The sequence below is a fragment of the Macrococcoides goetzii genome, from assembly GCF_002742385.2.
Taxonomy (GTDB): Bacteria; Bacillota; Bacilli; order Staphylococcales; family Staphylococcaceae; genus Macrococcoides; species Macrococcoides goetzii.
Genome location: NZ_MJBI02000002.1, coordinates 230,687 through 459,952 on the forward strand (window position 1 = coordinate 230,687; position 229,266 = coordinate 459,952).

263 protein-coding genes, 2 pseudogenes, 1 riboswitch and 1 other annotated feature (1 of these 267 running past the window's edge) are annotated in these 229,266 nt (G+C 34.6%); of the genes and pseudogenes, 203 read left to right on the forward strand and 62 right to left on the reverse strand.

The features are described from left to right. Positions 1-25: the end of a ThiF family adenylyltransferase gene (locus tag BFS35_RS06600; protein ID WP_099579143.1), read on the forward strand. Its footprint begins 971 nt before the window's first position; 25 of the gene's 996 nt are visible here — the last part of the coding sequence; its start codon lies beyond the left edge, outside the window; it ends in the stop codon at positions 23-25. A gap of 11 nt (positions 26-36) precedes the next feature. Further along, the gene (locus BFS35_RS06605; protein ID WP_099579141.1) at positions 37-543 is read left to right on the forward strand and encodes a MogA/MoaB family molybdenum cofactor biosynthesis protein; all 507 of its coding nucleotides are present in this window, start codon (positions 37-39) and stop codon (positions 541-543) included. On the opposite strand, the gene moaC is transcribed toward BFS35_RS06605, so the two are convergent. Then, positions 544-1,020: a cyclic pyranopterin monophosphate synthase MoaC gene (gene moaC, locus BFS35_RS06610; RefSeq protein WP_099579139.1), complete on the reverse strand. Its 477-nt coding sequence runs from the start codon at positions 1,018-1,020 to the stop codon at positions 544-546. A gap of 65 nt (positions 1,021-1,085) precedes the next feature. Here moaC and BFS35_RS06615 point away from each other — a divergent pair, with 65 nt between their 5' ends. From BFS35_RS06615 to BFS35_RS06645, 7 genes are all read left to right on the forward strand, one after another. Then, positions 1,086-2,333, forward strand: a complete 1,248-nt coding sequence (locus tag BFS35_RS06615; RefSeq protein ID WP_099579137.1) for a molybdopterin molybdotransferase MoeA — start codon at positions 1,086-1,088, stop codon at positions 2,331-2,333. Next, positions 2,327-2,830: a molybdopterin-guanine dinucleotide biosynthesis protein B gene (gene mobB / locus BFS35_RS06620; protein WP_099579136.1), complete on the forward strand. Its 504-nt coding sequence runs from the start codon at positions 2,327-2,329 to the stop codon at positions 2,828-2,830. The genes BFS35_RS06615 and mobB overlap by 7 nt, the downstream gene beginning before the upstream one ends. Further along, positions 2,817-3,257 (forward strand): molybdenum cofactor biosynthesis protein MoaE, encoded by a 441-nt coding sequence (locus tag BFS35_RS06625; protein WP_099579134.1) that lies wholly within the window; start codon positions 2,817-2,819, stop codon positions 3,255-3,257. Before mobB ends, BFS35_RS06625 begins: the two co-directional genes overlap by 14 nt. 5 nt (positions 3,258-3,262) lie before the next feature. After that, complete coding sequence (locus BFS35_RS06630) at positions 3,263-3,496, forward strand: MoaD/ThiS family protein (protein ID WP_099579132.1); 234 nt, start codon at positions 3,263-3,265, stop codon at positions 3,494-3,496. Continuing rightward, the gene (gene mobA, locus BFS35_RS06635; protein WP_099579130.1) at positions 3,497-4,129 is read left to right on the forward strand and encodes a molybdenum cofactor guanylyltransferase; all 633 of its coding nucleotides are present in this window, start codon (positions 3,497-3,499) and stop codon (positions 4,127-4,129) included. Further along, on the forward strand, positions 4,107-5,120 hold the full coding sequence (moaA, locus tag BFS35_RS06640) for a GTP 3',8-cyclase MoaA (protein WP_099579593.1): 1,014 nt from the start codon (positions 4,107-4,109) through the stop codon (positions 5,118-5,120). Before mobA ends, moaA begins: the two co-directional genes overlap by 23 nt. A 225-nt stretch (positions 5,121-5,345) precedes the next feature. After that, the gene (locus BFS35_RS06645) at positions 5,346-6,359 is read left to right on the forward strand and encodes a Delta(5) desaturase DesA (RefSeq protein WP_099579128.1); all 1,014 of its coding nucleotides are present in this window, start codon (positions 5,346-5,348) and stop codon (positions 6,357-6,359) included. Between the two features lie 57 nt (positions 6,360-6,416). Here BFS35_RS06645 and BFS35_RS06650 read toward each other — a convergent pair whose 3' ends face one another. The 3 genes from BFS35_RS06650 to BFS35_RS06660 form a co-directional block, all read right to left on the reverse strand. Continuing rightward, a complete protein-coding gene (locus BFS35_RS06650; RefSeq protein WP_099579126.1) occupies positions 6,417-7,451 on the reverse strand; it encodes an SDR family oxidoreductase in 1,035 nt (344 codons plus the stop codon). A 90-nt stretch (positions 7,452-7,541) separates the two neighbouring features. After that, positions 7,542-8,732, reverse strand: coding sequence for an MFS transporter (locus BFS35_RS06655; RefSeq protein WP_117945975.1), 1,191 nt, complete (start codon positions 8,730-8,732; stop codon positions 7,542-7,544). 117 nt (positions 8,733-8,849) lie between these two features. Further along, a complete protein-coding gene (locus BFS35_RS06660; protein WP_099579124.1) occupies positions 8,850-10,301 on the reverse strand; it encodes an NAD-dependent succinate-semialdehyde dehydrogenase in 1,452 nt (483 codons plus the stop codon). A gap of 120 nt (positions 10,302-10,421) precedes the next feature. Here BFS35_RS06660 and BFS35_RS06665 point away from each other — a divergent pair, with 120 nt between their 5' ends. Then, the gene (locus BFS35_RS06665; protein WP_099579122.1) at positions 10,422-11,618 is read left to right on the forward strand and encodes a multidrug effflux MFS transporter; all 1,197 of its coding nucleotides are present in this window, start codon (positions 10,422-10,424) and stop codon (positions 11,616-11,618) included. Positions 11,619-11,708: 90 nt separating this feature from the next. Beyond that, entirely contained in the window at positions 11,709-12,593 is an 885-nt protein-coding gene (locus BFS35_RS06670; protein ID WP_099579120.1) for a nuclease-related domain-containing protein, read from the forward strand. A gap of 249 nt (positions 12,594-12,842) precedes the next feature. Here BFS35_RS06670 and BFS35_RS06675 read toward each other — a convergent pair whose 3' ends face one another. Further along, entirely contained in the window at positions 12,843-13,547 is a 705-nt protein-coding gene (locus BFS35_RS06675; RefSeq protein WP_158554271.1) for a M50 family metallopeptidase, read from the reverse strand. Positions 13,548-13,614: 67 nt separating this feature from the next. Next, on the reverse strand, positions 13,615-14,892 hold the full coding sequence (locus tag BFS35_RS06680; RefSeq protein WP_099579116.1) for a DUF1958 domain-containing protein: 1,278 nt from the start codon (positions 14,890-14,892) through the stop codon (positions 13,615-13,617). Positions 14,893-15,194: 302 nt separating this feature from the next. Between BFS35_RS06680 and BFS35_RS06685 the strand changes: the two genes are divergently transcribed. Further along, on the forward strand, positions 15,195-16,400 hold the full coding sequence (locus BFS35_RS06685) for a NupC/NupG family nucleoside CNT transporter (RefSeq protein ID WP_099579114.1): 1,206 nt from the start codon (positions 15,195-15,197) through the stop codon (positions 16,398-16,400). Between the two features lie 199 nt (positions 16,401-16,599). Here BFS35_RS06685 and BFS35_RS06690 read toward each other — a convergent pair whose 3' ends face one another. Continuing rightward, complete coding sequence (locus tag BFS35_RS06690; RefSeq protein WP_099579112.1) at positions 16,600-17,136, reverse strand: hypothetical protein; 537 nt, start codon at positions 17,134-17,136, stop codon at positions 16,600-16,602. A 344-nt stretch (positions 17,137-17,480) separates the two neighbouring features. Between BFS35_RS06690 and BFS35_RS06695 the strand changes: the two genes are divergently transcribed. From BFS35_RS06695 to nagB, 4 genes are all read left to right on the forward strand, one after another. Continuing rightward, positions 17,481-19,076: an L-lactate permease gene (locus tag BFS35_RS06695; protein ID WP_099579110.1), complete on the forward strand. Its 1,596-nt coding sequence runs from the start codon at positions 17,481-17,483 to the stop codon at positions 19,074-19,076. Between the two features lie 62 nt (positions 19,077-19,138). Beyond that, positions 19,139-20,077, forward strand: a complete 939-nt coding sequence (locus BFS35_RS06700) for an L-lactate dehydrogenase (RefSeq protein ID WP_099579108.1) — start codon at positions 19,139-19,141, stop codon at positions 20,075-20,077. Between the two features lie 136 nt (positions 20,078-20,213). Further along, entirely contained in the window at positions 20,214-21,065 is an 852-nt protein-coding gene (locus BFS35_RS06705) for a YitT family protein (RefSeq protein WP_099579106.1), read from the forward strand. A 12-nt stretch (positions 21,066-21,077) separates the two neighbouring features. Continuing rightward, complete coding sequence (gene nagB / locus BFS35_RS06710) at positions 21,078-21,815, forward strand: glucosamine-6-phosphate deaminase (RefSeq protein ID WP_099579104.1); 738 nt, start codon at positions 21,078-21,080, stop codon at positions 21,813-21,815. Positions 21,816-21,829: 14 nt separating this feature from the next. On the opposite strand, the gene BFS35_RS06715 is transcribed toward nagB, so the two are convergent. Next, entirely contained in the window at positions 21,830-22,867 is a 1,038-nt protein-coding gene (locus BFS35_RS06715; RefSeq protein WP_099579102.1) for an NAD(P)/FAD-dependent oxidoreductase, read from the reverse strand. A 146-nt stretch (positions 22,868-23,013) separates the two neighbouring features. Here BFS35_RS06715 and BFS35_RS06720 point away from each other — a divergent pair, with 146 nt between their 5' ends. The 10 genes from BFS35_RS06720 to BFS35_RS06765 all read left to right on the forward strand — a co-directional run bounded on the left by BFS35_RS06720 (position 23,014) and on the right by BFS35_RS06765 (position 34,810). Then, on the forward strand, positions 23,014-23,826 hold the full coding sequence (locus BFS35_RS06720; RefSeq protein ID WP_099579100.1) for an ABC transporter ATP-binding protein: 813 nt from the start codon (positions 23,014-23,016) through the stop codon (positions 23,824-23,826). Beyond that, positions 23,819-24,835 (forward strand): FecCD family ABC transporter permease, encoded by a 1,017-nt coding sequence (locus BFS35_RS06725; RefSeq protein ID WP_099579098.1) that lies wholly within the window; start codon positions 23,819-23,821, stop codon positions 24,833-24,835. Before BFS35_RS06720 ends, BFS35_RS06725 begins: the two co-directional genes overlap by 8 nt. Beyond that, the gene (locus tag BFS35_RS06730) at positions 24,835-25,833 is read left to right on the forward strand and encodes a FecCD family ABC transporter permease (protein ID WP_099579096.1); all 999 of its coding nucleotides are present in this window, start codon (positions 24,835-24,837) and stop codon (positions 25,831-25,833) included. Before BFS35_RS06725 ends, BFS35_RS06730 begins: the two co-directional genes overlap by 1 nt. A gap of 101 nt (positions 25,834-25,934) precedes the next feature. Continuing rightward, a complete protein-coding gene (locus BFS35_RS06735; protein WP_099579094.1) occupies positions 25,935-26,999 on the forward strand; it encodes a GTPase domain-containing protein in 1,065 nt (354 codons plus the stop codon). Between the two features lie 15 nt (positions 27,000-27,014). Continuing rightward, positions 27,015-28,679 (forward strand): glycoside hydrolase family 13 protein, encoded by a 1,665-nt coding sequence (locus BFS35_RS06740; protein ID WP_099579591.1) that lies wholly within the window; start codon positions 27,015-27,017, stop codon positions 28,677-28,679. Positions 28,680-28,815: 136 nt separating this feature from the next. Then, complete coding sequence (locus BFS35_RS06745) at positions 28,816-31,002, forward strand: thermonuclease family protein (protein WP_099579092.1); 2,187 nt, start codon at positions 28,816-28,818, stop codon at positions 31,000-31,002. Positions 31,003-31,110: 108 nt separating this feature from the next. Next, positions 31,111-31,812 (forward strand): FadR/GntR family transcriptional regulator, encoded by a 702-nt coding sequence (locus BFS35_RS06750; protein WP_099579090.1) that lies wholly within the window; start codon positions 31,111-31,113, stop codon positions 31,810-31,812. Positions 31,813-31,950: 138 nt separating this feature from the next. Continuing rightward, a complete protein-coding gene (locus BFS35_RS06755; RefSeq protein ID WP_099579088.1) occupies positions 31,951-32,685 on the forward strand; it encodes a (Fe-S)-binding protein in 735 nt (244 codons plus the stop codon). Next, positions 32,685-34,118, forward strand: a complete 1,434-nt coding sequence (locus BFS35_RS06760) for a LutB/LldF family L-lactate oxidation iron-sulfur protein (RefSeq protein ID WP_099579086.1) — start codon at positions 32,685-32,687, stop codon at positions 34,116-34,118. The genes BFS35_RS06755 and BFS35_RS06760 overlap by 1 nt, the downstream gene beginning before the upstream one ends. After that, on the forward strand, positions 34,118-34,810 hold the full coding sequence (locus tag BFS35_RS06765) for a LutC/YkgG family protein (protein ID WP_099579084.1): 693 nt from the start codon (positions 34,118-34,120) through the stop codon (positions 34,808-34,810). The genes BFS35_RS06760 and BFS35_RS06765 overlap by 1 nt, the downstream gene beginning before the upstream one ends. A gap of 92 nt (positions 34,811-34,902) precedes the next feature. Here BFS35_RS06765 and BFS35_RS06770 read toward each other — a convergent pair whose 3' ends face one another. The 3 genes from BFS35_RS06770 to BFS35_RS06780 form a co-directional block, all read right to left on the reverse strand. Next, entirely contained in the window at positions 34,903-35,508 is a 606-nt protein-coding gene (locus BFS35_RS06770) for a hypothetical protein (RefSeq protein WP_147329910.1), read from the reverse strand. An 80-nt stretch (positions 35,509-35,588) separates the two neighbouring features. Next, positions 35,589-36,812 carry a tyrosine-type recombinase/integrase gene (locus tag BFS35_RS06775; protein WP_099579080.1) on the reverse strand — a complete coding sequence of 408 codons (1,224 nt, stop codon included), beginning with the start codon at positions 36,810-36,812 and terminating at the stop codon, positions 35,589-35,591. Positions 36,813-36,824: 12 nt separating this feature from the next. Beyond that, positions 36,825-37,490, reverse strand: a complete 666-nt coding sequence (locus tag BFS35_RS06780) for a helix-turn-helix domain-containing protein (RefSeq protein WP_099579078.1) — start codon at positions 37,488-37,490, stop codon at positions 36,825-36,827. Positions 37,491-37,684: 194 nt separating this feature from the next. Between BFS35_RS06780 and BFS35_RS06785 the strand changes: the two genes are divergently transcribed. The 19 genes from BFS35_RS06785 to BFS35_RS06875 all read left to right on the forward strand — a co-directional run bounded on the left by BFS35_RS06785 (position 37,685) and on the right by BFS35_RS06875 (position 47,988). Beyond that, a complete protein-coding gene (locus BFS35_RS06785; protein WP_099579076.1) occupies positions 37,685-37,909 on the forward strand; it encodes a helix-turn-helix domain-containing protein in 225 nt (74 codons plus the stop codon). Beyond that, positions 37,910-38,179, forward strand: coding sequence for a hypothetical protein (locus tag BFS35_RS06790; RefSeq protein WP_099579074.1), 270 nt, complete (start codon positions 37,910-37,912; stop codon positions 38,177-38,179). Between the two features lie 19 nt (positions 38,180-38,198). Continuing rightward, a complete protein-coding gene (locus BFS35_RS06795; RefSeq protein ID WP_099579072.1) occupies positions 38,199-38,597 on the forward strand; it encodes a hypothetical protein in 399 nt (132 codons plus the stop codon). Continuing rightward, entirely contained in the window at positions 38,597-38,782 is a 186-nt protein-coding gene (locus BFS35_RS06800) for a hypothetical protein (protein WP_099579070.1), read from the forward strand. The genes BFS35_RS06795 and BFS35_RS06800 overlap by 1 nt, the downstream gene beginning before the upstream one ends. Next, complete coding sequence (locus BFS35_RS06805) at positions 38,779-39,006, forward strand: hypothetical protein (RefSeq protein ID WP_099579068.1); 228 nt, start codon at positions 38,779-38,781, stop codon at positions 39,004-39,006. Before BFS35_RS06800 ends, BFS35_RS06805 begins: the two co-directional genes overlap by 4 nt. A 2-nt stretch (positions 39,007-39,008) precedes the next feature. Continuing rightward, positions 39,009-39,242 carry a hypothetical protein gene (locus BFS35_RS06810; protein WP_099579066.1) on the forward strand — a complete coding sequence of 78 codons (234 nt, stop codon included), beginning with the start codon at positions 39,009-39,011 and terminating at the stop codon, positions 39,240-39,242. A 166-nt stretch (positions 39,243-39,408) separates the two neighbouring features. Next, positions 39,409-40,173: a conserved phage C-terminal domain-containing protein gene (locus BFS35_RS06815; protein ID WP_158554272.1), complete on the forward strand. Its 765-nt coding sequence runs from the start codon at positions 39,409-39,411 to the stop codon at positions 40,171-40,173. Between the two features lie 9 nt (positions 40,174-40,182). Continuing rightward, the gene (locus BFS35_RS06820) at positions 40,183-40,524 is read left to right on the forward strand and encodes a hypothetical protein (RefSeq protein ID WP_099579064.1); all 342 of its coding nucleotides are present in this window, start codon (positions 40,183-40,185) and stop codon (positions 40,522-40,524) included. After that, positions 40,511-41,758 carry a DnaB helicase C-terminal domain-containing protein gene (locus tag BFS35_RS06825; protein WP_099579062.1) on the forward strand — a complete coding sequence of 416 codons (1,248 nt, stop codon included), beginning with the start codon at positions 40,511-40,513 and terminating at the stop codon, positions 41,756-41,758. The genes BFS35_RS06820 and BFS35_RS06825 overlap by 14 nt, the downstream gene beginning before the upstream one ends. Then, positions 41,758-41,949 carry a hypothetical protein gene (locus BFS35_RS06830; protein WP_099579060.1) on the forward strand — a complete coding sequence of 64 codons (192 nt, stop codon included), beginning with the start codon at positions 41,758-41,760 and terminating at the stop codon, positions 41,947-41,949. Before BFS35_RS06825 ends, BFS35_RS06830 begins: the two co-directional genes overlap by 1 nt. A 34-nt stretch (positions 41,950-41,983) precedes the next feature. After that, positions 41,984-42,349, forward strand: a complete 366-nt coding sequence (locus tag BFS35_RS06835; protein ID WP_099579058.1) for a hypothetical protein — start codon at positions 41,984-41,986, stop codon at positions 42,347-42,349. 28 nt (positions 42,350-42,377) lie between these two features. Then, positions 42,378-42,566, forward strand: a complete 189-nt coding sequence (locus BFS35_RS06840; protein WP_099579056.1) for a hypothetical protein — start codon at positions 42,378-42,380, stop codon at positions 42,564-42,566. Positions 42,567-42,568: 2 nt separating this feature from the next. Then, positions 42,569-43,288 (forward strand): hypothetical protein, encoded by a 720-nt coding sequence (locus BFS35_RS06845; RefSeq protein ID WP_099579054.1) that lies wholly within the window; start codon positions 42,569-42,571, stop codon positions 43,286-43,288. A 12-nt stretch (positions 43,289-43,300) separates the two neighbouring features. Further along, positions 43,301-43,603, forward strand: coding sequence for a hypothetical protein (locus BFS35_RS06850; RefSeq protein WP_099579052.1), 303 nt, complete (start codon positions 43,301-43,303; stop codon positions 43,601-43,603). A gap of 61 nt (positions 43,604-43,664) precedes the next feature. Next, positions 43,665-44,084 (forward strand): hypothetical protein, encoded by a 420-nt coding sequence (locus BFS35_RS06855; RefSeq protein ID WP_099579050.1) that lies wholly within the window; start codon positions 43,665-43,667, stop codon positions 44,082-44,084. Positions 44,085-44,092: 8 nt separating this feature from the next. After that, positions 44,093-44,485 (forward strand): sigma factor-like helix-turn-helix DNA-binding protein, encoded by a 393-nt coding sequence (locus tag BFS35_RS06860; RefSeq protein ID WP_099579048.1) that lies wholly within the window; start codon positions 44,093-44,095, stop codon positions 44,483-44,485. A gap of 841 nt (positions 44,486-45,326) precedes the next feature. Next, entirely contained in the window at positions 45,327-46,010 is a 684-nt protein-coding gene (locus BFS35_RS06865; RefSeq protein WP_099579046.1) for a hypothetical protein, read from the forward strand. A gap of 529 nt (positions 46,011-46,539) precedes the next feature. Next, positions 46,540-47,220 (forward strand): class I SAM-dependent methyltransferase, encoded by a 681-nt coding sequence (locus tag BFS35_RS06870; protein WP_099579044.1) that lies wholly within the window; start codon positions 46,540-46,542, stop codon positions 47,218-47,220. A 3-nt stretch (positions 47,221-47,223) separates the two neighbouring features. After that, a complete protein-coding gene (locus BFS35_RS06875; RefSeq protein ID WP_099579041.1) occupies positions 47,224-47,988 on the forward strand; it encodes a VOC family protein in 765 nt (254 codons plus the stop codon). Here BFS35_RS06875 and BFS35_RS06880 read toward each other — a convergent pair. After that, entirely contained in the window at positions 47,981-48,238 is a 258-nt protein-coding gene (locus tag BFS35_RS06880) for a hypothetical protein (protein WP_099579039.1), read from the reverse strand. The genes BFS35_RS06875 and BFS35_RS06880 overlap by 8 nt on opposite strands. A 118-nt stretch (positions 48,239-48,356) precedes the next feature. On the opposite strand from BFS35_RS06880, the gene BFS35_RS06885 reads away from it, so the two are divergent. The 8 genes from BFS35_RS06885 to BFS35_RS06920 all read left to right on the forward strand — a co-directional run bounded on the left by BFS35_RS06885 (position 48,357) and on the right by BFS35_RS06920 (position 59,029). Continuing rightward, positions 48,357-49,607, forward strand: coding sequence for a lipid II:glycine glycyltransferase FemX (locus BFS35_RS06885; protein ID WP_170137304.1), 1,251 nt, complete (start codon positions 48,357-48,359; stop codon positions 49,605-49,607). Between the two features lie 30 nt (positions 49,608-49,637). Beyond that, the gene (gene proC / locus BFS35_RS06890; protein ID WP_099579037.1) at positions 49,638-50,423 is read left to right on the forward strand and encodes a pyrroline-5-carboxylate reductase; all 786 of its coding nucleotides are present in this window, start codon (positions 49,638-49,640) and stop codon (positions 50,421-50,423) included. A gap of 439 nt (positions 50,424-50,862) precedes the next feature. Then, positions 50,863-51,714 (forward strand): NAD(P)-dependent oxidoreductase, encoded by an 852-nt coding sequence (locus tag BFS35_RS06895; RefSeq protein WP_240628405.1) that lies wholly within the window; start codon positions 50,863-50,865, stop codon positions 51,712-51,714. Between the two features lie 124 nt (positions 51,715-51,838). After that, complete coding sequence (locus BFS35_RS06900) at positions 51,839-55,012, forward strand: efflux RND transporter permease subunit (protein ID WP_099579031.1); 3,174 nt, start codon at positions 51,839-51,841, stop codon at positions 55,010-55,012. A 67-nt stretch (positions 55,013-55,079) separates the two neighbouring features. Next, positions 55,080-55,185: riboswitch (SAM riboswitch) on the forward strand. Positions 55,186-55,256: 71 nt separating this feature from the next. Then, complete coding sequence (locus BFS35_RS06905; RefSeq protein WP_240628407.1) at positions 55,257-56,267, forward strand: methionine ABC transporter ATP-binding protein; 1,011 nt, start codon at positions 55,257-55,259, stop codon at positions 56,265-56,267. Then, positions 56,268-56,930, forward strand: coding sequence for a methionine ABC transporter permease (locus BFS35_RS06910; RefSeq protein ID WP_099579029.1), 663 nt, complete (start codon positions 56,268-56,270; stop codon positions 56,928-56,930). Positions 56,931-57,014: 84 nt separating this feature from the next. After that, positions 57,015-57,857 carry a MetQ/NlpA family ABC transporter substrate-binding protein gene (locus BFS35_RS06915; protein ID WP_099579027.1) on the forward strand — a complete coding sequence of 281 codons (843 nt, stop codon included), beginning with the start codon at positions 57,015-57,017 and terminating at the stop codon, positions 57,855-57,857. Between the two features lie 11 nt (positions 57,858-57,868). Beyond that, positions 57,869-59,029 carry an aminotransferase class I/II-fold pyridoxal phosphate-dependent enzyme gene (locus BFS35_RS06920; protein ID WP_099579025.1) on the forward strand — a complete coding sequence of 387 codons (1,161 nt, stop codon included), beginning with the start codon at positions 57,869-57,871 and terminating at the stop codon, positions 59,027-59,029. A gap of 32 nt (positions 59,030-59,061) precedes the next feature. Here the strand turns inward: BFS35_RS06920 and mspA are convergent, their stop codons facing one another. The 4 genes from mspA to BFS35_RS06935 all read right to left on the reverse strand — a co-directional run bounded on the left by mspA (position 59,062) and on the right by BFS35_RS06935 (position 61,253). After that, a complete protein-coding gene (mspA, locus tag BFS35_RS06925) occupies positions 59,062-59,382 on the reverse strand; it encodes a membrane stabilizing protein MspA (protein WP_099579023.1) in 321 nt (106 codons plus the stop codon). Next, entirely contained in the window at positions 59,379-60,524 is a 1,146-nt protein-coding gene (locus tag BFS35_RS06930) for an MFS transporter (RefSeq protein ID WP_099579021.1), read from the reverse strand. The genes mspA and BFS35_RS06930 overlap by 4 nt, the downstream gene beginning before the upstream one ends. 93 nt (positions 60,525-60,617) lie before the next feature. Beyond that, positions 60,618-60,776, reverse strand: a complete 159-nt coding sequence (locus tag BFS35_RS13880) for an SE1832 family protein (RefSeq protein ID WP_099579019.1) — start codon at positions 60,774-60,776, stop codon at positions 60,618-60,620. Between the two features lie 3 nt (positions 60,777-60,779). Continuing rightward, positions 60,780-61,253, reverse strand: coding sequence for a GyrI-like domain-containing protein (locus BFS35_RS06935; RefSeq protein WP_158554273.1), 474 nt, complete (start codon positions 61,251-61,253; stop codon positions 60,780-60,782). Between the two features lie 77 nt (positions 61,254-61,330). Between BFS35_RS06935 and ybaK the strand changes: the two genes are divergently transcribed. The 3 genes from ybaK to BFS35_RS06950 are packed head-to-tail and all read left to right on the forward strand — an operon-like array spanning position 61,331 to position 63,817. After that, positions 61,331-61,813: a Cys-tRNA(Pro) deacylase gene (ybaK, locus tag BFS35_RS06940; protein ID WP_099579015.1), complete on the forward strand. Its 483-nt coding sequence runs from the start codon at positions 61,331-61,333 to the stop codon at positions 61,811-61,813. Then, positions 61,803-62,897 (forward strand): metallophosphoesterase, encoded by a 1,095-nt coding sequence (locus tag BFS35_RS06945; RefSeq protein WP_099579013.1) that lies wholly within the window; start codon positions 61,803-61,805, stop codon positions 62,895-62,897. Before ybaK ends, BFS35_RS06945 begins: the two co-directional genes overlap by 11 nt. A 14-nt stretch (positions 62,898-62,911) precedes the next feature. Continuing rightward, complete coding sequence (locus BFS35_RS06950; RefSeq protein ID WP_099579011.1) at positions 62,912-63,817, forward strand: AEC family transporter; 906 nt, start codon at positions 62,912-62,914, stop codon at positions 63,815-63,817. A gap of 46 nt (positions 63,818-63,863) precedes the next feature. Here the strand turns inward: BFS35_RS06950 and BFS35_RS06955 are convergent, their stop codons facing one another. The 4 genes from BFS35_RS06955 to BFS35_RS06970 all read right to left on the reverse strand — a co-directional run bounded on the left by BFS35_RS06955 (position 63,864) and on the right by BFS35_RS06970 (position 67,468). Next, positions 63,864-64,649: a glucose 1-dehydrogenase gene (locus BFS35_RS06955; RefSeq protein ID WP_099579009.1), complete on the reverse strand. Its 786-nt coding sequence runs from the start codon at positions 64,647-64,649 to the stop codon at positions 63,864-63,866. An 18-nt stretch (positions 64,650-64,667) separates the two neighbouring features. Next, positions 64,668-65,519, reverse strand: coding sequence for a GRP family sugar transporter (locus tag BFS35_RS06960; RefSeq protein ID WP_099579007.1), 852 nt, complete (start codon positions 65,517-65,519; stop codon positions 64,668-64,670). 279 nt (positions 65,520-65,798) lie between these two features. Further along, positions 65,799-66,650 (reverse strand): GNAT family N-acetyltransferase, encoded by an 852-nt coding sequence (locus tag BFS35_RS06965; RefSeq protein WP_099579005.1) that lies wholly within the window; start codon positions 66,648-66,650, stop codon positions 65,799-65,801. Between the two features lie 5 nt (positions 66,651-66,655). Next, complete coding sequence (locus tag BFS35_RS06970) at positions 66,656-67,468, reverse strand: HAD-IIB family hydrolase (protein WP_099579003.1); 813 nt, start codon at positions 67,466-67,468, stop codon at positions 66,656-66,658. Positions 67,469-67,598: 130 nt separating this feature from the next. On the opposite strand from BFS35_RS06970, the gene BFS35_RS06975 reads away from it, so the two are divergent. Then, positions 67,599-69,728, forward strand: a complete 2,130-nt coding sequence (locus tag BFS35_RS06975) for a DNA topoisomerase III (protein WP_099579001.1) — start codon at positions 67,599-67,601, stop codon at positions 69,726-69,728. 77 nt (positions 69,729-69,805) lie between these two features. After that, positions 69,806-71,323 carry an SLC13 family permease gene (locus BFS35_RS06980; RefSeq protein WP_099578999.1) on the forward strand — a complete coding sequence of 506 codons (1,518 nt, stop codon included), beginning with the start codon at positions 69,806-69,808 and terminating at the stop codon, positions 71,321-71,323. A gap of 52 nt (positions 71,324-71,375) precedes the next feature. Here BFS35_RS06980 and BFS35_RS06985 read toward each other — a convergent pair whose 3' ends face one another. Next, positions 71,376-72,092 carry a PepSY domain-containing protein gene (locus BFS35_RS06985; protein ID WP_099578997.1) on the reverse strand — a complete coding sequence of 239 codons (717 nt, stop codon included), beginning with the start codon at positions 72,090-72,092 and terminating at the stop codon, positions 71,376-71,378. A gap of 197 nt (positions 72,093-72,289) precedes the next feature. Here BFS35_RS06985 and BFS35_RS06990 point away from each other — a divergent pair, with 197 nt between their 5' ends. After that, complete coding sequence (locus BFS35_RS06990) at positions 72,290-73,627, forward strand: NCS2 family permease (RefSeq protein ID WP_099578995.1); 1,338 nt, start codon at positions 72,290-72,292, stop codon at positions 73,625-73,627. Between the two features lie 38 nt (positions 73,628-73,665). Here BFS35_RS06990 and BFS35_RS06995 read toward each other — a convergent pair whose 3' ends face one another. After that, positions 73,666-74,064 (reverse strand): hypothetical protein, encoded by a 399-nt coding sequence (locus tag BFS35_RS06995; RefSeq protein ID WP_099578993.1) that lies wholly within the window; start codon positions 74,062-74,064, stop codon positions 73,666-73,668. Positions 74,065-74,479: 415 nt separating this feature from the next. Here BFS35_RS06995 and rpsJ point away from each other — a divergent pair, with 415 nt between their 5' ends. From rpsJ to BFS35_RS07235, 48 genes are all read left to right on the forward strand, one after another. Beyond that, a complete protein-coding gene (rpsJ, locus tag BFS35_RS07000; protein WP_096077503.1) occupies positions 74,480-74,788 on the forward strand; it encodes a 30S ribosomal protein S10 in 309 nt (102 codons plus the stop codon). Between the two features lie 26 nt (positions 74,789-74,814). Next, entirely contained in the window at positions 74,815-75,477 is a 663-nt protein-coding gene (gene rplC, locus BFS35_RS07005; protein WP_099578991.1) for a 50S ribosomal protein L3, read from the forward strand. A gap of 28 nt (positions 75,478-75,505) precedes the next feature. Next, positions 75,506-76,129, forward strand: a complete 624-nt coding sequence (gene rplD, locus BFS35_RS07010; protein WP_099578989.1) for a 50S ribosomal protein L4 — start codon at positions 75,506-75,508, stop codon at positions 76,127-76,129. Then, the gene (gene rplW / locus BFS35_RS07015; RefSeq protein ID WP_096077500.1) at positions 76,129-76,404 is read left to right on the forward strand and encodes a 50S ribosomal protein L23; all 276 of its coding nucleotides are present in this window, start codon (positions 76,129-76,131) and stop codon (positions 76,402-76,404) included. The genes rplD and rplW overlap by 1 nt, the downstream gene beginning before the upstream one ends. Before the next feature lie 47 nt (positions 76,405-76,451). Then, a complete protein-coding gene (gene rplB, locus BFS35_RS07020; RefSeq protein WP_096077499.1) occupies positions 76,452-77,282 on the forward strand; it encodes a 50S ribosomal protein L2 in 831 nt (276 codons plus the stop codon). A gap of 66 nt (positions 77,283-77,348) precedes the next feature. Beyond that, positions 77,349-77,627 (forward strand): 30S ribosomal protein S19, encoded by a 279-nt coding sequence (gene rpsS, locus BFS35_RS07025; RefSeq protein WP_012656110.1) that lies wholly within the window; start codon positions 77,349-77,351, stop codon positions 77,625-77,627. A 22-nt stretch (positions 77,628-77,649) separates the two neighbouring features. Continuing rightward, positions 77,650-78,027, forward strand: coding sequence for a 50S ribosomal protein L22 (gene rplV, locus BFS35_RS07030; protein ID WP_099578987.1), 378 nt, complete (start codon positions 77,650-77,652; stop codon positions 78,025-78,027). 27 nt (positions 78,028-78,054) lie between these two features. Continuing rightward, a complete protein-coding gene (gene rpsC, locus BFS35_RS07035; RefSeq protein ID WP_099578985.1) occupies positions 78,055-78,708 on the forward strand; it encodes a 30S ribosomal protein S3 in 654 nt (217 codons plus the stop codon). Positions 78,709-78,710: 2 nt separating this feature from the next. Continuing rightward, complete coding sequence (gene rplP / locus BFS35_RS07040) at positions 78,711-79,145, forward strand: 50S ribosomal protein L16 (protein WP_086041700.1); 435 nt, start codon at positions 78,711-78,713, stop codon at positions 79,143-79,145. Next, positions 79,135-79,347: a 50S ribosomal protein L29 gene (rpmC, locus tag BFS35_RS07045; protein ID WP_041635771.1), complete on the forward strand. Its 213-nt coding sequence runs from the start codon at positions 79,135-79,137 to the stop codon at positions 79,345-79,347. Before rplP ends, rpmC begins: the two co-directional genes overlap by 11 nt. Before the next feature lie 26 nt (positions 79,348-79,373). After that, on the forward strand, positions 79,374-79,637 hold the full coding sequence (gene rpsQ, locus BFS35_RS07050; protein WP_096077495.1) for a 30S ribosomal protein S17: 264 nt from the start codon (positions 79,374-79,376) through the stop codon (positions 79,635-79,637). A 30-nt stretch (positions 79,638-79,667) separates the two neighbouring features. Next, positions 79,668-80,036: a 50S ribosomal protein L14 gene (rplN, locus tag BFS35_RS07055; protein WP_086041702.1), complete on the forward strand. Its 369-nt coding sequence runs from the start codon at positions 79,668-79,670 to the stop codon at positions 80,034-80,036. Positions 80,037-80,067: 31 nt separating this feature from the next. Continuing rightward, a complete protein-coding gene (gene rplX, locus BFS35_RS07060) occupies positions 80,068-80,376 on the forward strand; it encodes a 50S ribosomal protein L24 (RefSeq protein ID WP_099578983.1) in 309 nt (102 codons plus the stop codon). 23 nt (positions 80,377-80,399) lie between these two features. Continuing rightward, positions 80,400-80,945 carry a 50S ribosomal protein L5 gene (gene rplE / locus BFS35_RS07065; RefSeq protein WP_096077493.1) on the forward strand — a complete coding sequence of 182 codons (546 nt, stop codon included), beginning with the start codon at positions 80,400-80,402 and terminating at the stop codon, positions 80,943-80,945. Positions 80,946-80,973: 28 nt separating this feature from the next. Beyond that, on the forward strand, positions 80,974-81,159 hold the full coding sequence (rpsN, locus tag BFS35_RS07070) for a 30S ribosomal protein S14 (protein WP_036787751.1): 186 nt from the start codon (positions 80,974-80,976) through the stop codon (positions 81,157-81,159). A 29-nt stretch (positions 81,160-81,188) separates the two neighbouring features. Next, entirely contained in the window at positions 81,189-81,587 is a 399-nt protein-coding gene (gene rpsH, locus BFS35_RS07075; protein WP_096077492.1) for a 30S ribosomal protein S8, read from the forward strand. A 28-nt stretch (positions 81,588-81,615) separates the two neighbouring features. Then, complete coding sequence (gene rplF / locus BFS35_RS07080; RefSeq protein WP_099578981.1) at positions 81,616-82,152, forward strand: 50S ribosomal protein L6; 537 nt, start codon at positions 81,616-81,618, stop codon at positions 82,150-82,152. 27 nt (positions 82,153-82,179) lie between these two features. Then, positions 82,180-82,542, forward strand: a complete 363-nt coding sequence (gene rplR, locus BFS35_RS07085; RefSeq protein ID WP_096077490.1) for a 50S ribosomal protein L18 — start codon at positions 82,180-82,182, stop codon at positions 82,540-82,542. A gap of 18 nt (positions 82,543-82,560) precedes the next feature. After that, positions 82,561-83,058: a 30S ribosomal protein S5 gene (gene rpsE / locus BFS35_RS07090; RefSeq protein WP_099578979.1), complete on the forward strand. Its 498-nt coding sequence runs from the start codon at positions 82,561-82,563 to the stop codon at positions 83,056-83,058. A gap of 14 nt (positions 83,059-83,072) precedes the next feature. After that, complete coding sequence (rpmD, locus tag BFS35_RS07095; protein WP_099578977.1) at positions 83,073-83,252, forward strand: 50S ribosomal protein L30; 180 nt, start codon at positions 83,073-83,075, stop codon at positions 83,250-83,252. Positions 83,253-83,279: 27 nt separating this feature from the next. Beyond that, the gene (rplO, locus tag BFS35_RS07100) at positions 83,280-83,720 is read left to right on the forward strand and encodes a 50S ribosomal protein L15 (protein WP_096077488.1); all 441 of its coding nucleotides are present in this window, start codon (positions 83,280-83,282) and stop codon (positions 83,718-83,720) included. After that, complete coding sequence (gene secY, locus BFS35_RS07105; RefSeq protein ID WP_099578975.1) at positions 83,720-85,009, forward strand: preprotein translocase subunit SecY; 1,290 nt, start codon at positions 83,720-83,722, stop codon at positions 85,007-85,009. Before rplO ends, secY begins: the two co-directional genes overlap by 1 nt. 17 nt (positions 85,010-85,026) lie before the next feature. Then, positions 85,027-85,674: an adenylate kinase gene (locus BFS35_RS07110; RefSeq protein ID WP_096077486.1), complete on the forward strand. Its 648-nt coding sequence runs from the start codon at positions 85,027-85,029 to the stop codon at positions 85,672-85,674. Positions 85,675-85,725: 51 nt separating this feature from the next. Next, positions 85,726-86,007 (forward strand): KOW domain-containing RNA-binding protein, encoded by a 282-nt coding sequence (locus BFS35_RS07115; RefSeq protein ID WP_099578973.1) that lies wholly within the window; start codon positions 85,726-85,728, stop codon positions 86,005-86,007. Between the two features lie 20 nt (positions 86,008-86,027). Next, positions 86,028-86,246 carry a translation initiation factor IF-1 gene (gene infA / locus BFS35_RS07120; RefSeq protein ID WP_001118443.1) on the forward strand — a complete coding sequence of 73 codons (219 nt, stop codon included), beginning with the start codon at positions 86,028-86,030 and terminating at the stop codon, positions 86,244-86,246. Between the two features lie 35 nt (positions 86,247-86,281). Next, positions 86,282-86,395 carry a 50S ribosomal protein L36 gene (gene rpmJ / locus BFS35_RS07125; RefSeq protein ID WP_003156543.1) on the forward strand — a complete coding sequence of 38 codons (114 nt, stop codon included), beginning with the start codon at positions 86,282-86,284 and terminating at the stop codon, positions 86,393-86,395. Positions 86,396-86,417: 22 nt separating this feature from the next. Next, a complete protein-coding gene (gene rpsM, locus BFS35_RS07130; protein ID WP_096077484.1) occupies positions 86,418-86,783 on the forward strand; it encodes a 30S ribosomal protein S13 in 366 nt (121 codons plus the stop codon). A gap of 20 nt (positions 86,784-86,803) precedes the next feature. Next, positions 86,804-87,193 carry a 30S ribosomal protein S11 gene (rpsK, locus tag BFS35_RS07135; protein WP_096077483.1) on the forward strand — a complete coding sequence of 130 codons (390 nt, stop codon included), beginning with the start codon at positions 86,804-86,806 and terminating at the stop codon, positions 87,191-87,193. Between the two features lie 83 nt (positions 87,194-87,276). Continuing rightward, positions 87,277-88,221 (forward strand): DNA-directed RNA polymerase subunit alpha, encoded by a 945-nt coding sequence (locus tag BFS35_RS07140; RefSeq protein ID WP_099578971.1) that lies wholly within the window; start codon positions 87,277-87,279, stop codon positions 88,219-88,221. A 19-nt stretch (positions 88,222-88,240) separates the two neighbouring features. Further along, positions 88,241-88,609, forward strand: coding sequence for a 50S ribosomal protein L17 (gene rplQ, locus BFS35_RS07145; RefSeq protein ID WP_096077481.1), 369 nt, complete (start codon positions 88,241-88,243; stop codon positions 88,607-88,609). Positions 88,610-88,957: 348 nt separating this feature from the next. Continuing rightward, positions 88,958-89,758 (forward strand): energy-coupling factor transporter ATPase, encoded by an 801-nt coding sequence (locus BFS35_RS07150; protein WP_099578969.1) that lies wholly within the window; start codon positions 88,958-88,960, stop codon positions 89,756-89,758. Further along, positions 89,755-90,609 carry an energy-coupling factor transporter ATPase gene (locus BFS35_RS07155; protein ID WP_099578967.1) on the forward strand — a complete coding sequence of 285 codons (855 nt, stop codon included), beginning with the start codon at positions 89,755-89,757 and terminating at the stop codon, positions 90,607-90,609. Before BFS35_RS07150 ends, BFS35_RS07155 begins: the two co-directional genes overlap by 4 nt. Continuing rightward, entirely contained in the window at positions 90,602-91,405 is an 804-nt protein-coding gene (locus BFS35_RS07160; RefSeq protein WP_099578965.1) for an energy-coupling factor transporter transmembrane component T family protein, read from the forward strand. Before BFS35_RS07155 ends, BFS35_RS07160 begins: the two co-directional genes overlap by 8 nt. Further along, a complete protein-coding gene (gene truA, locus BFS35_RS07165) occupies positions 91,406-92,224 on the forward strand; it encodes a tRNA pseudouridine(38-40) synthase TruA (RefSeq protein ID WP_099578963.1) in 819 nt (272 codons plus the stop codon). Positions 92,225-92,421: 197 nt separating this feature from the next. Next, positions 92,422-92,859: a 50S ribosomal protein L13 gene (rplM, locus tag BFS35_RS07170; RefSeq protein WP_099578961.1), complete on the forward strand. Its 438-nt coding sequence runs from the start codon at positions 92,422-92,424 to the stop codon at positions 92,857-92,859. A gap of 19 nt (positions 92,860-92,878) precedes the next feature. Then, positions 92,879-93,271 carry a 30S ribosomal protein S9 gene (gene rpsI, locus BFS35_RS07175; protein ID WP_096077475.1) on the forward strand — a complete coding sequence of 131 codons (393 nt, stop codon included), beginning with the start codon at positions 92,879-92,881 and terminating at the stop codon, positions 93,269-93,271. 381 nt (positions 93,272-93,652) lie between these two features. Next, entirely contained in the window at positions 93,653-95,416 is a 1,764-nt protein-coding gene (locus BFS35_RS07180) for an RNA-binding domain-containing protein (protein ID WP_099578959.1), read from the forward strand. Positions 95,417-95,499: 83 nt separating this feature from the next. Next, on the forward strand, positions 95,500-96,531 hold the full coding sequence (locus tag BFS35_RS07185; protein ID WP_099578957.1) for an ATP-binding protein: 1,032 nt from the start codon (positions 95,500-95,502) through the stop codon (positions 96,529-96,531). Between the two features lie 746 nt (positions 96,532-97,277). Beyond that, positions 97,278-97,607, forward strand: coding sequence for a DUF488 domain-containing protein (locus BFS35_RS07190; RefSeq protein ID WP_099578955.1), 330 nt, complete (start codon positions 97,278-97,280; stop codon positions 97,605-97,607). A gap of 40 nt (positions 97,608-97,647) precedes the next feature. Continuing rightward, positions 97,648-98,226 carry an STM3941 family protein gene (locus tag BFS35_RS07195; RefSeq protein WP_099578953.1) on the forward strand — a complete coding sequence of 193 codons (579 nt, stop codon included), beginning with the start codon at positions 97,648-97,650 and terminating at the stop codon, positions 98,224-98,226. A 94-nt stretch (positions 98,227-98,320) separates the two neighbouring features. After that, positions 98,321-98,875, forward strand: a complete 555-nt coding sequence (locus tag BFS35_RS07200; protein WP_099578951.1) for a hypothetical protein — start codon at positions 98,321-98,323, stop codon at positions 98,873-98,875. Positions 98,876-98,883: 8 nt separating this feature from the next. Beyond that, positions 98,884-100,044 carry a TPM domain-containing protein gene (locus BFS35_RS13955; RefSeq protein ID WP_099578949.1) on the forward strand — a complete coding sequence of 387 codons (1,161 nt, stop codon included), beginning with the start codon at positions 98,884-98,886 and terminating at the stop codon, positions 100,042-100,044. Between the two features lie 200 nt (positions 100,045-100,244). Then, positions 100,245-101,420, forward strand: a complete 1,176-nt coding sequence (locus tag BFS35_RS07210; RefSeq protein WP_099578947.1) for a glycerate kinase family protein — start codon at positions 100,245-100,247, stop codon at positions 101,418-101,420. Next, entirely contained in the window at positions 101,410-102,777 is a 1,368-nt protein-coding gene (locus tag BFS35_RS07215; RefSeq protein WP_099578945.1) for an SLC13 family permease, read from the forward strand. Before BFS35_RS07210 ends, BFS35_RS07215 begins: the two co-directional genes overlap by 11 nt. Before the next feature lie 10 nt (positions 102,778-102,787). Next, entirely contained in the window at positions 102,788-103,456 is a 669-nt protein-coding gene (locus BFS35_RS07220; RefSeq protein ID WP_099578943.1) for a response regulator transcription factor, read from the forward strand. 4 nt (positions 103,457-103,460) lie between these two features. After that, positions 103,461-104,831, forward strand: a complete 1,371-nt coding sequence (locus BFS35_RS07225; RefSeq protein ID WP_099578941.1) for a sensor histidine kinase — start codon at positions 103,461-103,463, stop codon at positions 104,829-104,831. Further along, positions 104,815-105,450 carry a hypothetical protein gene (locus BFS35_RS07230; RefSeq protein ID WP_099578939.1) on the forward strand — a complete coding sequence of 212 codons (636 nt, stop codon included), beginning with the start codon at positions 104,815-104,817 and terminating at the stop codon, positions 105,448-105,450. The genes BFS35_RS07225 and BFS35_RS07230 overlap by 17 nt, the downstream gene beginning before the upstream one ends. Positions 105,451-105,537: 87 nt before the next feature. Beyond that, entirely contained in the window at positions 105,538-105,888 is a 351-nt protein-coding gene (locus tag BFS35_RS07235; protein WP_096077452.1) for a DoxX family protein, read from the forward strand. A gap of 104 nt (positions 105,889-105,992) precedes the next feature. On the opposite strand, the gene BFS35_RS07240 is transcribed toward BFS35_RS07235, so the two are convergent. From BFS35_RS07240 to BFS35_RS07250, 3 genes are all read right to left on the reverse strand, one after another. After that, the gene (locus BFS35_RS07240; protein ID WP_099578937.1) at positions 105,993-106,682 is read right to left on the reverse strand and encodes a helical membrane plugin domain-containing protein; all 690 of its coding nucleotides are present in this window, start codon (positions 106,680-106,682) and stop codon (positions 105,993-105,995) included. Continuing rightward, entirely contained in the window at positions 106,682-109,651 is a 2,970-nt protein-coding gene (gene fdhF, locus BFS35_RS07245; RefSeq protein ID WP_099578935.1) for a formate dehydrogenase subunit alpha, read from the reverse strand. The genes BFS35_RS07240 and fdhF overlap by 1 nt, the downstream gene beginning before the upstream one ends. 170 nt (positions 109,652-109,821) lie before the next feature. After that, a complete protein-coding gene (locus tag BFS35_RS07250) occupies positions 109,822-110,361 on the reverse strand; it encodes a hypothetical protein (protein ID WP_099578933.1) in 540 nt (179 codons plus the stop codon). Between the two features lie 160 nt (positions 110,362-110,521). Between BFS35_RS07250 and BFS35_RS07255 the strand changes: the two genes are divergently transcribed. The 9 genes from BFS35_RS07255 to BFS35_RS07290 all read left to right on the forward strand — a co-directional run bounded on the left by BFS35_RS07255 (position 110,522) and on the right by BFS35_RS07290 (position 116,976). Continuing rightward, a complete protein-coding gene (locus tag BFS35_RS07255; RefSeq protein WP_099578931.1) occupies positions 110,522-111,139 on the forward strand; it encodes a CDP-alcohol phosphatidyltransferase family protein in 618 nt (205 codons plus the stop codon). Beyond that, positions 111,126-112,064, forward strand: coding sequence for a phosphatidate cytidylyltransferase (locus BFS35_RS07260; protein ID WP_099578929.1), 939 nt, complete (start codon positions 111,126-111,128; stop codon positions 112,062-112,064). The genes BFS35_RS07255 and BFS35_RS07260 overlap by 14 nt, the downstream gene beginning before the upstream one ends. A gap of 15 nt (positions 112,065-112,079) precedes the next feature. Next, the gene (locus BFS35_RS07265) at positions 112,080-112,706 is read left to right on the forward strand and encodes a lysophospholipid acyltransferase family protein (protein WP_099578927.1); all 627 of its coding nucleotides are present in this window, start codon (positions 112,080-112,082) and stop codon (positions 112,704-112,706) included. A gap of 37 nt (positions 112,707-112,743) precedes the next feature. Continuing rightward, on the forward strand, positions 112,744-113,352 hold the full coding sequence (locus BFS35_RS07270; protein ID WP_099578925.1) for an FMN-binding negative transcriptional regulator: 609 nt from the start codon (positions 112,744-112,746) through the stop codon (positions 113,350-113,352). A gap of 192 nt (positions 113,353-113,544) precedes the next feature. Then, positions 113,545-113,679, forward strand: coding sequence for a hypothetical protein (locus BFS35_RS14120; RefSeq protein WP_267128398.1), 135 nt, complete (start codon positions 113,545-113,547; stop codon positions 113,677-113,679). 15 nt (positions 113,680-113,694) lie between these two features. Next, positions 113,695-114,165 (forward strand): cytochrome c oxidase subunit II, encoded by a 471-nt coding sequence (locus BFS35_RS07275; RefSeq protein ID WP_099578923.1) that lies wholly within the window; start codon positions 113,695-113,697, stop codon positions 114,163-114,165. Positions 114,166-114,169: 4 nt separating this feature from the next. Beyond that, entirely contained in the window at positions 114,170-115,804 is a 1,635-nt protein-coding gene (locus BFS35_RS07280) for a cbb3-type cytochrome c oxidase subunit I (RefSeq protein WP_099578921.1), read from the forward strand. Between the two features lie 13 nt (positions 115,805-115,817). After that, positions 115,818-116,435, forward strand: coding sequence for an SCO family protein (locus tag BFS35_RS07285; protein WP_158554275.1), 618 nt, complete (start codon positions 115,818-115,820; stop codon positions 116,433-116,435). Between the two features lies 1 nt (position 116,436). After that, positions 116,437-116,976: a hypothetical protein gene (locus BFS35_RS07290; protein WP_099578917.1), complete on the forward strand. Its 540-nt coding sequence runs from the start codon at positions 116,437-116,439 to the stop codon at positions 116,974-116,976. A gap of 1 nt (position 116,977) precedes the next feature. Here the strand turns inward: BFS35_RS07290 and BFS35_RS07295 are convergent, their stop codons facing one another. Continuing rightward, positions 116,978-117,652: a Crp/Fnr family transcriptional regulator gene (locus tag BFS35_RS07295; protein WP_099578915.1), complete on the reverse strand. Its 675-nt coding sequence runs from the start codon at positions 117,650-117,652 to the stop codon at positions 116,978-116,980. Positions 117,653-117,840: 188 nt separating this feature from the next. Between BFS35_RS07295 and BFS35_RS07300 the strand changes: the two genes are divergently transcribed. The 5 genes from BFS35_RS07300 to BFS35_RS07320 all read left to right on the forward strand — a co-directional run bounded on the left by BFS35_RS07300 (position 117,841) and on the right by BFS35_RS07320 (position 121,259). Beyond that, entirely contained in the window at positions 117,841-118,281 is a 441-nt protein-coding gene (locus BFS35_RS07300) for an Rrf2 family transcriptional regulator (RefSeq protein WP_099578913.1), read from the forward strand. A 106-nt stretch (positions 118,282-118,387) separates the two neighbouring features. After that, a complete protein-coding gene (locus BFS35_RS07305; protein WP_099578912.1) occupies positions 118,388-119,599 on the forward strand; it encodes an NADH:flavin oxidoreductase/NADH oxidase family protein in 1,212 nt (403 codons plus the stop codon). Positions 119,600-119,717: 118 nt separating this feature from the next. Beyond that, positions 119,718-120,272 (forward strand): DapH/DapD/GlmU-related protein, encoded by a 555-nt coding sequence (locus BFS35_RS07310; protein WP_099578910.1) that lies wholly within the window; start codon positions 119,718-119,720, stop codon positions 120,270-120,272. Then, complete coding sequence (locus BFS35_RS07315) at positions 120,272-120,724, forward strand: hypothetical protein (RefSeq protein WP_099578908.1); 453 nt, start codon at positions 120,272-120,274, stop codon at positions 120,722-120,724. Before BFS35_RS07310 ends, BFS35_RS07315 begins: the two co-directional genes overlap by 1 nt. Before the next feature lie 16 nt (positions 120,725-120,740). Next, positions 120,741-121,259, forward strand: a complete 519-nt coding sequence (locus BFS35_RS07320; RefSeq protein ID WP_099578906.1) for an NAD(P)H-dependent oxidoreductase — start codon at positions 120,741-120,743, stop codon at positions 121,257-121,259. An 81-nt stretch (positions 121,260-121,340) separates the two neighbouring features. Here BFS35_RS07320 and BFS35_RS07325 read toward each other — a convergent pair whose 3' ends face one another. Continuing rightward, positions 121,341-122,681 carry an NtaA/DmoA family FMN-dependent monooxygenase gene (locus BFS35_RS07325; RefSeq protein ID WP_099578905.1) on the reverse strand — a complete coding sequence of 447 codons (1,341 nt, stop codon included), beginning with the start codon at positions 122,679-122,681 and terminating at the stop codon, positions 121,341-121,343. 127 nt (positions 122,682-122,808) lie between these two features. Between BFS35_RS07325 and BFS35_RS07330 the strand changes: the two genes are divergently transcribed. Continuing rightward, positions 122,809-123,177, forward strand: a complete 369-nt coding sequence (locus tag BFS35_RS07330; RefSeq protein WP_099578903.1) for a winged helix-turn-helix transcriptional regulator — start codon at positions 122,809-122,811, stop codon at positions 123,175-123,177. A gap of 47 nt (positions 123,178-123,224) precedes the next feature. Here the strand turns inward: BFS35_RS07330 and BFS35_RS07335 are convergent, their stop codons facing one another. The 3 genes from BFS35_RS07335 to BFS35_RS07345 are packed head-to-tail and all read right to left on the reverse strand — an operon-like array spanning position 123,225 to position 125,281. Then, positions 123,225-123,545: a CHY zinc finger protein gene (locus tag BFS35_RS07335; protein WP_099578901.1), complete on the reverse strand. Its 321-nt coding sequence runs from the start codon at positions 123,543-123,545 to the stop codon at positions 123,225-123,227. 11 nt (positions 123,546-123,556) lie between these two features. Continuing rightward, positions 123,557-124,222, reverse strand: a complete 666-nt coding sequence (locus BFS35_RS07340) for an ABC transporter ATP-binding protein (protein ID WP_099578899.1) — start codon at positions 124,220-124,222, stop codon at positions 123,557-123,559. A 9-nt stretch (positions 124,223-124,231) separates the two neighbouring features. After that, positions 124,232-125,281 (reverse strand): ABC transporter permease, encoded by a 1,050-nt coding sequence (locus tag BFS35_RS07345; RefSeq protein ID WP_099578897.1) that lies wholly within the window; start codon positions 125,279-125,281, stop codon positions 124,232-124,234. Positions 125,282-125,507: 226 nt separating this feature from the next. Here BFS35_RS07345 and BFS35_RS07350 point away from each other — a divergent pair, with 226 nt between their 5' ends. The 13 genes and pseudogenes from BFS35_RS07350 to isaB (BFS35_RS07410) all read left to right on the forward strand — a co-directional run bounded on the left by BFS35_RS07350 (position 125,508) and on the right by isaB (BFS35_RS07410) (position 138,813). After that, a complete protein-coding gene (locus BFS35_RS07350; RefSeq protein WP_099578895.1) occupies positions 125,508-126,689 on the forward strand; it encodes an NAD(P)/FAD-dependent oxidoreductase in 1,182 nt (393 codons plus the stop codon). An 81-nt stretch (positions 126,690-126,770) separates the two neighbouring features. Next, on the forward strand, positions 126,771-127,325 hold the full coding sequence (gene isaB, locus BFS35_RS07355; RefSeq protein ID WP_099578893.1) for an immunodominant staphylococcal antigen IsaB family protein: 555 nt from the start codon (positions 126,771-126,773) through the stop codon (positions 127,323-127,325). Positions 127,326-127,494: 169 nt separating this feature from the next. Then, a complete protein-coding gene (locus BFS35_RS07360) occupies positions 127,495-129,213 on the forward strand; it encodes an ABC transporter ATP-binding protein (protein ID WP_099578891.1) in 1,719 nt (572 codons plus the stop codon). Between the two features lie 111 nt (positions 129,214-129,324). Beyond that, complete coding sequence (locus BFS35_RS07365) at positions 129,325-131,220, forward strand: heavy metal translocating P-type ATPase (RefSeq protein ID WP_099578889.1); 1,896 nt, start codon at positions 129,325-129,327, stop codon at positions 131,218-131,220. 32 nt (positions 131,221-131,252) lie between these two features. Next, positions 131,253-131,477, forward strand: a complete 225-nt coding sequence (locus BFS35_RS07370; RefSeq protein ID WP_099578887.1) for a heavy-metal-associated domain-containing protein — start codon at positions 131,253-131,255, stop codon at positions 131,475-131,477. A 40-nt stretch (positions 131,478-131,517) separates the two neighbouring features. Further along, a complete protein-coding gene (locus BFS35_RS07375) occupies positions 131,518-132,183 on the forward strand; it encodes a Crp/Fnr family transcriptional regulator (RefSeq protein ID WP_099578885.1) in 666 nt (221 codons plus the stop codon). Positions 132,184-132,274: 91 nt separating this feature from the next. Next, positions 132,275-133,408 (forward strand): annotated as a pseudogene (locus tag BFS35_RS07380) (SulP family inorganic anion transporter); the annotation flags it as partial. Between the two features lie 41 nt (positions 133,409-133,449). After that, positions 133,450-133,851, forward strand: coding sequence for a universal stress protein (locus tag BFS35_RS07385; protein ID WP_099578881.1), 402 nt, complete (start codon positions 133,450-133,452; stop codon positions 133,849-133,851). Positions 133,852-133,988: 137 nt separating this feature from the next. Continuing rightward, complete coding sequence (locus tag BFS35_RS07390; RefSeq protein ID WP_099578879.1) at positions 133,989-134,282, forward strand: metal-sensing transcriptional repressor; 294 nt, start codon at positions 133,989-133,991, stop codon at positions 134,280-134,282. A gap of 8 nt (positions 134,283-134,290) precedes the next feature. Continuing rightward, positions 134,291-136,669 carry a heavy metal translocating P-type ATPase gene (locus BFS35_RS07395; protein WP_099578877.1) on the forward strand — a complete coding sequence of 793 codons (2,379 nt, stop codon included), beginning with the start codon at positions 134,291-134,293 and terminating at the stop codon, positions 136,667-136,669. A gap of 35 nt (positions 136,670-136,704) precedes the next feature. After that, positions 136,705-136,908, forward strand: a complete 204-nt coding sequence (gene copZ, locus BFS35_RS07400) for a copper chaperone CopZ (protein ID WP_099578875.1) — start codon at positions 136,705-136,707, stop codon at positions 136,906-136,908. A gap of 144 nt (positions 136,909-137,052) precedes the next feature. Further along, positions 137,053-138,057 (forward strand): ABC transporter ATP-binding protein, encoded by a 1,005-nt coding sequence (locus tag BFS35_RS07405; RefSeq protein ID WP_099578873.1) that lies wholly within the window; start codon positions 137,053-137,055, stop codon positions 138,055-138,057. A 105-nt stretch (positions 138,058-138,162) separates the two neighbouring features. Next, positions 138,163-138,813, forward strand: coding sequence for an immunodominant staphylococcal antigen IsaB family protein (gene isaB / locus BFS35_RS07410; RefSeq protein ID WP_158554276.1), 651 nt, complete (start codon positions 138,163-138,165; stop codon positions 138,811-138,813). Between the two features lie 50 nt (positions 138,814-138,863). On the opposite strand, the gene BFS35_RS07415 is transcribed toward isaB (BFS35_RS07410), so the two are convergent. From BFS35_RS07415 to BFS35_RS07435, 5 genes are all read right to left on the reverse strand, one after another. After that, the gene (locus BFS35_RS07415; protein ID WP_099578869.1) at positions 138,864-139,262 is read right to left on the reverse strand and encodes a DUF3147 family protein; all 399 of its coding nucleotides are present in this window, start codon (positions 139,260-139,262) and stop codon (positions 138,864-138,866) included. A gap of 15 nt (positions 139,263-139,277) precedes the next feature. Beyond that, positions 139,278-139,637, reverse strand: a complete 360-nt coding sequence (locus BFS35_RS07420; RefSeq protein ID WP_099578867.1) for a DUF3147 family protein — start codon at positions 139,635-139,637, stop codon at positions 139,278-139,280. Between the two features lie 159 nt (positions 139,638-139,796). Next, a complete protein-coding gene (locus BFS35_RS07425) occupies positions 139,797-141,416 on the reverse strand; it encodes a MutS-related protein (RefSeq protein WP_099578865.1) in 1,620 nt (539 codons plus the stop codon). A gap of 136 nt (positions 141,417-141,552) precedes the next feature. Beyond that, entirely contained in the window at positions 141,553-141,987 is a 435-nt protein-coding gene (locus BFS35_RS07430; protein ID WP_099578863.1) for a GNAT family N-acetyltransferase, read from the reverse strand. A 115-nt stretch (positions 141,988-142,102) separates the two neighbouring features. Then, positions 142,103-143,497 (reverse strand): L-cystine transporter, encoded by a 1,395-nt coding sequence (locus BFS35_RS07435; protein ID WP_099578861.1) that lies wholly within the window; start codon positions 143,495-143,497, stop codon positions 142,103-142,105. A gap of 131 nt (positions 143,498-143,628) precedes the next feature. Between BFS35_RS07435 and BFS35_RS07440 the strand changes: the two genes are divergently transcribed. From BFS35_RS07440 to BFS35_RS07485, 10 genes are all read left to right on the forward strand, one after another. Next, positions 143,629-144,213, forward strand: a complete 585-nt coding sequence (locus BFS35_RS07440; protein WP_099578859.1) for an HD domain-containing protein — start codon at positions 143,629-143,631, stop codon at positions 144,211-144,213. After that, entirely contained in the window at positions 144,206-144,907 is a 702-nt protein-coding gene (locus tag BFS35_RS07445; RefSeq protein WP_099578857.1) for a class I SAM-dependent methyltransferase, read from the forward strand. Before BFS35_RS07440 ends, BFS35_RS07445 begins: the two co-directional genes overlap by 8 nt. After that, complete coding sequence (locus tag BFS35_RS07450; protein ID WP_099578855.1) at positions 144,904-145,425, forward strand: hypothetical protein; 522 nt, start codon at positions 144,904-144,906, stop codon at positions 145,423-145,425. The genes BFS35_RS07445 and BFS35_RS07450 overlap by 4 nt, the downstream gene beginning before the upstream one ends. Positions 145,426-145,580: 155 nt before the next feature. After that, complete coding sequence (locus BFS35_RS07455) at positions 145,581-146,129, forward strand: GNAT family N-acetyltransferase (protein WP_099578853.1); 549 nt, start codon at positions 145,581-145,583, stop codon at positions 146,127-146,129. A gap of 89 nt (positions 146,130-146,218) precedes the next feature. Then, complete coding sequence (locus BFS35_RS07460; RefSeq protein WP_099578851.1) at positions 146,219-147,397, forward strand: PAS domain-containing protein; 1,179 nt, start codon at positions 146,219-146,221, stop codon at positions 147,395-147,397. A gap of 13 nt (positions 147,398-147,410) precedes the next feature. Further along, a complete protein-coding gene (locus BFS35_RS07465) occupies positions 147,411-148,100 on the forward strand; it encodes an MOSC domain-containing protein (protein WP_158554277.1) in 690 nt (229 codons plus the stop codon). Positions 148,101-148,108: 8 nt separating this feature from the next. Further along, positions 148,109-148,600 (forward strand): kinase, encoded by a 492-nt coding sequence (locus tag BFS35_RS07470; RefSeq protein WP_099578847.1) that lies wholly within the window; start codon positions 148,109-148,111, stop codon positions 148,598-148,600. 219 nt (positions 148,601-148,819) lie between these two features. Beyond that, a complete protein-coding gene (locus BFS35_RS07475) occupies positions 148,820-149,851 on the forward strand; it encodes a threonine aldolase family protein (protein ID WP_099578845.1) in 1,032 nt (343 codons plus the stop codon). A gap of 10 nt (positions 149,852-149,861) precedes the next feature. After that, the gene (locus BFS35_RS07480) at positions 149,862-150,464 is read left to right on the forward strand and encodes a class I SAM-dependent methyltransferase (protein ID WP_099578843.1); all 603 of its coding nucleotides are present in this window, start codon (positions 149,862-149,864) and stop codon (positions 150,462-150,464) included. A gap of 104 nt (positions 150,465-150,568) precedes the next feature. Beyond that, positions 150,569-151,429, forward strand: coding sequence for a prephenate dehydrogenase (locus BFS35_RS07485; protein WP_099578841.1), 861 nt, complete (start codon positions 150,569-150,571; stop codon positions 151,427-151,429). 3 nt (positions 151,430-151,432) lie between these two features. Here BFS35_RS07485 and BFS35_RS07490 read toward each other — a convergent pair whose 3' ends face one another. After that, positions 151,433-151,759: an SdpI family protein gene (locus BFS35_RS07490; protein ID WP_099578839.1), complete on the reverse strand. Its 327-nt coding sequence runs from the start codon at positions 151,757-151,759 to the stop codon at positions 151,433-151,435. A 94-nt stretch (positions 151,760-151,853) separates the two neighbouring features. Further along, positions 151,854-152,071: a binding site (T-box leader), on the forward strand. A 49-nt stretch (positions 152,072-152,120) separates the two neighbouring features. Here BFS35_RS07490 and argS point away from each other — a divergent pair. After that, a complete protein-coding gene (argS, locus tag BFS35_RS07495; RefSeq protein ID WP_099578837.1) occupies positions 152,121-153,794 on the forward strand; it encodes an arginine--tRNA ligase in 1,674 nt (557 codons plus the stop codon). Positions 153,795-153,903: 109 nt separating this feature from the next. Further along, on the forward strand, positions 153,904-154,266 hold the full coding sequence (locus BFS35_RS07500; RefSeq protein ID WP_099578835.1) for a YbaN family protein: 363 nt from the start codon (positions 153,904-153,906) through the stop codon (positions 154,264-154,266). 34 nt (positions 154,267-154,300) lie between these two features. On the opposite strand, the gene BFS35_RS07505 is transcribed toward BFS35_RS07500, so the two are convergent. Continuing rightward, positions 154,301-155,311, reverse strand: a complete 1,011-nt coding sequence (locus BFS35_RS07505) for a LacI family DNA-binding transcriptional regulator (protein ID WP_099578833.1) — start codon at positions 155,309-155,311, stop codon at positions 154,301-154,303. A 195-nt stretch (positions 155,312-155,506) separates the two neighbouring features. Here BFS35_RS07505 and BFS35_RS07510 point away from each other — a divergent pair, with 195 nt between their 5' ends. The 7 genes and pseudogenes from BFS35_RS07510 to BFS35_RS07540 all read left to right on the forward strand — a co-directional run bounded on the left by BFS35_RS07510 (position 155,507) and on the right by BFS35_RS07540 (position 163,538). Next, on the forward strand, positions 155,507-157,678 hold the full coding sequence (locus tag BFS35_RS07510; protein ID WP_099578831.1) for a PTS transporter subunit IIBC: 2,172 nt from the start codon (positions 155,507-155,509) through the stop codon (positions 157,676-157,678). Positions 157,679-157,729: 51 nt separating this feature from the next. Beyond that, a complete protein-coding gene (locus BFS35_RS07515) occupies positions 157,730-158,548 on the forward strand; it encodes an endonuclease/exonuclease/phosphatase family protein (protein ID WP_099578829.1) in 819 nt (272 codons plus the stop codon). 85 nt (positions 158,549-158,633) lie between these two features. Continuing rightward, positions 158,634-158,996, forward strand: coding sequence for a cytochrome b5 domain-containing protein (locus tag BFS35_RS13995; protein WP_240628408.1), 363 nt, complete (start codon positions 158,634-158,636; stop codon positions 158,994-158,996). 155 nt (positions 158,997-159,151) lie between these two features. Next, positions 159,152-159,826: pseudogene (locus BFS35_RS07525) on the forward strand (winged helix-turn-helix domain-containing protein). Continuing rightward, on the forward strand, positions 159,823-160,704 hold the full coding sequence (locus tag BFS35_RS07530; RefSeq protein ID WP_099578827.1) for a sensor histidine kinase: 882 nt from the start codon (positions 159,823-159,825) through the stop codon (positions 160,702-160,704). The pseudogene BFS35_RS07525 and the gene BFS35_RS07530 overlap by 4 nt, the downstream one beginning before the upstream one ends. 112 nt (positions 160,705-160,816) lie before the next feature. Continuing rightward, positions 160,817-161,566, forward strand: coding sequence for an ABC transporter ATP-binding protein (locus BFS35_RS07535; RefSeq protein WP_099578825.1), 750 nt, complete (start codon positions 160,817-160,819; stop codon positions 161,564-161,566). Between the two features lies 1 nt (position 161,567). Next, positions 161,568-163,538, forward strand: a complete 1,971-nt coding sequence (locus BFS35_RS07540; RefSeq protein WP_099578823.1) for an FtsX-like permease family protein — start codon at positions 161,568-161,570, stop codon at positions 163,536-163,538. A gap of 296 nt (positions 163,539-163,834) precedes the next feature. Here BFS35_RS07540 and BFS35_RS07550 read toward each other — a convergent pair whose 3' ends face one another. Beyond that, the gene (locus BFS35_RS07550; protein ID WP_099578821.1) at positions 163,835-164,374 is read right to left on the reverse strand and encodes a hypothetical protein; all 540 of its coding nucleotides are present in this window, start codon (positions 164,372-164,374) and stop codon (positions 163,835-163,837) included. A 279-nt stretch (positions 164,375-164,653) separates the two neighbouring features. Here BFS35_RS07550 and ppdK point away from each other — a divergent pair, with 279 nt between their 5' ends. The 3 genes from ppdK (at position 164,654) to BFS35_RS07565 (ending at position 169,564) form a co-directional block, all read left to right on the forward strand. Further along, the gene (ppdK, locus tag BFS35_RS07555; RefSeq protein WP_099578819.1) at positions 164,654-167,272 is read left to right on the forward strand and encodes a pyruvate, phosphate dikinase; all 2,619 of its coding nucleotides are present in this window, start codon (positions 164,654-164,656) and stop codon (positions 167,270-167,272) included. 13 nt (positions 167,273-167,285) lie between these two features. After that, positions 167,286-168,110, forward strand: coding sequence for a pyruvate, water dikinase regulatory protein (locus BFS35_RS07560; protein ID WP_099578817.1), 825 nt, complete (start codon positions 167,286-167,288; stop codon positions 168,108-168,110). Between the two features lie 137 nt (positions 168,111-168,247). Further along, complete coding sequence (locus BFS35_RS07565; protein WP_099578815.1) at positions 168,248-169,564, forward strand: APC family permease; 1,317 nt, start codon at positions 168,248-168,250, stop codon at positions 169,562-169,564. 36 nt (positions 169,565-169,600) lie between these two features. Here the strand turns inward: BFS35_RS07565 and BFS35_RS07570 are convergent, their stop codons facing one another. Next, positions 169,601-170,671 (reverse strand): NAD(P)H-dependent flavin oxidoreductase, encoded by a 1,071-nt coding sequence (locus BFS35_RS07570; RefSeq protein ID WP_099578813.1) that lies wholly within the window; start codon positions 170,669-170,671, stop codon positions 169,601-169,603. Between the two features lie 128 nt (positions 170,672-170,799). On the opposite strand from BFS35_RS07570, the gene BFS35_RS07575 reads away from it, so the two are divergent. The 4 genes from BFS35_RS07575 (at position 170,800) to BFS35_RS07590 (ending at position 174,423) form a co-directional block, all read left to right on the forward strand. After that, positions 170,800-172,044, forward strand: coding sequence for a YncE family protein (locus tag BFS35_RS07575; RefSeq protein ID WP_099578811.1), 1,245 nt, complete (start codon positions 170,800-170,802; stop codon positions 172,042-172,044). 72 nt (positions 172,045-172,116) lie between these two features. Then, entirely contained in the window at positions 172,117-172,545 is a 429-nt protein-coding gene (locus BFS35_RS07580; RefSeq protein WP_099578808.1) for a VOC family protein, read from the forward strand. 86 nt (positions 172,546-172,631) lie between these two features. Then, positions 172,632-173,585 carry a magnesium/cobalt transporter CorA gene (gene corA / locus BFS35_RS07585; RefSeq protein ID WP_099578806.1) on the forward strand — a complete coding sequence of 318 codons (954 nt, stop codon included), beginning with the start codon at positions 172,632-172,634 and terminating at the stop codon, positions 173,583-173,585. A gap of 1 nt (position 173,586) precedes the next feature. Continuing rightward, positions 173,587-174,423: a hypothetical protein gene (locus tag BFS35_RS07590; protein ID WP_099578804.1), complete on the forward strand. Its 837-nt coding sequence runs from the start codon at positions 173,587-173,589 to the stop codon at positions 174,421-174,423. A gap of 76 nt (positions 174,424-174,499) precedes the next feature. Here BFS35_RS07590 and BFS35_RS07595 read toward each other — a convergent pair whose 3' ends face one another. The 5 genes from BFS35_RS07595 to BFS35_RS07615 form a co-directional block, all read right to left on the reverse strand. Further along, positions 174,500-174,700: a cold-shock protein gene (locus BFS35_RS07595; RefSeq protein ID WP_086041794.1), complete on the reverse strand. Its 201-nt coding sequence runs from the start codon at positions 174,698-174,700 to the stop codon at positions 174,500-174,502. A gap of 351 nt (positions 174,701-175,051) precedes the next feature. Next, positions 175,052-175,252, reverse strand: a complete 201-nt coding sequence (locus BFS35_RS07600) for a cold-shock protein (RefSeq protein ID WP_099578802.1) — start codon at positions 175,250-175,252, stop codon at positions 175,052-175,054. Positions 175,253-175,607: 355 nt separating this feature from the next. Next, positions 175,608-175,808, reverse strand: a complete 201-nt coding sequence (locus BFS35_RS07605; protein WP_096077387.1) for a cold-shock protein — start codon at positions 175,806-175,808, stop codon at positions 175,608-175,610. Positions 175,809-176,079: 271 nt separating this feature from the next. Next, on the reverse strand, positions 176,080-176,481 hold the full coding sequence (locus tag BFS35_RS07610) for a hypothetical protein (protein ID WP_158554278.1): 402 nt from the start codon (positions 176,479-176,481) through the stop codon (positions 176,080-176,082). Between the two features lie 101 nt (positions 176,482-176,582). Next, positions 176,583-177,524 carry a DMT family transporter gene (locus BFS35_RS07615; RefSeq protein WP_099578798.1) on the reverse strand — a complete coding sequence of 314 codons (942 nt, stop codon included), beginning with the start codon at positions 177,522-177,524 and terminating at the stop codon, positions 176,583-176,585. A gap of 104 nt (positions 177,525-177,628) precedes the next feature. Between BFS35_RS07615 and BFS35_RS07620 the strand changes: the two genes are divergently transcribed. The 3 genes from BFS35_RS07620 (at position 177,629) to BFS35_RS07630 (ending at position 179,759) form a co-directional block, all read left to right on the forward strand. Next, positions 177,629-177,808, forward strand: a complete 180-nt coding sequence (locus BFS35_RS07620) for a hypothetical protein (protein ID WP_099578796.1) — start codon at positions 177,629-177,631, stop codon at positions 177,806-177,808. A gap of 86 nt (positions 177,809-177,894) precedes the next feature. After that, the gene (locus tag BFS35_RS07625) at positions 177,895-178,458 is read left to right on the forward strand and encodes a winged helix-turn-helix domain-containing protein (RefSeq protein WP_099578795.1); all 564 of its coding nucleotides are present in this window, start codon (positions 177,895-177,897) and stop codon (positions 178,456-178,458) included. Between the two features lie 116 nt (positions 178,459-178,574). Then, entirely contained in the window at positions 178,575-179,759 is a 1,185-nt protein-coding gene (locus BFS35_RS07630; protein ID WP_099578793.1) for an MFS transporter, read from the forward strand. A gap of 7 nt (positions 179,760-179,766) precedes the next feature. On the opposite strand, the gene BFS35_RS07635 is transcribed toward BFS35_RS07630, so the two are convergent. From BFS35_RS07635 to BFS35_RS07655, 5 genes are all read right to left on the reverse strand, one after another. After that, a complete protein-coding gene (locus tag BFS35_RS07635; RefSeq protein WP_099578791.1) occupies positions 179,767-181,005 on the reverse strand; it encodes an acetylornithine deacetylase in 1,239 nt (412 codons plus the stop codon). Between the two features lie 87 nt (positions 181,006-181,092). Further along, positions 181,093-181,359 (reverse strand): zinc ribbon domain-containing protein, encoded by a 267-nt coding sequence (locus BFS35_RS07640; RefSeq protein WP_099578789.1) that lies wholly within the window; start codon positions 181,357-181,359, stop codon positions 181,093-181,095. 11 nt (positions 181,360-181,370) lie between these two features. Continuing rightward, positions 181,371-181,742 (reverse strand): VOC family protein, encoded by a 372-nt coding sequence (locus tag BFS35_RS07645; RefSeq protein ID WP_099578788.1) that lies wholly within the window; start codon positions 181,740-181,742, stop codon positions 181,371-181,373. Positions 181,743-181,755: 13 nt separating this feature from the next. Continuing rightward, on the reverse strand, positions 181,756-182,136 hold the full coding sequence (locus BFS35_RS07650) for a DUF1761 domain-containing protein (RefSeq protein ID WP_099578786.1): 381 nt from the start codon (positions 182,134-182,136) through the stop codon (positions 181,756-181,758). Further along, positions 182,136-182,594: an SRPBCC family protein gene (locus BFS35_RS07655; protein WP_099578784.1), complete on the reverse strand. Its 459-nt coding sequence runs from the start codon at positions 182,592-182,594 to the stop codon at positions 182,136-182,138. Before BFS35_RS07655 ends, BFS35_RS07650 begins: the two co-directional genes overlap by 1 nt. Positions 182,595-182,751: 157 nt before the next feature. Here BFS35_RS07655 and BFS35_RS07660 point away from each other — a divergent pair, with 157 nt between their 5' ends. The 13 genes from BFS35_RS07660 to BFS35_RS07720 all read left to right on the forward strand — a co-directional run bounded on the left by BFS35_RS07660 (position 182,752) and on the right by BFS35_RS07720 (position 193,507). Then, entirely contained in the window at positions 182,752-183,354 is a 603-nt protein-coding gene (locus BFS35_RS07660; protein ID WP_158554279.1) for a Type 1 glutamine amidotransferase-like domain-containing protein, read from the forward strand. Positions 183,355-183,436: 82 nt separating this feature from the next. Continuing rightward, positions 183,437-183,874, forward strand: coding sequence for a glyoxalase/bleomycin resistance/extradiol dioxygenase family protein (locus BFS35_RS07665; protein ID WP_331466719.1), 438 nt, complete (start codon positions 183,437-183,439; stop codon positions 183,872-183,874). Positions 183,875-184,189: 315 nt separating this feature from the next. Continuing rightward, entirely contained in the window at positions 184,190-185,065 is an 876-nt protein-coding gene (locus BFS35_RS07670; protein WP_158554280.1) for an ABC transporter ATP-binding protein, read from the forward strand. After that, positions 185,052-185,789 carry an ABC transporter permease gene (locus tag BFS35_RS07675; protein ID WP_099578778.1) on the forward strand — a complete coding sequence of 246 codons (738 nt, stop codon included), beginning with the start codon at positions 185,052-185,054 and terminating at the stop codon, positions 185,787-185,789. Before BFS35_RS07670 ends, BFS35_RS07675 begins: the two co-directional genes overlap by 14 nt. Further along, positions 185,790-186,860, forward strand: coding sequence for a sensor histidine kinase (locus BFS35_RS07680; RefSeq protein WP_099578776.1), 1,071 nt, complete (start codon positions 185,790-185,792; stop codon positions 186,858-186,860). After that, positions 186,854-187,453, forward strand: coding sequence for a response regulator transcription factor (locus tag BFS35_RS07685; protein WP_099578775.1), 600 nt, complete (start codon positions 186,854-186,856; stop codon positions 187,451-187,453). The genes BFS35_RS07680 and BFS35_RS07685 overlap by 7 nt, the downstream gene beginning before the upstream one ends. 112 nt (positions 187,454-187,565) lie before the next feature. Beyond that, positions 187,566-187,874 (forward strand): ArsR/SmtB family transcription factor, encoded by a 309-nt coding sequence (locus BFS35_RS07690; protein WP_099578772.1) that lies wholly within the window; start codon positions 187,566-187,568, stop codon positions 187,872-187,874. Between the two features lie 2 nt (positions 187,875-187,876). Continuing rightward, entirely contained in the window at positions 187,877-188,224 is a 348-nt protein-coding gene (gene arsD, locus BFS35_RS07695; protein WP_099578770.1) for an arsenite efflux transporter metallochaperone ArsD, read from the forward strand. Positions 188,225-188,236: 12 nt separating this feature from the next. Beyond that, positions 188,237-189,955, forward strand: coding sequence for an arsenical pump-driving ATPase (arsA, locus tag BFS35_RS07700; protein ID WP_099578768.1), 1,719 nt, complete (start codon positions 188,237-188,239; stop codon positions 189,953-189,955). After that, positions 189,955-191,247 carry an arsenic transporter gene (locus BFS35_RS07705; RefSeq protein ID WP_099579579.1) on the forward strand — a complete coding sequence of 431 codons (1,293 nt, stop codon included), beginning with the start codon at positions 189,955-189,957 and terminating at the stop codon, positions 191,245-191,247. The genes arsA and BFS35_RS07705 overlap by 1 nt, the downstream gene beginning before the upstream one ends. A gap of 31 nt (positions 191,248-191,278) precedes the next feature. Beyond that, positions 191,279-191,680: an arsenate reductase (thioredoxin) gene (arsC, locus tag BFS35_RS07710; protein WP_099578766.1), complete on the forward strand. Its 402-nt coding sequence runs from the start codon at positions 191,279-191,281 to the stop codon at positions 191,678-191,680. A 1-nt stretch (position 191,681) separates the two neighbouring features. Continuing rightward, the gene (locus tag BFS35_RS07715; protein ID WP_099578764.1) at positions 191,682-191,867 is read left to right on the forward strand and encodes a helix-hairpin-helix domain-containing protein; all 186 of its coding nucleotides are present in this window, start codon (positions 191,682-191,684) and stop codon (positions 191,865-191,867) included. 197 nt (positions 191,868-192,064) lie between these two features. Then, positions 192,065-193,507: a sucrose-specific PTS transporter subunit IIBC gene (locus BFS35_RS07720; protein WP_117945990.1), complete on the forward strand. Its 1,443-nt coding sequence runs from the start codon at positions 192,065-192,067 to the stop codon at positions 193,505-193,507. Between the two features lie 78 nt (positions 193,508-193,585). Here the strand turns inward: BFS35_RS07720 and BFS35_RS07725 are convergent, their stop codons facing one another. Continuing rightward, the gene (locus BFS35_RS07725) at positions 193,586-194,110 is read right to left on the reverse strand and encodes a transcription repressor NadR (RefSeq protein ID WP_099578762.1); all 525 of its coding nucleotides are present in this window, start codon (positions 194,108-194,110) and stop codon (positions 193,586-193,588) included. A gap of 12 nt (positions 194,111-194,122) precedes the next feature. After that, positions 194,123-195,205 carry a cysteine desulfurase family protein gene (locus BFS35_RS07730; RefSeq protein ID WP_099578760.1) on the reverse strand — a complete coding sequence of 361 codons (1,083 nt, stop codon included), beginning with the start codon at positions 195,203-195,205 and terminating at the stop codon, positions 194,123-194,125. 81 nt (positions 195,206-195,286) lie between these two features. Between BFS35_RS07730 and BFS35_RS07735 the strand changes: the two genes are divergently transcribed. From BFS35_RS07735 to BFS35_RS07750, 4 genes are all read left to right on the forward strand, one after another. Beyond that, positions 195,287-196,726: an L-aspartate oxidase gene (locus BFS35_RS07735; protein ID WP_099578758.1), complete on the forward strand. Its 1,440-nt coding sequence runs from the start codon at positions 195,287-195,289 to the stop codon at positions 196,724-196,726. Further along, complete coding sequence (gene nadC, locus BFS35_RS07740; protein ID WP_099578756.1) at positions 196,692-197,525, forward strand: carboxylating nicotinate-nucleotide diphosphorylase; 834 nt, start codon at positions 196,692-196,694, stop codon at positions 197,523-197,525. Before BFS35_RS07735 ends, nadC begins: the two co-directional genes overlap by 35 nt. Continuing rightward, on the forward strand, positions 197,518-198,609 hold the full coding sequence (gene nadA / locus BFS35_RS07745) for a quinolinate synthase NadA (protein ID WP_407943224.1): 1,092 nt from the start codon (positions 197,518-197,520) through the stop codon (positions 198,607-198,609). Before nadC ends, nadA begins: the two co-directional genes overlap by 8 nt. Before the next feature lie 66 nt (positions 198,610-198,675). After that, positions 198,676-199,086, forward strand: a complete 411-nt coding sequence (locus tag BFS35_RS07750) for a hypothetical protein (RefSeq protein WP_099578752.1) — start codon at positions 198,676-198,678, stop codon at positions 199,084-199,086. Between the two features lie 32 nt (positions 199,087-199,118). On the opposite strand, the gene BFS35_RS07755 is transcribed toward BFS35_RS07750, so the two are convergent. Then, positions 199,119-199,583 (reverse strand): GNAT family N-acetyltransferase, encoded by a 465-nt coding sequence (locus tag BFS35_RS07755; RefSeq protein WP_099578750.1) that lies wholly within the window; start codon positions 199,581-199,583, stop codon positions 199,119-199,121. 86 nt (positions 199,584-199,669) lie between these two features. On the opposite strand from BFS35_RS07755, the gene BFS35_RS07760 reads away from it, so the two are divergent. Continuing rightward, entirely contained in the window at positions 199,670-200,389 is a 720-nt protein-coding gene (locus tag BFS35_RS07760) for an AAA family ATPase (protein ID WP_099578748.1), read from the forward strand. 14 nt (positions 200,390-200,403) lie between these two features. Here the strand turns inward: BFS35_RS07760 and BFS35_RS07765 are convergent, their stop codons facing one another. After that, a complete protein-coding gene (locus BFS35_RS07765; RefSeq protein WP_240628418.1) occupies positions 200,404-201,213 on the reverse strand; it encodes an N-acyl homoserine lactonase family protein in 810 nt (269 codons plus the stop codon). A gap of 131 nt (positions 201,214-201,344) precedes the next feature. Beyond that, positions 201,345-201,857 carry a DUF402 domain-containing protein gene (locus tag BFS35_RS07770; RefSeq protein WP_158554281.1) on the reverse strand — a complete coding sequence of 171 codons (513 nt, stop codon included), beginning with the start codon at positions 201,855-201,857 and terminating at the stop codon, positions 201,345-201,347. A gap of 218 nt (positions 201,858-202,075) precedes the next feature. Between BFS35_RS07770 and chrA the strand changes: the two genes are divergently transcribed. From chrA to BFS35_RS07785, 3 genes are all read left to right on the forward strand, one after another. Next, positions 202,076-203,230: a chromate efflux transporter gene (gene chrA / locus BFS35_RS07775; protein WP_099578742.1), complete on the forward strand. Its 1,155-nt coding sequence runs from the start codon at positions 202,076-202,078 to the stop codon at positions 203,228-203,230. A gap of 95 nt (positions 203,231-203,325) precedes the next feature. Next, positions 203,326-203,856, forward strand: coding sequence for a DNA-3-methyladenine glycosylase I (locus BFS35_RS07780; protein WP_099578740.1), 531 nt, complete (start codon positions 203,326-203,328; stop codon positions 203,854-203,856). 11 nt (positions 203,857-203,867) lie between these two features. Continuing rightward, on the forward strand, positions 203,868-204,626 hold the full coding sequence (locus BFS35_RS07785) for a class I SAM-dependent methyltransferase (RefSeq protein WP_099578738.1): 759 nt from the start codon (positions 203,868-203,870) through the stop codon (positions 204,624-204,626). A gap of 94 nt (positions 204,627-204,720) precedes the next feature. Here BFS35_RS07785 and BFS35_RS07790 read toward each other — a convergent pair whose 3' ends face one another. Next, positions 204,721-205,854, reverse strand: a complete 1,134-nt coding sequence (locus BFS35_RS07790; RefSeq protein WP_099578736.1) for an MFS transporter — start codon at positions 205,852-205,854, stop codon at positions 204,721-204,723. A gap of 213 nt (positions 205,855-206,067) precedes the next feature. Between BFS35_RS07790 and BFS35_RS07795 the strand changes: the two genes are divergently transcribed. The 3 genes from BFS35_RS07795 to BFS35_RS07805 all read left to right on the forward strand — a co-directional run bounded on the left by BFS35_RS07795 (position 206,068) and on the right by BFS35_RS07805 (position 208,785). Then, on the forward strand, positions 206,068-206,697 hold the full coding sequence (locus BFS35_RS07795) for a tetratricopeptide repeat protein (RefSeq protein WP_099578734.1): 630 nt from the start codon (positions 206,068-206,070) through the stop codon (positions 206,695-206,697). Between the two features lie 80 nt (positions 206,698-206,777). Next, a complete protein-coding gene (locus BFS35_RS07800) occupies positions 206,778-207,278 on the forward strand; it encodes a GNAT family protein (protein WP_099578732.1) in 501 nt (166 codons plus the stop codon). Between the two features lie 160 nt (positions 207,279-207,438). Beyond that, entirely contained in the window at positions 207,439-208,785 is a 1,347-nt protein-coding gene (locus BFS35_RS07805; protein ID WP_099578730.1) for a YjiH family protein, read from the forward strand. Positions 208,786-208,831: 46 nt separating this feature from the next. Here BFS35_RS07805 and BFS35_RS07810 read toward each other — a convergent pair whose 3' ends face one another. The 4 genes from BFS35_RS07810 to BFS35_RS07825 all read right to left on the reverse strand — a co-directional run bounded on the left by BFS35_RS07810 (position 208,832) and on the right by BFS35_RS07825 (position 210,857). Next, entirely contained in the window at positions 208,832-209,131 is a 300-nt protein-coding gene (locus tag BFS35_RS07810) for a hypothetical protein (protein WP_099578728.1), read from the reverse strand. After that, complete coding sequence (locus BFS35_RS07815) at positions 209,128-209,454, reverse strand: heme oxygenase (RefSeq protein ID WP_099578725.1); 327 nt, start codon at positions 209,452-209,454, stop codon at positions 209,128-209,130. Before BFS35_RS07815 ends, BFS35_RS07810 begins: the two co-directional genes overlap by 4 nt. A gap of 12 nt (positions 209,455-209,466) precedes the next feature. Next, on the reverse strand, positions 209,467-210,183 hold the full coding sequence (locus tag BFS35_RS07820) for an SDR family NAD(P)-dependent oxidoreductase (protein ID WP_099578723.1): 717 nt from the start codon (positions 210,181-210,183) through the stop codon (positions 209,467-209,469). Positions 210,184-210,593: 410 nt separating this feature from the next. Next, complete coding sequence (locus BFS35_RS07825; protein WP_096077344.1) at positions 210,594-210,857, reverse strand: SunI/YnzG family protein; 264 nt, start codon at positions 210,855-210,857, stop codon at positions 210,594-210,596. A 160-nt stretch (positions 210,858-211,017) separates the two neighbouring features. Between BFS35_RS07825 and BFS35_RS07830 the strand changes: the two genes are divergently transcribed. Further along, complete coding sequence (locus BFS35_RS07830; RefSeq protein ID WP_240628409.1) at positions 211,018-212,181, forward strand: CynX/NimT family MFS transporter; 1,164 nt, start codon at positions 211,018-211,020, stop codon at positions 212,179-212,181. 18 nt (positions 212,182-212,199) lie between these two features. On the opposite strand, the gene rarD is transcribed toward BFS35_RS07830, so the two are convergent. Further along, complete coding sequence (rarD, locus tag BFS35_RS07835; RefSeq protein WP_099578721.1) at positions 212,200-213,105, reverse strand: EamA family transporter RarD; 906 nt, start codon at positions 213,103-213,105, stop codon at positions 212,200-212,202. A gap of 165 nt (positions 213,106-213,270) precedes the next feature. Between rarD and BFS35_RS07840 the strand changes: the two genes are divergently transcribed. The 8 genes from BFS35_RS07840 (at position 213,271) to BFS35_RS07875 (ending at position 220,740) form a co-directional block, all read left to right on the forward strand. Then, entirely contained in the window at positions 213,271-213,966 is a 696-nt protein-coding gene (locus BFS35_RS07840) for a hypothetical protein (protein ID WP_099578719.1), read from the forward strand. Continuing rightward, on the forward strand, positions 213,950-214,621 hold the full coding sequence (locus BFS35_RS07845; RefSeq protein ID WP_099578717.1) for a DNA alkylation repair protein: 672 nt from the start codon (positions 213,950-213,952) through the stop codon (positions 214,619-214,621). Before BFS35_RS07840 ends, BFS35_RS07845 begins: the two co-directional genes overlap by 17 nt. 209 nt (positions 214,622-214,830) lie before the next feature. Beyond that, positions 214,831-215,334, forward strand: a complete 504-nt coding sequence (locus tag BFS35_RS07850) for a metal-dependent hydrolase (protein ID WP_099578716.1) — start codon at positions 214,831-214,833, stop codon at positions 215,332-215,334. A 71-nt stretch (positions 215,335-215,405) separates the two neighbouring features. Then, on the forward strand, positions 215,406-216,587 hold the full coding sequence (locus BFS35_RS07855; protein ID WP_099578714.1) for a UTP--glucose-1-phosphate uridylyltransferase: 1,182 nt from the start codon (positions 215,406-215,408) through the stop codon (positions 216,585-216,587). Between the two features lie 11 nt (positions 216,588-216,598). After that, positions 216,599-216,847, forward strand: a complete 249-nt coding sequence (locus BFS35_RS07860) for a hypothetical protein (RefSeq protein ID WP_099578712.1) — start codon at positions 216,599-216,601, stop codon at positions 216,845-216,847. A gap of 115 nt (positions 216,848-216,962) precedes the next feature. Next, entirely contained in the window at positions 216,963-218,054 is a 1,092-nt protein-coding gene (locus BFS35_RS07865; RefSeq protein WP_099578710.1) for an HlyD family efflux transporter periplasmic adaptor subunit, read from the forward strand. A 92-nt stretch (positions 218,055-218,146) separates the two neighbouring features. Then, positions 218,147-219,115: a KPN_02809 family neutral zinc metallopeptidase gene (ypfJ, locus tag BFS35_RS07870; protein ID WP_099578708.1), complete on the forward strand. Its 969-nt coding sequence runs from the start codon at positions 218,147-218,149 to the stop codon at positions 219,113-219,115. 59 nt (positions 219,116-219,174) lie between these two features. Then, positions 219,175-220,740: an amidohydrolase gene (locus BFS35_RS07875; RefSeq protein WP_240628410.1), complete on the forward strand. Its 1,566-nt coding sequence runs from the start codon at positions 219,175-219,177 to the stop codon at positions 220,738-220,740. 47 nt (positions 220,741-220,787) lie between these two features. Here BFS35_RS07875 and galE read toward each other — a convergent pair whose 3' ends face one another. Beyond that, entirely contained in the window at positions 220,788-221,762 is a 975-nt protein-coding gene (gene galE / locus BFS35_RS07880; protein ID WP_099578706.1) for a UDP-glucose 4-epimerase GalE, read from the reverse strand. A gap of 206 nt (positions 221,763-221,968) precedes the next feature. Between galE and BFS35_RS07885 the strand changes: the two genes are divergently transcribed. From BFS35_RS07885 to BFS35_RS07895, 3 genes are all read left to right on the forward strand, one after another. Continuing rightward, a complete protein-coding gene (locus BFS35_RS07885; RefSeq protein ID WP_099578704.1) occupies positions 221,969-222,439 on the forward strand; it encodes a SepA family multidrug efflux transporter in 471 nt (156 codons plus the stop codon). A gap of 64 nt (positions 222,440-222,503) precedes the next feature. Next, positions 222,504-222,914, forward strand: a complete 411-nt coding sequence (locus BFS35_RS07890; RefSeq protein ID WP_099578702.1) for a MarR family winged helix-turn-helix transcriptional regulator — start codon at positions 222,504-222,506, stop codon at positions 222,912-222,914. An 81-nt stretch (positions 222,915-222,995) separates the two neighbouring features. Beyond that, positions 222,996-223,970: a VOC family protein gene (locus tag BFS35_RS07895; protein WP_099578700.1), complete on the forward strand. Its 975-nt coding sequence runs from the start codon at positions 222,996-222,998 to the stop codon at positions 223,968-223,970. A 51-nt stretch (positions 223,971-224,021) separates the two neighbouring features. Here the strand turns inward: BFS35_RS07895 and BFS35_RS07900 are convergent, their stop codons facing one another. Beyond that, positions 224,022-225,479 carry an alpha-amylase gene (locus tag BFS35_RS07900; protein WP_099578698.1) on the reverse strand — a complete coding sequence of 486 codons (1,458 nt, stop codon included), beginning with the start codon at positions 225,477-225,479 and terminating at the stop codon, positions 224,022-224,024. 171 nt (positions 225,480-225,650) lie between these two features. On the opposite strand from BFS35_RS07900, the gene BFS35_RS07905 reads away from it, so the two are divergent. The 3 genes from BFS35_RS07905 to BFS35_RS07915 are packed head-to-tail and all read left to right on the forward strand — an operon-like array spanning position 225,651 to position 228,809. Beyond that, positions 225,651-226,709: an Mrp/NBP35 family ATP-binding protein gene (locus tag BFS35_RS07905; RefSeq protein WP_099578696.1), complete on the forward strand. Its 1,059-nt coding sequence runs from the start codon at positions 225,651-225,653 to the stop codon at positions 226,707-226,709. 12 nt (positions 226,710-226,721) lie between these two features. Beyond that, positions 226,722-227,453, forward strand: coding sequence for a KinB-signaling pathway activation protein (locus tag BFS35_RS07910; RefSeq protein ID WP_099578694.1), 732 nt, complete (start codon positions 226,722-226,724; stop codon positions 227,451-227,453). Positions 227,454-227,501: 48 nt separating this feature from the next. After that, positions 227,502-228,809, forward strand: a complete 1,308-nt coding sequence (locus tag BFS35_RS07915; RefSeq protein WP_099578692.1) for an MFS transporter — start codon at positions 227,502-227,504, stop codon at positions 228,807-228,809. The last annotated feature ends 457 nt before the right edge of the window (positions 228,810-229,266 follow it).

Genomic DNA, 229,266 nt, shown 5'->3' on the forward strand with positions numbered 1-229,266 from the left:
AATCTATCATCAGTTATTTGGGTAGGAGGAAATTCAATGCATAACGAACATGATAATACCGAGCGTAAACCATTAAAAGTAGCAGTTATAACAGTAAGTGACACACGTGACTTTGAGACAGATAAAGGTGGCAAAGCGGTGATTCAGCATTTAGCTGATATGAATATTTCGGTCGATGAAGCCTACTATTCAATCGTAAAAGATGATCAGGCGGAAATTCGAAAGGTGATTCAACATCTTTTACACGAGAAAGTAGATGCGATTATTACAACTGGTGGAACGGGAATTGCGAAGCGCGATGTAACGATAGAAGTGGTGAAATCAGTCATCGATAAAGAAATGGAAGGTTTCGGAGAGATTTTCAGATTTTTAAGTTATACAGAAGATGTAGGACCGCGGGCGATTCTATCACGTGCCATTTGTGGTACGAAAGATAACACGGTCATCTTCTCAATTCCTGGTTCGGTCGGTGCTGTAAATTTAGCGATGAAAAAGCTCATAACACAACAGATTCATCATATTGTGCATGAGCTAACAAAATAATTAACGTTTAAAATCGCCATTTTTTCCACCAGATTTTGACGCTAAATATGTCGGTCCGATAATCATACCTTTATCGACTGCTTTAGTCATATCATAGATTGTCAACGCTGTGGCGCTTGCTCCAGTTAATGCTTCCATTTCTACACCAGTCTGACCGGTTGTTTTAACAGTGCAAGTAATCAGTATTTCGTAACCATCTGTTGTATCCCATTCAAATGCAATATCGATACCGCTCAAATTAAGCGGATGACACATAGGGATAATTTGTGCGGTGTTTTTGGCAGCCATAATACCTGCAACTTGTGCAACACCAAGCACATCGCCTTTTTTATTTGTATGGTTGATAATCTGATTGTAAATGATTTCATTTACTTTGATTGAACTTTTAGCGACTGCAGTGCGCGTAGAAATTTGTTTATCCGAAACATCTACCATCTTAGCTCTACCTTGTTCATTAAAGTGAGTCAATTCGCTCATAGAATTACTTCCTTTCCTATATACTTATATTAATCATACTACAATTTTAGAGCGGGAGGATATATATGTTAGAGAAAAGAACACCGATACCTGTTAGTGAAGCGATTGATAAATGTATCAAATATGCTAAACAAAAAGAAATCATAGAAATGAATTATCTTGAAAGTTTAAACTATGTTTTAGCAGAAGATATCATCGCGACTTATGATATACCGATGTTTAATAAGTCTCCATATGATGGCTTTGCAATTCGTAGTGAAGCAAGTGCTGGAGCGAGCGGAGACAATCGCGTCGCTTTTAATGTAGTTGACCATATTGGGGCTGGTAGTGTAAGTGAGAAATCACTCAAAAATAATGAAGCAGTACGCATTATGACAGGTGCTGAAATTCCTGCAGGTGCTGATGCAATTGTAATGCTTGAACAAACTGTAACTACCGATGAAGGATTTACTTTAAGAAAGCCATTTACAAGTGGTGAGAACATTTCATTCCAGGGTGAAGAGTGCAAAAAAGGCGATACTATCCTGAAGCGAGGTACGCTCATTAATGCTGGAGTGATTGCAGTACTTGCAACCTTTTCTTATGCAACAGTGAAAGTATATCAAAAGCCGTCAGTTGCAATCATCGCAACAGGAAGTGAGCTTGTTGACATCGATGAAGAACTATCACCAGGGAAAATAAGAAACTCAAACGGCCCGATGATTATGGGATTATGTAAAGAGATGAATATCGAAGTCCTCAATTATCATGTAAAAGCAGATGATTACGAAACACTTTTTAATGCAGTGCGTAATGTATATCAAAATCATGACATCGTTATAACGACTGGTGGCGTGAGTGTTGGTGACTTTGATTATATGCCGCAAATTTATAAAGATTTAACAGCTGATGTATTGTTTAATAAAATTGCGATGCGACCAGGTAGTGTAACGACAGTAGCAGTAAAAGAAAATAAATTCTTATTCGGGTTATCGGGTAATCCAAGCGCATGCTATACAGGATTTGAATTATATGCTCGTCCAGTGTTACGAACAATGATGGGTGAAAGAGACGTTTATCCAACGTTTGTAAAAGCAATATTATCCGAAGATTTTACGAAAGCTAACCCTTTCACGCGTTTTATACGTGCGGATCTTGACTATAGAACGATGACTGTAAAACCAAGTGGTTTCAATAAAAGTAATGCAGTAATAGCAATTGCTACGAGCAATAGTATGATTATACTGCCGGGTGGTACAAGAGGATTTGTCGCAGGTGATACGGTTGATGTATTAGTGAATAGATTGTCCCCATCAGACGGTGTCCCATGGTAAAAATATTACAAGTAGTAGGATATAAAAAAAGTGGCAAGACAACAACAATGAATACAATTATTCATTTATTAAAGTCTAAAGGATTAACAGTTGCTGTTATTAAACATCACGGAGACAAAAATGGTGACGAAATAGATATACCTAAATCACGTGATCACATTACTTATATGGAAAGTGGTGCTGATGAGAGCATCGTACAAGGTTATCAATATTTACACAAACTGATAAAACAAGAAGATATAGATGTGCTGAATAACTTAGAGTATATTATTCAGCACGAAGTTACTTCTCAACCGGATGTAATCCTTATAGAAGGTTATAAGCAGGCAAACTATGATAAAATAGTATTATTTAAATCGACTGAAGATGAGTTGGATTTAAAAAGATTAAACAATATAAAGTTAATAGTTGATACTTCAAAAGATCAACAGGAATGCACTGCAATGATAAAAACATTTATAAACAAATGGGTGGATGATACACGTGAAACAATTTGAAGTTGTAACGATGCCAATCGATGTTGAGCATTATAGAAAGATGACTGTAACACCGTATCAAGGTGCAGTTTGTGTATTTACAGGCATTGTCCGTGAATGGACGCAAGGTGTTAAAACAGAGTATTTAGAGTATGAAGCATATATTCCAATGGCCGAGAAAAAGCTCGCACAAATCGGTAAAGAAATTAATGAGAAGTGGCCAGGAACAATCGTCAGTATTGCACATCGCATCGGAAATTTGCAAGTGTCAGAAATTGCCGTTGTAATCTGTGTGTCTAGTCCGCATCGTAAAGACAGTTATGCTGCGAATGAATACGCAATCGAACGTATAAAAGAAGTTGTTCCAATCTGGAAAAAAGAAATTTGGGAAGACGGAGAAGAATGGATTGGTGGTCAACGCGGATACCATCCAAATTACAAAGGGTGATATAGATGAAAATATTATATTTTGCACATATTAAAGCTAAAGTAAATCGTTCTCAAGATGAGTTTACATTTACTGAGCCTATTTCAGTAAATGATTTGAAAGCACACTTAGGAAAGACATATCCAAACATTCAAGGTGAAAGCTATCAAATAGCTGTGAATGAAGAATTTGTTAAGGATGACGAATTAATTCATAACCACGATATTGTAGCACTCATCCCGCCGGTAAGTGGTGGTTAGATGATAGGAGTTATTCTTGCGGGTGGTAAATCTTCTCGTTTTGGAAGTCATAAATCGCTCTATCCACTTGATGAGCAACCATTTTATGAACATGTTTATCATGCTATGATTGAAAGTGGTATAGAGCGAATTGTATTGAGTTCAAATAAGATGTTATCGCAATATTTTATAGATGATATAAAGATGCGTCAAATTGATATTGAAGTGATTGTTGATGAAGTATCTTATAAAGAATGTGGACCATTATCAGGCATTTATGCTGTAATGCATGCAATACCAGATGAAGACTATTGTGTAATTTCTGTTGATACACCTTTTGTCACTCCGGTTGCAATTCGGTACTTAATTGAAATGGCGGGTATACACAATAGGTCAAATGCTGTCTTATATCAAGACAATGAGCAAATACACAGAACGATAGCCGTCTATCGTTATGCTTTATTACCAATCGTAAAAGAATCACTTGATGCTGGAAGACTTGCATTAAAAGAATTGACGCAGCAAAGTACAACATTGATTCATATTAATCGCATTAACAGCACGCCGTTTTGGTATGAAAATATCAATACTAAAGAAGATTTAAAACGTGTCCTCAAATTAAGGAGTGGATATTATGGGGCAAATAACAGATAAATTAGGGCGTCCGATCCGCGACCTTAGAATTTCAGTAACGGACCGTTGTAATTTTAGATGCACTTATTGTATGCCGAAAGAAATATTCGGTGATGATTACGTATTCCTGCCAAAAGATGAGTTACTTTCATTTGAAGAACTTGTGAGATTGGCAAAAATTTATGCCAAGTTAGGTGTAAAAAAGATTAGAATCACAGGTGGAGAACCTTTATTACGTCGAGATTTGCCACATCTAATAGAAGCACTTAACAATATTGAAGGCATTGAAGATATTGGACTTACGACAAATGGTCTTTTATTAAAAAAGCATGGACAGGCGTTATATGATGCAGGTTTACGCCGTATCAATGTATCACTTGACGCGTTAGATGAATCATTTGAAGCAATCAATGGACGGGGTATTACAGCGAATCAAATTTTAGAACAAATTGATTATGCAGTATCTATCGGTCTGAAAGTGAAGATGAATATGGTCATTCAGAAAGGTTTAAATGATGATCAGATGATACCGATGGTGCAATATTTTAAAGATAAGAAAATCACGTTACGTTTTATTGAATTCATGGATGTAGGTAATGATAATGGCTGGAATTTTGATAAAGTTATCTCTAAAAAAGAGATGATTGAAGTCATTTCCGAAGCGTTTGACATTCAACCAGAAGCACCAAAATATTTTGGTGAAGTTGCGAAATATTACACACACGACAATGGTGCAAAACTTGGATTTATTACGAGTGTTTCTGAGTCGTTCTGTTCAACTTGTACGCGCGCACGTCTAAGTTCTGACGGTAAGATATTCGGTTGTCTTTTTGCGACAGATGGATATGATATCAAATCGTTCATGAGAAGCGGTGTCAGCGATGAAGCGCTTGAAACGAAACTTACTCAACTGTGGAACAATCGAAGTGATCGTTATTCAGATGAACGTACTGAAGAAACAGTGAAAAATAGAAAAAAGAAAAAAATCAATATGAATTATATCGGTGGATAGTTTTATTTCCTATACTAATATAATTTTTGGAATATATGCAATGTGATTGTATAGTGTTTAACTGCTTATTAATGATAGTAAAATAGCATTTGGTCTATTTTTAAGACTAGGTGCTATTTTTTATGTTTTATTATTTGGATTAAACGTTTATAATAGTTAAGTAAAGACTTTTTGTAACTGATTAGGGAATACTGGCTTCATTATTATTTTATTTAGAGGTGACCTATGGAAAGGGATAAAAAGTTAATGTTAAGAAAAGCAGTAAAGCCGTATGAGAAATCTGAATTTCAATTGAGTATCATACAAATTTTTAATACGCTCGTACCTTATTTACTATGTATCATTTTAGGCATGTTTGCGTATCAGGTTTCACCATTGATTTCAATTGCACTTGGTGTAGTTGGGGCGTTCTTTTTAGTACGTAGTTTCATTATTTTCCATGATTGCTGTCATGGTTCATTTTTTAAGAACAAAAAGTGGAATGATCGTTTAGGCAATTTCACAGGATTTTTAACGTTATTTCCGTATCAACAATGGCGCAGAGAACATAATATTCACCACGCAACAAGCGGCAACCTGGATAAAAAAGGTGTCGGTGATATTTGGATGATGACGATTGAAGAATATGAAGCTGCTGATAAGAAGACACAACTTGCTTACCGTATATATCGTAATCCATTTGTGATGTTTGTTATTGGACCGATTTATCTATTGCTTGTTTCAAATCGATTTAATCGTAAAGATGCAAGACAAAAAGAAAAGATCAACACATGGTTGCATAATATAGCAATTGTTGTAGTATATGGAGCAATTATTTATTTCTTCGGTTTCGGAATGTTTGCTGCAGTATTTATTCCAGTAATGTTTATCGGTGGAATGCTTGGGATTTGGATGTTCTATATTCAGCATACCTTTGAAGAGTCTTACTTTGAAGAAAATTCAGAATGGGATTATGTAAAAGCAGCTGTTGAAGGTAGTTCATATTATAAATTGCCAAAATTATTGCAGTGGTTGACTGGTAATATAGGTTTTCATCATGTTCATCACTTAAGTCCGCGAATTCCAAACTATTACCTGGAAAAAGCACATGAAGAAACACCGCCATTACAGCATGCAACAACAATTACTTTAAAGACAAGCTTAGAATCAATACGATATAAGTTATATGATGAGAAAAAGAAAGTGTTTATTACTTTCAAAGAGTATTATCAAAACTATGCAAATAAAAAAGTAATATAAAGTAACTAACGTGTTACTGAACTAAAAAAGGATTTGGACATATGTCCAAATCCTTTTTTATGATTTAAAAAATACTTCAATGATATGGTCGAGTTGTGCTGTTGTAAGTGTCAGTGTATTTTCCCCTGTTTTATCAAGCATTGATTTTGTATTGGTTTCATCAAAAGTAATTGATTTTTTAAAATAAGGTTCGAATACATCGATATAACCATTTAGGATAGCTTCCTGGTCGTTCATCGTATGTTGATCGCTTGTAGGTGCAACGGTTAGTTGATCGAAGTTTAAATACTTTTTAATAATTTCTAGTACTGCTAAGTTTTCAGGTGGTTCGTTATTTGTAATATGATAAATTTTCTTATCTTCAGCATTTGGTATTGCACGTGTTAATACACGAACGACATAATCAACTGGAACTAAGTTAGAAGTACAGTTATCATCTACAAACAATCGATATGTATGCTTGTCGCTTTCCGGATTACGATCCATCTTGCGTTTGAAAACTTTTAAAGCTTTCATGAATCCATACATCGTAAACTTAGAGTCTGCTTTACCTGTAACTGAATCTCCGATGATAATTGCAGGTCTTAAAATAGATGTTTTCATATTTGAAGCAGCAACTAAGTGCTCGGCTTTTACTTTGCTTTCTTCATAAGGATTATTTGTTTCTGCATCAATGTCGTGTAATATTTCTTTTGCATCTTCATTAATGCCTACAGTATAAGCCGTAGAAACATAAAGGAAATGGTTCGTATTGATTTTTTCGGCAAAAGATAATGTATGTTTAGTACCTTCGTAATTGATCTTAAATAAATCTTCTCTTAAATCTTCGTCAAATTTTACAAGTGCCGCTAGATGATAGAAATAATCCATAGCAGGAAGACGCGAAATCGTATCGTTATCTACGCCAAAATCTTCTACTGTAATATCACCTTTAATAAAATGTAATCTGTCTTTGTTGTCTTCTGTAATAAGTTTATTTTTACGATGTTCATCACGATACAGAACATAAAGATCATAATCTTTATTTTTAAGCAAATTATGAATTAGTTGAGCTCCGACAAATCCTGTTGCGCCCGTTAAAAATATTTTCAAAGTTTTCACATCCATTATTTTTGTTAAGTACTTTCTATTGTGCAATAGATTGTATGGATAAGTAAAGAAAAAACTAAGACAAAGAAAGTCTTAGTTTAATGCATCATAAATATGTGCCTTTCTTCCATGTAAGATGAAATATACAATCATCCCGATGACTACGACGATACCCATATAAAAATACAATCCATGTAATCCGATAATAGGAATGAAGATACCTAATAAATACGGTCCAAAACCTAATGCAAAATCTAAGAAGATAAAGAAAGTAGATGTAGCGAGACCGATTTTTTGAGGTTCAGTTCGTTTTACTGCAGCAGCTTGCGCGATTGATAAAAAGTTGCCATATCCGAAGCCGAGTAACATCGCACTGATAATTAGCATCATAGGAGTGTGTGTTAAGCTAAGTGAGAATAGCCCTGCAATAAATGCGAGCATTGCAGGGACCATAACGACATTTGTACCTCGTGTATCCATTAGTCGACCTGTAAATGGTCTGGATAATAATACGACAATAGCATATGCTAAGAAAAAGAAGCTGCCGGCAGTGACCATATTATTCTCTTTTGCAAAAAATGAAATAAAACTGAGTACACTAGAGTATGCAGTACAACAAATCAACACAACAATTGCAATTGGAATAGCATTCGTATCGATAAAGTTAGAAATGTGTAGACCTTTAGGTGCCTGTGATTTTAAACCTTCTAAATCTTCGTTGACTTTGATGCTCGGTAACATGAAGAGTGCAATTAACGCTAATGCTAAACAGAAAATAAATAGTTGTCTGAACGTTATAAATTGTAATAAGAACATTCCCAGGAAAGGACCTACAGCAGTTGCCATTACAGCGCTCATGCTGAAATAACTTATACCTTCACCACGTCTTTTCTTTGGGGTAATAAATGCAGCAATCGTACCTGTAGCGGTAGAAGCTATCCCGCAGCCTATACCGTTTAATAAACGAACGGTAATAAGAACCGTTAGATCGAATGAAACAAAGTAAAGTGCAGTTGTTACAACAAATATAATGACACCAATAACAAGTGTCTTTTTCTGACCGATGATATCAATATATTTTCCAGCCCAAAATCTGCCGAATAAACTTCCAACAATAAAAATACCTGAAACAAGACCAGCTGTACTTGTTGAAACATGATAGTGTTCAACAGCGTAACCACCGATTGTAACAAGTAATAAAAACATTGAAAGCATAATAATGAAATTGATTAGTGATACGAGTACAAATTCTCTTGTCCATAATTTATCAACTGAATTTGACAAATAATCATTCCTTTCTTAAGTGAGATATTGAAAATCAATAACTAAGATATTATAGGCCTGTTTCATCTATAAGTAAATATAATAAGCTTAAGGGGGAAATATCCCTTAAGCTTAATTTTATAAGAATTTAGTGTTAATAAATTTAGCAGTAACGTATTCTTTAATACCGAGGTGAGAATTTTCTCGGCCGAATCCTGAATGCTTTACACCACCAAATGGTGTTTCAGGATTTGAAATCGCCACTTCATTTATACCAACCATACCATACTCAAGCGAAGTAGCTATCGTTTGTATCGTTTTGCTATCTTTAGCATAAGCATAACTTGCTAAACCGAACTCACTGTCATTCGCCATTTCGATGACTTCTTCTAAAGTATCAAATGTTATGATTGGAATAACTGGACCAAATGTTTCTTCATAGAAGATATCCATTGTGCGATTAACGTTATCTAAAATTGTAGGCTGGAAGAAGAAACCATTATCATATTCATCACCTGTTAAGCGATGACCACCTGTAACAAGCGTTGCGCCTTTATCAGTTGCATTAATAATCTGTTTCTTAATTTTATCTATAGCATCTTCTCGTATAAGTGGTCCAACATTCGTATCTTCATTAAGGCCGTTTCCAACTTTAAGTGCTTCAACTTTTTCAGTAAGTTGTTGTAATACATCATCTTTAATAGATTTATGAACGAAAATTCTATTTGGTGCAATACAAACTTGTCCGTTATTACGGAATTTTGTAGCCATTAATCCTTCTACCGCAGCATTGATATCTGCATCTTCATTAATAATAAATGGCGCATGTCCACCAAGTTCAAGTGACATTTTTTTCAATGTATCAGCTGATTGTGCATAGAGTGCTTTACCAATAGGTGTAGAGCCTGTGAATGTTATCTTCTTCACTAATTTTGAAGAAGTCATTGCTTCACCTATTTCTTTAGAACTACCCATTACGATATTGGCAACACCTTTAGGTAATTCAGCTTGTTCAAATAATTCGAAGATTGCTAATGCTGAAAGTGGCGTATCACTTGATGGTTTAAGGACAACTGTATTTCCTGCTGCAAGTGCAGGTGCGATCTTTCGAGTAATCATTCCTGATGGGAAGTTCCATGGTGTGATGGCACCAACGACACCTACAGGTTCATAGGCAATTTCATACTTATGGTCATTTGGTGCAGGTATTGTTTCACCATATAGACGACGCGCTTCTTCGGCATTCCATCTGAAACTTTCAGCGCCAGCTATGACTTCTAATTTTGATTCTTTTAAAGGTTTACCTTGTTCAATCGTCATAATTTCCGCAAGACGATCAGCATGTTCTTCCAGTAAGTCAGCAATGTTGTGTAAATATTTAGTACGATCTTTTAATTCTAAATTTTTCCATGGCTGAAAAGCTTCATGGGCTGCCTGAATTGCATCATCTACTTGTGTTTCATCAGCTTGTGCAATTTTAGCGATGACTTCTCCTGTTGCAGGATTAATTAAATCTTTATATTCAGCGGTCTTTATCCATTCGCCATTGATAAATAAATCTTTATGAACATTGTTAATTGATTCTGTCATGTATATCCCTCTTTCTGTATTTTGCATATAGTTATATTTTCCCTTGCATAATGAAGTTAAACAAGTGATATGCTTCATGAGTTAATGTATACTATTAATTATTTCATTACGGAGGATGCTATGGAACGAGTAGTAAGAAAAGAACAGAATAAATTTATATTGGTAATTGTATTGGGGCTATTAGCAGCATTTGGTCCACTTTCATTAGATATGTATCTTCCCGCGTTACCAAGTGTTGCAGATGAGTTGCATACGACAGCATCTAACGCACAATTAAGCCTTACTGCATGTATGATCGGTCTTGCAGTTGGACAAATTTTTGTAGGGCCACTCAGTGATATTATCGGAAGGAAGAAACCACTAGCAGTTGTTTTGTTAGTTTACGCAATATCATCATTATTGGCATCTACAAGTACTAGTATTGGTATGCTCGTATTATTTCGATTTATCCAAGGATTTTCTGGGGGGGCAGGTGCTGTACTTTCCAGAGCGATATCGAGTGATTTATACAAAGGAAAAGATCTAACGAAATTTATGGCAGTATTAATGCTTGTAAATGGACTAGCACCCGTATTAGCACCTGTTATCGGCGGAGTAATTTTAAGCGTGTCAACATGGCAAACAGTGTTTATCATACTTGCGATATATGGCGCATTGATGTTCTTTCTTTCGTTTACATTGAAAGAAAGTTTGCCGAAATCAGCTCGCAATGAAGGTGCGTTGAAATCAATCGTGAATGATTTCAAAAAATTACTCACCAATAAACAGTTTGTAACAGTATTGATGTTACAAGCTTTGACTTATGGTATTTTGTTTAGTTATATCTCAGGATCACCTTTTATTACCCAGAAAATATATCATATGAATGCACAGCAGTTCAGTTATCTATTTGCTTTTAATGGTGTTGGTTTGATTATATTTAGTCAAATTACAGCGAAGTTAGTAGATAAAATGAGTGAAGTAGACATATTGAAGTTAGGTCAGACGATACAAATGGGTGGAATGTTAGCGACAAGTATCGTACTCATATTACATTTACCGATGTGGTGTTTATGGATAAGTTTCTTCTTATTGATCACACCAGTTAGTATGATTGGAACAACAGGATTTTCCATTGCGATGCAGGTTCAGAAACAAGGAGCAGGTAGCGCATCTTCAATTTTAGGATTGATGCAATTTCTAGTAGGTGGATTATTGTCACCACTCGTTGGGCTTATGGGAGAAACATCTGTCGTACCGTTTATAGTGATTATCGTGATATGCAGTTTACTGGCACAATTTATACGGATTAAATTTTTAAAAGACATCACTTTGTAGTGGTGTTTTTTTATGTAAAATTTATACAATTGTAATAGTAATTTTACAACGATTTGTTATATGTAAGGTATCACATAATGGAGGACAATCATGATTCAACCACCACGAATTGTTGTACTAGAAGATATATTGAAACGTCGTTTGCCATCGTATGAATACAGTGAAGATTATCATCGCAGTTACTATGGTTATTTAGGTGAGTTGCAATTCTTAAACGAATTTCCTGTGGAAGATAAATATATTCAGCTGTTCAATATTTGTATAGAGTTCGAAGGTCAGTCTTTTGAAGTTGATCGAATGATTTTAACCGGAGAGAAGATATTTGCATTTGATGTAAAGAATTATTTTGGGAAATTTGTGAACGAAGGAATGGTCTGGAAAAAGCCTGGCTTTAGTTTAAAGAATCCAGAAGCACAATTTATCACGATGCATGAAACATTGACAGGTCTGATTCAATGGATGGAAACAGGGCATTCTGTTGAAAGTAAAATGATATTTATTAATAAAGGATTTTCATTTCAAAATAAAGTTATTGGCATGGTAAAGTATTACGATATAGGTCAGGTTATGAAATCCGTTGGAGAATGTGCCGCGGCAGGAGAACTTGAAAGTAGGATGGCAAGTTATTTTAAGGACATCCATAGACCAATTAGTTTATATGATCGAAGACCGAATTTTAACTTTGAAAAAGTTAAGCGCGGACTGCAATGTACGAAATGTGGTTTGGAAATTAACGTTATTTGTGATAAGACGAAAGCGATTGTGTGCAAAGGGTGTTTGAAGCGCATGAAGAAGATGGAATTGATTAGAGATAACTTGATAGAATTAGAAGTATTGCTGAATCGCCCGATAACAACGAAGGATGCTCATCGCTGGGTAGGAAGGGAGTTGAGGAATACCAGTTATAGAGTATTGGAGAAGTATTTTAAAAAAGATGGGGAGAAATATTTTTATTTCACGAATTATTATAAATAAACCTAAGATAGTATGGCCCGATTGGACTAAGGAACCGTGGCAAACAAGCTGAAATGGCCCGATTGGACTAAGGAACCGTGCCAAACAAGCTGAAGTGGCCCGATTCAAATAAGGAACCGTGCCAAACAAGCTGAAATGGCCCGATTGGACTAAGGAACCGTGCCAAACAAGTTGAAATGGCCCGATTCAAATAAGGAACCGTGCCAAAACAAGCAAAATGGCTCGATTCAACAATAGAATCGCCCCATTTCATCCCAATATCAAGACTTTCACAACGTACCAGCAGCTTCCGAGTTGCACTATCATAAACAATAAATAATAGACGAAAACTGGCAATCTTGTTAAACGGCTTAACATTGCACCATCCCAAGAAGTATTCCCCTGGAAATAGATGATAGTCATCGTATAGCTTGATAGAATCGTGTCAGCTAATAGAACACCTAGCACGATATAAATGATCCAATCTCCAACCATCCACATTGAAACAACATCCTGATAACGATAATACAAATAACATCCACCGGCAATCAATAACATCACAACAAAAGGAAATATCTTTCTAGATGTTTTTACGAAATAATAGAGAAACACAAGTCCTAGTAATATCCAAAAACCGATTTGCCACGCTCTCGATAAACAAAATACTCCAAGTATTAAAAATAGTGGTGGAAACATATAACCTGCGATAAAAGTAGCAAATCGATTCCAACCAGATGTCGTATGTGAAACAGCATAACCGTTACGCCCGGTAGCAAGTCGTTCAACCCTTCTTGTCACGATAACAATGTCGCTTACTTTTCCTCCAGTTAACTGACATATCAATGCATGTCCGAATTCGTGCAATAATGTTGGTAAATAACTCAGCCACAACATCAATACATTCGGCCGATTATAGTAATACAATGATAATATTAAATAAATGCTAGCAAATGCTAACAATAAAAAAGTATTCAAATGGTTCACCTCATAAAGATAGTAGCATAAAAAAAGATGCGACTCCTCAATCTGGAGTCGCATCTTTTTAGTTCTTCTTAATTTTCGGCCAATAATAGTAAACCAATATCCCGAGTCCCAATAAAAATGAAGAAATTAAGGCGGTCATTATTGATAAATAATGATCGTTCCAAAACTTCTTCAATTTATATTGCTGGTAATCTTCGTATTTTACACTTGCAGGTTTATAATCATTTGATACAAATTGACGTTCATAATCATAGTGAATGCTACCATCTTTTAAAATTAATTTCCCAGGCTGATCTTTTTTCACGATATCATATAAATCATTATGAACATAGTACTCTTTACCGTTAAATTTATGTACGCCTTTTGTTAAAACCTTTTTATATTCATATTTATTAAATGCATCCTGCATCACAGCGTTAGCCATTTTATTTCTATTGTATTCCGCATCAGGATCCAACCAATGTTGTACACCTAGAACAACTGCGATAACACGCATGTTTTGCTGTTTAGCGGTAACTGTTACATTGAAACCAGCTGTATCACTAGAACCAGTCTTAAGTCCATCTGCTCCTTTGAAAGGATATTGTCCTCCTTCTAAAGAATGATTGTAAGTTTTAAATGACTCTTCATCTTCAGTACCAGGTTTAACAGTAACAAACGCTTTTTTAGTAAACTTTAAAATTTCTGGATGTTCGTTCACTAAATGCTGGCTTAATATTGAATAATCTCTAGCAGAAGTTAAATTATCACCATCAGCTTGATAACGCTTCGGTTTATATTGAAGAAGCATATTATTTGGTGCACCGACAGGATTTAAGAAACGTGTATTTTTCATACCAAGTGCTTTTGCAGTTTTATTCATACGATCCACGAAGTCAGAATCATCTTTTTCTACTAAATTCACTAACATATAAGTTGCAGCGTTACTAGATGGAGTAACTGCAAGTTGAATTAGATCAGAGACCTTATATGTGGCACCTTTTCTAAAGACATTATTACTTAACATCGGTAAACGAGCAATCGTCCAATATTTATCGTTAACTGTTACTTTCGTATTAAAAGTAATTTTTCCTTTTTCCATTTCTTCCATTAATAAATATAAAGTCATTAATTTAGACATAGAAGCAGGGGGTGCTTTGGCATCAATATTATCACCATATAGAATTTGCCCATTTTTTTCTGCGATGACAATTGTACCTTTAGGATTATATTTAGGAGCTATATTCATCCCTTGCTGCGTTGCAATTTCAGATGGTGTCGCTGCTGAAATTGGACCTGTAAATGAAAAGAAAAGAATAAAGCTTACAATTAAGCTTTTTAAATTAAAAATTTTCATGATATAAAACTCCTATGTTCTGTTTTCAATGCTTTCATTTTATCATATTACCCTAATAGAAAAAGACATACTTCATTTTTTGAAAAATATTTTTTCATTAATAGAGTGTAATATGACAAAACAAAAAATAAAATACAGATAATATTATTGGTAAAACGTTTTCAAAACTTTTAATATTCGAGATTTGAAAAAATAATGGTATCGTTATGAAAAAATGTTCGTAAATATATGAAAATAATTGTATTGTTTGCGAGTTAATCATGCTATAATCTTTAAGATAAAAAAATTAAAAGGTGGAAATCATGAATACTTATTTATTACTTAATGTTTTAGGTATCTTTGTCTTTATTTTAGTCGCATTTGTTTTCTCTCGTGACAAGAAAAATATCGACTGGAAATCAGTCGTTATTATGTTAGTTGTTAACTTATTCTTAGCATGGTTCTTTACGCAATTCCCTTGGGGACGTAATGGTGTAAAAGCTGTAGCAGATGCATTTAGCTGGATGTTACAAGCTGCTTATGTAGGTATCGGAATGCCGTTTGGTAGCTGGACAGCACCAGGACCTGGAAAAATGGATATGGCAGTTTCAGCATTATTACCGATTCTTTTCGTAGTACCTTTATTTGATATTTTAATGTATATCGGTGTGTTACCATTTATCATTAAATGGTTCGGTTGGTTAATCGGTAAAGTAACTGGTCAACCTAAATTTGAATCATTCTATTCAGTTGAAATGATGGTCTTAGGTAATACTGAAGCTTTAGCGGTATCAAAAGAGCAGATTAGTCATATGAATGCAGCACGTGTACTTACTGTTGCGTTGATGTCAATGAGCTGTATTTCAGGTTCAATCGTTGGTGCTTATGTAACAATGGTGCCTGGTGAATTAGTGTTAACAGCAATTCCATTAAATATTATTAATGCAATTATTATCGCAACTATTTTAAACCCAGTTAAATTAACACCGGAAGAAGATTATGTTGTTGAAATCAAACATGAGAATCGTCAACCATTCTTCTCATTCTTAGGTGACTCTGTATTAGGTGCAGGTAAATTAATCTTAATCATCATCGCTTTCTTAATTGCATTCGTATCATTAGCGCACTTTATTGATATGTTATTAGGTTTAATTGATAAAGATCTAAAATTAGATTTAATCTTAGGTTGGGTTATGGCGCCATTTGCTTTATTGCTTGGTTTACCATGGGATCAAGCTATTACAGTGGGTGCTCATATGGCGAAAAAAATCATTACTAACGAATTCGTTGTAATGATTGATATTCAAAAGTCACTTCCAAAAATGGACAACCACATGAAAGCGGTACTTGTTACATTCTTAATCTCATTTGCCAACTTCTCAACAGTGGGTATGATTATTGGGGCATTAAAAGGTATCGTCGATGTGAAAACTTCTGACTTTATCGCTAAATATGTACCTATGATGTTACTAGCAGGTATTTTAGTATCACTTTTATCAGCAGCATTCGTTGGTTTATTTAGCTGGTAAGAATTAATATTAACTTCATATTGAATTAATAAAGACTTGTTATAATATATATGTAATAAAGCGAAATATAAGGGAGACGGTTCTTTTGAAAAGACTGTTAAGGGATCTTAGAAGACGCTTGAAACGTGCATTTAAATCGAATAAGAAGTCATTAGCAAACTAAGACAGGGTTGGAGATATCTCAACCCTGTCTTAGTTTTTATTTTGTTGTCATAAAGCCCGTAAGTTTATAACTGCCATTTGATTTTACGAAATCAAACTTATTTTTAATATTGTAATGGGCTTTATAAGTGTAAGTTAAACCATTTTTTATACGTTTTGTATTATCAGGTGAGCCATATGCTTTTTTAATCTTACTAGATGAAATAGCGTAATCATCAAATGTAAAATAAATGCCTTTTAACTTTGAGGTATTCGTTAACTGATTATTTTTTAATCCGAATATAAATGTTGCATTACGAGACTGGAATACTCCATTTCTAACCTTTTTATAATAGATCCCATTATTTTTCATAACGCGTTTAAAAATTCCGTATTCTGTATTAATGTTGACGCCATCATACGTAAAGTTATTTTTTTGAATGGCATTCTTAAAATTCTGATTTAATACGGTACTATCATCCATATCCCCTTTGTGCCAGTAATAATAACCAGCAGCATCGGCATTACCAGATAATAATGACGCTGAAAGTGCAGTGGCAACTAGAGTGACACTTAATTTTTTAGGTATTTTCATTGCTTTAACCTCCTGTTTTACGAATGTAAATATTTTATAAATACAATATAAAGTTCTCTAATTAATATTTAATATAAGTTTACCCGATATAGCAGAGGGTAACCATGCAAATGTATTGATATATAAATGTTCGTGAATAAAAAATGTAAATCTTCAAATCATAGCGAAAATGTGACAATTGTATTAATTGTGAAAAGAATCACAAAAAACACTTGCATATGTTGATAATGCGTTGTAACATATTAACTGTACTAAGTAGTATCGGTAAAAAACAGATACAGTTTTCTTTATTTTCATAAACGGTTTATGCTACTTAACGAGAAATTAAGAAAGAAGGAATAGCAATGTTCGTAAATTCATTTGATCCATTCGGCAATCTAGCTTTATCTGCAATTGTTGCAGCAGTGCCAATTATTTTATTCTTGCTCTGCTTAACATTACTAAAAATGAAAGGTATTAATGCAGCGATTATTACATTGATTGTAACTGCTTTGATTTCGATACTTGTATTTAAGTTACCTGGAGCAGTTGCAACTGGTGGTGTTGCAGAAGGTGTGGTACAAGGATTATTTCCAATCGGCTATATCATTATTATGGCAGTTTGGCTTTATAAAGTTTCTGTTGAAAGTGGAAAATTTCAGATTATCCAGGATTCTATCGCAGGTATTTCAGCTGACCAACGTATACAATTACTTTTAATCGGCTATTGTTTTAATGCATTCTTAGAAGGTGCTGCAGGATTCGGTGTACCAATCGCAATTTGTGCTGTATTACTTGTTCAGTTAGGATTCAAACCGTTACAGGCAGCGATGTTCTGTTTAATTGCAAATGGCGCATCTGGTGCATTTGGAGCGATAGGTATTCCTGTAGGTATAGTAAATACATTAGGTTTAAAAGGTGGCGTAACAGCCATGGATGTTTCACAGATGACGATATTTACTTTACCAATTATTAATATTGCCATTCCTTTCCTTTTAATCTTTGTATTAGATGGCTTAAAAGGTATTAAAGAAACTTTACCTGCAATACTGATTGCTGGTGTTGTTTATTCAGTAGCACAAGCTGCGATAACATTCTTTATGGGACCAGAATTAGCATCGTTATTACCTGCTTTACTTGCTATGGCAACACTCGCAATTTTCTGTAGCAAATGGCAACCTAAAAACATCTTTAGATTATCAAATGATGAAGTTAAAGTTGCAAGACATTCAATCAAAGAAATCGTTTTAGCATGGAGCCCATTTTATCTATTAACTGGTTTTGTATTAGTTTGGAGTTTACCCGCATTTAAAGCATTATTTTTACCTGGCGGTTTACTAGAGAAGACAATTTTATTATTCCAAATGCCAGGAACTTTCAATGAAACATTACAAAAAGGTGTAACATTAAAACTGGATTTAATTGGTGCAACAGGAACGGCAATCTTATTAGCTGTATTATTTACAATTATACTTTCACCAAAAATTAATTTAGGACAAGGTTTCAATCTCTTAGGCAAGACGATTAAAGAATTATGGATTCCAATCATTACAATTTGTGCGATCTTAGCGATTGCAAAATTAACAACTTACGGTGGCTTAACTGTAGCGATGGGTCAGGCAATTGCTAAAACTGGTTCAATCTTCCCGTTACTTTCACCAATCTTAGGATGGATTGGGGTATTTATGACAGGATCTGTTGTTAACAACAATGTATTGTTCGCATCAATTCAAGCAACTGCAGGAAGTACAATTGGCACTAATCCAGCATTATTAGTTGCAGCAAATACAGCTGGTGGTGTTATGGCGAAACTTATCTCACCACAATCAATCGCTATCGCGACAGCTGCTGTTGGGGCAGTTGGTGAAGAATCTAAGTTACTTAGCATGACTTTAAAATATAGTATTGGATTGTTAATATTCGTTTGTATCTGGACATTTGTATTGAGTCTTGTATTGTAGCAGAAGAATTAAGTAAAAGCATAAATCACTACATTTAAAATAAATTTAAAGGAGTAATTACAATGCAAAAATTAAAAGGTAACAAAGTCGTATTAGTTGGTAACGGTGCTGTAGGATCAAGCTATGCATTCTCAATGTTAAATCAAGGTGTTTGTGATGAATTTGTTATTATTGATTTAAATGAAGCAAAAGCAATCGGAGACGCAATGGATTTAAACCATGGTGTTGTTTATGCGCCAAACCCAATGAGTATTAAATACGGAACATATGCTGATTGTAAAGATGCTGATCTAATTGTAATATGTGCAGGTGCAGCTCAAAAACCAGGTGAAACACGTTTAGATTTAGTAGGTAAGAATATGAAAATTTTCAAATCTATCGTTGATGAAATTATGGCGACTGGATTTGATGGCATTTTCTTAATCGCAACAAACCCTGTAGATGTTTTAACATATGCAGTTCAAAAATTCTCAGGGTTACCAGAAGGACGTGTAATTGGTTCAGGTACGATATTAGATACTGCACGTTTTAGATTCTTGCTTAGTCAAGAGTTTGAAGTAGCTGCTGATAGTGTGCATGCATATATTATTGGTGAACATGGAGATTCAGAACTTGCAGTATGGAGTAGCGCAAATGTTGCTGGAATGAAAGTAACAGCCCTTCTTAAAGACGACAAAGAGAAAATGGAAGAAATCTTTGTTAATACACGCGATGCTGCATATGAAATTATTAAAGCAAAAGGTGCAACATACTATGGTGTAGCAATGGGATTAACGCGTATTTCTAAAGCGATTTTAGGTAATGAAAACTCGGTATTAACAGTTTCGGCAAAATTAAATGGTGAGTATGGCCATGACGATGTGTATATTGGTGTACCGACGTTAATCAATCGTAATGGTATCAGTAAAGTATTTGAAACACCATTATCAGCTGAAGAACAAGAAAAATTTGATAAATCGGTTGCAACTTTAAAAGCTATCCAAGAACCTTTCTTTAAATAATAACGTTTAAAATAATATATTTCGGGGCATCTGTAAACAGATGTCCTTTTTTATGTCATATTGTTGAAAGAGTGTATAAAATTCGATACACTTACAACCGACTTCAATTATTATTTCATTCTTAAAGGAGGAAAAGATGAACTATTTTAAAAATTTAAAACTTACCTGGAAATCAGTCTTTTTTGTACTTTTAGGCTCTTTAATATTTTCTCTTGCAGTGAACGTTTTCATTATACCTGCCAATTTAGGTGAAGGTGGCGTAACGGGGATGTCACTTATCTTCCTATATAGCTTCGGTTGGTCTCCTGCGATTACAACGCTATTAATGAACCTGGTATTACTCGCTGTAGGATATAAATTTTTATCGAAACGTTCTATGGCACTGACGATTATTTCTATCGTTGCACTTTCAGTATTTTTAAAAATAACTGAACCGTTACAACTTCATTTAAAAGAAGTGTTAGTGAGCACGATTTTCGGTGGATTTTTAGTAGGTATTGGTATCGGTATGATCGTGCTTGTAGGAGGTACTACAGCTGGTACAACGATACTTGCGCGTATTGCCCATAAATACTTAGATGTAAGCACATCTTATGCATTGTTATTCTTTGATTTAATTGTTGTAGCGATTTCATTAACTGTTATCCCGGTGGAAAAAGCACTGTTAACAGTTTTAAGTTTATATTTAGGTACTAAATCGATGGATATGATCATAGAAGGATTAAACCCTAAAAAAGCGATTACGATTATTTCGCAAAATCCGGATCCAATTGCTAAAATGTTAGATGAAGATATTGGTCGCGGCATTACAATACTCAATGGTCGTGGGTATTATAGTAAAAGAGAGACAGAAGTTCTGTATTGTGTTATTAATAAATTACAACTTACAAAGACAAAGCGTATGATTAAAAAGATTGATGAAAATGCATTTGTTGTCGTCCATGATGTTCGTGATGTTTTAGGAAATGGTTTTATCAATGAAGATTAAGGAGAAATAATGATGGAATTTATTAATTTAGGGAATGCATCACTTGCTGCTCAATATGTTGCGATTGAATTATTTAGAGAAATCAAGCGTAATCCACATACTAAACTAGGCTTAGCAACTGGTGGTACGATGGAACCTGTATATGCTGAATTAGTGAAACTGTTAAAATCAAACCCGGTTGATTTATCTCTTATACAAACATTTAATCTAGATGAATATTTTGAATTAGATAAGCAAAGCCCGAAAAGTTACCTTTATTACATGAAACATCATTTATTTGATCATATTGATATTAAGCCGGAACAATATTATTTCCCGGATAATGATAGAGAGAATCTGGATGAGGATAATAAAGCTTATGATGAATTGATAATGAAAGAACATCCTATTCATCTTCAGTTGCTTGGCATTGGGACGAATGGTCATATAGGTTTTAATGAACCAGGTACACCGTTTACGTCCAATACGAGAATGGTGGACCTTTCAGAAGAAACGATTCGAGCGAATGCAAGATTTTTCGATACAATTGACGAAGTACCTACGCAAGCAGTGACGATGGGTATAAATACGATTATGCAATCAGATAGAATTATTCTTTTAGCGACCGGAGAAAAGAAACAATCTATCATTCGACAATTATACGATATGACACAACCAAATGAAGAAATACCAGCGAGTGTATTACTTAATCACCCAAATGTATTGATTATTACTGATAATGAAGCTTCACCATATAAAAAAGAGGACTAATTTAGTCCTCTTTTTTATGATTCAAATAATTTTTTCTTTATCTTTTCATTCTCTTCTTCAAATATCGGATTGTGACTTGAAACGATGCCGTATGATGGTGCATTTGGATCAAGATACATTTTAATCTGATTAATAGAAGTTGCTGCATCATGAAAGCAACCGATGATTAAGTTTACCTTCGCATCGTGTTTCAAGATGTCTCCAATAGCATATATCCCTGGGGTATTCGTAGAAGTATTCGCATTTCCTTTAATATAAAAATCATCAACACGTTCAAATTGAACGGTGCTATCATTTAATAGCTCGCAGTCCATATGGAAACCATGATTGATAATGACATCGTCGACATCTAAAATTTGTATGGTGTCATCAGTATTATGAATAATTTCAACTTGTTTAATTTCGTCCTCATCTGCAATCAGAGAATGAATTGTTTGGTTTGTAATCTTGATTACTCCTAAATCATCTAGTTGACGTACTGTTTCTTCGTGCCCTTTAAAATCCTCTTTACGACATATAATATGAACACTTTTTGCAATAGGAGCGATATCATGTGCCCAATCAACTGCGGCATTTCCACCCCCCGAAATAAGTACACGCTTATCTTTAAAGCGTTTTAAAGAAGGGACTACATAATGTAGATTATTGACTTCATATCGATCTGCACCTTCAATATCCAGTTTAATCGGTTTGATAATACCGGAACCCACTGCCACGATAACGGTTTTAGAGTGATAAGACTTGTCGCTCGTTTCGACGATGAAATGATAGTCATTTTCTTTTTTTATATCGGTAACGACGGTGTTTAATATGACTTCAGGATTAAATGTAGTACCTTGTTTAATCAAATTCTGCATAATCTCTGCTGCAGGTTGAGGAGGAATCCCGCCAGCATCCCAAACAATTTTCTCTGGGAAAAGATTAAGTTTTCCACCTAAAGTATTGTTCTGATCAATGATACGAACTTTCAAACCGCGTAATCCTGCATAAAAAGCAGCATAAAGTCCCGCAGGTCCACCACCGATTATCGTTATATCTAATAATTGCTTCATAATTTATATCTCCCTAATTATCTTGCATTGTAAGTTATTATACTATAAAATATAACAGTATTGATAATGATTATCAATTATATGAGAGTGATTATGATTTATGGTAGGAAATATTTTGTTATGGAAAATATGAAAGAAGGATATATATGAATCGATTAGAAGGTAAGCAGATTACCATTAACTACGGAGAAAGAGACATCATTAAAAATTTAGATGTATCTATTCCTGATAAAAAAGTGACATCTATTATTGGGCCGAATGGATGCGGAAAATCAACGTTATTAAAAGCATTGTCAAGAATATTAAACGTAGCGCATGGTGAGGTTGTATTAGATGGAAAGAATATTCATCAGCAACCGACTAAAGAGGTTGCTAAAAAGATTGCAATCCTACCGCAATCACCTGATGTTGCTGATGGATTAAGTGTTTATGAACTGATTAGTTATGGTAGATTTCCTTATCAGAAAGGTTTCGGTAGACTTACTCAGCTTGATCATCAGGAAATTGAATGGGCGATGCGTGTTACAGGTACAACAGACTTCAAAGATAAGAATGTTAATGATTTAAGCGGTGGACAACGACAACGTGTATGGATTGCTATGGCTTTAGCCCAGAAGACAGATATTATTTTTCTTGATGAACCAACAACATACCTGGATATTTCGCATCAGCTAGAAATTTTAGAACTTGTTAGAGATTTAAATGAACAGGAGAATTGTACGATTATTATGGTTCTCCATGATATTAATCAGGCAGTTCGATTTTCTGATCATATTATTGCAATGAAAGATGGGAATATCATTGAGCAAGGAGATACGATGAATGTTTTGACTAAAGATGTCTTAGAAGAAGTATTTAATATAGATGCAGAACTCAGCGTAGATCCACGAAATGGAAAACCGATGCTTGTAACGTATGATTTATTATGCAAGCACTATAGTAGGGATTCAGATGAATAAACAAAGTACATTTTTAAATAAGCGATATATATTTTCCGGGAAATTGTACATCGTCATTCCTTTGCTTCTTCTTTTATTGCTGGCAATGTTAATTGTTTCATTTATGTTGGGTGTAAATAACTATAGTTTTCAAACAATATATGATGCGCTATTTCATTATCGAGATATTTCTGAACATAATATAATTCGTGATATACGTATGCCTAGAGAAATAGCTGCCATGCTTGTCGGGATGAGTCTTGCTTGTACTGGTGCAGTGATGCAGGGAGTGACTAAGAATCCTTTGGCAGATCCTGCTTTAATCGGACTTAATTCAGGAGCAGCTTTAGGTATTAGTATTTTATTTGCATTTACGCGTGGAGCGAACTTTTTTGCGATTATACTGGCTGGTTTTATCGGTGCAATTGTTGGAGGAACCATTGTATTGATACTCGGTTTAAGTAAAAAAGGTGGCTTTAATACGATGCGTATTATATTAGCTGGTGCGGCCGTTAGTAGTTTGTTATTAGCGATTGCTGAAGGGATTTCGTTATATTTTAGAACGAATCAAAGTTCGATGCTTTGGTCTAGTGGTGGTGTTGCTGGTACGACCTGGACACAACTAAAATATGCATCCCCGATAATATTAATTGTTATCATCTTCGTACTGCTTATCGGTCATAAGCTTACTGTGTTATCTTTAGGTGATGAAATGGCACAAGGTTTAGGAGTCAATTTAACGTCGATAAGAATTATATTCTCATTATTAACGATGGTTTTAGCCGGTGTCGCAGTGGCAATGGCAGGTTCCTTAGCATTTGTTGGATTGATGATTCCGCATATTGCACGTCTTTTAGTTGGCGTAGATTATAGGAAGCTGCTACCTGTCGCAACGCTTTTAGGTGGTATATTTCTTGTTTGCGCTGATATACTGGCACGCATGATGGGAGAGTCTCCAGTAGGTGCAATCATTTCAATTATAGGTGTACCTTTCTTTATATATCTCGTAAGAAAGGTAGGTATTTCATAATGCACACTAAAACTAAAAATGTGTTTATATCATCTATTTTAATTATTATTTTGTTTGTAATCATTACGGTAAGTATGACTGTTGGAGACTTTAAAATGTCTCCATTACAATTTATAAAAACATTATTTGGTATGGGGAATGAAACAGATACGATGGTGCTCTATGAATTTCGTATGCCAAGATTACTTGTAACGATATTATGTGGTGCTGCACTTAGTTTAAGTGGTGCACTACTGCAAAGTATTACTAAAAATCCACTGGCAGATCCAGGTATTATAGGGATAAACGCAGGCAGTGGCTTCTTTATTGCATTGCTGATGATATTCATGCCGGTCGACAGCAGTAATTTTGTATATGTACTGCCGCTATTTAGTTTGATTGGTGGTCTGATTACAGCGGCGACAGTATTTCTATTGAGTAGTTCTAAACGTGGTTTAAATCCGATGCAAATGATTCTTATCGGGGTTGGGTTGTCTACTGCATTGAGTGGTGCGATGATTATGATGACATCGAAATTTAATAAAGAAGATGTTGAATTTATCTCTAAATGGCTAGGTGGTAATATATGGGGTGATACATGGCCATTTGTCTGGATGATTATTATAGTATTAATTATCACGATACCTATCCTTTTGCTGAAACTAGATATACTAAATATTCTTAATACCCATGAACATATTTCAACAGGTCTTGGCATAAGGATTAACAGAGAAAGATTAGTAATTCTGATTATTTCTGTAATGTTGTGTGCAAGCGCGGTTTCAATTTGTGGTAGTATAGCATTCGTGGGTTTGATTGCACCTCATATTGCGCGACAACTGGTTGGACCTAGACATCAAATTTTTATACCAATTACGTTATTATTAGGTGCGATACTTCTTAGTTGTGCTGATACATTAGGACGTCTTTTAATTGAACCAGCTGGTATGCCTGCAGGGATTATTGTCAGTGTACTCGGAGCACCATATTTCTTATATTTAATGAGAAGAAGATTGTAATGTAATAAAAGGTGCATTTTCAAAAAGGAAATGTGCCTTTTTATGCTTGCTATTAAGATAAATGGGAATAAGAAAAGAAATAGTGTGGAAGGGTGACAGAAATGGAAAAGCATCCATTAATAAGAGCATATGAAACATTTATTAGAAATAGGTCGTTAAACAAAATAGGCATTATTGGACAACCAGATGCAGGTAAAAGTGCACTGATTAATGCGCTCTGTCCATCTAAAGCACATACATCAGTGCATACTGATGCTACATTAGAGACAACTGCTTATCCATTTAATGATTATGGATTTTTAGTAGATTTTCCTGGGGTAGGTACAGAGGAAGTGACTGTTCAGAAATATAAAAAGATTATTCAGAATGAAGCGGCGATTGAACATTATTTTTATATTTTTTCCAGTAAAATTAAAGAAGTAGATATTGAGATGATTAAATATTTAAGTAAACAAGAAAAGATGATAACTTTCATCTACAATAAAGTTGATGCATTAATCGATGTGAATGGTGAAGATGATAAAGAAATATTGATGCGTGATAAAGATACTGAATTAAAAGTAACTTTAAAGCCATATATTAAGACACCACTCAAATATCATTTTACGAGTGTCTTAGATGATACAGGAATAGAAACACTTAAACTACATATTGAAAGTATATTTGAAGAGGAACAAAAAGAATATATGCTTAGATATAATGATGCATCGTATCTTGAAAGTTATTTGAATTACAAAGTTAACTCATCATTCCCAAAACTCTTTACTCCAAGCTTCAAAAAAATTGTCTTAAAAGAAAACTTTAAAGTTATAGAGCGTACTATTATGACCCACTTTAAAATTCAAGAAGATGATATTATGGAACGTCGAAAAGAATGGATTGATATAGATAAATTTGTCCGTGAGTTTGAAGAAATGAAAGAAAAAGATAAAAATAATGGGCTGTCTCAACTGATGGAGTTTACAAAAATTGTGCAATTAATTAGAACATCGTTTAAAATGAAAAGTATCAATCCGGTAACAGTTGCAGTATCATCAATCGTTGAAATGGGACTGAACAATACTTTTCCAATATTTCAAGCAATTGCTAAATATGTTGAAGAAATTAAACAGATTGCCCGTGAAGTGATAGAAGATGACCAAAAACAAAATAATAATGCACAATAGGAGGTCGCTATGGCGATAGAAAGAAAATGGTGGAAAGAAGCGGTATGCTATCAAGTGTATCCAAGAAGTTTTAAAGATTCAAATGGCGATGGTATCGGTGATATTAATGGAATTACTGAAAAGCTTGATTATTTGAAAGCATTGGGAATAGATGTAATATGGGTGAGTCCGATATTTGAATCGCCTAACGATGATAATGGCTATGATATTAGCGATTATCAAGCAATCATGTTAGATTTTGGAACGATGGAAGACTTTGATCGATTATTACATGAAGTGCATGAGCGAGGTATGAAACTTATCTTAGATCTTGTAATCAACCATACAAGTGATGAACATCAATGGTTTGTTGAAGCTCGAAAGAGTAAAGATAATACATTTCGTGACTGGTACATCTGGAAAGATGGTGTAGAGGGTAAGGAACCGAATAACTGGGCAAGTATATTTGAAGGCTCGGCATGGGAATATGATGCGACAACTGATCAATATTACATGCATGTATTTAGCAGAAAACAACCCGATTTAAACTGGGAAAATAAAGATATGCGTCAAGCAATCTATAATATGGTGAACTGGTGGCTTGATAAGGGAATCGATGGTTTTAGAGTAGATGCTATCAGTCACATCAAAAAAAGTTTCGAAAAAGGCGACTTACCCAATGTTGATAAGTTAGGCTACGCTGAATCTTTTGATGGCCATATGAATCAGCCTGGGATTCAAAACTATTTACAGGAATTAAAAGAAAACACTTTTGATAAGTATGACATTATGACGGTTGGTGAGGCAAACGGTGTCACAACTAAAGATGCTGATGAGTGGGTTGGCAAAGATAACGGTAAGTTTAACATGGTCTTTCAATTTGAACATTTAAATCTATGGGATCACAATGTAGGTAAAAGTTTTGATATATTAGGTTACAAAAAAGTATTAAGTGAATGGCAGAAAGGATTAGAAGCAACAGGATGGAATGCATTGTTCATTGAGAACCATGACCGTCAGCGTGTTTCATCTACATGGGGTGACGATGTAAATTATTGGTTTGAAAGCTCCACAAGTCATGCTATTGTATATTTCTTGTTGCAAGGTACGCCGTTTATATATCAAGGTCAGGAAATTGGGATGACCAATTATCCTTTTAAAACAATAGATGATTTCGATGATGTGCATGCTAAAAATATTTATAATCAGGAACTTAAAAAAGGAATGACAAAAGAAGCGGTGTTAGAAATGTTAGGGCGTATCTCAAGAGATAATACGCGTACACCGATGCAATGGGATGATACAAAAAATGCTGGTTTTACAACGGGTACACCGTGGTTAAAAGTGAATCCAAACTATGAAGAGATTAATGTATTCGTACAGGAAAGAAAAGAAGATTCACTATTAAATTTCTATAAAAAAATGATTCAATTAAAGAAGGGAAATTTAACATTAACATATGGAACATTTGATTTAATCTATCCGGAAGACAAAAATGTTTTTGCATATACGCGTACATTAGATGATGAACAATTTATTATTTTAGGTAATTTAAGTCACGACAAAGTCACTTTAAAGACAGATAATAAGCTCGATTTAGCTATAGAAAAACAAGTATTGAACAACTATCCAATCGATAAACAATCAGCTGATGTATTTACACTAATGCCGTTTGAGGCGAGAGTTTATAAAGTTCATTAATTATCAAAGAGGCGAAACTTCGAAAGGAATTTCGTCTTTTTATTTAACAATAAATTTACAAAAAATAAATATGAAATACACATACAACTGATACAGTGAATAAGTAATAATAATTCACATTTGAGGAGTAAAGGACATGAAACAAATCTTAAGACTCGTATTAGTAGTTGTATTAATGATTTCAATGATGCCTTATTCAAAAGAAGCGCATGCGGCATCTAATTTATTAATTTCTGAGTATGTAGAAGGTTCTAGCTATAACAAAGCAATTGAAATTTATAACCCAGGCGATACACCAGTTGATTTATCAAATTATAGTCTTGTTACTTTTACGAATGGTGCAAACAGAACAACTGGAACGGTTACAGCTTTAAAGTTATCAGGTACGATCAATGCAAAATCAACATATGTTGTTGCAAATCAAAATGCGGGTGAAGCGGTGTTATCAAAGGCGCAACTTACAACAGGTAGTGCTGTAATGAATTTCAATGGTGATGACACGATCGTTTTATTCCAAAATTATGATGTAGTAACTAAAGATGGCGTTATTCAGGATTCTATCGGACAAATTGGTGTAGATCCAGGAACGAACTTTGGAACAGAAGTTTCAACATTAGATATGACGTTAGTACGTACAAATGATTTGATGACAGCTGATACAAATATCGAAGATGCATATCATCCAAATCAGCAGTTTATTGCTTTACCAAAAGATTCGTTTGAACAATTAGGTCAATTTGATGGTAATGTAATTGCACCTCCAGCAGAAGTTGCTAAAGATGAGTATCAAGTAAAAGTTTTACGAGTAGTAGATGGTGATACAATTAAAATCTCACCTGCTATTATGGGCTCTGATACAATTCGTTTCGTGAACATGGATACAGCTGAAACATATCATTTAGATGCGTATGACGAAAGTTTAATTACAACAGACTTAAATCATAATCAAAAATATTACGGAGAATTAGCGAAAAAAGCTTTGAATGAAAAATTAACTGCCGGTATGGATATTACAGTGAAAGTGAATAAGGATCATATTACGGATGATTACGGACGTGTATTAGGACAAGTTATCCGTACGAGTGACAATGTGAACATTAATTTAGAAATGGTAAGAGAAGGATTTGCAGCAACTTACTTTATCTGGCCAGTATTAAGTATGGAAGACTATAACATGTTTCAATCAGCAGTAAAAGCAGCGCAAGATGCTGGGCTTGGTATGTGGAACAAAGAGAATCCTCAAATGGAATTGCCTTTTGCATTCCGTGCACGATATGATGGCAAAGGTTTCTTAAGATATGTTGGTAATTCTGATACGAAAGTATTTTATGATCCACAAAACTACGATCAGGTACCAGTAGATAAACGTATATTCTTTACTAAAGATGAAGCAATTGCACAAGGTTACAAACCAGCAGCAGGAAACGGTGAAGGAGATGTCGTGACTGAACCGGCAAAAGCAATGGATATTCAGTCAGCTCGTGATTCAGGCAAAGGTACTAACGCAATTGTAACTGGAACAGTAACACATATCGATGGTTACAACATTTATATTCAGGACAATACTGGTGGCATTGTTGTCCGCAGTAAAACAGTAAAACCTAATATTGGTGATGTCATTGAAGCTACTGGAGAAACAAGTGAATATTTCGGATTATATCAAATCGAATCTGAAAATATTAAAGTAACAGGCACTTCAAAAGTGACACCTGAAATTAAAGACTTATCTGCTATCGGTGAAACAGAAGAAGCAGAGTTAATTACAATTAATGATGTTACTGTAAAATCAGTGAATGAGCATCAGGAATATACGGTAGAAGATAAATACGGCAAAACATTTATGATTAAAGCAAAATCAGGATTAGAAGTTGGTAAAACATATCATGTTATTACAGGTGTAGTGACGTACAGTTATGGCAACTACAAATTACTTCCAGTTGATATTGTAGAAAAAGAAATCGTTAAAGAAGTTCCAAAAACTTTATCTGGAATAGCTTTCTTAGATCAGAATCACAACGGTAAGTATGATCGACCAGATAAATTATTAAAAAATATAAAAGTATCAATCTACAAAGAAAATGAACTTGTTGAAGAAGTGATTACTGATGAAAATGGTGAATATAAAGCATTATTATTAAACGGCCACTATACAATATGTTTCGAACAACCGAATGGACTAATTGAAACGTTTAATGATAAAGGTAATGACGAAGTAGATTCAGATATTATTAATGGGAAAGTTAAAGTAGAGATTAATGAACTTGATAAAGAAAATATTTCAGCTGGATTCACAAAACCAGTTGGAAAAATGAAGCGTAAATAATGTTGCTAAAGACAGGGTAATTACCTGTCTTTTTTATTTTTGAAAAACCTCACACTTAACTTATCCTTTGATATAATAGCACCAATAGGGTGTATCGGAGGAATGAATGTGGTAAGAATTGAAAAGAAGAAATTATATGAAGAGATTGCAGATCGTATTATTACGCAAATCAAAGATGGTGAATTTGAAATCGATGAAAAACTGCCATCGATTCAAAAACTCGCTCAAGATTATGGAGTAGGACAAGCATCTATTAGAGAAGCCTTAAATGCTTTGCGTGTAATGGGACTCGTTGAAATCCGTCATGGTGAAGGAACGTTTGTAAAGCATATTAAACCTAAAGTCTTTTCTAAAGAGATGGCAGTATATACTAAAAAAGATATTATTGATTTATTAGAAGTGCGTAAAATCATAGAAGTTGGCGCTGCAGGTCGTGCTGCTGTGAAGCATTCAGAAGAGGATCTACAGAACATTAAAGATGCACTCGAGCAGATGAAACTTGCGGTAAATAATAAAGCGATAGGAGAACAAAGTGACTTTGCTTTCCATTTAGCGATTGCTAAAGCTACTAAGAATGAATTGTTAGCACAATTATTAGAGGAAGTATCAGACAAAGTGAAGACAACAATGAAAGAGACACGTAAAATCTGGATTTATACAGAAACGAAATCTATCGAAAAGTTATATAAAGAACATCTGGAGATTTATGAAGCCATCAAGCAAAAAGACGTTAAACTTTCTGAGGAAAAGATGCTTAAACATTTAGAAGAAGTGGAATATGTATTATTAGAACATTTAGAAACAAAGTAAGATAAATGAATTATAGAATTTTGTCACTTGCATTTGAATTATCATTCCAATAGAATAGTACTGTTAGAGATACAGTCATCCGATGACTGAAAATTTTATCAATATTGGGCGATATTGATGACTAGAGGGGTGTTTATTATGAAAGTAAGTTTGTTTAGTACATGTTTAGTAGACGTTTTTGAAAAAAGAGTGGGCATTGCAACTGTAGAATTACTTGAGAAATTAGGTTGTGAAGTAGATTTTCCAGCAGCACAAGTATGTTGTGGACAACCGGCGTATAATTCTGGATATCATGAAGAAACAAAAAAAGCCGCACAAAACATGATCAAAGCTTTTGAAAATTCAGAGTATGTTGTGGCACCATCAGGTTCTTGTATTACAATGTTTAAACATTATCCTGACCTATTTAAAGATGATATGGTATGGCGAGATCGTGCGCAACGTTTAGCAGATAAATCTTATGAAGTGACGCAATTTATCGTTAATGTTCTAGGTGTTACGAATGTAGGTGCAAAGTTAGAAGGTAAAGCAACGATGCATCCATCATGCCATAATACACGTTTATTACTTAACTCAGAGCCACCTAAGAAATTATTATCAGCAGTAGAAGGATTAGAAATTGTAGAACTTCCTGAATATTATAATTGCTGTGGGTTTGGCGGCACATTCGCTGTTAAGATGAACGATGTTTCAGGTGAAATGGTCGATGAAAAGGTAGATTGTATCGTACAAAGTGGTGCTGATTATTTAGTCGGCGCAGATGCGAGCTGCTTAATGAACATTGAAGGACGTTTAAAACGTCGTGGTGAAAAAGTTAAGGTTTACCATATCGTAGAAATTCTGAATAATAATACAGAGGCGGTGACTGTATAATGAGTATGAAAATCGGTAATGAGACGTTCAAAAAAGCTGTAAAAACAGAACTTAAAGATGATTTCATGCGTGGTGCAGTCTCTAGTGCACAAGATAGATTACGTGAACGAAAAATAAAATCTCAGGAATCTCTAGGTAACTGGGAAGAGTGGAGAAGCCACTCTGAAGAGATACGTCAGCATACTTTAGCGAACTTAGATTATTATTTAAATATGCTTGCAGAAAATGTCGCAGCAAAAGGTGGACATGTATTTTTTGCTGAAACTGCAGAAGAAGCAAATGAGTATGTTCAAAAAGTATTAGTAGATAAAAAAGCTAAGAAAGTAGCAAAGTCAAAATCAATGGTTACAGAAGAGATTGATTTGAACAAAGCGATGGAAGCTGTTGGTTGTGAAGTAATTGAAACAGACTTAGGTGAATATATTTTACAAGTTGATGATCACAATCCACCATCACATATCGTTGCTCCTGCATTACATATGAACAAAGAGCAAATCCAAAAGGTATTTACAGAAAAGTTAGGTTATGATAAATCAAGTTCGCCGGAAGAGCTTGCTTTATTTGCACGTAAAAAGCTTCGTGAAGAATTCTTAACAGCAGATGTCGGTATTACAGGTTGTAATTTCGGTGTTGCTGAAAGTGGATCTTTCACATTAGTAACGAACGAAGGTAATGCACGTATGGTAACAACATTACCAAAAACACAGATTACTGTGATGGGTATGGAACGTATTGTACCTACGCATGAAGAATTAGAAGTATTAGTTTCCATGTTAACACGTGCAGCTGTTGGACAAAATTTAACAAGTTATGTGACAACTTTAACAGGTCCTCGTGCAGATGATGAAATCGATGGGCCAGAAGAATTTCATTTAGTTATCGTTGATAATGGACGTTCTAAAATATTAGGTACACAATTCCAATCTATTTTACAATGTATCCGTTGTGCAGCTTGTGTTAACGTTTGTCCTGTATACCGCCAAGTTGGAGGACACTCTTATGGTTCTATCTATCCAGGACCAGTTGGTGCTGTATTGACACCTTTATTGGGTGGTTATAAAGATTATAAAGAACTACCATATGCATCAACGCTATGCGGTGCTTGTACAGAAGCATGTCCTGTTAAAATCCCGTTACATGACTTATTGTTAGAACATAGACGTGTCATTGTGGAAGAAGAACACATGTCTCCTGTAGCAGAACGATTAGTCATGAAAGGATTTAGTATGGGAGCATCTCATGCAACTTTATTTAAATATGGCACTAAGATGGCCCCTTCAATGATGGCACCATTTGAAAATAAACAAGAACATATGATAACAAAAGGACCGAAACCATTACATGCCTGGACTGATACACGTGATTTCCCAATGCCGGATGAAGAAAATTTCCGTGACTGGATGCAAAACAGATTGAAAAGAGGTGCGAAATAATGAAAGGAACAATCCAAAATAAAGATTCATTTATTAGTAACATCTCAAAAAATCTTAATCGTGCAATGCCTGCAAAGGTAGAAATCCCTGAGTGGAAGTTTAGACCGCAAGATAAAACTTTAATAGGACTTTCTCAAGATGAATTATTGGACGTTTTAAAACAGCAATGTGAATTTATTCATACAGATTTAGTGGTGACAAATTCAAATGAAGTAAATAAAACTTTATCAGATATTATTGCGAAATATGGAAATGGTGAAGTAATCGCTACAAATGATAAACGCTATGAGGAATACGGTATTGATTTAACTGCACAAGATGCTTTTATCTGGGATGAAACTAAAGGTGCTGAAAATTTACATGTGGCAGAACGTGCGAATGTCGGCATTACAATTAGTGAATCAACATTAGCTGAAAGTGGGACAGTTGTATTATATGCAGATAAAGGAATTGGTCGAAGCGTAAGTCTTTTACCTGCAACTTATATTGCCATTGTGCCTAAATCTACTATTGTGCCAAGATTTACACAAGCTGCTCAAGAAATGAATGAAATGATGAAAGATGCAGCTAACTTTCCAACTTGCATTAACTTAATTACTGGACCATCTAACTCAGCGGATATAGAGATGAAACTTGTAGTAGGTGTTCATGGTCCAATTAAAGCAACATATATTGTTTTAGATGATAAATAATAATTTTAAAAACCCTTTAACTTCAACGGTTAAAGGGTTGTTTTTGTGTTTTTTGGATATAAAATTGGGCAGAAATTGGGCATACTGAGAGACTAATGATTCTGATTTTTGAGAATGTGATACCTTTTCATATAAAGATTGTCTAAAGTATTGTGAAACTCTTTCTTCTTTGCTACAAAGAACATATCGCTTTCATTTATATCCTTTTCTAAATAAGAATTTAAATCTTGAAACAATTGATATAATTTACTAAGTTGAGTTATGGTATTAGTAATTTCTTTTTGAAATTCAGGAGATAATAAATAGAAGTCAGTCGTAAGTCTGAAGTTTTTTAGTTCATCGATATTATCTTTAAAATCTTTTAAAAGAGATTCTTGTACATATTCATATTCTATTTCTCTAAAGGTAGGATTAAGATTTAAATTAAACTTTTCTTCATTTATTGGAAATCCAAAATCAAATGGTCTAATTTTATTAATTGAAGACATAGATTCAGAGAACAAATCTTCAGTTAAAAATTTAGCTCTCTTTAAAGCTATTTTGTTTTGTTCGTCAATAATCATCTGAGAAGCTTTTAACGTATACTCACCTGACACTTTAGCTCCTAAATATGCTCCTAAGAAAGTTGTGAAAAGACCTACAAAAGCTATCATCAAGGAATAAGCTTCTAAACTTTTAGCATCAACTATAATCTTCATTGCACTTCCATAGGAAAAAATTAAAATAATAGTTATACAAATAGAAAATATTATCATCAAATAAAAATAAAATTTATCTCTCAAAATTCGCTCACCGCTTCTAATTTACTCATCATATCCTTATTCATTTGTTCGGTAACGTGACTGTATATTTGTAATGTTGTTTTATGATCTGAATGTCCCACACGTTCCATTATTGCTTTTAATGGGATGTTTAATTGTGCTAACTTTGAAATATGAGTATGTCGCATTATATGAGTAGTAATGTGCTTATGTTTTAATGGTGTTTCAGACAATACTTCTTTGAGTATTTTATTAATGCGTGTGCTATCGTAAGGAGACCCCGAACTATTGCAAAATACAAAACCGGTAGAAACAAATTTATCATTCCATTGATTTTCTTTTTTATTCTCGATGATGCGGTTTTTCAATATACTGACACTTTGAGAAGTAATTAATATCTTTCGTCGTGATCCCTCGTTTTTAGGTGTTCCCTTAGTACCGAAATAATGTTTGCCCTTTTCTTTGATAGGCGTTAATGTTCCGTCGATTTTTATAGTGTTGTTCTCAAAGTCGATGTCCTCATTTTTGAGGGCTAATAATTCCCCGATACGTAAACCATTTAACACCTGGAACTCAATAATCTGTTTAATAACAGTTAAATTACGTTTAGTTACACCTTTTGTACTTCCAATATGATCATCAAAAGCTTTATATATAATCTTCAATTCACTATCTTCTAAGTATTTCTTTCTTTCAGCTTCTATTTGTTCGCGTGTTTTTGACTTCTTAGGCACAGCTAACTCATTTAAAAATGGTATTTCAGCCATATTGTAGTACTTATATACATACTTTATTGTATTAGTAATATCAGTCTTTAACGCTCTAATATAATCATGACTATATCCCGCTTCTACCCATTCAATTAATTGCTCTTGTAACATTGAAAGGGTTAGCTTTTTAATTAATAAATCATCTGGGAAAGCACTTTTAATAGTCTCAATCTCATACTTTCGATTTTTTAAGGTTGTCGGTTTTGACCCCGATGTATTCTTATAGTATTTAAACCATTCATCTATAGCTTGAGGGAATGTTAGAGTGTGCAACTCTTTAACACTATTATCATTTATCTTAGCGTTTATTTTAGCTTGTAGTCGTCTCTCCGCTTCTTTTTGAGAGGGTTTAGTATTCTTATTCATTACAACGCTTGTACGCTTCCACTTGTCTGTAAGAGGGCATTTATACTTTTCTATGAAGCGGTATTTAGTTATACCGTGTTTATCCTGGAACTCCTCACACCACATAACAACACCTCCTTAGAATTTAGTGAATACGTTTGAAATAACTTCAATTTGTACATCTTGAACTACATCCTTAATTTCGACATCGAAATTAATGAGATAAGTTGTATAAAAAGGATATTCAATATTAGCAGAATAATTAATTAAATATGTTTTTATTTCATTAATCATTTTTTTATAGATCATACTTTTAAAACCACTTGATAAGTTATTGACCTCAGACGATAACTCGTTTATATTGTCTTGATTTTCATTCATATCCAATGAATAAGAAATGCTTGATGTATGAATAGGGCTAGTTGTAATTACTGATTGAGGTAAGTATTTTAATGTACCGTACACATTCTTTGTTCTCCCATCTTTTATAAGCGTAAAGATAATATCTAATTCGAGATTAATATCATCTGCTATATATGATTCGTTGACAGTTCTACCTATATGTAAAATCTCGGGATCGTGAGAAACCTCTATTTCTATTTCTATCGGTGAATATTCAAAAAAGTCGCAGGGCGTAATTTTAAGAGTGTTACAAATTTTATTTATAGTATCAAGTCTATACATTTCGCTATCATTTTGTACTGTGTTAGTAATTGTATTTCTTGATATTCCTGTTTCTTTAGATAATTGAACTACCTTAATACCTTTTGATTGCATTAATTCCGCTAATCTATTTCTTATCATTATTATCCCTCCAATTATATTTACAACAATAATTATAAATAGATAGCAACAAAAAAGCAAACTAAACTTGTCCAGTAACTTAAATAAAAAAATAATTAAAGTGGTTGCTTTTAATTTGCTAATCGTTTATTATTTAGTTAAATAACCGGACAAGGAAAGTTGTCATCCAAGTTTGGTATATAGGAGGTGTTACTATGACAGTTATTAAACCGAGAACTGAAGCTATAAAATTTGAGTTAGTGAAAAATGGTTTAACATTAGCGGAATTTTCTAAAATGATAAATTACAATCGCTCTTATTTGAGTTTGGTTATCAATGGCAAACGATCATTAAGTCCAAAAACCGCTTCTGTTATTGCGAAAACATTGGGAAAAGAACTTGAAGAACTATTTGATATTAAACAAAAGGAGGTGAATTAGATGACAAAAATAGTCCAGTTACCGACACCAACGCCCGAAATAACGGTGATGAGTGAGAATGAAATTCGAGAATTTAAACCGATTTATGCAAAGCCGAATACTCTTATGAAGCTTTATGACCTTTCACGCACATCAGTTTATCGCTTATTAAAACGAGCAAAAGACGAGGGCTTTGAAGATGTAGAAGTGTCGGTATCGCAGTCTATGACACTTGTGCATTTAGAGACATTCAACGAGTTTTTAAAATCAATAAATAAAGCACACTTATAAAACTAGGAGGACAAATAACATGAGAAACATTCAACAGATTGCAAAAGATGTTTTAGAAGCTTCTGAAATTCAATCAGTTGCTACAGACGGAAACAATCCAAATGATTTTGATAAAGCACAATATTTACAAGAGGTATTACTTTCGGCTGGTGAGGACTTAGAAGCTATCTCACAACAACAACGAGAAGCAGACGCAACACCGGATTATAAGCCGAATATAAAAGCTATTCTTTATGACGTGCATCAATTACTTGAAGATTTAAAGGTATCGGAACATTTCAAAGATGATATACCGAATCAAGTATTTAAAGATTTATCATTCAAAAATTACAATCGCTTGTACGATATTAAGTTAGGCATTGAAACATGGTTAGCAATGCATGATCTAACAGACCTAGATGAAAGGGGTTATCTATAATGAAACAATTCACATTTAAACGCACAGTATTAGCATGGTACAACATCCGTATTGCCGGACAAGATGAGGTTATAGCAACATTACCACTAGATGCAATGAAGAAACTTGTAAACGGCTTTACTGGTAACGCTTCTATCGGTTGTTTTGAAGCGGATATTAGAGACTTGCGAGGTTTATTAAGGTGAAGATATTTGGAGAAGTTGCACCTAACATTCATCTAGCTATGTCAGATAAATCATTGTTATTCCACGCAACTACAAAAGAAGCAGAAGCAGAATTACAACTTAATTTTGAGTTGTATCAAGATGTGCTTAATAGGTTAGGCAGAATTATGAGGTCAGAAATTAGAATGGCACAACTAAGAATCGAAAACCTCAAGATGATTAAAGAACATAAAAAAGAGGTGTGAGTATGAGAAATATCAAGCTATATGATCGTGCAGATGTAGAAAATGAAATCAAGTTGAATGAGTACAGACCTGGTATTTTAACAGTTGTATTCACTACTCAACGTGCAACAGACTACTATAAGTCAAATGTTGAAGCAGTGCATAGAAACTTAAGACGTTTCATTGATAGCGGTCAATATTTCGCTTTGGTATTTAGACATAAAAAGAGCCATTACCTCAGCGACCAAACTAAGTAATGGCAAAGCATAAACCAAAATATGCATATAAAAATTATATCATATATCAATTAAATAATTAAGGGGTGTCTAACACCCCTCAACCTATAAAACGATGTTCGTAAGACACAGACAGATGGATATGTTTATAGAACATTACGAAAGGATGAGTGGGCGGTGTGACATAATGACAAACGATGATAAAAAGTTACCACAAGAACAGCGTTATGGTGTTGTATTTCAATCAGTTATGAGAAATCCTGATTTAGACATAGAAGCAAAAGGTTTGTACGCTTATTTAAGCTCTTTTGCAGGTAAAAGTAATACCGCATTTCCAAGCGTTGACCTAATATGTCATGAATTAAATATTAGTGATAAAAGATTTAAGAAATACAGGAAACAACTTGAAGAAATGCAACTGATTGAAGTCAAGAGAAATAGAAAAGATAAAGGTTTTAGTAATAACATTTATACATTAAAACATGGTATCGTATCGGGTCAAAACGTACCGGTACAAAACTACCCGATAACAAATGTTAATGATGCTAATTCCGTATCGGGTCATTTTGTCACGGGACAAATCGTAACGGGACAAAATGACCCCCCTAAAAATAACAGTCTTAAAAATAACAGTATTAATATAAAAGATATTGTCGAGTATCTTAATTTTAAGACTAATAAATCATTTAAAGATACATCTAAAAAAACACAAAGATATATTATTTCAAGACTTAATGAGGGGTTTACATTAGATGATTTTAAGACAGTAATTGATAACAAAACTATGGAATGGTTGAACGATGAAAAGATGAATCAATACTTAAGACCCGAAACATTGTTTGGAACAAAGTTTGAATCATATTTAAATGCTAAACCAATTAATAAATCTTTTAATTCATCTGTAGATGTGAATGATGTTGATATTGATGACATGCTTAATCAACTCGATTAGGAGGACAATATGTTAAAAGAAGAACGTAATCAGATCATAAAGAAAGTTAAAGACCTTTATCCGAACATGAAACTGAATGAAACAATCATTAAGGTTTGGGCAAAGGAACTTGATAAGGCTGATTATGTTAAGACTGATATGAAGTTAGAGGCATACTATCGAAGTAGCAGGTATGCCCCCCACATATCAGACATAGCAGTCTATCAAGAAATTAACCCCGCACAATTAGAATACGAAGAACTTGAAAGAGAAAGAGAACGGAACAAAGTTGAGTATGACCCGATTAAACGACAGCAATCATTTGATAAGCTGAATCAGTTTAAGGAGGTATTACAAAATGAACTACAGTGACAACATGGAACATTTAGTAATAGGCTCTTTAATCAGATACCCCGAATTAATAACGGAACTTGAATTAAAGTCTGATATGTTTACAGACCCTTATGCAATCAACTTTATTAAACATATTGAACTAACTGACAAATTAGACTTACACGAGATATACGCTAAATCAATGAAGCATGAAGCTGACTTTGTACCTAGCGAACTAATAAAACAGTTAAGAAAAGATGACTTAATAAAGAAAACTTTTTTTAAACAGTATCAAATTGAAGTATTGGAACTTTATAAAGCAAGAATGATGTCAAAAGCAACTTCATTAGTTGCAGGTGATCCAACAAGACAAAACGTAAACAGCTTAAAAGAGACGATACAGGAACTTGATACCTTACAGATTAGTAAAAAGGATAACAAACTATTAGCACTTAATCAGATAACTAGAGAACTTAATTTTGAAGTTGAACCTCAATTATTCAAGACAGGTTATAAACAACTCGATAACGTAATAGGGGGCTTTGAGCCTGGTCAACTGATTATATTAGCAGGGAGACCCTCAACCGGCAAGACTGCCTTTGCGTTAAATTTAGCCTTACAACTTGAACAAAAAGGAAACAATATCACTTTATTCTCTTTAGAAACCACAACAAAGAAAATCATACAAAGATTTGTATCATCAATGGCACGAGTAAAACTGAATAGATTTAAAGACCCTCATTCTATTTCTGATGATGAAAGGTTAAAGCTTACTGAAGCAATGACCCGCTTCAAAGATATGAACATTACTATCAATGCTGACGAAGTGGCAACGCCATTAACTATAAGCAGGACAGCAAGTAAGATGTCACAAGAATCAGATAGAAATGTAATCATCATAGACTATTTAACCTTGATGAAATCAAATGGAACATTTAGAGATAGACGTTTAGAGGTTGAAGATATATCACGAAAGCTAAAGATAATCGCTAAACAGTTTAATTGTGTCGTAATAGCTTTATCGCAATTAAGTAGGGGTGTAGAATCTCGAAACGATAAAAGACCAATGATGAGCGACTTGAGGGAAGCGGGAGGCATAGAGCAAGACGCTGATATGATATTTCTTTTATATCGTGATGATTATTACAATAAAGCCACTGAATACGATCCAATAGGTAAATCACAAGTAGAGTGCATTATCGCTAAAAGTAAAGACACCGAAATAGGTACAGTGTTATTTGAGTTTTATAAGCCTATACAGAGGTTTTATTAGTGGATGGTAGTTTTATAGTGGACGACCTATTAATCGTTCTAAGACAGCTTTATTTAAGCGAAAACGATATAGAAATTAAAAATGTTTGGTTACATTACGGTATGAAGTTAAAAAAGAATATTGAAGCAGGTAAGATATTCCCACTCGATGAAGTAGATGACAAATTTATGAGTGAGTTTTTCAATACTTGAATTACTCACTCTAAATTATAGAAAGGAGATAGCAATGAAACAGTATAAGGACAAAGACGGTAATGTTGTAGGTATAAAGTTTACACAGCCCCACGCTGACATTGTAAACGTGATTTTTAACAGTAAGCAAGATGTTATTTCATCAAGTGAGATACTTGAACAGCTAGGCAAAGACAAATCATATCACAGGACATTACAACAACTTATATCCGAGTTAGTGACGTTCTACAGATTGCCGATAGGCTCAACAAGTGTAGGCGGTAAAATGGGCTACTTTTATTGCCGAAATAAACAACAGTTTAGGATTGCTAAACGATCTATTAAGTCAAGAATAGATGTATTACAAACACGCTATGAATCGTTAGAAGAAGCGGAAAAACATATTAAAGAACTGGCATAAACCAATACGTAGACCAAAGGAGATAACAATGACCTATATCAAACGTATTAACGGGCGTGACTATTTAGAAAACGCTGACGGTTATCTCATTGATGTAACCAACGCACCACCCGAACAAGTAGCAAGTCTAAGAAAAGCAATGATAAACGGACAAAGTAAAGTAACTGTAGATGATTTAAAACCACAAATAATACAAAACAAAAAAGGGAGATATTAAAAATGACAAACGAATTAAACAATATTGTAAACGAAGTAGGAATTATAGACGAGCCGATTAACGATGTTTTATTACATTTGAACAACATTCAACCAATGTCAAAAGCAGAAACATTCACACAGACCGTTAAAGAACGTGCTGAAGCATTCAAAAATGAGTATAAGGACACATACACACCTCAAGCATTAAAAGAAGGCATACAAGCCATTTATGACGAAGAAAAGGCAAAGGTAGAGCAATCTATCCAAAGTGAAAATGAATCATTCCAGGCTAAACGTATTAAAGCGATTGAACGTGCTAAACAACAGATTGCACATTCCGACGATTTAGATAGCAGTGAAATAAGCAAACGTGTATATCATACTCAAACTTTGCAAAGTGATTTATCTCTAGAATTAATGAATGCAGATACAGGATCATCAATCAGTGCTATCTTGAGTGAGAAAATGGAACTAGCATCGAGAGATAAAATGAAAGCAATAGCCTTATTATCAAGCTTACACTTATTTGCTAATAAAATTGATGGATTACACGATCAAGAAAGAGCCTATCTATTAACAAAACTAAAAATGAATAAAGATGAATTAAATAAAATGATATATGGTAATAAGCACGAAGCATATAGACAAGTTATTGAACACTTAGAAAAGATGGACACTAATATTTATACAGCTGATAAATTATCAATCAATATGAATTCAAACATTGAAAGGTATTTATAAGGGGGAACTATTATGTTTAACAGAAAATATACACAAGAACAACTAAACCAGGAACGTGAATATGTAACCGAGTTATTAAGTGCTAAAGGTGTACGAGAAGCCGAAAATTATTATGTCCGACACATTAATGATGTGAACATGAACAAAGGTATCAATAATTTGCCACAAGACGCACGTCTCACAGACGAGAAAGGTAAAGTAATATTAGAAGTCATCGAGAACTATAAAGAGGCGGTACAGGACAAAGAAAGCACATTTAAAGAGTATGTAACCAATCGTAAAAAGTTTTTAAAGTGGTTAGAACAAAATAAGTAATTGTAATGGCAGGGTGTGACAATGATGTCATACCCTATCTTGATATTAAGGGAGGGTGTGTATGAAGCTTAAACGTGTTAAAAGTGTGTTTGTATATAGAGATACAAAGAGACTTGTCGAACACGATATATTAACAAAATTTAATCCCGTATACATAAATAAGACAATAAAAGTATTATCCCAACAAATAAATGACATGTATCATCTATCAACCTCGCATACTGAAACGGGGGATATAGGATTGCGTTCTGTAAGCGTGAGTGTTGATGAATTAGTGATATGGATAGTTGAACAAAAGAACGCACTGGAACGTTATAAAACTAGATCTGAAATCTATATGAAAATACTTCAAAGGGTTATAGCTAGATACCCCCTTAATGAACAGCAATGTATAAAGAAATATCTTGCGACTAATGGAGTTATATATCATGGATTTAAATTAAAAACATTAATTAAAGATTTAGAGAAAGAAATTAATTAGGTGTATTTATGTATGAATTTAATGAGTTAAGGCACTTTATTAAAACGTTCCATAAGGTTGTTGAGGATATTAAACTAACAGGCTTCTCAATCGTTGATGGTGAATTAGTTTCAAATGATATAGACGATGATGATTTTTTTAATATATCTGATGAATACCAGGAACATGTAAATATTAAAGAAGTAGAAGCGGAATCTAAAGGGATAGAATACTATAATCAATATAGACAACTCATTGATGACGCTGAAAAGGTACTGACAGATAGAGAACTATGGATATTATTCGAGAGGTTAGACGGAAAAAGTCAAGAAGAAGTTGGCAAAATGGTGAATTTATCACGAGAAAGAATAAGACAATTAGAAGTACAGCTTATTAAAAAGATATGTAAGGCATATAGGTAATTTTAGAGGTTTTAGACCCCCTAAAAAGACATTTACCGATTTTACACCCCCTAAAAAGAAGTTAATGAACTTAACTATATAAAAAGTAAATCGGCTCTTTCGCCCCCCTTAAAAAGAAACCGAGAAAGCCGAGACCTAAAAAAAGAAAACTTCTAACATTTCTAACACCTAAAAAAAAGAGGATCGGACATTTCGGACACCCTAAAAGAGAAATACATGATATAATATATATGGTTTTTACGTGTCTATATCCGTGATCATGATATAACAATGGGCTAGATAGTCAATAAAAGGCTATTTACTTCATGTCAGTTATTATATTGATACGTCGAGGTATTTTGGTCGATTGCTACCGTACATTAATTTGTACGGTAGTTTTTTTGTTGGGATATGTTGGGTAGATGTCGCGACGTCGGGACAATGTTGACATTTGTTGACGTGCTAGGAAAAAATGATGACTAATGATGACACCTGGAAGTGAATTGTTGGCAAATGTCGGCACGTGAAAACATAATGTTAGGATACGAAAACTATATACTACAAATTACTACATTGTGAAAACATAAATACTAGAAAATACTAGAAGATGAAAACATATAGATGCTAACAAAAGCTAACATGAAGACCTGACAAAACTTGACATGAAATAATGCAACCATGCAACCTTTTTATAGTTTTCCCGAACGGAACAGGGTTGCAAAGGGTTGCACCGTAAAAGCTTTTATATCAATGGTTTAAACGATTTACCTAACATAATTGAGTTGCAACCTTTTACTTTTACAAAACACAACAACTTATTTAATTTATTAGTGTATAATACTGATAAAAAAGAGGTGTCTAAATGTTAGGTGAAAATCAATTTTTAATAAAGTATGTAGATCCAGGTAGTTTAATAAGTGCTTTTGGAAATTTTCCGATAGGTGATGAAGAAAGTACTAAATTGTACGAATTACTAATCACTTATGATAGTAATTTTTTTCTATACAATGTAGCATTAGAAAATTTTGATAAAGCGTTTTTGAAAGTAGTTAATCAAGAGGTATATGATTTACAATCGATCATTAATACATCGTTTTATTTGAATGTATGTCTTAGAATGATTAACACGCTTGATGATATTCAAACTAAAATATTTGTATACACTCATTTACATTTAAATGGATTAAAGGGGAATCTAATACCTAAAGATAAATATAATAATTTATTGTTCCATGTTTATTATGAGAAATATATTAAGAATGACGTTATTAAGTACCCGATTCGAGCAACGCAATTTAATAGAAAGACTAGAGATATAAGAAATAGTATAACTCACGATGGGGAATCATTAATTATTAGAAATCCTATAAATGATAGTAGTGGAGTGTATACTTTTATATCTTTTGATGGTTTGAGAGAAAGAAACATAAATTTATATATGGATATCATCAATGCTATATCTAGTGATTTAAAAGAAATTAATCAAAATAGAAAAGATATTGAAACTTTAATATTATCAGATAAACATTTCGTTAAGAATTTATAAATAATCTTCGCATTCCGATTTTAAGCACGATAACTTTTAGTAAGAGGGTACTTGTTAGTTAAAGCTAGTACAATCGCACACAGTTGCAAATGTGAGGGCGTGAAAGTATAATTAACGTATTAGGGCATAGCCTTAAAATAACTAATGAAATACCATGCGTTAGTTGTTATATCTCTTGATCTATAATGTCATATCTATTTCATTGCTATCTCTGTCCTTTGCTCACTCACTTTAATTAGTGGGTGATTTTTTTATGGGCAAAAAATGGGCAGACTTATGATAAAATGGGCAATGGATAGAAACATAGAAATTGATAAAATGACTAAAAGTGTTGATTTAATACGGTTTTGAAACGCATGGATTGAAAACGATTTTTTATGTTTAACTTGTTTTAGATGATAAATAATATTCCAGCCTGGAGCAAAAGCTCCAGGTTGTTTGTTTTGACACTGCTATTGCTTTAATAAATATTATGTTTTGTATAGAATAATGTTAAAGTTCATAAAATAAATTTTTATGGAGGCATGAAATGACGATATTTAATAATAAAGTTGCAAATAAGTATGATGCATATTTTGACACAAAAAAAGGGCGATATGTTTGGCAAGTCGAAACAGATTTAATGAATCAATTGATCGATATTGAAAGAGGTATGCGTGTGCTTGAAATTGGTAGTGGCACAGGCATTTACAGCATTCCTTTTGCACAGCAAGGATGTATTGTGACAGGTATTGATATATCAGATGAAATGTTAGAGATTGCACGTCAGAAAGTAATTGATCAGCAATTAAATTTAAATTTTATACATATGGATGCTAATGCACTTCATTTTTCTGAGAATACTTTTGATCGTATTTATTCAATGGGTGTATTAGATTTTGTAGATGATTTAGAACATGCCTTTGAACAAGCATATCGTGTGCTAAAGCCTGGCGGTAAAATTTCAATTGCTGTCGTAAATCGAGACAGTGCTTGGGGGAAGCGTTATATGGATCCTGAATATAACAAAGGTAAAGTATATGCGCATGCCCGTTTTAAAAATTTAGATGAGCTGATGCGTATTCATCCGGAGGAAATAATCGGCTCAGGAGAGTGCTTATTCGTACCGCCCGATGCTGAGGAAAGTGAATTTACTTTAGAGAATGAAAGTGTGATGAGTGACAATGCAGGTGGATGGATTAATGTTGTCTGGCAGAAGAAAGAAGGATAATTAATGAAAGAAAAAAATATAGATATTCAATTCGATCATATTATACATTATATAAATGGTATTGAAGACTTTCGTTTTCCGGGTAATAAATTAAATATTATCCCGGGAGGAAAACATTTGTCGTTAGGTACTAAAAATAGTTTAAGTAGAATAGATTTATCTTATATCGAATTTATCGACGTATTTGATAAACAATTAATAGAAGCTGCGATGAAAGATGATAAAGAATATTTGAGTTTCGCGAGTACATTAGGTAGAACTAATTATACTGAAGGATTTAAACGATTGTGTTTTAGAACGCATGACATTAATGCCCTGAATCATCACTTTAAGTCATTAGGTTTAAAGACGCTTGGCCCCTTAAAGATGGAAAGAGTCACACCACAAGGCAAACTAATACAATGGGAACTTTTATATATAGATGAAGAACGTAATTTTGAGTTACCTTTCTTTATACAATGGAAAGAGCCTGATGAACTAAGACAGAAAGCGATGCAAAGCGACATGCAACCTCACTTGAATATCGACACGATTGTTATCGAAACGCATGACTTTGATAGCATTGCAGAAATATTTGTATCGTGGCTTGATTATGAAGTAGTAGGTGGGGTTATCAATACATATTTTCTATTAAAAAAAGAAGGATTACCTCATATTAAGTTGGTCCCTGGAAATGAAAACAAAATCAGAAGATTAGTAATAAAAACACAAGATGACAGCCTTAAAGGCGAACATCTTGTGCATGATGCAGTATATGCATTTATTTAACGTAAACATAATTGTAGATGACCATAACGATTAAATAGATATGATAAGTAGTAATAATAATTGTTAAAGCTGCAAGTATTTTTGTAAGTGATGTAACGCGCGTAATTAAAAATAATATAGACAAAATAATTGCAAAACCAGCAGAAATGATATGAACACTCAATAAATTAATAGAAGCATCGGTTGATATAGTATATATAAAATATGCGTTGATAACCGTCAGTAACACTAATAGTATATTTTTCAACATATAAAAAACCTCATTTTTTATAGAATAATGTTAAAATAATAAAGTAACATTAACATTAGTTCAATTATAACAATAAAATAATAAAAATTGTTGCGTGACGAATGAAAGGATTCTTATTATGACAGTTTCAAAAATGAATATAAGTAATGAAGTACATGATCATTTCGTAAAAACACATGATAACGGAGATTTATTACAACTAACGGATTGGGCAGCTTCAAAATCTCGTTCAGGTTGGTATGCACGCCGTATTGCTGTTGGTCGAGATGGTGAGATTGTAGGTGTTGGGCAGCTGTTGTTCAAGAAAGTACCTAAATTACCATACAAACTTTGCTATATCTCTAGAGGATTTATTGTTGATTACAAAGATAAAGAAGCGGTAGAAGCATTAGTAAAGGATGCAATCAAAGTTGCAAAATCAGAAAAAGCATATGTGATAAAAATCGATCCTGATGTTGAAGTAGAATCAATGGGTAATATGGTACAACAATTAGAAGCATTAGGCTTTATACATCGAGGATTCGGCGATGGATTAAGTTCAGATTACATTCAGCCTCGAATGACGATGGTGACAGATATTAGTGTTGACGATGAAACTTTGCTTAAATCATTTGAAAGAAACAATCGTTCAAAAGTGAAACGCAGTTTGAAGATGGGAACTGAATGTATTAAAGGTGATAGAACGGATTTAGGTACATTTGCTGAATTGATGAAAGAGACAGGAGCGCGTGATGGATTTTTAACGCGAGATGTTTCCTACTTTGAAAATATTTATGATGCATTGAATCCAAATGGCGATGCTGAATTATTTTTAGTGAAATTAGTACCAGATAAAGGCCTTCGAAACTTAAACCAGGAACTTACTGATATTGAAGTACAGAAAGAAAAACTCACACAAAAGAAAGATCAGAAGAAAGCGCAGAATCAGCTAAATGATTTAAATATTAAACAAGAGAAAATTCAAAAACAAATTGCAGCGTTAGAAACTTTAAAACAAACGCACCCTGAAGGTAAAGTATTATCAGGTGCATTATTGACGTTTGCTGGTAAAAAGTCATATTACTTATATGGCGCTTCGAGCAATGAATTCAGAGATTACTTACCTAACCATAATATGCAATTTAGTATGATGCAATATGCACGTTCAGTTGGCGCTACAAGTTACGATTTCGGTGGAACGAGTAAAGAGCCAGATAAAGACTCAGAGTATTTTGGACTATGGCAATTTAAGAAAGTCTGGGGTACAAGATTAAGTGAAAAAGTTGGAGAATTTGATTATGTATTAAATCAACCGATTTATCATTTAATAGAAGTTGTTAAACCAAAAATGACAGATCTTAAGAAGAAGATTAAAATAAGAACTAAGTAAAAGTTAATATAATAATTGAGGTGACAGCTTTTGAGAATAGCATTTATCGGTGGCGGTAAAATGGTTACAGAGATGGTTAAAGGGTTAAACAGAAGTGGACTTACTAGAACGGATTTAGGTATTTGGATGAGAAATAAAGATAAACTTCAAAGCTTTAATGCAAAACATAATATTACACCACTTACAAAGATGAGTGATATTACACAGTACGATGCAATTATTCTTGGTGTGACACCTAACAATTACCGTGAAGTTACTTCAAAAATGGCAAAACATTTATGCGAACATCATATTCTTATTTCTATCGTCGGTGGATTATCTATTCAGGAAATTGATGATGAATTTGATGAGCACCCAAAAATTATTCGACTTATGCCTAATACACCGGTGGGGGTTAATGCTGGTGTGCTAGCGATGAGTAAAAATGAATTTGTCGAGAAAAAAGAAGCAAAGCAAGTGGAAGAAATAATGAAACGTTTAGGCTATACACATTGGATTGATGAATCTTTAATGCATTTAATGCCTGCTGTGACTGGATCCAGCCCGACGTTTATATATCTCCTCATTGAAGCGATGGCAGACAATGCTGTGAGTGAAGGTTTAAATCGGGAGCTTGCATATCAAATGGTTAGTGAGATGATTATTGGTGCAGGAACGATGGTCCGTCAAACGAAAGAACATCCCGGTGTATTAAAAGATCAGGTAACAACACCAGGTGGTTCTACAATTCAAGGTGTAAAAATGTTAGAAGAAAAAGGTTTTAGAGATGCTATCTCAAAAGCGATGGATGCAATCAATGCTTTTAATAAAGGTTAAGAGGCTGACACGAAAGTGTTCAGTCCCTTTTTTAGTTAAAGATGCTAAAAATTGATTGTTTTGTATTCATATATAGAAACGGATTTACAAATGTAACGTATAATATAAATAGGAAGTTAAAGACACTAAATGAGGTTAAAAATATTGCCAGTAATCTATAGGTAATATTTTTAGAAAGGCTCGGATCATTAGAGAAATGATAATGTACACCTATCAGAAAAGTAACGATACAAAATATTAACCAGAAATATATGGTTAGAAATATAATGCCACTATGAATAAAGTAACTCAAAAAAAATACAATATGCATGACAATTAGCATCGTCATCATTACTCTTTGCATGGTTTAACCTCCAATCACTTATATTGTAATATATATTGATAGATAAAAATATAAAATATTAGAAATATTAAATAATAAAAATATTAAGGAGTTGTTATGATGAAAATAGGTTTTATTGGAACAGGTGTTATGGGACGTAGCATGGCGAGTCATTTAAACGAAACACTATATATCTATAACAGAACAAAAGAGAAAGCACAATCATTAATAGAAGCTGGCGCTGTGTGGTGTGAATCACCAAAAGCAGTAGCAGAACAAGCTGATATCGTATTCACGATACTTGGTTATCCTGTAGATGTTGAAGAAACTTATCTTGGTGAGAATGGATTAATTACAAACGGTAGCAGTGGTCAAATCTTCATTGACTGTACTACGAGTAGTCCTGAACTGGCTAAGCAATTATTTGAAGCGGGTCAAACAAAAGGAATTGAAGTGCTCGATGCACCGGTTAGTGGAGGCGATATCGGTGCCAAAAATGCCACGCTTTCTATTATGGTAGGTGGTAATGAAACAACGTTTAATCAAGTATATCCACTATTTGAACGCATTGGTGCATCTATTGCATATTTTGGCGCTGCAGGAAGTGGACAGCATACGAAGATGGCGAATCAAATAGCAATCGCTTCTAACATGTTAGGTGTTGCAGAAAGTCTTTATTATGCAAAGTCAGCCGGGTTAGATGTTGAACGTGTACTTGAAACAATCTCGAAAGGTGCTGCTGGAAGCTGGTCATTATCAAACCTTGCACCACGTATGTTAGTTGATGATTTCGCACCTGGTTTTTATACACATCACTTTTTAAAAGATATGAAGATTGCTTTAGAAGAAGCAGAGAAAATGAATATTCAATTACCAGGTTTAGCACTTGCATATGAATTGTATGACAGATTATCTGATGAACTGAAGCAGACGACAGGCACACAAATTATCTATAAAAAATATCAGTAAAAGATATAAAAGAAAAGAAAATATTAATATTTAATGAAGTTGTGTGATATTAGGTGCTTTATTTGGATAAATCATGTAAAATTGCCTATTGTTAAGAAGTTCATATATGAATGGAGGAAAAGTCTTGATTAAGAAAATAATTGATTTTTCTTTGCATAATAAACTCGCTATCTGGTTGATGACATTAATTATTTTAGCAGCTGGGGTTTATAGTGCAACGAAGATGAAGATGGAAATGTTACCGAGTATGTCAACGCCGGTAATATCGATTACAACACCTTATCCAGGTGCTACACCTGAGGATGTTTTAGAAGGTATAACCGATCCGATTGAAAAGAAAGTTAAGAATTTATCAGGTGTAGAAAAAGTAACAAGTCAGTCTCTTGAAAACGCTTCTGCTGTAACGGTGCAATATAAATTTGGTACAGATATGGATGAAGCACAAAATGAACTGGAAAAGCAGATTGATAAAGTTGAGATGCCTGAAGGTGCTATGGATAAACAAGTATCTCAAATGTCGATGTACACTTTCCCGATTATCAGCTATTCAATATCTAGTGATAAATCAGATATCAAGACTTTAACAGAAAAGATAAAGAAAGATTTAGTACCTGAAATTGAAGGTATTGAAGGTGTAACAAACGTTACATTTTCAGGACAGGAAGTTGAACAGGTTGAACTTCAGTTTGACGACAAAAAGTTAAAAGCGAAAAAGTTAACAGAAGATAGTGTATTACAGTTTATTAAAGGTGCAACAATGGATGCACCACTTGGATTATATACTTTTGGGAATGATCTTAAAAGTATTATCGTAAATGGTCAGTTTACAAATGTAGAAGCATTAAAATCGCTTAAAATTCCGGTAACAGATAGCAGTGCCACTCAAAGTCAAACAGCACAAAGTCAGTCGGCACAAATGCCGCAAGATCCAGCAGCACAGAAGGCTATGATGGAAGCGATGAAAAATGCCAAAGTGCCAACTGTGAAGTTATCAGATGTAGCTGATATTAAAACAGTGCAAAGTCGTGAATCAATTTCTAAAACAAATGGCAAAGACTCATTAAGTGTGCAGGTCATTAAATCGGATGATGCTAACACTGTAACTTTGGCTAATGAAGTTAAGGAAAAAGTTAAGCAATTTAAGAAAGATAATCCAGATATGAGTACCGTTCTTATGATGGATCAGGCAAAACCAATTGAAGATTCAGTTAAGACAATGGCTGAGAAAGCGATTATCGGTGCAATATTTGCGGTTATTATGATCTTAGTCTTCCTGAGAAATATTCGTTCAACTTTAATTGCGGTTGTTTCTATTCCAATGTCTATTTTAATGGCGATGCTTATTTTAAAACAGATGGATATTTCACTTAACATTATGACGTTAGGGGCAATGACCGTTGCGATCGGCCGTGTTATTGATGACTCGATTGTCGTTATCGAGAATATATTCCGTCGTATGTCGCTTAAAGATGAGAAGTTAACAGGATTTGAATTAATCAGCAGTGCGACAAAAGAGATGTTTGTACCGATCATGAGTTCCACGATGGTTACTATCGCTGTATTCTTACCGCTTGCTTTAGTATCGGGTTCTATAGGTGAAATCTTTAGACCATTTGCATGGACGGTTGTATTCGCATTACTTGCCTCACTTTTAATCGCAATTACGATCGTGCCGATGCTTGCCCATATATTCTTTAAGAATGGTATTAAAGGTCATCACGATGATGAAGAAAAAGTCGGAAAGATTGCTGGATTCTATCGCAAGATATTAGAATGGTCTTTAAGACATAAAGCGATTGTATCTGCATTAAGTGTGTTATTGCTTGTAGGTAGTCTATTCTTAACACCTTATTTAGGTACGTCATTTATTTCTACAGGTGAAGATAAGTTACTGGCATTAACATACAAACCTAAACCAGGTGAAAAAGAAGAAGACGTTGTGAAAAAAGGTGAAGCAGTTCAGAAAATATTAGCTAAAAATGATAACGTTGTAAATACGCAATTCTCTGTTGGTGGGGAAAATCCATTCAACCCTATCGCATCTAATGATATGGCGATGATGGTAGAGTACAAGAAAGATACACCAAACTGGGAAGATGAAGCGGATAAAGTGTTATCGAAAATTGCTAAATTAAATCATGAGGGCGATTGGAAAAACCAGGACTTCGCAACAGGTGGTGCAACAAATGCGGTTACAGTAACCGTAAATGGATCATCGACAGAAGCCATTCGACCAGTTGTTGAAAAGTTAGAAAAAGAATTAAAAGATGTAAAATCATTAACGAATGTCAATACGTCTCTTTCTGATAGTTATGATGCGTATACTTTAAAAGTAGATCATAATAAATTATCTGAGTTAGGTTTAACAGCTGGACAAGTTGCAATGACATTAAATCAACGTAGCGATGATAAAGTTGTAACGAAAGTTGGCGAAAAAGGACAATCAACGGAAGTTATCCTAACGAAGAAAAAAGAAGATAACTGGACGAAAGAAAAGTTAGAAAATACAAAACTTACATCACCATTAGGTAAATCAGTGAAATTAAGTGATGTTGTAAAGATCGAAGAAACTAAAACTTCTGACACGATTAAACGTGAAGATGGTAATATTTCAGCATCCGTTGAAGGTAAAATCAAAGGTAAAGATGTAAGTAAAGCAACACAAGATGTAACAGAAAAGGTTAATGCCTTAAAACACCCTGATAATGTTGATGTTCACGTTGGTGGAACAAGTGAAGATATTGGAGAAAGTTTCTCTCAACTCGGGCTTGCAATGCTTGCAGCAGTAGGTATTGTTTATCTCATCTTAGTATTAACATTTAAAGGTGGACTTGCACCACTTGCAATCCTATTCTCATTGCCTTTTACAATCATAGGCGTAATATTAGGACTACTAGCTTTTAAAGAAACTGTATCAGTACCATCTATGATCGGTATGTTAATGTTAATTGGTATCGTTGTAACAAATGCTATCGTATTAATTGACCGTGTCATTAACAAAGAGGCAGAAGGTTTACCGACACGTGAAGCGATTTTAGAAGCTGCAACGACTCGTGTACGTCCAATACTTATGACAGCACTTGCTACAGTTGGCGCATTAATGCCGCTGTTATTTGGTGGAGATGGGTCAGTATTGATTTCTAAAGCGCTTGCTGTAACGGTAATCGGTGGTTTAGTATCATCTACGTTATTAACATTAATCGTCGTACCGATTGTTTATGAATTATTGATGAAGATGCGTAATAAATTTACGGAAAGTAATGCAACAACAGAGCGAGTAACCGTTGTAAATAAATAAAAACTAAAGAATTGGTTGACAATTCAAAATTTGAGTACTAATATAAATACCATATTAAAAATTAAATATCTTATCCAGAGAGACTGAGGGAATTGGCCCTATGACGTCTCAGCAGCGGGCTCTTACGAGTACTGTGCTAAATCCAACAAGCTATTATGCTTGATAGATAAGTGACTCATATAATACGTCATTGCTATTAAGCAATGACGTTTTTTTCTTTGGATAAGTAAGTGGAGGGAATATATTGGCGATACAGTTTATTGATGTCAATAAGACATACAGAAGGAATGGTAAGACAACACAAGCGTTAAAAGATATTTATCTAACGATTCCAACCGGAAAGATATTTGGACTTATTGGTTATAGTGGTGCTGGAAAAAGTACTTTGCTCAGAACAATAAATTTACTCGAGAGACCTACGAGTGGTCAAGTGCTTGTCAATGATGTAGATATTACAACGTTAAACAAACAGAAACTACAAAAAGAAAGATTAAACATAGGTATGATCTTCCAGCAGTTTAATTTAATCCAATCTAAGACAGTGGCGGAAAACATCGCATTCAGCTTAAAAGCAGCACATTTTCCGAAAAAACAGTATGATGCTCGCATTACCGAATTACTTAATCTTGTTGGACTAACCCATCGCCGTGATAGTTATCCAAGAGAGTTGTCTGGAGGACAAAAGCAACGCGTCGGAATTGCACGTGCGCTTGCCAATGATCCGGAAATATTGTTGTGTGATGAAGCGACGAGTGCATTGGATCCAGAGACAACAAAAAGTATATTAAACTTGATTCGCGATATTAATCAGAAATTGGGGATTACAGTCGTTGTAATTACGCATGAGATGGATGTCATAAAAGAAATTTGTGATGAAGTGGCCGTAATGGATAATGGAGAAATCGTGGAACATGCAGATGTATTTACTGTGTTTTCTAATCCACAAAGTGATTTAACAAGACACTTTGTAAATGATATCTATCATCTGGAATTACCAGATCAATATACGAAATTAAATGATGAACATAAAGAAATTATTACGGTTAAGTTTATTGGAGATAGTGCAGAAAGTGCCTTTATCAATAATCTATATAAGAAATTTAACTGTGATATTTCAATAATTCAAGGCAGGATTGAATACATACAGAATCAGCCGATTGGAATATTAACATTTGAAGTTACAGGTGATATTGAAGAAAGAATTGCTATAAATGAATACATAAAGAAATCGAACGGAATCGAGAGGGTGGCATAAATGAGCGATAAATTTCAAACACTTTTACCAGAATTATATAAAGCATTTTTAGAAACGATTTTAATGTCTAGTATCGCAATTACACTCTCTGTTCTTATCGGATTACCACTTGGCATCCTTCTTTATTTAACACGCAATCAATTGCTATTACCGAATGGACCACTTAACTCGATATTAGGATTTATCGTTAATATCATCCGTTCGTTTCCGTTTATCATTTTAATGGTAGCGATACTGCCATTTGCTACCAAGATTGTTGGGCAGTCCCATGGTCCTTATGTTGCAAGTGTCGCTTTAACGCTTGCCGCTGTACCTTTATTTGCTAGACTTATTGAAACATCTTTAAAAGAAGTCGATAAAGGTGTCATTGAAGCATGTGTAGCTACTGGTGCATCTCTTAAACAAATTATAATGGACGTGTTAATACCAGAAAGTATGTCAGGGATTTTTCAGGCAATTACTTTAGCGATTATTAGCATACTAGCTTATAGTGCAACTGCTGGTGTTATCGGTGGCGGAGGTATTGGTGACCTTGCCATTCGATATGGATACTATCGTTATGACAACGTTACGATGATGGTAACAGTCATTATACTCATCATCCTTGTACAACTGATTCAAATTACTGGTGACTTTATCAGTAAACGTGTAGATAAAAGATAATAAGTAAAAACGAAAGATTAAAATAAAAAATATAAACGAAAATAATAAAAACCAAAAAATTAACGCAACGAAAGAAGGAAGAATATGAAGAATATAGTTATTTTTATATTGTCAGGCATCATCGTTATATTGTTATCCGGGATATTATTAGATAAAGGGAATCCGTTTGAGCGTCAAAATGCGGATGTAAAAAGTACGCAAAGTAAAGATAAAGGCAAAGTTAGTATTGGTGCAACGAGTGGACCTTATGCTGATATGGTAAAGAAAGCAATTCAGCCTGGTCTTGAAAAATTAGGGTATACAGTAGCGCTCGTTGAATACTCTGATTACATTCAGCCGAATAAATCATTAGCAAAAGGTGATTTAGATGCGAATTTATATCAGCACATTGAATTTATGAAACAGTTCAATGCCCAAAATAAGACGAGTCTTGTTGCGACAGGACAAGTTCCAACTGCGCCGATGGGTATTTATTCTGGTAAATATAAATCATTTGATGAAGTACCTAATGGTGCAGAAATTGCAATTCCAAATGATCCGGTCAATGCAGCACGTGCTTTTAAGACATTAAAATTAGCACATCTTATAGATATTAAACCTGGGACAAACGAACTTACTATTTCAGAACGTGATGTCATTAACAACAAGAAAAATTTAAAGTTTATTGCAGTAGAAGCGGCGCAATTACCACGTAGTAAAGATAGTATAGGATTATCGGCTGTTCCTGGTAACTTTGCATTAGCTTCTAAAATTGATTTAAAATCAGCATTACAGTTAGAGAAGATGGATGAACATTATCGAAATCGTATCGTTGTTAACAAGAAGAATGAAAATAGTCAATTAACAAAAGATATTAATAAAGTAATAACATCTAAAGCCTTTGATAAAGTAATAGATGAATCATTCGTTGGATTTGATAAACCATAGGAGGCAGTGTAATGGCATACACAAAAATATTAGAAACAATTCCGGAAAGTTATTTTGGTAAGACGATGGGACGTAAACTTGAAGTTGGAAGTAAACCGCTCATAAATATGGCGGTAGGTATTCCGGATAAACCAGTACCTGATAGCGTAATTCAAGCATTGACTGAAAGTATTCAAGATCCACAGAATAATAAATACGGTGTGTTTAGAGGGAAAGAAACATTTAAAGCTGCAATTAAAAAGTTCTATAAAGACGTATATGATGTTGAATTAGACCAGGACAAAGAAATTTGTATTTTATATGGTACGAAAAGTGGATTAGTACATCTACCGACATGTGTGATTGAACCGGGAGATGGTGTATTGTTACCTAATCCAGGATATACGGATTATTTAGCGGGTGTGAAACTTGCTAGAGGGGAACATTATGAGCTGAAACTGTATCCGGAAGATCATTATTTACCTGATTTCGATAAAGTAGATGAAGCAAAACTTAATAACACAAAACTAATCTATTTAAATTATCCAAGTAACCCTACTGGTGCAGTTGCAACAAAAGCATTCTTTGATGCGACGATCAATCGTTTTAAAGACACAGATACAAAAATAGTGCATGACTTTGCATATGCTGCATTTGGGTTTGATGCAAAAAATCCTAGCATCTTGCAATCACCAGGTGCTAAGGATGTGGCGATTGAAATCTATTCATTATCTAAAGGTTTTAATATGTCTGGTGTACGCGTGGGATTTGCTGTAGGTAATGCAGAAATTATCGAGAACTTGAACTATTTCCAGGATCACACCCAAGTGGGTATGTGGGGTGCCATTCAGGACGGTGCTGTAGCGGCATTAGAACTTGGAGAACCGTTTTTAAATGAACAGAATGAATTATTTAAAAGACGTCGAGATAAAGTGACTCAAGCTTTAATTGAAGCAGATATTCCGTTTGAGCCGATGCAAGGTGGCATATTTATCTGGATAAAAGTGCCGGATGAATTTAATAGTGAAGAATATGTAGATTTCTTACTGAAGTCACAAAGTATGCTTACAACACCGGGACTTCCGTTTGGAAGTTTAGGTGATCAATACATTCGTGTTTCACTTGCAGTAGATGATGCTCAAGTGGATGAATTTATTGAACGCATTAAAGAAACAAATGTTCTTTATGAATGATAAAAAAACAGGATGCTATTTTGGCATCCTGTTTAAATATATATGGCTATAATCACAATAACCATTAAAGCGATAACAAGTGAAAAGATATCTAGAATTCTTTTTGCTTTTGAATCATTAAATTTATGTTTATAAGCTGCGATTTCAATATTCATCAATAAACATATCGCAAGTAATGTAATCCAGAACTTCATATTTCCCGGGATATGCATTACAGATGTAAATATAAAGAAGCAATACCCTAAACCTAATATAATACGTAATATATTTAATATATTCAATTGAAGATGATAAATACTCGTGTAACTTACAATAAGATACATCAATGTGAACAAAGTGATTAAAAAAATCATACTGTACGTCCTTTCTTAAAGTACATCAATAAGACGATTGTACCTATAACTGTCATTATAGCACCGAAATAAAATGGTGCATCAATTTGCTTTGATAAAATTCCGGTAAAAGCAAGTGGACCAAGAATACGTCCTAAGCTATCCATACTGTAACTGATAGAAGTGAGTTTACCCATGTTACTACGATTACCTTCTTTAGTCAGTCTGCTTGTAAGCAATGTTCTAACTAATGCGTTACCAGCCATTAGAAGTACTAAACATAGTCCTGCATACCATAAATTCATAGAGAACGGTAATAGGATAAATGCGATAATTGTTAATATCTGACCAGTAATAATTACGGGTTTTTCTTTTCCGTCTTTGACTTTACGCAAATAACCACCTTGAAGACCGACATTGATCAATCCACCAATCATAAAAAGAAGCCCCATTTGAGTAGTTGTGATATTTATTTTCTCAATTTCAAAGAGCTGGAAAGTACTTTCCATACCACTCATCGTAAACATAACGATAAAAGTTGAGATTAAGATGAGTATAATTTGTGGTGTCAGCATTTTTGAAGTACCTAGCTCAGTTTCTTTCGCACTGTTTCCGTGATAAGTTTCCTGTAAAGTTAGCATAGATAATATTGCAATTAGTACCAGTATTGCACTTGTGACAAAGTATGGTACCTGATAACTGATGCCGGATAACAAGCCACCAACTGCAGGACCGAAGATGAAACCAAGTCCAATCATCATTCCCATGAGTCCCATATATTTATTACGTTCTTCTTCACTTGTCATATCACTCACCATGCTTGTTGTCGTTGAGAAACAAGCACCGGAGAAGATACCACCTATAACACGTGCAGTATAGAGCATTGCCAGGTTATTGATAAAAAGACCGAACAAAAAGAAGCTTAATGTAAATCCGATAAGCCCGATGAACAATATTTTTTTACGGCCAATTTTATCTGATAGGTATCCCCAGAATGGTGCTGCTAAAAATGAAAATATTGAATAACTGGCTAGCAATAATCCCATATGAAATGCATTTAAGTGCATACTATGCACAAGTGCCGGGATTACAGGAATAACGATGCTGAAGCCAAAATATATAAAAAACTGAATTGCCATAAGTAATTTGATTTGTTTGTTCATAAAGTCACTCCAAAAAATTTAATACATATATTGTAACGAATAATAGTGGAAAAGAATATAAAAAGTCACGGTTTTTTACCGTGACAGATCGAATTACATTTTATCGCGTGTTTTCTGTATTGCTTTTTCGATTTCAACAAGCTTTTGTTCTAATTTAGGTGAAGATTGCCCGGTCGATTCAACCTTCTCTAAATCGTTTTGTATTCTTATATATTCTTCTTTAAGTTCTAATAATTGTTGTTCTAAATTCATTATTTACTTCCTTTCTACAGGTATCCAGATTTCTACTTTTGGGTTTTCGGTTTCAAAATTCATCTCTAGCGGGTAGAACTCTAAATCGGCGGTTTGCAATGGTCTGAATGGTGCATCTTTAAACCAAGTACCGTAAATATATTCAAATGTTTCCTGAATGGCTGTTGGAATGGGACCGATTGCATCAAATACAACCCATTCAGACGCAGGGATATAAGCTGTTTCGTAATTTTCATGCGGTTCTTTAGTCGCAACTGAAATTAAGTAATTTAAATGTTCAGATGGTTCTGTTTTAATGCATGCACCGATGTGGCCTTTTAAAGTATCTACATCATTTAACTTTTGTAAGTCAGCAAGTGTGCCGTTCTGTTCAAGTTCATCCCAGAGTGGTTTGATTTCTCCCATTGTTTCGGTAGTGAATTCTCTTTTTAAACCACTAAGATAAAATGCGCCGAGCGATACAACTTTATATGTCATATAAAAACCCCCTTCTAAAAGAAATATACATGAAAAGTGGTATATTATAAAGTGACAAGAATATTGGAGGCATTTATATGAGTAAAAAAGTAAAAACAAACGCATTAAGAAAACTCGATCAAAAGAAAATTTCTTATGAAACGTTCACATATTCGATAGAAGATAATCAAGTTGATGGGATTACCGTAGCAAATAAAATTAGCCAACCGGTGGAATATGTGTATAAAACATTAGTACTACAAGGTAAAAATAATTATTATGTTGCTGTTATTCCAGTTGAAGCAACCCTTAATATTAAAGCAATCAGTAAAGCAGTTGGTGAGAAGAAGTTAGAAATGCTTGCAGTAAAAGATCTAGAGAAGATGACAGGTTATATTCGTGGTGGCTGTTCACCGGTAGGTATGAAAAAACAATTTCCCACTGTAATTGATGCATCTGCTCAAGCACTTGAAACGATCATCGTAAGTGCGGGACAAATTGGTATCCAGATGAAAGTTAATGTAGATGAACTCATACAATTAATCAATGCGAAAGTGAGTCCGATTACAGATGAAGATTAAAGATAACTACATGACGATGTCAATTAAAGATAGACGTACAATCGTTGTCTCAGATATTCATGGCAATATTGATTTATTTAAAAATTTACTTTCAAAAGTAACGTATACAGAAGACGATCGGCTCATAATATTGGGAGATATTATCGATAAAGGTCCCAATAGTATAGAACTCGTTGAATTTGTAGGAGAACTCTTGAAAAATGAACATGTTCATATGGTCCTTGGAAATTGTGATTGTATCTTCGACGAATTAGAAGAAGATTATTTGTACAATTATATGCAACGTCGTCATACACTTGTACATGAAGCACTGGATAAACTCGGTAAGACACTGGATGATTATGAATCCCAAAGTGATATGGCGAAAGACGTGCATAAACACTTTAGTCATATCCATGATATAGTTCGGGATTTACCTTTAATGATTGAAACAGAAGATTTTATATTTGTACATGCAGGACTTGATCACCATGATTATATGAATACGTCTCGTTATAACGCACTGAACATGCCATATTTCTATAATGCATCGCATGATGCTGAAAAAATGGTTGTGGTAGGTCATTTTCCGACATGTAACTTTGTTGAAGACGGACCTATGAATAACAACATTAAGGTAAATGAAGCGTCACGTATCATTGATATCGATGGTGGCAATCAAGTGAAATATAGTGGCCAACTTAACGCGTTGATCATTGAATATACAGGTGATACATACACATTAAATACTTTGGCAGTAGATGATTATAAGAGACAAGTGGTGATTCAGGATTTCGAAGTGGCCTATCAGGTGCCGCATACGTTTACTTATCCGCATTTTGAGATAGAAGTATTCGATGGTGATGAATATTTCACGCAGGCAAAGCATATACATACAGGAATAGACTTTATGGTAAAGACAGAATTTATTAAAGCAGTTGAAGATGGCTACCGTTTAAAAGATGATTACACCGATTATTTCATGGATGTATCAATTGGAGAAGAAGTTGCTATCATTGATGATTCATACTTAGGGTATACACTTATTATGAAAGATGGTATTACAGGCTGGGTACCTGAAGAAGTATTGGAACAAGCTATTTAGAGAGAAGGTTTATCATGACACAAAGCTTTATTATGATTATCGCTTTGATTATGCTCGGATATATTTTAAAAAAGTTAAAATATTTAAAAGAAGAAGATGGAAGAGTACTCGCTACTTTAGTAATGAATGTAACATTACCTTCCCTTGTGATTGTAACTTTAAGCGGGGTAGAAATTGATGCATCACTGATTATGCTCCCGATTATCATGATTATATATGCAGTCATCGCAAAATTTTTAGCAATCCTTTTGTTTCTGAAATATAATAATCAAATTCGTGGCTCAGTTGGTATGATGGCTTCAGCTTTTAATATCGGGTTATTTGCTTATCCGCTGGTTGAGCAGATGTTTGGTGCTAAAGGATTACTGTACTTTGGAATGTTTGATATCGGTGGATCTATTATGATGTTTGGTGTAACTTACTTTGTCGGTAGTTACTTTAGTGAAGGTGGAGACACGTTTGATATGAGATATTTATTGATGAGTATGTTAAAGACCGTACCTTTAATGACGTATGTCATCATGCTGATATTTAATGTGATTCACTTTAAATTACCATCTCAAGTGCTGGATTTTTTTGAAATCATATCAAAAGCAAATCTACCGTTATCCATGATTTTATTAGGAGTCTTTTTAAACTTTAAAATCGATAAGTATTACTTACCGATTGCTATGAAATACTTGGCGTTCCATTATGGATTAGGGGCATTTGTCGGTGCGATTTGTTACTTCTTATTACCATTTAATGAGATGTTTAGAACGACTTTACTTATCGGTTGGTTATTACCGATAGGTGTAGCGATTATTCCTTACGCAATTGAGTTTAAATATAAGACCATTCCACTGATTAGTATGGTAACGAATATCACGATCGTAATATCGATTGTGATCCTGTATATATTTCAGTTGATAATGCTATAAAAGAAGAGCGTAGGACAAATTAACTTTGTCTTACGCTCTTAATTTTTTATCCTTTACCACCCATAAATGATGGATATTTTGTCATACCACCATCCACATAGATTGTTTCACCTGTAATATAACTTGCATTTTCACTTGCTAAGAATGTTGCTACATTTGCTACCTGGTGAGGTTCACCGATAATTCCCATAGGAATCATTCGTTCTGTTTCTTCACGTGTTTTATCATCGCTAAACTTTTCTTTTGTGTGCTCAGTAACAATGGCACCAGGAGAAATATTATTAATGCGAATGCCTTTAGGTGCAAATTCCATACTCATCGTTTCCATCATTAATTTCATGCCGCCTTTACTTGATGCGTAATTCACATAGTTTGGCCATGGAATGACATCATGTACACTTGAAATATTAATGATATTGCCTTGTTTACCGGTTTCGATAAAATGTTTACATGCTTCTCTACTACCGACAAAGGCACCGGTTAAATTAATGTGCATGACATTATTGAATGCTTCGGCTGACATTTCAACGGATGGTGTTGCTTTCTCATATCCCGCATTATTAATCATGATATCTAGACCACCAAAGTTATCAATTGCGGTTTGTATAATGTTAACAACGTCTTCTTCTACTGAAACATCACCTTGCACAGTAATTGCGTCTCCTCCATTTTTCTTAACGATTGCAGCAACGTCCTCTGCTTTATCTTTACTTGAGTTATAGTTGATGACTACTTTACATTGTTCTGAACCAAATGCTTCAGCCATCGCTTTACCGATGCCACTAGATGCACCAGTAATAACGACAACCTTATCTTTTAAATCTTTATACATATTTGTCTCCTCCAATATTTATTTTTTGGCTAGTCCTAATAAAAATGCTGCTACAATAATAAGAACAATCCCGATCGCGATACCGATATATTGTTTCTTTGTCTTCTTTTCTTTTAAAATAAAGATGCCGCCCAATGTTGAAACGACGACTAGCATTTGTGAGAATGAGAAACTAGTAGCAACACCGACTTTTGGTTGTGAATAGAACAAAGCCATATTACCAAGTGCCCACACAACACCAGGGATAATATTTTTAAAAATATTTTTCTTTTTAGGTTGGTGTTTGAAGCTTAATAAAATACCACCAATCAACATACCGATAGCCTGTGGAAATAGCGCATCCCATCCTTCAACGCCGAAGAATTGTCCGATGACAACGTATGTAACATAACCGATTGTAGAAATTATAAGTATAGGTAAAGCTTTCTTATAGTTATTATTACCACCATCTTCATTGTCACCTTTTAATGAAGTTAAAATGACTCCGATAACAAGTAATAATAATGCGGCAATGCCTAAGACTACGGCTTTTGTAGTTGTCCATTCGTTAAAGAATATTACAGATATTAAAGTAGTACTTACAAGTTGTAATCCAGTTGAAATAGGCATTGTTTTTGAAACACCGATTAGTTCAACACTTTTAAGTTGATTACCTTGACCAAGTGCCCAAAAAGCACCAGAAATAATACCGACAGATAGTATTTTTAAATTTAATTCTGGCTGTACAATAAAGTATGTAATTGTTCCAATAATAAATGCACCTAACACTGTACCCATTATTTGTTCATACGGAGAACCACCAACTTTAACGTTGATGAGTACAACACTTCCCCAAAGTAATGCAGGGAGTAATGCAATTAATAAATCCATGTATTCACTCCTTCTCTCTCTATCGATAACTATCTTTTACCCTTAATTATTTTTACTAAAACGAGTGACTTTAATCAAAAAAATCGAGAGGGTGAGACATAAGTCTTAGCCCTCTTCTGTTTAACAGCTTAAACGGCGGCACAGCAGTTGCCACTACGACAAAAACCGAACAAAAACTATAAATCAAAGAGCGATTTATTAGTTTTGTTCGGTTTTTGCTTGTGGCAGAACACTACTGTCCCAGCCTCTCGGTTAATATATAGAATTGGATGATGACTTTTACTCTACTGTATATTTAAAATGATTCATTTCATTGATTTTATTAAATCCGATTGCTTCATAGAAAGCGATATTCTTTTCACGCTTACTTTTCACAGAAATCTGAACGCATTTTGCGTGATGTTTATTGAAAGCGTGATCCACAGCAAAGGATACGAGTTCGTGACCAATACCTTTATTTCGATATTGTGGATGTGTTGCTAAATATTCGATATTACAAACATCATCATCGTTGATTTGAATCCAAATACAGGCCTTGACGAGTCCTTCATTTAAATAAAGGTAAAGTTCATGTGATTGTCCGACAGTGGAAAGTATCTTCTCACATTTTGTTTTATAGTCGGTCTGTAAATCTTTCATAAGTAAGGTGAAACTTTTCTTATAAATAGGTTTATACTTGATGATTTGTGGTGCAATAGCTGTCGTTTTATTTTCTTCAGCTTTCATCGTATATGTTGTGCCTAAATACTGGGTGCGAAGATGCTTCATTACAGCCTGACCAAATCTGTGATCTTCATGAAAACTGAAATAATACATTGTTGTATTCGGATGGTTACGTAAGAAATCCTGCCACATGACTTCTATCATATTAAGCGTTTCTTTATCTGTCTTTGTAGTAATTGGTCCAAGCATATTGGCTTCTGTCTCATTGATGTGTTCTATACCAAAGGCTGCAATGATCTCCTCACCTTCAGTAATTTGCAACATATCTTCTGGATTAATATTGTTCAGCTGGTCGATAATGCTTTGTTTTGTAACACGTATATTTCCTACGTGGTGTTTACTATCCTGGTTTAATCGGAACAAGAAATCAGCTAATAATTGTATATCTTTCATTTGAGAAATGTACAAGTCTTTCACTCCTTGAAATAATGCTGTAATACTTCTAATATGCCTTTATTATATGATGCATTGGTATGGTGTTTATATTTAGATTTTGCTTCTTCAGTTGCATTACTTACTAAATACCCATGTTTGACACTGTTGAGCATTAATAAGTCGTTCCCGCTATCGCCAAAAGCAAAGGTATGGTCTTTATCAATATTGAATTTATCCATTAAATACTGCACTACTGCATGTTTACCGGCAATAGATGGATAAAAGTCTACATCGTAATGATTTTCCGGATCACCAATTTTAGGGTTACATTTGCTGACGTTAACGATAAAATTATGTTTTTTACCAGTTGTCTTTATTAAATCAATATTTTCAGCATCCAGTTCTCCTAATGAACGATAATAATAGTTGCGAGAAAATGGTGCATTTTCAAAAGGAATTTGTGTGATGAGGTCTATATTTTGTTGTTTAAGTTGTTCTTCTATATTGAGAATGACGCTTTTATCAAAATTTAATTGTTGAAATTTATTATGATATGTTTCATCTCTAATCAGTTTATTATTTTCTACATAATATATCTCAGTCCCTGAGTTAGTTGAAATAAAATGTGGATAATGTTTGTAATGGCCTTTGTCAAAACAAGCTTCTATCATTTCTTTAGTACTGGCAGAAATAATGCCGAAAAGAATACCTTTAGCTGCAACATTTTGTTCTAAAAATGTGTCTAGTGCAAGTACATCTTCCGGATTACTTAAATCATGTGCGAAAAACGTTTCGTCAAAATCCGAACAGATCAAGTATTCAACATTTTCCGGGAAATGAAGTGACTTCATTACATCCCCTCCTTATTTTATTTAAGCATAACGGAGTCATTATTAAATAACAATTGTAAATATCAAAAAAACAGATGATTCTAAAAATCTGTTATAATTTAAGAAATCAAAAGAGAATAGGACGGATAATATGAAATCAGTAGTACTTGCTGAAAAGCCTTCAGTAGCACGTGATATTGCGCGTGTATTGAATTGTAATCAAAAGAAAAATGGATATATGGAGAACAATCAGTATATCGTAACATGGGCATTAGGGCATTTAGTGACGAATGCAGACCCTGAGCAATATGATAGTAAATATAAGACTTGGGATATGAAAGATCTTCCGATATTACCTGAGCGGATGAAATTAGTAGTAATCGGTAAGACGCGTAAGCAGTTTAATGTCGTAAAAAGTCAGATTGAACGCCAGGATGTGAATGAAGTAATCATCGCAACAGATGCGGGGCGTGAAGGAGAGCTTGTAGCGCGTTTAATATTAGAGAAATGTAAAGGGAATAAACCTGTTAAACGTTTATGGATTTCATCAGTTACAGATGGAGCAATCCGTGAAGGATTTAAAAAGCTAAAGCCGGGGAGTGAATATCATGGTTTATATCAAGCTGCACTTGCGCGTAGTGAAGCAGACTGGATTGTTGGCATTAATGCAACACGTGCTTTGACGACGAAATATGATGCGCAACTTTCAACTGGACGTGTACAAACGCCTACATTACAAATGGTGAAAATCAGACAAGATGCTATCAATCAGTTTCAACCAAGAAAATATTATGGCTTGAATATTGTTGTTGATGGTGTAACTTTTAACTGGCAGTCACCCAACCGCATCTTTGATGAAACAGTTGTAGACGCGCTTATTAAAAAATTGCAAACAGAAAAAGCAGTCATAAGCGATGTTGAAACGAATGAAAAGAAACGATATCCAGGTAAGTTATATGATTTAACTTCTTTGCAGCAAGACGCATATCGCAGATTTAAATATTCTGCTAAAGAAACATTAAGCACGATGCAAAATTTATATGAATCACATAAACTTGTGACATATCCACGTACTGATTCAAATTATTTAACCACTGATATGGTAAGTACGTTAAAAGATCGTGTAGCTTCACTCTCAACAACTGAATATCGTGCACAAGTTGTTGAATTGTTGAAGTCACCAATCAAAGGTAGCAGCCATTTTATCAATGACGCTAAAGTAAGTGATCATCATGCGATAGTACCGACCGAAGTACGTGTAAATCTTGATAGCTTAAGTGGACGAGAGCAAAATATCTATCTATTAATTGCAGAACGTTTTTTAAGTAACTTAATGCCACCAAATGTCTATGCAGAACAAAAAGTTACTGTAAATATTGGTGAATCTATTTTTGTAGCGAAACAGGAACAAACTGTAACATTAGGATTTAAGGCATTAAATCGTCAAGCGTCTACTGATAAACATCATCGTTTTGTAAAAGGCACTCAATTAGAAAATATAAAGATTAATAAAACAACGCATGAAACTGAGCCACCCCCATATTTAAATGAAGGTACGTTATTAAAAGCGATGGAAAATCCAAGCAGTATATTTGAGATTGATAAGACAGCACAATCAACGCTCAAATCCGCTGGTGGTATTGGTACTGTTGCGACGCGTGCTGATATTATTGAAAAACTTTATAACTTAAATGCGATAGAGAACTTTAATGGCAATATTAAAGTGACGAATAAAGGACGACAATTGTTAGAACTTGCACCGAATGCGTTGAAATCACCAGAACTTACGGCTGATTGGGAACATAAACTCACATTAATCGAAAAAAATAAATATGACAAAAATAAATTTATAGATGAGATGCGCAAATTCACGAAAGAGATTATCGATGAGATTAAATCGAGTGAAGATAAATTTAAACACGATAATATGACGACAACAGAATGTCCAACGTGTGGTAAATTCATGCTGGAGAAAAAGACACGCAATGGTAAGATGCTCGTATGTCAAGATCCGACATGTGGCACGAAAAAGAATGTGCAGCGTAAAACAAATGCACGTTGTCCAGAATGTAAAAAGAAATTAACGTTACATGGTAAAGGACCTAAAGCGATGTACAGTTGTACGTGTGGTTTCCGTGAAACACAGGAACAAATGGATAAACGATTTAAATCACGTAAAACTGGTAAAGTATCGAAAAATGAAATGAAGAAGTATATGAAAAAGGATGAAGAACCGATTAACAATCCATTTGCAGATGCCTTAAAAAACTTAAATCTTTAGTAGATTTTGTGAACATTGTTACCGTTTTCACAAAAAATGATACAATAACATTGAATAAAGTTAAGGGGGCTTCTACTATGGAAGAAGTTAAAAAAAAGTTGAATTTAAAGCCGTATTGGATTATTTTAAGTTTTATCGTCTTAATTGCTATCATATTACTACCGACACCAGCAGATTTGCCGATTATGGCTAAAATGGCACTTGCTATTTTAGCATTTGCAGTGATTATGTGGGTTACAGAAGCGGTAAGTTATCCTGTTTCAAGTACGATGATAGTAGCATTGATTATCATGCTGATAGGTTTTAGTCCGATTCAAAAATTAGGTGCAGCTATGGGTAACCCAATGGTAGCAGGGAAACCGTTAGCTGAAGATGCGATGTTCGGTACGCAAAATGCATTGAAAATAGCATTTAGTGGATTCTCGAGTTCTGCAGTAGCACTTGTTGCAGCAGCGTTATTCTTAGCAACTGCAATGCAGGTAACCAATTTGCATAAACGTCTGGCGTTACTTGTCTTATCTGTAGTTGGAAATAAAACAAATGCGGTTGTAGCAGGTTCAATCATTGTTTCAATTATACTGGCATTCTTTGTGCCTTCAGCTACGGCAAGAGCAGGTGCTGTAGTACCAATTTTATTAGGTATGGTTACAGCATTTGGTGCAAAAAAAGAATCACGACTCGCAGCTTTACTTGTTATTACTGCTGTTCAGTCTGTCTCTATATGGAACGTTGGTATAAAGACTGGTGCAGCACAAAATATGGTCGCTATGGGATTTATCAATAAACAATTTAACCAGGATGTATCCTGGGGTGAGTGGTTTATGTATGCAGCACCATGGTCAATATTAATGTCAATTGCCTTATACTTCATTATGATCACAGTTATTAAGCCTGAAACGAAAGAAATTGAAGGCGGTAAAGAGCTAGTGAAGAAACAACTTGCTGAACTTGGTCCGGTTACTGCAAGAGAATGGCGACTCATCGCTATTTCAGTAGCATTATTATTTTTCTGGGCAACAGAAGCGAAGTTACACCCAATTGATTCTTCTTCTATTACGCTAGTAGCATTAGCGATTATGTTAACACCTAAAGTCGGTGTATTTACGTGGAAAGATGTTGAAAAGTTAATTCCATGGGGAACGATCATTGTATTTGCGATTGGTATCTCTCTAGGAAATTTATTACTGCAAACAACAGCAGCCCAATGGCTAAGTGATAAAACGTTTGGATTAATGGGGTTAGAACATATGCCGTTACTTGCAACAATTGCTTTAATCACTTTGTTCAACATTATCATTCACTTAGGCTTTGCAAGTGCTACTAGTTTAGCGAGTGCCTTAATTCCTGTGTTTATTGCCTTAACAGCAACACTAGGACTAAAAGATAATGCTATTGGTTTTGTATTAATTCAGCAATTTGTCATCAGCTTTGGCTTCTTATTACCAGTATCAGCACCACAAAACATGTTGGCATATGGTACAGGTACATTTACGGTAAAAGACTTCTTAAAAACAGGTATCGCATTAACAATTATCGGTTACTTACTTATCCTGTTATTTAGTGCGACGTATTGGCAGTGGATAGGATTGTTATAAAAAAATATAATGAACAAGAGCACAGTGAAAAATTCACTGTGCTCTTGTTTTGTTATGCATCTTTAGATAAAATTTTCATATCTTTCGCATCAAGTTCAAATTCTTTTGATTTACCATCTTGCCCTTTTAATTCAACATTATATTTAAATTTACCATCATCATGATCAAGTGACCATTCTTTAATATCGCCATTGTAAACTTTTTGTGCAGCTTTTATGATTTTATCAGCGGGAATAAATTTACCGTAATCAAAAGTCTTTACGTTATCTTCATCATCTTCTACTTGAGTAGAGATGATTTTGTTTTGTTCAGCATTCACTTTAATTTCATGTGTCTTCTTATTTGTATCGATTAATGAAATGGCATAAACCCATTGTCCCATATCATTGTCGAATGAAATACTTTCTAAGTCACCAGGAATTTTTTTCTGTGCAGTTTTAATTGCATCTTCTGGTAATACTTTAATATCATCTAATTTAATAGAAGCTTCATTTTTATCATTATCATCATCTGCTTCAGTAGCTTCATCTTTGTTATCTACATCATCATCTTCTTCTACACTGCTTTCGCCTTCTTGTTTCGCATCGTTTTCTTCATCAGCATTGTCGTCTTTGTCATTGGTATCCGTTGCTTTTGTATCCGTTTTTTCTGTTTGTTGTTCTTGTTTAGCTTCGTCTTTTGGAGATTTTTCAATATCTTTCGCGTCATTATTACATGCTGCAAGCGCAAGTGCCGAAGATAGAATTAAACTTAATATTTTAAATTTCATAAATAATAATTCCTCCTTTGTTATTTATATTTCGTATTCCCTAAATATAGACAAAAAAACATTCAAATGATTTTATATCAGCGTTATAAAAAAATAAAATACGAATATTAATATGAGAGGCATTAAAATTATATTGATTTTTCCGAACGTTGAGATTAGACTATACAAGTATAAAAATAAAAAAAGGGAAGTGCACAATGAGAAATTATTTTAAATTTGATGAATTAGGCACGAATTATAAGAGAGAGATACTTGGCGGATTAACGACGTTCTTATCTATGGCTTATATTTTAGCGGTTAACCCAGCGATGTTATCTTTAGCAGGTGTTAAAGGTATTCCTGAGAGTATGCGTATGGATGCGGGTGCAGTTTTTGTTGCTACTATTTTAGCTTCAATCGTCGGATGTTTATTTATGGGGCTTATTGCGAACTATCCGATTGCTTTAGCACCAGGTATGGGACTTAATGCATTCTTCGCATTCACGGTTGTATTACAATATAATATTCCATGGCAAACTGGATTAACAGGTGTATTATTCTCTGGTATATTCTTTGCATTGCTTACAATCACTGGTCTTCGTGAAACAATTATCAATGCAATTCCATTTGAGCTTAAAATGGCAGTGTCAGCAGGTATCGGTTTGTTTATTACATTCGTTGGTTTGAAAGGTGCCGGTATCGTTCAGGCAAATGAAGCGACGTTAGTATCTTTAGGGAACTTACATGATCCTCATGTATTGCTTGCTGTCGCAGGTATCGTATTAACAATTATTTTAATGGCTAAACGTATTCCGGGTAGTATCTTTATTGGAATGATCATTACTGCTATTGCAGGTATGTTGTTCGGATTGATCGATGCACCGAAACAAATCATCGGTGCTGTGCCAAGTATTGAACCGACTTTCGGAAAGGCATTCGATGCATTTAGTAATCCGTCTGAATTATTAAACTGGAAGTTCATTTCGGTAGTACTTACATTTTTATTCATTGACTTCTTTGATACAGCAGGAACATTAGTTGCTGTTGCAACACAAGCAGGATTAGTAAAGGATAACAAATTACCAAGAGCAGGACGCTCATTGTTTGCAGATTCGTTAGCTACAATTACCGGCGCAATATTCGGGACATCTACTACAACATCTTATATCGAATCATCTGCAGGTGTGGCAGTAGGAGCACGTACTGGGTTTGCTAGTGTTGTTACAGCAATCTGTTTCGCATTGGCGTTATTCTTCTCACCATTAATGTCTGTTGTTACAAGTGCAGTAACAGCACCTGCGCTAGTCATCGTCGGCGTATTAATGGTTAGCAACTTAAATAAAATTGAATGGCCGAAGTTCGAAGTTGCAGTACCGGCGTTCTTAACGATTATTATGATGCCTTTAACGTATTCAATCGCTACAGGTATTGCATGCGGATTTATCTTCTATCCTATTACAATGGTTATGGCGAAACGTCATAAAGAAGTACATCCTATTATGTACTTCATGGCAGTAATTTTTATTTGCTATTTTGCTTTCGTACAACATTCATAAAAAAATTGCGGATTCTCAAATTAGAATCCGCAATTTTTTTAATTTCTATATTCTTTTACTGTTTCACCAGCGCGACGTCTATCATAATGCGTTGTATTTCCTCTATATTCGCGTGTATTTAACACGATTCCGATATACACTAACATTAAGAAGAACATTAACCAGTGCATAAACATGCCTACAATTGGGATGAATGCTATTGCATTTGCAATAATACCTACGACCGCAATTGTAGAAAGTGAAGATCTTGCTTCATTAGAACGATCCAGTGCAGTGATTAATAACATAATGATGTACATTGTGATATTACTTCCAAGCGGAGCCCATCCTAAAGATAAGATATATGATCCTCCTAGAAAAGGTAATCCCATAAAACCTTCAGAAAACAACATAATAAAACCGAGTATCAATAAAATGATGCGTATTGGACTTTTCATCTTTTTGCCCTCCATAAATTTAAAAGTAACAAATGAAACTTTTTCTTTGTATATACATTATATCATGGTATAATCTAATCCTATGCAAAAACGCTCAGTTAGACATTTTAAAGTTTCTTCTATATTAAATACACAATTATAAGTTTGCAATATCTATACATCCTATTCATTGAACATTTGATATTTAACGGTTATCAATAAAGATTTAGAAAATCTTAAAAATATATTAACAAATATCATGAAAACTATTGCTTATTCATTTATATTCGTGTATTATATCTACTGTTGGACTTTAAAAAGCGATGAAGCGAGAGGTTACTGACACACCCGGCCGCTTTGCCATGGCGATGTGTTTGACAATTTTCGTGGAGAAGTCTATCAAACCAAAATAGACGTTACAAGAGGAGGTAAAATTATGGCAAAACAAAAAATTCGTATTCGTTTGAAAGCGTATGATCACCGCGTGATCGATCAATCAGCTGAGAAAATCGTAGAAACTGCAAAACGTTCAGGTGCAGAAGTATCAGGACCGATTCCGTTACCAACGGAAAAAACAGTTTATACAATTATCCGTGCCGTTCATAAGTACAAAGATTCTCGTGAACAGTTTGAGCAACGCACACACAAACGTTTAATCGACATTGTTAACCCTACACCTAAAACAGTTGATGCTCTTATGGGCTTAAACTTACCATCAGGCGTAGACATCGAAATCAAATTATAATAATAAAGTAGGAGGTGCGACTTTCGATGACCAAAGGAATCTTAGGAAGAAAAGTTGGAATGACACAAGTATTCGCTGAAAACGGTGAATTAATTCCAGTAACAGTAGTAGAAGCAGCACAAAACGTAGTATTACAAAAGAAAACTGAAGAAGTTGATGGTTACTCATCAATCCAAATCGGTTTTGAAGACAAACAAGCTTACAAAGCAACGCGTAAATCAAACAAATTTGCGACGAAACCCGCTGAAGGCCATGCTAAAAAAGCAGGTACAGCACCTAAGCGCTTCATTCGTGAATTCAGAAACGTAGATGCTTCTGAATACGAAGTAGGTCAAGAAGTCACTGTGGACGCGTTCCAAGCTGGTGACATCGTTGACGTAACAGGAGTTTCTAAGGGTAAAGGTTTCCAAGGGGCTATTAAACGTCACGGTCAATCACGTGGGCCTATGAGTCACGGTTCTCGTTACCACAGACGCCCAGGTTCAATGGGTATGGCATCTGACGCTTCTAAAGTATTTAAAGGTAAAGCATTACCAGGCCGTATGGGTGGTAATACAGTTACGATGCAAAACTTAGAAATCGTTAAAGTAGACGCTGAAGCGAACGTTATCTTAGTTAAAGGTAATGTACCGGGACCTAAAAAAGGTTTAGTAAAAATTCAAACTTCAATTAAAAAAGGTAATAAATAAGTAACCACGAAAGGAGGAAACAAACATAATGGCAAATTATGATGTATTAAAAGTAGATGGAACAAAAGCTGGTTCAATCGAATTAAACGAAAGTGTATTCGGAATCGAACCTAATCAACATGTATTATTCGAAGCAATTAACTTACAAAGAGCTTCTATGCGTCAAGGTACTCACGCAGTTAAAAACCGTTCAGCAGTTCGCGGTGGCGGACGTAAACCTTGGAAGCAAAAAGGTACTGGACGTGCGCGTCAAGGTACTATCCGTGCTCCACAATGGCGTGGTGGTGGTATCGTATTCGGACCAACACCAAGAAGTTATTCATACAAAATGCCTAAAAAAATGCGTCGCTTAGCTTTACGTTCAGCGTTATCAGCTAAAGTGAAAGAAAACGCATTTACAGTTTTAGAATCATTAACTTTTGATGCTCCTAAAACAAAAGAATTCAAAAACATGACTACTACTTTAGAGTTACCAAGAAAAGTATTATTCATCGTTGAAGCTGAAGATGTAAACGTAGCATTATCTGCACGTAACATCCCAGGCGTAACTGTTATCACTGCTACTGGCTTAAACGTTTTAGATATCGTTCATGCGAATCAAGTAGTAATGACAAAAGGTGCAGTTGAAAAAGTAGAGGAGGTGCTTGGTTAATGGAAAATCGCGATATCATTAAGCGCCCCGTTATCACTGAACGTTCATCTGAACAAATGGCACAAGATAAATACACATTTGATGTAGATACTCGTGCAAACAAAACTCAAATCAAAATTGCTATCGAAGATATCTTCGATGTAAAAGTTGATAAAGTAAACGTTATGAACTACAAAGCTAAGAAAAAACGTGTTGGCCGTCACAGTGGTTACACAAACAAAAGAAGAAAAGCGATCGTTACTTTAAAAGATGGTTCAATCGACTTCTTCAGCTAAAATTAATCTAAAAAATAAACATTTACCATTAAGGAGGTAAAACGACAATGGCAATTAAACATTATAAGCCAATAACAAACGGTCGTCGTAATATGACAGGTTCAGATTTCGCTGAAATTACGTCAACGTCACCTGAAAAGTCATTACTTGAGCCCCTTCCGAGAAAAGCGGGTCGTAATAACCAAGGTAAGTTAACAGTACGTCACAGAGGTGGCGGTCATAAACGTCAATACCGTGTAATTGATTTCAAACGTAACAAAGATGGTATCCCAGCGAAAGTGGCTACAATCGAATACGATCCAAACCGCTCAGCAAATATCGCTTTATTACATTACTTAGACGGAGAAAAACGCTACATTATCGCTCCTAAAGGATTAACAGTTGGTACACAAGTATTCAACGGTCCTGAAGCTGATATTAAAGTAGGTAACGCATTACCATTAGCAAACATCCCAGTAGGTACAGTAATTCACAACATCGAATTAAAACCTGGCAAGGGTGGCCAATTAGTACGTTCAGCTGGAGCTTCAGCTCAAGTACTTGGTAAAGAAGGTAAATACGTATTAGTTCGTTTAAAATCTGGTGAAGTTCGTATGATCTTAGCTACTTGCCGTGCTACAATCGGTCAAGTTGGTAACGAGCAACACGAATTAATCAACATTGGTAAAGCGGGTCGTTCTAGATGGAAAGGTATCCGTCCAACAGTTCGTGGTTCTGTAATGAACCCTAACGATCACCCACACGGTGGTGGTGAAGGTCGTACTTCAATCGGTCGTCCATCTCCAATGTCACCATGGGGTAAACCAACACTTGGTAAGAAAACTCGTAAGAAGAAAAACCGTTCTAACAAACTTATCGTTCGTGGACGTAAAAAATAATAATAACTTACTTAAGTTAGCGGCATAGACCGCTAACGACAGGTAAGACATGAGGGAGGCGCCATAATGGCTCGTAGTCTTAAAAAAGGACCTTTCATCGATGATCACTTAATGAAAAAAGTTGAAGCATTAGAGGAAGGCGGCAAAAAAACAGTAATCAAAACTTGGTCTCGTCGCTCTACAATTTTCCCGAACTTTATCGGACACACTATCGCAGTATACGATGGACGTAAACACGTACCTGTATACGTAACTGAAGATATGGTTGGACATAAATTAGGTGAATTCGCACCAACTCGTACTTACAAAGGTCACGGTGCAGACGACAAGAAAACTAAACGCTAATTTCAAATAAGGAGGAATAACCATGGAAGCAAAAGCGGTTGCAAGAACAATCAGAATCGCACCTCGTAAAGTGAGATTAGTTTTAGATCTTATCAGAGGTAAAGAAGTAGCGGAAGCTATCGCTATTTTAAAATTAACAAACAAAGCATCATCACCAGTAGTTGAAAAGTTATTAATGTCAGCATTAGCTAATGCAGAACATAACTATGATATGAATATTGATACTTTAATCGTTAAAGAAGCTTATGCAAACGAAGGACCAACTTTAAAACGTTTCCGTCCACGTGCACAAGGTCGTGCAAGTGCGATCAACAAACGTACAAGCCACATCACAATTGTTGTTGGCGACAAAGAAGTAAAAACTTCAAACAAAGCAGTAACTACAGAAGAAGCAAAATAATTTCAATCTCATTAAGGAGGGAATACAGTGGGTCAAAAAATTAATCCTATCGGACTTCGTGTCGGAATCATTCGTGACTGGGATGCGAAATGGTATGCAGAAAAAGATTTCGCTACTCTATTACATGAAGACTTAAAAGTTCGTAAATATATCGCAGAAAACTTAAAAGACGCTTCTGTTTCTCGTGTAGAAATCGAACGCGCAGCGAACCGTGTAAACATCGCTATCCACACTGGTAAACCTGGTATGGTTATCGGTAAAGGCGGATCAGAAATCGAAAAATTACGTAACGCATTAAACAGCTTAACTGGTAAACGTGTTCACATCAACGTTATTGAAATTAAAAAGGTTGATATGGATGCTACATTAGTTGCGGAAAACATTGCACGTCAATTAGAAAACCGTGTATCATTCCGTCGTGCTCAAAAACAAGCGATTGGGCGTGCTATGAAGTTAGGTGCTAAAGGTATCAAAACTCAAGTATCAGGTCGTTTAGGCGGCGCAGACATCGCGCGTGCTGAACAATATTCAGAAGGAACTGTTCCACTTCATACATTACGTGCTGACATTGATTACGCACATGCAGAAGCAGACACTACTTACGGTAAATTAGGTGTTAAAGTATGGATCTATCGTGGTGAAGTTCTTCCTACAAAGAAGTCTAGTGAAGGAGGAAAATAGTAATGTTATTACCTAAACGTGTAAAATACCGTCGTCAACATAGACCTAAAACAACTGGTCGTTCTAAAGGCGGAAACGAAGTAACATTTGGTGAATATGGTTTACAAGCAACTACAGCTGCTTGGATTACATCTCGTCAAATTGAATCAGCTCGTATTGCAATGACTCGTTACATGAAACGTGGCGGGAAAGTTTGGATTAAAATCTTCCCTCACACACCATATACTAAAAAACCATTAGAAGTACGTATGGGATCTGGTAAAGGTGCAGTTGAAGGATGGGTAGCAGTAGTAAAACCTGGACGTATTATGTTTGAAATCGCAGGCGTATCTGAAGAAGTAGCGCGCGAAGCATTACGTTTAGCATCTCACAAACTTCCAGTGAAAACTAAGTTTGTAAAACGTGAAGAATTGGGTGGTGACACAAATGAAAGCTAAGGAAATTAGAGATTTAACCACTTCAGAAATTGAAACTAAAGTAAAATCGCTTAAAGAGGAACTTTTCAACCTACGCTTTCAGTTAGCTACAGGTCAACTTGAAAATACAGCACGTATTCGCGAAGTGAAAAAATCAATCGCGCGTATGAAAACTGTTGTACGTGAAAGAGAAATCGAGCAACAAAAAACTGAACAAAAATAATTTTTAAGGAATAGGAGGGAACTCTTGTGAGCGAAAGAAACGATCGTAAAGTTTACACAGGTAAAGTTGTATCTGACAAAATGGATAAAACTATCACTGTTGTAGTTGAGACTTACAAAACACATTCTTTATACGGTAAGCGTGTAAAGTACTCTAAAAAATATAAAGCACATGATGAAAACAACACAGCGAAAATGGGCGATATCGTAAAAATTATGGAAACACGTCCTTTATCAGCTACAAAACGCTTCCGTTTAGTAGAAGTTGTTGAAGAATCAATTATCATTTAATAAGTAAATTAGATAAAGGAGGTAACTCGAATGATCCAACAAGAATCACGCTTGAAAGTAGCAGACAACTCTGGTGCTCGTGAAGTATTAACTATTAAAGTATTAGGCGGATCTGGTCGTAAAACAGCTAACATCGGTGACGTAATCGTATGTACAGTTAAAAATGCTACACCAGGTGGCGTTGTTAAAAAAGGTGACGTTGTTAAAGCTGTTATCGTTCGTACTAAATCTGGTGTACGTCGTAACGACGGTTCATACATCAAATTTGACGAAAACGCTTGTGTTATCATCCGTGATGACAAAGGACCTCGTGGAACACGTATCTTTGGACCTGTTGCACGTGAATTACGTGAAGGTAACTTCATGAAAATCGTTTCATTAGCACCTGAAGTATTATAATAAACACTAATAAAGAGGAGGTGTCTACGACATGCATATTAAAAAAGGCGACAAAGTTATCGTTATCACAGGTAAAGATAAAGGTAAAACAGGAACAGTAATCGAAGCTCTTCCTAAAAAAGATCGCGTAGTTGTTGAAGGTGTAAATATCGCAAAAAAACACCAAAAACCTACTCAAATGAATCCTGAAGGCGGCATTGTTGAATTTGAAGCTGCAATTCACGTTTCAAATGTTATGTTAATTGACCCAAAAACAAACAAACCAACACGTGTTGGTACGAAAATAGAAGATGGCAAGAAAGTACGTGTAGCTAAGAAATCTGGAGAAATCATTAAATAATTATCTGGAAGGAGGTTCTCACATTGACACAAACACGTTTAAAAGAAAAATTCATTAAAGAAATCTCACCTGAAATGATGAAGAAATTTAATTACGCATCAGTGATGGAAGTACCAAAAATCGAAAAAATCGTAGTAAACATGGGTATCGGTGACGCAGTTCAAAACTCTAAAGTCTTAGACTCAGCAGTTGAAGAATTACAAGCAATCACTGGTCAAAAACCAATGGTTACACGTGCTAAAAAATCAATCGCGACATTCCGTTTACGTGAAGGTATGCCTATCGGAGCAAAAGTTACTTTACGTGGCGAAAGAATGTACGAATTCTTTGATAAATTAGTAAACGTTTCATTACCTCGTGTACGTGACTTCCGTGGTATCTCAAACAAAGCGTTTGACGGTCGCGGTAACTACACATTAGGTGTAAAAGAACAATTAATTTTCCCTGAAATCGATTATGATAAAGTAAGTAAAACACGCGGAATGGATATCGTTATCGTAACTACTGCTAACACTGACGAGGAAGCTCGTGAATTGTTAACACAATTCGGTATGCCATTTCAAAAGTAATCTCTAATATAAAAGGAGGCTAAATTTAGTGGCTAAAAAATCAATGATCGCTAAACAACAGCGTAAACAAAAATTTAAAGTACAAGAATACACTCGTTGTGAACGTTGCGGACGTCCACATTCAGTATTACGCAAATTCAAACTTTGCCGTATTTGTTTCCGTGAATTAGCTTATAAAGGTCAGATTCCTGGCGTTAAAAAAGCAAGCTGGTAAAATTCAAACCTGAAAGGAGGATATTTTAAATGACTATGTCAGATCCAATCGCAGATATGCTAACTCGCGTACGTAACGCAAACATGGTACGTCACGAGAAATTAGAATTACCTGCATCAAACATTAAAAAAGAAATCGCTGAAATCCTTAAACGTGAAGGATTCGTTAAAAGTGTTGAATATATTGAAGATGATAAACAAGGTGTTATCCGTATGTTCTTAAAATACGGTTCTAACAACGAACGTGTTATCACTGGTTTAAAACGTATCTCTAAACCTGGTTTACGTGTATACGCAAAAGCTGATGAATTACCAAAAGTATTAAATGGTTTAGGTATTGCATTAGTTTCAACTTCTGAAGGTGTATTAACTGATAAAGAAGCGCGTCAACGTAACATCGGTGGAGAAGTATTAGCTTACATCTGGTAAGAATTATTAAAGAAGGAGGTGCCGACTAATGAGTCGTGTTGGTAAGAAGATTATTGAAATCCCAGCTGGGGTTGACATTAAAATCGACGGTAATACTGTAACGGTTAAAGGACCTAAAGGTGAATTAACTAGAACATTTAACGAAGAAATGACATATAAATTAGAAGACAATACTTTAGAAGTAGTTCGTCCATCTGATTCTAAAGCTCATAAAACAATCCACGGAACTACACGTGCTTTAATCGCTAACATGGTTGAAGGTGTATCTAAAGGATTCGAAAAGAACTTAGAATTAATCGGGGTTGGTTACCGTGCTCAAATGCAAGGTAAAAACTTAATCCTTAACGTTGGATACTCTCACCCAATTGAAATCGTAGCTGAAGATGGTATTACATTATCAGTAGATAAAAATACGAAAGTAAAAGTTGAAGGTATTTCTAAAGAGCGTGTTGGAGCAATCGCTTCAAATATCCGTGCTACTCGTCCTCCAGAGCCTTACAAAGGTAAAGGTGTACGTTACGAAGGCGAATATGTTCGTCGTAAAGAAGGTAAAACTGGTAAGTAATCTCTAAAATAAGAAAGGAGAATATTCATGATCACTAAAATCGATAAGAACAAAGTGCGTATGAAAAGACATGCTCGTGTACGTAGCAGATTAGCTGGTACTACTGAGCGTCCTCGTTTAAACGTATATCGTTCAAACAAACACATTTACGCACAAGTGATTGATGACGTTAAAGGTGTAACTTTAGCTCAAGCATCAACACAAGATAAAGGTTTAGGCTTAGAAGCTACTTCAAATGTTGAAGCAGCAGCTAAAGTCGGTGAAGCAGTTGCTAAATTAGCAGTAGAAAAAGGCGTTAAAGCAGTTGTATTCGACCGCGGAGGATATTTATTCCACGGACGTGTAAAAGCATTAGCTGATGCAGCACGCGAAAACGGTTTAGAATTTTAATAAAAGGAGGAACTCTTAATGCGTCGTGAAAAAGAAGTTAAAGAATTTGAAGAACGCGTAGTTACCATCAACCGTGTATCTAAAGTTGTTAAGGGTGGACGTCGTATGCGTTTCACTGCTTTAGTAGTTGTTGGAGATAAAAATGGTCGCGTTGGTTTCGGTACTGGTAAAGCACAAGAAGTACCAGAAGCGATTAAAAAAGCAATCGAAGATGCTAAGAAAAACTTAATCACTGTTCCTCGTGTTAAAGGTACAACACCTCACGAAGTTACAGGTAGATTCGGAGCAGGAAGCGTATTAATCAAACCTGCAGCACCTGGTACAGGAGTTATCGCTGGTGGTCCAGTCCGTGCCGTGTTAGAATTAGCTGGTATTACTGATATCTTAAGTAAATCATTAGGTTCAAATACACCGATCAACATGGTTCGCGCTACTGTTCAAGGTTTAAAAGAACTTAAAGTTGCTGAAGATGTTGCTAAATTACGTGGTAAATCAGTCGAAGAATTATACAATTAAGGAGGGCATAAACAATGGCTAAAATTAAGATTACCCTCACTCGTAGTATTATCGGTCGTCCTGAAACACAACGTAAAACTGTTAAAGCTTTAGGGCTTAACAAAATGCATCAAACAGTTGAAGTTGATGACAACCCTGCGATTCGTGGGCAAATTAACAAAGTAAGTCACTTAGTGACAGTAACAGAAGCATAATATTTTTTAGAATAAGGAGGTGCCGAAATGAAATTACATGAAATGAAACCAGTTGAAGGCGCTCGTAAAGAACGTAACCGTGTTGGTCGCGGTATGGCTTCAGGTAATGGTAAAACAAGTGGACGTGGTCACAAAGGTCAAAAAGCTCGTTCTGGTGGTGGAGTACGTTTAGGTTTTGAAGGTGGACAATTACCTTTATTCCGTCGTTTACCAAAACGTGGATTTACAAACATTAACCGTAAAGACTATGCGATTGTTAACTTAGATCAATTAAACCGTTTTGAAGAAGGTACAGAAGTAACACCAGCTTTACTTATTGAATCAGGTGTAGTATCTAACGAAAAATCAGGTATTAAAATTCTTGGTAATGGTGAATTAACAGCAAAGTTAACAGTAAAAGCTCATAAATTTTCAGCTTCAGCAAAAGAAGCAATTGAAGGTAAGGGCGGAACAACTGAGGTGATCTAATGTTTGATACGCTTATTAGTTTCTTTAAAGTAAAAGAAATACGTAGCAAAATCATCTTTACACTCGCAATGTTAATTATCTTTAAAATCGGAACATATATTCCGGTTCCAGGTGTCAACCCAGCAGCGTTTGAGAGTCAGACCAATAAAGGTATTACTGATTTGATGAATACGTTTGGTGGGGGAGCACTGCAAAACTTCTCCATTCTTGCAATGGGGATTATGCCGTACATTACTGCATCAATCGTCGTTCAGTTACTACAAATGGATGTTGTACCTAAGTTTACAGAATGGTCTAAACAAGGTGAAGTTGGACGTAAAAAGCTAACACAATTTACGCGTTACTTCACAATTGTATTAGCATTCATTCAAGGATTTGGTATGAGTTATAGTTTCAATAACATGTTAGGTGGTCAATTGATCACGAATACAAGTATATGGAACTTCATTCTTATCGCTATCGTATTAACAGCAGGTACTGCATTTTTAATGTGGTTAGGTGAACAAATTACACAACACGGTGTTGGTAATGGTATTTCTATTATCATCTTCGGTGGTATTTTATCTTCTATTCCACCATCGTTAGTTCAGTTCTATCAACAATCATTTGTTGGTGCGGACGATACAACAATGGCAGTTTTAGAAGCGATAGGTATTTTTATTGGTATGATACTTCTTACTGCTTTTGCAGTATTCGTACTTCAAGCAGTTCGTAAAATTCCAATCCAATATGCGAAACGTACAACAGGTAATCGTTTAGCACCACAAGCAACATTTTTACCGTTAAAGGTTAATGCTGCTGGGGTTATTCCAGTTATCTTTGCAATGGCGTTTTTCATGCTTCCGAAGACGTTGGAATTATTCTTCCCTAAAGCGGATTGGGCTAAAAGTTTAGCAGCACATTCTGATCCGGCACAGCCGATCGGTATGATTGTATATGTAATATTAATTATTGCATTTACATACTTTTATGCATTTGTTCAAGTCAATCCTGAACAAATGGCTGACAATTTAAGAAAACAGGGTAGTTATGTTCCAGGTATTCGTCCTGGTAAAAATACTCAAAACTATATTACAAAAGTTCTTTATCGTTTAACTTTTGTTGGATCTTTATTCTTAGCAGGTATCTCAGTGTTACCATTAATCGTTTCTGATTTCTTAAACTTACCACAATCACTACGTATTGGTGGTACAAGTTTATTAATTGTAATCGGGGTAGCATTAGAAACAATTGCTCAGTTAAAGGCCCAACTTGGTCAACGTGAATATAAAGGTTTTAAAAGACGTTAATGTCTGGAGGGCATTTTATGAATATCATTTTAATGGGCTTACCTGGTGCAGGTAAGGGTACTCAAGCGAGTGAAATTATTAAGAAATACCCAATTCCTCATATTTCTACTGGAGACATGTTCCGTGCAGCTATCAAAAATAATACTGAGCTTGGTCAAAAAGCAAAGTCATTTATGGATAACGGCGAACTTGTTCCAGATGAAGTTACGATTGGTATCGTTCGTGAAAGATTGTTAGAAGAAGATGCTAAACGCGGTTTCCTACTTGATGGTTTCCCAAGAACAGTTGAGCAGGCTGAAGCACTGAACGAAATGTTAGCTGCTGTTGATCGTAAGATTGAAGGTGTAATTAACATTGATGTTCAGGAAGAAGAATTGATGAACCGTTTAACGGGACGTCGTATTTGCGAAACTTGTGGGACAACTTATCATTTAGTATTCAATCCACCTAAAGTAGAAGGTATTTGTGATATTGATGGTGGAAAGTTATATCAACGTGCAGACGATAATCCTGAAACAGTTCGTACACGTTTAGACGTAAACATTAAACAAACGAAACCATTACTTGATTTCTATACAAATCAAGGTGTGCTTTTCAATGTTGATGGTTCGAAAGACATTAAGGATGTTACTACTGAAGTTGAAAAGGTATTAAATCAGCTTTAATCGTTTACCGAGATTCACCTCCTGGTGAGTTGCTTAAGTGGATGTGATCAGTTGAATCAAGTAAGTATTGGTCAAATTGTCACGAGTAATCGTGGCAAAGATAAAGGGTTACCTGGAGTCATTATTGCAATTATCGATCATCGATTTGTACTTGTTGCAGACGGAGATAAACGGACTTATGAATATCCAAAGAAAAAGAACCTGTCGCATTTAATACTAAGTGATGAACACTCACCTGAAATTAAATCGAGTATTTCTGAAGCAGGTTTTGTAACAGACGCTAAATTACGTTACGTTTTGCAAAAATATACCGCTCGAATTTCGGAATCTTGATAAAAAGGGGGAATTTGAAAATGGCTAAACAAGATGTAATTGAATTAGAAGGTACTGTATTAGATACTTTACCAAATGCAATGTTTAAAGTAGAATTAGAAAATGGTCATGAGATCTTAGCGCATGTTAGCGGTAAAATTCGTATGAACTACATCCGTATTCTACCTGGCGACAAAGTAACTGTTGAAATGAGTCCTTACGATTTAACTCGTGGACGCATTACGTATCGTTATAAATAATAAGAACTCCAATATTAAATTAGGAGGTAAGAAACATGAAAGTTAGACCATCAGTAAAACCCATTTGTGAAAAATGTAAAGTTATTCGCAGAAAAGGTAAAGTAATGGTAATTTGTGAAAATCCAAAACACAAACAAAAACAAGGATAAGAAAACAGGAGGTGCAATATAAATGGCACGTATCGCAGGTGTAGACGTACCACGTGAGAAACGCGTAGTTATCGCATTAACTTACGTTTATGGTATTGGTAAAACAACAGCTCAAAAAATCTTAGCAGCTGCTAATGTTAACGAGAGTACTCGTGTGCGCGACTTAACAGAAGATGAATTAAACAGAATCCGTGAACAAGTAGATGGATACAAAGTTGAAGGTGACTTACGTCGTGAAATCAACTTAAACATCAAACGTTTAATGGAAATTGCTTCATACAGAGGTATTCGTCATCGTCGTGGATTACCAACACGTGGACAAAATACTAAAAACAATGCACGTACTCGTAAAGGTCCAGTTAAGACCGTTGCTAACAAGAAGAAATAATAAGTAAAGGAGTGAGCTAAATGGCACGTAAACAAGTATCACGTAAGCGTAGAGTTAAAAAGAATATTGAGTCTGGTGTTGCACACATCCGTTCAACATTCAACAATACAATCGTAACAATTACTGATGAATTCGGTAATGCTTTATCATGGTCATCTGCTGGTGCGTTAGGTTTCAGAGGTTCTCGTAAATCTACACCATTCGCAGCTCAAATGGCATCAGAAACTGCATCTAAAGCAGCTATGGAACATGGTTTAAAAACTGTAGAAGTTACTGTTAAAGGACCTGGTCAAGGTCGTGAAGCAGCAATTCGTGCGTTACAATCAGCTGGTTTAGAAATTACAGCGATTAAAGACGTTACACCAGTACCACATAACGGTTGTCGTCCACCGAAACGTCGTCGCGTATAATTTTCAATTAGTATCAAAGACACTTATAATAGTATATGGAACTAAAATAAAATTATTCGACGTTGTTGAAGGAGGATTATTACATGATTGAAATCGAAAAACCTAGAATTGAGACAGTTGAAATTAGTGAAGATTCTAAATTCGGTAAATTCGTAGTTGAACCGTTAGAACGTGGTTATGGTACAACATTAGGAAACTCCTTACGTCGTATCCTATTATCTTCATTACCAGGTGCGGCTGTTAAGAATATTGAAATCGAAGGTGTCTTACATGAATTCTCAGCTGTTGAGAATGTAGTGGAAGATGTTACAACAATGATCATGAACATCAAAAAGCTTGCGCTTAAAATCTACTCTGATGAAGATAAAACGCTTGAAATTGATGTAAAAGATGAAGGCGTTGTTACTGCGAAAGATATTATGCATGACAGTGATGTTGAAATTTTAAATCCTGATTTAAAAATCGCAACAGTATCTAAAGGTGGACACTTAAAAATGCGTTTGGTAGCAAATGCAGGACGTGGTTACACTTTAGCTGAAGATAATAACACAAGTGATTTACCAATTGGAGTAATTCCAGTTGATTCAATCTACACACCAGTTGAGCGTGTAAACTACACAGTAGAGAATACACGTGTTGGACAAAGTACTAACTTTGACAAATTAACTTTAGATGTATGGACTGATGGATCATTAACACCACAAGAAGCAATTTCTTTAGGTGCTAAGATTATGACAGAACATTTAAACATCTTCGTTGACTTAACTGATGAAGCACAAAATGCTGAAATCATGATTGAAAAAGAAGAAGATCACAAAGAAAAAGTACTTGAAATGTCGATTGAAGAACTTGATTTATCAGTTCGTTCTTATAACTGTCTGAAACGTGCAGGTATTAATTCTGTTCAGGAATTAGCCGACAAATCAGAAGCTGATATGATGAAAGTTCGTAACTTAGGACGCAAGTCTTTAGAAGAAGTTAAATTTAAATTAGAAGACTTAGGTCTTGGATTAAGAAAAGAAGACTAGTTAAAGGAGGTTACGATTCATGGGTTACAGAAAATTAGGTCGTACATCAGATCAACGTAAAGCTATGTTACGCGATTTAGCAACTTCTTTAATCGTTAACGAGCGAATCGAAACGACTGAAGCACGCGCAAAAGAATTACGTAAAATCGTAGAAAAATTAATTACTTTAGGTAAACGTGGAGACTTACATGCTCGCCGTCAAGCAGCTGAAGTTTTACGTCGTGTTGAAATTTTAAATGAAGATGAAACTACACAATTCGCAATTCAAAAATTATTCTCTGACATTGCTCCTCGTTACACAGAGCGTCAAGGTGGATATACTAGAATTATGAAAGTTGGACCACGTCGTGGAGACGGTTCAGAAATGGTTATCATCGAATTAGTATAATAATAATCATCATGGATTTAGGGATCACTTATCTTACACATACACACACATAAGCAAATGAGTGCAACGATAATGTTTGCCACACACAGATATTGTCTAGCTCAGAGTACTTCGCCATAATAGAATAACGTTTTGCGTGACCTCTAGGCGGAGTGCGCGCTTTTTTCATTATTAAATCCGGAATTCCGGGTTTTTTATTTATATACAGACATTTTGTTTTGTGTTAATGATTTATGGTATAAATAATTAACAGAACATGAAATATAATTTATATGCTTTCTAAAAATAACTATTATTCAATATATACTATATATGCAATAATTCAGATAAGAAAAGAGAGGTGATTGTATGGAACCGATCATAACAATTAACAACTTAACATATGTTTATGATGGTCAGAGTATTCCTGCAATTGACGATCTTTCTTTAACGATTAATAAAGGCGAATGGATTTCTATTGTTGGTCATAACGGTTCAGGTAAGTCCACGTTAGTGAAGCTTATAAGCGGTATTGAAACCATTCAAAAGGGTGATATTTCAATTGATCATATCTTGCTTACAGAAGATACAATTCAATCTATTCACGAAAGATTAGGCATCGTATTTCAAAATCCGGATAATCAATTTGTTGGTGCGACTGTGGAGGATGATATTGCCTTTGGATTAGAAAATTACGGGGTATCATATGATGAAATGCATACGCGTGTAAATCATGCATTAGAATCAGTTAAAATGTCACATATGAGAAGACATGAGCCCCACCATCTCTCCGGTGGTCAGAAACAGCGTGTAGCGATAGCAAGTGTATTAGCATTGCAACCTAAAGTTATCATCTTAGATGAAGCAACATCTATGCTGGATCCTGAGGGACGTACTGAAATATTAAATATTATAAAGACTGTTCAGCAAACACATCAACTTACAATCATACATATTACACATCACCTGGAAGAAACGCTGGATAGTGATCGCATCTGTGTAATGAACAGAGGCAGTCTTGTGATGTCAGGACCGCCTGAATCAATATATAAAAATGCAGATGAGCTTATCTCATTGGGCCTTGATTTACCATTTGAAATGAAAGTAAATCGACTATTATTTAATCAGGATGAATTTATAACGACAGAGGAGTTGCTTAAGAAACTATGAAGATACAATTAAATGACGTTGGTTTTCATTATTCTAAAGATACTCCTTTTGAAGTTCGTGCTTTAACTGACATTAATATGACGTTTGTTGAGAATAAATTTTATGCGATTATCGGACATACTGGATCAGGTAAATCTACTGTGATTCAGCATCTAAATGCGCTCATCAAACCGACAGAGGGCAACATTGATATAGATGGTCAGGTAATTACCAGCAAGACGAAGAATAAACATCTTAAACCTATCCGAAAAAAAGTCGGGATGGTCTTTCAATTTGCAGAACAGCAATTATTTGAAGAAACTGTGCTGAAAGATATCATGTTTGGTCCTATGAACTACGGTATAGTGGAAAAAGATGCTGAGGCACGCGCACGTGAACTATTTAATTTATTTGGTATGGATGAGTCTATTCTTCATAAAAGCCCTTTTGAGCTCTCAGGAGGTCAAATGCGTCGTGTTGCAATAATGGGTGTACTTGCAATGAAACCTGATGTATTAATTGTTGATGAACCTACAGCTGGTCTTGATCCGACAGGACAGCAGGAAATAATGGCGTTATTTCATCAGCTGCAACAAGATTTAGGGATCACTGTTATATTAGTTACACATCAAATGGACCAGGCAGCCCGTGCTGATTATCTATATGTGATGCATCAAGGAAAGGTAGTAGATCAAGGTACACCCCAAGAAATATTCAGTAAAGATTTAACACACTTTGACATCCATCCACCTGAAATTACGCAATTACAAAGAAAGTTTGAAGCAAAATATGATACTAAATTGCCATATACTGCGCTTTCTATAGAAGATTTTAATGCAATGTATCAAGAATGGAGGAAAAGCCATGCTTGATAAAATGATTCTTGGTAGATTTGTCCCAATTGAATCTTTCGTACATTCGTTAGATCCGAGAGCGAAGTTGATCTTTGTATTTATTATGACGATACTCGTTTTCTTTATGGATAACTGGTATGGTTATCTGTTTGGTTTTGTATTGGTATTCCTCATTATTAAATTATCTAATCTTAAATTTATGTTTGTTTTTAATGGTATTAAGCCTATCCTGTTTTTAATCATTTTTACATTTTTAATGCATGTCTTTTTGACGAAGGGCGGCAGAACATTATTCGACTGGGGAATATTTAATATTCAAATGGATGGTGTATTGATGGGGATAATGATTTCATTTCGCTTTATTATTATTATCTTCTTATCGACAGTAATGACACTCACGACAAGTCCAATCGCTTTGACTGATGCAATTGAATCAATATTAAATCCATTCAAGAAAATAAAGTTACCAGTACATGAACTTGCGCTAATGATGTCTATCGCTCTTCGTTTTATTCCAACATTGATGGATGAAACGCAGAAAGTAATGAAAGCACAAATGTCTCGAGGTAGTGATTTAGCGAGTGGGAACGCATTGCAACGCTTCAAAGCAATTGGACCATTGCTTATTCCGTTATTTGTATCAGCATTTAAACGCGCAGATGATTTAGCGATTGCCATGGAAGTAAGAGGATATAAAGGAGATATTGGACGTACAAAATATCGACAACTTAAATGGCAAACGAAAGATACACTTACGATACTTACACTTATTCCAATCGGTGTCATCATATTCATATTAAGGAGCATCATATAAATGGAACGTATATTGTTACAACTCTCATATAATGGTGCAGACTTTCAGGGATTTCAAATTCAGAATGAAGGTCGCACTGTACAGTATGAATTAGAACGTATATTAAAACGCATGCATAAAGATTTTATCAGAATTCATCCGTCATCTCGAACAGATAAAGGTGTACATGCATTGATGCAGTACGTCCATTTCGATACAACATTGTCACTACCGACAAATAAATGGCAACATGCCTTTAATTCTGCATTACCAGACGATATATATATCAATGAAGTGACAAAGATTAATGCAGATTTTCATTCTCGTTATGACTGTGTAGGTAAAGCATATCGCTATAAAGTTTATAAAGCGCCTCATAGAGATGTGCTGAAAAGAGGCATTGAAACGCATATTACTGAAACATTAGATACACGAAAGATGAATGAAGCGGCACAATACTTCATTGGCACACACGACTTTACATCGTTTTGTTCGGCGAAGACAGAAATTGAGAATAAAGAACGCACAATGTATAAATTTGAAGTGATAGAAACTGATACAGGTTATGAATTCTTCGTCATTGGCAGCGGCTTTCTTTATAACATGGTCCGTATTATGGTGCATTTCTTAATGGACGTAGGACGAGGGAAAAGACAAGGATCAGAAATACCCGCAATCATCGCTGCTAGCGATAGGACGAAAGCAGGAAAGACTGCGCCAGCTGAAGGGTTATATTTAGAAAAGATCTATCTGTCACCTGAAGAACTCACACAAGATATACCAAAAGGGACAACCATCACACTTAAACCAACACGTAGACAATTAACACAACAATCTTAAATCTGTTATAACGAATATGAATAAAAATAAATAAAAAGAATTTGGGAATAAGATTGACAAACACCCTTAAAATGTTATAAGATAGACAACGGTATTGTTTAATATCAACCACGACAATAAGCCCCGGAAACTTATTGTGTTACAGATATATAGACAGGATTTAGAGGGAATTTTTTTTATTTTAGGAGGAAAATATAATGCGTCAAACATTCATGGCAAACGAAGCAAACATTGACCGCAAATGGTACGTAATTGATGCTGAAGGTAAGACTATGGGTCGCCTTTCATCAGAAGTTGCATCAATCTTACGCGGTAAACATAAACCAACATTCACACCACACGTAGATTGTGGAGATCACGTTATCTTAATTAACGCTGAAAAAATCTACTTATCAGGTAACAAAGCAGAAGACAAAATTTACTACCGTCACTCAAATCACCCAGGTGGAATTAAATCAATCTCAGCTGGTGAATTACGTGAGAAAAACCCAGTTCGTTTAATGGAAACATCAATTAAAGGTATGTTACCAAAAGGTTCTTTAGGCGACAAAATGTTCAAAAAATTACATGTTTATGCTGGAGCAGAGCATCCACATGCAGCACAACAACCTGAAAACTACGAGTTACGTGGTTAATTAAGAGGAGGACAATACATTGGCACAAGTTGAATATAAAGGCACAGGCCGTCGTAAACATTCAGTAGCACGTGTTCGTTTAATTCCTGGAGAAGGAAACATCACAATCAATAACCGTGACGTACGTGACTACTTACCATTCGAATCATTAATCTTAGACTTAAACCAACCATTCGATATTACTGAAACAAAAGGTAACTATGACGTTTTAGTAAACGTTAAAGGTGGCGGTTTAACTGGACAAGCACAAGCAATCCGTCATGGTATTTCTCGTGCATTATTAGAAGCAGATCCTGAGTACCGTGGATCATTAAAACGCGCAGGCATGTTAACACGTGACCCACGTATGAAAGAACGTAAGAAGCCAGGTCTTAAAGGCGCTCGTCGTTCACCACAGTTCTCAAAACGTTAATTGCCAAAGCTGTTGCGAATTTATTCGCTTACAGATTTGGTACGCAAATTGCGTCAGCAATTTGTGTTCAATTAAATATACGTTTACAGCACTCTTTGGATTATTCCAAAGAGTGCTTTTTTGTATTTTTATAGAGGTGTTTAGATACCATTTAGTTACCCCTAGAGGAACTATTTTGTTTGAAACCTATTAAAAATTCAATGATATGAAACTGTATGACACCATATGAAATGACCTGGTTTTTCTTTTAGATTCATACATAAGTAACCATGTATTATTATTTTAAAGTGTGAAGAATATAATTAATAATTTCTGCGGTTCATATAACAAGAACTTTTAGTTTATAATTAAATTATTAAGAGTAAAAGTGGGTGATGTGCATTGAAAGAACAAGATATCTTAGAGTTAGTCAAATTTGGAGAACATAGTCAGCTAGAATGTAAACTTGGTAAAGGTGGATTACCAAAAGATATTTGGCCCACTTACTCAGCGTTTGCTAATACAACAGGTGGTATGATTCTTTTGGGTATTGAGGAGAAGGAAGGGACTTTTTATCCGGTTGAAGGAATTGATGTAGTCAAACTTCAAAAGCAGTTCTGGGACCATATTAATAGTAACCAAGTTAGTATTAATATTTTACAAAGTGATGATGTAAAACCAATAAAAGTAGGTTCATATGATATTCTTCAGATTAATGTACCTAGAGCTCTTAGACAGCAAAAACCTGTCTCAATTAATCAAAATCCATATATAGGAACATATCGTAGGAATTTTGAAGGAGATTATAAATGTACTAAAGAGGAAGTAGACACAATGATTGCTGAAGCCTCGAATTCTACTCGTGATAGTATTGTATTATCTAACTATGGATTAGAAGATTTAAATAAGCAATCATTGATAAAATATAGACAAAGATTTATGATTCAGAATCCTAATAATGATTGGAATGAATTAGATGATAAAGAGTTTTTAAGAAGAATAGGTGGATGGGGTAGAGATAGAGAAAAATCTATTGAAGGATTAACAGCAGCAGGACTTTTAGTTTTTGGTGAAGAGCATACTATTACTGACTTTTTTAATAATTACTTTCTTGATTATAGAGAAAAGGTTAATGAAGTAGAAGGGCAACGTTGGATGCACCGATTTACTTCACAAAGTGGTGATTGGTCAGGGAACTTATATGATTTTTATCAAAAAGTGATAAAACGCATGAACGAAGATGTCGATGTACCATTTGAGTTAAATAGTGAAGATTATAGTAGAGTTTCTGTTACAAATATTCAACGTGCTATAAGAGAAGCGTTACTTAATACGATTATTCATGCCGATTATTTTACTAGGGGAAATATAATTGTTGAAAAGAATAGCGAAGAATATAAGTTTGTAAACCCCGGATTACTTCGTATTCCTTTAGAAAAAGCAATTAGTGGAGGAACAAGTGATACTAGGAATCAAAATATTTTTAAAATATTTTCTTTGATCGGATTAGGAGAACGTTCTGGTTATGGTTTAGAAAATATTCACAACATATGGCGTAAAAATGACTGGGAAATTCCAGAGATAATCGAATCTTTTCAACCTGAAACTATAACTTTATCTTTAAAAACAAAAAAACTAATTTCACAAAATCATTTAGATACTTTGAAAAAATCACTAGATAATGAATTTGACGATTTAACATCAATGGAGATAAAATTTCTTTCGTGTCTATTAGAAAAAAATTCAATAAGTCGTAGAGACATTCAAGCACTATTAGATATAAATTCTATTGAACTAAGCAAAATGATTATTCATATAGAAAAATTAGATATTATCGAAAGAAATACTATTAATAATATTGAATTTTACAAATTAAAAAATATTGATAAAACAAATGATGTAGTTGATAGAGAAAATATTATTAATGGAGTAAAAGATAAACTGAAAGGGAAAATAAGAGTAAAACCGGAAGTTTTAAAGCAATTAGTTTTAGAACTATGCTCTGATGATTACTTTACTATTAATCAAATATCAAGCGTTTTAGGTCGTACTGAAAATCATATAAGGCAAAAAATAGTACTACCACTAGTTTCGGAAGGAAAGTTAGAATTAAAATATCCTGATAACCCTACACATAGCAAACAAGCATATAAGACTAGACCCTAAGCATATACGCTAAACCCTAAGCATATATGCTAAATACTTAAACATATATGTTAAAGTATTTATAATTATTTTGGAAATTTAAATTGAACTTTACGAAGGAAGAACAAGCTATTTCAAAATTTCTACCCCAATCAGAAATTATTGTATTAACTTATAAAGAAGGAATTACTGAGTATTATAAAAGGTTGGATTTAAAAGTACCATTACTTAGATCCTTGGATAGAATTCACCATATTTTTGAAGATCAAAATACAATACAGAATATCCAAATTGGTTTATTTAAGCTAGAAGTATTAGATTATCCTATCAATGTATTTCAAGAGGCATTATTAAACGCTATGACACATAGAGATTATGAAAATCAATCATCGATTATAATAAAATTTTATCCTGAGGAAATACATATTGAAAATCCAGGCGCTTTTCCTGAAGGTGTTAATAGTAAAAATATCATTAGTCACCAATCTACACCTAGAAATAAGTTAATTGCAGAAACTTTTCAAAAGTTAAAATATGTTCAAAGATCTGGGCAAGGGGTAGACATTATATTTAAAGATATGTTGGCCCTTGGAAAGTCAGCACCTGATTACACACTTTTTAGTAATTCTGTTCAACTCATTCTTCGCAGTGCAATGGAAGATATTGAGTTTTTAAAATTTATTACAAAAGAAGAAGAAAAGCATAGTACATTTTCAGTACAAGAAATTTGTATATTAAAATATATAAAAAGTAATAAAAAAATATCTTTGTCTGAAGCAGCAGAAGTAGCGCAGGTTAGTAATCAATCTGTACAAGTGATATTAAATGATTTAATTCAAAAAAAGAATATAATTCAAAGAGAACATAGAAATAGCTATATGTTTACTCATAGAGTTTATGCTGAATTTGAAAATCAGATTGAATATATTAAAGATAAAGAGTTTGATGAACAAAAAGGTGAGGTTATGATATTAGAGTACCTTTCTAAGAATGAATTTATTACGAGAAGAGAAGTAGAAAGATTATGTGGTTTTTCATCCACAACAAGTAAAAGAGTTCTCAAAGCTTTAAGAGATAAGGAAGAAATAATTTTGGTGGGAGAATCAAAATCTAGTAAATATACATTAAAAAATTAAATTACGTATTTTATTAAATATGGACCGCAAATGGACCGCAAATGGACCGCAAATGGACCGCAAATAATATCTTGGTATAGCAAAAAAATGCACAATAGTAATACCGCTAGTTTCGGAAGGAAAGTTAGAATTAAAATATCCCGATAATCTTAAACATAACAAACAAGCATATAAGACTAAACCCTAAGCATATATGTTTTAAGTATTTATAATGTTTCGGGAATTTTTATATCTATCCATTAATCATGACATTTAGTACTACGAAATTATAAAATTAAAATGTAAATTATAAGTTCGTAATAAAAACTACACATAGTATTAATTAGATTTTTTTAAAGATTTAGCACTAATGATAGCCTCATTCGGCCAGCAGTTTATTTAGTTACCCTTTAGTTACCCTTGAGTGATGTTTGGTGCTATTCTATGCATTTGAAAAAATCAGAAATCCTTTAATATTAAGGCTAACGACAGTTTATAAAACTGTACGAAAACCTAAAGTTTTTGAACGTAAAAAACCAGGTCTTAAAGCGTCAGTCACTCACTGCAGTTCTCAAAACGTTAATTGCCAAAGGTGTTGCGAACTTGTTCGCTTACAGATTTGATACGCAAATTGCGTCAGCAATTTGTGTTCCATAAGAATTTTCAACACTCTTAAGCATTCGCTAGAGGGTGTTATCATTTATTTCAATATAGATTTAGTGTTACGATGGACTAAGTGATATAAATCTATACTTGAGGTGATTAATATGTACAAACTTGCACGTATTTATGATGAAGAGATTCCTAAAGGTAAACGTGTGTTAGTTGATCGTGTTTGGCCGAGAGGGATAAGCAAAGAAGATGCTAAGTTAGATGAATGGTTGAAAGATATAGCACCGAGTACGGATCTTAGAAAGTGGTTTGATCATGATCCAGACAAGTTCGATGATTTTAAGAAAAAGTATAAAGAAGAACTTAAAGATAATGATGCGGTTAAAAAGCTCAAAGATATGAAAGGGACAATTGTACTACTATATGGTGCTAAAGATGAAAAATATAATCATGCGGTTGTGCTGAAAGAATTTATGAAAAAGTAATATTGATAACAATAAAAAATTAACATATAGGGAGTATGAAATGAAAGAAGTGAAAATTAAAAAAAGTATATTAAAAATGTTATTTGCTTTTTTAATATTGTTTATTAGTGGATTACTATTCACCTTTATTGCAATTATAGCTTGGGAAGAGAATGGATGGGATATGAGGTTATTGGTAGTCTTTTTAGCATTAACAATGTATTTTTTTTCAATGTTCTATCTAAAACATTTAGTTTTTAATAAGCCCTTAGTAACTATAAATGAAGAGGGATTTTATGATAATTCTTCAATGATAGCTACGGGTGATAGATTAGTGCATTGGAAAGAAGTTAAAGATATTTCCTTAAGATATTTTGGTGGACAGTCATATATTACTGTTGCACTGAGAGATCCATATAAAACATTAGAGCATGAAGATCTAGCGACACGCATGATAGCAGATTATAATACTCACTATACTGAAGGTGAAATTAATATAATGCTCAAATTTGTTACAAAGTACAGTGATGAAGAATGTTTAATGTTTATGCAGAATGCTTTTGAAGAATATAAAAGAAAACAAAAATTGTCTGGAAAAGAAGATAAAGAATTTGCATTTCTTGAGAATACACTAGATTAATTTAAGGTCATACTTTATATCAGTAAAGTATGATTTTTATATTACACGAAATTATATATAATAAAACATAATAGAAAAAATAGAGAGGTATGCTATGTACGGATATGAAGTAACAATCACGAATAGACTGTTAATCGTGTTATCCACGCTTTTAACTATTTTTACGATAGGTCTTATTTTATTTTTGTATCCATTGTTTCAGTTTATCCATGGATGGTATCAATTGATTTTAAATATTGGGCTTTTCGTATTATTCATCTTGATGTTCGTTGTTCTGAAACGCTCCAAACATGGTGAAGTTGTTATGATCATCAATGAGAAAGGTTTTTTTGATAGAATATCAAATGATGCTGAACCCGATAAGATGGTTGTCTGGAAGAATGTAAAAGATATTATATTACAAAAGCAGGGTGAAGAAAGTATTATTATAGTACAGTTGATTGATCCGAGGCGTCTATTTAAGACGAAATCTACATATATAAAAGATGGATGCATACATATAAAGCTACCGAAGCATATAGGTGTTCAGCCTAAGGAATTACTGAGGGTAATGCATAATTACAAAGCATATTATGAATTATATATTGAGGACGAAAAGAAAAAGAAAGCTGAAAAAAAGAAAAAACATAAACAAAAAACAAAACAATAGAGGTCATTATGAGATACATAAAATTATTGATAATAATGCTAATATTGATGCTTGTTTCACCATTCCAAGTTAATGCGTATACATTTCCTGAATTGAATAAAGATCATTTATTTGTACAGGATAATGCCGAAATCTTCTCTGATTCAGAAATCGATTATTTAAATCGATACAGTGAGCACCTAGAAGAAGAAACTGGTGTAGAAATGGCGGTATTTACCGTTAATACTACAGGTAAATATCGAGCATTGTACGCTACAGAAGTCATTAATCATTATGGTATTGGGAAAGAAGATTTAGATAATGGGATTGTTATCCTTCTGAATATGGATAAAGGTAAAAAATATAAAAATCGTGGCATCGAAGTTCGTGTAGGCTACGGGCTAGAAGGTTACTTTAATGATGCAAAAGTAGGTCGAATTATCGATAGAAGCGGTTATGAAACTTTAAAGAAAGGTGATTACAGTAAAGGAACAATTGAAGTATATGAAGCATTTTATGAAGAGATCAAGGAAATGTACGCACAGCTTCCTAAAGATGCATCACGAGAAGAAATATACGGATTAAGTAATTACCAATTTGTTATTAGCCAGTTCTATTTAGATTTATATGAAGAAAACGACTTTATAATGAAACCTATTATTATAATGGCTTATTATTTATTAATTACAACGGTACTTTCATTTTTATTAAAGTATTACACAAAGGACTTTCATGATATATTCGGTGAGAACACAAATGAACGCAGATTTATGATCATGCATAGTCTAGCTGTAAATGGTCGAGCAGCGCGATACATTAAGATGAAATATAATAATCCTTTCGTGAATATATTATTTTTTCTTCATAGCATTCCTCTGTTATTTATGGAATTTGTGTGCATTATATATTTAGAAATGATAGGTGCATTAAAGGGAAAATTAACTTCAACCGGAATATATAATGAGACACGAAAAGACCCGATGTATCCTGACCTTGAAACTGATACGTTAATACGTATGGAGAAATTACTGCCAGTGAAGACGAGAATATTAGATACCTCCGCACCTCAGTTTGCTGTTGGCACTCCACTTCGCGGTGGTGGATCGAGAGGAGGATCTGGCGGCTCATCAGGCGGTGGTGGATTCGGCGGAGGTTCATCAGGTGGTGGCGGTGCTGGCCGAAGTTTTTAATAAGTATTTTACATTAACAAAATTAAAGTCGATTGAGAATACACATTAATGTATAAAGAATAACATAAACCACACTTTTATGAGTGTGGTTTATTCAATTTCTAATCAAATTTTAATTTTTAGTTAAGTATCATCCAAGAAATGCTCTGTATATTTGTAATTAATAAAACATTACAATTTACAAATAAGGAGAGATACATATGAAAATCGTAGTTATTCCTTCAGGGTTTAAAGAGAGTCTGAGTGCCGAAGAAGTAGGATATGCAATTGAGCAAGGGATTAAGAAAGTGGATCCGAAGCATGATATAACTGTAATTCCGATGGTTGATGGTGGAGAAGGATTTGCTAAAACAATCACGAAGTTAAAGTCTGGAGAAATTATTCATCATAGAGTAACCGGACCTATTGGTAAGAAGATTGATTCATTCTATGGCATGTTTTATGAACAAGGTGTAAAAACTGCTGTAATCGAGATGGCAGCAATTGCAGGTCTTAAGAATGTACCGAAACATTTACGTAATCCATTAAAAACAACGACATACGGTGTCGGTGAAATGATGTTAAAAGCGCTAGATGATGGGGCTGAACGTATTCTGATTGGGTGTGGAGATTCAGGTACAAATGACGGTGGTATCGGTATGGCACAGGCATTAGGTGTGCGCTGTTATGATGAAAAGGGGAAAGAGATTTATATCGAAGGTGGCGGAGATATTCATCGTATTAAATCCATAGATTTTTCAGATTTGAATGAACAAATTAAGCATATTCCAATTGATGCAGCTGTTAACTGGAAAAATGTATTATGTGGTGAACGTGGTGTTGCACGCGTATTTGGACCTCAAAAAGGAGCGACACCAGAACAAGTCGAATTGCTTGCACACAATCTAGAATATTTAGCAGAACTATTTCATGAAGTTTCTACTGAAGATTTAAAGTATGGACAAGGTACAGGTGCATCTGGTGGTCTTGGTGCTGGTTTAATTGCGGTTTGCGGTGCGAAGTTACACCCGAGATTTGAAATTATTATGAAGTATATTCAAATCTCGGACGCAATACAAAATACTGATTTAGTATTTACAGCAGAAGGTTGTTTGGATTACCAAACACCGCATGGTAAGATTCCTTCTGAAGTTGCACGGATTGCTAAGGAATACCATAAACCTGTTATTGCACTAGCGGGTACGATCGGTAAAAATGCAAAAATTAACTATGACACTGGTATAGATGCATTCTCTAGTATTATTCCAGAGCCTGCAACTTTAGAAGATTCAATCTCAGATGCAAGTAAATGGTTGAAAAACTGTGCAGAAAATGCGATGCGAAAAGTAATGATAGGTATATTAATTGCTAAAGCGATGAAGTCGCATGCGAGTTGATATTTCTAATAGGGCACTTATCATTACGATAAGCTGCCTATTGTTTGCAATTTATATATTTACTTCAACTGATTTTGAATATTTAGGTAAAATCAGTGTCATATTATTTGTCGTATCGCTTGTAATGTTTGTTGCAACGCCACTTCCAGCTGCGCTTGTTGCATTATTATTATTAACATTAGGTGTATTGATTGGATTGCCGAAGTCATTGTTATTTGGTTCGTTTGAACAAGATATTATATGGTTGATGATCGGTGCGTTTATCATAAGTGGGATGCTTGAAAAAAGTGGATTGATGAAACGTTTGTCTGACTGGGTATTAAATCAAGGTCATACACGAAAGATGAATCGATTTATCTTTATCGCATCACAATTTATCAGTATTGTTATTCCGTCTACTTCTTCTCGTGCAGTGATGCTGTTACCGTTATATGAACAATTGGTAAAGAAATTACCACAGCATAAAACTTATTATAGTTTATTGTTTCCGACGCTTATATTAATGGGATCGAATTTGACGTTATTAGGTGCAGGAAGTCATTTAATTGGAATGGGATTACTTGAAGCACAGAACAAGAATACTTTATCTTATTTTGAATTTTTATTATTTGGAGCGCCATTTGGTATTGTGATTGGTTTAATATCAATGTTTATTATTCGGTTATTCACAAAGGTAAAACACGAACAAATCGAACATGAATATATTGCACAGCAACATTATAGTATAATCGAGAAAAAAGCATTATTGATTATCATTGTAACTATTGTACTATGGATGACAGAATGGCTCCATCATATGGATATTGCAGTATTGACATTATTCATTGCACTTATCATAATGCTGCCATTGTTTAATATCATGACATTTAAAGAGGGATTGAAGTACATTAACTGGAGTTTAATTCTTTTCGTAGCAGCAGCAAGTGCATTAGGTTCATTACTTGTAACATACAATGTTGTAGATGATTTACAACAGTCATTATTTAAAACATTATCATCTATGAAATGGATGAATGAGTTTTATATGATGTTAACCATTATTACCATTAGTGTTTTATCTCATTTGCTGATTACGAGTCATACAACAAGAGCTATCGTATTAATACCTGGGTTTTTATTGCTTGCAAATCTATTTCAGCTTAATCCAACAGCCACTGTATTTTTAGCACTTATCGGTATGAACTACTGTTTAACATTTCCGGTAAGCTCTAAATCCATTCTGGTATTTTATGAAGCGGATGCAGGTTTTACATCGAGGCAATTAATGTCACTAAGTTTGATATTAACACCAATTTATATAGCTGTTATGATGATATTCTATTATTGTTACTGGAGTCCTTTAGGATTAACACTTTAAGAGGTGAATTATGGAACATATATTGATAATTGAAGATGATGAAAAAATTTCTCGTGTAATAGAGCTTGAACTTGAATTTGCAGGCTATAAAGTGAGTAAGGCATATACTGGGCGTGAAGGACTTAACATTTATGAAACAGAACAAATTGATTTGATATTACTTGATGTTATGATACCTGAACTTAATGGTCTTGAAGTATTGCGACGTATTAGAATGACTGACTCACAGGTAAAAATTATTATGTTGACAGCACGAGATACAGTTATAGATAAAGTTGGAGGTTTAGATGGCGGTGCAAATGATTACATGACTAAACCTTTTGAAATTGAAGAATTGCTTGCACGTATCCGTGTTCACTTAAAAAGTGCTGAAGTTAAAATGTCTAGTGAGATAGTTCAGTTCAAATCAATCGAAATTCATCCTAATGTCCGTGAAGTGTATTTAGATGGAGTAAATATAGAATTAACGCAAAAGGAATACGATTTACTCTATTATTTTATTGAAAATAAAAACCAGGTATTAGATCGTGAACAAATTATTGAACATGTTTGGGGTTATGATTATACAGGTGATACAAATATCGTAGATGTATATGTTAGATATATAAGAAAAAAATTAGGTGATTCACATGATTATATAAAAAGTATTCGAGGTATCGGATATTTGATAAAGGAATAATCTTATGAAGTTAAGAACAAAAATTCAACTTTATACTACAGTTATGATAGTGCTAACACTAATTGTTGTGAATATATTTGTGTACATTTCATTTAAGAATAATGCAATTCGAAGCGAAGTACATCAATTAGAAAACAGAGCGATTAACATCATTAAAGAACTGGAAAAGTCTAATAAAACTAAACGGGATAACGAGGAAATCATTGTTAATCACTTACTGTCAGATGGTTCAGTAACAGTCGTAGATAAAAGTAATAAACGCAAACTTCAGATTATGACGAAACAACAATATCGTAATTTAATAGAAAATTATAAAGAGAAGCAGACAGATAAGTATATTACGCGAGGTGATCATCATTTCGTAATGGTTTCGGTTCCTGTACTATGGGAAGATAAGGAAACAGTCAATTTACAAATATACGAGAATATTGATATGAAACATGAATCTTTTGAAAACTTGAAGTGGATACTGATAGGTTCTACAATTATGGTTACAATTATTACTTTTATTCTCAACATGATAATTACGCATAGCATATTAAAACCAATTCATCTATTGATTAATAAAATGTCTAAAATCCATAAAACAAAAGGTTATGAAAAGATAGAAAGTGTAGAGAATACATCGAAAGAATTAGATGATTTGACAGATACTTTTAATTTAATGATGAAACGATTAAGTGAGCAGGAAGAGAAAGAACAAAGCTTTATCGCGAATGCATCTCATGAATTAAAAACGCCGATCACTGTAATTAAAAGTTATAGTGAGATGTTAAAACGCTTCGGAAAAACAAAACCAGAAGTATTGGAAGAAGGGTTAGATGCGATACATGAAGAAGCGAAAAGAATGAGTTATTTAGCAAGTCAAATGTTACAGATCACATCATTTCATGATCAATCTAAAAATGAAGAAGTCAGATCATTTGAGCTTATTAACGTCTTACAAAGGATTGTAAAGAAACTATCAGTTACGCACCAACGCAATATTGAGTTTAAAACACATATAAAGTCACTGAACGCAAAATTAAATCAAGAACAATTCATTCAATTAATCACAATATTTATTGATAACGCGATCAAATATAGTGATAAAGATGTAGTCATATCATTAAATCAACGTAATAAAAATGTGATACTTCAAATTGAAGATAAAGGAATAGGGATACCTGCAGAAAGTCTGGATAAAATATTTAATCGATTTTATCGTGTCGACAAAGCGCGTACTAGAAAGACAGGTGGCAGTGGTTTAGGACTATATATTGCAAAAGAAATTGCTCAAACAAATGATATAGGCATTGATGTACAATCAGAATTAAGCCAAGGAACAACAGTTAAATTAACGATAAAGGAGCAGTACATTGAAATATTTAATTAAACCATTTTTGTATTTTGTTACGATATTACTGACAATCGTATTGGGAGTCGTTATCTTTCAGAATAATCGTGCATTAATGAGTGAAAACGCTGCGAAAGCAATGGTTGCTGAACGTTATACAGGGGAAATAAAAGATTTCTATGTGACAGCAAATAAACAATATTTCAAAGTTACAATTGAAGATAAGAAGAAGAGATTTCAATTTAAGATCGATCGTTACAATGAAAAAATATCAAATTTAAAAGTGTTAAAACGATTTGAAACACGAGATGAAAAGCAGAATAATAAAAGTTTGATAAAAAAAGAGAAAGCCTCTGAAGAAAAAAATAATATTAAAAAAGAAAAAGCATCTAAAACTCAATATACAAAAGAAGTGAAGTCAAAACAAACATATATTGAAGAATCTTCAACAGAAACACCGTCTCAACATGTTCAACAATCTAGTGAAATACCAGAGAACATCCAAAATACATCGAGACAACCTATGTATACTCAAGAAGCTCCTAATCATCAGCAACAATCCAATATCCAAGTTCAGAAAAGTCCATATTATTATTACTCAGATGATGATGACGATAGTGATTATGAAGATGAATTTAATGATGATTTAGATGATTAATATACAAAGTGAATAATTATTATATGTTTTAATGAGTTGAATCAGGCTATTATAATAATATCTAATTACTATAATAGGAGTGATACTATGTTAAATTATATCAATAACTTATTTATCGCTAAAGAAATGTTTAACGCAGGTAAGGGGAAGCTTCAGGAAGATGAAAACTTAGTTAAAATGTTTGAAGAGTTTGGTTATTCTAAAGAATTTATGAAATTAATCGGTGGCGTTGAAACGACTGGTGCAGCGTTACTAGCTTTATCTATTTTTAATAAGAAATTTAATCAGGCAGGTTCATTACTTGTTGGTGGTGTGATGTTAGGTGCAATCTATTCGCATTTAAAAGCTGGACAAGGTTATGATGCTACGAAGAATGCGAGAAATATTTTAGCATTGAATACTGCGTCGTTACTAGCAAGTTTTAAAGATGAGAAATAATTGAATTTAAGCTTTGTATTTAAAATTTATAATTAAACAATAAAACCACAGGTCTTCTTTTGAAGACTTGTGGTTTATTTTAGTTCTAAATTTTATTGTTGATATTACTTTCTCATCAATAAAGCACTAACACCTAATGCTGCAGCACCAGCTACAACACCGTAAAACTTCGCGTTTGATTGAGATGCTTCTTTATGTGTGATAAATTGCTGTTTCACTTCATCTTTCACTACTTTACTTGGTGACTCAACATGATGCACATCTTTAACTTCACCTTTATTTGTATGCACAGGATCAACGATACCTTGTTCTTTCTTCAGTTGATCGAATGACGTGCCGAATCCTTTAACGAATTTCGTTAATACGATAGAGCCTTCGACAAAGTCTTTATTTGTTAATACGTTAAGTAATCCTAACCAACCTAAAGGTTTACTTTGGTTATACTCAGTTGAAAGTTTTAAACCTTTGTTAAACTTTAAAATCATTGGCTCGATATCGCTGAAGTTAAATTTACCTAATCCTTGAACAAGTAATAAAGCATTTCTAATAGCCTGATCAGTTTCAGTTTCATTAACAGCTTTTAAAATACGTGTTAAGATAGGATCACTTTGCGCTAATGCAGCATTCGCTGCATTTAACGCTTCATGATCATCAAGTTGCTCAAGTAATCTGAATAATTTATTCAATGTATCTTTATGTTGAATTAACTGATCTTCTAACTCACGTAATTCTTTTGCACGTACAGCTTCAACATCCACTTCCATCGGTTTAACTACTCTTGTAGGTTGCGCCATTATTTATCACCTCTTTTTGATTTAACGATATCTCCAGGGAATACGTAATCAGCTCTATTCCATTTACCTTGAACATTTACGCCCATTTGAGGTACACGGTTACCGAAGCGGAAGTTGTTTTCTGGTAATGGTGATTTTCTACTATTATCTAAGATGATTAATTTTGCTTTAGTTTCTTTATATGCTGGTGTTGAAGTATCTTTATCAGCGATAGAACTAGATAATAGGTTAATTGCTGCATCGCCATTATCGTTCATCGGTAAGTATACTTCTTTACCAAATACACGGTCAGTAATTAATACGCGTACATCAACTTTACCATAAGGTGATTGAAGTCTTACTAAGTTACCAGTATGAAGACCTTTTTCATCTGCTAGTTCTTGAGATACTTCTAAGAATGCTTCAGGTGTTTCCATTGCAAGACCTGCAACTTGATAAGTCATATTACCTTCATGGAAGTGCTCAAGTAAACGTCCGTTGTTAACGTGAATATCATATTCTTCTGCGTATTCTGTTGGTTCAGTCCAGTCAACAGGGAAGAAGTTCGCTTTTTTATCTTCAAATGGGAATCCATCTGTGAATAATAATGGTGAATCTGTACCATCTTCATGAACTGGCCACTGTAAACTGTTGAAGCCTTCAAGTCTATCGTATGATACACCAGAATAAATTGGTGTCAGTGATGCGATTTCATCCATGATTTCACTTGGGTGGCTGTAGTTCCAATCTGCACCTAAGTGTTGTGCGATTTCCTGAATGATTCTCCAGTCTGGTTTAGTACCTTCTAAAGGTTCCATTACTTGATATAAACGTTGGATACGACGTTCTGTATTTGAGAATGTACCTTCTTTCTCAAAACTTGGAGATGCAGGTAAGATAACATCTGCATATTCAGCAGTTTTTGAGAAGAAGATATCCTGAACAACGAAGAATTTCAATTTCTCGAATCCTTCACGTACGTAGTTGATATTAGAATCAACGATACCCATATCTTCACCTTTAAGGTATAACACATCTAATTCGCCTGCATGCATTGCATCTACCATTTGGTGGTTATTCTGACCAACGTTTGGATTCATTTCAACGCCCCATGCTTTGCTGAACTTATCAAGTACTGCTTTGTCAGCAATCTTTTGATAACCTGGTAAATGCGTTGGCATACTACCCATATCAGAAGCACCTTGAACGTTATTGTGACCACGTAATGGATATGCTCCTGCACCTGGTTTCATATAGTTACCAGTAACAAGTAACATATTAGAAATCGCAGTAGAAGTATCACTACCTCCACGTTGTTGTGTAACACCCATCGCCCACATAACTACAGTAGATTTCGCCTCGTGAATCATTTCTGCAATCTTGATGATTTCAGCTTCACTCATGCCAGTATGTTTAGCAGCATATTCAATTGTATATTTTTGTAATCCTTCTACTAAAGCTTCGTAATTATTTACGTGTTTATCGATGAACGCTTGATCTTGCCAGTTATTATCGATGATGTATTTTGTAACAGCATTTAACCATACTAAGTCACTACCTGGGTTAGGACGGACAAACATATCAGCACGCTCAGCAAGTTCATGTTTACGGATATCTACAACTAATAATTTAGCACCACGTAATTTTTGGGCACTCTTTACACGTGTTGCGATAACTGGATGTGCTTCAGCAGTATTTGTTCCTAAGCCGATGATTAATCCAGCGCTTCCGATATCAGTAATTGAACCTGAATCGCCACCGTAACCTACAGTTCTCCATAGTCCCATTGTTGCAGGTGATTGACAGTAACGTGAACAGTTATCAACGTTATTTGTTCCTACAACCTGACGTGCTAATTTTTGCATTAAGAATGATTCTTCATTCGTACATTTTGATGATGTGATAAACGCTAATTTTTCTGGTCCGCGTGTATCGATTGTTTCTTTGAATTTGCTTGAGATTAAGCTCAGTGCTTCTTCCCATGTTGCTTCTCTAAAGCCATCAGCTTCACGAATCAATGGTTTCGTTAAACGCTCACCTGAATTTACAAAATCCCAACCGAATTTACCTTTAACACAAGTTGAAATTTGGTTTGCTGGACTTTCAGGACTCGGTTCAACTTTTAAGATTTCACGGTCTTTTGTCCATACTTCAAATGAACATCCAACACCACAGTATGTACATACTGTTTTTGTCTTTTTAATTCTATCTTTACGCATTTCTGCTTCAACATCTGAAATTGCCATTAACGGTGTATAACCAGTTTCAACAGCTTTTGTAACTTCTACTGCTGGACGGAATGCATCTTTCAGCATACCTGTTAAGAAACCAGCTTCACCGACCATACCAACTTCCATCATTGCATTACATGGACATACTGTTGAACAGTGACCACAATTTACACATGAAGAATCATCGATATTTAAATCAGTATTACCGTCCCAGATAACACGAGGTCGTTCTAATTCCCAGTCAATCATTAATGTTTCGTTTACCTGTACATTTTGACAAGCTTGAACACAGCGACCACAAAGAATACATTGATCTGGATCATAGCGATAGAATTTACCGATATTCTTAGGAGCACCTTTTGGTGACTGCGCAGTTGCCTGATGATCAATCTTTAAGTTTTTAACTGTATTATGTACTGTACAATTACCATTATTAAAATCACAAACAGTACAGTAAAGTTCATGATTTGCTAATATTCTATCCATAGCGATCATTTGTGCCTCAAATGCATCACTTGAGCCCGTTCTAACAACGTCTCCGTCTTTTAATTCTGTACTACATGCACGAACGAGTTCCCCATTAACTTCAACGATACAAGCATCACAAGTTTCAATAGCCCCTAAATCTGGATGATAACAAAGTGCTGGTACATCAATGCCTTTGTAACGTAAGTAATCTAAAATACTTACTTGAGTAGGGACATCCATTGGTTTGCCATTTAAAATAATGCTGACCATTTGAGATGTTGCTTCTTTCATATAAAAACCCCTTTTCATATTTAAGTTTCTAAAACAATATTTGTGCCCAATTTAATTATACGACTAATCGATAAATATTCAAAATAATGTTTAAAGAAATTACATAAAATTTAACATTACTTCTGAAGAATATTTTATACTAACTGATTTTATAGTAACCGCTTTCAATTTTAAATGCCATGGATACTAAAATATATGGTATAAACAAAAATCCATACAATAAGCCAAATCGTGAGTTTCGTTTTGTAGTTTAAGATTTTACATAAGTAGTGAGAAAGATAGTATGCCAATATTGAAACAAGTATAAATCGTGATAAACGTGCAGGGATAGAGACTATAATAAATATTGGTAAATTCATGTGGTTTGTTGCTTCAAATGCAAACAGTTTATATGGTACTCCGAATATCGGGCCAGAAATAAGACCAGTGTAAGGGTGATTATTCATAGCCGCTTCAACATGCTCTATCATATAAGGTTGAACAGAAGGAACAGCTAATAATATGTTTTCTACTATGTCAGGATTATGTTTTGCAGTTAAATATATAATTATCCCACCTGCAAGTGCACCGATAAGTGTTAGTATAAGAACTTTACTAACTTTTTTTATATTTTTTTCAGTCATGGCAATATAAGATAAAAAAACGTCTGGAATGATAAAAAATATTGTTGCTTCAGCAAATCCCCATAACAATGCGATTAAACTGACCATAAGTATCCCCTCAAAACAAATATTTTTATGCAAAATGTATTTTATAATTAAAACAGCTATGTGTATAATTACATTAAATATATCATATTAATTAATGGGATGAGATATATGGATAAAAATAAAACAATAAATTATTGTGATAAAAAGCAAGGAGAATTGTATGATTAGTATTTATGAACTGAAACCAAAATTTCAACAATTATTAATGCCTATCGTTGATAAGTTGCGTGCGGTAGGGATGACACCAAACCAAATAACAGTGGGTGCATTGGTTTTATCTATTATTACGGGAGCGATCATTGCATTGAATTACAACAATAGATGGATTTTTATACTGATGCCGATAGTGATGTTTGTACGTATGGCACTCAATGCAATAGATGGCGTTATGGCAAAGAAATATAATATGAAATCTAATCTAGGTATGTTACTTAATGAAATTGGTGATGTTGTTAGTGATCTTGTATTATTCTTACCTTTTATATTGATAGTGCATGATAAAGGAATCTCTGTTCTTTTGTTTATTGGTTTTTCAATTGTTAGTGAAATGGCAGGAAGTCTTGTCCAGGTTATCGGCGCTAAACGCATGTATAATGGTCCGATGGGTAAAAGTGACAGAGCATTCTTGATTGGTTTAGTATCATTATTGATTGCATTGAATATAAAAATTATTCCTTTTATACATATCATCCTGTACATCGCAACATTACTCATTATATTAAATACGTATATAAGAATCGGTAATGGAATGAAAGGAGCATCTTATGAATCTAAATAGATTGTCGGATGAAATGGTAACCGTATTGATTGGTATTTTCATAGTGCTCATCATTTCAACGATTATTAGTCAAATATTACTCAGGAAATATCCGAATAAAGATACTGAAAATATTTGGTTGCGTGTGAAATCGTGGTGGATGATGTGTATTATTTTCACGCTCGCACTCATAATACATAAAACAGTGTCCCTTATCTTTATGGCATTTCTTTGTTTTATCGCATTAAAGGAATACTTTTCATTAATTCCAACAAATCGAAGTCATCGTTTAGTATATTTATGGGCGTATTTATCAATACCGATACAATTTATACTCATTTATAAAGGTTTTTATGGATTCTTTATTGTATTCATCCCTGTTTATATGTTCTTGTTTATTCCAATCCAGGCATTGATTGTTGGAGAAACGAAAGGGTTTTTACATTCTATGGCAACGATTCAATGGGGAATTATGCTGTTTGTCTTTAGTTTAAGTCACTTAGCATATTTAATAGTGTTGCCTGGTGATGATAATATGGTATCTGGTGCAAGTCTAGTATTATTTTTAGTGATACTTACACAAGCGAATGATGTATTTCAATATATTACCGGAAAACTCTTTGGTAAACGAAAGATCATACCGAAAGTTAGTCCTAACAAAACATGGGCAGGATTTATTGGAGGAATCATTCTTACAACAATTCTCGCAACAATTTTAGGTCCTTTACTTACGCCTTTTACTTTAGCAGGAATGATCATTGCAGGAATGTATATTAGTGTTAGTGGCTTTATCGGAGATGTGAATATTTCAGCACTGAAACGTGATTTAAATATAAAAGATACATCTCAGGCAATACCCGGACATGGTGGTATATTAGACCGTGTAGACTCGTTAACGTATACAGCACCGTTATTCTTCCACTTTACACGATTCTTCTACTTTTAGAATGGGGATGTAGACATGAGAAATCTACTGTTTGCTTTAATTATAAGACCGATTGTATTTATTGTACTTGGTCTCAATATTCGTAACTATGAACGCTTAAAGAAAGAAGGACCAATTGTGCTGATTGCGAATCATAACAGTCATCTCGATACAATTGTGTTAATGAGCCTATTTAGAGGTAAGAGTTTTAGTCATGTACGACCAGTGGCTGCTGGAGATTATTTTCTGAAGAATGCTATGCTCAAGTGGTTCTCTACTAAAGTAATGAATATTATCCCGATAGAACGTAAGATGACAAAAGATTTTAAAGTGATGTTTCAACCTATATTAGATGAATTAGATAATGAGGGTATTATCATATTGTATCCAGAAGGATCACGTGGTGAACCTGAGAAATTATCAAAGTATAAATCAGGCATTTATTATTTAATGCGTGAACGACCAGATGTACCGATTCAGCCGATATTTATGCATGGGTTAGGAAAAGCATTGCCGAAAGATAGCTTCATTCTCGTGCCATTTTTTGTAGATATCTTTATAGGTGAACCATTCAAGTTCATTGCCGATAGGAAGTTATTTATGGAAGATGTGACTTATAGACTCAATGCGTTAAGAGATGAAGGAAACTTTAAAGAGTGGTAGTCTATTAAATAAATAATAATTGTTAGGGGATGTTTGTATGTTTTTACCAAAATTATTTAAAGTAGAAGATTTTAATGCGCTAATTACTTTCTTGAAACGTAATCCATTTGCAACAGTTATTTCATCGCATCATGATGTACCTTACGCATCTCAAGTACCAGTCATGGTTGATGTAGTTGGTGATGAAATTGTGTTGTCATTTCATTTAGCAAGACCAAATCCGCAAACAAAGACATTAGAAAACAATGAAAATGTTCTGATTCAATTTACCGGTGCACACGGTTATGTGTCGTCTTCTTGGTATGAACAAGAAGAAGTTTCTACGTGGAATTATCAAGCAGCACAGTTAACAGGGGAGTGTGTTGTTCTGAATGAAGATGAGCTGATGGAAGACTTAAAGCATCTAACAGATCATTTTGAGACAGGTGACAATGCGAGAACGTTTGATACATTGAGTGAGGATGTGCTAAAGCAGGCTAAAGGGGTTATTGGATATAAAGTAAAGGTTCGTGAAGCGGGTCTTAAATATAAATTAAGTCAGAATAGAAGTGACAAAGATTATAAAAATATCGTCTTGAATTTACGCGAAAGTGGTAATCAGGATGATAACCGTTTAGCTGATGAGATGGAGAAGTTGAGGGATTAATGTATATAACGTGATAAAAATTAATGAGATGAATATAAGAACTTGGATACTATATCCAGGTTCTTTTTTATTTCACAAATTATTCATAAATAATGAATTTCAGCGTGATTGAAATCACGAATGAATCATCTGAAACTTTTACAATAATAAGTGAGAACGATTATTATTACTATTTTGAAAGGGGATAATGGTATGGCAAATGTTAAAGAACATAAAGAAAGTACTGAAACACTAAAAGGTACGTTCTTTGCGACTGTCGTGTTTGTAGGTGGAAGTATCGTTTTCTGGACTGCTTTATTACTCGTTTTATATTTACTACGTTATTAAGAAAGGAGCAACAGCATGAAAGTACATAAATTAGAAGAATTATGGTTGATTATCGGTGTCGTAATTATCGGACTTGCGATTGCAATAACAGGTTATCAGGCATTTGCCAAAGAGATGGCACCACCGAGTCATATCGAAACGATAGATCCGACGAAAGTATCTGAGACACCTCCTTTTAATAAACCTGGGTTAAAGAAAATAGGGGACAATGAATATGAAGCGGTTATGACGTTAGAAGCTTTCAAATTTGAACCGCAAAAATTGGAAGTGCCAAAAGGGGCGAAAGTAACATTTAAGCTTACGTCAAAAGATGTCGTGCATGGTATTAATATCCCAAATACGAATGTAAATACGATGGTGGTCCCTGGTCACATCCAGACCATCACACAGACATTTAAGAAGTCTGATCGATTCATCATGATATGTAATGAATATTGTGGCACTGGACATGACACAATGTCGATGCAAATTGTTGTAAAGGAGTGAGGATATGAATAAGTTACGTGGATCGCATTATCGTTTTTCTTTAGTGAATATGTTTCTAGCATTTGTATTGTTATTTATTGGTGGGTTTATAGGTTTAATACAAGGGTTGAACAGAGCAGGAGTATTAAAGATATTAAATGGATTAAACTATTATGAGCTGTTAACACTGCACGGTATATTATTGATTATCGGTTTTACAACTTTGTTTGTTAATGGATATTTATACGCCGCAACAGACTATGTATTAGGTGGCTTACAAAAGATATCTAGAACGTTATCGTGGGTTGGTTTGGTGAGTTTTCTTATTGGTGCTTTAATGGTTGTGTTTGAAGTAATTAATCATCGTGCTACTGTGATGTATACGTTTTATGCACCAATGGCAGCGAGTCCCATATTTTATATAGGTTTAGTATTTGTCGTGCTTTGCATTTGGTTAAGTGCAATCGGAATATTTATATCCTGCTATAAATGGAAGCAGTCACATAAAGGAGAACACTTACCATTATTCGCATTCTTTGCTACAGGTGTATATACGCTTATTACATTAGGAAGTATCGGTGTAACGGTAGAAGTATTGATGATGATTCCGTGGTCTATGGGCATTGTAGACCGCATTAATGTACTATTAACCCGTACTTTATTCTGGAGTTTTGGTCATACGCTAGTAAACGTATGGTATTTAGTTGCAGTGTCTGCATGGTATCTCGTCTTACCTAAAGTTATTGGCGGGAAAGTATACAGTGATGCATTAACGAGAATTACAGTTATCTTAATTGTCGTGCTCAATGTTCCTGGTGGGTTCCATCACCAGATTGTTGACCCTGGATTTTCTCCGGGACTTAAATTTATGCATTTAATTATGAGTGTGGCGATAGGATTCCCATCTCTTATGACAGCATTTGCGATGTTTGCAGTTTTAGAGCAAGTCGGACGTCAAAATGGAGGTAAAGGCTTACTAGGATGGCTTTGGAAATTACCTTGGGGTGATGTAAGATTTCTAACGATTATGTTAGCGATGGTCGGCTTTATATTTGGTGGAGCAGGAGGTATTGCACAAACAAACAATCAATTGAATCAAGTTGTACATAATTCTTTATGGGTTGTAGGGCATTTCCATGTAACTGTAGGGGTTTCAGTTGTACTGACGTTCTTCGGTTTAGTGTACTGGCTAATTCCATATTTATCAGGAAGAGTTCTAACGCAAAAAATTCATAACTTAGGTATATGGCAAACAGGATTCTGGACGATAGGTATGATCTTTATGTCTTTATCGATGACGTTTGTGGGCTTAATCGGAGCACCCCGTCGAACACAGTTTACAACGTATCATGAGCATGCACACGCACTAGCATGGAATCCGTATTTATTATTTGTAGGTGCGGGCGGCATATTGTTGTTCATCGGTATTGTTTTGATGTGTTATATCGCATTCTATTTAATGTTTAAAGCGCCTAAAGGACACACACCATTTATGGTAGCAGAAACAAATGAAGCGGAGATAACTACACCTGCATGGACTGAAAAATGGTCGTTATGGTTAGTGGTCGCATTCTTACTGATTTCTATGGGATACGTATATCCAATAGTTGATATCATTCAAAATGCACCTCCAGGATCACCGCCGATTAAAACTTGGTAAAGGAGTCATTAATATGAGAACAGAACGTATCCTATCCGCACTATTGATTATTATAGGATTGATATTTCTAGGGATAGCAACAGATGGATATAAAGCTTTTACATTAGAACAAAAGCGAGTAACGACATTAGAGACAACAACTCCGAAGTATCCGAATATCGAAGTCGTCGATAATAAAGGTAGAACTTATCCATTTGATACGTTCAAAGGAAAATATATATTAATGACATTTATCTACACAAATTGCAGTACGGTTTGTCCGATGATGGAACAGAATATGAAATCAGTCTATAAGAATATTGACATGAAACGATATAAAGATGATATAGTGTTTGTTAGCTTATCTTTTGATAGAGAAAGAGATACTGTAGACGTATTGGAGCGCTATGCAGGATACTTTGATGCTGACGGTGAAACTTGGAGAATGGTTACACCTACAAGTGATAAAGACTTAAAGAAAATATTAGACACATATGGCGTAATTGTGATTCCTGATGGAGATAATAACTTTCAGCATAATACATCGTTTTATCTTATTAAACCGGACGGAAAGCTGCACAGTGTAATGAAGTTTCAAGATATTGATAGCACGACAAAAACTGTGCAGCAAGCATTAAAGGATGTGAGATAAGATGAGACAGTTTTATTATGGATTAGCATTATTTATATTCTTAGCGTTGCCACCTATAAGAACGTTGTTTGAGTCGATAATGGTCATGCATATGCACATGCAGATGATGTTGCTGTTTATTGCAGGATGGCTAATGGGGAAATTTGTGAACCAGAAACTGATTAAAGCACATCGATATAATACGACGGGGATGCCAGGATTGATTATCTTCATTTTCTTATTTATATACTGGATGCTGCCAAGAGCTATGGACGAAGCGCTTGAGTATCCACTAGTTGAAGCATTTAAGTTTGTCTCAATACCGCTTATCGGCATGTTATTCAGAGATAGTATGGCAAAGTTGAATCATAATAAAAAATTCATCATATACACATGCATTGCCATTACATTCTCGATACTAGCTTATTTCTATATCTTCAGTGAAACAACTTTATGTAACAACTATTTAGAATCTGATCAGCTGGCGGTGGGGTATGGGTTTATATTCATTGCAATAAGTGTCGTATTATTAATGTTTATACAGATAAAAGATAGTAAGTAGCTCACTTACTATCTTTTATTTTATGCAGATTGATTTCGATAAATCCATCTGCATCTTCTTTTAATATGTGCATCTTCTTAAACGCAGTAAAGTTACGACTTACTGTTTCGCGTGTTAATCCCAGCATGTTCGCAAGTTCCTGTTTATTAATCTTAAGCAGAATCTTTGTGAAATCATTATTTTCAACTTCTCCGTGCATAAGTGCCAGACGCTTTAACATTAATAATAATTGCTGAGGTGTGGGTTCTAATATTTTCTCCTGCAATCGTTTCTGTAGATCAACGATTAGATTACCTAAATACTTGAACATCTTTATTGAAAGTTCCGGATTCATCTTAACAAGTGTTTCAAACTCGTTTTTACTAATAGATAATATCTTAGCATCCTCAACAACAACCGCATTAGCTGGATAAGGTCCTGTTCTAAAGAAAGCATGATGCGGGAATAGTTCTCCCGGACCGAAGAAATTCACAATTTGTTCTTTACCGTTAACATCAGTGCGATAAATCTTCACAGTGCCTTCTTCAACAAAATAAAAATGCGTCATCTCTGTTTGATCATAAAAGATATGATTGAGTTTCTTATAATGCTGTATTTGAGAGATGGACGCCACTGCAGCAAGTTCATGGGTATTAAGCATCTTAAAGAAAGGAGAGTGCATCATGTTGTTATTCATATTATCATCCTTTATATCATCGTATGGTGATTATATCATGTAAGATAAATTCTGATAAGATTCGAAAGAAAGGTATAGCTCTTATTCAAAGACATGAGAATAATCATTTTAGTAGCTTTTAACAAATTATCATGTTATATTTGTATCTGTATTAGATACAACAACAAATTAGAATTGAGATGAGATAGATGGATACTAAATTTTCAGTTGCACTGCACATTATGGTGATGATTTCAGAATCAACAGAGGTTCAGAATTCAGACACTTTAGCGAATAGCGTAAATACGAATCCAAGTTATATCAGAAAGATTACAGCATTATTAAAGAAAGCAGGTATAATCGAAAGTACACAAGGTAAGAGCGGAATGTCACTTCTAAAATCAAGTAGAGAGATTGATTTATTAGAAATTTATCAGGCAGTACATCCAAAAGAAGTGAAGCTATTAAATGTTCATACAGACGTAAATCCAGAGTGTCCTGTCGCTCAGAATATTGAAGCGGTGCTCAATCCAATATTTACAGATGCTGAACAGCAATTATTTCAATCATTAAAAGCACGAACATTAGAAGATGTTATTAAACAAATGAAGAAGAATCATAATGAAAGCCATTCAAAGCAAGCAATATAGTAAAGATATTAAAGTAGACACTAATAAAATAATAATATCGATAATTGATTATAAAAAGTAATTATATAAAAGAAATTATATATAAATAATATTAGGAGTGAAATACATGTCAGTAGACAAATTATTTGAACCACTTGTATTAAAGAATGGTGTAGCGATTAAAAATAGATTATACAAAGGCGCAATGAGTGAAGGGATGGGTGACAAAACACATCGTCCTACAGAAGCGCTAGTTAATGCTTATAAGCATTGGGCTGATGGTGGTATCGGGATGTCACTTACAGGGAATGTGATGGTTGATAGACGCTATCTTGGTGAGCCAGGTAATGTCGTCATTGAAGATGATAGAGATTTAGATATATTAACACGTTGGGCAGACGCTGGTAAACGTAATGGTAGTCATATTTGGATGCAAATTAATCATCCAGGTAAACAAAGCCCTAAATCAGTATCAAAGCAACCGATCGCACCAAGCGCTATCCCGATTGGAGGAGATGCTGGTAGTGCATTTAATCCACCGCGTGAAATGACAATCAATGAAATTAAGGAAACGATTGAACGCTTTGTTACAGCTGCAGTAGTAGCGAAGAAAGCAGGATTCACTGGTGTTCAGATTCATGGTGCACATGGATATTTAGTAAGTCAGTTCTTATCATCAAGAGATAATCGTCGCTTTGATGAGTATGGTGGAACTTTAGAGAAACGTATACAATTCTTAATTGATATTTATACAGGAATGAGAAATGCGCTAGGAGAAGATTTCCCAATCAGCTTGAAGATTAATTCAACAGACTTTAATGATAAAGGATTCTCTTTAGAAGATTCAATTGCAGTAATCAAGAAGATGGCGGCTCTTGGTATTGATCATATTGAAATCTCAGGCGGAGACTATGAGAAACCTGAAATGATGGGTGACGGTGAAGTATACTTCTTAGATTATGCGAAACAAATCAGTGACATTGTAGATGTACCAATCTCAGTTATCGGTGGATTCCGCAAACAAGAAAGTATGATTGATGCGATTACGAATACAAATGTAGCGATGATTGGAATTGCCCGACCACTTGTATTAAACCCTGAAATACCAAATCAATTACAAAATGGAACGTATGAAGATATGACGATTCCGAGATTGACCACTAAAGTAAAGGCATTGGATAAAAGATTGGGTGGATTTATTGGCATTGCTTATTACGAGCAACAGATTAGAAAACTTGGGAATGGTCAAACGCCGGTAGTACACACAAACGCATGGAGTCCATTATTTGATCTTGCTAAAACACATGGGACGAGAGCATTTACAAAAAGAAGACGATAACAATCATCCGGGATGTTCATACATCTCGGATTTTTTACGTGCATTCCTATCTTAAATAGATAATTTCATTTATTAAGCAAATCAAGTTATAGTAAACTTAAGAAAAGGAGTGGGACGTATGACATTATTAGAACGTATTCAAAACATAGAAATTTTGAAAGATGATCCTATTTATGATGAGATTCATGAGCATAAAGGAAACAATGAAAGATTATCATTTGAAATCAACAATGGCTATAAAACAAATTCAGAAGTGTTGAAAATTCTTGGTGAAATGACGAGTCAAACGATTGATGAAAGTGTTGTCGTATCTCTGCCATTCTATACTGACTACGGAAGGCATATTAAATTCGGAAAAGAAATCTTTATCAATAAGAATGTAACGTTTGTTGATTTAGGCGGTATTGAGATAGAAGATAACGTATTGATCGGACCATCAGCTAGAATTATTTCAGTGAACCATATTGTAGATCCTGCGAAACGACGAGGCCTAGTTGTTAATAAAGTTGTTATTAAGAAAAATGCATGGATTGGTGCAAATGTCACTGTATTACCTGGTGTTACGGTTGGAGAGAATTCAATTGTTGCAGCAGATTCAACAGTAACAAAAGACGTCCCATCGAATACCATTGTGGTCGGCACACCCGCGAAAGTGATTAAGGAAATAAAATAATGTTGGTATCAAGTATTTTAAAAAATGGAATCAGCGGATTTAACAGTAATAGTAATGAAATGATGATTCCGGATGAAAAACATTTTCAGGCTTTTTGTTATGCGTTTGCAATGGAAGTTGATGGGATAATAGTATCATTTGATACAAACTTAACAGGTAAAAATTTTTATTCTTGTCATATTATAATAAATGAAGAAGATTTCTATGTACTATTAAATTCGATTTATCCAATGATTGCTTTTGCAAGAAAAGTTGGTTATTTTGACATTGAATTTATTGATAATGAAAAATACAAACGTTTCTTTCAAGCTACTTATCGCATAATAGATATATCAGAATTAAATAAGAAACTAATAGATTTGGAACATCAATTAAATGAAGCTGAGTTGGAACAAGCAAAATATTACGAAAGTAAAACTGCAGGAGAAGTAATCTTTAATCACTGGGATTAAAATAGGAGTTGATTTGATGAGCACACTTGTAATTATCACACATCCGGAGATGAATAAATCAATTGTTAACCGTATGTGGAAAGAAGCTTTGATTGAAGCGGATATTGATGTTGTTGATTTATACGAATTATATCCGGACTCAAAGCTAGATGTTTCTGAAGAGCAACAGAGGTTGCTAAAATACGATAAAGTAATCTTTCAATTCCCGTTCTATTGGTATAGCAGCCCACCGTTGTTAAAACAATATCTTGATGAAGTATTCTTGTTTAACTATGCATATGGACCCGAAGGCACAAAACTAAATGGTAAATCATTTGGGTTAGCTGTCACTGTAGGAAGTCCAGAATCGGATTATACTGCACAAGGGTTCAATAAGCATACTTTAAATGAATTGCTTACACCTTTTGAAGCAACGTTCCATTATATTGGAGCGAAATATATTGGATACTTCGCGCAATTCGGCACCGTCAATCATGCGACTGAAAATGAATTGATAGAAGGAACAAAGCGATATATTGAATTTGTGATGCAGTAATATATGAGATGAGCATAATTAAATAGCATAAAAAATAAGTGCTGATAATAGAATCTATCAGCACTTACTCTTTTCGCTTGTCTAGTGATTTAATCCATACTCATATGAAACACCTAAATTTTCTCGTAATGTTTCACCTTCATATTCTGTATGATATAATCCGCGTTCTTGTAAGATAGGAACAACTTGTTCTACGAAGTCTTTAACACCATCATGTGATGAGTCTGGAACGATTGAGAATCCGTCTGTCGCATCGGCAAGATACCATTCTTCTAAGAAATCAGCTACCATTTCTGGTGTCCCTACAACGACTGGATGATAATTAATCACACCGTTGGCAAGCACATCTTTTACAGACATACCTGCTTTTAATAATTCGAATGCTTTTCCTGAGCGTGGATCCATTGGTGATGGATACATTTGATTGATTAAATTTTGTGGTAATGGTTTTGTGATATCAATTGTATTAACACTTAATGATAAGCCAACCATATGCCCTAAATATTCAACATGATGTGCTGTTTCGCGAGGTGCAAATTCCTGCATCATGTATCGACGTTCTAAAGCTTCTTCGACAGTTTTACCGATTGAGAACATGAATCCTACAAACATCTTAATGTCATCTGGGTTACGTCCATGTGCTTCTGCACTTTTACGTAACATCATACGATGTAACTTCGCATCTTCTTTCGTAAATGGATTCGCATATACACCTGAAGCAAATCGACCCGCTAATTCTAATCCTTTTTCACCGCCACCTGCCTGGAAAATCGGAGGTTGTCCTTGAGGTGAAGCGGGTATCGGTAACGGCCCGCGTGTTTGATAGTATTTTCCTTTATAGTTTGCAAGTTTTACTTGAGACATATCTACAAATTCGCCCGTTGCTTTATTATGAATGTATGCGTCTTCTCCGAATGTTCCCCATAATGTTTGTACTGCTTCAACATGCTCATGTGCCATTTCATAACGTGCGTTACGTTCAGGTAATTGTTGACCAAAGTTGGCTGCTGCTTCATGATTAGATGTTGTTACAGCATTCCAGCCCATACGGCCGTTACTTACAACATCGAGTGTCTTTAACATACGTGCTAAATTATATGGTTCAGTAAATGTTGTTGAATATGTTGAAACGATACCGATATGCTTTGTTTCTCGTGCAACAGCTGTTAAAGCAATTGTTGGATCCATGGGATGCATCGGTGAGTTTGTTGATAAATCATTTGGTAAAGCTGGTGTGTCTGCAATAAATAAAGTATGGATTTTTCCTTTCTCAGCCATCTTGGCATTCTCTACATAGTAATCCATATTCGTATAAGCATCTGCAACAGCTCCTGGCATACGCCACGTCTTAAATTCACCGCCATATCCAGAAACCATTTGTAACGCAAGTTTCATCTTGCCGTCTCGTTTATTAATTGTCATTTTAATGCTCCTTCTTTGTTTGAGTTATCGTAGTATAAATTATATACTTATATACAAGTTTGAGAAGACGGCAATAAAATATGAGTAAGTACTATTTTTAGTACTCATTTATAAGGACGGGGTTTATTTGGCTAAAATTTGTAAGTACGGATTTGATGATTCTACGATTGTAAATAAGAGAGATTTGTACGGTATTGGATTTACTCAAAATTTATTATCCGGACGCTGGAAGTATTTTATATTATGGTTTCTTAAAGATGATACGAAACGGTTTAGTGAGATCAAGAAGTTTCTTTCTGGTATTTCTCAAGGATCACTGACGAAGCAATTGAAGGAGCTAGAAAGTGACGGATTAATTCATCGTGAAGTATATCCAGAGGTGCCGCCTCGCGTTGAATATTCATTAACAGAGATGGGACAAGAGATATTACCGATTCTTAAAATGATGGAGTCTTATGGCAAGAAGCATGGGGAACAGGCAGAAGATTATATGTAACATAATAAAAAGCACAAGAAAGGAGTTTAATTCCTTCCGTGTGCTTTTTAAATTTCAAAATAATAGTGAAAATGATTTTTACATCCCGGATTGAATGGATGCGTGCAGTTAGGACATTGAGTAACATTGACATACACATTAATCGGGATTTCTGTTTGGCAAACACCACATAAAACTGCTGGCACTTCAGAATGTAACGGATATTTTTCAGATGGAGATTTATGATTAATCTCTTCATAACACAAATGACAAGGATAATATGTATTGCTATCAGGGAACCTATAGCATACTACATCTACAGGCGCGTTATAATGCGCACATCTTCCTTGTTCATCTACTGCTATACCTTCTATAAGATATTCAGTCATTCAATCACCTCTTATTGTTGTTCAAGTATACCATCTTCCATATGATACACTTTATCAAAATACTCGAGCAACCTTGTATCATGTGTTACGACAATCGCTGCTTTATTACTGTCTTTAACGATTGTACGAATCATTTGAATCACTTCAACTGCACGTTTCCCATCTAAACTTGCTGTCGGTTCATCAGCCAGAATAAGCGAAGGGTTAGTGTACATCGCTTTAAGAATTGCAACACGTTGACGTTGTCCGCCTGAGAGTTCAGCAGGGAATTGATTGAGCACATTTTCAAGGCCTAGTTGTTTTACCTGACTTTGAAATTCAGCTGTTTCAATATGATTTTTATTCACTTTGTCTAGTAACTTAAACTGATCTTTGACCTTCAGGAATGGGACTAAATTTGACGACTGTAATATAAATCCTATCTTCTTTAGACGTAGTTTCGCACGTTGTTTTTCTGAAAGCTTACTTACATCATCATTATCGATTATTATTGTACCGTTTGTTGGTTGCTGAAGTAGTCCGGCGATGGTTAAGAATGTACTTTTACCAGAACCAGATGGACCAATAACAGCTACCATTTCTCCTGCATTGATATGGAAATCAACAGGTTTTAATGCTTCGACATAAGTTTGGTCTTTACCAAATGATTTGTTAACTTCTTTTAATGTTAATACCATATGCTCACCTTATCCTATCGTTTTTAATGGATCTACTTTTTGGATTGAACGGATAGAGAATAATCCACCGATAATCGCTGTTAATATAATAACACCGGCATAAATTCCGATCATTGACCATACAAACTTTATTGGTACAACATCTGGTATGATGTTAGCAGTGATTATAGTAAGTATCAGTGCAATGACGACAGCGATAACTGATAAGATGAATGTCTGGATGATTAATGATCGCGCTAAGAAGCCATTGCTAATCCCTTGTGCTTTAAGTAGACCAAATACGGGTGCTTTTTGAATCGTTAATATATAAAGGAAAATCCCGATAATAAATGTTGCAATCGTAAATAAGAAATAACTCATGACATCTAGTGTCAGCTTTTGTTCTGTGTAACCTGGCAACTTAGTAATAAACGTTTCTTTATCAATTGCTTCGAAATCACTATCGATTTTTTGTGCTTTATAATTCGAATCTTTAATTAAAAATGCATTCGCTTTATCTTTCAAACGGTTCATAGAAAGTTTGTCTGCAGTGGCATTATTACTGTACAACACATTCGCTGCATTATATTTTGCGTTATTGGTAAATCCAACGATCTTTAAATCTTCATCACTACCTGCAATATCCACAGTATCTCCGAGTTTAAAGCCTTTTTGTTTTAATCCATCATTCGCAACCACTTCGTAATCATCGTTAAATGACTGACCTTCAGTAATATTAGGATTGATAAATGTGTCTTTTTCTATTCCGAATAACAATGTATTTTGTTTTTTATCACCTTTTGCGATGATCACTGCAAGATTCTTAATTGGCGCGACTTTATCGAACTTATCATCCAATGCATCTTTCTCCATTAAAGATTGTGCTAAGTTTCTGTTAGATTCTTTCGTGACGACAATTGCATCTGGATTCCATTTATCAATTGCTTCTCTATTCATTCCCATTAAGCCATTAGATAATCCAGATATTAAAAATAATAAATATGAAATTAAAACAAGTACACCGATAATCAGTGAGAACTTGAGTTTGTTATGCATGATTTCTTTCCAGGCTAAGAACATCTGTTTTCCTCATTTCTATAAAATTTAATGTCTAGATATAGACTCAATTATAGATTAATTGCAACATAATAATGAGTAATATGTATTAAAAATAATCTTTCTATATAAAAGCCTACTCATTTTATTATACCAATAATCAGTTTATTATGTGAGATATATGTAAAAAGAATGGAAAAGTATATAAAGGGTATTGAATATAACGAAGACATTTATAAGGGGTGAGATAATGATAAAAAAATACAAAGTTGTAATACTTGGAGCAGGAGCTGGTGGTATATCAACTGCAAGTAGATTAAAAAATGCAGGGGTAAAAGATATACTTATTATTGATTATGCGGATAAACATGCCTATCAGCCCGCCTGGCCGCTCGTTGGTTCTGGGGATGAGAAGAAGAAAGATACGGTTAAGCCTATGAAAAAAGTTATACCGAATGGAATTGATTACGAACAGCAAAAGGTGAAATTTATTCAGCCGGTAGAACGAAAGGTTCATTTGGATAACGGTGAATATGTGATGTATGAATATTTAGTGGTAGCACTTGGCATCCAGCTTGATTTCAATAAGATAGAAGGTTTAGAAGAAACTTTAGGAAAGAATGGTGTATGTACGAACTATCTTTATGATTATTTAGACTATACTTACAAAACGTTGAAACAGACAAATGATGGCAATATCATTGTAACGAAACCGAAATCAGTAATTAAAGGTGGGGTCTCACCAGAAAATTCAATATTTACTTTTGATGAGTTTGTACATGACAAGAAAAAGGATAAGTCGCATTTAATCTTAAAAACAGGCAGAGATACGCTATTTCCTGTAGAAAAGTATAGAGCATATATTGAAAAACATTTGAACAATAAAGATATTGAGTACGAGTTAAATCAGGAACTTGTGAAAGTTGATGGCAAGAACCAACGTGCTACTTTTAAAGATTTAGTTGCTTTGGAAACATATGAAGTGCCATTCTCGATGCTACTTGTTACACCACCGATGAGTGCACCAGACGTAGTGAAACAATCTACTTTAAGTGATGCTGAAGGGTGGATGGACGTTAATCCAAATACATTACAACATGTGCGTCATTTAAATGTATTTGGAATAGGGGATTGTACTAATCTACCAACTGTAAAGATGGGTGCAGCCGTGAGAAAACAAGTACCAATTCTCGTGAAAAACTTATTATCACAAATGAATAATAGACCGTTAACCAGCCATTATGATGGTTCAACAGCATGTCCGGTAGCAACCGAATATGGACAAGCCTTCATTGCAGAATTCGGATATGATTTGAAACCGAAAGAGTCGATGCCGATCAATCAAGGTAAGACCAATCCATTGCTATATCAAGTGAAGAAACGTGCGATTCCATTTATGTACTGGCATGCGATGTTAAAGGGCAAAGGTTAAGTAATGTTTTACGTATTCGCAGTAGGGTAATGTAATCGTGTATGCGAGCCAATAGGAAATAGTATATTAGGAGTGGTAAAAATGAAGAAGCTTGCAAAAGTAATAGGAGCAACAACATTAGCCGCAACAATGTCTCTAGGTGTAGTGCAGGGTGAAGATGCACTTGCTAAACAGAAGACGGTCAAGGTTCAAAAGCCTTATTATAACTATTCAGGATACACAAGTGGAAATGCTAAATTTGTATTAGATAAAGATTTTGTGCGTGCTGTAAAAGTCAATAATGTGAAGATTAATAAACATAAAGTTGATTTACAACGTATTGTTTCAGGTGTATCAGGTACAGGTTACACAAAAGATGTATATGATCAGAACTACACGTTCTTTAAACAAGGAGACAAAAATCCTTATACAGCTAGTTTAGGCGTGAAGAACAAAGAGCTGAAAATGAGTAGTGTAAAAGAGGTATATGGTAATGATTATCTATTTAAAGGAAAACTCATATCAGATGGCAATAAAGCTATTCCATCAAAAGTTGATGGTGTATACATCTATAATCTGAATGGTAACGGTATACAGTTTGTTGTTGAAAAAGGATATGTACAGAAAATAATACTTGGTCATGTCGGAATGGCTTAATTAAGGGTGGAGATGAATCTCCGCTCTTTTTTATGAAAAATAAGAGTATTAAGGATGATAACATTGTAAGGGAGATTTCTATAGACACCTTAATTACAGGATATGTTAATATTAATTTATATGTACTATGTGAATGATTCATAAGTAATTTAATTAAGGAGTATCGTATATGAAATCATTTTTCCAATATTATAAACCATATAAAGGTCTGTTTATGCTGGATTTCGGTTCTGCAGTGTTTGTTGGAGTTTTAGAACTTGTCTTTCCACTCATTACAAGTCTTTTCATCGATAAGCTGTTACCGACAAAAGACTGGAATATGATTGTGCTCGGTGCAATAGGACTATTTCTTGTGTTTTCCTTTGTTACGGTCCTTAAGTTTATCGTCACGTATTGGGGTCATAAACTTGGGACAAATATAGAACGTGATATTCGTAATGAACTTTATCGTCATCTTCAGCGATTAAATTTCGGATTCTTCGATAACAATAAGACAGGGAAACTTATCGGTCGACTCACAAATGATTTGATGGATATTGGGGAACTTGCGCATCACGGTCCAGAGGAAGTGTTTGTCGCTGTAATGACCGTTATTGGGGCACTTCTCATTATGCTCACGATTGATGTGAAGCTTGCGCTTATTACATTCTGTATCGTACCGATAATATGTATCTTAACAATTTATTTCAACAAAAAGATGACAACACAATTCCGCAGATTATTTGGCAACGTATCTCAATTTAATGATGTTATCAGTGAAAGTATCGGCGGTATTCGTCTTGTACAGGCGTTTACTAACGAACGCTTTGAAGAGAAGCGTTTTCTGCAGACAAACGAAGATTTCCGTGCAACGAAATTAAAAGCATATAACTTTATGTCATGGAATAGTTCGATTGGTTATCTGGCACAGAAATTTACGTTGATTATTGTATTGATTCTTGGATGTTATTTCGTATTGAATAATGCGATGAGTTACGGAGAGTTTGTAGCATTTATTATGATTACGGATATATTATTTAAGCCGCTTCAATCGATTAACTTGATTATTGAATTGTTTCCAAAAGGGATTGCAGGGTTTAATAACTTTCAGGAACTGATGAAGACAACAACAGATATTAAAGATGAACCGAATGCGATTGCGTTTGAAGGCACACCTCAAGTGATTTCATACGAAAATGTAACATTTAAATATGGTGATAAGACAATACTTGACGATTTATCGTTTACAATAAATCGTGGTGAAAAGATTGCTTTAGTTGGTCCAAGTGGTGGAGGTAAAACGACAATTTGTTCGATGTTACCAAGATTTTACGATCCGGTTGATGGACGTATCACAATTAACAATGTAGACATTAAACAGATGACACTTGAGTCTTTACGCAACAAAATTGGGCTTGTACAACAAGACGTGTTCTTGTTCAGTGGTACGTTAAGAGATAATATTGCTTATGGAAATTTAGAAGCAACGGATGAAGAGATTATGGATGCAGTAACTAAAGCGCAGTTGAAACCATTCATTGATACACTTCCGGAAGGGATACATACAATCGTTGGTGAACGTGGAACAAAACTTTCAGGTGGTCAGAAACAACGTGTGTCAATTGCACGTATGTTCTTAAAGAATCCAGAAATTATCATTCTTGACGAGGCAACAAGTGCGTTAGATGTTGAAACTGAGAATCGAATACAATCAGCATTTAAACAGTTATCTGAAGGTAGAACGACATTAACCATTGCACATCGACTTTCAACGATAAGAGACGTAGATCGCATCTTTTATATTGAAGATGGCCATATTGTTGAGATGGGCAGTCATGAAGAACTCATTAACTTGAAAGGAAGATACTACAAGCTACAACAAGCACAGTATGCGCAAGTGCTGGGATAAATATTTTTTAAAGAGGGTGTGTCAATAGACACACCCTCATTTCTTGATAACTATCAATGTTTAATATTATGAAGCTTGTTACATTATAAGTAAGAACAGGAGGTAATTAAAATGCAACGTTTCATTATGAAAAGTAAAGATTACATTATGGTATTGTGCGGTATATTAATTGTTGTTGGATTGATAGCAGAATTTGTGTTTAAAGTTCAATTAATTTCTGAAATATTACTAGGTTTAGCATCGATTCTTGCTGTATCACCAATTTTGATACAAGGATATCATTCTTTACGTGTGAAGGTGATTAGCATTGATGTTTTGGTCTCTGTAGCTGTATTAGGTGCATTGCTAATTAGGAACTTTGAGGAGGCAGCAATTGTATCATTTCTATTTTTACTGGGTGCATTTTTGGAAAAACGCACGTTAAAAAAGACAAGATCAGCTGTACAGTCGCTCGTTACACTTGTGCCTGAAAGAGCAGTAGTCGTACGAGATGATGGCAAGACTGAAACTGTGGATATTGATGATGTCTCAACTAATGACATCTTGTTAGTAAAGACGGGAGATAAAGTGCCGGTAGATGGTCATGTGGTTTATGGAAGCGGTGCATTGAATGAAGCAAGTATTACAGGTGAATCAAAATGGGTTCAGAAGAGCTTAAATGATAAAGTATACGCTGGAACAATAGTTGAGAATGGAACCATTCGTATACAAACTGAGACAGTTGGAGAAGATACATTATTCGGTAAAATAATTGAACTTGTTGAAGAAGCACAAGATTCAAAATCAGCAGCAGAAAAATTCATTGACCGTTTTTCAAAATATTATACACCATTTGTACTATTACTAGCTGTAATCGTTGGTATTTTGACGAGAGATGTGGCATTAGCAATTACTATCCTGGTATTAGGCTGTCCAGGAGCATTAGTAATTGGTGTACCAGTATCAAATGTAACCGGTATTGGAAATGGAGCCAAACATGGTGTACTTCTGAAAGGCAGTGAAATGATAAACGACTTTAGTAAAGTAGATACAATTGTTTTTGATAAAACAGGAACTTTAACTGAAGGCAATCCTACCGTTGCCTATAAAAAAATTATTGGTGAAAATAAACAATCTATATTATCTTACCTTTATAGTATTGAACATGAGTCGAATCATCCACTCGCAAAAGCAATTTTAAATGATATCGGAAGTCAGAAAATAGTTCGTTTTGATAAAGTTGATGTAATTAAAGGAAAAGGTATTGTGGCTTATAGCGGCGATAAGAAAATTATTCTAGGAAATTTAAGTTTAATGCATAATTATGATGTTGAAATCAATAATAATAATCGTGAAAAAATAAATAAATTAATTGAATCCGGTCAATCAATAGTGCTTATGGCAATTAATAAGGAGTTGGAAGTAATGATTGGTATTCAAGATCAATTAAGACACGATGTAAAACGAAATTTATTACAACTTAAACATCAAGGAGTAAAGAAATTAATCATTTTATCGGGAGATAATCAAGGAACAGTTGATCGTGTAGCTGAGCAACTACCGATTGATATTGCATTGGGTGGGATGTTACCCGAAGATAAAGCTGAATATATAAAGATGTTACAAGATAAAGGAGAAAAAGTTGCATTTGTAGGAGATGGTATTAATGACAGTCCATCACTCGCAACTGCAAATATTGGTATTGCGATGGGCGGCGGAACAGATGTAGCAATTGAAACTTCAGATGTCGTACTTATGCATTCTGCAATGGAGCAATTATCCTATGCTCATGGGTTAACTAAAAAGATATCCAATAATATGAAGCAGAATATCATTATCGCACTCGGAGTTGTATTAGTATTATTGTTAAGTTTAATATTCGCTGAATGGATGAATATGACAATTGGAATGTTGGTTCACGAGGTGAGCATTATCGTTGTTATATTAAATGGTATGCGATTAATGCGCTATCGAAATAATACCAAACTTGATAGCTATCAAGTTAATAATAAGCAAAAGGCGATATAATTGAACTAAATCATATAAAGGAGTGAACGGATATGAAAGCAACAATTCAACTAGAAACATTGTCTTGTCCATCATGTATTCAAAAGATAGAAGGGGCAGTTAAAAGTGTACCAGGAGTAATAAAAGATTCTGTAAAGATAATGTTTAATGCGAGTAAAGTAAAAGTAGATTTTGATGAACAGACAACTGAAATCGAGGCAATCAATTCAGCAATTCAAAATATGGGTTATGAAGTAATTAGTTCAAAGGTGAAATAATATATGTTATTTTAAACATGACAGTAAAGGAGGTGAAAAGATGAAGTGTCATCATCATTTATGTGTTGATCGAGTTCCATTATTTAACCACTTATCATTTGAAGAGCAGGAAATCATCAATAAGTTAGTCACACATCAGCACTTTAAAAAAGGGAATGTCATCTTTTCACCCGAAACAGAGCCACAATTATCATTGATTGCAAAAGGTGCGATGAAAGTCTATCGATTATCTGCAAATGGTAAAGAACAACTTTTGCGCATAGCAGAAGTAGGAGATTTTGAAGGAGAAAGTTTTGTTTTGGGTGTGAACAATGAGAATTTATATGGCGAAGCAATCTCTGATACGGAAGTGTGTGTAGTAAAACAAAGTGATTTTCGTGATTTACTTTTACAGTATCCGAAAATAACACTTAAATTACTTACGATTAATGCGATGAAGATGGAAGAACTAGAAAAACAAACCCAATTTTTAACGATGGAAAAGATTGAAGAACGGTTAGCATTATACTTGTCATATCTTCATAAAGCATCAGCATCAGCTTACATTGAAATACCGATGAAGATGAAGGAACTTGCAGCATTTTTAGGCACAAGTCCTGAAACAATCTCCAGGAAATTTAAGTTATTAGAAAATAGAAAAATCATTGAAAGAGATAATAAACTGATTAAAGTGATTGATGAAAACACATTATATAATTTTCAATGACTATATTAAATATATAGTCATTTTTTATATTGTCCTCTTACAATAGATATTGTATGGTTATATTTTAGTTAGTATAAATTGGGAGGTCTTTATGAATCAATATATCCAACGAGAATGGCTGGATAAACCATTTCAAAATATATTAGCAGGGATTGTTGTATCTCTCGCTTTAATTCCTGAGGTTATTGCATTTAGTGTTATTGCTGGAGTAGACCCTATGGTCGGGTTATATGCATCATTTATTATTGCGGTGACGATTGCTTTTACGGGTGGACGATCAGCGATGATATCAGCAGCAGCTGGTGCGATTGCATTATTGGTATTCCCTCTTGTTAAAACCCATGGGGTGGATTATTTACTTGCAGCAACAATATTAATGGGTATCATTCAGGTAGTATTTGGCATACTCAAAGTCGGTAAATTGCTTAAATATATTCCAAATACAGTTATGATGGGGTTTGTAGATTCTTTAGCAATTTTAATATTTAGTTCGCAGTTACAACATATATTCGGACTGACAGGTGTTACTTATGTATTTGCAATTGTTACAATTGCGATTGTTTATATCGTTCCGAGGTACTTTACGAAGATACCAGCGCCACTCATTGCAGTGTTATTATTAACGATCATCTCGATAATGACAAATGCCGATGTTAGAACTGTTGGTGATCTCGGAGAAATTAAACGTACTTTACCACATTTCTTTATTCCAAATGTACCTTTTAATCTGGAAACTTTATGGGTTATATTGCCATATAGTTTGTCGATGGCTATTGTGGGACTTGTAGAAAGTCTGCTTACTGCAAAGATTGTCGATGATGCGCTGGAAAATGAAAGTGATAAAAATGTTGAATCTCGTGGACAAGGTATTGCCAATATCGTTGCAGGCTTTTTCGGTGGTATTGGAGGATGTGCAATGATCGGTCAATCTGTAATGAATTTGAAGTCAGGCGGCACAACAAGATTGTCATCGTTAGTTGCAGGTAGTTTTTTAATGTTTTTGATCATTGTGTTAGGGCATTATGTGATTCAGATTCCTATGTCTATTCTTGCAGGTATTATGGTTGTAGTATCCTTTAGTACGTTTGACTGGGGAAGTTTCAAATTCTTACGCAATGCTAAAGCTACAGATATTATTGTAGTACTTGTTACAATTATACTTGTATTAGCAACGCACAATTTGGCGATTGGAGTTATTGTAGGGAGTATGATTAACTTTATCTTTAATAGAAATGATTATCTTAAGCAAACGAAAGAGGTGTAGAGATGTATCAGTCAGTAGTTGTAGCGGTGGATGGTTCAGATAACAGTTTGAGAGCAGCAAAAGAAGCATTGAAGATAAATGCTATGAAATATACATTATTAAGTATCGTTTCACATGAAGATTCAAAAGATGCAATACTGCATAGTGAAACAAGTAGTGTTGATCAAAGAAAATCTTTAATTCAATCTATTATAGACGTATATGAAAATAATGATATAACATATGATGTTCGCATAGAACATGGGGTACCGAAAGATACGATTATTCAGATAGGAAATACGCATGAATATGATTTACTTGTGATAGGAACACGTGGTCTTAACGCATTTCAGGAAATGGTGATGGGAAGCGTCAGTCATAAAGTAGTGAAAGAAGTACATATACCGGTGATGGTTGTGAAATAAATTGAGTAAGCTAACTTTTAAAACGTTAGCTTATTTTTTTTAAAATTTTTCAAACCTTATATATTGACACATACCCCTTATGGGTATAAAATAGAATTAAATTAATACCCGATAGGGGTATACGAGAGGATGATAGTATGGAGCATCAACATACAGTAACACCAAGAACTGAAGAAGAAAAAGAAAAGATGTTAAAACGTTTAAAGCGTATTGAAGGACAAGTTCGTGGTATTCAGAAGATGATTGAAGAAGATCGTTATTGTGTTGATATATTGATTCAAATTAGCGCGATAGAAAGCGCGTTGAAGCAAGTAGGTTTCTCCGTAACAGAACGTCATATGAATCACTGTGTGAGTGATGCAATTAAAAAAGGTGAAGGTGCTGAATCAATTGATGAATTGATGAAAGTACTGCGCCAATTTGGAAAGTAGGTGTCAGTATGAAAGATATTACATTACCTATAGAGGGTATGACTTGTGCAGCGTGTTCTACTCGAATAGAGAAAGTACTCAATAAAATGGACGGTGTAGATGCAAAAGTTAATTTAACGACTGAAAAAGCAAGCGTTCAATATGATTCAGATAAAGTGAGTGTAGAAGATATCTCAGAAAGAATTGATAAGTTAGGCTATAAAGTTAAACCTGAACATATTGAACTGGATGTTATGGGCATGACTTGTGCAGCGTGTTCATCAAGAATTGAAAAGGTACTGAATAAACAGCCGGAAATTAAGAATGCTACTGTTAATCTTACGACAGAAGAAGCAACGATTGATTATTATCCAGGAAATATGGATGCACAAATGATTATCGAACGTATTCGTAAACTAGGTTACGATGCAAAACTTAAAAGTTCGGATGAAAATAAGGCATCAGCGAAAGCGGATGAATTGAGGAAGAAAAAGATTAAACTCATTATTTCAGCTTTATTATCATTACCGTTATTACTAACAATGTTAACGCATTTATTTGGTATTCATTTGCCGCATATATTTATGAACCCGTGGTTCCAGTTAGCGTTTGCTTTCCCGGTACAATTCATTATTGGCTGGCAGTTCTATGATGGAGCCTATAAAAATTTACGCAGTGGCGGAGCGAATATGGATGTGCTTGTTGCATTAGGTACAAGTGCTGCATTTTTCTATAGTGTTTATGAAGGGTTGAAGACAATTAATAATCCAGATTACATGCCACATCTATATTTTGAAACAAGCGCGGTATTAATTACATTAATATTGTTCGGTAAATATCTTGAAGCAAGAGCGAAGTCACAGACAACGAATGCATTATCTTCACTACTTAATTTACAGGCAAAAGAAGCAAGAGTGATAAGAGATAATAAAGAGATAATGATACCTGTAGAAGACGTTATCGTTGGAGATACATTAATCATCAAGCCGGGTGAGAAAGTACCGGTTGATGGTGAAATTATTAAAGGTCATACATCTATAGATGAATCAATGCTTACAGGCGAATCGATTCCTGTTGAGAAAACTATCGGAGCAAACGTCTTTGGAGCAACGATGAATAATAACGGTAGTATTACGATACGTACAACGAAAGTAGGTCGTGATACCGCATTGCAATCTATCGTGAAGATCGTTGAGCAGGCGCAAGGTTCAAAAGCGCCTATCCAGCGTCTTGCTGATATTATTGCAGGATACTTTGTACCAGTAGTGATAGGGATTGCGATTATAACATTTATTATCTGGATGATATTTGTGACGCCTGGTCAGTTTGAACCAGCATTAGTGGCTGCCATTGCGGTGCTTGTTATTGCTTGTCCTTGTGCTTTAGGACTAGCTACACCAACATCTATTATGGTTGGTACCGGACGTGCAGCTGAAGCAGGAATTCTCTTTAAAGGTGGAGAACACTTAGAAAGAACACATGAAATTGATACGATTGTATTGGATAAAACAGGTACGATTACAAAAGGTGAACCTGAAGTAACTGATTTTACAGGCGATGAATTAACACTACAATATCTTGCAAGTAGTGAACAAGCTTCTGAACATCCATTAGCAACTGCAATCGTAAAATATGCAAAAGAAAAAAATATAGAATTATTAGAAACTAGTCAATTTAATGCAATACCTGGCCACGGTATCGAAACAGTTATCGATAATCATACCATACTCATCGGTAACAGAAAGCTAATGACAGATCATCACATTGATATTGATTCAAGTATCAATCGAATGGAGCAATTTGAAGCAGAGGGTAAAACGGCCATGCTAGTTGCCATCGATAATGAGTTGAGTGGTATTGTAGCAGTATTAGATACATTGAAAGATACTGCGAAACAAGCTATAGAAGAAATGAGAGCAATGGGTTTACAAGTTGTGATGCTGACTGGAGATAATGCGATTACAGCAAACGCCATCGCGAAATCTGTCGGTATTACAGAAGTCATTGCTGAAGTGCTACCAGAACAAAAGTCTGATAAGATTAAAGCGCTGCAGGATGAAGGAAGAAAAGTTGCTATGGTAGGAGATGGTGTGAATGATGCGCCAGCACTAGCATTAGCTGATATCGGTATCGCAATTGGAACGGGAACAGAAGTAGCGATTGAAGCAGCTGATGTTACGATTCTAGGTGGAGAGCTTACGCTAATACCTGAAGCGATTAAAATTAGTCACACAACAATTAAAAATATAAAACAAAATTTAGGATTCGCATTTGGATATAACATTCTTGGTATACCAGTTGCAGCCTTAGGTTTACTTGCACCATGGATAGCTGGTGCTGCTATGGCTTTATCATCAGTAAGTGTTGTGAGTAACGCCTTAAGACTAAAAACTGTTAAAATAAAATAGAACATATAAAATACTAAAAAAGTGAGGGAATTATTATGGAAACAATTCTTAAAGTAGAAGGTATGACATGTGGACATTGTAAAGAAGCGGTAGAAGGTGCAGTAAATAAATTAGATGGTGTTAAATCAGCTGCGGTTGATTTAGAAGCAGCAAATGTAACAGTTGATCATGAAGAATCAGTAACTGTTGATGCAATGAAAGAAGCCATCGAAGATCAGGGATACGATGTAGTTAAATAATAGATTAATAAGTATCATGTTCCTTTATGGAATGTGATACTTTTTTTATTACTTATTTATTAACATTTTTATATGGATGAGTTATCAATAACACATCAAAGTTTGATATGCTAAAGGTAAGTATAAAGAATGAGGATATCTACTATGATTGAATTTAAAAATATATCAATGCAGTTTAAAGATACAATAGCTATCGATAATTTAAATCTTACCATTAGCTCAGGTGAGTTTGTCAGTATACTTGGACCATCAGGATGTGGTAAGAGTACTACTTTATTTATGCTTGCAGGATTACTACAACCTACAAGAGGACAAATTATTATTGACGGTAATGATGTGACGCATTTAAAGGTTGATGCGCGCAATATTGGTATGGTATTTCAAGATTATGCACTTTATCCCCATATGACGGTTTTCAATAATATTGCTTTTCCACTGAAGATGAAGCGATTATCCAAACGAGAGATAAAAGAGAAAGTCGAATATGCTGCAAAGCTAGTAGAAATTGATGCATATTTAAACCGTTTACCAAAAGAACTATCTGGTGGACAACAGCAACGTGTTGCAATAGCACGTGCGATTGTCAGAGAACCAGAGATATTATTGTTAGATGAGCCGTTATCAAATTTAGATGCAAGATTAAGAGTATCCATGCGTGAGGAAATCAGAGCGATACAACAGCGTTTAAATATTACGACGTTATTTGTGACACATGATCAGGAAGAAGCCTTGAGTATCAGTGATAAAATCGTCATGCTGAACGAAGGCAAAATGATGCAATATGATACACCATTTGACATGTATCATCATCCAAAGCATGTGTTTGTTGCAACTTTTATCGGACGCCCACCTATGAATATATTGAAATTAGATGAACACCAATCAAAGCAGTTGAATCCAGAACTAAATACCGATATCGATACAACGATTGGTATTCGCCCGGAACACATCATCATTACAGAACGAGGTTATCCAGTGATTATCAAACGTGCTGAAATACTCGGAAAAGATATCGTTGTTACAGCTGAGGATGCACAACACAGGCAGATAAAATATTATACAAATACTAATCCGTTAATAGGAAATAAAGTATATTTAACAGCTGCTTTAGAAAATATTCACCTATTTGATTCATATGGCAATCGCTAATAACGCCTCTCATACTTTAGACCTATATTATTTGGAATGAATTGACAAATCAAGATAATGAAAGTAATATTGACAAGTAACATATTTAGTCAAATAGGAGAGATTATGATGACAACAAAAATGATCAATAAATTAATTGCAACTGCAGCTGTTTCTACAGTTTTATTAACTGGGATAAATGTTGCTAAAGCAGATACAGTAACAACAACTAAAACAACAACTACAACTACTGTAGTGACAACAGTTACAAAAACTGATGAAGTAAAAAGTGGAGAAATCAAAGCAGGTACAAAAACGACTACAACTAAAGCAACGCCAACGAAGCGTGCTACGAAAGTAAAAGAGCCTTATTATAACTATAATGGTTATACTTCTCGTAATGCTGATTTCGAATTAGATAAATACTTCGTTCAAGCATTAAACTATGGTAACTTTAAATTAAATAATTTATCAGTTACTAAAATACCGACAATTCAATCTAAACCAGTTAAATCTATGGTAAATGATACTGTAGTTTACAAAACTAAAGGTGTAATTACATCGATGAGTTTTCCAGTTAAAAAAGGCGTTATTAAAAAAGCTGATTTTTTAAAAGCACATGCTGCAAATACTTTAATCAGTGATAAAACTTCAAAAAGTAAGAATTCAGTAGCAACTTTCAAAACAAAAGTTGGATCTTACTCAGCAAACTTTGATAAAGCGGGATACTTAACTTCAGTTAAAATTAATCCGTCAGTTGTAACTTATACAAAATAATAATAAAGAAATAGGGAGACGAATATTCGTCTCCCTATTTCTTTATATTTTTATTTATGAACTGCAATATGCTTTGCAGTAGATTTATGCGTTGTGAGAACAGTAACTTTAGCGACAATCATTGAAATAATCACAGCACTTATGAACCATGTTGCAAAACCAACCATTATACTGAGTGGCCAGTTAGAAGTTGTACTTAACATTCCCCATGTAGCAAGAATTGAACATAGACAACCGGACATACCAAATATTGCACCACGACAAACGTGACTAGCAAGTTCATCACCATATTCAAAACCTGCAATGACCATTGATAATAAGAAGACAGCAGGAAAAGTAGCGAATATACCGCCAAAGTCTTTCCATGGTATAATACACGACACGAAATAACTGAATGCTACTGTAGAACCACCGATTAAGAATTTAAGCATTAATACTTTTGGTTTCATAGAGAGGACTTCCTTTTAAATATTTTTTAATACAAATAATGCGCATGAAATAACAAACCAACATCCGACAGAGAATGCAGCACCTTTTTTAAATCCATGTTTCGTTACATAGATTGAAGTGAGTGCGACAGTAAAGATACAACTTGTTATGCCCATGATTGCACCGCTGCTTAAATTCATTGAAGCATTAACTAATTCATCGCCGCTATGATCAACTGATAAAGAAAGAATCGCTGCCAGGAATACAGCAGGCATTGTAGCGATGATACCACCGAGCTTACCACCGACTTTACCTGCGATGATGGAAGCGGCAGTTACTGCAATACCACCAATGATAAAGCGCAACAACAAACCGGTAAATGAAATACCGAACATATAGATCATCTTCTTTTCTTAAATTTAACGTGATTTCTTTCACATATTAAGATACGCCCATTCTGTGTTGTTGTAAATAGATAGCATTTATATATCATAGGATTGTCACAATTGAATAAAATATGAACAAACTCACGAAATTTATTCGTGAGTTTTAATTTATGTATTTAACTTTTTTAGTGTGGCAAGTGTGCTTTTAGCATCTTGATAGATATGTTCAGGATAATCATATATTCGCATTAATTCAATAGCATTTGAAGTAGTGGTAATTCCTTTACGGATTGTGTAATCAAATTCAATGTTGTTATTTTCAGTTAAATGTTCTCTGAAGTAATAGAAATCGAAAGTATCTTTCAATAATTCGGTTAATTCGATGTCGTGTGTAGCTGCAAATAAAGTTGTATTTTTATTACTATTAATATGATTAAGGATAGCAGTAGCAGATGATATTCTTTCTTTCGTATTGGTTCCTCTTAAAATTTCATCGATAAAGATATAAGTTACTGGGAGATGCTCGATAGCTCGTATAATACGTTTGATTGATTTTATCTCTGCAATAAAATAACTATCTCCTTTTGCTAAACTGTCTTCTAAGTTCATAGATGTTAAGACATGACCAGGTTGATAACGAAAAACTTCACTAGTTGTTGTGTTGATGGCTTGAGCGAGTACGATGTTGAGTGCAATCGTCTTCATAAACGTTGACTTACCAGAAGCATTTGAACCAGTCAATAAAATCCCTCTATTATGCGTATAGTCATTAGCAACTGGATGTGTGAGTAGGGGATGATAAATTTCTTCAGTATGGAATGGACCGATTTCAGGCAATGTATAATAAGGTAACGTTCGACGGTACATGCCTACACTATAGCTTAAATCATATTGACCCACGACTTGATAATATTCAGTATATGATGCTTGATTCTTTCTTAGTATACGGAGTGCATAATGATAAATATGATAATCTGTCATGAATAACATCTTCAATGCATTAATAATTTGTAAAGCAAAATTCGTTTCGTTATTATCGTCACTTAGCATTAAATAACTTAAGAACTTAATTGAACGTATGTTAGGTGGCTTTGTGTCTAAGTGACTTTCTTTCAGGTTGAGCAGATCTGAAGCAGTGTCTATTATCTTAACAGCATAAAATATATCATCATAAAGCAATTCACTTTTAGACTTAAATCTCATCGATAATGACATAACGATGCTAATTGCAAGAATTACAGTAAAAATACCAACACTTATTCCAAAATAGAAAGAAAACAAGCTTAAAAAGGGAAGTAAACTTACAATGATCATCCATGGATTATATTGTTCGTCAGACTTGTGCCTGAAAGCGAAGCGGCTCGCATTGTTATTTGTACTGCGTCCTAAATCAGCAAGTATAAAAGATACGCTTTCTCTAAAATGCTGGTCATTTGTTATTTTTTTAATAAGTAATTCATTGACGGTATGATTTGGGATATTTCTGAGTGAAGCATACATGTACTCCTCGCCAACCGTTGTGAAATTGTAATTTAATTTTGTAAACATACGATGTAAATCAAGGTCATTCCATGTGATATCATCTATATAATGCTTATTATTTATTTGTAGATAATCAAAATATTGGTTATATTTTATATGATTTCCCTTAGGTCGATTGAGCGTCTTTTGGTTATTCCAGAGCGTTTTAATGCGTTTCTTTCTTTTGATTTTATCCCAAATCGCTAAAACAACACCAATTAATAGTAAGCCGATTGAAATAAGTATATATGTTCCCCACCAAGGCATATTAAACCAACTTTCTGTAAAATTTTAGTTATTTTCATAATAACAAACTCATTTATTACATTAAAGAAAAAACAGACAATATACTTTTATTTGTACATTGTCTTTATACTTCGATATTCTTTTAAATGCAGGTTTATCAAAGTAGTTTTTTGATAAAACCTGATGGTTTAACAAGATAACCATTATTTTTATAGAAGTGATGCGCAATATCTCTTTCAGAACGATTACCACTATTAAAGGTTACGATTGGAGCATTCATTTCAATAGCTATTTCTTCAATAGCTTGAAGTAATTTGGAACCATATTTCTTTCCACGATAATCGGAGTCAATTACAAATGCAAGAATTCTTAGATACGATTGATCAGACTCAAACATATACATTTTACAAAAGCCGCAAAATCCAATAACTTTATTTTCTTGTAGTAGAACAAGCATATGATAATCAGTATGTTCCAATAGTTTTTCTAGCCGATTTTTAATCGATTTTTTATCTGATGGATAGCCTAAATCACTGTAAAGTTTGACGAGTTGAGGAGCATCTGTAGATTTATAATTACGAATATTTATCATTTTCTTTTATCCTCATTATTTTTAATTATTTGAATTATTTGAATATATTCATTTTATCAGAAAAGTTGCAAATATATTAAAAAGACAATCCACTTTATTGTGGATTGCCTATTTTTTAAACTTCTGTATTTTCAACTACAGCGTGTTTATCATTAAATATATTTTTATTGAAGTTTCCTAAGAATTTAGAAGTTAATGTTCCTGAAAGCATACTACCATTTACATTAAGCGCAGTACGTCCCATATCAATTAATGGTTCAACTGTGATTAATACACCTGCAAGTGCAATTGGTAATCCCATTGATGATAGAACGATGATAGCAGCAAATGTTGCACCACCACCAACACCGGCTACACCGAATGAACTAATCGCTGTGATAATCGCTAATTGAATGATAAATTCAGGTGAAAGTGGATTAATACCTGCGGTTGGTGCAATCATCACTGCAAGCATTGCAGGATAGATACCGGCACAACCGTTTTGACCCATCGTCGCACCAAATGATGCTGACATATTTGCTGTTGCATCATCTACACCTAAAGCGTTTTTTTGTGCTGCGATATTTAAAGGAATTGTTCCAGCGCTAGAACGAGATGTGAAAGCAAATGCTAATGTTGGGAAAACCTTTTTTAAATATTGAATTGGATTTAATCCTGTTAATGTAATGATAAGTAAATGAATGATGAACATTGTTCCTAAAGCAACATAAGATGCTAATACGAATTTACCAAGTTCGACTATACCCGCGAAATTTGTACTTGCAATCATATTTGCCATTAATGCAAGTACCCCGTAAGGTGTTAAGCGTAAGATGATTGTCACAAGTCGCATTACAACAGCAAATACAGCATCAACCATGTTTGTAAACATAGCAGCATGTTCCGGTTGTTTTCTTCGAACCCCAAGTACTGCAATGCCAACTAAGAATGAGAAGATAACGACAGCGATTGTTGAAGTAGGTCTTGCGCCTGTCATATCCATAAATATATTGCTCGGAATAAAATTGACGATACGTTGTGGCATTGTCTTTTGTTCCATCGTATCGTAACGTTCTTGAATTTCAGTACCACGTGTCTTTTCATCTTGACCAATGCTAATATCTTCTGCGTTTAAATCAAATAATAACGCTGATGCGATACCGATTGTTGCTGCAATTAAAGTTGTAGTAATCAATATTCCGATTACCCAGCTGGCCATCTTACCAAGTTGATCCGTAGTATTTAAATTAATGATAGAACGGATGATAGATACCATTACAAGTGGCACAACAATTAACATTAATAGCTGAACGTAACCACTACCGACAATACTGTACCAATCTAGCGTACCTAAAGTTACTTTAGAATTAGTGCCATAAGCGAATTGAAGTCCGACCCCTAATAAAATCCCTAAAATCATACCTGTGAAGACACGTTTAGAGAAAGAAATATGTTTCTTGTTCATGAATATAAGTATTCCTATGAGAATACTAAGAATTAAGACATTTAAAAAAATAAACCCGTTATCCATTGGTTTATACCTCCAAAAATAGTGAATTTGATTGTACTTTAGGATAACATTGAATGTAATGATAAAACAATAGCATTCGTGAAAATTACGTAATTAGACAAAATTAAATTTCTTAAAGTAGGTGTAAAGGCATGAATGAAATCCGTAAGGTATATGCTTTTGCTCGTGAAATCGAGCAGTTAAAAACGATTCAAAGAAAAAGTGATACGTTAGATGGAAGATATGAAAATAGTGCTGAACATTCATGGCAGGCAGCACTTGTTGCGATGCAGTTTGAACAGTTCTATCCTGAACAAGTAGACATTAATCAGGTGATCAAGATGTTATTGGTTCATGATTTAGGTGAAATCTATGCAGGAGATACGTGGGTATTTGATGACCAGGCGAAAAGTGACTCGTTTGATCGAGAACTTGAATCTCTGAAGAAAGTAGTTTCAATGTTAGATGAAGATAATCAGAAGCGCATAATAGATTTATGGACTAACTTTGAGCGTGGTGATAATCATGAAGCAAAGTATGCGAGAGTGATTGATGCATTAATCGCTTTGATTAATCTATATGAAGTAAGTAAAGAGGATTACAATCCATATAACCTGACTAAATCACAGGTAACAAATAAAAAGATATTTATTAAAGATGATGCACCAGCAATGTGGGAACTCGCTGAAGAAATTATTGAGAAGTGTGTTGAGAAAGGATTGTTGAGGGATGAGTGAGTTCGATGCGATACGTTCTGCAGAACTTGAATACCATGATGCTTTTTATAAATCTACAAAATTATATGAGCCTGGTAGTTGGATAGGAAAACCAGTCGCAAATGTAATGAAAGCATTTGAACTGATAGACAGTTCAAAAACACTAAGGATATTGGACTTAGGGAGTGGTGTTGGTAGAAATGCAATTACCATTGCACAGAAGTCGATAGATGGCACAGTTGTAGATTGTGTTGATATACTGCCATCAGCAATTGAAATACTTAATGACAATGCTAAAGCGTATAACGTTAAAGATAAAATTAATGGAATTGTATCTACTATTGAAGATTATCAAATCAACAAAGAATATGATTTCATCATTGGTGTTTCAACACTTGAACATGTCAATGATGAAGCGGCGTTTAAAAAAGTACTAAATAATATAAGAAATCATCTCGTAATCAATGGTATTGCCTGTTTAATTATTAATTCTGAAGTTCAAGAAAAAGATATCGAAACAGGAGAATTATTAGTACCGCAGTTTGAAGTGAATATGCTGACAATGGATATGCAGAAATTAGTTCATGATATTTTTGAGGGATTTGAATTTGTTAAAGAAGAAATAAAATTATTGAATTACAGAATTAATCGTGCAGGTAAGGATGTTAATTTAAGTACGAATGCAGTGACTTTTATTATTGGGAGGACGATATGATAATAGAAGGTAAAGAAATTCATTTCGGTATAGACAAACCAATTCCTTATTTTCAAGTCAGCGATGAACACAGAATTAGATTTGGCTATGAAAAGATGAATGGTAGTTTAATTAAACAAATTATTACGGACACATATTCTGATGACAATTTTGATATGGAGTTTTTATTGAGTGTCATTGAAGGTGATTATATTCAAACTGAAAAAACGAATTTAGGACGTTATTTTAAGATTACGAACTGGAAAGAAGTATTTCATAAAGGTGAAGAAGATGTTGACTACATCAATGTAATCGTAAAAAATATTGATCTTCAACCGTTAATTAAATATATTACGAATGTTGTTTGTGGAAATGAAAGAGAGGCATTTATATTATTTTATTCATTAAATAAAATAATTTATGTATGTAATGATGTAATCGATATTGTCAGTCATGATACGAAATTTATTGAGGATTTTAAATCAAAATATGAAGGTATTTATGACACGTATTGGGTAGGTAGACCTAACGACGAATAAAATACTGGCAATGAACACATATAAATCGCGTTTATAACCATTTATAACTAAATTTAAGTCATTCCATAAGGGATGGCTTTTTGTTGACGTTTTTATAGATTTCCCATACGCTAATAAAAATCAAAAAATTTAGATAATAAGAAAAGAGGACGAACATGAACAGACTATCTATTAAAGTTGATGAGCGTATTGAACTGGTACAAGCAGAAATTTTTCATGGAGAAGATTTGTATAATGTGATTGATCAAAATAGAGAGCACTTAAGAACATTTTTGACTTTTATAGATATCATCACTGAACCTGCACATGAAACTGCATTTATTAAAAAGATGATGAATGAGTTTGCGCAAGGGACGGGACGTTTATTTTTGATATTTGTTGATGGAGAGTTATCTGGAACGCTAGATTTACATGCGATTAATCAGGGTTTTAAGAAGGCGGAAATCGGTTACTGGTTGAAAGAAGATTTAAATGGTCAAGGGATTATGACGAAATCAGTAATTGCTTTATGTGACTTTGCTTTCAATCAAATGGGGTTGAATAAACTTTCAATCAGTGCTGATGTTGACAATATTGGTAGTAATAAAGTAGCCGAGAAAGCTGGATTTGAGTTTGTTAGTATGGATAAACAGGATGTTTTGTTATACGGTGAATTTAGAGACATGAATCGTTATGCTTTATTGAAGGAAGATTTTAAGCGATAGACTGACGATTTTGTGAATGTTTGTAAGAAAGGTCCCAGCATTACTTTGTAAGGTGTATATTAAATGTATCTTATATAGTGAGGTGTACTATGATAAATTTCGAGCTTACAAATGAAATAAAATCAATACTGACAAATATTCAAAGCAATAAGGAAGATCATTCAGTTGCTATCTTAGAAAATTATTCGCTGGTGGATTTCTTAATCGCTATTATACAAATACACTACACGGAAGGTATTTCTTCAATAGAAGAAATTCATAAATTGATTGATATGTATAATTGTCATATGAACGAAAGGATACAGGAAGTATATATTTCACTTGACGATGATCATCCGTTAAATATTATGAAAAGAGAAAATGATACATTTATTAATACATTAGAACGTATGGAAGAGAAATTGACGATTGTAGCATCTAAAAAAGACAGTTCAATGCTTGAAGAAGATTTAAAAATAATAGGTGCATTATATGCACATTATAACCGTAAAGAAAAATTGATATTTCCAATATTAGAACGAAAACAAGTTTATACATTACCAAGAAAGATTTGGGCACTTGATGATGATAATCGCACTACTTATCATCAATTCAAAAACCGTCTAAAACGAATTGATGAAATTGAGTTTAAGCATATTAGAAAATCGTTCGATACGTTAAATAAAGGTATGAAGCAAATGATATTGCATGAGGAAGACATTCTTATTCCTTTAGTTCAGGAATTATTTACTGCACAGGAATGTGAAACTATCGCCAATGAAAGTAAAGCATTTGGTTATGCAGTAGATGTTAAATCAGTATGGTCTGATAAAGATAAAGTATATCAAACAAAAGAAAAGAAAAGTGAAGATAAAAATCAAAACATTAAAATAGGTGGCGGTTACTTAACCTTGAAAGAAGCGGAATTAATACTTAATAATATTCCGCTTGAACTGACATTTGTTGATAAGAACGGATTATTTAAATACTTTAATGAAATTACTGAATCTGCGGATATGATGTTTATTCGCACACCTATTTCTATTGGTAGAAGTGTAGCGAATTGTCATCCACCGAAGAGTTTGAAGAAGATGATGCAAGTTATGCGTAAACTTAAAAATAGAGAGCAGGAAACTGTGACAATGTGGTTTAAGAAAGGTGAAGAATATATTTATGTAACATACAAAGGCGTCTTTGATGAAAAAGGTGAGTATCAAGGAATTCTTGAATACGTTCAGGATATTCAGCCGTTCCTGGATTTGCCTAGTGTCGTTAAACGTGATATTTAAAAGGGGTGTTAGTATGCATGTTGAAATGATGTTTATCGGAAAACCAAAACAACTAGGTAGTGAAGAAGCTTCAGATAAATTAAATCAGTCATGGATTTCAGCTATCAATCGAGATGCCGTTTCACGTGGAAACTTAACCGAACATGGCTTTGAAGATGATGAAGTTGCGGATAAAAAGCATCATGGTGGTGTTGATAAAGCTGTATTTTGCTATGCAATCGAACATTATCCGTTATGGCGAAATGAATTGAGTAAAGATATACAACCAGGTGGTTTTGGTGAAAATCTCAGTGTTACATATATGAATGAACAAACAGTATGTCTAGGTGATATTTATCAAATTGGTAAAGCGCTTGTTCAAGTTACGCAACCACGTAAACCATGCTGGAAGCCTGCAAGAAAATATCGAGAAATAGAATTGTCTAAGGTTACTGAAGAAAATGGTAGAACTGGTTGGTACTTAAAAGTGCTTCGTCCTGGAGTAGTGAGTGTAAACGATAAAATAGAGTTAATTGAAAGATCATATCCAGAGTGGACCATTGCAAAGTGTAACGAAGTGATGCATTTTTCTGCTGATTTAAGTCTAGTGAAGGAATTATCTGAAGTTAATGTTTTGGCTGACACATGGAAAGTCAGTTTAAAGAAAAAACTATTAGGAGAAATTGAAGACAAGACACATAGATTATATGGACCGAATATTTAGTGGGTGATATGATGGCAAAATTAATGATTCTTAGAGGTAATTCAGGAAGCGGTAAAACCTCAACTGCTAAATTACTGCAAGAAGCTCTGGGTGAAGGAACGATTCTTATTTCTCAAGATTTATTGAGAAGAGAAATGTTACGTGTTAAAGATAAGGTTGGTAATATTTCGACTGAATTGTTGAGAACAATGATTGAATTTGGTATGGAACACTGTAAATATGTTGTAGTAGAAGGAATATTAACACGTCGTAAACATGGAGATATGTTGAGAGAAATGGTTAATAAATATAATGATGCATCTTACGTCTATTACTTTGATATTCCGTTTGAAGAGACTTTGCGTCGCCATCAATATAAACAAAATGTTGAATTTGGTGAAGATGAAATGCGTAAATGGTTTCTGGACAAAGATTATTTAGGAGTAGAAGGAGAATTTATTATTACGGAAGAATTGTCTCAAAAAGAAATAATTGAGATGATAAAAGAGCAAGTGAAGTAAGAAGGAGGTTATGGCGGTATTTGAAGACAATAATTAAAGATTTCGCTAAAATTAATGAGTAATAGTGGTATCGCTCTATAAAAAATTAAGATACCGCTAAAACGTGTGAGTATTAGCGGTATCGAGCTATAAAAGTTTAAGATTCTGCTAAAACTAATGAATTATAGCGGTATGAGAAAATTTACAATTAAGATGCCGCTAAAACTAAGGAGAGATAACATGATTCGATTTGATAATGATTATTCAACTGGTGGACATCCGCTCATTCTGGAACGTTTAGTAGAAACAAATGATGAACAGCACCCAGGATACGGGGTCGATGACCATTGTAAACATGCGGCTGAATTAATAAAAGAACATTGTAGTGGAGATGTTGATGTTCACTTCTTAGTTGGTGGTACACAAACTAACAAGACAGTGATTGCATCAATGCTACGTCCTCATCAGGCAGTCATTGCAGCTGATTCTGGGCATATTGCCGTTCACGAAACAGGTGCAATCGAAGCAACGGGTCATAAAGTTATTACAATTCCGGGTATCGATGGGAAGTTACGTCTGGAAGATGTAGAAAATTATGTTGAAGATTATTGGAATGATGTGACATTCGAACACATTCCACAACCGAAGATGGTCTATATCTCGCAACCAACTGAATTTGGGACATTATATTCTAAGCAGGAGTTAACGGATTTATATGATTTCTGTAAACAAAAAAATATGTACTTAATGGTTGATGGAGCACGTTTAGGTTATGCATTAGCGGCTAAGGAAAATGATGTAACGATTAAAGATCTTTCTGAACTAAGTGATGTGTTCTATATCGGTGGTACTAAAGTAGGAGCACTATTTGGAGAAGCAGTAGTGTTTACTAATGATGCATTAAAACCTGATTTTAGATATTTCATTAAACAAAACGGTGGAATGCTTGCAAAAGGTAGATTGCTTGGTATTCAATATGAGGTACTCTTTGAAGACAACTTGTATGAAGCAATTTCAAAACATGCCGTTGAACTTGCCGATAAATTGACGAAGGCATTTGAAGAAAAGGGTATACAAATGAAATATCCATCACCTACGAATCAACGATTTCCGATATTAACGAAAGCGCAGATTGAAACACTTCGTGAGAAATATACATTTGCTGATTGGGAGAAGATTGACGACAATTTATTTGCAGTGCGTTTCTGTACAAGCTGGTCAACAAAGCGTGAAGATGTGGATACATTAATTCAAGATATTAAAGCACTTTAAGGAGGAGTTTATGAATCATTGGGATGATAAGTTTAAAGATGACACATATCTGTATGGTGAGGAAGCGAATCAATTTGTTAAAGAACAATTTCAAGATAAAGGTAAAGGATCAATTGCATGTTTTGCTGAAGGTGAAGGGCGAAATGCAGTATATTTAGCACGATTAGGATATGATGTTACAACATTTGATTATTCTAAAGAAGGTTTAAAAAAGACAGAAAAGTTAGCAGAGAAGTTTAATGTGTATGTTGAAACTAACTTAAAGGATCTTACAGTTGAAGAAGCAGTAGATAAAGCGCAATTTGACAATGCTGTAATGATCTTTGGTCATGTTGAAGAGGATAAACAACAAGTATTATTTAATAATATGATTCAATCCGTTAAACTTGAAGGAAAAATATACTTTGAATTATACGCAAAAGCTCAGATTGATTATGGCACAGGTGGGCCAAAAGATATTTCTATGTTGTATGATTTAGGGGACGTTAAAAAGTATTGTGAATCTAACGATGTTAATATTATTGAACTATCTGAAAAAGAGGTTATAAGACACGAAGGTGATAAACATAATGGAAAGTGTCGTGTTATTCAAGGTATATTGGAAAAACAATAATGAATTTGCATTGCTCAAAATGGGTAATGCATTTTTATTTATCTTTTGCTTTATATGATATTTACTGCTACGATTTTAATCATTAAAACAATCGAGGTGTATTTATGAACATTGCTATTATTGGATTGGGTGTAATCGGTGGGACTTTCGCTAAAGCAATTCGTGCAAGCTATGGACAAAAGCATCGTATAATGGCAATCGATGTAAATCATGAGACTTTGAATATGGCGATAGCTGAAGGGGTCATCGATGTTGGTGAAACGAGGAATCAGTCCATCCTGAGTGAAGCTGATCTGGTTATTTTTGCGATTTATCCTAACATGATAAAAGATTTTATTGTACAGCATCGAGATGAATTCAAAGATGACGCAACGTTAACAGATACAGCTGGCGTAAAGTCGGTGGTGATGAAAGATGTGGAAGAAATTCTACCTCATAATGTTTCTTTTATTTTCGGTCATCCAATGGCGGGCCGAGAAAAGAAAGGATATGCATACGCAGATGCTAGTGTATTTCAAGACGCAAACTATGTCATCACGAAGTCAGATTTGAATTCAAATCAAGAGTTAGAAGCATTTAAACAATTTTTATATCCGCTCGGTTTTAAACGTATCACAGTTACAGATGCTGTGATGCATGATGAGATGATTGCACATACGAGTCAGTTAACGCATGCAATTGCCGTGTCGTTAATCAACAGTGACGATAGATTGGATGAAACGATAAAATATATCGGTGATAGTTATCGTGATCTTACGCGTATTGCTAATATGAATGAATCTCTCTGGCCGGAATTATTTAGCCATAATAAAGAAGCTTTACTGGATAATATGGAGCGTTTTGAAGAAGCGTTTACTACTTTGAAAGAAGCGATTAAAAATGATGACTTGAAGGTAATGGAGAGCATTTTCAAAGCATCAAGTCATCGCAGAATTCGCTTGGAACAAAGTGATATGAAGAAGTGAATATCATAACTTTTTTAGTCGATTTTCAGTTTTGACGTAAACGATAATAACTGTAATCAGTAATAAAATAACAGATGCAATTGAACTTTGCTCTTCATAGCCTATAGTTATTTCAATCAAGAGTTGAATAATGCCGATGATGAGTAAGATTGGGCACAGTTTTTGGATAAGTTTTGTAGAATATTCCTGCGCCAATTGCCAATGTCTTTCACTTTGTAGAGACCTTGGTGTACGGTATCCGGCAAAGTAGTTTGGTTTATCGGTAAGGATTGTTTTATAGAGAAGAGTGTCAATAATATATAATGCGATAGCCATAATAATTGTAATCATATTAGCACCTCCGTTTTCTTGATGATAACAGTTTATAAAATTTATTTCTATTTTCTTTTTATTATAATCATGCTATTATATTAAATAATTTAATAACAATTTGTTTACACGAAGAGAGTAATATTGATTTGTTCATAAGTAGCGAGCTATAGTGGGTGGAAGTATAGCATGATAATTGATATGAAGCGCACTTCGTGAATGATATGTTGAACTTATAGTAGGGATATCCGGTGGAAACATCGTTAACAATCATTGAGTGTGTCTTATGACATGAACAAGAGTGGTACCGTGAATCTAGCATTCGCCTCTGTTTATTGAGGTGGATGCTTTTTTATTTTATTAATTTTTAGGAGGAGAATAGATGAAACATTTATTAGCTAATATTTTAAGAAAAGAAATTGAAGTATTGAATGAAACTGAAATATTGAAGTTGATTGAATATCCGAAGCATGCGCATCAAGGAGATTTATCATTCCCTTGTTTTACGTTAAGTAAGCATCTGAAGAAGAGTCCAATGATTATTGCACAGGAAATAAGCGAGCGTTTGAATGATGAACAAATTGATAAAGTTGAAGTTGTGAATGGCTATTTAAATATATATTTTAATAAACAAACACTAGGAACAAATGTTATTCAGGAAGTATTGCGCGATAAAGAAAGCTTTGGGGCTCAAAATATTGGTCAAGGTAAAGTGATAACGATGGATATTTCTTCACCGAATATTGCTAAACCATTCTCAATGGGACATTTAAGATCAACTGTTATCGGTAATGCAGTAGCCAATATTACAGAGAAATTAGGTTTTAAACCAGTAAGAATAAATCACATTGGAGACTGGGGAACACAGTTTGGTAAATTGATTGTAGCTTATAAAAAGTGGGGGAATGAAGCTGATGTTAAAGTAAATCCAATTCCTGAGCTGTTTAAATTATATGTTAAATTTCATGACGAAGCAGAACATGATGAAGCTTTAAATGAAGCAGGAAGAACAGCATTTCTAAAACTAGAGCAAGGTGAGGCTGAGCATGTAAGACTATGGACATGGTTTAGAGAAGTTTCGCTGCAATCGTTTAATGAGATTTATGCGCGTCTTGGTGTTTCTTTTGATTCGTATAATGGAGAAGCATTTTACAACGGCAAGATGGATGCTGTCGTAGAAAGATTAGCAGCATTAAACTTACTTGTTGAAGATCAAGGTGCAGAAATAGTGAAACTTGATGATATGCCGCCAGCGCTGATCAAGAAAACGAATGGTTCAACTTTGTATATTACAAGAGATTTAGCAACAGCAATCTATAGAAAAGAAACGTATAATTTTTCTGAGTCATATTATTTTGTAGGTAATGAACAATCACTTCATTTCAAACAATTGATAGCAGTATTAAAGATGATGGGTTATGAGTGGGCAGAAAATATGGAGCATATATCGTTTGGTATGATCTTAAAAGATGGTAAAAAGATGTCTACAAGAAAAGGGAAAGTAATCTTTTTAGATGAAGTGCTGGATGAAGCGGTGAATATGGCGAAACAAAATATAATCGCGAAATCAAATGAAATTGAAAACATTGATAAAGTAGCTGAACAAATTGGTATTGGTGCTGTAATATTTAATGACCTGAAATACGATCGTCAAAATGATATTGAGTTTGATTTAGAAGATATGTTAAAAGCTGAAGGCAATACGTGTTTATATCTTCAATATACAAACGCTAGAATTCATGCCATTATTAGAAAAAGTGGATTGGAAACAAGTCACATTGAAGTGAATGAAATAGATGAAGCGGCATGGGATATCGCTAAAGATTTAATGATGTTTGAAGAAGTCATCTATAATGCATATGTGAAGCAATCACCTGCAGAAATTGCTAAGTATTTACTGCAACTTGCACGTCACTTCAATAGTTATTATGCGAATGTAAGAATATTAGACGACGCAGCAATGAAGGAAAATAGAGTAGGATTATTATTAGCCGTCTCTATCGTAATAGAAGAAGGATTAAGCTTGCTAGGTATTGAGACACCGAGAGTACTTTAATATATTTATAGCGTTGGATGAAACTTCACTAAAATGATATATCCTCATCAAACATTTCATCAAGAATTTTAGTATAATGTGGATATTATCATATTTAGGAGGATTTCTCTTGAGGTTATTATTATTATCCGTTGGAGTTATTTCGACCATCCTCGGATTTGTTGGTGCATTTCTACCGCTCTTACCAACAACACCATTCTTATTGCTCGCAGTCTTCTGTTTTGCGAGAAGTTCAGATGAGTTTCATAATTGGTTAGTGCGAACAAAAATTTATAAATCTTACGTTCAGGAGTTTTATGAGCGTGGTGGCTATACATTGAAGAAAAAGTTTCAGTTATTATTAAGTGTCGTTATTGTTGTAGGGATTTCGATTTATTTAGTGGATAATATTTATATAAAAATTGGACTTAGTGTAATGCTGTTGATGCAGGCAATTGTTTTGTTTACGGTAATAAAGACGTTAGATAAATAAAAGCTTATGACAAATTTGTCATAAGCTAATTTTTTTACTTTAAGTTAATAACAGTTTCACGTTCGATTAATTCATGAGGCACAACAATCTTAGTGTTAGAAATGTCTTCTCCATTTAAATGTTTAATGAGCATTTTGACTGATTCGTGACCGAGTTTTGCGATATCGATATCAATGGTAGTTAAGTATGGGTGTGTTAATGTCGAGAGTATCGAGTTATTAAAGCTGATAACAGAAAGATTATCAGGCACTTTATAGCCGTACATTTGTACAAGCTGCATAACACGTAGTGCAAATATATCGTCAAGCACCACGATAGCAGTTGCTTTTGTTCGGATCAAAGTATCTTCAAAGTCAGCATAATCTGTATGTCCTATAATTGGAATACTATCAAATACTTTGAGTTGATTGAGCATCATTGCCTTCTGATAGCCGAAATATCTTTCGAAATAAATACCTTCTTTAATCGTATTAGTAACAAAAAGAATATTGCGATGACCATTTTCAATCAAATGTTCTGTAGCATGTTGGCCAAGTAACTGATTGTCATTGTCAATATAACTAATTGTATTATGCTGTGTGTAAGGTTGCCCAATAAGTGTAAATGCAATTTGTTTTTCAAGCAAGTATTTTATTACGGGATCACCTTGGTGAGCATATGCTAATATGAAACCACCAACTTGCTTTTGCTTGTGCATCACTTTTACATCTTCTAATAAATCTTCTAAGTTCTTAGCTATAGCCACTGCAGTAGTCATATTATTTCTTCTTGCTTCATCATTAATAGCTTCGATTATTTCTAAGAAGAATGGATTGGCCATTCGTTCTTTTGAATTGAGTGGAGGAAGGATAATTCCTACTGCATTTGAAGTTTGCTTCCCTAAGTTTCTGGCAGCAATATTTGGAACATAGCCCATTTCCTGCATCACTTTCTGAACTTTTCTTCGAGTAGCTTCAGAAATAGAAGGATGATTATTAACAACACGTGAAACTGTTGATGTAGCGACACCAGCTTGTTGTGCAACATCTTTAACTGTAATGGCCATAATAATCCTCCGTAAGTCTTTTTTTTAATAATATATGCAACCGATTGCGTTGTCAATGATGGTTTTTCCACAAAATTTCATAGCATTTATGCAAATAAAGTATATTATTTTATGAATTACTGTTTACAAAACAAATTTCTGATGATATATTTATCTCAAGTAATGCAACCGATTGCATAAAAAGGAGAAAAAATTATGAAACAGTTATTAAGCTTTGAATTTTGGCAAAAGTTCGGTAAAGCACTGATGGTTGTTGTAGCAGTAATGCCAGCAGCAGGTCTTATGATTAGTATTGGAAAATCAATCCCATTAATTAGCCCAGACATGCAAATGTTAATCACAATTGGTGGTGTCATTGAAAGTATTGGTTGGGCGATTATCGGAAACTTACATCTTCTCTTTGCGTTAGCTATTGGGGGAAGTTGGGCGAAAGAAAGAGCTGGCGGTGCATTTGCAGCAGGTATCGCATTCGTATTGATTAACCGTATTACAGGGGCAGTATTTGGTGTTAACAGTGCGATGCTTGCAGATGATAAAGCATTCACACATACATTATTCGGCACAAAGATTATGGTTAAAGGGTTCTTTACGAGTGTATTAGAAGCACCGGCATTAAACATGGGGGTATTCGTTGGTATCATCGCAGGTTTCGTTGGTGCAAATGCGTATAATAAATATTATAACTATAGAAAGTTACCAGACGCACTATCATTCTTTAATGGTAAACGTTTCGTACCGTTCGTTGTTATTCTTTGGTCAACAATCGTTGCGTTAATTCTTGCAATCGTATGGCCGTATATTCAAGCAGGTATTAACAACTTTGGTTTATGGATTGCTACAAGTAAAGATACAGCGCCAATCTTAGCGCCATTCTTATTTGGATTCTTAGAGCGTTTATTATTGCCATTCGGTTTACATCATATGTTAACGATTCCGATTAACTATACACAACTAGGTGGAACTTACGAAATATTATCAGGTGCACAAGCAGGTACAAAAGTATTTGGACAAGATCCACTTTGGTTAGCTTGGGCGACTGATTTAGTGAACTTAAGTCATGCTGGAGATACAAGCCAGTATAATCAAGTATTAAACGACTTTACACCAGCACGTTTTAAAGTAGGACAAATGATTGGTTCAACAGGTATTTTAATGGGTCTTGCACTTGCAATGTACCGTAACGTTGATAAAGATAAATTACCGAAATACAAATCAATGTATTTCTCAGCAGCATTAGCAGTATTCTTAACAGGAGTTACTGAGCCATTAGAATTCATGTTCATGTTTGTAGCAGTACCTTTATATGTTGTTTATGCATTCATTCAAGGTGCAGCATTTGCGATGGCAGATATTATAAATTTACGTGTACATTCATTCGGTACGATTGAATTATTAACGAGAACACCACTTGCGATTAAAGCAGGATTAGGTGGAGATTTAATCAACTTTGTATTAACGACAATCGGATTTGCAGTAGTAACTTACTTCTTAGCAAACTTCTTAATTAAGAAGTTCAACTTCGCAACACCTGGACGTAACGGAAATTATGAAGCAGACATGGCAGAAGGATCAGGAATATCAAATGTTCATGCAGATGATCAAGTTGTACAAATTATTCATTTACTAGGTGGTAAAGCAAATATTAAAGATGTTGATGCATGTATGACACGTTTACGTGTAAGTGTTAACGACAAAGGTTTAGTAGGCAACGAAGCAGCATGGAAGAAAGCTGGTGCGATGGGATTAATCGTTAAGGATAATGGCGTTCAAGCAGTTTATGGTCCAAAAGCGGATGTATTAAAATCAGATATCGAAGATTTATTACAATCTGGTGCTGATATTCCAACGCCAAAGCAAACTGTTGTAGAACCAACTGTATTAGATAACACAGATACTAAAGGATTTACTGGTACTACGAAAAACTTATATTCAGTAGCAGATGGTGAAATTATTAGTATTGATCAAGTCAATGATCCAGTATTCTCACAAAAAATGATGGGTGAAGGATTTGCAGTGAAACCAGCTGACGAAACAGTTGTAGCACCAGTTGATGGTGAAATCGTAAGCATCTTCCCAACAAAACACGCAATTGGTATTAAAACAACAGATGGAATTGAAGTACTTGTACACATGGGTATTGAAACTGTAAGTATGCAGAAGCCAGCATCACGTGTAGTCGTAAATGATGGACAAAAAGTTAAAGTAGGGGATACGTTAGCTATTATGGATATCGAAACAGTTCAAGCTGAAGGCAAAGATACGACAATTATTGTAGTCATTACGAACAGTGAACGCGTTGAGTCTTTAACATTGGATAAATCAGGTCAAGTAGCAAAAGCTGAAAACATCGGTCACATTGAAATATAATAAAGGGGTAGCTTCGGCTGCCTTTTTATTTTGATTAAAGGAGAGAATAAGATGAAGTTGCTAACACTAAATACGCATAGTTGGTTAGAAGAACATCAAGAAGCTAAGATTGATCAAATTGTAGCACAAATTATTAAAGGTGATTATGACATCATCGCGTTACAAGAAGTGAATCAGTTGATTGAGAATGCAAGCATTGTTAATGATAAATATTATTGCTCTGGGAATGATGATATTCATATAAAGGATGATAACTTTGCGTACATCATTGTGCAGAAACTTAAAGCACAAGGGTATGTCTATTACTTTAGCTACGCGATGAGTCATATCGGTTATGATAAATATGAAGAAGGCAGTGCGATACTATCAAAACAACCAATCAAACCATATTCAGAATTTGTTTCAATAGATCGATCTCCTGATAACTATCGTTCAAGAAAAATATTATTTGGTGAAACTCAAGTGAACGGGAAATCAATTGTTGTGGCAAGTTGTCATTTCTCTTGGTGGGTAAATAATCAGGATGGATTTAGTTATGAATGGATGAATACAAAGCGTATATTAGAACAATATAATCAACCATTGATTGTTATGGGTGACTTTAATAATCCAGAAGGTACAGAAGGCTATGACTTCGTATTAGACAACAGTGATTTACTAGATACGTATACAAAAGCTGAAGTTAAATACGGCCATCATACAATTGAGAAGAATATCGCAGGATGGGAGAACAATGGCGGAAAGTTACGCATTGATTTCATTTTTGCGAGCAATGAATTTAAAGTGCAATCGAGTAAGACAGTATTTGATGGTGTGAATGCACCGATTGTTAGTGACCACTTTGGTGTTGAAGTTGAAATCACAGAATAGTCATATATCTCTATATTTAAAGTTGTTTGCAGGTAGGAATTGCAATATGCTTTAAGTATAGAGATTTTTTATGTGGAGGATGATGATGAAAAAATTAATGTTAATCACAGGTGCAATCTTAGTTGCAGTATTTATGGGATTTGCTTTATTTATGAATCAAGGTGGCGGAGAAGATAAGTTGAAACGTGACTTTACGCCGGCTGAAGAGAAGATAATGAAAGACAACGTTTATGATGCAGAAAAGTTGAAAGTATTTGACGGTAAAGACGGACATAAATCTTTTGTCGCTGTTGATGGTGTTGTATATGATGTCAGTGACGTTGAAATGTGGAAAGGCGGAAAGCATAACGGTCTTGAAGCGGGTAAAGATTTAACAGATGGATTTAAATCATCACCACATGGCGGCGAATTATTGAAAGATTTAAAAGTTGTAGGATCATATAAGTAAGTGCGTAACACCTCTGATGAGGTGTTTTTTTGTTTATGTAGTTTGGGGCGATTCAAACAAGGAACCGGCCCAAAATAATACGTCATCATCCTAAATCCTCAACCTAAACACCACATTTATGTCATAATAATAAAAAAGACGGTGGTGGTGTGAAGATGAAAGTATTAATTGTAGAAGATGATTTGGTCATCGGTAAGATGCTCGCTGAAGAACTCAAGAAATGGCAGCTAGAACCGATCTTAATAGAAGATTTTAATCACGTGATGGATGCTTTCAACGCAAATGCACCAGAACTTGTGCTACTCGATATTAATTTACCTGCATTCAATGGTTATCATTGGTGCCAGGAGATTCGTAAGGTTTCTACTGTGCCAATTATTTTTATCAGTTCACGAACCGATAGTATGGATTAGATCATGGCAATGCAAATGGGCGCGGATGATTTTATTGAAAAGCCATTTAATATGACAGTCACAATTACTAAGATTCAGGCGCTATTACGAAGAACGTATGATTTTACTACTCAAGTAAATAATTTGACAGTAAGTGGTTGTGAACTTCTACTGGAAGCAGCAAAACTCAAATATAATGATGAATCTATTGACCTCACACACACAGAACTTCAAATCATACATGTTTTATTCCAAAATAAAGGGAAGTTTGTCAGCCGTAATGCATTAATCGAAAAGTGTTGGGAGTCAGAGCATTTTATTGATGATAATACACTTGCAGTGAACATGACTCGATTACGCAAAAAGCTTCAAAAAATTGGTCTTACGGATTTTATTGAAACGAAGAAAAATGTCGGATATTGCGTAGGTGAAGTATGAGTTTCTTTAAAACGATTCAACGAGAAATTTATATTATTATATTAATCTGTGCATTATTTTTCTTTATTTTACTGATGTATAATGTACCATTTCAGGCGTATCTTTTAAGTGTATGTATCGTATTATTTATTTCATTGCTATATTGGATAATTCAATATATGAACTTTAAAAAAGAGCGAACGCTATTTGAAGAAAATGAACTTTTAAAGCAGGAAAATCATAGGCTGCGCAATGATTTTATCAACTATCAAAGTGAAGTGGAGTCATATTTCTTAATGTGGGTGCATCAAATAAAGACACCGATTACGGCTTCGAAACTATTACTTGAAGATCCGGATGAACAAGTGATATCTCAAGTTCGTAATGAAGTGCTGCAAATTGATAACTATACCAATCTTGCACTCAACTATTTGAAACTAATGAACCAGAAGACGGACATGGTATTTATGGAAGTTAGTATCGATGAACTTGTTCGTCCGCTTATCAAACGTTATGCCATTCAGTTTATTCATTATCAAACAAAGTTGCATTACGACAAGAGTGACGTTATGGTATTAACTGACGCAAAGTGGGTTTCAATCATGATAGAGCAAATTTTAAACAATGCTTTAAAATATGCGCGTGGAAAAGATGTATGGATTACGTTTGATGATACGACAAAAACATTATCCATCCGAGACAACGGTATCGGTATTAATGCGAGTGATTTACCGAAAATATTTGATAAAGGTTTCTCTGGATACAACGGTAGGTTGAGTGAGAAATCAAGCGGTATCGGTTTGTATATCGTAAGGACAATATGTAAGCGATTAGGTCATAAGGTAGGTGTAACTTCTACTATAAACGAAGGTTCGACATTCACGATACAATTTAAATAACTCCAATCTTTCATTTTTGTAAGATTAGCGGCTGTCTTTGTAAGAATAGATAAAGGCAGCCGTTTCTTATAGCGCGTAAGATAAAGGTAATAACAAACAAGGAGTGAGTGAAATGTTACTTGATATAAAAAACGTAAAAAAAGTATTCGGTAGAGGTGCAAATCAAACAGTTGCTTTAAAAGATATGAATTTCTCAATTAATGAAGGTGAATTCGTTGCAATAATGGGTGAGTCAGGGTCAGGGAAATCTACATTGTTAAATATCATCGCAACATTTGATACACCAACTGAAGGATCTGTAACGATTGGTGGACAAGATTTAAGTATGCTGAAGAATAAAGAGGTTGCAAAGTTTCGTCGTGATACGTTAGGATTCGTGTTCCAGGATTTCAATGTATTACATACGATGAGTAATAAAGATAATATATTAATGCCATTAGTACTTTCTAATATGAAACCTAACGTCATGGAAGAAAGATTATCACGCCTTGCACCAAAGCTTGGTATTTCAGAGCATCTGGAAAAGTTTCCGAATCAAATCTCTGGTGGTCAGCAACAACGTGTAGCAATTGCCAGAGCTTTAATTTCAAATCCTAGTTTATTGCTGGCTGATGAACCAACAGGCGCATTAGATTCTAAAACTTCAACGGATATCATGAACCTATTCCAGGATATTAATAAAGACAATCAAACAATTCTTATGGTAACACATTCTACAATTGATGCAGCGTATGCGAGTCGTGTTGTATTTATTAAAGACGGTATTTTATATCATGAAATATACCGAGGAGATGAATCGCAAAACGAATTCCAGAAACGCATTTCTGACAGTCTATCAATGCTATCAGAAAGAGGTGAGTAGGATGTTACAATTACTTTCAAAACTCGTGATTAAGAACTTTAAGTCACTCAGACAAATATTTATTCCGTTTATTTTAGCAACAAGTGTGATGCTCGGTCTTCAGTATATTATGCTTTCGATGATCGCTAATGAATATATTCAGAAACGACATGCGAATTTACCGCAATTATTGGTATATTCAAATGTGTTAGTGGGTATCCTAACCGTCGTGTTTATTATTTATGCGAATCGCTTCGTAATGAAACAGCGTAAACAGGAATTTGCGTTAAATATGGTGCTTGGTTTAGAAAAGAAACATATTCGATTTATTCTGTTATTAGAATCTTTCATACAGTTTATTGTTATCTCTATATTGAGTGTATGTGGTGGTTATTTATTCGGTAATCTCGTATTTTTATTAATGAATAAGTTAGTGAAATCAAAAGGAATGTCACTGATGGATTATCCGTTTGATGTGAAGTCGGCACTTTTAACAATCGCAATTCTGGCAGGTGTTATGGTGATATTATTTATCTTTAATAACATCTCTTTAACTCTGCAAAGCCCAATCCAATTGATGCGTTCACAACTAGCAGGAGAAAAGAAGACACCGAAGTGGTTATTAGCAGTGTTATTCATTATTGGTGCAATCACTTTAGGATATGGATACTATATCGCGCTTACTGCAACAGGTGTATTAGACTCTCTTCAGAATATCTTTACCGCAGTGCTGTTAGTAATGATAGGGACGTACTTCTTATTCATGTCACTTACGATTATTGTATTACAGTTATTGAAACGTAATAAGAATATCTATTATAAACCGAACCAATTCTTCTCGATTTCTGGTTTACTATCTCGTATGAAAGCAAATGCAGTAGGACTCGCTAGTATTACGATGCTCATGACTTTCTTAATGGTGACTTTAGGGATGTCGCTATCTGCATATCGTGGCATTGAAGCACAAGTTAAAGGTAGCATGACCCATCAATACGAAATAAATTTATATGGGGATCAGAAAAAACAAGTTAAAAACATCCAGGAAGACATCAGTAAAATTGCTGACGTTGATAAGTTTAGATATAGTACATTAGCATTCTTTCCAATTATTAAGGAAGGCGATGAGTTAATACCTTTAAACGATAAGATTGGTCCGAAACTACAAGGGAAAGATATGACTTATATTGTGCTTACAACTGAAAAAGATCACAATATTGCGCGAGATGCAGCGGTAAAAGTTAATGATGGTGAAATCATTGTAAGTACAAATGCGGATCGATACAGTCATGATAAGACATTAAAGATAATGAGTCAGGAAGTAAAAGTACAGAGAGCGCGTGAAAACTATATCGGCAATCAAATTGCAATTGATGCGATGTATATTATCGTTAAAGATAAAACACAATTTGAAAAATATCGTAATTATTTCAAATCACTGAATAACGAAACGAATAAACTGGAAGCACCTGAAGCAGGTGACACGTTAGCCTTTAATGTAAATGCGCATGGGGAGGCATTTAAGAAAGCTATTCCAAAACTACAGAAGAAATATGACATACGCATTGATGATAAAGACGATGTTCAAAAAACAATTTACGAGTTGAACGGTGGATTGATATTCATAGGAATAGTCGTATCAATAACGTTACTTACTGGTGTGTTCTTAGTACTATACTACAAACAACTATCTGAAGGATATGAAGACAAACGTAACTACGACATTATGCAAAAAGTAGGGTTACCACAAGATTTAATTAAGAAGACGATTAACAAACAGATTATCTGGATATTCGGTTTACCGATTATTATTACGATAATTCATACATTGTTTGCCACAAAAATTATATTTAATTTACTTGGTGTATTAGGTATTCGAGATAAAGTGATGTTCTTTTCAAGCTATGGTATTGTTATGCTTGTAATAATGGTTGTCTACGGTATTATGTATCTGATTACATCGAGAACATATTATAAAATTGTTAATGAGAAATAAAAATTGGGGCGATTCTGATGAAGAACCGTGCCAAATCAAGCAAAACGGCTCGATTCCAAAGAAGAACCGAGCCAAATCAAGCGAAATGGCCCGATTCCAAGTAAGAACCGTGCCAAATCAAGCGAAATGGCCCGATTCCAAAGAAGAACCGTGCCAAACAAAGCGAAATGGCCCGATTCCAAAGAAGAACCGAGCCAAATCAAACGAAACGCCCGATTCCAAGTAAGAACCGTGCCAAACAAAGCGAAATGCCCGATTCCACTAAAGAATCGGGCCATTTTAACTATCTTAAATTTCTACTCAAACGTCTTCACAAATGCTTCAATACTTTCAGCTTTTTCCCACGCATCCACGTTCATTGGATCGATATGAATAATCGGCCCACCTTCAGTCGTGATGTATTCACCTTGTTCAGTGCCTAATCCATCAACGAATACTGTCTTACCGTGCAATGTGTAGTAATCTTTCAATTCATCTTTCATCTTGTTACGTACAGCGATGTATTCTTCAACATCACTATTTTCGTACATGTAACCTTCGATTAAAGTGTAGCCTGGAACAATACCTTCATGGTCTTTAATTGTTGCAACGTATGACCAGTCAATAACGATAGTGTGATTACCAGAGAATGAGTGACGCGTTAATGGATAAACACTTCCACGCCATTCGATTTCTGCATAATCCGGAATATTCTTATATTCCATCGTATATTCTTTCTCAGATTCATACGCTGTAATGAATGGTACAACTGCTAACCATTCTTTAATCTCTTCAACTGTGTCGAACATTCCTACGATGTGATGTTTTTTACCATCAATAAACTCTAGTTGATACATATGAATCTCCCCTTAAAAAAGTTTTCTTAAAGATAAACTTTAAGTTACTTCGATTATAATAAAGCGTTCTCATTTCTGCTACTGAATGGTAAAACTTTTTCAACTTTTTTTCTGACAAGTTCACAATACCTTCATATTTAAACAGATATCTCTAAAAAAAATTAATTAAATTATCTTTTTATGATTGTCATAAAAGTTTTAATGTGACATACTAATTATCATAATAGTATAACCTAATAGGTTAATTGGTATAACACAAAAATGATGAGGTGACTAAATTTGAGTAAATTTGTATATGCATTTGAAGAAGGAAGTCAAAATATGAAAGACTTGTTAGGTGGTAAAGGTGCGAATCTTTCTGAGATGATGCGCCTAGGTTTACCTGTTCCTAACGGATTTACAATCACGACTGAAGCTTGTATCGAATATTTAGATCGTGGTGAACAATTATCAGACGAAGTACTTACACAATTAGATGAGAAGTTAAAAGAACTAGAAGATAAAACAAATAAAGCTTTCTCTTCAGATGAAAATTTACTATTAGTATCAGTACGTAGTGGTGCGAAAATCTCTATGCCAGGTATGATGGATACGATTTTAAATTTAGGATTAAATGATGAAAATGTTGAAAAATTAGCTGCAAAAACAGAAGATGCACGTTTTGCATATGATTGTTATCGTCGTTTGTTACAAATGTTTGGTAGCGTCGTATACAACATTCCAATGCCAGCATTTGAGGAGTACTTTGAAGCGTTCAAAAAAGAAAAAGGACATGTAACTGATGCTGATGTGCCTGCAGAAGATTTGAAAGAGATTGTTGAACAATATAAAGAAATTTATATCGAAGAAGCGCATAAACCATTCCCTCAAGATCCTAAGAAACAATTAACTGAAGCGATAGAAGCAGTATTTAAATCATGGAACAATGATCGTGCACGTATTTATCGTGACTTAAACGAAATTCCTCATGATATCGGAACTGCTGTAAATGTTCAGGAAATGGTGTTTGGTAACAGTGGTGATCGTTCTGGTACAGGTGTTGCGTTCACACGTAACCCAGCGACAGGTGAACATAAATTATATGGTGAGTACTTACTAAATGCGCAAGGTGAAGACGTTGTAGCAGGTATTCGTACACCTAAAGCAATCGAAACATTAAACGAGCAAATGCCACATGCTTACGAGGAATTCGTAAATGTAACAAAGAAATTAGAAAGTCATTACAAAGATATGCAGGATATCGAGTTTACCATTGAAAATGAAAAATTATTTATCTTACAAACACGTAATGGTAAACGAACTGCAAAAGCTGCTATCAACATTGCTGTAGATATGGTACGTGAAGGTGTCATTTCGAAAGAAGATGCAGTAGCAATGGTAGATGTTAAATCAATTGATCAATTGTTGCATCCTAACTTTAATGAAGAAGCATTAAAATCTGCTGAACTAGTATCAGACAAAGGTTTACCAGCTTCTCCAGGTGCTGCAACAGGTGTTGTCGTATTCTCAGCATTAGATGCAAAAGCGAAAGCTGAAGCTGGTGAAAAGGTTATATTAGTTCGTCCTGAAACTTCTCCAGAGGATATTGAAGGTATGATCGCTGCTGAAGCGATTGTAACGACACATGGTGGTATGACAAGTCATGCTGCGGTAGTAGCACGTGGTATGGGTAAATGTTGTGTAACGGGATGTTCTGATCTTGAAATCAATACGAAAGAAAAATACGTTAAATATGCCGGTAAAACGTTATCTGAAGGTGATATTATCTCAGTTAATGGTTCAACAGGTGCAGTATATATTGGTGAAATAGAAACGACGAAAGCTGAAGCAAGTGATGTCTTTGAAGAATTTATGGGCTGGGCAGAAGAAATCGCGCGTTTATCTGTAAGAATGAATGCTGAAACTGAAGGTGATATTAAAGCGGGTTATTCATTTAACGCAAAAGGTATCGGTTTAGTAAGAACTGAGCATATGTTCTTTGGTGAAGAACGTTTAATTGAAATGAGACGTTTTATCTTAGCATCTACTTACGAAGAGCGTGTAGAAGCATTAAATAAAATCAAAGTTTACCAAACAGAAGATTTCGAAGGTATCTTTAATTTATCTCAGGACCGTCCGTCAATCGTACGTTTATTAGATCCGCCATTACATGAATTCTTACCGAAAGGTGGAGAAGAAGTTAAAGCAGTGGCCGACCAGTTAGGCGTTACGACAGATTTCTTAGAAAAGCGTATCAGTGAATTACATGAATTTAACCCGATGCTTGGTCATCGAGGCTGTCGCTTAGCGATTACTTATCCTGAGTTATATGAAATGCAGACTGAAGCAATTATTACAGCTGTATTGAACTTAAAAGAAAAAGGTATTGAAACAAAGCCTGAAATTATGATTCCTTTAGTTTCAACTACACAAGAATTTGTCATCTTAAAAGATGTTGTTAAGAAAAAAGCACAGGAAATCATGGATGCAAAAGGTGTACAAGTTGACTACCTAATTGGTACAATGATTGAAACACCACGTGCATGTCTAGTTGCAGGAGAACTTGCTCAGCACTCTGAATTCTTTAGTTTTGGTACAAACGATTTAGCTCAACTAACATATGGTTTCTCTCGTGATGATGCCGGTAAATTCATCAACGAATACATTAACCGTGAAATTCTTAATATCGATCCGTTCCAAACATTAGATGTTGAAGGTATGGGACAACTTATTAAGATTGCAGTTGAAAGCGCAAAATCAGCAAACCCAGCCATTAAGATCGGTGTTTGCGGTGAGTTAGGTGGAGATCCTAAATCAATTCATTTCTTTAATGATTTAACAATTGATTATGTCTCATGTTCACCATTCCGTGTACCAGGTGCTATTTTAGCGACTGCGCAAAGCCAGGTGAAAAAATAGTAGGAGGTACATTTTGAGTAAATATGAAACAAAAGATTTATTAATCTATATCATTTCAGATTCAATCGGTGAAACCGCTGATAGAATGCTTCATGCAACGTTATCTCAATTTCCGAAACTAACTTCTGTAAGTGTTAAGAAATTTTCATTCATCAAAGATGAGGAAGAGTTTAAGAACATTTTAGAACTGGCAAAACAAAAAGAAGCAGTCGTAGTTACAACGCTTGTAAACCCTGAATTTAATCGTCTGGGACAAGCATTTGCCAAAGAGACAGGACTTTCATATATCGATTATATGACAGGCTTGATCAGAGTCATACAAAATCATACTGATATGGAACCGGTCGGTGAAAGTGGTGCACTTAGAAAGATGGATGAAGAATACTTTAAACGTATTGAAGCGATAGAGTACTCAGTGAAATATGACGACGGTAAAAACTTTCATAATTTAGCTGAAGCAGACGCAGTTATTGTTGGTGTTTCTAGAACTTCTAAGACACCGTTAAGTATGTATCTGGCAAATAAAGGATATAAAGTTGCGAATATCCCATTAGTGCCTGAATCACCGATTCCGGAAGAAGTATATCAGCAAAAGAACTTAAAGGTGTTTGGACTGACTGCAAGTCCAAACTATATTATGAATATACGTACAGAACGTATTAAAGTTTTAGGACTTTCAGGACCAGGTCAATATAATGATTTGAAACGTATTAAAGAAGAATTGAGCTATGCTGAAGAAGTATTCAATCGATTAAATGCTACTGTTATCAATACAGAGTATAAGTCGATAGAAGAGTCGGCATTCTATATTGAACAACATTTAAAGAAACGTAAATAATAATACCCAGGATTGAGACGAAATTTGTCTCAATCTTTTTTTGTTTCAAAAAAAGATATTGAAAATTAATTTAGTAAAACACCATACGAGAATGACTATTTTATGATATTATGGTTGAGGATTAAAAGGAGGTAATTATGGAAAAGGGAATGAACAAAGGTATAGGATTTTTTTCAGCTTTAGCACTTGTAATGGGGACGGTTATTGGTTCAGGTGTATTCTTTAAAATATCTAACATAACAGAAGTAACAGGAACACCAGGTATGACGTTGTTTGTATGGCTATTAGGCGGTTTGATCACGATATGTGCCGGACTGACAGTAGCGGAGCTTGCAGCAGCAATTCCGAGAAATGGTGGACTGACGACATATATTGAATATACATATGGTAAGTTTTTTGGATTTTTAGCAGGATGGGCACAAAGTTTCATTTATTTTCCGGCGATGATTGCAGCACAATCGATTGTATTTTCACAGCAAATTGATAATTTATTTCATATTGGAAAGGGATGGCTATTTCCGGTAGCAGTTATCGCGATGGTTTCAATATTATTGATTAACTGTCTGGGCTCGAAGGCAGGTGGGATATTGCAATCAGTCACTTTAGTCGTAAAGCTTATTCCAATCATCGCTATCGTCGTGTTTGGTTTAATGCAGACTGGAGATGTTCAGGTATCATTAATACCTACGACAGGTGATACAGGTATTAATTTCTTTGTAGCACTTGGCGCTGGATTGCTTGCGACAATGTTTGCTTATGATGGATGGATTCATGTCGGTAATATTGCCGGGGAAATGAAAAATCCGAAAAGAGATTTACCATTAGCGATCACATTAGGTTTAGGTCTAGTTACAGTTATTTATTTATTAGTAAACGCAACATTTTTATTTACATCACCGATTGATGAGCTTAAAGGTAATTTAAACGCAGCAACTGATACAGCAGGAATCTTGTTTGGTCAGTCTGGTGGAAAATTAATTACAATCGGAATAATGGTGTCCGTATATGGGGCATTGAATGGTTATACGATGACAGGAATGCGTGTACCTGAAGCGATGGCGAAACAAAATTTATTACCGTTTAAAAATGTATTCACGAAACTAACAAAGAGTGGTGCGCCATGGATGAGTGGTTTGATTCAGGTCGTTATTGCGGTTATTATGGTTTCTCGTGGTGCTTTCGATTCAATCACAAATATGCTTGTATTTGTAATCTGGGCATTTTACTGTATGGCATTTTATGCAGTATTTGTATTACGTAAGAAAGAAAAAGAACTCGTGCGTCCTTATAAAGTGCCGATGTATCCAATCATTCCTATGATTGCTTTACTGGCAGGACTGTTCGTTATGCTTAATACTCTATTTACGCAATTTGGACTGGCGATTACTGGAACTATCATAACGCTTTTAGGAATACCCATCTATCTTTATCAGAAGAAAAAAGAACAATATTAAAAAGCTCTCGAACGAGAGCTTTTTTTGTGCAGTATTTTATATATTATTCATTTTAAAATCCAGTATTAACTGATCGGTATGTGCCACGATTTCTCTAAATAAACCTTGTGCATTGACTTTCTTGGCAAGTGTAGGTGCCTGACCGCACCACATATGAAGAAGATCAGTATCACCGTTCTTAGCTGCACTTTGACGAATGCTCGTCGTTAAATCATTTTGAAGCGGATAAGGTAGTATATTTATACCACTCGTTTCCAAATCATTAATAAAATCATTTTCTATACCACGCGCACTTTTTCCGCTGAATACTTTAGTCACTGTTGTATCCTCAGGTAGTGCATGGGTGATTGCTTCTTTATGTACATTCGGAGCTTTACTTTCATGCGTTGTTAAGAAAGCAGTCCCCATTTGCACGCCGCTTGCTCCTAACATAAGAGACGCAAGTATGCCACGTGCATCCATTATTCCACCTGCTGCAATTACAGGGATAGACACGCTATCTACAATTTGAGGAATCAATGCCATTGTGCCGATTGAACGTGTTTTTGTAAACGCACCTTTATGTCCACCTGCTTCAAAGCCTTGAGCAACCACCATATCTAATCCACTTTGTTCGATCATTCTTGCTTCTTCAACTGAACTTGCTGTACCGATTGTTATAATACCTTTCTTTTTTAGCAGATTAATAATCTGTTGCGCCGGGATGCCAAAAGTAAAGCTTACAACTGGTACATCCATATCCATTAACAACTGAATTTTATCAAGAAAAATTTGTTCAGAGTGCATTTTAACATTCGCTGTCTTTAAATCATATTTATCATAATAAGGTTTAAGTTTCTCCTGCATCATTTGAATGGCACTATCGTCATATTGAATATCTTCAGACACGAACAAATTGACAGCAAAAGGTTTATCGGTAAGTTTGCGTACAGTCTCAATTTCATCGCTTAACACATCAGTGGTCATATATCCAGCACCAATTGTTCCTAAACCACCCTCATTACAGATAGCTGCAACAAGTTCAGGTGTTGTGCTTCCTGCCATGCCCGCCTGTATAATTGGATATGCAATGCTTAATTGATCCGTCAATCGTGTACTGTTCCACATATCATTCACCTCTTTGTTATCATACTGTCACTATAACATATTAATAAATTGAAACTAAATTTTTCAATGTACCAATACTTAATTTATGCTATATTTAAATAAAAAATGGAAAAGAAGAGGAGAACATCATGCGTACGATTCAATATTTATTATTATCAGCAATGATACTTGTGGCTGGGTGTGCAAATGAAGAAAAGAAGACAACCGAGGAATCAACCAAAACAGAACAAACGACTAAAGAAAACAAAGCAGAAAAAGTAACGGCTGAATCAAAAGCATCAACTGAAGAAGATGTGACTGCAGATCAAATTGATAAAGATAGACCAGCTTCGAATACAACAACGATGAAATTAATCGATACGATAAGTGAAGGACCGATTACGCCAAAATCAGTTGTCGCGAATAACAAAGGTCAGGTTATCGCAAACAATATGATGTATCAGCACACAATTACAGTCTATGATGCAAAGTCACGTAAACTCATTAAAAAGTTATCAGATACAGTAGACTTTAAAAAGTTCGGTATCGAAGGTTTTGATAAGCCGGTAAGTGGCGCACCAGTTGAAGCAGTTTGGACAAAAGATGGCAAATTTGCTTATGTTTCACAATATCAATTAACTGATCATGGTGCAGAAGCAGAAGATATGTGTTCAGCAGGTAAAGCGATCGCAGAATCTGTCGTATATCGTTATAACGCTGAAAAGCAAGACTGGGATCAGGTCATTCAAGTTGGACGTGTACCAAAATATGTATCACTTACTCAAGACAATTCAAAGCTATTAGTATCTAACTGGTGTGATAAATCATTATCAGTAGTAGATACTAAGACAGCTAAACAAACAGAACAAATTCCATTAAATGCAATGCCACGCGGTATTGTATCACTGCCAGATAATAAAACAGCTTACGTTACAGCGATGTTCTCGAATGAAATTTATAAAGTAAATTTAGAAACAGGTAAAAGTGAAATGATTCTGCAGACCGGACAAAGACCACGTCATTTAGTACTTGATAATCAAGGGAAGACAATCTACATTACGGTGGCTGGTGCCAATGAACTGTTAAAATATGACGTTGCAACTGATAAAGTTATTGCGCGTGCTACTACAGGAAAAGAACCACGTTCAATGGCAATTTCACCAGACAGTACAGCCGTGTATATCGTTAATTATGATGAGAATACAGTATCGAAATTTGATACGAAGACGTTGAAAGAAATCACGCGTGTTGAAGCAGGATTTCATCCAATCGGTATCACTTATGAAAATACGACAGGTGATGTATGGGTAGCAAATTATGGCGGTACAATCTCTGTTTATGACGATAAAGTAGCAGCATCAACAGCAACTAAAGATGCATCAACAGCAAAATAAGTTATCAGTATGTAAATTAATTAAGTTGTGATATATTTAATTTGAATTACAATATACATTTGGAGGTCTATCATGACAGAATTAATTCCTTACTTAGCGTTTGAAAGTGCAAAAGAAGCGCTAGCATATTATGAAGAAGTATTTGGAGCAACAGACGTTAACAGATTACCAGTAGGAAAAGAGCAGGCAGGACAATTTGGTGTAGACCCGGAACAAGCTGAAGAAATGACAATGCATTCTGAATTTAAAGTAGCGGGACATAAATTATATGCAGCAGATAGATTTGGTAAAGCTGGAGATTTCAATAATAGCATGACATTATCTTTAAACTGGGACAAATCAAATGCTGAAGATACTGCAGCAATGACTGAACTATTCAATAAAGTAGCAGGGCACAATGAGACTAAAGTGCATATGCCGATTGAAGAGCAATTCTGGGGCGGTGTGATGGGTGCATTAGATGATAAATACGGTGTACACTGGATGTTTAACGGAAACTAAAATAAAAAATTAATCAGACCAAAGTTAAAATAGCTTTGGTCTTTTTATATGCTATTAAAGTATAATGATGTGTGAGGGGGGAGAGTATGGCATTAAGTATTTTGTATCATGACGATAATAAACTAAAACGTGTTAATACAATAGATGATTTACCAAAAGATGCAACCTTCATTTGGTTTGACTTTGAAGGGGCGAATGAAGAAGAGAGTGAACTTTTTAAACAACATTTTGACATTAATGGATTAACGATAGAAGATGTAATACACAGTAATTCCAGACCGAAATATAAAAATTATAATTCATATGAGTATTTAGTATTCCAGAAGTTTGAACGCGATACATATGAAGCAGAAACGATTAATGTGCTCCTGAAAGATAATGTTTTTATTACCTATCATGATGAAGATATTGAAGCAACAGATGAAATAGATGCTTTAGCGAAAGAATTAGAAGAAGAAGCACCAAGTAATTTGACACCAAAAGTAGCAGCAATGATGTTGCTTGATAAAATAGTAGATTTCTATACGGAAACTGTAGAATCGATAGAAGATAATGTGCTTAGTTTTGAAAAAAGACATTCTAAAGATAAGAAGCAACATTATATAATGGATGATATCTTTGACTTAAGAGCAAAATTGATTCGTATTAAAGGCATTATCGTACCGATGAGTGAACTGGTGGATGAATTAGAACGTGATCAGCATATTATAGAAACAGAACACGATCATTATTATATTCACCATATTCAGGACCATATGATTAAGCAGAAGAATATTATAAAAAATTCGCAGGAACTCACGGATGAAATAAGAAATAACTATGAATCGTATAACAACTATAAAATGAACCGTGTAATGCAGATGCTAACCCTCGTATCAACTGTATTTCTGCCATTGACATTGATTGCAGGAATTTACGGGATGAACTTTGAGTACATGCCGGAACTGAAATGGAAGTATGGATACTTTACAGTACTGATCGTAATGGCGTTATTATTAGTTGTAAGTATGGTGTATTTTAAAAAGAAGAAGTGGTATTAACATGTTAGGATTATTTAAAAAGAAAAAAACAAAACCAGAAGTAGATGAATCTAGAATTGATTTAAATATTAGAAAAGAATTAGAGAAGACATTTATAAAAAAACATGTGATGAATGCAAAAGCTGTGAATGCCATTGTAAATATCTTTAGGAAATATCCGCAAGAAATAATAATTTTTGATATTATTGATATGAAATCTAGAAAATTTAATGAAATAGAAGTTAAGAAATTATCATACATTGAATCTATTAATTATCCAGGTATCTTTCTTATTATTTATAACTCAGAATATCAACCACTCATTTATTGGCATGTTCTTAGTGGGAATATGTATATTCATCCTCAATTCAATGAAATTGAAATTGTTGAAGATAATTTTAAGCTTACTGAGAATTATTACTGGGACATGCTTAGGGAAGATGCTAAATCATCATTATATTTTGTAGATACACCTCTTAGAGGCTATAAAACGATAGAATGGTCATTAGAATATGATGCATTAGAATTTGAAGAAATAATAGAAACATTCAATGTTACTGGGATAATGTTCGAAAGTGGTTTAGATAATATGGAAGCAATACTCGAACAATTTAACATAAAATATGAATTGGATAATCATTTTGTTATTATAAATCATAAAGTACGAGCTGAATTTCTAAAGAAAATTTATAATGAAATCTTTAATCATGGTGATCATGGTGGCTTATTAATATTTGTAGATATGATGGAGCCAATTACAAAGGAAATGATTAGTGACAATCGTGTTGTAATCAATAATAACAAAGTCATTATTCCTGTAAATGACATAGATGATTCTATATATTTCTTTAATTTTTAACACATCCAATAGGGTGTGTTTTAATTTTATGCAAAAAAAATAAGCCCCTTGAGGGCTTATTTTTCAACATTAAATATTATAATTTAACGATGTTAGCAGCTTGAGGTCCACGTTGACCTTCTTCGATATTGAATTCAACTGCTTGACCTTCTTCTAAAGTTTTGTAACCGTCTCCTTCGATAGCACTGAAGTGAGCGAATACGTCGTCTCCACCTTCAACTTCGATGAATCCGAAACCTTTTTCTGCGTTAAACCATTTAACTGTACCTTGTGTCATAATAATGACCTCCAAATATTTATTAAATAATATCTAATGTTTTACATAAGAAAACTTCACATATTTCAAAAAGCAAACCCTTAACACGATTACTTTTTGTAATATGTGAAGTCCTTACGTTTCTTGCATATGTTCGATATATTTGAATTAAGTATATAATAGATATGATCTTTTGTCAATGCAAACAATGCATGAGAAATATATATACATGCTCAGAACATGATAGGTAAGGGATATAATGGTCAAAAAAGTTTTTTGGATTTATTTTTAAGTAATGAATTTCTGGAAAATAATAAGTAGAAAGCACAAAAAAAATAAGCCCCTTGAGGGCTTATTTCTTCACATTAAATATTATAATTTAACGATGTTAGCAGCTTGAGGTCCACGTTGACCTTCTTCGATATCGAATTCAACTGCTTGACCTTCTTCTAAAGATTTATAACCTTCACCTTGAATAGCGCTGAAGTGAGCGAATACGTCGTCTCCGCCTTCAACTTCGATGAATCCAAAACCTTTTTCTGCGTTAAACCATTTAACTGTACCTTGTGTCATAATAATGACCTCCAATAAATTATTAAATAATATCTAATGTTTCTCCTACAAAGAAAAATTCACATATTACAAAAAGTCTCGACTTAACACGATTACTTTTTGTAATATGTGAAGAAGCTTTGTTTGTTGCATATGTCCGATATATTTGACTTAAGTATATAACGGATCGGTTAATAAGTCAAACGTGTGTTCTTGCGATTTGGTCTTAATATCTCGTAAAAGTGCGTAGGTATCAGTCAAATTGAGTGAAATATTTATTTTTATATTGCCTAATTGGATCAATAATAGCTGTAAAAATGAAATTATAGATAAAAAAAAATAAGCCCCTTGAGGGCTTATCTTTCAACATTAAATATTATAATTTAACGATGTTAGCAGCTTGAGGTCCACGTTGACCTTCTTCGATATCGAATTCAACTGCTTGTCCTTCTTCTAAAGTTTTGTAACCTTCACCTTGAATAGCGCTGAAGTGAGCGAATACGTCGTCTCCACCTTCAACTTCGATGAATCCAAAACCTTTTTCTGCGTTAAACCATTTAACTGTACCTTGTGCCATAATATAATGACCTCCAATAAATTATTAAATAATATCTAATGTTTTACAAAGAAAACACTTCACATATTACAAAAAGTGTTGTCTTACATTATTACTCTTTGTAATGATGTGAAGAGCCTTAATTTCTTGCATATGTACGATAATATTTGAATTTATTATATAATGATTCATCACAATTGTCTAGTATTTATAGTCACTTTAATACAATATGAGTAAAATAAGAATTTATTTTACGTGTATTGAGGCATATATTAGGAGAATTGAAATAGTCTTATTGTACCAGGTGGTGCTGTAAATATTCGATAAATTGAATGAAACCATGTTTCTCAACAGTCATATCGTATGCATTATCAGCGCGGTGAGCAGAATCATGATTTTCTAATAAAGCTTTTAAGTGAATCGTAATATCGATAGTCTTTTCATGGATATTCTTGATATCAATGTATAATGATGGTTCTACAAAATGATATTTACCTGTGTTCAATAATTGAAGGTGACTGAGTATAATCAGATCTTCTTCATATAATATATGTTTAAATAGTAAGTTGCTATGGTCATTAATAAAAGCAATTTCAAATTTCACTACTTTTGGATCATGTTCAATGCTGTATACTTTATAAATCATAGATGTACTATTATTGATATCCATTAACGGAAGCGTGTTATTCATCATGATCACCTCGATACAATTATAGCAAAATATGTAATATAAATGAAAATGATTTTATAGTGTATATATATGAAAATTTCTTAACTTTAATACTGAAATTATCTTTAAAAAAGTCTGATCATCACTACAGCACATACTAATAAACCTAATCCTAACATTTGAACACGCGTGATTGGGACTTTTTTGGCGCCGAGTAAACCGAACATATCAATCAATACACTGCATAAAATTTGGCCGAATAAACAGATAACAACAACAAGTCCAGTTCCGATGATTGGTACAAGATAAGCCATGATTAAAACGAAGAATGCACCGAGAATACCGCCACACCAAATCCATTTCGGTTTATCATTACCCAGTGCTAATTTAAAGTTAGCGAGTTGTCTATAAACCACTGCAACGATGAGGAATAAAATCGTCGTACCAACAAGGAATGATATGAAAGCTGCATGAATTGCTGAATCAAGTAAACCGCCTAAATGTCCATTAATAGCGGACTGACTGGCCATAAGCATACCTGCTACAATCCCTAAAATTTGAAACGGCAATTTATTGCCAACTTCAGTTGGGACATTTGAGTTATGTTGTTTCTTTCTCAAATAATCAGGTAAAACGATAACACATATGACGCCAAGAATTAAAATGATAATGCCGATGAATCTAAGCAATGTAAAACTTTTCTCTGGAGAGAAGAACAATCCAAAGTGATCGATTAACATACTCATCATAATCTGACCCATAATTGGTAGAACGACAGTCTGTACACCACCAAGTTTAGGGAATAACAGTATGTTAGTAGTTAAGCCGATGACACCTAATAAACCACCAATCCATATCCAGAAAGGATTATCCTGGAATGTGGAAAAAGGTATTAGCACACTGTGCTTTGTAGCAAGTGTCATTATCAGTAAAAAGATCGTTCCAACTAAAAATGAAATAAATGATGCCATAAAAGGGGATAAAACGTATGTACGTAACCTTGAATTAACAGCTGTCTGAATTGGCATCATCAGACCGATTGCAAAGGCTAACAGAATATAAATCATAACAACACTCCTATGTATTAATAAAATTATAATACATGATTTATGTGTAAATAACATAATGAAGGGTATTAATAATTTCAGTTAAGCAATTGTTGGAGGTTACGATGGAATATAGAAGATCAGAAAGTACATATATAGAAAGTGCTGGACAAGATATTGACGGAAAAAAGGAAATAAACAATTCATACAATCCAATTAATGTATTAATACATATATTAGATACAAAAGTTTTTAGAGTGATGTTGATTCTAACATTGATTATGTTATTTTATTTCTATCATTAAAAGTTCTAATCTCAATTAGAGCTTTTATTTTTTTATTCATTTTTATGTTAAAATTATTTTAAACGATAAAAACTGTAGGTGACGAAATGGGCAATGAATTACTGAAAATATTAATCGATGAAAAAGCAAATCAAATCATTCAGCTGACAAGAGATAAAGCGATGACAACGAAAGAAATTGCAAAAGCTTTAGATGTAAAGACATCAAATCTGTATTATCCTATTAAGAAACTGATGGAAGTTGAAGCGTTAAAAATAGTTGAAGAAAGACAAATCAAGAATATGACTGAATATTATTATTCAAGTGAACACTTAAATAAATCACCAATTAATTTTGATTTTCCAGCAATAAAAGAAAACTTCGATACAATATTAGCGTTTTACACATTAGAAGTTCAAAAAGTATTCGATGCACTCAAACGAGATGCTGATGAGTATGGTAAATTGACTGATGAAGAATTAAAGAAGATTGAGACACCAAACAGTGCTCAAATGTCTAATTTAGAAGTGCAATTACCATATGAACAATGGATGGAATTAATGAATGAAATGAGAGCTTTAAGTCAAAAGTATGAAGAAAAGTATAAAGATTTAGATCATAAAAATGTGTATCAAATTCAACTGTCATCATATAAAGATGAAACTGAGTAGAGTAGCAGAAGCTGCTCTATTTTTTTGTATGGAAAAATTGTCTGATAATTTTTATTGACTTATTTATTTTTATCAGTAAAATATATTTTAACGATAAAAATAATAGGAGGGATAATATGTCGAACAAAAATTACCTATTAACGGGAAGGCTCATTTCAGCGTTAGGTGATTCAATGTATTCAGTTGCAATTATGTGGTATATCTTTGATGTGACAAAAGATGCTTTTATTACGAGTGTTACTTCAGCAATTATCTTTACACCAGGTATTCTTTCTGCTTTTGCTGGCCCGGTAATTGATCACTTCAATCGCAAGAAGATGATGCTAATCGCACAAATCATGCAACTATTTATTATGATTTTTATTGCAGTGATGTTCTATTTGAATCTTATGCCTATAAGTGTTTTATTGTTCAGTCTGTTCATTTTAGGATTAATTGAAGTAGTAGAAGGTAATGCAGAAAGTGCATTGTCTCCTTTGGTGATGGAAGAAGATGAACTTATTGGATATAACAGTTTTGTAAGTACAGGTTCAACGATTATAGGTGTCATTGCCAAATTAATAACAGTTTGGCTAGTCATGAAAGCTGGTATAGAAAGTGTTTATTTTCTAAATGCAGCGACATTCTTCTTTGCTGTGCTCTTCTTCTACAAGATTAAATACAACCATATTGATAACGGCGTATTTAATACTGAGATTTACAAAAATTCTATATCTGATGGATGGAAATATTTCGTAGGTAATAAATTATTTTTATTTACTTTGCCTGCTATGATCGCAAACTTTACAGGTAGTATGACCAATGCGATATTGCCGGCATTTACTTATAGTAGAGGTGGAGATTATGCATATGGCTATTATTTAACGGCTAGTGTTGTCTTTGCTTTGATAGGTTCACTCATTACTCCTAAATTTAAAGATGTTGATATTAACAAGATTCTAATGATTTCTCCATTGGTATCTGGTGTATGTATGATACTTACAGCGGTTGCTCCAAACTATTATGTGTCAATTTTCTTTTATGGTCTAATGACTTTACCGATTATGGTGCTCAATATCAGTATGTTTACTTATATTCAGAAGATGGTTGATAACAAAGTGTTAGCACGTGTAGGCACTATAATGAATGCACTATGTATGGTAGCGATGCCTGTTGGATCATTGCTTGGAGGCGTTGTGGCAAAACAATTTGGTGTAGATGTGCCTATTTATATTTCAGGCATAGGATTTATGAGTTTAACAGCAGTGTTTCTGCTATTACAGCGTAAAGGTGGAAAGATTGATATACAAAAAACCGTCTAAGTTATACTCAGACGGTCTTTGCTTTTGGTGACTGATACCATTCTTTAAGAAATGCATACAATACCTGAGAGAATTGTTCTAACTCTGTTGCACTAATTCTTTCGTCTACACTATGTGCTTCAGATAATTGGCCAGGTCCATAAAGAATCGTTGGTATACCGAAGTCTGCTAACCATCCACCATCTGTAACAGTTGAGCTCATTTCGTGTTTCAGAGGTGTATTGAATACTGATTGATGAGATGTCGCTAGCAGTTCGAACCCTGGATGATCTGTTGGTACTGTAAAACTTGGGAAGATTTCGCCTTTATCTTCAATCATTGAAGTGCCGCCCCACTCAAAAGAAAGCGGATTTTCTCTTAACCATATATCAGCATCGGCTACTTTATTTAAATAAACTTCTATTTCTTTCGTAATATCATGATAATTTTCTTCTGGTAAATAATGAACCGTAATCCAGAGTTTACATTCATCTGCAATAAAGGCTGGATGTCTGCCACCTTCAATGACAGCTGGGTTAATCGTATTTGCACCTGCAAGCATTCCAGGACTTGATTTCATTACTGCCCAGTGCTGTTCAAGTTCTCTTAAAGCGGTGATCACTTTCATCATTTTTTCGATTGCACTTGCTCCAAACAATCCACCACCTGCATGGATGGTATTCATTCTTGCTCCATCGTGAATGGTATTATTGCTTTTAACAGTAATCCATCCTGTAATAACGCCACCTTGACCTTGTGCAACACAGTTACTTGTGTCTAATACCAGTGCTAAATCAGCTTTAGGAGAATGTTCGCAGGCAGTTTTTGTCCCGGCTTCTCCAACTTCTTCACCGACGACTGAATGAACGATAATGTCTCCTTTAGGTTGAATATTTTTGTGTGACAGTCTTTCCAACACATAAAATAATGCACTCATGCCACCTTTCATATCACTGACGCCACGTCCATATAACCAGTCATCAACTTGAGTGAGCTTAAATGGGGGATATGTCCATTCTGCTTCGCTTACTTCAGCAACATCCACATGTCCGTTTAATATTAATTTTGGAGCATTTGCATCCGTACCTTTTAATGTTGCTACGATTACAGAATCATTTTTATACAGTGGAATTCTTTCGATGTGAAAGTTAAGATTTTTTAGTAGCTGTTCGATTTCATTTTGTAACGGATCTGTATTTCTTGCGGGAGGACTTTCAGTATTATAACTGATTAATAAATCGAGTATGTCGTAAAGTCGGTTGTTCAAATCAATCACTCCTTCATCGTGTTGATTTAAGTATAACAACGAATAGGATGAATTTGGAAATGAAAAGGGGATGTCCGAAGACATCCCTTATTTCCATCGTTCTAATTTCTTCAATTGCATCGGATAGAAAGCTTTCATCATAAATTTAGCAACTGGATTCCCTTTGCCATTTGAAATACCTTGCTTACCGCGTTCAAGCATTTCTTCCATCGTAATATCAGGATCAATATACTTTCCGTCTTTATAACAATAATTACAATACTTAGAGCTTAAGCTCCCATCAACTTCTGTACCACGAACATCTTCACCGTGCAGATTAAGTGGCATACCACAACTTTGACAAAATTTCTCCATATGAACGCTCCTTATACATGTTGATCAAATAATACTGTATTACCGTCTAAATCTTTTACCATAAAATATCCTGGGCCAGATTCGTTCTCAGCTGTTAACGGTGTGATGAAATCATAACCTGCTGCCTCTAATTTAGCTGCGATTTCACGTACATCTGTACCAGCAATTTCCTGACCTTTCTCATTCCATTTCGGATTAAACGTCATCATAAACACTTCAAACATTCCTTGAAATAATCCGATACGTGCTGCACCATTACTTAACACAACCCAGTTTTGCGTAATGTCGCCACTGACTTGTTCAAAGCCTAATGTTTGATAAAACTTAATTGATGCATGAATATCCTTTACCGGTAAACTTACAGAAAAATTGCCTAATTCCATCAATCTTCACTCCTTATCCAAAATAGTATGCTGCTAATGTCATGATCATAATACAAATCAGTTTGTAACTTTCATTAATTGCGATTAATTTAAAGGATTTCATTTCAAAGAAATAGTTTTTAAGCGCTGAAAAGATAGAAATAATTGCAATCGTAAATCCAGCACAGAAAATATTTAAATCTGTATGCGACAATAAGAAAAAGACGAGTAGTGATACAAGAATTTCTACTACAAAACCTGTAATCATTTGAGGTGTACCACTACCTGCTGCTTTGATTTGTTCATCTGAAATGCCGACTTCTCGTTGCCATAACTTACCGAATAATACGGTATACCAAAGTGCGCCTATCATAAAGGCTAATGCTCCGGCAATAATTGCTGCTAATATACTCATTAATTGTACTCCTTCATTGCTTCTACTTTTACGCGCTGCATAAAATCATCAACAACTTTTTGATTTTGCTTTTTTGGCATTAATTTAAGCATCGCTTTTCCAGCAAAGTTGACTCCTTTATTCGAACCGCTGTAAATGAAACGTGTTTCGTTCTCTGAAATCTTTTCTAATACATAATCAGCTTCAATATCAAACATCTTAGCAAGTTGAAATCCAGACTTATTATGCTTACGAGTAGGTGTATCCTCATGTTCTAAATCAGTGACTATATACTTCATCACTTTGTTGCCTTCTTTGTATGATTGCTCATACGTCGAACCAACAACACCAGGTTTCTTTTCTAACACTTTCATTTCGACCACTTGAGGCATAATGCGTTGAATATTCTCTAAATCAAATAAAGACCATACTTTCTCGATATTCACAGGTAATATCATTTCTTCTTTCCATGTGAGCATAAGTAACCTCCAAAAGTTTATTCAATTTAATCTTAAACGATATTTTATAAATTAGCTAAAGTAAAGTGAGAAAATACACCGATAGGAATGATTACGGTTAGATTTGAATGGAAAAATTCAGAAGTATAAATTATATTTTAGAAAAGGAGGGATGACCATGACTGTTTTAATATCAGGTGGGGGAACGAAAGAAAGTAATATTATTGTTAATCAATATTTTGCTGATTTAATTAATAATGCCTCTGTATTGTATTTCCCAAATGCAGGTGATGAAACAATCAGGACTTATCAAGAAAGCTATAAGTATGTTAAAGATATGTTTGAAAGTGTAGGGATTCACAACATCGATCTATGCGTTGATTTCAATCAAATCACAGAAGAAATATTGGACAAATATGATGCCATATATATTAGCGGTGGATCCATATCTAAGTTAGTTGGTGAAATGAGAACAGCAGATATCGTAGATTTAATTACTAATTTTGAGAAAGAAAATGTGATTTACGGACAAAGTGCCGGGGGAATATCATTAGGTAAAGATGTATCATATTTTGAAGAAGCAAAGGAGACTAAACCATTAGGATTAATTGACTATGCGATTACCTGTCATTATAAAGATGAATATTATGAGCGTGTATTTAAAGGAACTAAAATAAATACATATTGCATTCGTGATAATGAAGCAGTACTTTTTGATGGAGATGATGTTAAATTCATCAATGGAATTTCATTATATATAGAAAGAAATAATTTTGAATAAATTTTACTTAAATCATATATCCGATTATACTAAAAGCGTGATTTAAAATTGTACAAAATATAAAACTAAAGGGGATTACAACATGATTAAAGCGGTTCAGTATTTCAATTTCCACAATTCATTAGAAGTGTTAGATTTTTACGAGAAGCATTTAGGTGCAAAGATTATTAATAAGACGATGGGCGATGATGAAATTTTTAGAGATATGCCTGAAGAGTACAAAATGCCTGAAGAAGTTGCAAAACAGTTTGTAATGAATGCTGAATTTGAGATTTTAGGACAACGTTTTATGATTAGTGATTCTTGGGGACAACGTGAAGTGAACAATGAAGGTACATCAGTTTGTTTCACATTTGATGGTAACGATGAAGAAGATGTTAAGCAAGCAACAGATTTCTACCATAAAGCGATTGAAGCGGGTTGCAAAGAAGCGATGCCACTTGGTCAAACAGAATGGTCTAAATTATATGGTTACTTTAATGATCCATTCGGTGTAACTTGGATGATTAACGCTTGTTAAATATATGGAATACTTTCTCCGTTTGGAGAAAGTATTTTTTTGTGAATATTTATCGGCCAAGAAATCCAAAAAAATGACCAAATCCCAAAATGATGGCCGATAAATCAAAAATATCGGCCAAGAAAACTGGAAAAATGGCCAAATCCCAAAATGATGGCCGATAAATCGAAAATATCGGCCAAGAAATCCTCAACAATACAACGCTTTACATCCTCTTCATCATCTATATGACAAATGTCATCTCAATTTCATGACGTATGTGAATTATCATAGAATGCTCTTTCCTGTTTAATGGAGATAAGGAGGGAGATAACCATGATTACGATTCACAACCTAAGTAAAGATATCGGTAAGAAACATATTTTAAAGCATATCAATCTAACGATTAATAAAGGCGATACAATCGCATTAGTTGGTCCGAATGGCGCAGGTAAATCAACGTTAATTGATTGTTTGTTAGGTAATAAGAAATTAACCTCAGGTGATATTGATGGCCAGCAATTGATGTTGGATCACACAAAAACAAATGTTTTATATCAACAAACATACTTTACACCGAATATGAAGGTATATCAGATCATTGAACTTTTTCAGAATCTTTATCCGAATGCTTTGACCAAAGAAGAGATAAAAGCCATTACATTATTTGATGACACAATATTAAACGCTGAAGCAGAGAAAATATCAGGCGGTCAAAAGCGTATTTTAGATGTGGCACTAACTTTAATCGGACGTCCGGAGTTTATTATTTTAGATGAACCGACTGTCGGAATGGACACTTCAACACGCAGAAGATTTTATGATTTGATCAAAACGTTGAAAGCAGAAGGTAAAACGATATTATTTACATCGCACTACATAGAAGAAGTTGAAAGCTTATCTGATCGTATTGTTGTTCTGCACAAAGGTGAAATTATACGTGACTCAACACCGCGTGCGCTAAGAGAAGAATCCACTCAGAAACAAATCGTATTACCGAGGAAATATGTGAATGTCATAAAACAAATTTCTGATATTGCATCCTCAAAAATTGAGGGTGAATACATTATGATTCATACTTCTCAAATTGATGAGGTGATTAAAATATTGATAAACAGCGCTATTAGTTTCGAACATGTTGAGATTACAAATGAATCACTACTAGATCGAGTATTTAAAGTTGTGGAGGAGGAGCGTCATGAGACAGTATAAAGCGATGTTGAAATATGAAATGATAGATTTAAGTCAACGTAAGAGTGTTTTTATATTATCTACGTTGCTCCCAGTGATTTTTTTCTTAGTATTTTCTTCTATGATGAAGATGCCGGACAAAAATATTCAACAATACTTTGTGCGCGATTATATGTTATCTATGACGACGTTCAGTCTGACAAGCTTTGCGATATTTACTTTTCCATTAGAGATGATCAATGACAAAGAGAAAGGTTGGAGTAGAGCATTATTTCGCACCCCGCTCAATCCATTATATTATTATTTATGCAAAGTGATAAAAATATTGATGATGTATATGTTATCGATTTTAATCGTATTTTTAGTAGGACATTTCGTTAAAGGTGTTACTATGTCTACGACAGAATGGTTAGTGTGTTACGCAGGACTTTTGTTTGGGGGCATTATATTCCTGACACTGGGTATTTTGCTGTCGCAATTTAAAGATGCACAGAAAGTAAGTACTTTCGGTAATATTCTGTATTTAGGATTAGCAATGCTGGGCGGACTGTGGTTTCCAGTAAGGACATTTCCAGAGTGGCTGCAATCAATTGCCAAATTAACGCCAACATATAACTTTAAAAATATTGCAGCCGGACAATTCGATAAAAGTTATCCTTTTGAATCAATTGGTATTTTACTAATATATGCTGTCATATTTATAATGGTAAGTATATGGATGAGAAGGAGATCGGAAGTGATTTAATTGAACTGGCTATATAATAAAATATTACAATACGGAACATCTTTAATATTTATAATATTTCCTATAACAGAAATGCTCAGTACAGAAGAAATAAGCTGGCAATTATTCAAATTGTTCTTTATTCTACTGTATATTTTTTCGGCAGTATTTATGATGAGTAACAATACAAGTAAATATATGCATATTGTAATTGGATGTTTACTTGCTTCTATTACAGTATTTATTCATTTTTGCAATTTCGGTAACATATTATTCTATTTATTTCCTATCTCGTATATCCCATATGTACTTGGAAAAAGAGTGAATTCTCTGTATGGGAAAATAACGCTCGGTAGTTTCGTGCTCAACTATATTGCAATTTGTGTGCAAGACTATGCGTATGGTTTGGAACTCATTCCTCATTTTTTCTTTGTATTGATGATGGCCGTTTCTATGGATTATTTTGCAGACCATTCTCGTAAAATCTATGAACTAAACATTAAGAATGAAAAGCTTGCGTTGCTTTCTACCCAAATTGAACGTAATCGTATTTCTCAGGATTTACATGATTCGCTCGGCCAGGTATTTAGTACATTGGCAGTTAAATCTGAACTTGCGTTGAAATTAATTGAGAAATATCCTGATATGGCAAAAGATGAATTACAGGAAATTCACTCGCTATCACAAGCATCTTTATATAAAGTAAGATCAATCATTGAAGATATTAAATCAACTACAATTCAGGATGAAGTAACACAAGTTGAGAAAATATTAAGTGATGCAAATATTGAATTTGAGAGGCATGTTCATTACGAAGCGGTGGATGAAATTCAACAACATGAAATAAGTATGTTGATTAAAGAATTGATTAATAATGTGATTAAACACAGCGAAGCAACGAAAGTTCAACTACTAATTGATCAAGTTGATAATGTATTAAACCTATCATTGATTGATAATGGTAAAGGGTTATCAAATAATTTAAGTTTAAAAAGTATCGAAGCACGTGTAAAAGCGATGGAAGGTATCGTAAAAACAAAAAACTTAAATCCAGGACTTGCCGTGCATGTCACAGTAGAGGTGAAATCATGAAATTACTACATGCAGAAGATCAAAGTATGTTACGCGAAGCAATGAAGAAACTATTGCTGATTAGTGGGACGTTTGACGAAATTGTAAGTGTTTCTAATGGTGCAGAAGCTATAGATGCTATCGATGAAACATTTGACATTGCGTTACTTGATATTGAAATGCCTGGGCAGAGTGGATTAGAAGTTCTTGCTTATATTCGAGAACAAGCATTAGATGTAAAAGTAATTATAGTTACAACATTCAAACGTCCTGGTTATTTTGAACGCGCTGTAAATTTAGATGTTGATGCATATGTATTAAAAGAACGTTCAGTTGACGAACTTACAAAGACAATCCATTCTGTAATGCAAGGAAGAAAAGAATATAGTCCGGAACTACTTCCGTTAATGCTCACTAAAAATCCATTAACTGATAAAGAGGAGGATATATTAAAGTTGATAGGAGAAGGGTTAACGAGTAAAGAAATCAGTCAAAAGTTATTTTTGAGTGACGGTACTGTACGTAATTATACAAGCATTATTTTAGAAAAACTTGGAGCAGATAACAGGGTACTTGCATGGAAGATGGCAAAGGAATTAGGATTTATAGACTGAAGACTGCAAAAATGCAGACTTCTTTATTTTAAAATCAAATATAGACAACCATCTATATTCAATATATACTATAAAGAAACATAGACAACCATCTATATAAAGAGGTGAAACGATGGATTACGAATATTTAGCAAAGTTACTGAAAGTATTATCAGACAAGAATCGCCTTGAAATTGTTGATTTACTGAGTTGTGGTCCGTTATGTGCATGTGATATATTAGAGCATTTTGAATTCTCACAACCGACGTTATCACATCATATGAAACAGTTGAAACAAAGCGGTATCGTAACGAGCTGGAAAGAGGGTACGAACGTGATGTACGCCAACAACTTAGAGGTCATCGAGCAAATCGTCAAATTACAAAATCAAATCTTTGTACCACATCAAAATTGTGTGTGCAAAACAAATGAGGAGTGTTAGTTATGGTAGAAATTAAATTATTTGAACCAGCGATGTGTTGTTCTTCAGGTGTATGTGGCCCATCTCCGGATCAGGAACTGATTCGAGTGAATGGCGATATCGAAAAGATGAAACAAAACGGTATTAAAGTGCTACGTTATAACTTAACAAGTGCACCAAATGCGTTCGTACGTCACGAAGCAATCATGACATTAATCAAAGATAAAGGTGAAGCAATCATGCCGATTACGATGATCAATGATGAAGTTGTTAAAACTGGCAGCTATATGACGACAGATGAAGTACTGGATATTATCGTTGTTCATGATTTACAGAACAACTGTTGTTCCCCTGGAGATAATTGCTGTTAGGAGGGAAGTCGCATGCAAACATTTAATCCGGATGCTATTTCTTTAACAAAATATTTATTCTTTACAGGTAAGGGTGGCGTCGGTAAGACGTCGATTTCGAGTGCGCTTGCCGTCCATTTAAGTGAACAAGGCAGACGAGTGGCACTCGTAAGCACAGATCCTGCGAGTAATTTGCAGGACATATTTGAAATGGATTTGACGAGTGAATTAACGCAAGTACCTTCATTACAAAATCTATATGTGGCTAACTTTGAACCGGTTGAAGCGGCTGAAAAATACAAGCAATCTGTAATTGAACCGTATATCGGTGTCCTACCTGAATTTGCAATTAAAAATATGGAAGAACAACTGAGTGGTTCATGTACTGTAGAAGTTGCTGCATTCAATGAGTTTACAGGATTTCTGGCAAATAAAGAATATGCAGAAAAGTTTGATCATATTATCTTTGATACAGCTCCGACAGGTCATACATTAAGAATGCTTGAATTACCTGATGCATGGTACTCATTTATTGAATCATCTACACATGAAGCATCGTGCCTTGGACAACTTTCGGGTTTATCGGATAACAAACAAATTTACTTAGATGCAGTCAATAAACTGAAGGATGCCAGTCTTACAACTATGATGTTTGTTGCTCGTGGTGATCGTCATAGCATTCAAGAGTGTCGTCGTGCAATGGATGAGCTACGTGATTTAGAAATTACGAATGACATGGTAATTATTAATGGCATCATCGAAAATCCAACGAGTGAACTTGCAATGCAAAAAGCAAATAAAGAACAAGCAGTATTAAAACAATTTGAAACATTTTTATCACAAGTATCGCATTATTATGTGCCGATGAAGCAATATAACATTTTTGGAATTAACGCGATGAAGCACTTGTTTACTGAAGATGATGTATTAAATGAGAATGAAAGCATTACTTTAAAAGAGTGTCATACGATGGATATGTTAGTTGATGAACTGATCAAAGACGATAAGCGCTTTATCTTTACGATGGGGAAAGGTGGCGTCGGTAAAACGACGATTGCCAAAATAATCGCAAAACGATTAGCAGCTCATGGTAAATCAGTATTACTTGCAACAACTGATCCAGCAAACGTTTGGTATGATACTGAATCAAATGACCATGTTACAGTGAAATATATTGATGAAGTAGAAGCATTACATGATTATGAAGCAGAGGTATTAGCTGCTACAGAACATCTGTCTCAAGATCAAATTGATTATATTAAAGAAGACTTACGTAGTCCTTGTACACAAGAAATAGCGTTTTTTAGAGCTTTTAGTGATTTTATCGCAGACAAGTCACATGATATTGTTGTAATTGACACGGCACCAACTGGACACACACTGTTACTGCTAGATGCTTCACAAAGTTATCATAAAGAGGTAGAACGAAATACAAATGTACTACCGAGTTCTGTATCATCATTATTACCGAGTATAACGAATAATGATTTAACTGAAATGGTCATTGTGACGCTTGCTGAACCTACGCCTATTAAAGAAGCAGAGCGTTTGAAAGCAGATTTAGAACGCACGGGTATTAATCAACGTATGTGGGTCGTAAATAATACAATCGCTACACAAGCAGATACACACGACATGTTTAATAGTAAGATTCAGGAAGAACGTAAACAAATTAATAAACTAATAGCACATCAGCCGTTTGTAGCAATACAACCTTATGATGTCAATATAGAAGAGGTATCAGCATTATGATAACAGCCATTGCGATTGCAATATTCTTAATAACTTTAACACTTGTCATCTGGCAGCCGAAGAACCTATCCATTGGATATTCTGCTGTCGGTGGCGCCATACTCGCACTTATTTTTGGGGTTGTGGATTTCAACGATGTCATTGATGTAACGAACATCGTTTGGAATGCGACATTTACATTTATCGCAGTGATATTGATTTCACTGATTTTAGATGAAATAGGCTTCTTTGAATGGGCAGCATTGCATATGACACATCTTGCAAAAGGGAATACCTTTAAAATGTTTGTTTACGTATGTATTTTAGGTGCAATCGTTGCAGCATTTTTCGCAAATGATGGTGCAGCTTTAATCCTTACACCAATCGTATTAGCGATGGTGCGTAACTTAAACTTTAACGAGAAAATGGTCTTTCCTTTTATTATTGCTTCAGGATTTATCGCCGATACAACAAGTTTACCGTTAGTTGTAAGTAACTTAGTAAACATTGTATCTGCTGATTATTTTGATTTATCATTTATGGAATATGCGAAACATATGTTTCTGCCGAACATATTTAGTTTAATTGCAAGTATCACAGTACTCTGGTTATACTTTAAGCGTAATGTACCAGCAACATATGATAAAAATACATTACGTGAACCGAAGTCAGCAATTAAAGATATGAAATTATTTAAGATGTCGTGGATTGTATTAGCGATTCTATTAATAGGATATTTAGTGAGTGACTTTATTAACTTCCCGGTAAGTATTATTGCAGCAATCATTGCGTTCATATTTATTATGTTCGCAAGACAAAGTCCTGCTGTAAACACAGCCAAAGTAATTAAAGGTGCACCGTGGGCAATCGTCTTCTTCTCAATCGGCATGTATGTTGTCGTATATGGACTGAAGAACGTAGGACTGACAAGTTTACTCGCAGGCGTAATCGATAATATTACACAAACAAATTTATTTGGATCTATTATGGGTATGGGCTTTTTATCAGCAATACTCTCATCTATTATGAACAATATGCCAACCGTATTGATTGATTCAATCGCAATTAAACAAAGCCAGGCATCAGGGATGCTTCAAGATGCATTAGTGTATGCTAACGTTATCGGATGTGATTTAGGACCGAAGATTACACCAATCGGAAGCCTTGCAACGTTGCTTTGGTTACACGTATTAAGTGGTAAAGGTGTTAAGATTTCTTGGGGAACGTACTTTAAAACAGGGATTGTTATTACAATTCCCGTATTGTTTGCGACACTTGTAGGATTATATATATCGATGAGATTATTTGGATAATTGAATAAAAAAATATTTGATTAAAAGGAGAATGACTATGACTAAAACAATCTATTTCTTGTGTACAGGGAATTCATGCCGTTCACAGATCGCAGAAGGTTTCGGAAAAGAATATTTACCAGAATGGAATGTATATTCTGCGGGAATTGAATCACACGGAGTAAATCCGAAAGCGATTGAAGCGATGAAAGAAGTGGGTATTGATATTTCAAATCACACTTCTGATGTAATTGATAAAGACATCTTAAATAATGCAGACTTAGTTGTAACGCTATGTGATCATGCAAAAGATGTATGTCCGGTTACGCCGAAACATGTACGTACTGAACATTGGGGATTTGAAGATCCTGCAGGACAAGACTGGTCAGTATTTCAACGCGTACGTGATGAAATTGGAACGCGTATCAAACACTTTGCTGAAACTGGTGAATAAAATGGAACTACCAAAGATCAGCAAACCAGCATTGCGCGCACTTAATAGTATCAATGTGAAGACATTAGAAGACGTTACGAAATATAGTGAAGCAGAGTTATTAGCTTTACATGGATTTGGCCCAAAAGGCATTCGTATATTAAGAGAAGTTATGGATGAGCAGGGATTGAAATTTAAGAATGAATAAATATATAGGATATGCACCGTTCAAATTTGAATGGTGCATTTAAATCTGTTTAAAAAAGGTTGAACAATATAAAAAATTTTAAATGTAAGCGTTGACAGAAAGTGATTTTGGGAGTAAGATTAGTTTAAATTAAGCACATAGTTCACGGACATATTTTTTTATACCAAAATGGAACCGGTTCCAAAGGAGGAAATGGAATGGATTACAATCAAGTTTCAAAAGATATTCTAGCTGCTATCGGTGGCAAAGAAAATATCGATGCAATGGCACACTGTTCAACGCGTTTACGTTTAGCTTTAAAAGATGAGAGTATCGTAGACCAAAAAGCATTAGATAATATGGATGCGGTAAAAGGGACTTTCTCCACAGGTGGTCAGTATCAAATTATTATCGGTGCAGGTACAGTAAATACTGTATTTAACGAAATGAGCAAGATCACAGGTATGGATGCTGCTACGAAATCTGAAGTAGCGTCTAAATCTACGAAGAAGATGAACCCATTACAACAATTTGTTAAGATGCTTTCAGATATTTTTGTGCCAATAATTCCAGCAATCGTCGCTGGTGGTTTATTGATGGGGATTAACAACTTATTTACAGCACCAGGATTATTCTATGATGGTAAAACGACAGTTATTGAAGCTAACCCAGGTTTAGCTGGTCTAGCAGACTTCATTAATTTACTTGCTAATGCGCCATTCGTCTTCTTACCAATTTTAATCGGATTTAGTGCTGCGAAACGTTTCGGTGGTAACCCGTATCTAGGTGCAGCACTTGGTATGATCTTAGTGCATCCGGCATTATTAAATGGTTATGATTTTCCAAAATATATTGCAGCAGGTAAAGAAATTCCAGCTTGGGATTTACTTGGACTGAAAGTTCAAAGTGTAGGGTATCAAGGTCAAGTGTTACCGATTTTAGTGGCGAGCTGGATTTTAGCGACAATCGAGAAGAACTTACGTAAAGTCACACCGTCTTGGTTAGATAACTTAACAACACCATTAATCTCTTTATTTGTAACTGGATTCTTAACATTCCTATTCGTTGGACCGTTAACACGAACAGCAGGTACTTATTTAACAGATGGTTTAACGTGGTTATATGAAACAGGTGGATTTGTTGGAGCGATGATCTTCGGATTCTTCTATGCACCAATTGTTATTACAGGTATGCACCACTCATTTATCGCGGTTGAAACGCAGTTAATTGCAGATGTTGCGAAAACAGGTGGATCATTTATCTTCCCAATCGCTGCAATGAGTAACGTTTCTCAAGGTGCAGCAACGTTAGCAGTATTATTCATCACAAAAAATGAAAAGTTAAAAGGTATCGCATCAGCTGCTGGTATCTCTGCTTTATTAGGCATTACAGAACCTGCGATGTTCGGTGTTAACTTAAAGTTACGCTATCCATTCATTGGCGCGATCATTGGTTCAGCAGTTGGTTCAGCTTACATCGGTTTAATGCAGGTTAAAGCGACAGCTTTAGGTGCTGCAGGTTTACCGGGTGTTATTTCAATTGCTCCAGGAAGCTATATGAATTATGTTATCGCAATGGCGATTGCAATCGTTACTGCATTTGTGGCAACGTTTATCTTATCAAAACGCCCAAAAAATAAAGCGATCGAAGAAGAAGCATAATCGATCAAATTATATGATCAATTGAATATTAAATATTAATAAGGCCAGGACACGTTGTCCTGGCCTTATTTGTGATGTTTACTCATAATCATAAATAAATCCATGTGCTAATAAATCACGTTCTGCATTATCGAGTATCTTTTCGGATTTAGCTGAGATTACATGTTCATGTATACCGTATGTGAGTTCTGCAAGCATTCTGCCGTTATCTTCGGTCATATCATTTGAGAATTCATAACAATCTTCTACAGAATTGAGCATAAGGTTCGCTGTAATTTTACCGTACACTGGATGATTGACGGATACATTGTCAATCATTGCGCCATTTTCAACGATAATCGTTAATTCTTCTAACATTCTGCTATTGTCATGTTTTACGGTAATCGTACGTTTATATTTCTCACCTGTTTGAGGTGTTGCTTCAAAGATATATCCTTTCTTTGTCGCTTTAATGCCGATTTCTTCTTCACGCAATTTTGCAATATCTGAAACGATGATTTGCCTTGAAACATTAAATTGTTTCGCTAAAGCAGCGCCTGGTATAGCAGCTGTACTTTCTTTAATCAGTTGTGCAATTTGTCGTCTTCTTTCCTCTGTTTGCATAGACTTTCACCTTTAAGTTATTTGATTGATGACTTCTAAAAAAGTATTGATTTCTTCTTCTGTTGTTAATGTACTAAGTGATACTCGAATATATTGATGTACCGAGTAACCTTGCTTTGTAATCAATGTTTCTAAGCCTCTTGAATGCATTGTACCATGTCCACATGCAGTTCCGGTAGAGATTAAGATATTGTGTTGTGACAGTTGCTGCATGATATATTGTCCGTCTGTTTTATTGATAAGGATCGGAATAATATTTTTAAGCTGTGGTTCGAATTTCATCGGTACGTATAATGCTGGATCGAGCGTAGTAATAATTTTGTGATTGAATTGTTGTATCGTGTCTGATTGTTTATAGTCTATCAATGCTTGTGTCATCGCAACAAGTGACGGTACATCCACCGTGCCGTTTCTCATATGATGTTCGTGATGATAGAACGGATTGGTTATGCGCAATGCTTCTTCTCTAATTAGAAGAGCACCAATCCCTTTTGGACCGAAAAATTTATGTCCGCTAATTGAAAGTGACGTTACATATTGCGTTGGAATTACTAACTTACCAGCTGATTGCACTGCATCAACATGGAATGGAATATTAAATTGATTTGTTAACTCTCCTAATTGTTCAATCGGAAATATATAGCCGGTTTCAGAACTAACATGTACGCAGATTATACATGCTATTGCTTCATGATGTTGCTGTATAAATTGTTCTGTCAGAGTTAAATCAATCATGCCGGTCTCATCTTCCGGAAAATAACGAATGTCGTAACGATTATGTTGATGTATCGCTGCATAGACAGATGGATGTTCAAATTTAGACGTAAGTACGATTGTTTTATTTGATTCATGATAGAGATAATTGTTTAAAGCCATTTCGTTTGCATGAGAGCCACTTGTCGATGTCACAAGTGTAAAGTTATCTGTAAAGTATTCGTTCAGTGCATTCTCGCAGTTGTGTACAATATTTTTAACCATATCGCCACCACTATGTAAACTCTCAGAATTATAATAAAATTTTTGATTTGTATTAAAGTAACGTTGCATTGCACTAGGAGACATAGGTGTTGTTGCAGCATAATCTAAATTTATCATCGAATTACCTCTTGTAATTTTATTGTTTGTATGACAATATAATTGTAAAACTAATGTAAATATATTGTAAAGGTGTTTTTTATGTATGATGTAATTATTGTCGGTGGTGGTATTAGCGGACTCAGCCTGTTAAGTTATCTCCCGAAACACTTTAAAGTTGCTGTCGTGATGGATAGCGACGTTTCCTCAAGTGTGATGGCTCAAGGTGGTATCGCTTCATCTCTATTTGAAGAATCAATTGAAAGTCATGTGCAGGACACATATATCGCTGGCTGCAAGTATGGTGATAGTGATGTTATTCGTAAGATGATTGAAACGGGAAATCAATCTGTTCGGGATTTAATAAATAGAGGTATTATGTTCGATCAGAAAGCAGGACGGATTGATTTAGGTATGGAGGGTGCGCATGTTGTACCTCGCATCTTTCATATGAATCACGATCAGACAGGACAATCCGTTTGTGCTTTTATGCGTTCGCAACTTCAACCACAAGTTGAAATGATTTATGGTCGTTTAACGGCACTACATAAAGATGTATATGGAAAAGTGTGTGGTATTTCAGTAGATGACAAAATATTGCCGGGGCAATTTGTTGTACTTGCCACCGGTGGATACAGTGGTATGTTTCAACCTGCCTCGAACCCGAGTTCGTCTGGCGTTTATGCTCAAATGCTCGCACTACTTTCAGGGTGTACGTTACGTGACCTTGAAATGATACAGTTTCATCCGACGATGCTTACAATTGATAATAAAGCAATCTGTCTCGTCTCTGAAGCAGTAAGAGGTGCTGGTGGCGTATTGGTGAATGAACATGGTGAAGCAATTATGGCAAAGTATTTGCAGCGTGATCTGTCACCACGGCATATTACGAGTTATGAAATATTCAGTCGCATAAAAAATGGAGAACGTATTTATTTGGACATTTCAAACATACACAATTTTGCACAGCAGTTTCCATTCATTCACGCACAGTGTGAGCAATTTGGTTTATCGGAACGCATTCCTGTTGCACCGGGTGCACATTACACGATGGGTGGTATAGAAGCAGATGTAAATGGTGCGACAGCAGTAGAAAACTTATTTGTAATTGGTGAAGCAGCATGTACTGGCTTTCATGGCGCAAATCGACTCGCAAGTAACTCACTGCTGGAAGGACTTGCGATGGGGAAATTGCTGGGAGACACATTGATAAATAAAACGTTAACCCCACCAGGCAGAATTTTTTCTACTGTAAATATTCAATATAATAGTGATTTTGATCATGAATCATTTATGAAGTATGTAGGTATCGTAAGGGATACTGACAGCTTAAACAAATACTTAAGCACGCTTAATTCAAATGATACTTTAACAGCTTTTGCACGCCTTATTGCGGAATGCGCGATAAATCGGACTTCGACACTTGGTGCACATGTGATAAAGGATAAAGATATATCAGACAGCGATAAAACAAATATCGTAAAACATTTAAATGGAGGAACAACTGTTGAATTTAATTCGCTTAGAACAAAAGTTACGTGATTTTATGGATGAAGATTTATCATATGGAGATTTATCATCAGCTATCTTTGATAACAATACTACAGGTACGATGCAACTGATTGCTAAAGAAGATGGTTATTTTTGTGGTGAAGATGTTATCTTACGAGGGTTTAATATTTTAGATAAGTGTGATGTCGTTTGTTTCAAACATGATGGGGATACGTTACATAAGGGTGAGGTTATTGCTAAAATCTCTGGAAAAGTAAAGTATCTATTACAGGCAGAGCGCACTGTATTAAATATGATTCAACGCATGAGCGGGATTACGACAGAAACGAAAAGGTATATGGAGAAAATAGCACATACGTCAGCTAAAGTGACAGATACACGTAAAACAACGCCGGGACTTGGCATGTTTGAAAAATATGCAGTACGTATTGCAGGTGCCAGTAATCACCGTAGAAATCTTAATGACGGAATCATGTTAAAGGATAATCACATTGCATTTATGGGTTCAATTGACGCTGCGATGCAAAGTGCAAAAGCATTGCGCGGTCATATGGATAAGATAGAAGTTGAGATTGAAGATGAAGAAATGCTTAAAGCAGCAATTAAAGCTCAGGCCGATATCATTATGTTTGATAATTGTACGCCGGAATTTATTAAAGCGCATATTCATCTTGTACCAGCTCATATCATTACAGAAGCATCTGGTGGAATTAACATCGACACGATCAAAGCGTATGCTGAAGCAGGTGTAGATTATATTTCAGTCGGCAAGCTATTTCATGGTGCGAATGCATTAGACATTTCTGGAAAGGTGGATATCAATGATTGATTTATTAAAGTCAGGACAAATGCCTGAACAATATTTACAAATGCCGAAAGAGGCGCTTGAAGCAAGGGTGAAAGAAGTAAAAAGTTTGCTTGGTGATGATTTATTCATTCCTTGTCATCATTATCAAAAAGATGAAGTGGTACAATTTGCTGATGCGATAGGTGATTCGTTAGAACTTGCAAATATTTGTAAGACGAATACAGCGAAGTACATCGCATTTTGTGGTGTACACTTTATGGCAGAAACTGCTGATATGCTGACAAACAATGATCAGATTGTCTTGTTACCAGACTTAAGAGCAGGTTGTTCGATGGCAGATATGGCGAATATCCATCAGGTGGAACGTTGTGACGCATATTTAAAAGCTGAATTTAATATCGACTGTCTGCCGTTGACTTATGTCAATTCTACCGCAGCAATTAAAGCGTTTGTCGGTAGGAAAGATGGAGCATGTTTAACAAGTGGTAACGCACATAAAGTAGTAAGCTGGGCACTTGCGCAGGATGAAATCATACTCTTCTTACCAGACCAGCATTTAGGACGCAATACAGCATATGATTTAGGTGTTCCGTTAGAACAGATGGCAATCTATGATCCGATCCAAAATAAACTTGAATATGATGGTGATATGTGTGATTTACGTATCATTTTATGGAAAGGGCATTGCTCAGTGCATGAGAAATTTACGGTGCAAAATATAGCCCAAGTAAGAAAGCAGCATCCAGATATGCGCATTATTGTTCATCCTGAATGTACTTTTGAAGTCGTTCAGCAAAGTGATGATGCAGGATCTACACGAAAAATCCTGGAAGAAATTACGAATGCAGCACCTGGCACTAAGTGGGCAATCGGTACAGAAATGAACTTAGTTAATCGCATTATAAAGCAAAATCCAGATAAAGAAATCATCTCACTTAATCCATTTATGTGTGCATGTCTGACGATGAATCGTATCGATTTACCACATCTTGTATGGTGTCTCGATAAGATAATGGAACATAACTTTGAAAACCAGATTACAGTAGATCAGGAAACGACGACCTATGCACTAAAAGCATTAGATAAAATGTTATCTCTGCAGTAATCGTTATAAATGTAATAAATCTATAAATACATTATAATAAACATAATGTTGAATGGAGGAATTACAATGAATAAATGGGTAAAAAGAGGATTAGTAGTCGGCGCGTTAACAGTTGGTGCCGTACAAGGCGTTAAATATTTAGAGAAAAACGAGATGGTTAAAAAACGTCTGAATGATTTAAAGAACGTTAAAGAATATAACGACTTACGTAAAGCGATTATGGAAGTTGTTCATGCGTTTAACAACAACAACGCACCACGTCTAGAACAACAATTCCAGAACAATGATTTTGTTACTGATCAGACTGAACCGACAAATAATGTGCAGGAAGAAACAATTGGTGAAGCGGTAAAACGCGTGTTAGATACACCAGTTGTAACGAATTTAATCAGCGATAAAGCAGATATCGATATGATGAAAGATTTAATCGATGAAACAGCTGAAGTTGAAAAGCTAATCAGAAGCTGGTTTAACTAAAAAGGTTGAGACAAAATTTTGTCTCAATCTTTTTATATTTCCAGTCTATAAATATATTGTTCACCTAAAGCGCCCTCAATGCGACGACCTGTATCTTCGAAGTCAACACGTTCATATAGTTTTTGTGCTGGGATATTGGCATGGTTTACACCAAGAACAATAGATTTGACATGTGTAAAATGTTTCCTAATGTAAAACGGTAATTGCAGCATTGCATGTTTACCATGCCCTTTTCCGCTATATGAATGATCCATAATCAGACTAGTAAGCAGTAAAGATTGTTTTTCATCTGTATACTGAAATCTTCTATCAGTACGATGCAATAAGAAGAAACCAATCGGCTGATTTCGATTAATAATTACGACACCATGTACATTATCGTTTATTTCTTCGATACTATATTCTGGTAATTGTGTATACTTTAAAGCTTCAGCTGGTTGATAGAATTGCTTTAATCTCTCTTTGTACTGCTCATCATATGGAACCAATTGAACCATCTTCGCACCTCGAATAACAATAAATTTTTATTATTACTTTTTTTACTATATTATTAATATAACAGAATTTTTTATGAGGTGAAAAGATGTTTATCAAAAGTATTGCATCAAATTTTAAGCCACATGAAGCAACACCTTATTATATGAAAATCCCTGCGATAAAAAAATTAGAACGTATTGATTTAACCAATCCAGTAACCATCATCGTCGGAGAAAATGGTACAGGGAAATCAACTTTAATAGAAGCGATTGCAGTTAATTATGGGTTAAATCCGGAAGGTGGAGGTAAGAACTTTAACTTTGCAACGAAACATTCACATGCAGGATTATATGAAGAAATAAGACTTGGAAAGATGGGTGTACCGAGCGATACATTCTTTCTACGTGCTGAAGGATTTTATAATGTGGCAACTGAAATTGAGCGACTTAATGCGATTGACGGTAGACTGCTCAACAGTTATGGTGGTAAAAGTTTGCATGATCAATCCCACGGTGAATCATTTCTAGCGTTACTTAAATATCGATTTCGAGCGAAAGGTTTATATATTTTAGACGAGCCGGAAAGTGCTTTATCACCGATGCGTCAAATGTCGATGATTGTTAGGATCAATGACTTAGTAAAGCGTGGTGCACAGTTTATTATCGCAACGCATTCTCCAATTATTATGGCGTATCCAGGTGCTGATATTATACAGTTAAATGATGATGGATATGAACGAATTGATTACAGAGAAACAGAACATTATATCGTTACAAAGGCATTTATCGATAAACCAGAAAAGATGATTGAGACTTTATTAGAATAGTCTCAATCATCTTTTTATAATGTGATGATTTCTTCTTTTAAATTGAGGTCATGACTTGTTAATATTTTCTTACATAGAGGATCTTTACTTACGTTATTAATCCAGAGTAACGCCTTCTTTAAATCATAGTGATTCATCACATGAGCTGGAATAATAATATCTTCATAAGATGCATTGACCAGTGCAGCATCACTCGTGATTAAAATATATTCTCCGGCATTATTCATTACTTTCACCATAAATAAACCAACGCTGTGACCTGGAGCATGGATGAGCTGTACTGTCTTATCTCCGAAGAGATCATATGATTGGCCACTAGGTCCAATGCCCGTTTGGTCAAACTCAAAGCATGTTAAATCTATATCATCCCATAACTTTTGAAGATAACGTATTACGCGTTTATTGGATTCTAATATTTCTTCACGACTTGCAAATATATATTTGGCATCTTTAACCTGACGTACGCCGCTTACGTGATCGCTATGTAGATGTGTGAGTAACACATAATCTAAGTCGTCTGGTAATATTCCTCTTTTACTGAGCTGCTCGTCTATCGATTGTCCTTCAGGTAATGTAGCGCTATGAATGAGTCGCTGTAACCCCAACTCTTTATGTTCTTCTTTGCGCACGCGTTTATGCCAGCCTGTATCAACAAGTATTAATCCTTTCGGGTGTTCAATCAGAAAACATGCGATAGGATATGTTTTACGGTTTTTCTTACATGAAATAAAACCAAGATTTGTAAGTGGATTTAGGGATTTAGTTTGTGTCGTAACAGTACGGTCGACAGTAATAAACCCTGTCTGAATAACATGTATATTCATTTTTGACACGTAAATCCCTCCATTCCAGATAATATTACAACTAGCGTATCATATTATTTATAAAATAGTATTCCTTTATTGTTACAATTTGTTAAAGATGTATTAAAAAAAAGATACTCTAAAAGAGCATCTTATTTTATCGGACCATCGACATCTTTAAAAGTATCAATACCGAAAGGAAATACATTATTTTTTATATTGGTTTTAAGTTCCTGCAGTGAAACGAGTGCAAAATTGGTTAACTGCAAGGGATAGTTATATCGTTTCGTACTATCTAAAAACATATCGTTATTTCTTAAAAACCATTGTCCTGTATTCGATTTGACATAATCCATATCCAGATCGATATATGTAATGTTACCTTCATCATCCATTTGGCAAGGTGTAGAAATATTACAAAAAATCTTAACAGGTTTATAATGTTCATCGATTGAAATTGAAACTGTATATCCGTGATATTTAGAGAGAAAATGAAGCGTATCGTAATCGAGTAAATATTCTTCGTCTTTTATAAAATGTTTAAGTAAAGAATTTTTTTCGCATACTACGAAAAAGTAATGTGGTGTTTCAGAAAGCAATTTCCCTTCTACTTCTACGTGAGGTCTATCTGGATATTTATGTGATTTTATCTTTACAGTATTCACTATCTGGACCTCCTAATTTGATGTGTAGGTTTATTATAATATGAAATCGTTTTCTATGCATTGATTTCAACAGTTCTCTTTAATAATGTCATAAATTCGAGAAATTTTAAACCGTAACTCTATATATTCTTTTAAATCTTACATAATCTTTAAAGTGTTGTAACATAACTGTACTGAATATTCGTTATGATAAATATAACAAATCAACGAGGTGGGTTATGGTACGTTTAGTAGAAATATTTTTAGTAGCATTAAAACTTGGCGTGACGAGTTTTGGAGGACCAGTTGCGCATCTTGGTTATTTCCGGGCTGAATATGTCGAGAAAAGAAAGTGGTTAAGTGATAAAGTATATCAGGATCTTGTCAGTCTATGTCAGTTCCTGCCTGGGCCAGCATCGAGTCAGGTCGGTATCGGTATTGGTTTAATGCGAGGGGGAATACTTGGCGCAATATTAGCCTTTTTAGGATTTACATTGCCATCTGTAATTGTTCTTATTGCTGCGGTTTATTTTATGAAATCACTCGATATGGATCTGGATTTTATAAAAGGGTTACTCATCGTTGCAATTGCAATCGTATTGCATGCATTAGTTGGTATGGGTAAGACCACTTTAAATAATTTAACAGCAATCATGATCTTTTTACTCAGTTTAGTCACTGCACTTCTATTTCCAACGGCATATACACAAATCTTAATCATTATCGCTTCCGGATTAATCGGTATGGTCTTGTATAAAGTTGAAACGAAAAAAGAGTCGCCCATCTCGATTCAAGTATCGAAATCAACAAGTATAGCTGCTTTAATAGTGCTTGTTAGTTTAATGATTGGACTACCGATTATTGCCCAGGTGATTAATAGTGACTGGCTACATATGTTTGACAGATTATTTCGCGGAGGCTTACTGGTGTTTGGTGGGGGTCATGTCGTACTTCCACTATTACAAAGTGCTTTCGTACCGGACATGACGGATATCGATACATTCCTTGCTGGATATGGCTTGACACAGGCGATGCCAGGACCACTGTTTACCTTTGGTTCATTTATTGGCGCAAGTTTATTTGGTCTTATGGGTGGACTCGTTGCTATGATAGCAATCTTCTTACCCGCTTTTTTATTAGTGATCGGTACTTTGCCATTCTGGGCTGTTATTCGTGAACATCGATTGATGAAACAAGCATTAAAAGGAATTAATGCTGGTGTTATCGGTATTTTAGGAGCTGCATGGATAAATCCTATTATCATGCATACTGTAACGCATTGGATAGATGTTGTATTTAGTCTAATACTTTTTGTTTTATTATATTTTGTAAAATTGCCGCCGTGGGTTATCGTAGTGCTCGGTATTATTATTGGAGTTGTATTTTATAGATAAGTGCACAATTTATATTGTGTGCTTTTTTTGTGGTAGTAGAGTGATTGCTTAAATGATACAATGGGTAAGTAATTTACAAAGAAAAAGGTGACAACATGAGATTTACCTGGGCAGATAGTCATCCATTGATGGCCGAATATTATGATAATGAATGGGGTATTGCATCACATGATGATACGTATCTCTTTGAAATGCTTGTGCTTGAAGGGATGCAGGCAGGTCTTTCATGGCTGACAATATTGAAACGCAGGGAAGGCATGCGTGCTGCACTCGATCAATTTGATTATCATAAAATCGCGAATTATAATGCAGATGATTTTAATCGGCTGATGAAGTCAGATGCGATGATTAAAAATAAATTAAAGATTAGCAGTATCATTAATAATGCGCAGAAGTTTATCGAGGTTCAGCAGGAGTTTGGTAGTTTTGATCGATACATATGGTCATTTACAGACTTTAAACCCATGATTACATATTTTGAAAATGAAAGTTTAGTGCCTGCAGATAACGTTTTATCTCAACAAATTAGTAAAGATTTGAAGAAACGTGGATTTAAATTTGTCGGGCCGGTAATAATTTATGGATTTTTAGGTGCAATAGGTATCATTCAAGATCGATTACGTTAAAGAGGTGTTATATGGATAGTAAAGAACTTTTTAGTGAAAAAGTAGAACAATATCGGAATTCCAGACCTAAATATGCGTGTGCCTTAATGGATGATATGAAAGAAACTTTTTCAATTGAGGAAACGACAACGATTGCTGATATCGGTGCGGGGACTGGTATATTCACTGAATTATTACTGGATCTAGGCGCAAAAGTTATTGCGATTGAACCAAATAGCGCGATGGCGGCACAACTTCGCCTGGCATTAAAGTGTAAAGAACTTGAAATACATGAACGACCAGCAGAAAGTACAGAAATTCAATCTGGAACAGTTGATATGATTACTGCAGCACAAAGCTTTCACTGGTTTGAACACGCTGCGTTTAAAGCAGAATGCAGAAGAATATTAAAAGGGAATGGCCCGGTTTGTCTCGTCTGGAATACGCGTATAGAAGAAGCACCGATTAATGTAAAGACCGCAGAAATTTATTCAGCGTTCTGTCCAAACTTTAAAGGATTTATCGGTTATGGTGGCGGGGTACAGTATTCTGAAGAAAGTATCTCAGATTTCTTTGAAGGTCAATATGAAAAGCAGTCATATCAGTTTCCATTGACATATGACAAGCAAGGATTTATCGATCGAGCGTTATCCGCATCGTATGCTTTAGTGGAAGGCGATAGACAATATAATACGTTTTTAGAAAAGCTAGCGCACCTGTTTGATGCGTTCGCTGAAGATGGCAAGATTACAGTACCAAATGAATCAGTGCTCTATTACGGAACAATATAAATTTACCTCTAATATTTATAATAAAAAATAAACACACTTTATCAGTTCAATAGATAAAGTGTGTTCGCTTTTTGTTATTTTGTTCTGACGAAAATTAATCTCTCTTTATGGACACAGCTAATCCTAAGCAGATGATCGCAAATAGAATTGATAAATAAGGCGCAACAGATAGAGAGAATGTTTCTACAATAATGCCACCGATTAACGCACCAAATCCGATACCCGCGTTTAGTGCTGACATGTTCCATGCCATGATAGCGCTTGAATCACCTTCAACTTGTTTGATGATACCGATTTGAATGGCTGGGTTTGTTCCCCATTCAAAGATATTCCACGCAAGCATCACGAATAGCAAGGCAAAGTAATATGGTAAAGCGATATTAAAGAAAAATAATGATAGCGTAAATACAGATAATGCAATGATTAACCATTGTTTACTGCCAATCTTATCTGCCATCATCCCACCTAAACTCGTTCCGGCAATACTCCCTAAACCACAAACGAATAATAGAATAGAGACGTGTTGTAGCGTATACCCATGACTGATCATTAACGGACTAATATAAGTAAACACGATATAGTTTGAAGCTAAAATAAAGAATGTGATACCGATATATTTTGCAGCTTCTTTCGGATACAGTAATTTTGAATGTTTGTTTTGATCTTCTGTCTGTAGATTAATTTTATTTGGTAACTGAAACATTAAAAGAATAGATGCAATAATACTCACGATTACAATCATCCAGAATGTCGCACGCCAACCGAACATTTCACCGATTTTAGTGCCAAGAGGTACACCAAATACATTAGCCCCACTAAATCCGATGTATACAAGACCTAACATTTTCCCGCGTACTTCAGGTCTGCTTAATACTACGGTTAAAGCTAATAATTTCACGACAATGATACTCGATGCAGCAGAAGCGATAATACGACCAATAACGATGACGGTAAATGTGTCCCCAACTGCGTTAATCGTGTTACCGATAACAAAGATTATCATACTGATGAGCAATACCCATTTCGGGTTATATTTTTCGGTAAGCTTCACGAGAATTGGACCACAAATAGCAACCGTAAAAGCATAGATAGTGACTAATTGTCCGGTCAGTGATTGATTAATATTTAAATCGTCACTGATTAGTGTTAAGATACCTGCAACTACCAGTTCTACCATTCCAACAACAAAGATACTAAGTATAAAAGTAAATAATTTAAGACGTGTCATAATAGATCCTTTCAATATAGCTTGCATTAGAAATTATATCAGTAAAAATAAAAAAGTACATCTTTATGTTATCAGATGAATAATTATGATAAACACTATACAATAAAAGAGAGGTGAGCATCATGGGAGCGATACTATCATTTATTGGCGATATATTTGCAGCAATTGCGACAAGTCTTTTACAACAAACAAAACAAGGTGAGGAGCATGACAATGAATTATAATGAACAAATCGATTTAGTATTTGAACAGTTTGAGAATGGTGATATTGAAGAAGCGACAAAGTTATTACAGGAAATAGGAAATCATATCAATCCAGGTGATGAAGATTACGCGGACTATCAATTAAATGCGGCATATATTTATGCAGCAGATAATCATTTTGATAAAGCACGCGAATCATTAAATAACTTATTAAATTCTGAAGATGCAGAAGAACAACAAATGGCATATCATCAATTAGGATTAGTAGAAAGAATGGATGCAGAGTTCGATCAGTCGATTGCATACTTTAAGAAAGAAGCTGAATTGATTGATGCTAACTTTAGTGATGATACGATTAAACAATCTGTAAATTTATACGAGTTAGGATATGTACAATTATTAAATAATCAATATGATGAGGGAAAAGCGTCACTTGAAGCATCTTTAAAATTAGCTGAACAGTCAGAAGATGATTTAAGTATTGCGATTTCTAACCGTGCATTAGGTGAATTATATGCTGCACAGGAAGAGATGGATAAAGCTAAATCTTACTTCACTGAAGCGAAACGCTATTTCCGTAAAGATGGCGATGATATGGGCGTTGCTGAAATTGAAGCTTTAGAAGCGGCAATTTTCTAAAAATTCATTGTCAAAAGCATTATAAAAGGTCATAATGATAATGAAAGGGTTTTCATAATGGTTGACGAGGAGTGATTGGCATGATTCAGGAACTAACAAAAGAACAACTTCAAGACGCTGTGGATCGAATTGCTGAGATTTATTTAACAAATTTCGAAGATGCGAGAAGCCATAAAGAAATGGTTGCAAATATTTTAAAATACAGTGAAACACCAGGATTTAAAGCATTGATTAGTCATCAGTTTGGTAATATCAATGGTTATTTATATGGCTATACGAGTGAAAGTAAACAATTTTATCGTGAATTAATCGATCGATATTTAACAGCTGATGAGAAAGAAAAATTAAATGGTGCATTTGAGATTCTTTCAATCGCCGTCGATAAGAGTAGTAAGCATAGTGGTATAGGAACGAAGTTACTTGCAGCACTTCCTGCAGGTAAATATTATTTAACAAGTGATGTACATGATATCGTTGCGAACACATTCTACTATAAGAATGATTGGCAACTGCTAAAAGGTAATATGCATCTACATCCAAGTATCCCTGATAAAAATTTATATTACAAAGAAGTAAAATAAAACTGGATACCCAATCGACATTATCGATTGGGTATTTTTACGGCAAATATTATTAGAATATTCGAAAAAATGAATGTATTGAAATAGCATTTACACGTTAAAAATAGTGTGTTAATGTATAAATATTAATTTTTGTGTATAAAAAGTATGGAGGAAAGTAATGGAACAATATGATAAGAAGATCTGGAAGATAGGTCAACTGAAATTTATTATTTTAAGTATTATCGGGATATTTTTATTTTTAACACCGCTTGAAGTAGATGGAGAAACAAGTCTACCGGTAGCTGTACTTGCGCAATGGTTTTTGAAATTTTTAGGGAAATCAACACCGACGATTATTTATATCGTTATTATGTTATCTGTTTTATGTACGTTTTACTGTAGTTTCATCAGAAAGCCGAAATCGTCTTATTTCAATACTTTATTTAATGTGAACTGGATCTGGTTTACGGTGCGTCTATTGGGCGCGATATTTGCAACAATTGTTTATTTCAAAATGAATATACCGTATGTTGATACAGAAAATACTGGTCAATTAATCTATGGTGGATTATTACCGACATTAATCGCAGTCTTTTTATTTGCTGGTCTATTCTTACCGTTTCTGATGGATTACGGATTATTAGAATTTTTAGGACCGATGTTCTCAAAAGTAATGCGTCCGTTATTTACATTACCAGGACGTTCTGCAGTAGATAACTTAGCGTCATTTATTGGAGATGGAACAGTAGGTGTAATGATTACGTCGAAACAGTATGAAGAAAACTTTTTTACACGACGTGAAGCCACTGTTATTGCAACATCATTCTCGGTCGTATCCATTACATTCGCAATTGTCGTATGTAAGCAAGTTGATTTAATGAACCATTTCTTCGCCTTTTATGGGACGGTTATCGTATCGTGTTTAATCGCAGCGATGATTATGCCACGTATCTGGCCATTATCTAAAGTACCTGATCATTATGCGAATGGAAGTACAGAAATTATTGATGAAACAACGCCAGATGGTCATACGATTGTGAGTTATGGATATCACAATGCGACAGTTAAAGCAATTAAAGCACCAGGATGGAAGCTGTTCTGGTTATCAGGGGTGAAGACTGTTGGGGATATGTGGTTTGCCGTATTACCTGTCGTAATGGCAATTGGTACGCTCGCAACAATCGTTGCAGAACATACAAAGTTCTTTGATTATCTTGGATTACCATTTGTACCAATTCTACAATTGCTGCAAATTCCTGAAGCATATGCAGCATCTAAAACAATATTAATCGGATTTGCAGATATGTTCTTACCATCTATTTTAATATCAGATGTGAAGTCGGATATAACACGCTTTATCATTGGTGCACTCAGTATTTCTCAATTAATCTACTTATCTGAAGTAGGTGGGGTTATTCTTGGGTCTAAAATTCCGGTCAGCTTACCGAAGCTATTTGTTATCTTCCTGATGAGAACGATAATATGTCTGCCAATTATAACGCTTATGGCACATTTAATCTTCTAAGGCATAAAATCAAGCCCGAACTGTTTAAGTAGTTCGGGCTTCTTTTTCATAAACATTCATATATTTCTACCGACTCAAGTGTATGTTTAATATCATCTGCAAACCAAATGGCATTCCAATCATCCTTACTACGTTCAAATGCTGTACGAGCTTCGTAATCAGCGACTGAATTGTAGAAAATATCTAGTACGATTGTCGTAGTTGTGTCTTTTGTTTGTCTATACATTTTAATATCGGTACTCGACGGTGTTGAATTAAATTTAGGATCCGCAGATGCCTGAAACTTATGCATCAGTTCAGGTAGATATTCATTTTTAGTTGTGTAAGTGAATACAACTTTAATCATTTACTAACCTCTGTTTCAAGTTTTGCAATTACTATCTCTGAACCTAGCATTGGTGATTCCTGTTTCTCAGATTCTGACTTATTACCACGTTGTGCGTGTGCTTTTTTAAATGCATCACTTGTTTTCCATGCTTCGAAATCTTCTAAAGTTTCCCACCATGTGTTTACATGTAGTTCGTCATATTCTTCTAAATTCTGAATTGACCAAGTTTCGATTTTAGTAAATCCTTTTAGCTTTGTAATGTCGCCACCTTTAGTAAACATTGGTGCCATTTTTTCTGCAAAGCCTTTTTTCATCTTAATTCTGTTTGTTACGATATACATTATTTTACCTCCTTATTTTTTAACTGGGTTTGTGGCCCAGATTTGATTTTGTTTAACAAATGTACGTCGATTTAATTTTAATTGGCTCACAATAACCTCAGCAATATCTTCAGGGTGCGTCATTGATTCAGGTTCAAGTGACGGTTCACCGATTAAGTCGGTTAGCACTGCTGAAGGATGAATTAGAAATGTGCGAATATTATGCGGACGCATTTCTCGCATAAAGCTATCAGACATACCAGAAAGTGCAAATTTAGTAGCTGAATAAGCACTTGAATTAGCATTTGCATTCACTGCGGACATAGAGCTCATATTAACGATATCGCCTTGACCTTGTTTAATCATGACTGGTGCTACTTCCTGCATAAAGCGGAATGGACCATATACATTTGTCTGAATAAGTTCATCTAATAACGCTTCTGATGTTTCTAAGAAAGGTGCATTTTTCATTACGCCTGCGTTATTTACTAATATGTCAATATGGTCAAATGTTTCAAGCACATGTGCGACACATGATTTTATATCTTCTGCATTTTTATTATCACAAACAATCGCAGTCGTATCGATCTCGTATTGATCGAGTGTTGTAATAGCTGATTCTAACTTATCGAAATTACGTCCGGTGATTGCAATATTTACGCCTTCCTGAGCTAAAGCTTTCGCAATTTCAAGACCGATACCACTAGAACCACCTGTAATTAAAGCCACTTTTCCTTTTAATTGTTCCATTGTATTGCCTCCTTTATCTTCACGTTTATAGTAACAAAATTAGGCGAAGGGAGGATAGTAATATGAATGAAGATGCTTATTATAGAAGGTATGTGGTGGAAATGGTACTGGTGTATATCATCTTTTCCGGATACGCGTACTATCCGGCAAAGACGGGCGAAAAATATGTGAGTTAGATGTCATCTTTTCCGGATACGCGTACTATCCGGAAAAGACGGGTGAAAAATATGTGAGAGATGAGTCATCATTTCCGGATACTCATATTATCCGGAAAAGACGGGTGAAAAATATGTGAGAGATGAGTCATCATTTCCGGATACTCATATTATCCGGCAAAGACGGGCGAAAAATATAATACAAAGAAACATAAAAAGAGGCCGTATATAAACCCGGCCTCCATCGTATTACAATTACTTATTTAATTCATTGATGATTTTTTTGTCGTTGTGTGTGTAGATGATGTATTTTTTATCTTTAGTGTCTAAAAGGATACGATTTGTTTTACCAAAAGTTGAACCGATACGTACTACTTTCTCATCGTTATTCTCATCTGCACCAGCATAGATGTTTGTATCTTCTTTCACGCTTAAGATGTCTTCGTTCGGAATTGTGATGTCAGCAACACGCCATTTGATATTTACTTCTTTATCGTTCTTAGTAATTCTCATTGCCATTTTTAATACACATCCTTATTTATTTGATACCATAAATATACCCCTTTTTATGAAGACTTACAATTAAACCGATGTTTTTTCCCGAAAAAAAATGAAAATTACGTGATATGATTGAATTAACAAATAATCGTTATAAATAGAGCGATTAAGGAGGACAAAATTGAATAAAAAAATTCAAATGTTGATATTACTACTTGGTGTTGTTGTCGTTGCTTCGACATTAAGAGCACCGCTTACGGCAATTGGTCCGATGATTTCAGAAATTGGAGAGGCATTAGCTCTTCCGAAAGCCTTACTTGGAATGCTAACAACGATTCCTCTGATTATGTTTGGGATGGTATCACCATTTGTCGCACGTTTCTCTCGTTCAGTAGGGATGAGTGCTGCATTGATGATTGGCATGTTTATTCTACTTTGTGGTCTTATTATTCGTATTATTCCAAACATCCCGATGTTGTTAACGGGTACGGTATTGATTGGTATTGGCATAGCGATAGGAAATGTAATACTTCCAAGCTTTGTAAAATGGCGTTTCCCTGAACAGATGGGATTGATGACGGGTGTATTTGCTGCAACGATGAATATGACAGCAGGTATCGGTGGTGGTTTAAGTGTGCCATTAAGTAAGGTTAATGATGGAGGATATCAATATTCACTAGGGTTCTGGATATTATTTAGTATTGCTGGTATTTTACTATGGATGCCACAACTGAGATATAATCCAAGATTATCTGTAACAGAAAGTAAGCGTCCTATATATAAATCTAAACTTGCGATTGCAATTGCTTTAATGATGGGATTTCAGTCGATGAACTTTTATTCAACAGTTACATGGTTCCCTGATATTTTAATGTCTTATGGAGTAGATCAGGAAGCAGCTGGTTATTATTTAATGCTCAATCAGTTTGCTCAGTTACCGATGACTTTCCTGATGCCGGTTATTGCGATGAAAATGAAAAATCAACGCCCGCTTGTATATTTATTTACAACATTATTTTTAATTGGTTTCAGTGCATTGTTAGTTAACAAGACAATATTTATCGTTATTGCAATGATAGCCACTGGTTTGGCCGGTGGTGCGGCATTTAGTCTATGCATGTTGTTCTTCTCGCTACGTGCCAAGACAACTGAAGATGCGATTGAATTGTCTGGTTTCAGTCAATCTGTCGGGTATTTTGTAGCTGCCATTGGTCCGATGCTTTTCGGATATTTACATGATGTATTTAATAGTCATACACCGAGTTATATTATGTTCTTTATGATTACGATTGTGATGTTTATTTTTGCTTTTATCTCAAGTCAGAATAAATATATCTTTGAATAGAAAAACTGCTCAGTGATGTTAACTGAGCAGTTTTTTACGTTTCATCGCCTTAAATTGCATGTATTTACTATAACTATAAAGGATAAGGCCCGTCCATATACATAAGAAAGTTAAAAGATCGGTCATACTAAATGACTCCCCGAACAAAAAGACACCTTGCAGTAATATTAAAGTTGGTGAAATATATTGTAAGAAGCCGATTAAAGATAATGGGATACGTTTTGTGCCTGCTGTAAACATGATGAGTGGTACTGCAGTAGCGATCCCGGCAAAAAGTATGAGAAAACTCGTATGATTCATACCGAAGTGCTGTTCACCTTGTCTCGCTAATAGGAAGAGACCAAGCATTGCTACTGGTAATGATATGATTGTTTCAAGTGCGATACTATAGATAGCATCGATATTGACAAACTTCTTCATCAGCCCATATAATGCAAAACTCATAGCAAGAATAATTGATATGAGTGGGAAAGTACCGCTGCTGATTGTCATATAAAGTACACCAATTGCTGCAAAGATAATCGCAAACGTCTCTAGTATATTAAAACGTTCTTTCATAAAAATAAATCCAAGGGCGATACTCATCAATGGATTAATGTAATATCCAAGACTAGCCTGCAATACATGATGGTTGTTAATCGCCCAGATAAATATACCCCAGTTCACCATAATTACGATACTAGCGATAATCAGTGCAATCAATTCTTTTTTACGATTGAATAACGCTTTCGTATCTGTTTTAAAGGTGCCCCATTTCTTTAATACGACAATCAAAATTACCATAAATACAGCTGACCAGATAACGCGATGAAATAATATCTCATAAGGGTTGAAGGTATCGACTGAACGCCAATATGTAGGAAGTAATCCCCATAATAAATATGCACCACCTGCATATAGTACCCCTTTTGTATTTTCCTGCATATATACACCTCCGCCTTTTCTATCATCATCATAGCAAAACTCTATTATGTCGTGCTGAAATGATGCTTAAGTACAGGAAAAATAGTGTTTCTACACATTTTTAGTGCATGTGGTATAATACTTACATTGTATGTCGTTAATTTCATACATCTAAGGAGAGAAACAATGAAAAAGTGGATAAGTATTTTGCTCATGTCAGTAGTACTTTGTGCGTGTGGTAAGGCAGAAGATGCACCTGAAAAAGTCGATCATAAGCCTGATATAGAAGTGAAAGTAAAACCACCAGTTGATAAGAAAAAGACTGATGATACTAAAAAAACAGCAAAAAAAGAAAAGAATAGTACGAAAGAAAAGAAAGAAAAAAACAGTACAGCAACCACAACTAAAACTGTTCAAACATCAAGAGGTTATGATACAGAACGGTATAATCTTGCAAGAACTTGCCTTGTAACGCCGGACAAAGAAAAAACAGCTGATTGTCAGGATATTAGTCACACTTCTGAATATTCGAAAGCGTGGAACAATCTGACGAGTGAGGGCTATATTTGTAGAAGTGGTCAATGTGATTTGGCTGTTCAAACCGAAACTGAAGAGAAAACGATTGAAAAACAAGAGAAGGTCACAAATGAACAGAAGAACACTGTCCCGATTACAACTGAAGTCATCCCTGCTAAACCGGATAAGACGACAGAACCGAAAACAACAGAACCAACTACGGAACCGCCTCAAACTTCTGAATCTGATGAAGTAAGAACGACAGAACCGAAAACGACAGAACAAAAAAATACGCTGACAAAAGAGGATACAGCGCAACAATCGAGGTCAGCAGTGCAGGACAATTCAGATGATAACAATCAATGATATTAGAGCAGCATATGTTCCATTAAAAAATAGTGAACATCAACATTCGATGGAAAGTTATATGAAAAATAACTTTCCATTTCTCGGTATTAAGAAGAGTGTCACTGCGCCTGTGATGAGAGAATTATTTAAACAGGGATTACCAGATGCTAAAGAAGATGTAAAAGCACTGGTGGACGATTGTTTTTTTGAGAGAGAACGAGAATATCACTATATTGGTATGGTGATTCTAAATAAAAAAGAAAAGTTGTTTAATGTGACTGATCTTGATTATATTGAAGGACTTTTAACGACACATAGCTGGTGGGACTCGGTAGATACAATCGCACCGAATATTGTTGGGGCGATAGTACTAAGAGAACGTAACATAGGAGAACAGAAGATGCGGGAATGGAATCGTTCTGATAACATCTGGCTACAACGCGCTAGTCTTTTACATCAACTAAAATATAAGGATAAAATGAACGAAACATTGCTCACAGAATTTATTCTAAATACGAAAGATGATAAAGCATTTTTTATTCGTAAAGCGATTGGTTGGGTACTAAGAGAATATTCAAAGACGAATGCTGTATTCGTAAAAGATTTTGTCTCTTCCAATAAACTCTCACCATTGTCAGAACGCGAAGCTTTAAAATGGTTGGCGAGAAAGTAAAAAATCGACTCAAACAAATTGAGTCGATTTTTTGCGTTCAAATGTAGTCATAAGCATTTGATTAGAATGAGTTGGGCGAAATAAAGGGGGTTATTTCATTTATTTAATACTCATTGACTTATAATGCTAGTATAATAATATGTGAAATATATTTCAATGGATATGTGATGTATTTCACAGAAGTGTCAAATATGAAGGAGATGTGTCTAATGACCGGAAAAACGCATGTAGCACTCGGTGTGCTGATCGGCACATCTTATGGAATGAATGCTGCTTATGATATCAGTTCTTTTGCCGGTATTATAGGTACGACAGCATTGTTTAGTATCGTGCCGGATATTTGTCATGCGGGGAGTAAGCTCGGGAAAAAGATATGGCCAATCAGTTCGTTAATAGCACTTATTTTTGGACATCGTACGCTGACGCATTCAATATTTTTTATGTTGCTTACAGGAATATTATTAATTGTGTTGAATGTTAATACAATATATGTGATTAGCGCAGTGCTCGGTGTAATCAGCCATTTGCTATTAGATATGTTAACACCGCGTGGCGTCACTTTATTCTTCCCGATAAATAAGAAAATTGTTTTCCCTTTTACATTTAAGACGGGTGGGGTTTTAGATTTGTCACTTGCAACGACATTTAGTGTGTTAACGATGTATCTATTTTATACAGAAATGTTTCATAGAACATTAGTATGGCTAAACTAATCATGATAAAATATGAATGAATATGAATTAACAAAATTTTAAAATAATAAAGTCTAAGGAGAATTTCACGGATGAACAATAAATTAGAACAATACGGTCATACAACTTTAGCAACACAATTAGAACGCTTATCTAATGATAAAAAGATTGAGTTACAAAATATGCTGAGACAGCAGGATTTTGATCGCATTAAAAAGTTATATGATGAAGTTTATGTTAATCGAGAGGTAAAGTTACCACAAGGTGAAATTAAAGACGTTGAGACAATCATCAAAGATGAAATGTCAGAAGAAATGCGTAATACATATAAAGAAAAAGGGTTAGAAGCAATTAGACAACTTAAAATAGCACCTGTATTGATGGCAGGTGGTCAAGGTACACGTTTAGAACATCCAGGGCCAAAAGGTACATTCGAATTTGACGGGAAAAGTTTGTTTGAATTTCAGGCGGAACAAATTATAGCTTATAATGAAGCGTATAATATCAATATCCCGTGGACAATTATGACGAGTGACATTAATCACGAGGAAACGTTAGCTTACTTTGAAGCACATCATTATTTCGGTATGTCAAAAGAAAATATTACGTTCTTTAAACAACCGAATATTGTGGCGTTGAGTGAGTCAGGTGAATTATTATTAAATAAAGAGCAATCACTTCTTACTACACCGAATGGCAATGGTGGTATTTTTGAAGCGTTAAATACATCTGGAGTAAATAAAAACTTAAAAGATAAAGGCGTAGAATATCTTTACATCAATAACATTGATAATGTTCTCGTAAAAGTATTAGATCCAATTCTTTGCGGATTAGCAGTAGACAGTCAGTCAGATGTTACTACAAAGACAATTGCAGCGAAAGATAATGAAAGTGTTGGACGTGTCATTGAAGTTGAAGGTGTTAAACAAGTTATGGAGTACACTGAATTACCTGAAGGTGAAGAGAATACATATCGCAATGCAAATATTGGTATTCACATCTTTAAATTAGACTATTTAATAACGCATGCTGAAAGTGAATTACCATATCACTTAGCAATCAAGAACTTAGAACAATTAGACGGTGAATTAAATCCTGTAAAACAATCAACATTAAAGTTTGAGAAGTTTTATTTTGACATCTTCCGTTATGGTCAATCATTTAAGACATTACAAGTGGACCGTGCAAGTGAATTTAGTCCGTTGAAGAATAAAGAAGGAAAAGATAGTGTTGAAACAGCTCGTCAGGATTTAATCAATAATAAATTATTATAGAGGTGAAGCATTTGAAATCTAAAACACATATTTATGTCATTATCATGATGTTAGCGCTTGTGGCTATAAATCTCTATTTATCATACTATTACATTATTGGTCCTGGACGAGGAGAAGTCAGCTGGATGGGCTTTGTATCTTTATTTGCTGCTTTAATGCTTATCGGACTTACGTATAAGTATTATCAATCTCAGAAAAAAATTAATATGGATGATTTTAATGCGCATATTAAATCAGATGATGACCGTATCATTAAATAACTTAAATTTAATCACAGAAAATTAAATCTTCTGGATGTGTAGATAAAAGTAATAAACGATGTGTAATGTGTTGTGCATTATAAATTGAAATTTTGGCATAGGGCGTGTGAATGTAATGAAGAATAAATGGTTTTTGCCGGTTGTCTTATCGTTAATTGTACTTGCGTTGGTATTAGCAAGTGTCATATTTTTATACTTAAATGAACAGGATAAGAAGAATACGATTGAAATTGATGAACGTATAAAGACACACGTATTAAATGTCGATGGTAAAGTTAAACAGAACTTATCGAACTATTTTCAGAAAGGTGAACAGAAAGAGCCGGTTCTCATGCATGTGGAACTAGGAGATACCGTCCAAAAAGGTGATCCATTGTTCACATATAACGATGAAGCCCTGTTCTCTAAAGAAAAAGAAGTTGGTCTTTCATTAGATAACAAAATGATTGAGAAAGATCAGATTGAAGGACAAATTCTAGCGATGGAAATGATGGAAAGCGACACTTCTTCTGAAAATAAACTTGATGAAATTGAAGCACAGTTAAACTGGCTGGATTCTGAACTATCTAAAGCAGAGAACAATATTGATATATTAAAGGAAAAGCAGACACAAATTTCAGGTAAGATAGATGAATTAACAGTTAAAGCAAGTACGGACGGAAAAGTTGTTAAACTGGATAAAGCTCAAATTGAGAAATTCTCAGAAAAAGCACAGACAAAACCGATTCTGGTAGTAACAGATGAGAAGTACTTTGTAGAAGGAACAACAAGCAGAAAGCAGATTGACTTCCTTGAAGAAGGATTAAAATTTGATGCCAAACACGTACAAAATAAAGATAAATTATACAATGGCACTGTGGATACATATGAACAGGTGGCAGTAAATCCTGAAGCTGATACACAACGCTTTTTATATCAAGGTGGTTTAGATCATCATAAAGATTTATACATCGGAGATAAGATGAAAGTTAAGATTCATCTATCTTATAAAGATCATATATGGTTACCAGAGCGATACGTGAAGAAAAAGTTAACAACACATAAAAATAAAAAGAAACTTGCACACCCGGTAAAAGAATATTACGTCAATAAAATCTATGGGGATCAGGTGAATGAAGAGAAAGTTAAAGTGAAACGTTTTGTGAATGGTCAGTACCTTGTCGTTGAAGGGCTATCTTCAATCGATGCAATAAAAGCGTTTAAATAAATTTTGTAACATTTTTATGATTGCGACATAGCAATTTAGGGTAAGTAATATTAACTATTATGTTAGCAATCAACCGAGTAGGGGGAACGTATATGAAATGGCAAGGTCGACAAGGTAGTTCGAACGTTGAGGATGCTAGAGGATCTGGTGGCGGATTCTCAGGCGGCGGTAGCCCAATGGTTATCGGCGGAGGCGGAATGGGTTGTTTAGGTGTTATTGCCATGATTATCTTTATGTTAATGGGGGGTAACCCTGGAGATTTAGGTGGTGTTCTTGGTGGAGATCCTTCACAACAAGAGCAAACACAAGATAATGGCGCAACATCAGGTGGCTCTGGTTCTCAAGATAATCCGTTTGAAACAGGTAATGTAAAGAAAGAGGCTGAACAAGTTGATACTAAGACTGAACAGTCATTAGATGAACGTGGTCAGTTTGCGTCGGTTGTTCTTAAAGATACTGAAGATGTATGGCATGAATTATTTAAGAAATATGATCGTACATATACTGAACCTAAACTAGTACTATATACGGATGGTGTGCGTTCAGGTTGTGGTAATGCAAGCGCACAGATGGGACCTTTCTACTGTCCGACAGATCAAAAAGTTTATATCGATTTATCTTTTATGGATGAATTAGATAAAAAGTTTAATGCACCTGGAGACTTTGCGATGGCTTATGTTATTGCACATGAAGTAGGTCACCACGTCCAAAATGAATTAGGTATCCTACCAAAATTCCACCAATTAAGAAATCAATTATCTGAAACTGAATATAATAAGTATTCAGTAGCAGTTGAGTTACAGGCAGACTATTTAGCTGGTGTCTATGCGAAACATGCACAGGAAATGGGTTACACTGATGAAGATGACCTAGAAGAAGCGATTAAAGCAGCGCATGCTGTAGGTGATGATACGATTCAGGAAAAAGCAATTGGTAGAGCAAATCCAGATACATTTACACATGGATCAAGTGCTGACCGTATGAAATGGTTTAAAAAAGGTTATGAAGCCGGCGATTTAAGCGAAGGCGATACATTTAAAGCTTTAGGATTAGAATTTTAAATCATCAGATAATAAAGGTATACTAATATTAATTAGTATATCTTTTTTTATTTGGAGGGATGATCTTGGAATTATACTTTAACGGTCCAATCTATACGATGAAGCACGATAATGAAACTGTGCAGGCAGTGCTTGTTGATGGCAATCGCATAAAAGCGATTTATCAGGAAGTACCAGATTTAAAAGATGTTAAATACATAGATTTAAATGGTAATGCAATGTTTCCAGGTTTTGTAGATACTCATATTCATCTTGTTGGAACAGGAATTGCACTGAGAGGTGTTAATTTTAAAGATGACCATGATATAGAAGTAATCATCGAAAAAATTCGTAATGCAACTGAAAATATGGATGACGGTAGCTTTTTAATATGCGAAGGGTACAATGAAAATCAATTAGATGGATATAAAATAATGAAAGATGATATTGATGCAATCACTGACAAGAAGGTGATTATTAAACGTGTTTGCAGACATGCAGCAATCGTTAATTCAAGTGTGTTTGAGTATTTTAATATCAATGACAATGTAGCTGATATGCCAGGTGGTCATTATGAGAAGGTAGACGGCGTGTTGAACGGTTGGGTGCATGATAATGCCATGGAAGCAATGTTAGAAGTTGCATCAATAGAAGATGAAGCGTCACTAACAGGACACGTTGAATATGCAGTACAGCAATTTACGCAAGCAGGTTTAACAGGAGTTCATACAGAGGATCTTGCTTACTATAATGATTTTAAAGATGTGTTGAATGCATATAAAAATGTTATTAATAAGGATAATCCTTTTAGATTAAATATTTTACGCCATACGGAGGTCATTGAAGAGGTCGTTCAATATGATTTTGATTACAATGATTATTTCAGACCAGATGCGATGAAATTCTATGCAGATGGCGCATTAGGCGGTAGAACTGCTTTATTTAGTGAACCGTATAGTGATGAAGATACGTATGGACTCGCAATCTATACGCCAGATGAACTTGCCGAGCAAGTGAAAAAAGCACGAGATTTAGATGTAAATATCGCTGTGCATATGATCGGTGATAAAGCTGTTGAAATGGTGCTTGATGCGATAGAAGCTCATCCACCACGTAGTGGGCGAGATAGATTGATTCATGTGAGTTTCTTAAGAGAAGATTTAATCGAAAGAATGGCGCGTCTTAATATAATATGTGATATACAGCCGATGTTTGTTGCCTCTGACTTTCCATGGGCAATCGAAAGAGTTGGTACTTCGCGTATCCGTTACAGTTATCCATGGAAGTCATTACTTGATAAAGGTATTATTTGTGGAGGAGGTTCTGATAGCCCGATAGAAGATTTCAGACCACTCTCAGGTATTGCTGCTGCAATAAATCGTAAAGCAGCAGATGACAAAAGTGATGGCTATAATATGGCCGAAGCACTCAGTGTCTTTGAAGCGATAGCACTTTATACGACTGAAGCGGCTAAAGTTGCAGATAATATATCAGCATATGGAACGATTGAGGAAGGTAAGATTGCTGATTTTACGATTCTTAAAGAGGACCCTTTTAAAGTGGATCGATATCAGTTACAGGGTATCGAAGTAGCTGCAACCGTAATTGATGGAAAAATAGTATACCAAGCTGAAAACTTAAAATAACTAATAAAGAGCCACACATTTTATTGTGTGACTCTTTTTATATGCATCTATAATTTCTTTCGCCAGTTATAATCAGAAAGAATCATATCGCCTAATGTATATTCTGGTGACCAGTTAAGCGTAGCACGTGCTTTTGTAGCATTCGCTAGCACGAAATCCGGGTCTCCACCACGACGTTCTGATATCTTTTTGTTAAGTGTCAGGCCGGTTACTTTTTGCGCTGCATCTACAACTTGTTTTACTGAATAACCTTGCTCTGTACCCAGGTTAAATACAGTTGATGTACCATCGTTAAATAAATAATCCATTCCAAGTTGATGTGCTTTTGCAAGATCGAAGACATGGATAAAGTCTCGAATACATGTACCATCTTCTGTTTTGTAATCATCGCCAAAGATTTCGAACACTTCTCTTTTTCCGAGCAATGTGCTGTTAATAGAAGGGATTAAGTGCGTTGGATTTTTAGTGCGCAGTCCATTAGAGCCATCCAGCATTGCACCAGCCACATTAAAATATCTAAAGATAACGTAATTGATACCATATCTTTCGCTTACCCAGTGAATCATTTGTTCGCCGATATGTTTTGATTCAGCGTAAGGGTTGGTTGGAGCAATAGGTGTAGATTCCACTGCTTTAATATTAAATGAATTATTGCCATAGATAGAAGCAGTTGATGAGAACATAAATTTATTTACACCTTTGTCAGCAACAACACGTAACACACTATTTAATCCACATACGTTATGTTCAAAATATTTTAATGGATCTTTTACAGACTCACTCACGACAATCTTTCCAGCACAATGTAAGACTGCATCAATCTGTTCAACATCAAATATTTTTGAGAACTGTTTCTCATCGCTTACATCACATTGATAAAACTTTGCACGGCTATCAACTGCATCTCTGTGCCCTGTTGATAGGTCATCAGCCACAATTACGTTATAATTAGAATTGAGTAACTTTGTAACTGTATGTGATCCGATATAACCAGCACCACCAGTAACCAATATAGTGTTCATGTGTAAATCTCCTTTAACGATTAAGTTATTCCTTTATTATACAATAAAATTCAATAGAACAAATATTAAAAGTATAAATTTTATTGAAACGTAAAATAAAAACCTTGTTTATTTTATTTTACACAAAAACGAAATACTTTGTTAATCTATATTTAGATTATTTAACAGAAAAAAGGGAATTGGAAAAATAATGAGGAGGGCAGTTGATGAAACAATTTAAATTTCCTAAAGGCTCTATATTCACGATTTTATTTGTTTTGTCAGTTGTATTAATCTCCGGTGCCTCATTTATTTTGATGATCACGTTTGGTATGTATGGTTTGAGTCGTATCCTTATATATTTTAGACTGGCTGAATTTACGTATAATGAGAATGTGATGGATAATAGTTTCTATTATGGTTCCTATATTGCGATAGGCTATTTCCTGCTCGTTGTCATAGAATATATATTAGATGACGTAAAACGCATGCAGTCTGATAATAAATATTTTCAAGGATGGTATTTCCATCTATTGACGATTGGTTTATCAACAATCGTGTTTTATTTTGGTGTTCATATTAACTACCAGCATATTAAGATTAATTTCTTTGTTATACTGGCAGTCATAAGCTTACTTTATTACTTAACTGAAATATTCTATCCTGATAGTGAAGATTTGAATAAAGAAGATGACTAGTACTTCAGTGCTAGTCTATTGACATTTATCAGTTTAATGTTAAACTGATAAATGAGGTGAGAAGATGGAAACCAATAGAAGTTATCTTGTATGGCTTAATATGGCGCGTATTTATAACGATATTCTGAAAGAAATTAATGAACAATTAAAGGAAACAGGATATTCATCAAGTCACTTCGACTGTTTGAATCAAATAGATATTCATCCTGGTTGTACACAAAATGAATTATCTGAATTAATGTTTGTCACGAAAGGGAACATTACGCATTTGCTTAAGAAATTAGAAGCAGATGGGTTAATAGAACGTTCGCAGGAATGGAAGGTGAAACATATACGATTGACCCACAAAGGAAAACGTGTTGTTGAAACACTGAGACCTAAACACACTGCATTGCAGGAAGAACTTTTCAGTGGCCTTGATCAGGATGAACAAAAAGAATTATTACAGTTGCTTCGAAAGATAAAACATAAATAATCTCGAAACGGGAATAAATTTAATATAAAACTTTAATATAATCTTTAACATAAAATTTAAAATTAAAAGAGGTAGATAATCATGAGAAAAATATTAGGACAACATCATGCATCAGGTATTACAAAAGATGCTGCAAAAAATTTAGTATTTTACACTGAAATATTAGGTATGCGTTTAGTGAAGAAGACAGTAAACCAGGATGATCCGTCAATGTATCATCTTTTTTATGCAGATGGCGTTGCAAATCCGGGTACGGACATTACATTCTTTGAAATACCGAACGTCGGCAGCACATATCGCGGGACAAATAGTATTTCGCAAATAGCATTGCGCGTAAAAAGCGATGAAGCGATACATTATTTTAAAGAACGCTTTGAGCAATACAATGTACAACATGATGCACCGATTGAGATTAACGGTAGACTAACATTAGAATTTGAAGATTTTGAAGGTCAACGACTCGCGTTAGTTTCTGACCGTACAAATGCAGGTGTAGCTGCAGGAACACCATGGGAAAAAAGTGTTGTACCAGTTGAATTTGGTATTACTGGCCTTGGTCCGTTTAAGATGGATGTCCAGGATGCAGAAGGATTTAGCAGTGTATTAACTGAAATATTTGACTATAGAAGTACAGGATCGTTTGTGCATCCAGTTACACAGCAAGAAATACTAACGTTTAGTTCAGACCTTGGTGGCACTGGCGATGAATTGCAAGTAGTGCATAACACTGAAGCGAAAGAACGTCCAGGTAAAGGAAGTATGCATCATATAGCATTACGTGTTAAAGATGAAGATGAATTACAAGAGTGGATAGATTTTATTAAAGAAAATAATATACCATCTAGTGGTTTCGTAGATCGTCATTTCTTTAAATCGCTTTATATAAGAACGCGACAAGGCATATTGATAGAACTTGCAACGGATGGTCCGGGATTTGATGTTAATGAACCACTTGAATCATTAGGTGAAAGTTTATCTTTACCACCATTTCTTGAAGCAAAGCGCGAATGGATTGAATCACAGGTGAAACCGTTACCTGAAGTGAAACATTTATAATATTTTAAAAAAAGATGGCTGATCAGATTAATTGATCAGTCATCTTTTTAATTATGCTTCTTTTTCGCAATATACAGACACACTGCCTGGATTTACTTTGAAGATGCCATTACCTTCTTCATCGATAACCACACCTTCTTCAATGGTGTCGGTATAGTCATACCACGTTTGTCCGGCACGATCTTCGCCAACAAACATTTGTTTTTCAGCAGGTTGTTCGCTGTTATTAAGGATGACAGCACATCCTGATTTATCTTCAGCATATCCACGTCTAACCCAACCGACAACATTTGGATGATCGAAGTAATCATCTTGCTGACCATAAGCTTTTAATTTACGGACATAGAGTAAAGGATCGATCGCCATCTGTTTACCATCAATTGGATTTTCTCCGCCAATACCATAATAATCGCCATAGAATACACATGGGAAACCATCTTCACGAAGTAAGATAAGGGCGTATGCAGATTGTTTAAACCAATCTTTAACAAATGATTCTAAAGCTTCTCCTGGTTGCGAATCATGATTGTCTACAAAGGTTACTGCATGCTCAGGATTCTCTTTCACTAAAGTGCCATCAAATATTTGACGTAGATCATAAGCAGCGCCACCTTCTGAAGCAGCTTTAAAGTTAAAGTGTAGTCTCACATCGAATAAATCTAAGCTGTATTCTGCTTCATCTAAAAAGTTCTCATTCACTTCAAGGTCTGGATTCCAGAATTCACCGACAAAATAGAAATCTTGACCGCGATGTTCGCGCATTGCATGTACAAAGTCACGTATAAAATAACTTTCAATATGTTTTACTGCATCAAGACGCATACCATCAATATTTAATGTATCGATAAACCATTTACCCCAATTAATTGTCTCTTCGCGTACGTCGGGATGTTGATAATCCACATTTGTAAACATCAGATAATCAAAGTTACCTTTTTCCTGATCGACATTTTCATTCCAGTCTTTATTTTCACCTAAAATTTTAAATATACCTGTTCGTCCTGTACGATGGTCATAATCAGTACCATTGAAATGTGTATAGTTCCATTCGAACGCACTGTATTTTTTATTACGACCCGGGAAATAGAATTTTGTAAACGCATCGATATCAAATGGTTCAGAAATTTCATGATTTCTGTCATTCGAATCAACTTCTACAACGCGTACTGTTTCAGCTTCATCAGCACCTGCTTTATGATTTAGAACGACATCTGCATAAACTTTAATGTCTTGTTCATGAAGTGCTTCGATTGCTGCGATTAATTCTTCTTTTGTACCGTATTTTGTTCGAACCTGTCCTTTTTGGTCGAATTCTCCTAAGTCGTATAAATCATATACGCTATAGCCGGTATTCATGACGTGATCTGCTTTCGTTGCGGGTGGTAACCAGATTGCATTAAATCCTTTTTCTTTGAGTGATGCAGCTTCATCCTTTAATCTGTTCCAGTGATTACCGTCATCGTTTGAATGCCATTCAAAGTATTGCATAATTGTGTAGTTTTTAGTCATAGTGTTCTCCTTTAAATGTGTACGATATGTATATCTTCGTTATTTTCAATTTAATCCGTAATCTATTATAGCCCTTTTAATAGAATATAACCTAGAATAAGAAATTAATTTATACAAAGTGACAATCTTTTGTTAAACTATAGCTATTAGAAATAAGAAGGAGCGTTTATTGTGCTGACTAAAGAACAAGTTATTGAATTAATCGAAAAGTTAAATGATCCAGTTGTGAATCTTCCGTTAAAAGAAACTGGTGGGGTAAAGGAAGTTTCAATTAAAGAAGAGAAAAATCATGTTTCATTAAAGATCGGTATCGCGAAGCTTGGTGGACAAGAACAGCTTGATCTACAAATGAAGATCGTTGAAGTATTAAAAGAAAATGGAGCAAATACTGTTGGGCTTCGTTTCGAACAATTAGATGACGAAGCTTTAGAACAATTCCGTGGCCAGTCATCTTCTGAAATCGAACGATTAATTTCACCGGATGATAAAGTGAATTTTATTGCGATTGCTTCTGGTAAAGGCGGCGTAGGTAAATCTACAGTTTCTGTTAACTTAGCAGTTGCTTTAGCACGCTTAGGAAAACGTGTTGGGCTAGTTGATGCGGATATTTACGGATTTAGTGTACCTGATATGATGGGGATTTCAGAAAAACCTGAAATTGAAGGGAATAGAATTAAACCAGTTGAGCGTTTCGGGGTAAAAGTTATTTCAATGGCATTTTTCGTAGAAGAGAACACACCAGTTATCTGGCGTGGTCCAATGTTAGGTAAAATGATCAATAACTTCTTCCAGGAAGTAAATTGGGGAGAGTTAGACTATATCCTTTTAGATTTACCACCAGGTACAGGGGACGTTGCGCTTGATGTACATACAATGTTGCCGAAGAGTAAAGAAATTATTGTAACAACGCCTCATCCGACAGCAGCATTTGTTGCAGCGCGTGCGGGTGCTATGGCATTACATACTGATCATGAAATATTAGGTGTAGTGGAGAACATGTCATACTTTGAAAGCAAAGTGACAGGAGAGAAAGAATATGTGTTTGGTAAAGGTGGCGGAGAGAAATTAGCATCTGAGTTAAACACAGAATTAATCGGCCAATTACCACTTGCACAACCTGACTGGACTGAAGAAGCATTTGCACCGTCAGTTTATGCTGAAGATCATCAACTAGGTCAAATTTATTTAAATATGGCAGAGCGCATTATTAATAAAACAGAAGAAAAGTAATGAGGTATTAAAGTGACTTTAAAGAATTTAGGTAAATTTTACGGTATTACTTTATTAATCGGCCTTGTTTGTACAGTGCTTGTCAGTTTAGTTTTCGGATATGACAAACTGACAGTTTACTTAGTGAAAGGTGAAATGGGTGAATTTTTAGCCGCATTAGTTTGGTTTATGGGTTATGGGTTGCTGATTGCATCAATTTCTCAGCTGGCATTTTTTGCATATCTTTTTATTCATCAAATGGGTCAAGGCATATTCAAGAACGGATGGAATGCTATTCAGGTCGTAATTATTTTGTTTGCGATAATTGATTTAGTGTATTTCAGATATTTACGTTTCGGTAAACAGGACGGAGATATCTTGAAATTTATCTGGATTCCATTGCTTATCGTTATTTTTGGAGTTGCAGTTGCAATTTATAAGAATAAACTTACAGGAAAGAATGTATTTATTCCGGCAATGTTCTTTATGGTTGTGATGACAACTGTAGAATTGATTCCATTTTTAAAAGTTAAAGATATGATGTGGCTATACTGCACGATATTTAGTTTACTGTTATGCAATGCATTTCAGCTATTATCTTTACCGAAGTATAATCGCTTATCATATGAAGAACGTAAAGCGCGTAAAATAGCGCGAGGTACATGGGAAGAACCTGTTATTGAAACAGTACAGAATACAAAACAGTCAAAATCAACACAGGTTGTATCGCATAAGAAAAAGAAATCGAATAGAAAGAAAAGATAAATCAGATTAGACGCAAGTTTAATCTGATTTTTCCTATGGAGGGATAAGATGAAAAGAGGATTAATTAGTGCATTAGTGATTATTATGTTTATGAGTGCGATTGAAACATCAATAATTTCACTCGCAACACCCGCGATAGGGAAAGATTTAAATGCAACAAAGTCACTCGCATTGATTTTCACTACTTATATGATAGCAATTGTAATTGTAACACCTATTGTTGGAGAATTGATGAAGCGGCTAGGTGCTAAAAGGTTAATGATACTCGGTATTATTGTTTTTATAATCGGTAGTATGTTATCTGGACTATCGTTTACATTTGAAATGTTGCTTGCATCAAGATTAGTGCAAGGGTTAGGTGCAGGAATTATGATGACGATGGGGAATATCATACCGAAGATAGCGTTTGAAATTCCTTACCGCTATAAGGTGATGGGAATCGTTGGATCGGTATGGGGTATCTCTAGTATCGTCGGTCCGATACTCGGTGGACTTATTTTGACGTATCTTAATTGGAGTTATTTATTCTACGTCAATGTTCCATTAGCACTTTTAGCAATTGTCCTGGTCATTAAATATTTTAAGTTTGAAGAAATGAAACAGGAAAGTAAATTTGATTTTAAAGGATTGATATACTTTTATATCTTTCTTGGAAGCTTGCTTTGTGCATTATTAATAGAAACACATTGGTTTATTCATGCTGCTTTATTTATTTTGGCGATGATGATATTAATCATATTCATAAAATATGAAAGCAGACTAAATGAACCGTTTATCCCAGTGAAAGCATTTAATAAGAGAATCGGGATCGTGATGGGTACGGATATGCTATATGCGATTATCATGATGGGGACAAATATTTTTCTGCCGATTTACCTTCAGACAGAAAAGGGGTTAAGTCCGTTGCTTGCAGGACTGACTACGTTTACGATTTCGATATTCTGGTTGCTTTCAACATTTATATTGAAAACGCTTGAAACAAAACTTACGATACAACGTGTCTATCAATTAAGTTTCTTATATATGATTATCGGAAGTTTGATCATATTCATTTTTGATCATGCGATAGCTGTAACGATCGCATCAGCATTTTTAGGCTTATCTTTTGGTACAGTTTTTACAAAGAATATTGTAACGATACAGGAAAGTGCAGCGCCTCATCAATTAGGCAGTATGATGAGCACTTATAGTCTGCTTAAATTTATTGGATCAACGACAGGATCGATTATTATGTCTTTCTTCTATTACAGTAATGTATTTACTACGATAGATAATAATATGGCATTTGGTATTTTAGTGGCCTCACTCTTAATCATCATCTATCAATTCGTCTTTAAAAATAAGGTAGTTCATTAATCATTACAGCGATTGAATGCTCGTTCAATCGCTGTTTTATTTTGCCTAGCAATAAGCATTCCGTAATTAATTTTAAAATAAACAAAAAAGTTGTAAAAAAGTATTGACGAAAGTAATCCATCTTGATAAGATATAAAAGTCGCTGAAAACAAGCGATGCAAAGCTTTAAGACATCGAAATTAACAAAGTGAAAAAGTGTAAAACTTGCACTTGAAACTATGTTCATAACGATGTAATATAATAAAGCAAGAAAGATTACTGCTTGAAACGAAACAAACATTCAAGTGTAAAACTTCTTAAAAATGAGTGTTGCAAAGAGTTGGGAGTTATGGTAACATTAATTCTTGTAACGCGAAAAAATGAACATTGAAAACTGAATGACAATATGTCAACGTTAATTCCAATAATTTGAGTGAACTTAGTTCACTCCCAAGAGTGATTGCCATAAGCAATCAAA

Coding starts and splice junctions, on each gene's coding strand:
- BFS35_RS06605 (WP_099579141.1), top strand. CDS start 37: ATGCATAACGAACATGATAATACCGAGCGTAAACCATTAAAAGTAGCA.
- moaC (WP_099579139.1), bottom strand. CDS start 1,020: ATGAGCGAATTGACTCACTTTAATGAACAAGGTAGAGCTAAGATGGTA.
- BFS35_RS06615 (WP_099579137.1), top strand. CDS start 1,086: ATGTTAGAGAAAAGAACACCGATACCTGTTAGTGAAGCGATTGATAAA.
- mobB (WP_099579136.1), top strand. CDS start 2,327: ATGGTAAAAATATTACAAGTAGTAGGATATAAAAAAAGTGGCAAGACA.
- BFS35_RS06630 (WP_099579132.1), top strand. CDS start 3,263: ATGAAAATATTATATTTTGCACATATTAAAGCTAAAGTAAATCGTTCT.
- mobA (WP_099579130.1), top strand. CDS start 3,497: ATGATAGGAGTTATTCTTGCGGGTGGTAAATCTTCTCGTTTTGGAAGT.
- BFS35_RS06645 (WP_099579128.1), top strand. CDS start 5,346: ATGGAAAGGGATAAAAAGTTAATGTTAAGAAAAGCAGTAAAGCCGTAT.
- BFS35_RS06660 (WP_099579124.1), bottom strand. CDS start 10,301: ATGACAGAATCAATTAACAATGTTCATAAAGATTTATTTATCAATGGC.
- BFS35_RS06665 (WP_099579122.1), top strand. CDS start 10,422: ATGGAACGAGTAGTAAGAAAAGAACAGAATAAATTTATATTGGTAATT.
- BFS35_RS06670 (WP_099579120.1), top strand. CDS start 11,709: ATGATTCAACCACCACGAATTGTTGTACTAGAAGATATATTGAAACGT.
- BFS35_RS06680 (WP_099579116.1), bottom strand. CDS start 14,892: ATGAAAATTTTTAATTTAAAAAGCTTAATTGTAAGCTTTATTCTTTTC.
- BFS35_RS06685 (WP_099579114.1), top strand. CDS start 15,195: ATGAATACTTATTTATTACTTAATGTTTTAGGTATCTTTGTCTTTATT.
- BFS35_RS06690 (WP_099579112.1), bottom strand. CDS start 17,136: ATGAAAATACCTAAAAAATTAAGTGTCACTCTAGTTGCCACTGCACTT.
- BFS35_RS06695 (WP_099579110.1), top strand. CDS start 17,481: ATGTTCGTAAATTCATTTGATCCATTCGGCAATCTAGCTTTATCTGCA.
- BFS35_RS06700 (WP_099579108.1), top strand. CDS start 19,139: ATGCAAAAATTAAAAGGTAACAAAGTCGTATTAGTTGGTAACGGTGCT.
- BFS35_RS06705 (WP_099579106.1), top strand. CDS start 20,214: ATGAACTATTTTAAAAATTTAAAACTTACCTGGAAATCAGTCTTTTTT.
- nagB (WP_099579104.1), top strand. CDS start 21,078: ATGGAATTTATTAATTTAGGGAATGCATCACTTGCTGCTCAATATGTT.
- BFS35_RS06715 (WP_099579102.1), bottom strand. CDS start 22,867: ATGAAGCAATTATTAGATATAACGATAATCGGTGGTGGACCTGCGGGA.
- BFS35_RS06720 (WP_099579100.1), top strand. CDS start 23,014: ATGAATCGATTAGAAGGTAAGCAGATTACCATTAACTACGGAGAAAGA.
- BFS35_RS06725 (WP_099579098.1), top strand. CDS start 23,819: ATGAATAAACAAAGTACATTTTTAAATAAGCGATATATATTTTCCGGG.
- BFS35_RS06730 (WP_099579096.1), top strand. CDS start 24,835: ATGCACACTAAAACTAAAAATGTGTTTATATCATCTATTTTAATTATT.
- BFS35_RS06735 (WP_099579094.1), top strand. CDS start 25,935: ATGGAAAAGCATCCATTAATAAGAGCATATGAAACATTTATTAGAAAT.
- BFS35_RS06745 (WP_099579092.1), top strand. CDS start 28,816: ATGAAACAAATCTTAAGACTCGTATTAGTAGTTGTATTAATGATTTCA.
- BFS35_RS06755 (WP_099579088.1), top strand. CDS start 31,951: ATGAAAGTAAGTTTGTTTAGTACATGTTTAGTAGACGTTTTTGAAAAA.
- BFS35_RS06760 (WP_099579086.1), top strand. CDS start 32,685: ATGAGTATGAAAATCGGTAATGAGACGTTCAAAAAAGCTGTAAAAACA.
- BFS35_RS06765 (WP_099579084.1), top strand. CDS start 34,118: ATGAAAGGAACAATCCAAAATAAAGATTCATTTATTAGTAACATCTCA.
- BFS35_RS06770 (WP_147329910.1), bottom strand. CDS start 35,508: ATGAAGATTATAGTTGATGCTAAAAGTTTAGAAGCTTATTCCTTGATG.
- BFS35_RS06775 (WP_099579080.1), bottom strand. CDS start 36,812: ATGTGGTGTGAGGAGTTCCAGGATAAACACGGTATAACTAAATACCGC.
- BFS35_RS06780 (WP_099579078.1), bottom strand. CDS start 37,490: ATGATAAGAAATAGATTAGCGGAATTAATGCAATCAAAAGGTATTAAG.
- BFS35_RS06785 (WP_099579076.1), top strand. CDS start 37,685: ATGACAGTTATTAAACCGAGAACTGAAGCTATAAAATTTGAGTTAGTG.
- BFS35_RS06790 (WP_099579074.1), top strand. CDS start 37,910: ATGACAAAAATAGTCCAGTTACCGACACCAACGCCCGAAATAACGGTG.
- BFS35_RS06795 (WP_099579072.1), top strand. CDS start 38,199: ATGAGAAACATTCAACAGATTGCAAAAGATGTTTTAGAAGCTTCTGAA.
- BFS35_RS06800 (WP_099579070.1), top strand. CDS start 38,597: ATGAAACAATTCACATTTAAACGCACAGTATTAGCATGGTACAACATC.
- BFS35_RS06810 (WP_099579066.1), top strand. CDS start 39,009: ATGAGAAATATCAAGCTATATGATCGTGCAGATGTAGAAAATGAAATC.
- BFS35_RS06815 (WP_158554272.1), top strand. CDS start 39,409: ATGACAAACGATGATAAAAAGTTACCACAAGAACAGCGTTATGGTGTT.
- BFS35_RS06820 (WP_099579064.1), top strand. CDS start 40,183: ATGTTAAAAGAAGAACGTAATCAGATCATAAAGAAAGTTAAAGACCTT.
- BFS35_RS06825 (WP_099579062.1), top strand. CDS start 40,511: ATGAACTACAGTGACAACATGGAACATTTAGTAATAGGCTCTTTAATC.
- BFS35_RS06835 (WP_099579058.1), top strand. CDS start 41,984: ATGAAACAGTATAAGGACAAAGACGGTAATGTTGTAGGTATAAAGTTT.
- BFS35_RS06840 (WP_099579056.1), top strand. CDS start 42,378: ATGACCTATATCAAACGTATTAACGGGCGTGACTATTTAGAAAACGCT.
- BFS35_RS06845 (WP_099579054.1), top strand. CDS start 42,569: ATGACAAACGAATTAAACAATATTGTAAACGAAGTAGGAATTATAGAC.
- BFS35_RS06850 (WP_099579052.1), top strand. CDS start 43,301: ATGTTTAACAGAAAATATACACAAGAACAACTAAACCAGGAACGTGAA.
- BFS35_RS06855 (WP_099579050.1), top strand. CDS start 43,665: ATGAAGCTTAAACGTGTTAAAAGTGTGTTTGTATATAGAGATACAAAG.
- BFS35_RS06860 (WP_099579048.1), top strand. CDS start 44,093: ATGTATGAATTTAATGAGTTAAGGCACTTTATTAAAACGTTCCATAAG.
- BFS35_RS06865 (WP_099579046.1), top strand. CDS start 45,327: ATGTTAGGTGAAAATCAATTTTTAATAAAGTATGTAGATCCAGGTAGT.
- BFS35_RS06870 (WP_099579044.1), top strand. CDS start 46,540: ATGACGATATTTAATAATAAAGTTGCAAATAAGTATGATGCATATTTT.
- BFS35_RS06875 (WP_099579041.1), top strand. CDS start 47,224: ATGAAAGAAAAAAATATAGATATTCAATTCGATCATATTATACATTAT.
- BFS35_RS06880 (WP_099579039.1), bottom strand. CDS start 48,238: ATGTTGAAAAATATACTATTAGTGTTACTGACGGTTATCAACGCATAT.
- BFS35_RS06885 (WP_170137304.1), top strand. CDS start 48,357: ATGACAGTTTCAAAAATGAATATAAGTAATGAAGTACATGATCATTTC.
- BFS35_RS06895 (WP_240628405.1), top strand. CDS start 50,863: ATGATGAAAATAGGTTTTATTGGAACAGGTGTTATGGGACGTAGCATG.
- BFS35_RS06910 (WP_099579029.1), top strand. CDS start 56,268: ATGAGCGATAAATTTCAAACACTTTTACCAGAATTATATAAAGCATTT.
- BFS35_RS06915 (WP_099579027.1), top strand. CDS start 57,015: ATGAAGAATATAGTTATTTTTATATTGTCAGGCATCATCGTTATATTG.
- BFS35_RS06920 (WP_099579025.1), top strand. CDS start 57,869: ATGGCATACACAAAAATATTAGAAACAATTCCGGAAAGTTATTTTGGT.
- mspA (WP_099579023.1), bottom strand. CDS start 59,382: ATGATTTTTTTAATCACTTTGTTCACATTGATGTATCTTATTGTAAGT.
- BFS35_RS06930 (WP_099579021.1), bottom strand. CDS start 60,524: ATGAACAAACAAATCAAATTACTTATGGCAATTCAGTTTTTTATATAT.
- BFS35_RS13880 (WP_099579019.1), bottom strand. CDS start 60,776: ATGAATTTAGAACAACAATTATTAGAACTTAAAGAAGAATATATAAGA.
- BFS35_RS06935 (WP_158554273.1), bottom strand. CDS start 61,253: ATGACATATAAAGTTGTATCGCTCGGCGCATTTTATCTTAGTGGTTTA.
- ybaK (WP_099579015.1), top strand. CDS start 61,331: ATGAGTAAAAAAGTAAAAACAAACGCATTAAGAAAACTCGATCAAAAG.
- BFS35_RS06945 (WP_099579013.1), top strand. CDS start 61,803: ATGAAGATTAAAGATAACTACATGACGATGTCAATTAAAGATAGACGT.
- BFS35_RS06950 (WP_099579011.1), top strand. CDS start 62,912: ATGACACAAAGCTTTATTATGATTATCGCTTTGATTATGCTCGGATAT.
- BFS35_RS06955 (WP_099579009.1), bottom strand. CDS start 64,649: ATGTATAAAGATTTAAAAGATAAGGTTGTCGTTATTACTGGTGCATCT.
- BFS35_RS06960 (WP_099579007.1), bottom strand. CDS start 65,519: ATGGATTTATTAATTGCATTACTCCCTGCATTACTTTGGGGAAGTGTT.
- BFS35_RS06970 (WP_099579003.1), bottom strand. CDS start 67,468: ATGAAGTCACTTCATTTCCCGGAAAATGTTGAATACTTGATCTGTTCG.
- BFS35_RS06975 (WP_099579001.1), top strand. CDS start 67,599: ATGAAATCAGTAGTACTTGCTGAAAAGCCTTCAGTAGCACGTGATATT.
- BFS35_RS06980 (WP_099578999.1), top strand. CDS start 69,806: ATGGAAGAAGTTAAAAAAAAGTTGAATTTAAAGCCGTATTGGATTATT.
- BFS35_RS06985 (WP_099578997.1), bottom strand. CDS start 72,092: ATGAAATTTAAAATATTAAGTTTAATTCTATCTTCGGCACTTGCGCTT.
- BFS35_RS06990 (WP_099578995.1), top strand. CDS start 72,290: ATGAGAAATTATTTTAAATTTGATGAATTAGGCACGAATTATAAGAGA.
- BFS35_RS06995 (WP_099578993.1), bottom strand. CDS start 74,064: ATGAAAAGTCCAATACGCATCATTTTATTGATACTCGGTTTTATTATG.
- rpsJ (WP_096077503.1), top strand. CDS start 74,480: ATGGCAAAACAAAAAATTCGTATTCGTTTGAAAGCGTATGATCACCGC.
- rplC (WP_099578991.1), top strand. CDS start 74,815: ATGACCAAAGGAATCTTAGGAAGAAAAGTTGGAATGACACAAGTATTC.
- rplD (WP_099578989.1), top strand. CDS start 75,506: ATGGCAAATTATGATGTATTAAAAGTAGATGGAACAAAAGCTGGTTCA.
- rplW (WP_096077500.1), top strand. CDS start 76,129: ATGGAAAATCGCGATATCATTAAGCGCCCCGTTATCACTGAACGTTCA.
- rplB (WP_096077499.1), top strand. CDS start 76,452: ATGGCAATTAAACATTATAAGCCAATAACAAACGGTCGTCGTAATATG.
- rpsS (WP_012656110.1), top strand. CDS start 77,349: ATGGCTCGTAGTCTTAAAAAAGGACCTTTCATCGATGATCACTTAATG.
- rplV (WP_099578987.1), top strand. CDS start 77,650: ATGGAAGCAAAAGCGGTTGCAAGAACAATCAGAATCGCACCTCGTAAA.
- rplP (WP_086041700.1), top strand. CDS start 78,711: ATGTTATTACCTAAACGTGTAAAATACCGTCGTCAACATAGACCTAAA.
- rpmC (WP_041635771.1), top strand. CDS start 79,135: ATGAAAGCTAAGGAAATTAGAGATTTAACCACTTCAGAAATTGAAACT.
- rplN (WP_086041702.1), top strand. CDS start 79,668: ATGATCCAACAAGAATCACGCTTGAAAGTAGCAGACAACTCTGGTGCT.
- rplX (WP_099578983.1), top strand. CDS start 80,068: ATGCATATTAAAAAAGGCGACAAAGTTATCGTTATCACAGGTAAAGAT.
- rpsH (WP_096077492.1), top strand. CDS start 81,189: ATGACTATGTCAGATCCAATCGCAGATATGCTAACTCGCGTACGTAAC.
- rplF (WP_099578981.1), top strand. CDS start 81,616: ATGAGTCGTGTTGGTAAGAAGATTATTGAAATCCCAGCTGGGGTTGAC.
- rplR (WP_096077490.1), top strand. CDS start 82,180: ATGATCACTAAAATCGATAAGAACAAAGTGCGTATGAAAAGACATGCT.
- rpsE (WP_099578979.1), top strand. CDS start 82,561: ATGCGTCGTGAAAAAGAAGTTAAAGAATTTGAAGAACGCGTAGTTACC.
- rpmD (WP_099578977.1), top strand. CDS start 83,073: ATGGCTAAAATTAAGATTACCCTCACTCGTAGTATTATCGGTCGTCCT.
- rplO (WP_096077488.1), top strand. CDS start 83,280: ATGAAATTACATGAAATGAAACCAGTTGAAGGCGCTCGTAAAGAACGT.
- secY (WP_099578975.1), top strand. CDS start 83,720: ATGTTTGATACGCTTATTAGTTTCTTTAAAGTAAAAGAAATACGTAGC.
- BFS35_RS07110 (WP_096077486.1), top strand. CDS start 85,027: ATGAATATCATTTTAATGGGCTTACCTGGTGCAGGTAAGGGTACTCAA.
- infA (WP_001118443.1), top strand. CDS start 86,028: ATGGCTAAACAAGATGTAATTGAATTAGAAGGTACTGTATTAGATACT.
- rpmJ (WP_003156543.1), top strand. CDS start 86,282: ATGAAAGTTAGACCATCAGTAAAACCCATTTGTGAAAAATGTAAAGTT.
- rpsM (WP_096077484.1), top strand. CDS start 86,418: ATGGCACGTATCGCAGGTGTAGACGTACCACGTGAGAAACGCGTAGTT.
- rpsK (WP_096077483.1), top strand. CDS start 86,804: ATGGCACGTAAACAAGTATCACGTAAGCGTAGAGTTAAAAAGAATATT.
- BFS35_RS07140 (WP_099578971.1), top strand. CDS start 87,277: ATGATTGAAATCGAAAAACCTAGAATTGAGACAGTTGAAATTAGTGAA.
- rplQ (WP_096077481.1), top strand. CDS start 88,241: ATGGGTTACAGAAAATTAGGTCGTACATCAGATCAACGTAAAGCTATG.
- BFS35_RS07150 (WP_099578969.1), top strand. CDS start 88,958: ATGGAACCGATCATAACAATTAACAACTTAACATATGTTTATGATGGT.
- BFS35_RS07155 (WP_099578967.1), top strand. CDS start 89,755: ATGAAGATACAATTAAATGACGTTGGTTTTCATTATTCTAAAGATACT.
- BFS35_RS07160 (WP_099578965.1), top strand. CDS start 90,602: ATGCTTGATAAAATGATTCTTGGTAGATTTGTCCCAATTGAATCTTTC.
- truA (WP_099578963.1), top strand. CDS start 91,406: ATGGAACGTATATTGTTACAACTCTCATATAATGGTGCAGACTTTCAG.
- rplM (WP_099578961.1), top strand. CDS start 92,422: ATGCGTCAAACATTCATGGCAAACGAAGCAAACATTGACCGCAAATGG.
- BFS35_RS07190 (WP_099578955.1), top strand. CDS start 97,278: ATGTACAAACTTGCACGTATTTATGATGAAGAGATTCCTAAAGGTAAA.
- BFS35_RS07195 (WP_099578953.1), top strand. CDS start 97,648: ATGAAAGAAGTGAAAATTAAAAAAAGTATATTAAAAATGTTATTTGCT.
- BFS35_RS07200 (WP_099578951.1), top strand. CDS start 98,321: ATGTACGGATATGAAGTAACAATCACGAATAGACTGTTAATCGTGTTA.
- BFS35_RS13955 (WP_099578949.1), top strand. CDS start 98,884: ATGAGATACATAAAATTATTGATAATAATGCTAATATTGATGCTTGTT.
- BFS35_RS07210 (WP_099578947.1), top strand. CDS start 100,245: ATGAAAATCGTAGTTATTCCTTCAGGGTTTAAAGAGAGTCTGAGTGCC.
- BFS35_RS07215 (WP_099578945.1), top strand. CDS start 101,410: ATGCGAGTTGATATTTCTAATAGGGCACTTATCATTACGATAAGCTGC.
- BFS35_RS07220 (WP_099578943.1), top strand. CDS start 102,788: ATGGAACATATATTGATAATTGAAGATGATGAAAAAATTTCTCGTGTA.
- BFS35_RS07225 (WP_099578941.1), top strand. CDS start 103,461: ATGAAGTTAAGAACAAAAATTCAACTTTATACTACAGTTATGATAGTG.
- BFS35_RS07235 (WP_096077452.1), top strand. CDS start 105,538: ATGTTAAATTATATCAATAACTTATTTATCGCTAAAGAAATGTTTAAC.
- BFS35_RS07240 (WP_099578937.1), bottom strand. CDS start 106,682: ATGGCGCAACCTACAAGAGTAGTTAAACCGATGGAAGTGGATGTTGAA.
- fdhF (WP_099578935.1), bottom strand. CDS start 109,651: ATGAAAGAAGCAACATCTCAAATGGTCAGCATTATTTTAAATGGCAAA.
- BFS35_RS07250 (WP_099578933.1), bottom strand. CDS start 110,361: ATGGTCAGTTTAATCGCATTGTTATGGGGATTTGCTGAAGCAACAATA.
- BFS35_RS07255 (WP_099578931.1), top strand. CDS start 110,522: ATGATTAGTATTTATGAACTGAAACCAAAATTTCAACAATTATTAATG.
- BFS35_RS07260 (WP_099578929.1), top strand. CDS start 111,126: ATGAATCTAAATAGATTGTCGGATGAAATGGTAACCGTATTGATTGGT.
- BFS35_RS07265 (WP_099578927.1), top strand. CDS start 112,080: ATGAGAAATCTACTGTTTGCTTTAATTATAAGACCGATTGTATTTATT.
- BFS35_RS07270 (WP_099578925.1), top strand. CDS start 112,744: ATGTTTTTACCAAAATTATTTAAAGTAGAAGATTTTAATGCGCTAATT.
- BFS35_RS14120 (WP_267128398.1), top strand. CDS start 113,545: ATGGCAAATGTTAAAGAACATAAAGAAAGTACTGAAACACTAAAAGGT.
- BFS35_RS07275 (WP_099578923.1), top strand. CDS start 113,695: ATGAAAGTACATAAATTAGAAGAATTATGGTTGATTATCGGTGTCGTA.
- BFS35_RS07280 (WP_099578921.1), top strand. CDS start 114,170: ATGAATAAGTTACGTGGATCGCATTATCGTTTTTCTTTAGTGAATATG.
- BFS35_RS07285 (WP_158554275.1), top strand. CDS start 115,818: ATGAGAACAGAACGTATCCTATCCGCACTATTGATTATTATAGGATTG.
- BFS35_RS07290 (WP_099578917.1), top strand. CDS start 116,437: ATGAGACAGTTTTATTATGGATTAGCATTATTTATATTCTTAGCGTTG.
- BFS35_RS07295 (WP_099578915.1), bottom strand. CDS start 117,652: ATGAATAACAACATGATGCACTCTCCTTTCTTTAAGATGCTTAATACC.
- BFS35_RS07300 (WP_099578913.1), top strand. CDS start 117,841: ATGGATACTAAATTTTCAGTTGCACTGCACATTATGGTGATGATTTCA.
- BFS35_RS07305 (WP_099578912.1), top strand. CDS start 118,388: ATGTCAGTAGACAAATTATTTGAACCACTTGTATTAAAGAATGGTGTA.
- BFS35_RS07310 (WP_099578910.1), top strand. CDS start 119,718: ATGACATTATTAGAACGTATTCAAAACATAGAAATTTTGAAAGATGAT.
- BFS35_RS07315 (WP_099578908.1), top strand. CDS start 120,272: ATGTTGGTATCAAGTATTTTAAAAAATGGAATCAGCGGATTTAACAGT.
- BFS35_RS07320 (WP_099578906.1), top strand. CDS start 120,741: ATGAGCACACTTGTAATTATCACACATCCGGAGATGAATAAATCAATT.
- BFS35_RS07325 (WP_099578905.1), bottom strand. CDS start 122,681: ATGACAATTAATAAACGAGACGGCAAGATGAAACTTGCGTTACAAATG.
- BFS35_RS07335 (WP_099578901.1), bottom strand. CDS start 123,545: ATGACTGAATATCTTATAGAAGGTATAGCAGTAGATGAACAAGGAAGA.
- BFS35_RS07340 (WP_099578899.1), bottom strand. CDS start 124,222: ATGGTATTAACATTAAAAGAAGTTAACAAATCATTTGGTAAAGACCAA.
- BFS35_RS07345 (WP_099578897.1), bottom strand. CDS start 125,281: ATGTTCTTAGCCTGGAAAGAAATCATGCATAACAAACTCAAGTTCTCA.
- BFS35_RS07350 (WP_099578895.1), top strand. CDS start 125,508: ATGATAAAAAAATACAAAGTTGTAATACTTGGAGCAGGAGCTGGTGGT.
- isaB (WP_099578893.1), top strand. CDS start 126,771: ATGAAGAAGCTTGCAAAAGTAATAGGAGCAACAACATTAGCCGCAACA.
- BFS35_RS07360 (WP_099578891.1), top strand. CDS start 127,495: ATGAAATCATTTTTCCAATATTATAAACCATATAAAGGTCTGTTTATG.
- BFS35_RS07365 (WP_099578889.1), top strand. CDS start 129,325: ATGCAACGTTTCATTATGAAAAGTAAAGATTACATTATGGTATTGTGC.
- BFS35_RS07370 (WP_099578887.1), top strand. CDS start 131,253: ATGAAAGCAACAATTCAACTAGAAACATTGTCTTGTCCATCATGTATT.
- BFS35_RS07375 (WP_099578885.1), top strand. CDS start 131,518: ATGAAGTGTCATCATCATTTATGTGTTGATCGAGTTCCATTATTTAAC.
- BFS35_RS07385 (WP_099578881.1), top strand. CDS start 133,450: ATGTATCAGTCAGTAGTTGTAGCGGTGGATGGTTCAGATAACAGTTTG.
- BFS35_RS07390 (WP_099578879.1), top strand. CDS start 133,989: ATGGAGCATCAACATACAGTAACACCAAGAACTGAAGAAGAAAAAGAA.
- BFS35_RS07395 (WP_099578877.1), top strand. CDS start 134,291: ATGAAAGATATTACATTACCTATAGAGGGTATGACTTGTGCAGCGTGT.
- copZ (WP_099578875.1), top strand. CDS start 136,705: ATGGAAACAATTCTTAAAGTAGAAGGTATGACATGTGGACATTGTAAA.
- BFS35_RS07405 (WP_099578873.1), top strand. CDS start 137,053: ATGATTGAATTTAAAAATATATCAATGCAGTTTAAAGATACAATAGCT.
- isaB (WP_158554276.1), top strand. CDS start 138,163: ATGATGACAACAAAAATGATCAATAAATTAATTGCAACTGCAGCTGTT.
- BFS35_RS07415 (WP_099578869.1), bottom strand. CDS start 139,262: ATGAAACCAAAAGTATTAATGCTTAAATTCTTAATCGGTGGTTCTACA.
- BFS35_RS07420 (WP_099578867.1), bottom strand. CDS start 139,637: ATGTTCGGTATTTCATTTACCGGTTTGTTGTTGCGCTTTATCATTGGT.
- BFS35_RS07425 (WP_099578865.1), bottom strand. CDS start 141,416: ATGCCTTGGTGGGGAACATATATACTTATTTCAATCGGCTTACTATTA.
- BFS35_RS07430 (WP_099578863.1), bottom strand. CDS start 141,987: ATGATAAATATTCGTAATTATAAATCTACAGATGCTCCTCAACTCGTC.
- BFS35_RS07435 (WP_099578861.1), bottom strand. CDS start 143,497: ATGGATAACGGGTTTATTTTTTTAAATGTCTTAATTCTTAGTATTCTC.
- BFS35_RS07440 (WP_099578859.1), top strand. CDS start 143,629: ATGAATGAAATCCGTAAGGTATATGCTTTTGCTCGTGAAATCGAGCAG.
- BFS35_RS07445 (WP_099578857.1), top strand. CDS start 144,206: ATGAGTGAGTTCGATGCGATACGTTCTGCAGAACTTGAATACCATGAT.
- BFS35_RS07450 (WP_099578855.1), top strand. CDS start 144,904: ATGATAATAGAAGGTAAAGAAATTCATTTCGGTATAGACAAACCAATT.
- BFS35_RS07455 (WP_099578853.1), top strand. CDS start 145,581: ATGAACAGACTATCTATTAAAGTTGATGAGCGTATTGAACTGGTACAA.
- BFS35_RS07460 (WP_099578851.1), top strand. CDS start 146,219: ATGATAAATTTCGAGCTTACAAATGAAATAAAATCAATACTGACAAAT.
- BFS35_RS07465 (WP_158554277.1), top strand. CDS start 147,411: ATGCATGTTGAAATGATGTTTATCGGAAAACCAAAACAACTAGGTAGT.
- BFS35_RS07470 (WP_099578847.1), top strand. CDS start 148,109: ATGATGGCAAAATTAATGATTCTTAGAGGTAATTCAGGAAGCGGTAAA.
- BFS35_RS07475 (WP_099578845.1), top strand. CDS start 148,820: ATGATTCGATTTGATAATGATTATTCAACTGGTGGACATCCGCTCATT.
- BFS35_RS07480 (WP_099578843.1), top strand. CDS start 149,862: ATGAATCATTGGGATGATAAGTTTAAAGATGACACATATCTGTATGGT.
- BFS35_RS07485 (WP_099578841.1), top strand. CDS start 150,569: ATGAACATTGCTATTATTGGATTGGGTGTAATCGGTGGGACTTTCGCT.
- BFS35_RS07490 (WP_099578839.1), bottom strand. CDS start 151,759: ATGATTACAATTATTATGGCTATCGCATTATATATTATTGACACTCTT.
- argS (WP_099578837.1), top strand. CDS start 152,121: ATGAAACATTTATTAGCTAATATTTTAAGAAAAGAAATTGAAGTATTG.
- BFS35_RS07505 (WP_099578833.1), bottom strand. CDS start 155,311: ATGGCCATTACAGTTAAAGATGTTGCACAACAAGCTGGTGTCGCTACA.
- BFS35_RS07510 (WP_099578831.1), top strand. CDS start 155,507: ATGAAACAGTTATTAAGCTTTGAATTTTGGCAAAAGTTCGGTAAAGCA.
- BFS35_RS07515 (WP_099578829.1), top strand. CDS start 157,730: ATGAAGTTGCTAACACTAAATACGCATAGTTGGTTAGAAGAACATCAA.
- BFS35_RS13995 (WP_240628408.1), top strand. CDS start 158,634: ATGAAAAAATTAATGTTAATCACAGGTGCAATCTTAGTTGCAGTATTT.
- BFS35_RS07530 (WP_099578827.1), top strand. CDS start 159,823: ATGAGTTTCTTTAAAACGATTCAACGAGAAATTTATATTATTATATTA.
- BFS35_RS07535 (WP_099578825.1), top strand. CDS start 160,817: ATGTTACTTGATATAAAAAACGTAAAAAAAGTATTCGGTAGAGGTGCA.
- BFS35_RS07540 (WP_099578823.1), top strand. CDS start 161,568: ATGTTACAATTACTTTCAAAACTCGTGATTAAGAACTTTAAGTCACTC.
- BFS35_RS07550 (WP_099578821.1), bottom strand. CDS start 164,374: ATGTATCAACTAGAGTTTATTGATGGTAAAAAACATCACATCGTAGGA.
- BFS35_RS07565 (WP_099578815.1), top strand. CDS start 168,248: ATGGAAAAGGGAATGAACAAAGGTATAGGATTTTTTTCAGCTTTAGCA.
- BFS35_RS07570 (WP_099578813.1), bottom strand. CDS start 170,671: ATGTGGAACAGTACACGATTGACGGATCAATTAAGCATTGCATATCCA.
- BFS35_RS07575 (WP_099578811.1), top strand. CDS start 170,800: ATGCGTACGATTCAATATTTATTATTATCAGCAATGATACTTGTGGCT.
- BFS35_RS07580 (WP_099578808.1), top strand. CDS start 172,117: ATGACAGAATTAATTCCTTACTTAGCGTTTGAAAGTGCAAAAGAAGCG.
- corA (WP_099578806.1), top strand. CDS start 172,632: ATGGCATTAAGTATTTTGTATCATGACGATAATAAACTAAAACGTGTT.
- BFS35_RS07590 (WP_099578804.1), top strand. CDS start 173,587: ATGTTAGGATTATTTAAAAAGAAAAAAACAAAACCAGAAGTAGATGAA.
- BFS35_RS07595 (WP_086041794.1), bottom strand. CDS start 174,700: ATGACACAAGGTACAGTTAAATGGTTTAACGCAGAAAAAGGTTTCGGA.
- BFS35_RS07600 (WP_099578802.1), bottom strand. CDS start 175,252: ATGACACAAGGTACAGTTAAATGGTTTAACGCAGAAAAAGGTTTTGGA.
- BFS35_RS07605 (WP_096077387.1), bottom strand. CDS start 175,808: ATGGCACAAGGTACAGTTAAATGGTTTAACGCAGAAAAAGGTTTTGGA.
- BFS35_RS07610 (WP_158554278.1), bottom strand. CDS start 176,481: ATGATGAATAACACGCTTCCGTTAATGGATATCAATAATAGTACATCT.
- BFS35_RS07615 (WP_099578798.1), bottom strand. CDS start 177,524: ATGATTTATATTCTGTTAGCCTTTGCAATCGGTCTGATGATGCCAATT.
- BFS35_RS07620 (WP_099578796.1), top strand. CDS start 177,629: ATGGAATATAGAAGATCAGAAAGTACATATATAGAAAGTGCTGGACAA.
- BFS35_RS07625 (WP_099578795.1), top strand. CDS start 177,895: ATGGGCAATGAATTACTGAAAATATTAATCGATGAAAAAGCAAATCAA.
- BFS35_RS07630 (WP_099578793.1), top strand. CDS start 178,575: ATGTCGAACAAAAATTACCTATTAACGGGAAGGCTCATTTCAGCGTTA.
- BFS35_RS07640 (WP_099578789.1), bottom strand. CDS start 181,359: ATGGAGAAATTTTGTCAAAGTTGTGGTATGCCACTTAATCTGCACGGT.
- BFS35_RS07645 (WP_099578788.1), bottom strand. CDS start 181,742: ATGGAATTAGGCAATTTTTCTGTAAGTTTACCGGTAAAGGATATTCAT.
- BFS35_RS07650 (WP_099578786.1), bottom strand. CDS start 182,136: ATGAGTATATTAGCAGCAATTATTGCCGGAGCATTAGCCTTTATGATA.
- BFS35_RS07655 (WP_099578784.1), bottom strand. CDS start 182,594: ATGCTCACATGGAAAGAAGAAATGATATTACCTGTGAATATCGAGAAA.
- BFS35_RS07660 (WP_158554279.1), top strand. CDS start 182,752: ATGACTGTTTTAATATCAGGTGGGGGAACGAAAGAAAGTAATATTATT.
- BFS35_RS07665 (WP_331466719.1), top strand. CDS start 183,437: ATGATTAAAGCGGTTCAGTATTTCAATTTCCACAATTCATTAGAAGTG.
- BFS35_RS07670 (WP_158554280.1), top strand. CDS start 184,190: ATGATTACGATTCACAACCTAAGTAAAGATATCGGTAAGAAACATATT.
- BFS35_RS07675 (WP_099578778.1), top strand. CDS start 185,052: ATGAGACAGTATAAAGCGATGTTGAAATATGAAATGATAGATTTAAGT.
- BFS35_RS07690 (WP_099578772.1), top strand. CDS start 187,566: ATGGATTACGAATATTTAGCAAAGTTACTGAAAGTATTATCAGACAAG.
- arsD (WP_099578770.1), top strand. CDS start 187,877: ATGGTAGAAATTAAATTATTTGAACCAGCGATGTGTTGTTCTTCAGGT.
- arsA (WP_099578768.1), top strand. CDS start 188,237: ATGCAAACATTTAATCCGGATGCTATTTCTTTAACAAAATATTTATTC.
- arsC (WP_099578766.1), top strand. CDS start 191,279: ATGACTATGACTAAAACAATCTATTTCTTGTGTACAGGGAATTCATGC.
- BFS35_RS07715 (WP_099578764.1), top strand. CDS start 191,682: ATGGAACTACCAAAGATCAGCAAACCAGCATTGCGCGCACTTAATAGT.
- BFS35_RS07720 (WP_117945990.1), top strand. CDS start 192,065: ATGGATTACAATCAAGTTTCAAAAGATATTCTAGCTGCTATCGGTGGC.
- BFS35_RS07725 (WP_099578762.1), bottom strand. CDS start 194,110: ATGCAAACAGAGGAAAGAAGACGACAAATTGCACAACTGATTAAAGAA.
- BFS35_RS07730 (WP_099578760.1), bottom strand. CDS start 195,205: ATGATAAATTTAGATTATGCTGCAACAACACCTATGTCTCCTAGTGCA.
- BFS35_RS07735 (WP_099578758.1), top strand. CDS start 195,287: ATGTATGATGTAATTATTGTCGGTGGTGGTATTAGCGGACTCAGCCTG.
- nadA (WP_407943224.1), top strand. CDS start 197,518: ATGATTGATTTATTAAAGTCAGGACAAATGCCTGAACAATATTTACAA.
- BFS35_RS07750 (WP_099578752.1), top strand. CDS start 198,676: ATGAATAAATGGGTAAAAAGAGGATTAGTAGTCGGCGCGTTAACAGTT.
- BFS35_RS07755 (WP_099578750.1), bottom strand. CDS start 199,583: ATGGTTCAATTGGTTCCATATGATGAGCAGTACAAAGAGAGATTAAAG.
- BFS35_RS07760 (WP_099578748.1), top strand. CDS start 199,670: ATGTTTATCAAAAGTATTGCATCAAATTTTAAGCCACATGAAGCAACA.
- BFS35_RS07765 (WP_240628418.1), bottom strand. CDS start 201,213: ATGAATATACATGTTATTCAGACAGGGTTTATTACTGTCGACCGTACT.
- chrA (WP_099578742.1), top strand. CDS start 202,076: ATGGTACGTTTAGTAGAAATATTTTTAGTAGCATTAAAACTTGGCGTG.
- BFS35_RS07780 (WP_099578740.1), top strand. CDS start 203,326: ATGAGATTTACCTGGGCAGATAGTCATCCATTGATGGCCGAATATTAT.
- BFS35_RS07785 (WP_099578738.1), top strand. CDS start 203,868: ATGGATAGTAAAGAACTTTTTAGTGAAAAAGTAGAACAATATCGGAAT.
- BFS35_RS07790 (WP_099578736.1), bottom strand. CDS start 205,854: ATGACACGTCTTAAATTATTTACTTTTATACTTAGTATCTTTGTTGTT.
- BFS35_RS07795 (WP_099578734.1), top strand. CDS start 206,068: ATGAATTATAATGAACAAATCGATTTAGTATTTGAACAGTTTGAGAAT.
- BFS35_RS07800 (WP_099578732.1), top strand. CDS start 206,778: ATGATTCAGGAACTAACAAAAGAACAACTTCAAGACGCTGTGGATCGA.
- BFS35_RS07805 (WP_099578730.1), top strand. CDS start 207,439: ATGGAACAATATGATAAGAAGATCTGGAAGATAGGTCAACTGAAATTT.
- BFS35_RS07810 (WP_099578728.1), bottom strand. CDS start 209,131: ATGATTAAAGTTGTATTCACTTACACAACTAAAAATGAATATCTACCT.
- BFS35_RS07815 (WP_099578725.1), bottom strand. CDS start 209,454: ATGTATATCGTAACAAACAGAATTAAGATGAAAAAAGGCTTTGCAGAA.
- BFS35_RS07820 (WP_099578723.1), bottom strand. CDS start 210,183: ATGGAACAATTAAAAGGAAAAGTGGCTTTAATTACAGGTGGTTCTAGT.
- BFS35_RS07825 (WP_096077344.1), bottom strand. CDS start 210,857: ATGGCAATGAGAATTACTAAGAACGATAAAGAAGTAAATATCAAATGG.
- rarD (WP_099578721.1), bottom strand. CDS start 213,105: ATGCAGGAAAATACAAAAGGGGTACTATATGCAGGTGGTGCATATTTA.
- BFS35_RS07840 (WP_099578719.1), top strand. CDS start 213,271: ATGAAAAAGTGGATAAGTATTTTGCTCATGTCAGTAGTACTTTGTGCG.
- BFS35_RS07845 (WP_099578717.1), top strand. CDS start 213,950: ATGATAACAATCAATGATATTAGAGCAGCATATGTTCCATTAAAAAAT.
- BFS35_RS07850 (WP_099578716.1), top strand. CDS start 214,831: ATGACCGGAAAAACGCATGTAGCACTCGGTGTGCTGATCGGCACATCT.
- BFS35_RS07855 (WP_099578714.1), top strand. CDS start 215,406: ATGAACAATAAATTAGAACAATACGGTCATACAACTTTAGCAACACAA.
- BFS35_RS07865 (WP_099578710.1), top strand. CDS start 216,963: ATGAAGAATAAATGGTTTTTGCCGGTTGTCTTATCGTTAATTGTACTT.
- ypfJ (WP_099578708.1), top strand. CDS start 218,147: ATGAAATGGCAAGGTCGACAAGGTAGTTCGAACGTTGAGGATGCTAGA.
- BFS35_RS07875 (WP_240628410.1), top strand. CDS start 219,175: ATGATCTTGGAATTATACTTTAACGGTCCAATCTATACGATGAAGCAC.
- galE (WP_099578706.1), bottom strand. CDS start 221,762: ATGAACACTATATTGGTTACTGGTGGTGCTGGTTATATCGGATCACAT.
- BFS35_RS07885 (WP_099578704.1), top strand. CDS start 221,969: ATGAAACAATTTAAATTTCCTAAAGGCTCTATATTCACGATTTTATTT.
- BFS35_RS07890 (WP_099578702.1), top strand. CDS start 222,504: ATGGAAACCAATAGAAGTTATCTTGTATGGCTTAATATGGCGCGTATT.
- BFS35_RS07895 (WP_099578700.1), top strand. CDS start 222,996: ATGAGAAAAATATTAGGACAACATCATGCATCAGGTATTACAAAAGAT.
- BFS35_RS07900 (WP_099578698.1), bottom strand. CDS start 225,479: ATGACTAAAAACTACACAATTATGCAATACTTTGAATGGCATTCAAAC.
- BFS35_RS07915 (WP_099578692.1), top strand. CDS start 227,502: ATGAAAAGAGGATTAATTAGTGCATTAGTGATTATTATGTTTATGAGT.